Source organism: Hymenobacter metallicola, assembly GCF_004745645.1.
Classification (GTDB): Bacteria; Bacteroidota; Bacteroidia; order Cytophagales; family Hymenobacteraceae; genus Hymenobacter; species Hymenobacter metallicola.
Genome location: NZ_SRMB01000001.1, coordinates 2,009,214 through 2,239,899, shown reverse-complemented (window position 1 = coordinate 2,239,899; position 230,686 = coordinate 2,009,214). Strand labels below are relative to the sequence as shown.

The 230,686-nt window shown below is 59.3% G+C and carries 193 protein-coding genes, 2 tRNA genes and 1 riboswitch (2 of these 196 only partly in view); of the genes, 86 read left to right on the top strand and 109 right to left on the bottom strand.

All coding sequences use genetic code 11. The features are described from left to right. Positions 1–653, bottom strand: the 5' portion of a protein-coding gene (locus E5K02_RS09445; protein ID WP_135394327.1) for a zinc dependent phospholipase C family protein. It extends 559 nt beyond the left edge of the window; the window shows 653 of its 1,212 coding nt (coding positions 1–653); it begins with the start codon at positions 651–653; the stop codon falls past the left edge of the window. A 210-nt stretch (positions 654–863) separates the two neighbouring features. Between E5K02_RS09445 and E5K02_RS09440 the strand changes: the two genes are divergently transcribed. After that, positions 864–1,901, top strand: a complete 1,038-nt coding sequence (locus tag E5K02_RS09440; protein ID WP_135394325.1) for a hypothetical protein — start codon at positions 864–866, stop codon at positions 1,899–1,901. Positions 1,902–1,906: 5 nt separating this feature from the next. On the opposite strand, the gene E5K02_RS09435 is transcribed toward E5K02_RS09440, so the two are convergent. After that, positions 1,907–2,416: a CinA family protein gene (locus E5K02_RS09435; RefSeq protein ID WP_135394323.1), complete on the bottom strand. Its 510-nt coding sequence runs from the start codon at positions 2,414–2,416 to the stop codon at positions 1,907–1,909. A 414-nt stretch (positions 2,417–2,830) separates the two neighbouring features. On the opposite strand from E5K02_RS09435, the gene E5K02_RS09430 reads away from it, so the two are divergent. Then, entirely contained in the window at positions 2,831–7,342 is a 4,512-nt protein-coding gene (locus tag E5K02_RS09430) for a beta strand repeat-containing protein (protein ID WP_135394321.1), read from the top strand. Between the two features lie 74 nt (positions 7,343–7,416). Here the strand turns inward: E5K02_RS09430 and E5K02_RS09425 are convergent, their stop codons facing one another. After that, positions 7,417–8,715: a metal-dependent hydrolase family protein gene (locus tag E5K02_RS09425; RefSeq protein WP_135394319.1), complete on the bottom strand. Its 1,299-nt coding sequence runs from the start codon at positions 8,713–8,715 to the stop codon at positions 7,417–7,419. 149 nt (positions 8,716–8,864) lie between these two features. Here E5K02_RS09425 and E5K02_RS09420 point away from each other — a divergent pair, with 149 nt between their 5' ends. After that, positions 8,865–9,125 carry an acyl-CoA-binding protein gene (locus E5K02_RS09420; RefSeq protein ID WP_135394317.1) on the top strand — a complete coding sequence of 87 codons (261 nt, stop codon included), beginning with the start codon at positions 8,865–8,867 and terminating at the stop codon, positions 9,123–9,125. A gap of 158 nt (positions 9,126–9,283) precedes the next feature. Here E5K02_RS09420 and E5K02_RS09415 read toward each other — a convergent pair whose 3' ends face one another. The 3 genes from E5K02_RS09415 to E5K02_RS09405 are packed head-to-tail and all read right to left on the bottom strand — an operon-like array spanning position 9,284 to position 10,619. Then, on the bottom strand, positions 9,284–9,508 hold the full coding sequence (locus E5K02_RS09415; protein ID WP_135394315.1) for a CDGSH iron-sulfur domain-containing protein: 225 nt from the start codon (positions 9,506–9,508) through the stop codon (positions 9,284–9,286). 50 nt (positions 9,509–9,558) lie between these two features. After that, positions 9,559–10,062: a YybH family protein gene (locus E5K02_RS09410; RefSeq protein ID WP_135394313.1), complete on the bottom strand. Its 504-nt coding sequence runs from the start codon at positions 10,060–10,062 to the stop codon at positions 9,559–9,561. A gap of 38 nt (positions 10,063–10,100) precedes the next feature. Continuing rightward, positions 10,101–10,619: a GNAT family N-acetyltransferase gene (locus E5K02_RS09405; RefSeq protein ID WP_135394311.1), complete on the bottom strand. Its 519-nt coding sequence runs from the start codon at positions 10,617–10,619 to the stop codon at positions 10,101–10,103. A 138-nt stretch (positions 10,620–10,757) separates the two neighbouring features. Between E5K02_RS09405 and E5K02_RS09400 the strand changes: the two genes are divergently transcribed. Then, positions 10,758–11,423 carry a DUF6565 domain-containing protein gene (locus E5K02_RS09400; protein WP_135394309.1) on the top strand — a complete coding sequence of 222 codons (666 nt, stop codon included), beginning with the start codon at positions 10,758–10,760 and terminating at the stop codon, positions 11,421–11,423. Positions 11,424–11,479: 56 nt separating this feature from the next. On the opposite strand, the gene E5K02_RS09395 is transcribed toward E5K02_RS09400, so the two are convergent. Continuing rightward, positions 11,480–11,923, bottom strand: coding sequence for a hypothetical protein (locus E5K02_RS09395; protein WP_135394307.1), 444 nt, complete (start codon positions 11,921–11,923; stop codon positions 11,480–11,482). Between the two features lie 269 nt (positions 11,924–12,192). Here E5K02_RS09395 and E5K02_RS09390 point away from each other — a divergent pair, with 269 nt between their 5' ends. Then, a complete protein-coding gene (locus E5K02_RS09390) occupies positions 12,193–12,816 on the top strand; it encodes a deoxynucleoside kinase (RefSeq protein WP_135394305.1) in 624 nt (207 codons plus the stop codon). An 84-nt stretch (positions 12,817–12,900) separates the two neighbouring features. Here the strand turns inward: E5K02_RS09390 and E5K02_RS09385 are convergent, their stop codons facing one another. The 5 genes from E5K02_RS09385 to E5K02_RS09365 all read right to left on the bottom strand — a co-directional run bounded on the left by E5K02_RS09385 (position 12,901) and on the right by E5K02_RS09365 (position 18,524). Further along, positions 12,901–13,572, bottom strand: a complete 672-nt coding sequence (locus E5K02_RS09385; RefSeq protein WP_135394303.1) for a DUF2461 domain-containing protein — start codon at positions 13,570–13,572, stop codon at positions 12,901–12,903. Positions 13,573–13,692: 120 nt separating this feature from the next. Then, the gene (locus E5K02_RS09380) at positions 13,693–14,502 is read right to left on the bottom strand and encodes a DUF547 domain-containing protein (RefSeq protein WP_135394301.1); all 810 of its coding nucleotides are present in this window, start codon (positions 14,500–14,502) and stop codon (positions 13,693–13,695) included. A gap of 270 nt (positions 14,503–14,772) precedes the next feature. Further along, positions 14,773–15,588 (bottom strand): MOSC domain-containing protein, encoded by an 816-nt coding sequence (locus E5K02_RS09375; RefSeq protein WP_135394299.1) that lies wholly within the window; start codon positions 15,586–15,588, stop codon positions 14,773–14,775. 132 nt (positions 15,589–15,720) lie between these two features. Then, positions 15,721–16,689 carry a YitT family protein gene (locus E5K02_RS09370; protein ID WP_135394297.1) on the bottom strand — a complete coding sequence of 323 codons (969 nt, stop codon included), beginning with the start codon at positions 16,687–16,689 and terminating at the stop codon, positions 15,721–15,723. 176 nt (positions 16,690–16,865) lie between these two features. Continuing rightward, positions 16,866–18,524: a S8 family peptidase gene (locus E5K02_RS09365; RefSeq protein ID WP_135394295.1), complete on the bottom strand. Its 1,659-nt coding sequence runs from the start codon at positions 18,522–18,524 to the stop codon at positions 16,866–16,868. 262 nt (positions 18,525–18,786) lie between these two features. Here E5K02_RS09365 and E5K02_RS09360 point away from each other — a divergent pair, with 262 nt between their 5' ends. The 3 genes from E5K02_RS09360 (at position 18,787) to E5K02_RS09350 (ending at position 24,317) form a co-directional block, all read left to right on the top strand. Further along, the gene (locus E5K02_RS09360; protein ID WP_135394293.1) at positions 18,787–21,330 is read left to right on the top strand and encodes a PIG-L family deacetylase; all 2,544 of its coding nucleotides are present in this window, start codon (positions 18,787–18,789) and stop codon (positions 21,328–21,330) included. A gap of 313 nt (positions 21,331–21,643) precedes the next feature. Continuing rightward, positions 21,644–22,324, top strand: coding sequence for a phosphatase PAP2 family protein (locus tag E5K02_RS09355; protein WP_135394291.1), 681 nt, complete (start codon positions 21,644–21,646; stop codon positions 22,322–22,324). A 283-nt stretch (positions 22,325–22,607) separates the two neighbouring features. Then, entirely contained in the window at positions 22,608–24,317 is a 1,710-nt protein-coding gene (locus E5K02_RS09350) for a sodium:solute symporter (protein WP_135394289.1), read from the top strand. Between the two features lie 106 nt (positions 24,318–24,423). On the opposite strand, the gene E5K02_RS09345 is transcribed toward E5K02_RS09350, so the two are convergent. The 8 genes from E5K02_RS09345 to E5K02_RS09310 all read right to left on the bottom strand — a co-directional run bounded on the left by E5K02_RS09345 (position 24,424) and on the right by E5K02_RS09310 (position 31,821). After that, positions 24,424–25,311, bottom strand: coding sequence for a DUF2911 domain-containing protein (locus E5K02_RS09345; protein ID WP_135394287.1), 888 nt, complete (start codon positions 25,309–25,311; stop codon positions 24,424–24,426). A 61-nt stretch (positions 25,312–25,372) separates the two neighbouring features. Further along, complete coding sequence (locus E5K02_RS09340) at positions 25,373–25,885, bottom strand: hypothetical protein (protein WP_135394285.1); 513 nt, start codon at positions 25,883–25,885, stop codon at positions 25,373–25,375. A gap of 8 nt (positions 25,886–25,893) precedes the next feature. Continuing rightward, entirely contained in the window at positions 25,894–26,403 is a 510-nt protein-coding gene (locus E5K02_RS09335) for a hypothetical protein (protein WP_135394283.1), read from the bottom strand. 17 nt (positions 26,404–26,420) lie between these two features. Further along, positions 26,421–26,981: a hypothetical protein gene (locus E5K02_RS09330; RefSeq protein WP_135394281.1), complete on the bottom strand. Its 561-nt coding sequence runs from the start codon at positions 26,979–26,981 to the stop codon at positions 26,421–26,423. 58 nt (positions 26,982–27,039) lie between these two features. Continuing rightward, complete coding sequence (locus E5K02_RS09325) at positions 27,040–27,333, bottom strand: hypothetical protein (RefSeq protein ID WP_135394279.1); 294 nt, start codon at positions 27,331–27,333, stop codon at positions 27,040–27,042. Positions 27,334–27,757: 424 nt separating this feature from the next. Then, positions 27,758–29,578: an ABC transporter ATP-binding protein gene (locus E5K02_RS09320; protein WP_135394277.1), complete on the bottom strand. Its 1,821-nt coding sequence runs from the start codon at positions 29,576–29,578 to the stop codon at positions 27,758–27,760. Between the two features lie 171 nt (positions 29,579–29,749). Beyond that, positions 29,750–30,226, bottom strand: a complete 477-nt coding sequence (locus tag E5K02_RS09315) for an energy transducer TonB (RefSeq protein WP_135394275.1) — start codon at positions 30,224–30,226, stop codon at positions 29,750–29,752. A gap of 116 nt (positions 30,227–30,342) precedes the next feature. After that, entirely contained in the window at positions 30,343–31,821 is a 1,479-nt protein-coding gene (locus E5K02_RS09310) for a sodium:solute symporter (RefSeq protein ID WP_135394273.1), read from the bottom strand. A gap of 185 nt (positions 31,822–32,006) precedes the next feature. Between E5K02_RS09310 and E5K02_RS09305 the strand changes: the two genes are divergently transcribed. Continuing rightward, positions 32,007–33,449: a T9SS type A sorting domain-containing protein gene (locus E5K02_RS09305; RefSeq protein ID WP_135394271.1), complete on the top strand. Its 1,443-nt coding sequence runs from the start codon at positions 32,007–32,009 to the stop codon at positions 33,447–33,449. A 70-nt stretch (positions 33,450–33,519) separates the two neighbouring features. Here E5K02_RS09305 and E5K02_RS09300 read toward each other — a convergent pair whose 3' ends face one another. The 3 genes from E5K02_RS09300 to E5K02_RS09290 form a co-directional block, all read right to left on the bottom strand. Then, complete coding sequence (locus tag E5K02_RS09300) at positions 33,520–34,536, bottom strand: MBL fold metallo-hydrolase (RefSeq protein ID WP_135394269.1); 1,017 nt, start codon at positions 34,534–34,536, stop codon at positions 33,520–33,522. A 98-nt stretch (positions 34,537–34,634) separates the two neighbouring features. Continuing rightward, positions 34,635–35,225: a hypothetical protein gene (locus E5K02_RS09295; RefSeq protein WP_135394267.1), complete on the bottom strand. Its 591-nt coding sequence runs from the start codon at positions 35,223–35,225 to the stop codon at positions 34,635–34,637. A gap of 269 nt (positions 35,226–35,494) precedes the next feature. Further along, positions 35,495–36,718: an MFS transporter gene (locus E5K02_RS09290; protein ID WP_135394265.1), complete on the bottom strand. Its 1,224-nt coding sequence runs from the start codon at positions 36,716–36,718 to the stop codon at positions 35,495–35,497. A gap of 137 nt (positions 36,719–36,855) precedes the next feature. Between E5K02_RS09290 and E5K02_RS09285 the strand changes: the two genes are divergently transcribed. After that, positions 36,856–37,584: a Bax inhibitor-1/YccA family protein gene (locus tag E5K02_RS09285; protein WP_135394263.1), complete on the top strand. Its 729-nt coding sequence runs from the start codon at positions 36,856–36,858 to the stop codon at positions 37,582–37,584. A 79-nt stretch (positions 37,585–37,663) separates the two neighbouring features. Here E5K02_RS09285 and E5K02_RS09280 read toward each other — a convergent pair whose 3' ends face one another. Continuing rightward, the gene (locus E5K02_RS09280; RefSeq protein ID WP_135394261.1) at positions 37,664–39,499 is read right to left on the bottom strand and encodes a M61 family metallopeptidase; all 1,836 of its coding nucleotides are present in this window, start codon (positions 39,497–39,499) and stop codon (positions 37,664–37,666) included. Positions 39,500–39,597: 98 nt separating this feature from the next. Beyond that, on the bottom strand, positions 39,598–40,236 hold the full coding sequence (locus E5K02_RS09275; RefSeq protein WP_135394259.1) for a class I SAM-dependent methyltransferase: 639 nt from the start codon (positions 40,234–40,236) through the stop codon (positions 39,598–39,600). Positions 40,237–40,357: 121 nt separating this feature from the next. On the opposite strand from E5K02_RS09275, the gene E5K02_RS09270 reads away from it, so the two are divergent. From E5K02_RS09270 to E5K02_RS09260, 3 genes are all read left to right on the top strand, one after another. Next, the gene (locus E5K02_RS09270; RefSeq protein WP_135394257.1) at positions 40,358–41,077 is read left to right on the top strand and encodes a phosphatase PAP2 family protein; all 720 of its coding nucleotides are present in this window, start codon (positions 40,358–40,360) and stop codon (positions 41,075–41,077) included. A gap of 123 nt (positions 41,078–41,200) precedes the next feature. After that, positions 41,201–41,285: transfer RNA gene (locus E5K02_RS09265), tRNA-Leu, on the top strand. Positions 41,286–41,739: 454 nt separating this feature from the next. Further along, entirely contained in the window at positions 41,740–42,408 is a 669-nt protein-coding gene (locus tag E5K02_RS09260) for a phosphatase PAP2 family protein (RefSeq protein ID WP_135394255.1), read from the top strand. A 249-nt stretch (positions 42,409–42,657) separates the two neighbouring features. Here the strand turns inward: E5K02_RS09260 and E5K02_RS09255 are convergent, their stop codons facing one another. The 7 genes from E5K02_RS09255 to E5K02_RS09225 all read right to left on the bottom strand — a co-directional run bounded on the left by E5K02_RS09255 (position 42,658) and on the right by E5K02_RS09225 (position 52,418). Continuing rightward, positions 42,658–44,991 (bottom strand): GAF domain-containing protein, encoded by a 2,334-nt coding sequence (locus E5K02_RS09255; RefSeq protein ID WP_135394253.1) that lies wholly within the window; start codon positions 44,989–44,991, stop codon positions 42,658–42,660. Positions 44,992–45,109: 118 nt separating this feature from the next. Further along, positions 45,110–45,697, bottom strand: a complete 588-nt coding sequence (locus E5K02_RS09250; RefSeq protein WP_135394251.1) for a hypothetical protein — start codon at positions 45,695–45,697, stop codon at positions 45,110–45,112. Positions 45,698–45,825: 128 nt separating this feature from the next. Further along, entirely contained in the window at positions 45,826–46,698 is an 873-nt protein-coding gene (locus tag E5K02_RS09245) for a T9SS type A sorting domain-containing protein (RefSeq protein ID WP_135394249.1), read from the bottom strand. Between the two features lie 140 nt (positions 46,699–46,838). After that, complete coding sequence (locus E5K02_RS09240; RefSeq protein WP_135394247.1) at positions 46,839–48,398, bottom strand: M16 family metallopeptidase; 1,560 nt, start codon at positions 48,396–48,398, stop codon at positions 46,839–46,841. A gap of 119 nt (positions 48,399–48,517) precedes the next feature. Then, on the bottom strand, positions 48,518–49,897 hold the full coding sequence (locus E5K02_RS09235) for a M16 family metallopeptidase (RefSeq protein ID WP_135394245.1): 1,380 nt from the start codon (positions 49,895–49,897) through the stop codon (positions 48,518–48,520). Positions 49,898–50,110: 213 nt separating this feature from the next. Further along, positions 50,111–50,797, bottom strand: coding sequence for a hypothetical protein (locus E5K02_RS09230; RefSeq protein WP_135394243.1), 687 nt, complete (start codon positions 50,795–50,797; stop codon positions 50,111–50,113). A gap of 184 nt (positions 50,798–50,981) precedes the next feature. Next, positions 50,982–52,418 carry a dicarboxylate/amino acid:cation symporter gene (locus E5K02_RS09225; RefSeq protein WP_135394241.1) on the bottom strand — a complete coding sequence of 479 codons (1,437 nt, stop codon included), beginning with the start codon at positions 52,416–52,418 and terminating at the stop codon, positions 50,982–50,984. Between the two features lie 134 nt (positions 52,419–52,552). Between E5K02_RS09225 and E5K02_RS09220 the strand changes: the two genes are divergently transcribed. After that, a complete protein-coding gene (locus E5K02_RS09220) occupies positions 52,553–53,602 on the top strand; it encodes a dipeptide epimerase (RefSeq protein WP_135394239.1) in 1,050 nt (349 codons plus the stop codon). A 24-nt stretch (positions 53,603–53,626) separates the two neighbouring features. Here E5K02_RS09220 and E5K02_RS09215 read toward each other — a convergent pair whose 3' ends face one another. After that, positions 53,627–54,208 carry a DUF6799 domain-containing protein gene (locus E5K02_RS09215; protein WP_135394237.1) on the bottom strand — a complete coding sequence of 194 codons (582 nt, stop codon included), beginning with the start codon at positions 54,206–54,208 and terminating at the stop codon, positions 53,627–53,629. Positions 54,209–54,377: 169 nt separating this feature from the next. On the opposite strand from E5K02_RS09215, the gene E5K02_RS09210 reads away from it, so the two are divergent. Further along, on the top strand, positions 54,378–54,824 hold the full coding sequence (locus E5K02_RS09210; protein WP_135394235.1) for a MarR family winged helix-turn-helix transcriptional regulator: 447 nt from the start codon (positions 54,378–54,380) through the stop codon (positions 54,822–54,824). Between the two features lie 46 nt (positions 54,825–54,870). Further along, positions 54,871–55,515: a YceI family protein gene (locus E5K02_RS09205; RefSeq protein WP_135394233.1), complete on the top strand. Its 645-nt coding sequence runs from the start codon at positions 54,871–54,873 to the stop codon at positions 55,513–55,515. 111 nt (positions 55,516–55,626) lie between these two features. Here the strand turns inward: E5K02_RS09205 and E5K02_RS09200 are convergent, their stop codons facing one another. Further along, positions 55,627–56,184, bottom strand: a complete 558-nt coding sequence (locus E5K02_RS09200; RefSeq protein ID WP_135394231.1) for a hypothetical protein — start codon at positions 56,182–56,184, stop codon at positions 55,627–55,629. A 132-nt stretch (positions 56,185–56,316) separates the two neighbouring features. Here E5K02_RS09200 and E5K02_RS09195 point away from each other — a divergent pair, with 132 nt between their 5' ends. Together E5K02_RS09195 and E5K02_RS09190 are read left to right on the top strand one after the other, a co-directional pair. Continuing rightward, positions 56,317–56,712 (top strand): hypothetical protein, encoded by a 396-nt coding sequence (locus tag E5K02_RS09195; protein WP_135394229.1) that lies wholly within the window; start codon positions 56,317–56,319, stop codon positions 56,710–56,712. A gap of 77 nt (positions 56,713–56,789) precedes the next feature. Next, a complete protein-coding gene (locus E5K02_RS09190; RefSeq protein WP_135394227.1) occupies positions 56,790–59,315 on the top strand; it encodes a DUF4132 domain-containing protein in 2,526 nt (841 codons plus the stop codon). A gap of 72 nt (positions 59,316–59,387) precedes the next feature. Here E5K02_RS09190 and E5K02_RS09185 read toward each other — a convergent pair whose 3' ends face one another. Next, positions 59,388–60,194 (bottom strand): hypothetical protein, encoded by an 807-nt coding sequence (locus E5K02_RS09185; protein WP_135394225.1) that lies wholly within the window; start codon positions 60,192–60,194, stop codon positions 59,388–59,390. Positions 60,195–60,320: 126 nt separating this feature from the next. Further along, positions 60,321–62,489 (bottom strand): S9 family peptidase, encoded by a 2,169-nt coding sequence (locus E5K02_RS09180; RefSeq protein WP_135394223.1) that lies wholly within the window; start codon positions 62,487–62,489, stop codon positions 60,321–60,323. Positions 62,490–62,721: 232 nt separating this feature from the next. Between E5K02_RS09180 and E5K02_RS09175 the strand changes: the two genes are divergently transcribed. Then, entirely contained in the window at positions 62,722–63,003 is a 282-nt protein-coding gene (locus tag E5K02_RS09175) for an ATP-dependent Clp protease adaptor ClpS (protein ID WP_100334938.1), read from the top strand. Between the two features lie 92 nt (positions 63,004–63,095). Next, on the top strand, positions 63,096–63,707 hold the full coding sequence (gene recR, locus E5K02_RS09170) for a recombination mediator RecR (RefSeq protein ID WP_135394221.1): 612 nt from the start codon (positions 63,096–63,098) through the stop codon (positions 63,705–63,707). 9 nt (positions 63,708–63,716) lie between these two features. Here recR and E5K02_RS09165 read toward each other — a convergent pair whose 3' ends face one another. The 3 genes from E5K02_RS09165 to E5K02_RS09155 form a co-directional block, all read right to left on the bottom strand. Further along, complete coding sequence (locus tag E5K02_RS09165; protein ID WP_135394219.1) at positions 63,717–64,685, bottom strand: sporulation-delaying protein SdpB family protein; 969 nt, start codon at positions 64,683–64,685, stop codon at positions 63,717–63,719. An 8-nt stretch (positions 64,686–64,693) separates the two neighbouring features. Next, positions 64,694–65,239 (bottom strand): SdpA family antimicrobial peptide system protein, encoded by a 546-nt coding sequence (locus E5K02_RS09160; protein ID WP_135394217.1) that lies wholly within the window; start codon positions 65,237–65,239, stop codon positions 64,694–64,696. Positions 65,240–65,561: 322 nt separating this feature from the next. After that, the gene (locus E5K02_RS09155; protein WP_135394215.1) at positions 65,562–66,338 is read right to left on the bottom strand and encodes a hypothetical protein; all 777 of its coding nucleotides are present in this window, start codon (positions 66,336–66,338) and stop codon (positions 65,562–65,564) included. Positions 66,339–66,526: 188 nt separating this feature from the next. Here E5K02_RS09155 and E5K02_RS09150 point away from each other — a divergent pair, with 188 nt between their 5' ends. From E5K02_RS09150 to E5K02_RS09140, 3 genes are all read left to right on the top strand, one after another. Further along, positions 66,527–68,497: a glycosyltransferase gene (locus E5K02_RS09150; protein ID WP_135394213.1), complete on the top strand. Its 1,971-nt coding sequence runs from the start codon at positions 66,527–66,529 to the stop codon at positions 68,495–68,497. Between the two features lie 234 nt (positions 68,498–68,731). Next, complete coding sequence (locus E5K02_RS09145) at positions 68,732–69,955, top strand: pyridoxal phosphate-dependent aminotransferase (protein WP_135394211.1); 1,224 nt, start codon at positions 68,732–68,734, stop codon at positions 69,953–69,955. A gap of 224 nt (positions 69,956–70,179) precedes the next feature. Further along, complete coding sequence (locus tag E5K02_RS09140; RefSeq protein ID WP_135394209.1) at positions 70,180–71,196, top strand: bifunctional heptose 7-phosphate kinase/heptose 1-phosphate adenyltransferase; 1,017 nt, start codon at positions 70,180–70,182, stop codon at positions 71,194–71,196. 357 nt (positions 71,197–71,553) lie between these two features. On the opposite strand, the gene hemE is transcribed toward E5K02_RS09140, so the two are convergent. The 3 genes from hemE to E5K02_RS09125 all read right to left on the bottom strand — a co-directional run bounded on the left by hemE (position 71,554) and on the right by E5K02_RS09125 (position 74,632). Next, complete coding sequence (gene hemE, locus E5K02_RS09135) at positions 71,554–72,603, bottom strand: uroporphyrinogen decarboxylase (protein ID WP_135394207.1); 1,050 nt, start codon at positions 72,601–72,603, stop codon at positions 71,554–71,556. A 232-nt stretch (positions 72,604–72,835) separates the two neighbouring features. Further along, positions 72,836–73,891: a UDP-glucose--hexose-1-phosphate uridylyltransferase gene (locus tag E5K02_RS09130; protein ID WP_135394205.1), complete on the bottom strand. Its 1,056-nt coding sequence runs from the start codon at positions 73,889–73,891 to the stop codon at positions 72,836–72,838. 123 nt (positions 73,892–74,014) lie between these two features. Further along, positions 74,015–74,632 carry a MarC family protein gene (locus E5K02_RS09125; protein WP_135394203.1) on the bottom strand — a complete coding sequence of 206 codons (618 nt, stop codon included), beginning with the start codon at positions 74,630–74,632 and terminating at the stop codon, positions 74,015–74,017. Between the two features lie 156 nt (positions 74,633–74,788). Between E5K02_RS09125 and purE the strand changes: the two genes are divergently transcribed. Both purE and E5K02_RS09115 read left to right on the top strand, forming a co-directional pair. Beyond that, positions 74,789–75,340, top strand: coding sequence for a 5-(carboxyamino)imidazole ribonucleotide mutase (gene purE / locus E5K02_RS09120; RefSeq protein WP_135394201.1), 552 nt, complete (start codon positions 74,789–74,791; stop codon positions 75,338–75,340). 104 nt (positions 75,341–75,444) lie between these two features. Further along, entirely contained in the window at positions 75,445–76,611 is a 1,167-nt protein-coding gene (locus tag E5K02_RS09115) for an endonuclease/exonuclease/phosphatase family protein (RefSeq protein WP_206025931.1), read from the top strand. A gap of 11 nt (positions 76,612–76,622) precedes the next feature. On the opposite strand, the gene E5K02_RS09110 is transcribed toward E5K02_RS09115, so the two are convergent. Beyond that, on the bottom strand, positions 76,623–77,768 hold the full coding sequence (locus E5K02_RS09110) for an FAD-dependent monooxygenase (protein WP_135394199.1): 1,146 nt from the start codon (positions 77,766–77,768) through the stop codon (positions 76,623–76,625). A gap of 206 nt (positions 77,769–77,974) precedes the next feature. Here E5K02_RS09110 and E5K02_RS09105 point away from each other — a divergent pair, with 206 nt between their 5' ends. Continuing rightward, positions 77,975–78,394 (top strand): hypothetical protein, encoded by a 420-nt coding sequence (locus E5K02_RS09105; protein WP_135394197.1) that lies wholly within the window; start codon positions 77,975–77,977, stop codon positions 78,392–78,394. A 70-nt stretch (positions 78,395–78,464) separates the two neighbouring features. On the opposite strand, the gene dnaK is transcribed toward E5K02_RS09105, so the two are convergent. The 7 genes from dnaK to E5K02_RS09070 form a co-directional block, all read right to left on the bottom strand. Continuing rightward, positions 78,465–80,411 (bottom strand): molecular chaperone DnaK, encoded by a 1,947-nt coding sequence (gene dnaK / locus E5K02_RS09100; protein ID WP_135394195.1) that lies wholly within the window; start codon positions 80,409–80,411, stop codon positions 78,465–78,467. A gap of 219 nt (positions 80,412–80,630) precedes the next feature. Continuing rightward, entirely contained in the window at positions 80,631–81,230 is a 600-nt protein-coding gene (locus E5K02_RS09095; protein ID WP_135394193.1) for an immunity 53 family protein, read from the bottom strand. 8 nt (positions 81,231–81,238) lie between these two features. Then, a complete protein-coding gene (locus tag E5K02_RS09090) occupies positions 81,239–82,174 on the bottom strand; it encodes an alpha/beta hydrolase (protein ID WP_135394191.1) in 936 nt (311 codons plus the stop codon). Further along, the gene (locus E5K02_RS09085) at positions 82,174–83,028 is read right to left on the bottom strand and encodes a pseudouridine synthase (RefSeq protein ID WP_135394189.1); all 855 of its coding nucleotides are present in this window, start codon (positions 83,026–83,028) and stop codon (positions 82,174–82,176) included. Before E5K02_RS09085 ends, E5K02_RS09090 begins: the two co-directional genes overlap by 1 nt. Positions 83,029–83,260: 232 nt before the next feature. Further along, positions 83,261–83,500, bottom strand: a complete 240-nt coding sequence (locus E5K02_RS09080) for a hypothetical protein (protein ID WP_135394187.1) — start codon at positions 83,498–83,500, stop codon at positions 83,261–83,263. 79 nt (positions 83,501–83,579) lie between these two features. Then, positions 83,580–84,320, bottom strand: a complete 741-nt coding sequence (locus E5K02_RS09075) for a LytR/AlgR family response regulator transcription factor (RefSeq protein WP_240737213.1) — start codon at positions 84,318–84,320, stop codon at positions 83,580–83,582. Between the two features lie 2 nt (positions 84,321–84,322). Then, complete coding sequence (locus E5K02_RS09070) at positions 84,323–85,444, bottom strand: sensor histidine kinase (RefSeq protein ID WP_135394185.1); 1,122 nt, start codon at positions 85,442–85,444, stop codon at positions 84,323–84,325. A gap of 272 nt (positions 85,445–85,716) precedes the next feature. Between E5K02_RS09070 and E5K02_RS09065 the strand changes: the two genes are divergently transcribed. Both E5K02_RS09065 and E5K02_RS09060 read left to right on the top strand, forming a co-directional pair. Beyond that, positions 85,717–86,643 (top strand): ABC transporter ATP-binding protein, encoded by a 927-nt coding sequence (locus E5K02_RS09065; RefSeq protein WP_240737211.1) that lies wholly within the window; start codon positions 85,717–85,719, stop codon positions 86,641–86,643. Continuing rightward, complete coding sequence (locus E5K02_RS09060) at positions 86,640–87,458, top strand: ABC transporter permease (protein WP_135394183.1); 819 nt, start codon at positions 86,640–86,642, stop codon at positions 87,456–87,458. Before E5K02_RS09065 ends, E5K02_RS09060 begins: the two co-directional genes overlap by 4 nt. A gap of 26 nt (positions 87,459–87,484) precedes the next feature. Here the strand turns inward: E5K02_RS09060 and E5K02_RS09055 are convergent, their stop codons facing one another. The 4 genes from E5K02_RS09055 to fabG form a co-directional block, all read right to left on the bottom strand. Beyond that, positions 87,485–87,877: a lipoprotein gene (locus tag E5K02_RS09055; protein ID WP_135394181.1), complete on the bottom strand. Its 393-nt coding sequence runs from the start codon at positions 87,875–87,877 to the stop codon at positions 87,485–87,487. A 125-nt stretch (positions 87,878–88,002) separates the two neighbouring features. Next, on the bottom strand, positions 88,003–90,078 hold the full coding sequence (locus E5K02_RS09050) for a VWA domain-containing protein (protein WP_240737210.1): 2,076 nt from the start codon (positions 90,076–90,078) through the stop codon (positions 88,003–88,005). Positions 90,079–90,352: 274 nt separating this feature from the next. Then, the gene (locus E5K02_RS09045) at positions 90,353–90,892 is read right to left on the bottom strand and encodes a YiiX family permuted papain-like enzyme (RefSeq protein ID WP_240737209.1); all 540 of its coding nucleotides are present in this window, start codon (positions 90,890–90,892) and stop codon (positions 90,353–90,355) included. A 311-nt stretch (positions 90,893–91,203) separates the two neighbouring features. After that, the gene (fabG, locus tag E5K02_RS09040) at positions 91,204–91,953 is read right to left on the bottom strand and encodes a 3-oxoacyl-[acyl-carrier-protein] reductase (RefSeq protein WP_135394177.1); all 750 of its coding nucleotides are present in this window, start codon (positions 91,951–91,953) and stop codon (positions 91,204–91,206) included. 264 nt (positions 91,954–92,217) lie between these two features. Here fabG and E5K02_RS09035 point away from each other — a divergent pair, with 264 nt between their 5' ends. Then, positions 92,218–93,462 (top strand): NAD(P)/FAD-dependent oxidoreductase, encoded by a 1,245-nt coding sequence (locus E5K02_RS09035; protein WP_135394175.1) that lies wholly within the window; start codon positions 92,218–92,220, stop codon positions 93,460–93,462. Positions 93,463–93,532: 70 nt separating this feature from the next. Here the strand turns inward: E5K02_RS09035 and E5K02_RS09030 are convergent, their stop codons facing one another. Then, positions 93,533–94,303, bottom strand: coding sequence for a tetratricopeptide repeat protein (locus E5K02_RS09030; RefSeq protein ID WP_135394173.1), 771 nt, complete (start codon positions 94,301–94,303; stop codon positions 93,533–93,535). A 183-nt stretch (positions 94,304–94,486) separates the two neighbouring features. Continuing rightward, positions 94,487–95,134, bottom strand: coding sequence for a tetratricopeptide repeat protein (locus E5K02_RS09025; RefSeq protein WP_135394171.1), 648 nt, complete (start codon positions 95,132–95,134; stop codon positions 94,487–94,489). A gap of 235 nt (positions 95,135–95,369) precedes the next feature. Between E5K02_RS09025 and lpdA the strand changes: the two genes are divergently transcribed. Beyond that, the gene (lpdA, locus tag E5K02_RS09020; protein ID WP_135394169.1) at positions 95,370–96,764 is read left to right on the top strand and encodes a dihydrolipoyl dehydrogenase; all 1,395 of its coding nucleotides are present in this window, start codon (positions 95,370–95,372) and stop codon (positions 96,762–96,764) included. A gap of 98 nt (positions 96,765–96,862) precedes the next feature. Here the strand turns inward: lpdA and E5K02_RS09015 are convergent, their stop codons facing one another. The 3 genes from E5K02_RS09015 to E5K02_RS09005 form a co-directional block, all read right to left on the bottom strand. Continuing rightward, entirely contained in the window at positions 96,863–97,312 is a 450-nt protein-coding gene (locus tag E5K02_RS09015; RefSeq protein WP_135394167.1) for a hypothetical protein, read from the bottom strand. Between the two features lie 62 nt (positions 97,313–97,374). After that, positions 97,375–97,932, bottom strand: a complete 558-nt coding sequence (locus E5K02_RS09010) for a hypothetical protein (protein ID WP_135394165.1) — start codon at positions 97,930–97,932, stop codon at positions 97,375–97,377. A gap of 68 nt (positions 97,933–98,000) precedes the next feature. Continuing rightward, positions 98,001–98,939 carry a DMT family transporter gene (locus E5K02_RS09005; protein WP_135394163.1) on the bottom strand — a complete coding sequence of 313 codons (939 nt, stop codon included), beginning with the start codon at positions 98,937–98,939 and terminating at the stop codon, positions 98,001–98,003. Positions 98,940–99,076: 137 nt separating this feature from the next. Here E5K02_RS09005 and E5K02_RS09000 point away from each other — a divergent pair, with 137 nt between their 5' ends. The 4 genes from E5K02_RS09000 to E5K02_RS08990 all read left to right on the top strand — a co-directional run bounded on the left by E5K02_RS09000 (position 99,077) and on the right by E5K02_RS08990 (position 103,448). Beyond that, the gene (locus E5K02_RS09000) at positions 99,077–100,417 is read left to right on the top strand and encodes a replication-associated recombination protein A (protein WP_135394160.1); all 1,341 of its coding nucleotides are present in this window, start codon (positions 99,077–99,079) and stop codon (positions 100,415–100,417) included. Between the two features lie 10 nt (positions 100,418–100,427). Continuing rightward, complete coding sequence (locus tag E5K02_RS26040; RefSeq protein ID WP_262709840.1) at positions 100,428–100,562, top strand: hypothetical protein; 135 nt, start codon at positions 100,428–100,430, stop codon at positions 100,560–100,562. Between the two features lie 160 nt (positions 100,563–100,722). Then, the gene (sppA, locus tag E5K02_RS08995) at positions 100,723–102,483 is read left to right on the top strand and encodes a signal peptide peptidase SppA (protein WP_135394158.1); all 1,761 of its coding nucleotides are present in this window, start codon (positions 100,723–100,725) and stop codon (positions 102,481–102,483) included. 146 nt (positions 102,484–102,629) lie between these two features. Then, positions 102,630–103,448 carry a purine-nucleoside phosphorylase gene (locus E5K02_RS08990; protein WP_135394156.1) on the top strand — a complete coding sequence of 273 codons (819 nt, stop codon included), beginning with the start codon at positions 102,630–102,632 and terminating at the stop codon, positions 103,446–103,448. A gap of 70 nt (positions 103,449–103,518) precedes the next feature. Here the strand turns inward: E5K02_RS08990 and E5K02_RS08985 are convergent, their stop codons facing one another. The 4 genes from E5K02_RS08985 to E5K02_RS08970 all read right to left on the bottom strand — a co-directional run bounded on the left by E5K02_RS08985 (position 103,519) and on the right by E5K02_RS08970 (position 107,867). Beyond that, entirely contained in the window at positions 103,519–104,388 is an 870-nt protein-coding gene (locus E5K02_RS08985) for a DUF4249 domain-containing protein (protein WP_135394154.1), read from the bottom strand. A 32-nt stretch (positions 104,389–104,420) separates the two neighbouring features. Next, entirely contained in the window at positions 104,421–106,757 is a 2,337-nt protein-coding gene (locus E5K02_RS08980) for a TonB-dependent receptor (protein WP_135394152.1), read from the bottom strand. 200 nt (positions 106,758–106,957) lie between these two features. Further along, positions 106,958–107,263 (bottom strand): thioredoxin, encoded by a 306-nt coding sequence (trxA, locus tag E5K02_RS08975; protein WP_135394150.1) that lies wholly within the window; start codon positions 107,261–107,263, stop codon positions 106,958–106,960. A 157-nt stretch (positions 107,264–107,420) separates the two neighbouring features. Next, positions 107,421–107,867, bottom strand: coding sequence for a hypothetical protein (locus E5K02_RS08970; protein WP_135394148.1), 447 nt, complete (start codon positions 107,865–107,867; stop codon positions 107,421–107,423). Positions 107,868–108,136: 269 nt separating this feature from the next. On the opposite strand from E5K02_RS08970, the gene E5K02_RS08965 reads away from it, so the two are divergent. Together E5K02_RS08965 and E5K02_RS08960 are read left to right on the top strand one after the other, a co-directional pair. Then, positions 108,137–108,469 (top strand): HNH endonuclease, encoded by a 333-nt coding sequence (locus tag E5K02_RS08965; protein ID WP_240737208.1) that lies wholly within the window; start codon positions 108,137–108,139, stop codon positions 108,467–108,469. 64 nt (positions 108,470–108,533) lie between these two features. Next, entirely contained in the window at positions 108,534–109,613 is a 1,080-nt protein-coding gene (locus E5K02_RS08960) for a DUF6687 family protein (protein ID WP_135394146.1), read from the top strand. Here E5K02_RS08960 and E5K02_RS08955 read toward each other — a convergent pair. The 4 genes from E5K02_RS08955 to E5K02_RS08940 form a co-directional block, all read right to left on the bottom strand. Further along, entirely contained in the window at positions 109,610–113,053 is a 3,444-nt protein-coding gene (locus tag E5K02_RS08955) for an AAA family ATPase (RefSeq protein ID WP_135394144.1), read from the bottom strand. The genes E5K02_RS08960 and E5K02_RS08955 overlap by 4 nt on opposite strands. A gap of 98 nt (positions 113,054–113,151) precedes the next feature. Next, complete coding sequence (gene sbcD / locus E5K02_RS08950) at positions 113,152–114,393, bottom strand: exonuclease subunit SbcD (RefSeq protein WP_135394142.1); 1,242 nt, start codon at positions 114,391–114,393, stop codon at positions 113,152–113,154. 118 nt (positions 114,394–114,511) lie between these two features. Further along, positions 114,512–115,888 (bottom strand): MBL fold metallo-hydrolase, encoded by a 1,377-nt coding sequence (locus tag E5K02_RS08945; RefSeq protein ID WP_135394140.1) that lies wholly within the window; start codon positions 115,886–115,888, stop codon positions 114,512–114,514. 470 nt (positions 115,889–116,358) lie between these two features. Next, positions 116,359–116,910 (bottom strand): hypothetical protein, encoded by a 552-nt coding sequence (locus E5K02_RS08940; protein ID WP_135394138.1) that lies wholly within the window; start codon positions 116,908–116,910, stop codon positions 116,359–116,361. Between the two features lie 43 nt (positions 116,911–116,953). Here E5K02_RS08940 and E5K02_RS08935 point away from each other — a divergent pair, with 43 nt between their 5' ends. Further along, on the top strand, positions 116,954–117,214 hold the full coding sequence (locus E5K02_RS08935; protein WP_135394136.1) for a hypothetical protein: 261 nt from the start codon (positions 116,954–116,956) through the stop codon (positions 117,212–117,214). Between the two features lie 169 nt (positions 117,215–117,383). Continuing rightward, entirely contained in the window at positions 117,384–118,967 is a 1,584-nt protein-coding gene (locus E5K02_RS08930) for an amino acid permease (protein ID WP_135394134.1), read from the top strand. 77 nt (positions 118,968–119,044) lie between these two features. On the opposite strand, the gene E5K02_RS08925 is transcribed toward E5K02_RS08930, so the two are convergent. Continuing rightward, positions 119,045–119,263 carry a hypervirulence associated TUDOR domain-containing protein gene (locus E5K02_RS08925; protein ID WP_135394132.1) on the bottom strand — a complete coding sequence of 73 codons (219 nt, stop codon included), beginning with the start codon at positions 119,261–119,263 and terminating at the stop codon, positions 119,045–119,047. Between the two features lie 178 nt (positions 119,264–119,441). Here E5K02_RS08925 and E5K02_RS08920 point away from each other — a divergent pair, with 178 nt between their 5' ends. The 6 genes from E5K02_RS08920 (at position 119,442) to E5K02_RS08895 (ending at position 128,599) form a co-directional block, all read left to right on the top strand. Then, a complete protein-coding gene (locus tag E5K02_RS08920; protein WP_135394130.1) occupies positions 119,442–122,495 on the top strand; it encodes an amidohydrolase family protein in 3,054 nt (1,017 codons plus the stop codon). Positions 122,496–122,555: 60 nt separating this feature from the next. Then, entirely contained in the window at positions 122,556–123,860 is a 1,305-nt protein-coding gene (locus E5K02_RS08915; RefSeq protein ID WP_135394128.1) for an amidohydrolase family protein, read from the top strand. Positions 123,861–124,238: 378 nt separating this feature from the next. Then, positions 124,239–124,916, top strand: coding sequence for a response regulator transcription factor (locus tag E5K02_RS08910; RefSeq protein ID WP_135394126.1), 678 nt, complete (start codon positions 124,239–124,241; stop codon positions 124,914–124,916). Positions 124,917–125,240: 324 nt separating this feature from the next. Continuing rightward, positions 125,241–125,441, top strand: a complete 201-nt coding sequence (locus tag E5K02_RS08905; protein WP_135394124.1) for a hypothetical protein — start codon at positions 125,241–125,243, stop codon at positions 125,439–125,441. A 145-nt stretch (positions 125,442–125,586) separates the two neighbouring features. After that, positions 125,587–127,620 carry an RICIN domain-containing protein gene (locus E5K02_RS08900; RefSeq protein WP_135394122.1) on the top strand — a complete coding sequence of 678 codons (2,034 nt, stop codon included), beginning with the start codon at positions 125,587–125,589 and terminating at the stop codon, positions 127,618–127,620. A 67-nt stretch (positions 127,621–127,687) separates the two neighbouring features. After that, entirely contained in the window at positions 127,688–128,599 is a 912-nt protein-coding gene (locus tag E5K02_RS08895; RefSeq protein ID WP_135394120.1) for a DUF6929 family protein, read from the top strand. A 10-nt stretch (positions 128,600–128,609) separates the two neighbouring features. Here the strand turns inward: E5K02_RS08895 and E5K02_RS08890 are convergent, their stop codons facing one another. From E5K02_RS08890 to E5K02_RS08830, 13 genes are all read right to left on the bottom strand, one after another. After that, positions 128,610–128,813: a hypothetical protein gene (locus tag E5K02_RS08890; protein ID WP_135394118.1), complete on the bottom strand. Its 204-nt coding sequence runs from the start codon at positions 128,811–128,813 to the stop codon at positions 128,610–128,612. Beyond that, positions 128,810–129,871: a hypothetical protein gene (locus E5K02_RS08885; protein ID WP_135394116.1), complete on the bottom strand. Its 1,062-nt coding sequence runs from the start codon at positions 129,869–129,871 to the stop codon at positions 128,810–128,812. The genes E5K02_RS08890 and E5K02_RS08885 overlap by 4 nt, the downstream gene beginning before the upstream one ends. Beyond that, positions 129,868–131,529, bottom strand: a complete 1,662-nt coding sequence (locus E5K02_RS08880; RefSeq protein WP_135394114.1) for an FAD-dependent oxidoreductase — start codon at positions 131,527–131,529, stop codon at positions 129,868–129,870. The genes E5K02_RS08885 and E5K02_RS08880 overlap by 4 nt, the downstream gene beginning before the upstream one ends. A gap of 149 nt (positions 131,530–131,678) precedes the next feature. Then, positions 131,679–133,241, bottom strand: a complete 1,563-nt coding sequence (locus tag E5K02_RS08875) for a polyamine aminopropyltransferase (protein WP_135394112.1) — start codon at positions 133,239–133,241, stop codon at positions 131,679–131,681. Continuing rightward, positions 133,234–133,449: a DUF350 domain-containing protein gene (locus E5K02_RS08870; protein ID WP_135394110.1), complete on the bottom strand. Its 216-nt coding sequence runs from the start codon at positions 133,447–133,449 to the stop codon at positions 133,234–133,236. Before E5K02_RS08870 ends, E5K02_RS08875 begins: the two co-directional genes overlap by 8 nt. A gap of 228 nt (positions 133,450–133,677) precedes the next feature. Then, positions 133,678–133,866 (bottom strand): hypothetical protein, encoded by a 189-nt coding sequence (locus tag E5K02_RS08865; RefSeq protein ID WP_135394108.1) that lies wholly within the window; start codon positions 133,864–133,866, stop codon positions 133,678–133,680. A gap of 15 nt (positions 133,867–133,881) precedes the next feature. Further along, the gene (locus E5K02_RS08860) at positions 133,882–135,201 is read right to left on the bottom strand and encodes a DUF4178 domain-containing protein (RefSeq protein WP_135394106.1); all 1,320 of its coding nucleotides are present in this window, start codon (positions 135,199–135,201) and stop codon (positions 133,882–133,884) included. Beyond that, on the bottom strand, positions 135,198–135,551 hold the full coding sequence (locus tag E5K02_RS08855) for an S-adenosylmethionine decarboxylase family protein (RefSeq protein ID WP_135394104.1): 354 nt from the start codon (positions 135,549–135,551) through the stop codon (positions 135,198–135,200). The genes E5K02_RS08860 and E5K02_RS08855 overlap by 4 nt, the downstream gene beginning before the upstream one ends. A gap of 82 nt (positions 135,552–135,633) precedes the next feature. Beyond that, positions 135,634–136,353, bottom strand: a complete 720-nt coding sequence (gene bshB1, locus E5K02_RS08850) for a bacillithiol biosynthesis deacetylase BshB1 (protein ID WP_135394102.1) — start codon at positions 136,351–136,353, stop codon at positions 135,634–135,636. Between the two features lie 237 nt (positions 136,354–136,590). Continuing rightward, positions 136,591–137,616, bottom strand: a complete 1,026-nt coding sequence (locus tag E5K02_RS08845) for an LLM class flavin-dependent oxidoreductase (protein ID WP_135394100.1) — start codon at positions 137,614–137,616, stop codon at positions 136,591–136,593. Next, positions 137,616–138,623 (bottom strand): ATP-grasp domain-containing protein, encoded by a 1,008-nt coding sequence (locus E5K02_RS08840; protein WP_135394098.1) that lies wholly within the window; start codon positions 138,621–138,623, stop codon positions 137,616–137,618. The genes E5K02_RS08845 and E5K02_RS08840 overlap by 1 nt, the downstream gene beginning before the upstream one ends. A 391-nt stretch (positions 138,624–139,014) precedes the next feature. Then, positions 139,015–139,108: riboswitch (SAM riboswitch) on the bottom strand. Between the two features lie 187 nt (positions 139,109–139,295). After that, complete coding sequence (locus E5K02_RS08835) at positions 139,296–140,297, bottom strand: DUF4886 domain-containing protein (protein ID WP_135394096.1); 1,002 nt, start codon at positions 140,295–140,297, stop codon at positions 139,296–139,298. Between the two features lie 47 nt (positions 140,298–140,344). Next, positions 140,345–141,682: a dicarboxylate/amino acid:cation symporter gene (locus E5K02_RS08830; RefSeq protein WP_135394094.1), complete on the bottom strand. Its 1,338-nt coding sequence runs from the start codon at positions 141,680–141,682 to the stop codon at positions 140,345–140,347. A gap of 346 nt (positions 141,683–142,028) precedes the next feature. Between E5K02_RS08830 and E5K02_RS08825 the strand changes: the two genes are divergently transcribed. The 3 genes from E5K02_RS08825 to E5K02_RS08815 all read left to right on the top strand — a co-directional run bounded on the left by E5K02_RS08825 (position 142,029) and on the right by E5K02_RS08815 (position 147,402). Then, positions 142,029–142,874 (top strand): universal stress protein, encoded by an 846-nt coding sequence (locus E5K02_RS08825; RefSeq protein ID WP_135394092.1) that lies wholly within the window; start codon positions 142,029–142,031, stop codon positions 142,872–142,874. Between the two features lie 161 nt (positions 142,875–143,035). After that, on the top strand, positions 143,036–143,878 hold the full coding sequence (locus tag E5K02_RS08820; protein WP_135394090.1) for an oxidoreductase: 843 nt from the start codon (positions 143,036–143,038) through the stop codon (positions 143,876–143,878). A 311-nt stretch (positions 143,879–144,189) separates the two neighbouring features. Continuing rightward, positions 144,190–147,402, top strand: coding sequence for a TonB-dependent receptor (locus E5K02_RS08815; RefSeq protein WP_167856334.1), 3,213 nt, complete (start codon positions 144,190–144,192; stop codon positions 147,400–147,402). A gap of 106 nt (positions 147,403–147,508) precedes the next feature. On the opposite strand, the gene E5K02_RS25485 is transcribed toward E5K02_RS08815, so the two are convergent. After that, a complete protein-coding gene (locus E5K02_RS25485; RefSeq protein ID WP_167856333.1) occupies positions 147,509–147,670 on the bottom strand; it encodes a hypothetical protein in 162 nt (53 codons plus the stop codon). 262 nt (positions 147,671–147,932) lie between these two features. Then, complete coding sequence (locus E5K02_RS08810; protein WP_135394086.1) at positions 147,933–149,021, bottom strand: prenyltransferase/squalene oxidase repeat-containing protein; 1,089 nt, start codon at positions 149,019–149,021, stop codon at positions 147,933–147,935. A 235-nt stretch (positions 149,022–149,256) separates the two neighbouring features. Here E5K02_RS08810 and E5K02_RS08805 point away from each other — a divergent pair, with 235 nt between their 5' ends. Continuing rightward, a complete protein-coding gene (locus tag E5K02_RS08805) occupies positions 149,257–150,306 on the top strand; it encodes a UbiA family prenyltransferase (protein ID WP_135394084.1) in 1,050 nt (349 codons plus the stop codon). Here E5K02_RS08805 and E5K02_RS08800 read toward each other — a convergent pair. Next, the gene (locus E5K02_RS08800; RefSeq protein ID WP_135394082.1) at positions 150,303–151,586 is read right to left on the bottom strand and encodes a glycosyltransferase family 4 protein; all 1,284 of its coding nucleotides are present in this window, start codon (positions 151,584–151,586) and stop codon (positions 150,303–150,305) included. The genes E5K02_RS08805 and E5K02_RS08800 overlap by 4 nt on opposite strands. Positions 151,587–151,894: 308 nt before the next feature. Between E5K02_RS08800 and E5K02_RS26145 the strand changes: the two genes are divergently transcribed. Then, the gene (locus E5K02_RS26145) at positions 151,895–153,583 is read left to right on the top strand and encodes an OmpA family protein (protein WP_135394080.1); all 1,689 of its coding nucleotides are present in this window, start codon (positions 151,895–151,897) and stop codon (positions 153,581–153,583) included. Positions 153,584–153,701: 118 nt separating this feature from the next. Here E5K02_RS26145 and E5K02_RS08790 read toward each other — a convergent pair whose 3' ends face one another. The 3 genes from E5K02_RS08790 to E5K02_RS08780 all read right to left on the bottom strand — a co-directional run bounded on the left by E5K02_RS08790 (position 153,702) and on the right by E5K02_RS08780 (position 158,521). Beyond that, positions 153,702–154,850 carry a hypothetical protein gene (locus E5K02_RS08790; protein ID WP_135394078.1) on the bottom strand — a complete coding sequence of 383 codons (1,149 nt, stop codon included), beginning with the start codon at positions 154,848–154,850 and terminating at the stop codon, positions 153,702–153,704. Positions 154,851–155,020: 170 nt separating this feature from the next. Continuing rightward, a complete protein-coding gene (locus tag E5K02_RS08785) occupies positions 155,021–156,118 on the bottom strand; it encodes a PepSY-associated TM helix domain-containing protein (RefSeq protein ID WP_135394076.1) in 1,098 nt (365 codons plus the stop codon). Positions 156,119–156,127: 9 nt separating this feature from the next. Further along, positions 156,128–158,521 (bottom strand): TonB-dependent receptor, encoded by a 2,394-nt coding sequence (locus tag E5K02_RS08780; RefSeq protein ID WP_135394074.1) that lies wholly within the window; start codon positions 158,519–158,521, stop codon positions 156,128–156,130. A gap of 452 nt (positions 158,522–158,973) precedes the next feature. On the opposite strand from E5K02_RS08780, the gene E5K02_RS08775 reads away from it, so the two are divergent. The 6 genes from E5K02_RS08775 to E5K02_RS08750 all read left to right on the top strand — a co-directional run bounded on the left by E5K02_RS08775 (position 158,974) and on the right by E5K02_RS08750 (position 168,624). Then, the gene (locus E5K02_RS08775) at positions 158,974–159,522 is read left to right on the top strand and encodes an RNA polymerase sigma factor (protein ID WP_167856332.1); all 549 of its coding nucleotides are present in this window, start codon (positions 158,974–158,976) and stop codon (positions 159,520–159,522) included. Positions 159,523–159,730: 208 nt separating this feature from the next. Then, positions 159,731–161,389, top strand: a complete 1,659-nt coding sequence (locus tag E5K02_RS08770) for an alkaline phosphatase family protein (RefSeq protein WP_135394070.1) — start codon at positions 159,731–159,733, stop codon at positions 161,387–161,389. 78 nt (positions 161,390–161,467) lie between these two features. Next, a complete protein-coding gene (locus E5K02_RS08765; protein WP_135394068.1) occupies positions 161,468–162,427 on the top strand; it encodes a FecR family protein in 960 nt (319 codons plus the stop codon). 88 nt (positions 162,428–162,515) lie between these two features. Beyond that, positions 162,516–165,815, top strand: coding sequence for a SusC/RagA family TonB-linked outer membrane protein (locus E5K02_RS08760; RefSeq protein ID WP_135394066.1), 3,300 nt, complete (start codon positions 162,516–162,518; stop codon positions 165,813–165,815). A 154-nt stretch (positions 165,816–165,969) separates the two neighbouring features. After that, positions 165,970–167,571 (top strand): RagB/SusD family nutrient uptake outer membrane protein, encoded by a 1,602-nt coding sequence (locus E5K02_RS08755; protein WP_135394064.1) that lies wholly within the window; start codon positions 165,970–165,972, stop codon positions 167,569–167,571. 42 nt (positions 167,572–167,613) lie between these two features. After that, positions 167,614–168,624: a hypothetical protein gene (locus E5K02_RS08750; RefSeq protein WP_135394062.1), complete on the top strand. Its 1,011-nt coding sequence runs from the start codon at positions 167,614–167,616 to the stop codon at positions 168,622–168,624. Between the two features lie 438 nt (positions 168,625–169,062). Here E5K02_RS08750 and E5K02_RS08745 read toward each other — a convergent pair. The 4 genes from E5K02_RS08745 to E5K02_RS08730 form a co-directional block, all read right to left on the bottom strand. Further along, positions 169,063–169,144, bottom strand: a tRNA-Leu gene (locus tag E5K02_RS08745). Between the two features lie 25 nt (positions 169,145–169,169). Continuing rightward, positions 169,170–169,706: an iron-sulfur cluster co-chaperone HscB C-terminal domain-containing protein gene (locus tag E5K02_RS08740; protein WP_135394060.1), complete on the bottom strand. Its 537-nt coding sequence runs from the start codon at positions 169,704–169,706 to the stop codon at positions 169,170–169,172. Further along, positions 169,703–170,026: a putative quinol monooxygenase gene (locus E5K02_RS08735; protein ID WP_135394058.1), complete on the bottom strand. Its 324-nt coding sequence runs from the start codon at positions 170,024–170,026 to the stop codon at positions 169,703–169,705. Before E5K02_RS08735 ends, E5K02_RS08740 begins: the two co-directional genes overlap by 4 nt. 135 nt (positions 170,027–170,161) lie before the next feature. Then, positions 170,162–170,932 carry an SAM hydrolase/SAM-dependent halogenase family protein gene (locus tag E5K02_RS08730; protein WP_135394056.1) on the bottom strand — a complete coding sequence of 257 codons (771 nt, stop codon included), beginning with the start codon at positions 170,930–170,932 and terminating at the stop codon, positions 170,162–170,164. A gap of 133 nt (positions 170,933–171,065) precedes the next feature. Between E5K02_RS08730 and E5K02_RS08725 the strand changes: the two genes are divergently transcribed. The 13 genes from E5K02_RS08725 (at position 171,066) to E5K02_RS08665 (ending at position 186,176) form a co-directional block, all read left to right on the top strand. After that, positions 171,066–172,178, top strand: coding sequence for a PhoH family protein (locus E5K02_RS08725; RefSeq protein ID WP_135394054.1), 1,113 nt, complete (start codon positions 171,066–171,068; stop codon positions 172,176–172,178). A gap of 121 nt (positions 172,179–172,299) precedes the next feature. Continuing rightward, positions 172,300–172,746, top strand: a complete 447-nt coding sequence (locus tag E5K02_RS08720) for a GNAT family N-acetyltransferase (protein WP_135394052.1) — start codon at positions 172,300–172,302, stop codon at positions 172,744–172,746. A 226-nt stretch (positions 172,747–172,972) separates the two neighbouring features. Continuing rightward, positions 172,973–175,213, top strand: coding sequence for a ComEC/Rec2 family competence protein (locus tag E5K02_RS08715; protein WP_167856331.1), 2,241 nt, complete (start codon positions 172,973–172,975; stop codon positions 175,211–175,213). 136 nt (positions 175,214–175,349) lie between these two features. After that, complete coding sequence (locus tag E5K02_RS08710) at positions 175,350–176,162, top strand: enoyl-CoA hydratase/isomerase family protein (RefSeq protein ID WP_135394048.1); 813 nt, start codon at positions 175,350–175,352, stop codon at positions 176,160–176,162. Positions 176,163–176,230: 68 nt separating this feature from the next. Further along, positions 176,231–176,833: a sterol desaturase family protein gene (locus tag E5K02_RS08705; protein WP_240737207.1), complete on the top strand. Its 603-nt coding sequence runs from the start codon at positions 176,231–176,233 to the stop codon at positions 176,831–176,833. Positions 176,834–176,843: 10 nt separating this feature from the next. Then, the gene (locus E5K02_RS08700; RefSeq protein WP_135394046.1) at positions 176,844–177,743 is read left to right on the top strand and encodes a MerR family transcriptional regulator; all 900 of its coding nucleotides are present in this window, start codon (positions 176,844–176,846) and stop codon (positions 177,741–177,743) included. Positions 177,744–178,042: 299 nt separating this feature from the next. After that, positions 178,043–178,558, top strand: a complete 516-nt coding sequence (locus E5K02_RS08695; RefSeq protein ID WP_135394044.1) for a sigma-70 family RNA polymerase sigma factor — start codon at positions 178,043–178,045, stop codon at positions 178,556–178,558. A gap of 348 nt (positions 178,559–178,906) precedes the next feature. Then, positions 178,907–180,406 (top strand): phytoene desaturase family protein, encoded by a 1,500-nt coding sequence (locus tag E5K02_RS08690; protein WP_240737206.1) that lies wholly within the window; start codon positions 178,907–178,909, stop codon positions 180,404–180,406. Between the two features lie 167 nt (positions 180,407–180,573). Further along, positions 180,574–181,416, top strand: a complete 843-nt coding sequence (locus E5K02_RS08685; RefSeq protein WP_135394040.1) for a phytoene/squalene synthase family protein — start codon at positions 180,574–180,576, stop codon at positions 181,414–181,416. Between the two features lie 18 nt (positions 181,417–181,434). After that, entirely contained in the window at positions 181,435–181,962 is a 528-nt protein-coding gene (locus tag E5K02_RS08680; protein ID WP_167856330.1) for a hypothetical protein, read from the top strand. Positions 181,963–182,294: 332 nt separating this feature from the next. After that, positions 182,295–183,143, top strand: coding sequence for a 4-hydroxy-3-methylbut-2-enyl diphosphate reductase (locus E5K02_RS08675; RefSeq protein ID WP_135394036.1), 849 nt, complete (start codon positions 182,295–182,297; stop codon positions 183,141–183,143). Positions 183,144–183,255: 112 nt separating this feature from the next. Further along, positions 183,256–183,999, top strand: a complete 744-nt coding sequence (locus E5K02_RS08670) for a fatty acid desaturase (RefSeq protein WP_135394034.1) — start codon at positions 183,256–183,258, stop codon at positions 183,997–183,999. 95 nt (positions 184,000–184,094) lie between these two features. Next, on the top strand, positions 184,095–186,176 hold the full coding sequence (locus E5K02_RS08665; protein WP_135394032.1) for an ATP-binding protein: 2,082 nt from the start codon (positions 184,095–184,097) through the stop codon (positions 186,174–186,176). On the opposite strand, the gene E5K02_RS08660 is transcribed toward E5K02_RS08665, so the two are convergent. After that, the gene (locus tag E5K02_RS08660; protein ID WP_135394030.1) at positions 186,151–186,894 is read right to left on the bottom strand and encodes a LytR/AlgR family response regulator transcription factor; all 744 of its coding nucleotides are present in this window, start codon (positions 186,892–186,894) and stop codon (positions 186,151–186,153) included. The two genes, E5K02_RS08665 and E5K02_RS08660, sit on opposite strands and share 26 nt — an antisense overlap. 260 nt (positions 186,895–187,154) lie before the next feature. Here E5K02_RS08660 and E5K02_RS08655 point away from each other — a divergent pair, with 260 nt between their 5' ends. Continuing rightward, complete coding sequence (locus E5K02_RS08655; RefSeq protein ID WP_135394028.1) at positions 187,155–187,724, top strand: hypothetical protein; 570 nt, start codon at positions 187,155–187,157, stop codon at positions 187,722–187,724. An 82-nt stretch (positions 187,725–187,806) separates the two neighbouring features. Here the strand turns inward: E5K02_RS08655 and E5K02_RS08650 are convergent, their stop codons facing one another. From E5K02_RS08650 to E5K02_RS08640, 3 genes are all read right to left on the bottom strand, one after another. After that, positions 187,807–188,202 carry a heavy-metal-associated domain-containing protein gene (locus E5K02_RS08650; protein WP_135394026.1) on the bottom strand — a complete coding sequence of 132 codons (396 nt, stop codon included), beginning with the start codon at positions 188,200–188,202 and terminating at the stop codon, positions 187,807–187,809. A gap of 84 nt (positions 188,203–188,286) precedes the next feature. Then, the gene (locus tag E5K02_RS08645) at positions 188,287–190,584 is read right to left on the bottom strand and encodes a TonB-dependent receptor (RefSeq protein ID WP_135394024.1); all 2,298 of its coding nucleotides are present in this window, start codon (positions 190,582–190,584) and stop codon (positions 188,287–188,289) included. 74 nt (positions 190,585–190,658) lie between these two features. Then, the gene (locus tag E5K02_RS08640) at positions 190,659–191,114 is read right to left on the bottom strand and encodes a hypothetical protein (RefSeq protein ID WP_135394022.1); all 456 of its coding nucleotides are present in this window, start codon (positions 191,112–191,114) and stop codon (positions 190,659–190,661) included. Positions 191,115–191,443: 329 nt separating this feature from the next. Between E5K02_RS08640 and mraZ the strand changes: the two genes are divergently transcribed. The 13 genes from mraZ to ftsZ all read left to right on the top strand — a co-directional run bounded on the left by mraZ (position 191,444) and on the right by ftsZ (position 207,972). Further along, the gene (mraZ, locus tag E5K02_RS08635) at positions 191,444–191,920 is read left to right on the top strand and encodes a division/cell wall cluster transcriptional repressor MraZ (RefSeq protein WP_135394020.1); all 477 of its coding nucleotides are present in this window, start codon (positions 191,444–191,446) and stop codon (positions 191,918–191,920) included. Continuing rightward, the gene (rsmH, locus tag E5K02_RS08630; RefSeq protein ID WP_135394018.1) at positions 191,917–192,849 is read left to right on the top strand and encodes a 16S rRNA (cytosine(1402)-N(4))-methyltransferase RsmH; all 933 of its coding nucleotides are present in this window, start codon (positions 191,917–191,919) and stop codon (positions 192,847–192,849) included. The genes mraZ and rsmH overlap by 4 nt, the downstream gene beginning before the upstream one ends. 95 nt (positions 192,850–192,944) lie before the next feature. Then, positions 192,945–193,607, top strand: coding sequence for an FtsL-like putative cell division protein (locus E5K02_RS25755; RefSeq protein ID WP_206025930.1), 663 nt, complete (start codon positions 192,945–192,947; stop codon positions 193,605–193,607). Beyond that, on the top strand, positions 193,591–195,900 hold the full coding sequence (locus tag E5K02_RS08620) for a penicillin-binding protein (protein ID WP_135394016.1): 2,310 nt from the start codon (positions 193,591–193,593) through the stop codon (positions 195,898–195,900). The genes E5K02_RS25755 and E5K02_RS08620 overlap by 17 nt, the downstream gene beginning before the upstream one ends. Positions 195,901–196,021: 121 nt before the next feature. Continuing rightward, positions 196,022–197,470, top strand: a complete 1,449-nt coding sequence (locus E5K02_RS08615; RefSeq protein WP_135394014.1) for a UDP-N-acetylmuramoyl-L-alanyl-D-glutamate--2,6-diaminopimelate ligase — start codon at positions 196,022–196,024, stop codon at positions 197,468–197,470. 140 nt (positions 197,471–197,610) lie between these two features. Next, entirely contained in the window at positions 197,611–198,831 is a 1,221-nt protein-coding gene (gene mraY, locus E5K02_RS08610) for a phospho-N-acetylmuramoyl-pentapeptide-transferase (RefSeq protein WP_135394012.1), read from the top strand. Between the two features lie 92 nt (positions 198,832–198,923). Then, positions 198,924–200,291, top strand: a complete 1,368-nt coding sequence (gene murD, locus E5K02_RS08605) for a UDP-N-acetylmuramoyl-L-alanine--D-glutamate ligase (protein ID WP_135394010.1) — start codon at positions 198,924–198,926, stop codon at positions 200,289–200,291. A gap of 63 nt (positions 200,292–200,354) precedes the next feature. Next, positions 200,355–201,533: an FtsW/RodA/SpoVE family cell cycle protein gene (locus E5K02_RS08600; RefSeq protein WP_135394008.1), complete on the top strand. Its 1,179-nt coding sequence runs from the start codon at positions 200,355–200,357 to the stop codon at positions 201,531–201,533. Between the two features lie 94 nt (positions 201,534–201,627). Then, positions 201,628–202,770: an undecaprenyldiphospho-muramoylpentapeptide beta-N-acetylglucosaminyltransferase gene (gene murG / locus E5K02_RS08595; protein ID WP_240737204.1), complete on the top strand. Its 1,143-nt coding sequence runs from the start codon at positions 201,628–201,630 to the stop codon at positions 202,768–202,770. Continuing rightward, entirely contained in the window at positions 202,767–204,191 is a 1,425-nt protein-coding gene (gene murC / locus E5K02_RS08590) for a UDP-N-acetylmuramate--L-alanine ligase (RefSeq protein ID WP_135394004.1), read from the top strand. The genes murG and murC overlap by 4 nt, the downstream gene beginning before the upstream one ends. Continuing rightward, positions 204,175–204,939 (top strand): cell division protein FtsQ/DivIB, encoded by a 765-nt coding sequence (locus tag E5K02_RS08585; protein ID WP_135394002.1) that lies wholly within the window; start codon positions 204,175–204,177, stop codon positions 204,937–204,939. Before murC ends, E5K02_RS08585 begins: the two co-directional genes overlap by 17 nt. Before the next feature lie 87 nt (positions 204,940–205,026). Next, positions 205,027–206,391, top strand: a complete 1,365-nt coding sequence (gene ftsA / locus E5K02_RS08580) for a cell division protein FtsA (RefSeq protein ID WP_135394000.1) — start codon at positions 205,027–205,029, stop codon at positions 206,389–206,391. A 90-nt stretch (positions 206,392–206,481) separates the two neighbouring features. After that, positions 206,482–207,972, top strand: coding sequence for a cell division protein FtsZ (ftsZ, locus tag E5K02_RS08575; protein WP_135393998.1), 1,491 nt, complete (start codon positions 206,482–206,484; stop codon positions 207,970–207,972). Positions 207,973–208,046: 74 nt separating this feature from the next. Here ftsZ and E5K02_RS25480 read toward each other — a convergent pair whose 3' ends face one another. Together E5K02_RS25480 and E5K02_RS08570 are read right to left on the bottom strand one after the other, a co-directional pair. Next, positions 208,047–208,208, bottom strand: coding sequence for a hypothetical protein (locus tag E5K02_RS25480; protein ID WP_167856328.1), 162 nt, complete (start codon positions 208,206–208,208; stop codon positions 208,047–208,049). 144 nt (positions 208,209–208,352) lie between these two features. Then, positions 208,353–209,393: a cytochrome-c peroxidase gene (locus E5K02_RS08570; RefSeq protein WP_135393996.1), complete on the bottom strand. Its 1,041-nt coding sequence runs from the start codon at positions 209,391–209,393 to the stop codon at positions 208,353–208,355. Positions 209,394–209,686: 293 nt separating this feature from the next. On the opposite strand from E5K02_RS08570, the gene E5K02_RS08565 reads away from it, so the two are divergent. Next, positions 209,687–210,955, top strand: a complete 1,269-nt coding sequence (locus tag E5K02_RS08565; protein ID WP_135393994.1) for a chloride channel protein — start codon at positions 209,687–209,689, stop codon at positions 210,953–210,955. On the opposite strand, the gene E5K02_RS08560 is transcribed toward E5K02_RS08565, so the two are convergent. From E5K02_RS08560 to E5K02_RS08525, 8 genes are all read right to left on the bottom strand, one after another. After that, entirely contained in the window at positions 210,952–211,962 is a 1,011-nt protein-coding gene (locus E5K02_RS08560; protein WP_135393992.1) for a hypothetical protein, read from the bottom strand. The two genes, E5K02_RS08565 and E5K02_RS08560, sit on opposite strands and share 4 nt — an antisense overlap. Positions 211,963–212,018: 56 nt before the next feature. Continuing rightward, a complete protein-coding gene (locus E5K02_RS08555) occupies positions 212,019–213,074 on the bottom strand; it encodes a cytochrome-c peroxidase (protein ID WP_135393990.1) in 1,056 nt (351 codons plus the stop codon). A 12-nt stretch (positions 213,075–213,086) separates the two neighbouring features. Beyond that, a complete protein-coding gene (locus E5K02_RS08550; RefSeq protein WP_167856326.1) occupies positions 213,087–213,866 on the bottom strand; it encodes an MbnP family protein in 780 nt (259 codons plus the stop codon). Between the two features lie 113 nt (positions 213,867–213,979). After that, a complete protein-coding gene (locus E5K02_RS08545) occupies positions 213,980–214,357 on the bottom strand; it encodes a hypothetical protein (protein ID WP_135393986.1) in 378 nt (125 codons plus the stop codon). An 82-nt stretch (positions 214,358–214,439) separates the two neighbouring features. Continuing rightward, positions 214,440–214,967, bottom strand: a complete 528-nt coding sequence (locus E5K02_RS08540; protein ID WP_135393984.1) for an NADPH-dependent FMN reductase — start codon at positions 214,965–214,967, stop codon at positions 214,440–214,442. Between the two features lie 155 nt (positions 214,968–215,122). Further along, positions 215,123–215,878: a succinate dehydrogenase/fumarate reductase iron-sulfur subunit gene (locus tag E5K02_RS08535; RefSeq protein WP_135393982.1), complete on the bottom strand. Its 756-nt coding sequence runs from the start codon at positions 215,876–215,878 to the stop codon at positions 215,123–215,125. 123 nt (positions 215,879–216,001) lie between these two features. Then, positions 216,002–217,936 (bottom strand): fumarate reductase/succinate dehydrogenase flavoprotein subunit, encoded by a 1,935-nt coding sequence (locus E5K02_RS08530; protein WP_135393980.1) that lies wholly within the window; start codon positions 217,934–217,936, stop codon positions 216,002–216,004. A 21-nt stretch (positions 217,937–217,957) separates the two neighbouring features. Next, positions 217,958–218,629, bottom strand: coding sequence for a succinate dehydrogenase cytochrome b subunit (locus E5K02_RS08525; RefSeq protein ID WP_135393978.1), 672 nt, complete (start codon positions 218,627–218,629; stop codon positions 217,958–217,960). A 229-nt stretch (positions 218,630–218,858) separates the two neighbouring features. Between E5K02_RS08525 and E5K02_RS08520 the strand changes: the two genes are divergently transcribed. After that, on the top strand, positions 218,859–221,735 hold the full coding sequence (locus tag E5K02_RS08520; protein ID WP_135393976.1) for a T9SS type B sorting domain-containing protein: 2,877 nt from the start codon (positions 218,859–218,861) through the stop codon (positions 221,733–221,735). Positions 221,736–221,853: 118 nt separating this feature from the next. After that, positions 221,854–222,741: an ACP S-malonyltransferase gene (gene fabD, locus E5K02_RS08515; RefSeq protein WP_135393974.1), complete on the top strand. Its 888-nt coding sequence runs from the start codon at positions 221,854–221,856 to the stop codon at positions 222,739–222,741. Between the two features lie 96 nt (positions 222,742–222,837). Here the strand turns inward: fabD and folK are convergent, their stop codons facing one another. Together folK and E5K02_RS08505 are read right to left on the bottom strand one after the other, a co-directional pair. Beyond that, positions 222,838–223,323: a 2-amino-4-hydroxy-6-hydroxymethyldihydropteridine diphosphokinase gene (folK, locus tag E5K02_RS08510; protein WP_135393972.1), complete on the bottom strand. Its 486-nt coding sequence runs from the start codon at positions 223,321–223,323 to the stop codon at positions 222,838–222,840. Beyond that, entirely contained in the window at positions 223,323–224,195 is an 873-nt protein-coding gene (locus tag E5K02_RS08505; RefSeq protein ID WP_135393970.1) for an alpha/beta hydrolase family protein, read from the bottom strand. Before E5K02_RS08505 ends, folK begins: the two co-directional genes overlap by 1 nt. 161 nt (positions 224,196–224,356) lie before the next feature. Between E5K02_RS08505 and E5K02_RS08500 the strand changes: the two genes are divergently transcribed. Beyond that, on the top strand, positions 224,357–225,337 hold the full coding sequence (locus E5K02_RS08500; RefSeq protein WP_135393968.1) for a polyprenyl synthetase family protein: 981 nt from the start codon (positions 224,357–224,359) through the stop codon (positions 225,335–225,337). 124 nt (positions 225,338–225,461) lie between these two features. Here E5K02_RS08500 and E5K02_RS08495 read toward each other — a convergent pair whose 3' ends face one another. Continuing rightward, complete coding sequence (locus tag E5K02_RS08495; RefSeq protein WP_135393966.1) at positions 225,462–227,906, bottom strand: hypothetical protein; 2,445 nt, start codon at positions 227,904–227,906, stop codon at positions 225,462–225,464. Between the two features lie 117 nt (positions 227,907–228,023). Further along, positions 228,024–230,686: the 3' portion of a TonB-dependent receptor gene (locus E5K02_RS08490; protein ID WP_135393964.1), read on the bottom strand. The gene runs 118 nt beyond the window's last position; only the last 2,663 of its 2,781 coding nucleotides appear in the window; the start codon falls outside the window, past its right edge; the stop codon is at positions 228,024–228,026.

Below are 230,686 nucleotides of genomic sequence, written 5' to 3'. Positions count from 1 at the left end.
TCCTTATCGAAGGTGTCGCCCAGAAAGCCGTAGGACTGCTGCACGGCCATCCAGATATCCTTCAGCGGATCTTTCAGATACTCCGCTTTTTCGCTGTCAAGCTTCCATTCGGTGAGGTGGCGCTCCGGCAGCTTCGACTCCCACAGGCTGTGCAGGCCGTGCTGGTTGGTTAGCTGCCCGTCGTAGTTCACGGTGGTGTGCAGCGGCACGTAGGCATCGGCTACATAGTGGCCCAGCTCGGCCGACAGGCGCACGATGGCTACCGAGTCGCGCTGGCGGAAAGCTTCGGTGAGGGCTTCCTTGGTTTCGATGACAATCCAGGGCACTGTGCCGTACTTGCGCAGGGTATCGGCCGAGTATTTGGCCACGGCTTTTTCCCAGAGCTTGGGCATGGCGCCGAAGGGGTCGTCGCCATAGTGGTCCATGTCGATGTAGTGCTTGGGCGCTTCTTTGGGGTCGTCTTCCCGGCGCTCATCCGGAGCCGTCGACAGGCGCACAATTTCACCCAGGTGCCGGTAGTAAAATCCCTGCATAGCCTTGGGCAGGGTGTACACCGCAATCTGGTTGATGGTACGATGACCTAGAAAACCCCAGCCCGATGACAAAAACGGGCATAGCAGCACAACAGCCAGCGTCAGTAAATACTTTTTCATAGGAGAAAATAAGACCCGAATGGTAGGCTCCGCGAAGTTCGGGATTTTGGATTAATAAAGTATTAGCCATTTTGCTACTCGCGGAGTTTGTGGCAAAATTGACCGGGCTGCTCCTGCTTCCCGACGGGCTATTGGCGGAATAGTGATACACTGCGCAGGAATAGGTCCGGGGGCAATTGCCTGCCCGAATCTTCACCAACTACTCAGCGCATGACGCTTATATCGAAAAAGAAAATTAGCTACCCCATCGGCCAGGAGCTGCGCGCCTACCTGCACGACTACGACCGGGAAACCAAGCTGCCCGTTACTTACCGCGACTTGCTGCGCTACAGCGGCTCGTTTCCGCTAATGGACCGCAACGGCCGCGACACGCTCTGGCAGACGGTATTTTACGAGCCCAGTACGCTGGTGGAACTCTCGGCGGGCCTGGCCGAAGTATACGCCCTGCTGCGCACCGATGGCGACCTGTCGTTCACCGACCACCTGCTTGCCGACCGTATCGACTATTGTCAGTTCGGCAACAGCAACCCGTTTCGGGTGCGTATTGTCAACCAGCTCAACGACAACTACGACTATTTCTACGTGAAGCGGGCCGATGCCTCGCGTGTGTACGGCCTGGAACTGGAGCACCTGCTCTCGCCCAATCGTATTAATTACCTCGTCTGTGGCGACTCGCTGATTGAGGAACACATTGCCGGCATTCCCGGCGACGACTTCATCCGCGACCATCTCAAACGGCCCCACCTCAACCAAGTCCGGATTGCCAAGGAGTTCGTCAAGTTTAACGAGCGGTGCTTTGCCCGCCTGCTCGGCGATATGCGGGCCTATAACTACGTCATCATTGCCACTCCCGACTTCGAGGACGAGCAGTACCGCGTGCGGGCCATCGACTTCGACCAGCAGAGCTACGAGGGCAAGAAAACCATGTACCTGCCCCAGTTTTTCAAGGACAACCGCAAGGTGGTACAGATGTGCAGCCAGCTACTGACCTCCGAAACGATTCTGCAGTATCAGGCCGAAGAACGCACCCTCATAGCGAGGCGCGTGCGCCTGGAACGCTACCGGCTCAAGAACCTGATGGATGTGATGCGGCGCGACGAGACGTCAACACCCGAAAAAACGGCCCAGCTTAAGGAGCAACTCAACCTACACTACGGCACCGATGCCTTCGACCGGTGCCGCAGCATGGGCGACGTGGTGCACCAGAACCTGAAGATGATGCTGTTGGCCCGCCCGCGCCCCGATTAATCGGTTTAATCGGTCAATTTCTCCTGGTCGGGCGGGAAGCGGTCCAGGAGTTCGTTGAGCTTGCGGTACACAAAATCGACGGCCTGCTGGCGCACGCTCTGGCAGTCGCCCTGGAACACTTCCCGGTGCTCTTCGGCGCGGTTCTGATACAGGAAGGTGAAAAACAGCGTGCCGGCCGGCTTCTCATCGGTTTCGGAGCCCCCGGCCGCGCACAGGCCCGTAACGGCCACGCACACATCGGCCCCAATCTTCTTGTGTAGCCCCATCACCATTTCATTAGTTACCTGCTGCGACTCGGCTGTGTACACGTCCAAGGTTTGTTTGCTGACCCCCAGTAGCTTGCGCTTGGCTTCCGGGTGGTACGTGACGATAGAGCCCAGCAGGACGCTGCTGGCGCCCTGCGCTTCTACCAGGCCCGAGGGCAGCAGGCCCGCCGTGCAGCTTTCGGCAAAAGCCAGGGTAAGCTTGTACTGAATAAAGCGTTTTACGAGGGCGGATATTTCAGCTGATTTCATGGGTGATAGGGAAGCCGTACAGGCTTCTATACTGCCGTCTGAACATTAAGTTAGCCCAATCAGGCGAAGCTCAACTGTAGGAATAATGCAAATTGCTGTTGGTTAATTTATTACTGCCGACTTGTATTGCGTGGCCCGGCAAGGCCAGCTCTAGGGGCATTCTCTTAGCGGCTCGTTCGGAATCAACCAAAGAAAGAGCGGCAGCCAGAATAGGGTGTAGGTAACTTGCTGGATTTTATAAATAAAATCCAGTGTATCGGGAGGATATTATATAGTACTGTTTTATTTTAGCATATTTACAAGTTGTTGCAAGCTTGTTTTACTGCTTACTACGTTCCCGTAGGCTTCTTGCTGTCAACGCCGGCTTAAGTTCACATTTACTCTGTAACTACTTTTTCACTGCTAATTCTTTATATGAAAACATTTTTACGGCGCAACCACCTTACGCTGTGGCTCACAATGGGTCTGGGTTCCTTGCTCGGCAGCAGCACGGCCCTGGCTCAAACAACCCTTATCAACGAAACCTTTGAAGCTGGCACCTTTGGCGCCTTCACCGCTGTCAATGGTTCGGCCACAAACCAGTGGGTAGTGGGCAACGCGGCTGGCAATGGCTCCTCGGCGGGCACTCAGGCAGCCTATATTTCCAACAATGGCAGCGCCTATACCTATACGGTCACCGGAGCGGCTAGCGCAGTTCACCTCTACCGCGACGTGACCTTCCCGGCGGGGCAAACCGCTATTCTGCTCTCGTTTGACTGGAAAGCGCAGGGCGAGGCTGATGAAGACGACCTGCGCGTGTTTCTGGTACCGACGACCACCACTCCAACGGCCGGGTCTCAACTATCGGCTACTCCATTAGCTACCTATGGCCTCAAAGACGGCTTCCTGCGCACAACGCTAGTCGTTCCGGCCTCGGCAGCCGGTACCACGCAACGACTGGTTTTTTCGTGGCGGAAGGACACCAACGGCGGCGTTCAGCCCCCCGCCGCCATTGACAACGTCCTGCTGACCAGCAAGGTGGCCGCCACCCTGTGCGGTATTAAAACCGTGGGCCCTGATGCCGGCACGACGTACAAAACGCTAGGGGAGGCCCTAAACGACGTCAACGTGAGTGGGCTCTGTGGCCCGCTTACTCTGGAGCTGCAAAGCAACTACCTCAGCTCGGCCGAAGCATTTACGCCCACCTACACCTACGCGGGCGGCTCGGCCACGAACACCGTTACGGTGCGGCCCGCCGCCGGCGCCACCGGGCTCAGCCTGAGCGGCAGCGCTTTGCAAACCCTGAACATCTACGGCGGCAAATATCTGGTGCTCGACGGCCGGCCCGGCGGCTCAGGAGCTAGCGTTTCGGGCGCCGCTACGGCCGCCGACCTGACTGTTGCCAATACCAACACCAGCGGGGTTGTGCTGCAATTTGCCAACAACGCCAGCTTCAACACGATTCAGCACTGCCAGATTCAGGGCGTAAGCACGGCCACCACCCTGGCCAACGTGCAGTTCTCTAACCTAGGCGCCACCACGACCGGCAACAGCGACAATACCATTCACTACAATGCCATCGGCAGTGGGGCCACCACCCCGGCAGTGCTGGTGTATTCGGGTAGCTCGACCAACAGCCGGAATACGATCAGCAACAACAGCCTGCTGAATTTCTACAGCACCGGCGACGCGTACGGGCTGTTGCTCGCCAGCGCCGGCAACGGCTGGACTATCAGCGGCAACAGCCTCTACCAAACCACTAGCCGGGCCGCAGTAACCGGCACGATGTACGGCATCTTCGTCGGCGACGGAAATGGCCACTCGATAACCAACAACTTTATCGGAGGCACGGCCCCTGGGGCTACCGGCACTGCCCTAACCATAACCGGAGCAGCGGCTTACCGGTTTTCGGGTATTCACCTAACGCCCGTTGCGGGTACGCCCACCAGTGTGCAGGGCAATACGGTAGCCAACATCAACTGGGCTACCAGCAGCAGCGCCGCAACTACCTACGGCGTTTGGAGCGGCATCTACAGCGCGGGCAGTGGCTCCACGATTGCCATTGGCACCACTACCGGCAACACGATTGGGAGCAGCAGCGGCCCGATTGTAGTGGCTACCAGCACTACGGGCGCCAACGTTTTCGGTATTTCGTTAGGAAACAGTGCCGCCGCTACCCTGGCCAAAAACACCATCAGCAGCCTCAGCATCAGCGGAACCACGGCCGCTACGCTCAACGGTATTGTGGCCGCGGCCGGCACCAGCAACAGCATCACCCAGAACAAGGTGTATAACCTGAGCGTGAGTGCGGGCGGGGCTAGCCAGGTACTAGGCATCCGGCTAACCGGCGGCACTACCAACACGTTGAGCAACAATTTAATTGGCGACTTGCGCGCCCCCGCTTCTACCAGCCTGACGGCCCTGGCCGGTATCCAGCTGGAAGCCGGTAACAACAGCCTCTACTACAATACTGTGTATCTGGCCGGGACTAGTTCGGGGGCGACGTTCGGTACGTCGGGCATTTACCTGAACACGGCGCAAAGCACGAGCACGCTCAATGCCCGCAACAATATCGTGGTCAACAAGTCGACGGCTACGGGCACGGGCGGGTATACGGCCGCGCTGCGCCGGATTTCGGGTACCAACGGCACGGCCCCGGCCAACCTAGCAGCCGAAACGAACAACAACCTGTATTACGCCGGTACGCCTTCGGCCCGCAACCTGATTTATGTGGAAGGCACGACGACGGCTACCAATGCCCAGCAAACCCTGGCGGGCTACAAAGCCTTGGTAGCGGCCCGGGAAAGTAATTCGGTTACCGAAGACGTAGCCTTTGTGAGTACCAGCGGCGCCAATGCCGGTTTTCTGCACGTAAGCCCACTCCAAACTTCCCTGGCCGAAAACGGGGGCACGCCCATCAGCGGCCTCACCACCGATTTCGACGGCGACACCCGCAATGCTTCAACTCCCGATATCGGGGCCGATGAGTTTGTGACCGTGCCCGTCATTACGGGGCTAGTGCCCGCCCGCAATGCCATCAACGTGCCGGTAAATACAAATGTAAGCGTCACGTTTGCCCAGACGGTAACGGCCGCTACGGCTTCGGGCGCTCAGCTGCGCACCTTCAGCGCCCAGCGCGGCGGCTTGCTGGCCGGAGCCTACAGCGGCGTTGGTACCACCACGGCTACGTTCAACCCGACAACCGATCTGAAACCGGGTGAAACGGTATTTACCACTAGCCGGGCTCAGGGCCAGAACGTGGAAGGCGCCCCGATTTTCCGCTCCCAGGTGTACCAGTTTACGGCCGCGGCGGCCGGTACGGGCACGGGTGGCTACGGCTCGGGCAGCGAAGTACCCGTCGGAACGCGCCCCTACCACATTGCCGCGGCCGACGTGGACGGCGACGGCGACTTGGATTTGCTGACGGCCAATCAGAACTCGAACACGGTTTCGGTGCGGTTGAATGACGGCTCGGGCGCCTTCACGGCGGGCTCGTCGGAAGTAGCCGTAACCACGCAGCCCCTGGGCTTGGCCGTGGGCGACGTAGACGGGGATGGTGACCTGGACATTCTGGCCAATAGCTACGACGCGGGCATCGTGTCGGTGCGCCTCAACAACGGCAGTGGCAGCTTCACGGCCGGTAGCTCGGAAGTAACCACGGGCGCCGCCGGGGGCTGCGTTATCCTGGCCGACCTCGATGGGGACGGCGACCTGGACCTGGCCACGGCCAACTATATTAACGGGGCGGGCAATTCCTTGTCAGTTCGCTTTAACAATGGCCTGGGTACTTTCAGCGGCGGCAGCGAAATAAGCGTGGGCAATGCCCCCCTACAGGTGGTAGCCGGCGACATCGACAACGACGGCGACCTGGATTTGCTTTCCGCTAACGTGGTCGGCAACTCGGTATCGGTGCGGCTGAATAATGGCAGCGGGTCCTTCACCAATGGCCAAACGCTGGCCGTAGGCAGCAGCCCCTTGTCGGTGGCCCTGGGCGACCTGGATGGCAACGGTACGCTCGACCTGCTGGCCACTAGCGCCGGGGCCAACAACCTCTCCGAGTTTCGCAACATCGGCGGCACGTTTGGCCTTACCACCACCGTAGCAGCCAATGCCGACCCGGAATTTGTCCTGACCGCCGACGTGGATGCCGACGGCGACCTGGACGTGCTGATTGCTAACTGGCAGGCCGGCACTGTGACGGTCCGCTACAACAACGGCAATGGCTTCTTCTTCGGCAACCGCGTGTTTGCCGTTGGTATGGGTCCCGAAACCATTGTGGCCGCTGACCTAGACAACGACGGCGACCTGGACATTATGACCGGCAACTATGGCTTGGGTACTACTGCGCCCAACAACACGGTGTCGGTACGCTTAAACGTGCCGGCCGGGCCGCTGCCGGTAGAGTTGGTTGAGTTTACGGCCCGGGCCCAGGGTAATGCGGTACAGCTGCGCTGGGCTACGGCCACGGAGAAAAACAACGACTACTTTGCCGTGGAGCGTTCTACCGATGCCAAGACCTTTACAACCGTTGGCACCGTGCCCGGCCACGGTACTTCCAGCACCGGCCACCGCTACACCCTGACGGACACTCGTTTGCCCGTAGGCGTCACTAAACTGTATTACCGCCTGCGCCAAGTAGATACCGATGCTTCCACGAGCACGTCGCCCGTGCAGGTGGTTGCGGTAAGTACCGATGATGCCACCGCCTTCCAGGTGCACCCCACTACCGTAACCGACGGCTACCTGCGCTACTCCTGCACCGGGGCGGCCCCGGCTGGCGCAGCAGTCAGCGTGTATACCCTAACCGGCCAGCAGGTGCTACGCCAGCGGGTAGGGGAGGCAAGTGAAGGCGCTATTCCAGTAGCCGGCTTGCAGCCTGGCTGGTACGTAGTGCGCTACACCACCGCCACCGCTACGTATACCAGCCGCTTTTCAGTCCAGCAGTAGACCGAGCTTGAGTTAACCCAAAAAAGCCGGCCCGAGTACTCGGGCCGGCTTTTTTGGGTTAACTCAGTACCGTACTACTCCTGCCGATACACCACGCCCTGCTTCATCACAAAGCGTACCTGCTGCATGGCCCGGATGTCCTGGGTTGGGTCGCCGTCCACGGCTACTACATCGGCCAGCTTGCCGGCTTCCAGGGTGCCGAGGTTATCGGTTTGCCCCAGCAGCTCGGCTGCCGAAACCGTCGCCGACCGCAGGGCTTCGTAGGCGGGCATCCCGGCCTCTACCATGTACTGAAACTCCAGGGCATTCACGCCGTGGCGGTACACGGAGGCATCCGTGCCAAAGGCAATTTTAACCCCGGCTTTGTAGGCCTTGCCAAAGGTGGTCTGCAGCTTGGGGCCAATGGCCAGGGCCTTGGGCGTCACCAGCGGCGGGTAGTAGTTCGGAATTTTAGCCGAGTCGGCCACCGACTTACCCGCCGTGATGGTGGGCACGTACCAGGTGCCAAATTTCTTCATCAGCTTCATGGTTTCGTCGTCCATCAGCGTGCCGTGCTCAATGCTGTTGACCCCACTGCGAATGGCGCGTTTCATACCCTCGGCCCCGTGGGCGTGGCAGGCCACCTGCAGGCCCAGGTCACGGGCCGTTTCCACTACGGCTTTGATTTCTTCCTCCGTCATCTGGGCGCTGCTGCCATCTTTTGCTACACTAAGCACCCCGCCCGTCGAGGCAATTTTAATCAGGTCGGAGCCCCGCTTGTACTGCTCGCGCACGGCCTGCCGGCACTGGTCGGGCCCGTTGGCCACGCCATCAGTGGGGCCGGGCATGCCCATCAGGTCCTGGCGGTAGCCATTGGTAGGGTCCATGTGGCCGCCCGTGCCCGATATAGCTTTGCCCGCCGTGAAAATGCGGGGCCCCACTACCTGCCCACGGTTGACGGCGTTGCGTAGGGCCACGTTTACTCCCGAGCCGCCTAGGTCGCGCACGGTAGTAAAGCCCGCCAGCAGCGTTTTGCGGGCGTGGGCGAGGGAGCCAAAGGCCACGTCAGCGGGGTTTTCAGTTAGCTCCTTAAGAAAGCCGTCCTTGCTGGTTTCGCCTTCCAGATGCACGTGGCAATCAATCAGGCCGGGAAGTACCGTCTTGCTTTTCAGGTCAATCACCTTGTCGGTGCCGCTGCCGCTGGTGTAGCCTTTTTGTACGGCCACCACGCGGCCCTGCTCTACGATTACCGTCATTTCAGTTTGCACCGGGTTTTTAGAGGCCCGCATATCCAGTAGGCGGCCGCAGTGCAGGTAGGTTTTCTGGGCCCAGGCAGAAGCCAAGGGTAAGGTAGAGAAGGCAAGAAGCAGCGCTGTGCGTCGACGTGAGAGCATGGTGGCAAGGGCAGGAAGTGGGAGTAAAAGCCCCAAGGTACAACATAGATAAACGCTGCATGCCGCCTAAATCGGCCGGAATACGTACCTTACTGCCGGTCCTGTTTTCTGGGGCTGTATCCCTAATTTCCTACTCTTTCCCTCCGTTCATGGCTACGCACGAAGAATTTGAAGCCGCCGCCCAGCGCGCCCAGCAACTGCCCACCAAGCCCAACAACATGGTGCTGCTCCAACTCTACGCTCTCTACAAGCAAGCCTCGGAAGGCGACGTATCCGGTGACCGGCCCGGCGGCTTCGATTTCAAAGGCATTGCCAAATACGATGCCTGGGCCAGCCTCAGCGGCAAGAGCAAAGACGCCGCCCGCCAAGAGTATGTCGACTTGGTAACTTCGCTGTTTCAAAGAGCATAGCTACCTGGCCGTCCGTTCTCGGCACAGTACGGCACGCTCTATTACCAGAAAGCCCCTGCTTACTACGCGGTAAGCAGGGGCTTTCTGGTAATAGAGCGTGCCACGAACATGAGCCGCAGAAGGACGGCTTCGCGCTACTCGCCATGATGGCTGCTAGGCTAGCTAACCTTGGGGGCGGGCAGGTCGAAGGCTTCGGCATTGTGCTCGAAATGGCCTTTGTGCGAACCGTCGCAGAAGGGCTTATTGGCCGATAAGCCGCAGCGGCAGATGCTAACCCGTTCCCGGCCCGCCAAGCCGTAGGGCTTCCCCTGAGCGTCCACGATTTCAAAGTCGCCCTCTACGCGGAGTGAGCCGTTGCTTAGTACAGTTAGTTTAGTAGCCATGGGGTTGAAAAGTCAAAAGTGAAGAAGGAGAAGCAAAAAAACTGGCTGCGTTAATCCAGGCAGTTTCGGGTGGCGCAGGCCAGGGGGGTGTAAGTGGCCGACAAAATGGTCCAGGCATTGTTTTCGAACTTCCACATCAGCCAGTACTTGCCAATGATACGGTTCTTGCTCTTATCCTGGGTGTCGGTCCAGGCCTCGGCCCACTCGCCGGTTTCGTAGGCCAGCTGCCCCTGGTCACTCAGCTCCACGGTGGTGGTGCGGTTCATCCAGGTAATATCCGGGCGCTGCCGAAAGCGGGTGCGGAACCACTGCCGGGCTACGGCCTCGGAGCTGCGGCTGCCGCTGGCCGAGCACACGGTGATGCCCGGGTTAAACAGCCCATAAAACGCGGTGGTGTCGCGGCTGTTAAAGGCTTTGTTCCAGGTTTCACTCCGGGCCTTAATCAACTCGATGTGCTTTTGCTTTAGAATTTGCCCAACGCTCAATTGGCTGAAAAGCAGTAGAGTACAAACGACCAACAGGCGGCGCAAACGAGAAAGAGTAGAAATACCCATGCGGGAACTGAAAAGAAGTAGGCGCTAAGACTGCGCAATTACGCGAGTTCCTTGCGCATTACGTAGTCATTCATCCAATAAGGCCCGATGGCAATATCCTCCTCGCGGTGGCGCTGAAAGCCCAGGCGCTCATAAAAGGAAATAGCCGGGTTGTGCCGGTTTACGTTCAGTTCCAGGGTCTTGCCCCCGATTTGACGGGTAGCTTGTTCCACGGCCTCAATCAGGTTTTGCCCCAGGCCCTGGCCCTGGTGGGACGGCAGAATATAGATTTTGTGGAGCTTGAACAGCGCGTCGCCGGCGGGGAGACGGGAAAAGGATGCGTAGCCGGCCGGGTGGCCCTCGGCGTAGAGCAGCAGAAAGGTATGACCCTCCTCGCTCATCTGCCGCTGCAGAGAAGTAGGCGTATAAATCACGCGGTACATATACTCGATCTGATCCTTCGAAATAATGAAGCGGTAGGTCGGCTCCCACGTGGCTTCGGCCAGCTGGATAATCGTCGGAATATCGGCCAGCGTGGCGGGCTGAATGGTAATAGCAGTAGGCAGGGAAGCAGACATATGGTGCAAAAACGGCATTTTTTAGCGAAAAAACGAACCTCGACCGCGCCAAACCACGTTTTGGGCCAGAAATTGCCAAGAGGCACACGACGACTGCTTTCCCCGTCGTTCGTATACTTTCGCTCTGCACCCTGCCTTATGAAACGTTTCCTGCTTCCGATAAGCTTACTGGCCGTCATCCTCAGCACGACGATGCTGCAGGCCACGGCCCAGCAAAAATCTACCCCGGCCAAGAAGCAGCCCTCGGCCTCCACTCCCTCGGCCATCGAGCGGGACCTGGACGTGTTCAGCGACTGGGTTAACGACAAGTTGGACCGGGCCGAAGTGGGCGTGCGCCGCGAATTGCCCCGCATTAAAGAAGACTTCGAACGCCAGAGCAAGCGTCTGGACAAAGCCGTGGACAGCCTCTCGAGCCAGTCGAAGCGCGAGTACTCCACTCAGAAAAAGCGCTACCAGAACTGGGAGTCCAAGCAGGATAGCCTCGATGCTGCCGCCCGGGAGCCCGAAACCGCCAACACGGCCCAGCGCCGCCTGCTCAACGAGACGGTGACCATCAGTAAGGCCCGGGCCAACGAGCTGCCCGAGCTGTATCTGCACCTGCTGGAAAATACCCGCGAGCAGCGCCGCACCTGGACGCAAGCCGACTGGAGCGCCGCCGGTGCCGTGCTGGAGCGCCTGAATGCGCGCTACGAGCAGGTGCGCGAGCAACTGCCCCTGGAGGAGCGGGTCCGTATCCGTTCCTGGCAGGCCGAGTTCCGTACCCTGGAGAAGGCCCGCGACGTGAAGGACATCATGAAGGAATAAGCTGCCGGCGGTGGCCTTCCTCCCAAAAAGCGCCTCAACGGGCGCTTTTTGGCTTTCTAGGCTGCCACGCGCTGGCGGCGCAGCCACTCCCAGGCCGAGCTTACATCGTAGAACAGTTGGATGGGCAGATGCTGGGCTACCCGATCCGCAAACTCGATGCTGATGCCCTGGTTGTGCATATCGGGGGAGAAAACGTAGGCAAAGGCCCGCAGGCCACTTTCAATAGCCTGGGGCAGCCACTCGTATTCCAGCCACGGCAGCGCCTCCGACCATTCGCCCGTAGAGTCCGTTTTGTCGTTGAGCAGCAGCGGACAGCGGTACTGCTGCTGAACAGGACCCGCCGCAGTTGCCACCCGCACTACTTCTGCCCCGGTCAGGTTGCCCGTCCAGCGAATATAGAGAAGCTGCTGCTCGGGGTAAATCCGGAACGAGGCAATCGGCTGGCCATGTGCATCAAGCACGGTGCCCAAGTCGGTGTAGATAGTGGATAAGGTCGTCATGCAGAAAAGGGCGGGAGGTAGAGCAAACAAGAGCTGACAACGCTTCGCAAGCTAGGCCCCAGCGCCGGAAGCCGCCACCGGTGTAAGGCCAGGTTGCCGGGCGGCTCAGCAATGCGCAGTGTGTCCAAGCTGAAGCGCATTGGATAATTAAGATACTGATTTTAACGGACAGAGGCAATATGCTCAGCCGCCAAGTTAAGGTGCTCGGAGTTGGACGCTTTCCGCTACTTTTGTAGGCTCTTTTCTCGTTTCGCTACCGCACCCCGCTCATGCACATTGCAATCGTCGGCAACATTGGAGCCGGCAAAACCACGCTGGCTAATAAACTGGCGCATCATTTCAACTGGGAAGTTTTCCTGGAGGATGTCGACCACAACCCGTATCTGAAGGACTTCTACGACGATATGCCGCGCTGGGCATTTCACCTGCAGGTGTACTTTCTGAATAGCCGCTTCCGCCAGACGCAGCACATCAAAAAGCTGCAGAGTGCCAGCAAAGGCGTCATTCAGGACCGCACCATCTACGAGGACGCGCATATTTTCGCGGCCAACTTGCACGAGTCGGGCTTGATGAGCGACCGGGACCACCAAAACTACCTGGCCTTGTTCGAGTCGATGATCAGCATGGTGGACGCCCCGGATTTGCTCCTGTACCTGAAGGCCGATCTGCCCAAGCTTATTCAGCAGATCGAGAAGCGCAACCGCGACTACGAGAACAACATTAAGATTGAGTACCTCAAAAATCTGAACGAACACTACGAGCGGTGGATCAGCAACTACAAGTATGGCAAGCTGCTGATAGTGGACGTGAATAATCTCGATTACGTGAATAACCCCGAAGACCTCGGCGTTATTATCGACAAGATTAATAGTACGCTGTTCGGCTTGTTTTAGAGCCGGATATGGCAACCAAAAAGCCCCGCTGGTAAATCCAGCGGGGCTTTTTGTCTTTTTATAGCTGATGCGAAGGTGGACGCCTTAGGCTTCGGTCATGGCTTCGTTCAGAAACTGCACCCAGGGCTGCGCCGCTTGCCAGGCGGTAAGCACCTTAGCTGGGAAATCAGGGCGAAGCACTTCTTCATCGGCGAAGGAGCGCCACACAAAGAAGCTTTTCAGCCGCAGCCACTCAATATCCGGATCGTGGCGGTCGTAGCCTTTCGGGGCAGTACGCAGGCTTTGGCTCATGTCCAGGCCTTTCGGAAACTCGCGCAGCAGAGCCGGGGCCTGGCGCAGGCCGTGGAAAGTAGCGGGAGAGTAGTGGATTTCCTGGCGGATGCGGGCCAGCTGGGCGGGTTCGGGCAGCCAGCGGCCGGCGCCCACGTAGGTTTCGCCCCCGGGCTCCACGGCCACGAAATAGCCGGCCCAGGGACTATGACGGCCGCCGGGCTTGAGGCCCGAGCCCATGTGGCGCTTGTAGGGCTCGTCGCTCTGCTGAAACCGGTCGTTTTTATTGATGCGAAACATCACGTCGGAAGGTGTCAGGCCAGTTAGGCGCGGCTCGAAACGCTGGCTACCCTGAATTAACTCAGCCGTCAGCTCCGTGAAAATGGCTCGGGCTTTATGATAGTCGCCACGGTGGGCATCCATCCAGGTTTTGTGGTTGTTGGCGGCTAAGTCGCGTAGGAACGTCAGAAGGAATTCTCGATTCATAGGCTAGGCAAACACCAAAACCCGGAAAAAGCCGCCCTGGCTGCGCGAAAAACAATAAAAAAAACTCCGAAGTCCTGGGGGGTTCGGAGTTTGAGAATACCTGAAAAGTAAGCCCGGCCGCTAGCGGCGCTGCAGGGCCTGGGTATCGGGCGTATGCTTGCGGTTGTTCAAGGACCAGTCGAAGGGCAGAAACTCGACAGTGGCCGTGGGCTCGATCTTGTTGGCGGCGTAGCGGTTCAGGAAGGCAATAAGCTTGGGGCCTTCGCCAAACTCGGCGGCGTACCAGTCGAACAGGCTGGAAAGCCGCACCTGGGTGGGCGAAATCTGGTTCAGGGCGGGGCGGGCCAGGAACAAGCGCGCCTGCGCGTCGAGCTGCTGATTGAGGCGGGCTCCGTCGTAGGCTTCGTTAAGCAAGGGTGGGGAGGAAGAGGCCGCTGGAACCAGGGCGAAATGTACGCGGGGGTCCTGAAACTGGGCCCGCAAAATTTGCTTTTCAATGGCGTTGAGCGAGTACATCTTGCCCCCCACGTTCACGGCGTCGGCTTCCCATACCGTCTGGTAGCCTTTGAGCACCTTGACCCGAATTTCATTAATGCTGGCTACCGGGTAGTACTGCAGCACCGTGTAGATGGTGGCCGCATTGTACACATTCAGCCAGTAGGCTTCGGTTTCCGCTTTCGACCAGGTCGCGTCGGGAGCGGTTTTGCGCAGGCTCTGCAAGTAGCCATCGAGCTGGTCTTCGTCGTCCAGAAAGCTTTCGTAATCGACGTAGCCTTCCCGGGTGACGTGCTTCCGCAGCAGGTCGGTCCAGCTTGTGTGCAAGAAATGCGTGGGCGGGGTATCCTCTGCCTGCAGCTCAGCAGTGGGTAAGCTACTGGCAAACCACGTTAGCAGTGCCACTAGCCAGGTAAACGCAGAGGAATTTTTCATTTGCAGAATAGGTGTCGGAGGGAGGGCGGAACAGCAAAAGGTAGCCCGGCAAACCACCTTTAGCACAACTAGCTCTACTATGATGGCACAAAAAAGAGGCCAGATAAATTAGTAGAATTATTTGTGGTTTTAATTGCTTTTCAAAGCTACTATGATTTTGGCAGGCGACAAACTAAGGCCATAACTTTATGATATCCCATGAATTGGCTGATCTGGGTCGGTAGCCCGTTGAAAGGCCCGAATTGGCTTTCGAAGCTACCAGGAGAGGTGCTATTCTGCGCTTTTCTGCACCGTCAGCACGTCGCCCACGCGCAGCAAGCCCCGGCCGGGCCCAGTAGTGTTCAAGCCAAACATCACCTTGTTGCCCTGGGTGCGGTAGGGAGCCATAGTCCGCAGGGGTTCGGCCGATTTTTGGGCGGTTTCCTGATTGATGGTCGTGACGACGCAGCGGCCGCAGGGCCGCACGCCCCGAAAGGGCAGCTCGCCGATCTGGAATTCCCGCCAGGTGTCTTCCGCGTAGGGCGCTCCCCCGGTAAATACCAGGTTGGGCCGAAACCGGTCCATGGGCACGGGCTGGGCCAGGCGGGAGTTCAGCTCGGCCAGCGACGCCTCCCCAATCACGAGAAAGGGATACGCATCGGCGAAGCTTACGTGGCCGGCCACCTCACCCCCGTCGGTGCCCCGCATCACCATGTCCGACATGTACACCAGCTTGCAGACCCGGCCCAGGGCCTCGGTTAGCCAAGCGTCGGCCTCCGGAGCGCCCCGCCAGGCGAATACCATATCATCCCAGATGGTCACAAACAAGGTGCGCTCGGGCGTCGCTTCAAAAGGAATGTAGAGCGGCAGCAAGTCGGGGCGGGCCGAGTGAACCAGCAGAAAGCCATTGTAGGCAGGTTGTACTTTGAGCAGGGCCATGTCGGCCGTCTGGCGCTGGGTCATGAACTGGTTGCGCTCATCCACAATCAGCCAGCGGCGGTCGTGGCGCAAACCACGGGCTTCTACTACGGCTTCGGTAACGCGAATTCCCCCTAATGACTTAACGGGGTATAGGTACAGGTCGGAAAGAACAAGGGAGGCAGACATGCCCCAAAGGTAAGCAGCCCAGCGGTGGGGTGAAGGCTGGGTTAGGAATTCCTTGCCGGTTAGTAAGGGTGTGGACGAGGCCGCCGGGAAAGGAAACGAACCTGCCAAACTTCCCGGCATTTCCGCAACCTGCTAGTGCAAAGGGCGTTTTTTAATGACGCCGCCTTTGGTTTCTTTCACGCTGTGCATAACCAGAAACGCACTGCGGTCAATTTTCTCGACTTCATCGGTGAGGCGGCCCAGCTCCAGGCGGGTAATAACGGTGAAGACAATGTCGACGGCCTGGGGCAGCTCACCGCGCACGCCGTAGCCACGCTTGCCGCTGTAAACGGTAGCGCCCCGGCCGAGCTTTTCGGTAATCATGCGGCGAATAGCGTCGCTGCGGCCCGATACGATGGTGACGCCGGTGTATTCCTCGATGCCGTCGATAATGAAGTCGATGGTTTTGGAAGCTGCCAGGTAGGCCAGAATCGAATAAAGGGCCGTTTCGAAGGACAGTACCACGGCGGCCACCACAAAAATCAGGATGTTGAGGCCCAGGATGATGTCGCCGATAGTCAGGCTGGTTTTCTTGCTCAGGTACACGGCCAGGATTTCCGTGCCGTCGAGCACCCCGCCGCCCCGCATGGCCAGCCCGATGCCGGCGCCCAGGAAAAAGCCCCCAAAGACGGAAATCAGCAGCTTGTCCTGGGTTAGGATGGGAAAGGAAACGACGACCAGCACCCCAGCTAAGCCCAGAATCGTGAGCAGGGTTTTGAAGGCAAAGAGCCGGTCTATCTGGAAATAGCCCAGCACCACGAAGGGAATATTGATGAGTACGATGAGCAGGGGCAGGGGCAGACCAAAAACCCGGGCTATCAGCAGGGAAATGCCCGTAACGCCCCCGTCGATGAAGCCGTTGGGCAGCAGAAACCCTTTCAGGCCCAAAGCCGCCGAGAAGATGCCGGCAATCAGAAACGCCACGTTGGTGAGCTGCCGCCGCCACAGGCGCCGGTTGCGCAGCGCGGCCAGAGCCCGGGGCGGCCGGCGCCGGCGGCGCGGCGGGGTGGAGCGCGGCTGCTTGCGGAGCTTGTCGAGCATGATGAGCTGGGGAATGAGCATGTGCTTAAGGCTTCTTTACTGTTGAGTACGCCGCAACAGGCCAGACGTTGGCGCCAATAAGTTTTCAGCTAGCCTGACAGAACCAGTATGGGCACCGGTTTGGGTAGTACGAAGGGCATACAAAAAAGCAACGACCGGGGCCGTTGCTTTTTTGTAGGACAAGCTTCTAAAACAGCTTACTGGCCTGAGCTGCTGCCTTTCGGCGCTTGCTGAGCGGCCAGTTGTACCGCTTTGTAGAGGTTGATTACCCCACCGGTGCTCGAGAGCTGGGTGAAGTCCACGGTTTTCTTGTCGCCGGGCACGGGTACTTTGGTATGCACCGGCTGGGCCGACTGCATAATGATGCGCTTCAAGTCGGTGGCCGTGAGCTGGGGGAAGTACGACTTGAGCACTGCCGCTACGCCGGCCACGGTGGGCGCGGCCATGCTGGTGCCACTTTCGTTGCCGTATTTGCTGCCCGGCATGGTCGAATAAATGCCTACGCCGGGGGCGAATACGTCGACTTTCTTGCCGTAGTTGGAGAAATTGGCCGTCAGCTGCTCGTCGTTGGTGCTGCCCGAGGCGCCCACCGTAATAAAGTTCGGGTAGGCGGTGCCTGCCAGGGGCACCGGGGCCGGGTAGTGGGTCACCACGTCCACGTTCTTGGATTCGTTGCCGGCCGCGTGCACCAGCAGCACGCCCTTGGAGCCGGCGTAGCGGATGGCTTCTTCCACGGCCGCACGGTGGGGCGAGTAGTACTTGCCAAAGCTCATGTTGATAATCTGGGCGCCGTTGTCAACGGCGTAGCGAATGGCGTTGGCTACATCCTTGTCGTGCTCGTCGCCGTTGGGCACGGCCCGCACGCCCATGATGCGCACCGAAGCGCCGGCCACGCCCTGAATACCGAGGTTATTGTCGCGGTCGGCGGCAATGATGCCGGCCACGTGGGTGCCGTGCAGGGCGTCGGGGCCGGTAATGTCGGGGTTGCCGTAGTTGCGGTCCTTTACGTTATCCTCGTCGTCGCCGACCACCGCACGGGGCTTGAAGTCGGGGTTGAGCGAGTATTTCAGGTGTTTCTCGGTTTCAGTAGTGGCTTCCTGAATCTGCTTTACCACGGCGTCCATATCGGGCAGCCCCGAGGCTTTCAGGCTTTCGTAGAGCTGGGAAGTAAGCCCAATAAGGCGGGCATCGGGGTTCTTCACCGGCGGACGGCGTAGCACGGCCGTATCGACGCGCTCGACGCCCAGCACGGCTTTGAGCTGCTCGTTGATGCCAGCGAGGCTTTCTCCCAGGGGCTTGTATTCTTCGAGCTGCTTTTTCTCGTCCTCCACCTTCTCGGCGTAGTCCTTCTTCACCTTCTGGTAGAGGTCGTACTCGGCGCGCTTGGCGGCGGGCACGGAGGTCCGGGCTTTGCCTTCGTAGAGGGGCTTAAGCTTGGCAACCAGGCGGGTTTCCTCGTAGAGGTCCACGTCCACGTTGCGGCCGTCTTTGCCACCCAGAAAGTTCCAGCCGTGGATGTCATCCACGTAGCCGTTCTTATCGTCGTCGATGCCGTTGCCGACAATTTCCTTGGGATTTTTCCACAGCACCCGCTTCAAATCCTCGTGGGTGGTGTCGATGCCCGCGTCGATAACGGCCACCAGCACGGGCGAGGCGGTCCGGTTTTTCAGCAGTTCCTCGTAGGTGCGCTGGGTGCTGATGCCCATTACCTTGTCCTTCTGCGGGTCGAGGTGGGTCCACTGCTGCACCGCGGCCGGGGGCGTAGTGGCCGAGGCAGCACTTTGCGCGAAAGAAGCGGCCGGCACGAGTAGTGCCAGACCCAGGGAAGTCAGAAATGAAGGGGGAAATGCGCTCATGCAGCAGGATGTGTCGGGAAGAAGATGCGGGGAAAGATAGGCTACTGACGCCAATTCGCTTGAACCGTTGCCGCGTCAGCCGGTTTTCAGCTCCAAACCATTTCCGTACCACTATATGTTCCCGCAAGAGTAGTTAGTGGTGATGCCGCTACAGACGCTCTGCAAAAAGGGCGTCATGTTGAGCACAGCGAGGCATGACAAATAAAGCCCAACTTCAAAACCCGCTTACCTTTACTGCCCTTTCTTTCACGTGTCCTTGCTCATGCGTCTGACCCGCCTTCGCGCCGCTGTTCTAGCTTTTCTGCTTGCCAACTCTGCCTTATCCTTAACTGAAGCCCAAGCCCAGGCGCCCAAAACCTACACCTCCTCGGAAATTCTGCTGGGCCTTAAAAAGCTCAACGTGCTGGGCTCGGTGCTGTATATGGCGGCCCACCCCGACGACGAAAACACCCGCCTGATTGCCTACATGGCCAACGGGCGCCTGCTGGAAACCGGCTACCTGAGCTGCACCCGCGGCGACGGGGGCCAGAACCTCATCGGCCCCGAGCTGCGCGAGCAGCTCGGCGTCATCCGCACCCAGGAGCTGCTCGCGGCCCGCCGCATCGACGGGGGGCGGCAGTTTTTCACTCGGGCCAACGACTTCGGCTTCAGCAAAACCGCCGAGGAAACCTTCACTATCTGGGACAAGGAGCAGGTCCTGGCCGACATGGTGTGGGTGATTCGGCAGCGCCGGCCCGACGTGCTCATTACCCGCTTCCCGCCCGACGCCCGCGCCGGCCACGGCCACCACACGGCCTCCGCCATCCTGGCCGCCGAAGCCTTCGACGCCGCTGGCGACCCCAAGCGCTTCCCCGAACAGCTCAAGTATGTGCAGGTGTGGCAGCCCAAGCGCCTGTTCTGGAATACCGGCTCCTTCTTCGTGAAGCCCGGCGAAAACATGGACGGCTACCTCCGGCTCGACGCCGGTGGCTACAATCCGCTGCTGGGCCAGAGCTACGGCGAAATTGCCGCCCGCAGCCGCTCCCAGCACAAAAGCCAGGGCTTCGGCTCGGCTGCTACCCGCGGCGAGGCCCTGGAATATTTGCAGCAGGTGAAAGGCGACAAAGCCAGCAAAGACCCTTTTGAGGGTATCGATATGAGCTGGAACCGGGTGAAAGGTGGCGCAGCCGTGGGCAAACTCGTTGAGGAGGCGATTCGCAAGTATGATTCGGGCAACCCGAGTGGGAGTGTGGCAGGGCTGCTGAAGGTGCGGGCTTCACTAATGAAGCTGAATGTAGAGTCGCTTTCGAAAGAAGAATTCTGGGTTCAGCAAAAAGAGAAACAAGTCAATGAGTTGATCCGCGCCTCACTCGGGCTGTATTTGGAAGCAGTGGCTAATAATCCTAGTGTAGTGGTGGGCGAAAACGTGCCGCTTACACTTGAGGTAACCTCGCGTTTCATACCGTCAGGGCAGACGCCAAAAGCTGAGTTGGTTAGTGTTGCGTACGTAGGCCAAGAATTTGCCGTAACTACAGTTGGCAAAGAAGATAAACTACCCTTTGGGCGTCAATCGTTGCTTAAGAGAGAGGTTGTATTTAGTGCTGCTGATTCGGTAACCTCCCAACCTTATTGGTTGAATACGAGAGGTTCAATCGGGATGTACAATGTAAAGGAACAGCAAGAGTGTGGACAACCCGAAAATGATCCGAGCATTGAGGTGTCCTTTGAATTTTTAATTGGTGGCCAGTCCATAGAGTACACCGTCCCCGTCCAATACAAAAGCACCGACCCGGTAGAAGGGGAGAAGTACCGCCCCCTTACCGTGGTGCCGCCCGTGGCCGTCAACATCGGGGGCCGGGCCTACGTCTTCGCCGACAACACCCCCAAAACCATTCCCGTGACCCTGCGCGCCGGCCGCGCCGGCGTGAAAGGCTCCCTGGCCCTGACCCTGCCCGCCGGCTGGAAAGCCACGCCCGCCACCGCCAGCTTCGATCTGGCCGCCAAAGACGCCGAGCAAACCGTCTTCTTCCAGGTGCAGCCCGGCGCTGGCGCCGCCGAGGGCAAGTCGGAAGTACGCGCCGTGGCCACCGTCGACGGCCAGCAATATTCCCGCGGCTACCAGGTGATTCAGTACAACCACATCCCGACCCAGACCCTCTTCCCCGAAGCCGTGGCCCCGCTCGTCAAGCTGGACCTCAAGCGCAAAGGCCAGGAAATCGGCTACCTGATGGGCGCCGGCGACGAAGTGCCCGACGCCCTGCGCCAGATTGGCTACAACGTGACCCTGCTCAAGCCCGAGGATATCAGCGCCGACTACCTGCGCCGCTTCGACGCGGTGGTGCTCGGCGTGCGGGCCTACAATACGGTGGCCCAACTGCGCAACCTGCAGCCCAACCTACTCAAGTACGTGGAAAACGGGGGCAACGTGGTGGTGCAGTACGTGGTGAACCGCGGCACGGTGCTGCCCGAAATTGGGCCCTACCCGCTGAAGCTGAGCGCTGACCGGGTGACGGTCGAAAACGCCGCCGTGACTTTGCTCAATCCCAAGCAGCCCTTGCTCAACACGCCCAACAAGATTACCAGCAAGGATTTCGAAGGCTGGCAGCAGGAGCAGGGCCTGTACTATCCCAGCTCCTGGGACCCCAAATACCAAACCGTCATCAGCAGCCACGACCCCGGCGAAGCGGCCAAGGAAAGCGCCATTCTGGTAGCCGACTACGGCAAGGGCCACTACATCTACACCGGTCTGAGCCTCTTCCGCGAGTTGCCAGCCGGCGTCCCCGGCGCCTACCGTTTGCTCACCAACATGGTGTCGTTGGGCAAGTAGCGGCAAGGTGCTAATTCCCAACGTGTCCTTGCGAGGAGGCACGACATTCCGCGCATCAAGCGGCGTCAATCCGTCCGCTGCAAAGGACCAAGTGACCTTTACCCAGAAAGCCCTAACGCCTGAGCAGACGGTAGGGCTTTTCAGTTCAGAAGGCTCCGCACATTCCAGAGGACGGATGGCTTCGTGCCTCGCAACGACATAGACAAATGGTAAAGGTGGCGAAGCGCCCAAAGGAACGATACTGCTCCCAGTTGCCGTTGCAGGGCTCAACAGGATAACTTTACCGGCCCCGCTTCCCACCCATTGCCTGCCTATGCCCAACCCCGCGCTACTCACTTCCCGTCAGTTTCTGCGTCTTACCCTTGTATTGCTGCCCGCTTGTGCCCTGCTGATTGTCTTTTTTGACCAGGCACTGGCCTTATTTGTCCACCAGCATTGCGCGCGTTTACAGCCCTTTTTCGCCTCGCTCACCAGCACCGCCGACCAGCTTCACGAGGCCAGTAAAACCCATTTGCTAGGCATTCCGGCTATTTTCCTGTTACTGGGGTTGGCCTATGTGCTAAGCCGCTGGTGGTGGAAAAGCCCGGCCGCCGGCCTGTACCTGGTGCTGCTCCTAACCCACGAAATGAGCATGGTAGCGGCCCGGGTGCTAAAGGGCGTGTTGCTGCGGCTGCGGCCGGCCGCCTTGTTTGCCGGCTCCTATCACGACCTGGGCTTTGGCCACCCCGGCCCCCATACCGGTTCGTTTCCCTCGACCCACACGGCCGTGTACTGCAGCTTGTTTGTGCCGTTGGCCGTAGCTTTCCCGCGGCACCGTCTGCCACTGCTGGTTTTTCCGCTGCTCATCGGCATTGGCCGGCTGGTGCTCGATATGCACTATCTCTCCGACGTGCTGTTTTCGGTCTGGCTCGTGATGCTCTTCACCTTCCTGGCCGGGCAGCTGGCCCAATTGCCCGCCGTAGCCGGCCCGCAAGCAGCGTTGGCTCGAAATTAGCGTCTGTACCTTGCAGGTAGAAGGCTAGATCCGTTAAGTTTTCCGGCTTCTGGTGAAGGCTATGCTGGCTGCTTACCTAATCCTAATAATTCCTACCCACATCCAACGGCAGGAAACTATCTTGCTGCCCCAATCCGCCCACCACATTGCCTGCTTCCTTGCCCGCCGACCACGAAATCGATAAACCGCCGCTCTTAGCTTCCTGGCGAGCCTGGTACGCTTTGGTACTAGCCGCCCTGACTGTCGAGTTAGTCATCTTCCTTGTTTTGACGCGCGCATTCGTATGAGTCTGCTCGACTGGCTGGTGCTGGGGGGAACCCTGCTTTTTATCGTGGGCTACGGTACCTGGCGCACCCGCGGCAGCCGCACCCTCGATGCCTACTTGCTCGGCAACCGGCAGGCCAATTGGTGGGGTATCGGTCTGAGCATTATTGCTACCCAGGCCTCGGCCATCACTTTTCTAAGCACTCCCGGTCAGGCCTACGACGACGGAATGCGCTTTATCCAGTTCTACTTCGGTCTGCCTTTGGCCATGGTGCTGATTGCCGCCGTGGCCGTGCCCATCTACCACCGCCTGCAGGTATTTACGGCCTACGAGTACCTGGAAACCCGTTTCGACCGCCGCACCCGCACCCTGGCCTCGGTGCTTTTTCTGGTGCAGCGGGGCCTGAGCAATGGGCTTTCCCTCTACGCGCCCGCGCTGGTGCTGTCGGCTATTCTGGGCTGGAATGTGAGTCTCACCGTCTGGCTGATCGGCGGGCTGATGATCAGCTATACCGTGGCCGGCGGCACCCGGGCCGTGGCCGTTACCCAGCAGTGGCAGGTGGCCGTTATCTTCACCGGCATGGCCGTGGCGGGCTACCTGCTGGTGCATTATTTGCCGGGCGGGGTCACGTTTACGGAAGCCGTGCAAGTAGCTGGTTACCACGGCAAGCTCAACCTTATTGACTTCCATTTCGACCCCAAGGACCGGTACAACTTCTGGACCGGCATGACGGGCGGCCTGTTTCTGGCCCTGTCGTACTTCGGCACCGACCAAAGCCAGGTGCAGCGCTACCTCTCGGGCGAAAGCGTGACGGAAAGCCGGCTGGGTCTGCTTTTTAACGGGTTGGTTAAGGTGCCCATGCAGTTTGGTATCCTGCTCATCGGGGTGCTCTTGTTCGTGTTTTACCAGTTCAACCAGCCCCCGCTCACGTTCAATATTCCGGTGCGCGAGCAAATTGCCCGAAGTGCGGAGTATGCTCCCAAGCTACGGGCTCTGGAGCAGCGCCAAACGCAACTCTTTGCCGCCAAGCGAGAGGCCACGACCCAGCTCGTGACGGCCTTGCGGGGGCAGAATGAGGTGCAGATTGCCGCTGCCCAAAGCTACCTCCAGACTACCGAGGCCGCTACCCGGGGCCTGAAAGACGACACGAAAGCTTTTCTGAAGCAGGCCGCCCCGACCATTGAAGCCAAGGACACGGACTACATTTTTCTCAGCTTCGTGCTGCGCTACATGCCCCACGGCTTGGTTGGTCTGCTCATTGCCGTCGTGCTCAGCGCGGCCATGAGTTCGGCGGCGGCCGGCCTCAACGCCCTGGCCAGCACCACCATCATCGACCTGTACCGTCCCAGCCGCCCCCACCTTACCGACTTGCACTGGGTAAAGGCCTCCCGCTGGGCTACGATTGGCTGGGGCGTACTCGGCATCGGTTTTGCCCTGTTTGCGGCCCGCCTCGAAAACCTGATTCAGGCGGTTAATATTCTGGGCTCCATTTTCTACGGCACCATTCTGGGTATCTTTGTGGTAGCCTTCTTTATGAAAAGCATTGGCAGCAAAGCCGTTTTCCGCGCCGCCATTGTTACCCAGCTGTTCATCTTCCTGCTGTTCTTCACCACCGATATTGCTTACCTCTGGTATAATATCATCGGCTGCGCCCTGGTTATGCTGCTGGCCCAACTCAGCCAGACCCTGCAGCCCGAACCCCAGAAAAAGACCGCGCAGCTAGCGTAAAAAGTAGGTAATCAGGAGGTGGGTGCCCCGCAAGGATTAGGTTATCGACCAACCAAAACGCCCCGGCCAACAACGTTGACCGGGGCGTTTTGTAAGGATCGGCTGACTACTTGCCTTTTTTGGCCAGCGCAATCAGGTCTTCGTTCATCTTCACGTAGTCGGCATTTTTGGCTTCCAGGGCCAGCTTGCGCGACTGTTCGGCCGAAGCAGTGGCGCCTTTGTAGTCCTTCAGCTTCATCTTGATTTTAGCCTCCGTGTGGACGTTCCAGAACTTGGGGTCCTTTTCGTTGGCTTTCTGAATCCAGGTCAGGGCCTGCTTCAGGTCTTTGTCGTTGTCGTAGTAGTACACGGCGGCGGCAGCCATGTCGTTGGCCGAAGCATTGGCGTTCTTCACGACTTTCTCGTCGATCTGGGCCATTACTTTGGGGTCTACGTCGGTGCTGATCTTAAACTTAGCCCCGGTCAGTTCCCACATCATATCCACGTTGGCCGTGGCGGGAGTCAGGTCCGAAAAGCCGATGGTGAAGGTTTCGGCCTTGGCCCCGAGCTTGTAGGTTTTGGCCGAGAAGCGCACCACGTCCTGGTCGTCCTTGAAGCCGTCGACGTCGGCGCCCTGCTTGGTGCTCTTGTTGAGCACGACCAGCCACTCGGTCTTGTTCGGGATGGTGTAGAGGCCATATTCACCGGCGGGTACCTTTTTGCCTTCCAGCGTCACGTCGTCCGAGAACTTGATGGTGGTAGTCTGGTTGGCCCCCGTGCGCCAGCGTTTGCCAAACGGCACGAGGGAGCCGAATACGGCCCGGCCCTTGCTGCTGGGGCGGGAGTAGGTGATGGTGACGTCGGTAAGGCCCACGCGCTGGGTCACGGTACTTTTGGGGCTGGCCGCGGGCGTCGTGATTTGGGCTTCAGCAGCGCTGCTCAGCAGCAGGCCACCCACGAGTAGCGTCGCACCCAAGGTGCGGGAAGAAGACTTCAGCAAGGAAGTAGAGAGCATACAGAAAGGATTGTGGGGTTTAGACTGGGTAAAAATACGCATTTAGCTCAACCCTGCGCACTTACTTTACCTTCACGCCGTGGGTGCGGAGCAGGGCCAGCACCTCGGCAGCCCGAGCCGGTTCGGCCAATTGCCGCAGGTCCAGAAAGTAGCCCACGTTCTGGGAAGTCAGCAGAATCAGCCAGGAACCGATGTGCCAGGCCTGGGGCACGGCGGCCCAGGTGTATTCCTCGTGACCCAGCGCGTGCAGCACCGCTACACCTTCATCTGAAAGCGTGTAGCGGGCTCCCGTGTGCAGGGCCGGGGAGGCATTATACTGCTTGCGCAGACTCCACCAGAGCAGCACGGGCCAGCCCAGCACGAATAGCAGCATCAGCAGGCTCATCTTATTGTCGTGCCACAGGTCAGGCAGGGTGCGCTGGCCGGTGAGCAGCACGTACAGCGCAAACAAGCCGCTCAGGGCCGGCAGCAGGATAACCCACAGCAGCGGATTGCTCTTAAAGGTGAAAACCAGGCTGGTGCGGGCGTACTCCGGGAAGGAGGTCCGCACGTTGGGGAAGACGAAAGGAGTCATGCGAAGAGTTAGAGGGGGCGTAAGCCGTGGCGTTGCAGCAGCGCCAGCACGTCGGCTTCGGTGGCGGGTGCTACCAAGCAGGCGGGATTCAGCAGGTAGCCCCCGGCCGAGCTGCTGACCAGGTAAAGCCAGCCGTTCAGGTGCCGGAAGCCCCGCAGCGCCGCCCAGGCGGTGGTGCCGCGCCAGATGGGGCTTTCCACGCGAATTCCGTTTTCCGTAAGAGTATAGGTGGCAGTGGCCTGCAGCAGCGGGCTGGCGGCGTACTGCTTCTTCAGAGCCCGGTTGAAGTTGAATACCGCGTAGCCCATGGAGGCCAGCATCACCAGCAGCGTGGCGCCCACGCGTACGCCGGTAGCCGTAGCGTCTTCCGATTCGGTGGGCGTATTCCAGAGCACGAAGCCAACCAGGGCGGGCAGCAGCAAAAACCGCAGCCAGCGGGTTTTCAGCGCGTGCTGCTGGTTGATCTTCTGAAACTCGGGGTAAGAAATCCGGACGTCGGCAAAAACAAGGGGCTGCATGGGAGCCAAAAGTACGCTTATTCCGCCGCCACTACCGGTTTGGGCAGCACTTCTAGCACCTGCGCCGCCGTAGCGGGCGGCTGCACCCTCTCCAGGTTCAGGTAGTAGCAGTGCTCGACGGAAGTATAAAGCAACACCCAGCCCGGCACCTGCTGAATACTGTAAAAATCAACCCAGCGGAAGAACCGGCTGCCCTCACCCTGCGTCGTGACCTGAACTCCGGCCGCCTCCACTACAAAGCTGGTCGGCAGCTGCTTGGCTTGTCTTTGCCGGTAGGCCTGCCGGTATTCCCACCACTGGTAGGCCAACCCCAGTACGCTAGAAACCGTGACCAGAACCACCCAGCCCACCCAGGCGCGCGGCCGAAACCAGAAGCCGAGGGCGGCGCCGGTTGCTACTATGGCCGCCCAGCGCTGCACCTTCACTTTCCACGGGTCGGAGGTAGCAGGCCGGGGCTCACGCTTATCGTCGGGGTAGCGCCGCCGCTGCTGCTCCTGGTGAATGGCCTGGAACTCGGCGAAGGAAACGGTGGTGGGCGCTACGCGGATGGGGGTAGCTAAGGCGCCTGAGGTAGACACTGCCGATATTGTGGTTAAGAGTAATAGAGAAGCCGATAGAGGTACTTAGCTCGCTGGTTTACAGATCCGGCTCCATGTTGGTCACTAGGTTGTAGCGGTTGATGCCCTGCTTTTGCAGCAGTTTGATGAGGCTTATGACCTGAACTGATGCAAGGCGTCCATCGGCCATGATTCCCAAACTAAGAGGCTTGCCGTGCTCAATCTGGTACAGCGCGGTGGCCGCGGCTACATACTCGGAAAGCTGGTCGTTGTCGGCTGTGGTAGGCAGTCCTATCGGCAAGGTGCGGCGCTGAATTGCTGAGGCCGTCAGCCAGGTAGGGAGCTGATTTACAGCATATCCTATAAACGGCATGTGGCCAAGTTCCTGCAGCTGAGACGTCGTGAAGCGCAAACCGTGTTGCTTGCTTACTCGCTCAATAAGAGCAGATTGGAAGTGCTCATTGTCAGTGACTAGGTATATCCGATTCTGGGCATCCACTGAGAGTAGAAGCTCATGATGCAGGCCTCGGGTGCACACGTTGGAAGAGGAAGGCGCATAAACTGGTGGCACTGGTGCCGCCAGCCGCCCCGAGGTTAGGAATAGGGAGCAAACGACCAGCAGCAATCCACCCCAGGGGCCCAGATCGAACACAGCTGACACAGGGCGGCGAAGACGGTGGGCGGCGTTGCTGGTCATTGGCTTAAGGTTAGACCGATAAGGTAACGATAAGCTCGGCATAACAAAAAGGGCGAAGCTTAAGCCTCGCCCTTTTTGTTATCCTACCTTTTTTATAGGTTTAACTTACCTCCAGCTGCAGCTTCAGCAAATTGGCGTACAGCCCGTTCTCACTGTGGCTGAGCTCGTCGTGGGTGCCTTGCTCCACGATGCGGCCCCCGTCGATAACCAGGATTTTGTCGGCTTTGCGGATGGTGCTCAGGCGGTGGGCAATGATGATGCTGGTGCGGTTCTGCATGAGCTCATCCATGGCACTTTGCACCAGCTTCTCGCTTTCCGAGTCGAGGGCGGAGGTGGCTTCGTCCAGAATCAGGATGGCGGGATTCTTCAGAATAGCCCGGGCAATGGCAATGCGCTGCCGCTGCCCGCCCGAAAGCTTCACGCCCCGCTCCCCGACCAGCGTATCCAGGCCTTCAGGAAACGACTCGATAAACTGCCAGGCGTTGGCCTTGCGGGCCGCCAGGGTAATTTCCGCGTCGGTAGCGTCGATTTTACCGTAGGCAATGTTTTCCCGAATCGAGCCGCCAAACAGCAAGGTTTCCTGGGGCACAATGCCAATGTGCTGGCGCAGCTCGGTAAGGTCGTACTGCTGCAGGTCGCGGCCGTCGATGAGGATTTTGCCGCCGCTGAGCTCATAAAATTGCATCAGCAGTTGCACGATGGTGCTCTTGCCCGCGCCGCTGGGGCCTACCAGGGCAATTTTTTCGCCGGCCTGAATGTCGAAGTCAATGTTCTTGAGCACCGGCAAATCGGGCCGCGTGGGGTAGCTAAAGGCCACGTTGCGGTAGTCGATGTCGCCGCGGACCTGCAGCGGGGCGGTGCCGGCCACGCGGGGCCGGTGGGTAGGCTCGGAGGGCTCGTCCAGGATTTCCAGAATCCGCTCGGAGGCGCCCAGGGTGCTTTGCACTTTGCCGTACAATTCACCCAGGCCGCCCACGGAGGCACCGATAAAGATGGTGTAAAGGGCAAAGGAAGTCAGGTCGCCGATGGTCATCTGGCCGGCCGCCACCAGGGAGGCGGCCCGCCACAGCACCATGATGATGCCGCCGAACAAGCCGATAATCACGAACGACACGAAGCCGCCCCGGTACAGGTTGCTGCGCAGCGCGGCCTGCAGCGTCCGGTTCAGGGAAGCCCCGTAGCGGTTGGTTTCAAACAGCTCATTGGTGAAAGCCTTCACGGTGTTGATGCCCTGCAGGGTTTCTTCCACGATGACGTTGGTTTTGGCCAGTTCCTCCTGGGTAGCCTTGGCCAGCACCCGGATTTTGCGGCCAAACACCATGGCTACCAGCACGATGGGCGGGAAGGTGAGCAGCATAAACAAAGACAGCTTCACCGACACCAGCATGATGAACGTGACGCCCACAATGAGCGTGGTAACCTGCCGGAACAGCTCGGCCAGGGTTAGGGAAAACGAATCCTGAATCTGGGCTACGTCGGAAGTGATGCGCGAGGTGATAGCGCCCACGCGGTGCTTTTCGAAGTAGGGAATGGGCAGGGTGACGAACTTGCGGTAGAGCGCCTGACGAATGTCGCGCACGGTAAACTCGCTGACCTGGGTGAAAAACCAGATGCGGCCAAACGAGAAGGTACCCTGGAGCAGAATGACAGCAAACAAACCCAGGGCAATCTGGGTAATGCTGAGCGTCAGGCCGTTGGGTAGCACGAAGGGCTTGCCATTGGCCGCATCCGTGAGCTTGCCAATCACCCAGGGAAAACCCATGGTCGTCGCGCTGGACAAGGTCAAGAGCACCAACCCGATAATGAACTTGGCCCGGTAGGGCAGCACGTAGCGGAAAATCCGCAGGCCGTGCCGGAAGCTTTCCTTGGTTAACTTCTTTTTGGGCACGTCCGGGTCGATGGTCGTGCCACTGGTATTCATTCCACTTCTGGCCATGTATTCTATCTATAGAACTCAGGATTGAGCGCCTAATGCTTAGATCGTGCGGGTAGAGCGTATCACCCCAAAGCCTGAGGGCTTTCTTCGGTTGGGTTTTACGTGCTAGTATCTAAGTTCTTAGCTCAGAGTTCTCACTTCTAATTTCTTAACGCCTTACTCGAATTTGGTTTTGCCCCGCTCCACCTTCAGCGTGCTAGTGTCGCCAAACGGCACGGGCAGTTGCACCTGAATAGCCACGGGCTGGCCCTTGCGGGTAGCGGGCTTCCAGGCCGGCATGAGGCCCAGCACGCGCAGGGCTTCGGCGTCGCACTCGGGGCTCAGGCTTTTCACCACGCTAGGGCCGCTCACGCGGCCGTCGGTGTCGATGGTAAAGCTGGTGAGCACCGTGCCCGTAACTTTATTGACGCGGGCGGCTTCCGGATACTTTACATTCTGCTGAAAAAACTCGCTGAGCTTCTGGGCCCCGCCCACAAACTGCGGGGGCACATCGGGGCGGTTGGCCGCCGGATTGCGCTGCACCTGCATCCGGCCGGGCTTGAGCACAACGGGCTGCTGGGCCGAAGTCGGCTGTTGGGCCTGAGCCCGTGCCGCCAAACCTAGGGCCAGCAAGAGGAAGAAAAGATGTTTCATGGAAGCAATGCGCGTGAAGGCCACCGAAAAACCGGGCCGGGCAGCTCCGTTTCCGGAGCTCCGCAAAGGTACGTACGGAAATGCCAAGCCAGCGGCTTCTGCCTAAACAACCTACCCTACGCAGGGTTCAATTCTACTTCGGGCTGGCGCGAAATTGCCAGTAAGCCCAGGAAAGTCAGCAACCCGTTGACCAGCAGAATCTCGAAGCCGAACTCGTAGCCGCCCAGCCAGGCCTTGGAATTGGCATTGAGCACGTAGCAGAACACCGGCGGCCAGGCGCACATCCAGGGCACGTATTTGTCGTGGAGCTGGCGGTGGGTGAAGATGCCGAAGCTGAACAAGCCCAGCAGCGGCCCATAGGTATAGCCCGCCGCCTTAAACACGGCCGAAATCAGGCTCTGGTCGTTCAGCATCCGGAAAATGAGGATAATAACGACCAGCACCACCGTAAACATCAGGTGGGTACGCTGGCGCAGCACGCTCTGCCGGGCTTCGGGGTACTTACTGATGGTCAGAAAATCGACGCAGAATGAGGTGGTCAGGGCCGTCAGGGCCGAGTCGGCGCTGGAATACGTAACGGCGATGATGCCCAGGATGAAAACAATGCCCGCAAACAGGGAGAAATGCTCGGTAGCCAGGAGCGGAAACACGTCGTCGCCGATGATTTTGCCGGCCGCATTCACCGGGAGCGTAATGCCCTTGGCGGCGGCATATTGGTAGAGCAGCACGCCCAGGGACAGAAACAGCAGGTTGACGGGCACCAGAATCAGGGCAAACCAGAACATGTTTTTCTGGGCGTCGCCCAGGGAGCGGCAGCTTAGGTTTTTCTGCATCAGATCCTGGTCGAGGCCGGTCATGACGATGGTGATGAACATGCCCGAGACGAACTGAGTCCAGAACTTGCGCGAGTCGGTCCACTCCCAGAAGAAGATGCGCGACATTTCCGACTCCCGCACCGTGGTAATCACCTGCTGAAAGCCCAGATTCAGCTCATCGGAAATCAAATACACCGAAATGCCCACCGAAGTCAGCATGGCCAAGGTCTGGAAGGTGTCGGTCCAGAGAATGGTTTTCAGGCCCCCGCGGAAGGTATAGAGGTAGATCAGCAGAATACTCACGGCCACCGTCACGGCGAAGGGTACGCCCAAATCGTCGAAGACGGCCACTTGCAGCACCCCGGCTACCACGTACAGGCGCAGGGCGGCCCCAATGGCGCGCGAAATCAGAAACAAAGCCGCCCCGGTCTTGTAGCTCCAGAACCCGAAGCGCTGCTCCAGGTAAGTGTAAATCGACACCAGATTGAGCTTGTAATACAGCGGCAGCAGCACGGTACCAATCACGAGGTAGCCCACCAAGTAGCCCATGACCACGGCCATGTAGCTCCAGGCCTGGGCGTGTACCATGCCCGGCACCGATATAAAGGACACCCCCGACAGCGAGGTACCAATCATGGCGAAGGCCACCATGTACCAGGGCACGTTGCGGTTGGCCACGAAGAAGCTGGCGCTGGTAGCCTTGCGCGAGGTGAGCAGGGCAATGACGATGAGAATGGTGAAGTAGCCGGCAATCAGGCTCAGAACCAGGGTAGGGGACATACGAATCGGAATGGGCCGGTAAAGATACAGTCCGGCGCGGGACTGTGCCGCAAAGCGAAATTCGCCGGCTGGCAGTTGGATTTAAGGAGGGTAAAAGTGGGGCGTAAGCTTAAGCAAGCTAGTTTATATTCAAGCTCAAAAACAGTACTTTTGAGTTGGTTTACCTAGCAACAATTCTCTAGTACATGAAGCATTATTTACTCGGTCTGTTACTGGCTCTTGGCACTACTGCGGTGCAGGCCCAGCAAACTCCGCTGGCAAATGCCCGCCACCCTTACGAGCTGCCGCAGGTACTGCGACAGGAACTAACCAAGCGGGGCCTAGCCTTGCCCGATGCCCCGCGCGGCACAGGCCTGCGCAAGCCCGGCAAAAGCACGATTTATCAGTGGCATGCTCCCACAAGCCAGTGGGCAAAGACGGGTCTGGTGGTAGCCTACACCTATGACGCGAAGGGGCAAGTGACCCAACTGGTTGAGGCCGACTCGGCTTCCCAGCAGCCGAGCACCCGTATCACTTGGGCCTATAACGCGGCCGGCCAGCAAACCAGCAGCCTGGAAGAAGAGTGGAACGGTACCGCTTGGCAAAATCAGGCGCGGAGCCAGGACACCTTCAACGGCGCTAATTCTTTGACCGACCACTTGGAGCAAGTATGGAAGAATGGGGCCTGGGAAAATCTGTTTCGCGCCACCGTTCAGTACGACGCCCGCAACCATTACATTGCCTACCGCAACGAGCAGTGGCGCAACGGGGCTTGGGCAACAACCTACGGCGGCCGAGCTACAGTGACCTACACCCCCGCCGGGGCCGTGCTGGAGGAAACCGAGGAATTCCTGGACCCCCTAACCAATACGTACGAGAAGGGCCCGCGCCGCCAGTATACTTACCCCAGTGCCACGACTACAGAGTACTCCGCGCGGGTCGATCAGCAGTGGCAAAACGGCGCCTACGTCAACCAGCAGCGTTTGGCCAACATCGTGCGTGACAGCCAAGGGCGCGAGACTTCCTCGGAATCGGAGTTGTGGGAGAATGGGGCGTGGCAGCTGCGCATGCGGGTTTCCGCAACCTACCTGGACAACGGCAGCCAGCTCGGTCAGATCGAGCAGCGTCTCAACAATGCCTGGGTTGCCACCGGGCGCTACCGCCACCTCTACGATGCCTCCGGCAACGAGGTGGACTACGCGTACGAATCCTGGACAAACAATGCGTGGTCGGTTGTGGAAGGCTACCGCTACCTGCTGCGCTACAATGCCGCCAACGACCTGACCGGTAAAGTGCGGCAGAACTACGACCCAACCACCAAAGCCTACGTCAACGCCCTGAAATACACCTACGGCGACTTCCGCGACATCACCCTAAAAACGACTGGGCCCAACTCGGCCTTAGCCGCCCACACCCAGCTGTACCCCAACCCAACAACCGGCCCCGTGACGCTGCAGGTAGCAGGCCTACGCGACGCCGAGGTGCCAACTGAAGTGGTGAACAGCCTGGGCCAGGTGGTGCAACGCCTGACGTTGCGCCCCGAACAGGCTGCTGCTGCGCTCGACCTAAGCACGCAGCCAGCGGGCCTCTACACCGTGCATCTGCACACGGCCGCCGGGCTGATCGTGAAAAAAATCGTGCGGCAATAGCAGGGTTGTCTACACTCCCTAACGGCAAGAGCCCCGGCAACGGGGCTCTTGTTTGGTTTCTACCCCCGCCTTATTCCCACTCCTGCCAGCGCAGCACTTCCCCGACCTTGGGCACGTGCAGGTCGCCGCGCAGCATGCCGCCGTGGGCCACATCCTGCAGGGTGCGAATGGGCTCGGAGGCTGGCTCGTCGCTCAAGTCGAAGGTGCCGTAGTGCATGGGCACCACATGGCCGGCCCGCAGCACGTTGGCCGCCTTGGCCGCCTCGTGGGGGTTGGTATGGCTGAGCTGCATCATAAAAGCCGGCTTGTAGGCCCCGATGCCCAGCAGGCAGATGTCGATGGGGCCAAACTGCCGCTCAACATCCTCGAAATGATTGGCGTAGGCACTGTCGCCGCCAAAGTACAGGAGCTTGTCCTGGGTGCGAATCAGAAAGCTGCCCCAGAGCACTTTGTTCAAATCATTCAGGCCGCGGCGGTGCCAGTGGGCGGCGGGCAGGTAATACACTTCCAGCGGTGCCCCGGGGCCAAGGTCGTACTGCTGCCACCACCCGGCTTCCTGCACGGCCAGCTTAGGGGCCATGCCCTTGAGTAGCGGGGCCATGCGCAACGACGATAGCACCCGCAGCTGCGGATTCTGGCGGGCCACCAGCTTAATGGAGGCCTCATCCAGATGGTCGCGGTGGCCGTGGCTGAGCAGCAAAAAGTCGATGCCCGTTAGCTCCTCGGGGCGGCAGGGCAGGGGGTGGCGGCGCTTCAGAAAAGCCGAGTCGAAGAGCAGCGGGTCGAAGAGCAGGGTGGTTCCACGAGTGCGCAGCACGAACGTGGCGTGGCCCAGCCACACCAGCCCGTCCTCGGTGCCACGCAGAAACTCGGTGCAGCTCACTACTTCCGGCGCCCAGGTATCGGCTTTCTTCTCCTCTTTCTGCGGGTTTTCAGTCAGGAATTTCCAGCGGAATACATTACTGAACTCAGGCGTGTAGAGCTCTTCGCCGTTGGCAAACCGGCTGCCGAAGAGCTTGTTGCCCGGGTAGCCGGACTTGACGGTATGGAGAGCCTCGTTGCGAAGAAAGGTGATGCGGGCAGCCATGTGGGCAGAAAGTGAGAAGGGAAATGCCGGAGCCAAAGAAACAGCAAAGCCCCGGAAACTTCCCGGGGCTTACGCAGTAGGCGAATGAAGTGGCCGCGCTAGTAGCCGAACGGGCCAATGGAAAACGGCGTGTAGCCCGGGGCCGCCCCGTTGGAAACCCGCACCCCGCCCGAAACCGTCATGTGCTCGGTGAGCTTGAAGTCGGCGCGCATGTTTACGCCCGAACCCAGGTTTGTGAAGCCCGCATAGGGGTTGACGCCGCTACCAAACGTGGTGGGGGTTAAGTCTTTCCAGGCCGAGCCCACCAGCGTCACCCGCGGCGAGAGGGCGTAGGCGCCGCCGCCCTGCACGATGTAGCGGTTCAGGCCGGCCCCGCCCAAAGTGCGGGCCCCCTCGGGCGTGGTAGCGCCGATGCCGGGCACGATGTGCATATAGGTCAGGCCGGCAAACACCGAAAACCGGTTGGTCAGCTGATAGGAGGCCAGCGGGGTCAGGTAAGAGGCCGAGCCAAAGCGGCCCGCCGTTATAAAGCCCGCACTCATGCTATAGGAAGTACGCGGGCCAACCAATCCCAGCTTGGGGGCGGTATCGGCGGGCACGGGCGCGGTAGGAAGCGCAGTGGTTTGGGCCCGGGCCGCGCTGGCCGATACGCCCAGCAACAGCGTTAGCGCAAGAGTAGAACGAAGCATAGCCAAAGACAAATGGGAAGTAGCCACTAATTGATTCAACAAGATACGAAACCACGCCGCAGGAAAAAGAAACCCGCCGTGGATAAGGCTCGGGCAAGCACCTGGCGCCAGCTTCAGCTACCGTAACCACATACCGAGGTTGGAAGTTGCCTGCCTGGGCTAAGCGGGGGCTGGGGCCAGCTAAGCAATGCGCAAAAGAGGCCCAAAGCCACCGCCAAGTTGCACGCTGCCTCGGTAAAATAAGGCAGATGATAGAGCCGTGCGGCCAGCTAGGCGGCTGGCTCGGGCTGGTGCAGGGCGCGCCACGCCTGCCAGGCCACGGCGGCTATGCAGGCGGCAAACCAGGCAAAGGGCAGCTCCAACTGAAGCACCGACAAGCCCCCGCATATTAAAATGGTGGTAAAGCTGGCCAAGCCCTGCACGGCTTGGTTCAAGCCGAATATTTCGCCCCGGTCTTCCTCCGTGGTGCGTTGGGCCAAAAGTCCTTCCAGCAAGCCCTGAATAAGCGACAAGGTCAGGCAGTCGAGCGTGATGATGAGGTAGAGCCAGAGGCGGGAAGAGCCCACTACCCCGTAGGCGGCCAGCACGGGCACGCTCACCAGGGACAGCCAGAAAATAGCCCTGCGCTGGTTGAGCTTGTCGGCAAAATAGGTGTAGAAGATATAGTTGATGGCAATGCTCAGAGTGCCAAAAAACATAAAGAAATACGACAGCGCCCGGGCGTCCATCTGCAGCGGACCCAGGCTGGCGAAGGGCACGAAGTAAAAGTAATAGCCCGTACTCATCGTCAGGGCTACTTGCATGAGCACAATGGCGCGCAGGCCGCGGGCCGGCGTATCCTTAGCCTTGAGGCGGGTCCAGATGGTCAGCACATTGACCGAGCGGCTCAGCTCGGCCCGGAGCTCGGCTCCCCGCACGCCGGGGCGCTGGGTATGGGTTTCGCGGAGCAGCAGGCTCAGGCCCACGTTCAAGGCGGCCAGGGTCACGGCCAGCCGCACGACGTAAGCCGCCTGCTGACCCGGCGGCACGGCCAACACCGTGAGCAAGGCCCCGGCGGCCATGGGGCCCAGCACGAAGCCCAGGGAAATGATGGCGCCTTCGAGGCCCAGGTTTTTAAACAGGTTTTCTTTGGGCGAAATATCCGTAATAGCCGAGCGGATGGTGGCGTACATGCCGTTGGTGAGTCCGTCGCTGAGGCGGTTGGTAAAGTACAGCCCCGCCCGCACCGGCAGCAGCAGCCCGTTGGCCAGCAACGTACCCACGGCCGACACAATCAGGATGGGCCGCCGCCCGTAGCCGTCGGAGAGCTTGCCCAGCACTGGGGCCGAAAACAGCTGCATGCCCAGAAACAGCGCCGTGCCGACCGACAGCCACAGTTGGGGCTGGGAGAGGCCGCGCACGAACTCGGGCATGATCGGCCCGATGGCTGCCCCAACGACGACATCGAGCAGGATGATGGCATAAATCAGCAGGAGCCTGAGGTCTTTGAGCATAAAGGGCAAATAACGCCGAAGCTGTGGAGTAGCAACGCACCCTCCGGAAGGATGAACCAGGAATAGACATTATTCTCAGATACCTGTACTTTAGCCCGTAGCTATCGTTCACTTTTTTACTGCCTTACTGCAAGTTTATGGAAGAGTTTGTACCCGAGAAACAAGCTGAGCAGCCCGAGCTGACAATTTCGGCCGAAGAAGCGGCCCAGATTCAGGTTCGGTTTATGACCCAGGTGTACGGCTGGATGGCCGGTGCCCTAGCCCTGACTGGCGGCGTAGCCATGATGGTGGGCGCCTCGCCCGAACTGCAGGAACTGGTATTCGGCAACCGCCTCGTATTCTGGGCCCTGCTCCTGACCGAGTTTCTGGTAGTGGGCTACCTGGGGCGCAACCTGTTTGAGATGACGCCTAACCAAGCCGTGGGAGCCTTTGCCGGCTACGCTTTGCTGAATGGCGTTACGCTGGGCATTATCTTTCTGGTGTACACGGCCGAGTCTATTGCTTCCACGTTTTTTGTGACGGCTGCCACCTTTGGCGTGATGAGCCTCTACGGCTTTCTGACCGGCTCCGACCTGAGCCGCTGGGGCAACCTGCTGCTGATGGGCCTGGTGGGCCTGGTTATTGCCTCGGTGGTTAATCTGTTCTGGTTCAACGCCACGCTCTACTGGGTTACTACCTTTATCGGCGTGCTGCTCTTCGTGGCCCTGACGGCCTACGACACCCAGAAAATCAAGATGATGGCCTTTATGGGCTACGGCGACGAAAACGTAGACCGCAAAGCCGCCGTGTGGGGCGCCCTGTCCCTCTACCTCGACTTCATCAATCTGTTTTTGTTTCTGCTCCGCCTCTTCGGCCGGCGCCGGTAAAACGGGGGAACTTTCAATACAAGAAGAAGGGACGCCAGCTACTGGCGTCCCTTTTTCTTGTACTCTTTATAAGCTAGCTCTACTTGGCCTTGCCAGTCAGCCAGTCGGCCCGGAATTTCTTCATGGCCTTGGTCACGGGCTTTTTGGCCGTTTCGTTGGTCACCACTTCCAGGGTGGGGTCTTCGGCCAGGGTTACCTGCGTAGTGCGGATGCCGCCGCGGGTGCGGTATTCCACCGCCAGCACGTCGCCGGGCTTGTGGGCGGCCAGCAGGTCCTGCACGGCTTTGGGGCTGCTCAGGCGCTGCCCGTCAATCTTGCGCAGCACGTCTTCCCGGTCGAGGCCGGCCTGGTAGAGGGGGCTGCCCAGCAGCGTGCTGCCGATGGCGGCCGTGCTGTCGGCCGTATTAAAGCTTAGGCGGCTTACCAGGCTGGCCTGCCCGGCCCGGGCGCGGCGCACCACCAGGCCCGCCGGGGCCAGCAGCTCCTCAAACTTGGGCAGCTCGTGGCCCAGGATGTGCTGGCGGAAAAACTGCCCGGCAAAGGCCGTGTCGCGGCTTACTTCGCCCAGGATGCGCTGCAAATCGGCCAGAGTGTAGGGCTTGGCCGGAGCATAGTTCTGCTGCTCCTTGCCGTGCTGCTGCCACACGGCCCGCATGTAGGCATCCAGGGTGGTCTTGTAGTTCTGGCGCAGCAGCATGTCCAGGGCCAGGGCGTTGGCCCCGCCAATGTAGTAGTACGACAGGTAAGTATTGCCCCGGTTGTTGGGGTCGATGGCCGCGGCAGCGTCCACGAACGGGGCCTGCTGGCTCATCTGCACCGGCGAGAAGCGGGCGGCCCCGGGCGAGTTCAGCATAGCCCCCACCAGGCCGCTCAAGGCTTCCTGGCAGTACTGGTCGTCGGTGTAGACGCCCGCCCGGCGCAGCAGCAGCTCGCCGTAGTACTGGGTGAAGCCCTCGGCAAACCAGAGGGAGTTGCTCATGTTGGCCCGGTCGAAGTCGAAGGGCTCCAGGTCGCGGGGGCGAATGCGCTCCACGTTCCAAGCGTGAAAAAACTCGTGGGCCACGGTGCCCAGGTTGTCGATGGCGCCGGGGCCACGCAAGGGGCGGTTGCTGGTCAGGGAAGTCGAGTTGCGGTGCTCCATGCCGTCGCCGCTGGTCTGGGGCAGGTAGTTGGCCACGAAGGTGTAGCGCCCGAAATCGTAGGCCGGCAGCTCCCCAAAAATGGCGGCAGCCTCTTTCACGATCTTCTTGGTGTGGTCGGTGAAGGCATCCAGCTCGGCGTCGGTGCCCTCGTGCAGCACGGCCATTTCGATGGTGCGGCCTTGTTCCTGCCAGGAGCGCACCTTCTGGGCGCCCAGGGAAGTGGGGCTGTCCATCAGATACTGTAGGTGCGGGGCGTAGTAAGTGCCTTTGCCGGCGTCGGGGCGCAGCTGGGTAGCCACCTGCCAGCCGGCGGGCAGGTCAAACTTCACCTCGGCCGGCCGTTGCTCCTGCCCGCGGGCATAGGCCAGCGTCGCCGGAATATTGAGGTGAGCATGCACCTGGTCGATACCGGCGTAGGTGCCGTCGGTCCGGTCGCCAAACAGGGTGTAGGTAAAGCGCACCGTGCCGTCGTGACCGGCTACGTCCCAGCCGTAGGGGTCGGGCCGGCTCAGGCTTAAAACTGTGCCTTTCGAGTCGGTGGCTTTCACGTCGTACACATTCTTGGCAAACTCGTGCAAGGCGTAGCGGCCGGGCGAGCTGCGGGCCATGCGCACCTGTAGCGGGCCGCTGGGCAACTCCGAAAACACAACGGTGACCTGGGCTTCGTGGTGTACCGCGTTGGGAAAAGCAACGCGGTATTGAACAGGGGCCTGGGCCAGGGCGCCCAGGGGCAGCGCCAGAGCCAGCAGGAGGGAGGCGGCGGGTTTCCGCATAGTAAGGAAGAGGAGGAACAAGGATGAATGCCTAAAAATAGGAGGCTGCTCCACTACTTCACTGCCGGGGCCGGGGTTTTCTGCGTTGGCCGGCCTATTTAAGCAAAGACCGCCGCCTCGACCATGCCGCGGAAAAACAGTTCCTGCCGGTGCTGCGTCAAGCCCGCGGCGGCCAGGGCCCGGTGCAAATCGGGCATGGTGCGCCCACTGATGCCAGTCGTGAGCCGGAAAAAGCGGTACATCACTAGCAGCAGGGTGCGTTGCCAGAGGGAGCGGACGGGCCGAAAATCAGCCAGGAGCCAAGGCGCGCCGGGCCGTCGGGCGTGGTTGAGTCGTTCGACAATAACCTGCAGCCGCCTCGGCTCAAACAGATCCAGGAAAAAGAAAGTAACGACGGCGTCAAACGATTCGGTGGGCCGCAGGGCTTGTTCGGTCCCCAGCCGGAATTCAACCTGCCCACTGTGCGAAGCAGCCCGTTGTTGCAGCGTTTCGCGCGACTTAGCCAGCATCACGGCCGAGGCTTCGAGGTAAAGCACCCGGGCTTCGGGCCGGCGCAGCAGCACTTCGCCCAATACCCAGCCCGTACCGCCCCCGATGATGAGCACCCGCGGGGAGCCCGGGGGGAGGCTGGCCAGAGCGGCTTGTTGCGCCAGGCGCAGGGCATTGCCAAACACCAGCCGTGCGAGGGGGTCGTAAAAGGCAGCTACCCGGTCGAAGCCGGCGTCGGCACTGGACATACCTAAAGTGTAGCAAAAAGCCGGGAGAAAAGCAACTCGGCAAGCCTGCACTGGTGGTGAAGCCGAGACCAGAACGGTCCGGTAGCCGTATGCAGCAAAATGTACCAGCTGCTGCTTAGCAATGACGAATTACTTGCGCCGTATCCTGGCCGGCTTCATGCTCTTTACGGCGGAATTAACCCTGACGCTGGTTATCGGTGTGCTGGGCGTGGTGGGGTTTCTGGCCCTGGGCCGGGAAGTGCTCGACCAGGACGCGGCCGTGTTCGATGCCCGGGCGTTTCACTGGGCCCGCCACCTGCTGGGAGCCAATGAAAGTGGTTGGGTCGAAAAAGTGACGTTTCTGGCCTCGCGCAACTTTATTTCAACCGTGGCCCTGCTGCTGATCGGCTACTTTCTCTTTGTCCGGCGCCACCGGTGGTACACGCTGCTGGTGCCTGTGGTGGCTTTGGGCAGCATCACATTGAACCTAGTGTTGAAAAACACTTACCAACGACCCCGGCCCCTACTGCCGCTGGTCTCGGCCTCGGGCTTGAGCTTTCCCAGTGGGCACGCCATGATTAGCGCCTCTTTCTACGGCCTGCTGATCTACCTGGTCCTAACCCATGTGCGCCAGCATAAAGCCCTGCGGCTGGCGCTGGTGGCCGGGCTAGTGGGTCTGATTCTGCTCATCGGGCTGACGCGGGTGTACCTGCGCGTGCACTATGCCTCCGATGTGCTGGCCGGCTTCACGGCCGGGCTGGTGTGGCTGCTGATTGCAATTCCGCTGCTCAAACAAATCGAAAAATCGGTGAAAAAACGATATAAATACGCGCCGCAATTGGCTGAAAAACAGCCTGAATAGCGTTCTGGCGAAGTTTTTTCTGAAAAATTTTAGCGGAAAGCTTGATTAACTACTTCGCAGCCGCGTATCTTTGCATCGTTGAAAGACACTCCAACAGGGAAAACAGTCAATCAACGCTTAGTTGCGCTTGTGGCGAAATTGGTAGACGCGCTGTCTTCAGGCGGCAGTTCCGCAAGGTGTGAGAGTTCGAGTCTCTCCGAGCGCACCACGAAAAGCCGGTCCGAAAGGGCCGGCTTTTTTGTTGTTCCTACTTTCCCTTGCAGCCCCTACCTCTTACGGCTGCTGAGCCTGGCGGATGGAAGGAAAAGCAGGGGTGCTACACTCCGCGGTCATGCTGCTGGGCTCCCGCCGCCGAAGCCCCGCTGGAAGCGCTTTCTGGGGGCGGCACCTAATCCCGGACTGTTGCTAAGAGCCAGCACCCGATATATTGAGCTAGGTAGGTCTGCCCGGTAGCAGCACGGTCGTTGGGCAACAGGCTATGCCTAATTTGCAGAGGTAGGAGCTTGCTTGGGGTGTCAGGTTCAGATTGTAGTCGCCGCTGAGGTGTATGCTCAGGTGCAAAGGCTGTGCGCAAGCGAAACACGTAGGGTAGTCGGAAAGTGGGTCTTACCTTGCATAGCGCCAAGCATAGTAGTCGCTGTATTTGGCTTTTTCCTGGCTCTATGAAAAGTCTTTTAACGCGTTTGCTCACTTTGCTGGCCTTTCTGGCGGTGGAAGTGGGCGCACTGCTGCTCGTTTTTCTGAGTTCCCTGGCGGTCTTTTTCTACCTTACGCGGGTCGTGTTCAGCCAGCATTCCCAGGACCTCGACCAGTGGGGATTTGCGCAGCTGGATGCGCTACGAGCCGCGCACCCCGGCCTGACGCCCTGGGTGCTAGGCATTACCTTTTTTGCCTCGGCACCGTTTCTGGTCGGGGCGGGTTTGCTGCTACCCGGGGTATTGGTGTGGCTTAAGAAGAAGCGAGAGGCTTTGGAGGTATTCTGGGCCGTCACGGGTGCGGCCATCCTAAACCAGCTTTTCAAAACCCATTTTCACCGCCTGCGTCCCACCACCGCCTTGGTGCCGCAGTTGGGCCTGAGTTTTCCCAGCGGCCACGCCATGATTGGCATGGCCCTCTACGGCTGCCTGGCCTGGCTGCTCTGGCGTCACGGGCGCCACCCGCTACTGGCCGCTGCTCTGCTTCTGTGGGCGGTGCTCATCGGCCTGACCCGTATCTACCTGCACGTGCACTACACGACCGATGTACTGGCTGGCTTTGCCGCCGGGCTGGGCTGGCTGGTACTCCTGCGCTCGGGCTTACAGCTCTGGTGGCGTGAAAAGGCGAAGGTGTAGTAATACTGTGGGTAGGTGCTACTGTGGGTAAGGGACTAAGTACTCGTGTCCTTGCGAGGACGCCGGCCGAAGCCATCCGTCCGCTGAAATGGGCGGAGCCTTCTAAAGTGAAAAGCCCTCAATCGTTGGTACGGTTGAGGGCTTTCTGGTATAAGAGCGTTTGTCACTTCGCAGAGGACGGATGGCTTCGGCCTCTGGCCTTGCGAGGACACAAGTTCTGCCTTAGCACATTCAACGCACATCGGCCCATTACAGCTTTACCTTTACGCGCAGCGCCAGCAGGCCTTTTACACCCTGTAGTTCTTCTAATTCCAAGTCTTCGACTTCGGGTTCAAGCAGGCCGCGGTCCTGCAGGTAGTCGATGTATTCCATGTACTCGGTCGCCTCGCGCACTTGGGCGTACACCAGGGCAATGTAGCCGGGCTGCGTCAGCCGCTCGCCAGTGCCCAGCACGGTGGCTTTATCTACCCGCTTTTTAATGATTTCGTAGCGGATGTTGTAGGCGCCGTCCACGTCGAACTGCCGTTCGTCCTGGCGGAAGCGGATGCTCAGGGACTGCCCATGAATCAGAATCAGCTGGGTGGTTTCCAGGGGCACGGCCAGCTTGGGCTTGAGGGCCGCCGTGCGACGCGTAATTTCCACGGTCACCAGCAACTGCCACAGGCGCAGGTTCTTCAGGAATACCAAGTCAAACGGCTTGTTCTCGACCAAGGACGCGCCCACGTAGATGTTGTGCTCCACGCCATCGGTTTTGAACCGCTGAAAGTAGTGCGGAAACATCTGCTGCGCCTTGGCCTCCTCCTCGTCGAGGTAGTCGCTGACGGTGTCGTTGAGCAGGGTCACGCTCTGTTCAAAGGCTTTGCGGCGCTTGTAGAGAATGCCCAGCTCGGGGTCCATGTTGTTCCAGTAATGGGCAATAACCGGCCGCAGCTCGGGCGTATTGTTGGCCAGATACTCAAACAAGGGCTCCACTTCCGTCTTCAGTGACTCGAAGATGCTGACCTCGTCGCCCGTAAGAATACCCTGGCGCAGACGGCGCAGGTTCTTATTGACGTAAAACTTGAGCTCGTCGAGGATGGGCAGCTGCTGGAAGTCGGAGGCCTTTTTGAGCACTTTGTTGGCCAGGGTCAGGTGCTCAATCAAGTCGCCCTGAATGGCTTCGTTGCGGGCGGTGCTGCTGCCCCGAATGTCGCTGGCGCCGTGCAGGGGGTACACTTCGTGGAAGACAATATCCTCCATTTCGGCGCCCTTGTTGCCGTCCTCAAGCTTGTTGAGCAGGTTCAGGGCCGCGTCGGTGAAGCGCCACTCCATGGTGGGGTGAATGGCGGTGAACTTCTCCTTGATAATGGCCTGCACCCGGGTCTGGATTTCCTCGGAATTGCGCTTCACGGCCACGGCAAACAGGGGCACAAACTGCAGCACTTTCTCGATGGAGAATTCGTCCAGGTCGCCGATGTTGGGCGAACCCAGCTCCAGCAAGCCCACAGTGTCGTCGCCGTAGGGCAGTAGGGCCAGAATCGTGCTTTTGATGCCGATGCCCAGGATTTGCTGGCGCAGGTCTTCGGGAATATCGGCCTGCTCCACGTTTTGCAGCACCAGGGGCTGCCGGTCCTGCAGCAGCTGATTGTAGATGCGGCGGAAGCCTGAGCCGGCATCCTGGTTGTTGAGTTGCTTGGTTAGAAAGCTGTGGTTGATTTTGCGGCCGAAATCCACAAAGGCCTGCTTTTTTTCGTCGTAGGCGGCAATGCCGAGCTGCAGAAACGGCCGGCCGAAGAGTACCCGCAGCTTCTCCTGAATCTGCTCGAGCCGGTCGGAGGCCTGCAGTACGTCGCGCTCCAGCAGGTCGTACTTCAGCTCCGAGAGAATTTCCTGCTCGGTCACGTCGACCAGCTGCAGGATGTTAAAGCCTTCGAGTTCAAATCGTTCGGGCGGCAGCAGCTCGTGCCACAGGTCGGCGCGGTGCAGGTTGTGGCTCAGGTGCTCAATCTGCTCGGGGGTCAGGCTGGGTTTTTCACCCACTACCTTCACATCCACAAAATTGGACGTATAGGCCACCCCATAATGCCGATACGAGCCGATGTTATAGTCGGGTACGGTGAAGGTAATCGTATCCTGCAGGGGCAGGTGCACGCCGTAAATCTTGTCCAGAATGAGCTGGTACACCATGCGCGCCATGTAGATATCCATGGTGCGGGCGTCGAAGTTGAGCGGCTGCTTGATGGTTTTGTTGCTGTTGAGCAGCACTTCCTGAAACCGGGGCGAATGGTAGAAGCTCAGCCGCTGAAAAGGGGCCACGGCTCCGCTGATATCGGTATCGAAGGAAGCCGGCGGAAACACGGCCATCATCAGCGTTTCTACCAGGTCGCAGCTGCAGTCGAGCACCGTGAGGTCGGTAATCGGGCCCCGGCACCAGGGCGCCTCGGCTATCTGCTCGCCAATGGAACGGGCCAACAAGGCCACTCCCAGGTTGGGGTCGGTTTCACGGCCCTTCCAGTAGGAAATAATCGGCTCTAAGCTGAGCGTTGTTTTGAAGGGAAACGCTTGGGAGGCCGCAACGGGGCGGACGGTAGGTTCTCGTAACATAAGTGCCGGTATAACAGCCAGGATTCACTTATTGATTCATCATAAGGTAAGCCCTGAAAACTATTATACGGTAGTGGTCCTCCCGTTAGCTAGCCCAACGCAAGCTCGGCCGGAAATTTTAGCGTTTTAGCACCACCGTCCGCACGGGCTGGCCCGAAAAATCGTACCTCGTTGTTTCGAGCCGCGGGCCGCCCGTGGGGCTGGCAATAGGTTTTATAAGGTCGAAGGTTTTAACGGTATTACGGTAGCAGGTGCAGCAGGCACTGGCTTCGTCGAAAGCGCCCTGCACCGAGATATTAGCCAACACAAACCGATTGGTCTGGGCTTGGGCCTTTTTGGGATTTGCTATCCGAATGGTGTACTGATAGGCATCGAAGCGCCGGCCGCTGCTGGTAAACGGGCTGCTGGGGCTCAGCAGCAGCGAGTCTCGAAGTTGGGCCCGCGTGCGGGTGAGAAGAACGGAGTCGGGGCCCGGTAGCGTCCCGATTTCATTGGTACTGCGTACTGGCTGCCGACGAATGTAGATCCGGCGAAGTTCTTCATACACGAAGCCCGGCCCGGCGTTGGCAGAGTCCGCGAGGCTGAACTTGAGGTATACAGCGTCGTCGGTGTTGTCGCGGCAGTCGCACTCGTTATTAACGCAGCAGGCGGCCACGGTGAGGGCCGCGCCGAGCAGAAGAAACCAGGTGAACAGATTACGTAGCATAGAATGGTAAAGGTAACGCCCCCGAGCCAGCCGCGTGCTACCAGCGGCAAAACGAGCCTGAGTCAGGCAAAAAATAAAAAGCCAGCCCCGGCGCCGGAGCTGGCTTTTTATACGAATAACTCAGGACCTTATTGCTTTACAAAGCGTTTCGTTTCGGTGCCCGAGCGGGTCGTGATTTTGTAGTAGTAAGTTCCGCTGGGCAAATCTGCTAGGTTGGTCGTCAGCGTGTGGGGGCCCTTGTCCTGGGGCTCGTTCTGCAGCACCGGGCGCAGCGTGTTGCCACGGCCATCCAGAATTTCGATGGTAACCGGGCCGGCTTTCTTCACCGAGTACTCCAGTTGGTTGGAGGCCCCGGCCGGGTTGGGGAACACACTTAGGTCACCTTGGCTTGTGGCAGCTGCTTTGGGTTCCGGGGCATTCGGGTCCAGCAGCAGGAACCTGGCCGGCCGGAAGAAGTGACCTAACTCCCCGGCGCCGCGGTGGTGGCCGCCCGCGTGGCGTTTTTCGGCTTGCTCGGGCGTGGCATACTTGGCCGCAATGGCCTTAAGATCGGCCGTCCACTTCTCTTTCTGGGGCTGCATTTCCTGGTTGAGCTGGCGTAGCTGGGCTTCGTACTTTTTGGCCAGCAGGCCCACTTTTACCATGATTTCGCGGCTTTCGGAGTGCAGCTGTTGCAGTTGCTGCTTCTGGGTTTCCGTGGGCTCGGGGCGGCTGGTGGCGCCGGCGGCCGGCTTCAGCGTTTCGCGCAGGACTTTGCCGCGCTGGCGCAGTTGGTTCAGCTGCGTGCGGTAGGTGGCCAGCTGGGCTTGGTCGTCGGCCGAGAGCTGGGCGTCGAACTTCTGGCGCTGCTGCCGCACCACGGGCAGCACGTTGGCCCGGTAGTAGGCTTTGACTTCCTGGCGGCCGGGTTTGTCGTCGCGGCGGCCGTTGGCGAAGGTGCTCGAGCCCGTGAGCAGCACGGCCAGCAGTAGAGTAAGGGGTTTAAGCAGGAATGCTTTCATAAATCAGCTAAGGGTAAGCGTTGGGGCAAGTCTTCAAAGCCATAGATGGAGGAAGAAGAGCAACGTTTAATCGGGTAACGAAAAAAGCCGCTCCAGCGTGTGCTGAAGCGGCTTTGCTAGATCGTGCGGTCGGTTTATGCTTACTTAAAGGTGTCTTTGGTGTCGATGACTTTCACGTCCGTCACGTTCAGTTTGTAGGTGGCTACCTGGGCATCCTCGGCCACTACTTCCTTGGGCAGGCCTTCACTAACCACCTTGGCGTAGCTCATGGGAGAAGGCGTGTTCTGCTTGAGCACGTCGGCCAGGGGCTGGGCCTCGCTGTCATCCGTGACGATGGTCACGTACATGTTCTGGGTCTGCCAGTGCTTTTTAATGGCCTTATTCACGTCGTCCAGCGTGAGCTTGGCCAGCTGCCCGTCCAGCTCCTTGAGGTAGTCCTTGCGGCCGTAGAACTTCGAGTCGAGTAAAAAGCCGAGCTGCTTGGCGGGCGTCGTGCCGTAGAGCTTCACGTAGGAGCGCAGGAAAGTGCGGGTCAGCTCAAAATCCTCCTTGGTCAGGCCGTTTTTGACCAGGTTGTCCATTTCGCGCACGGCCAGGCGCAGGGCAAACGGGGCGTGGCCCACGGTGAGGCCGCCCAGCTCGGCGGGATACTGCTTGCGCAGGCCTTCGGCAATCTGCACCGGGCGCAGCCACAGGCTGGTGTAGTTGGCGTGGCGGGGCACACCGGGCACGGGCAGCATGTTCTGGCCCCCGGCCTCATACCACTCGATGTAGCTGTAGTCGCCGTAGTTCATCGAGCGGGTCGTCCGGATTTTGTCGTAGAGCTTGCCGTAGCTTTTGCGGTGCTCGCCCAGGTAGGAGTTGGCCACCATCAGGGCCGCAAAGTCGTCGTTAGCCCGGGTCACCTGAATGGGGAAGCCCGCGTACACGGCCGAGCCCAGGGCGTCGGTTTTGCTGATGATTTCGACCTGAATGCCCTTGGGAGCCGCCACGGTGGGCACGGCCGGCTTGGCCGTGCTTTTCGGCAGCTTTTCCAGGTCGGCCTTCAGCTTTTTGGCAAAGGCCTCGGAGTAGTTGCCGGCAATGCCGATGGTGAGGTTGTCTTTGCCGTAGGCCGCCGCGTAGTGCTTCTTCACGTCGTCCAGGGTCAGGCTTTTCACCCCGGCAGCGGTGCCGCGGGTCATGTGCTGAAAGCGAGTACCGCGGAAGAGCTGGTCTTCGAGGGCAAACTTGCTGTAGTCTTCATCCGAGGAGGCCCGAATCACCTGCTCCACGTAGTTGAGCTGGTTGGACTTGAGCCGGTCAAAATCCTCCTGGGTGAAGCTGGGAGTCAGCAGCAGGCCCTGCAACACGGGGTAAAACTTGTCGGTAAAGTCCTTGTGAAACTCGAAGGTGAAGGTCGTGACTTCCTTGTCGGTGGTGGCGTAGTAGCGCGTGGCCATCGGGTAGAGGAAGTCCTTGAGTTGGGCCGAAGTCATGGCCTTGGTGCCGCCTTCGGTTACGAGCTGGCTGGTCAGGTAGGTCAGGCCTTCCTTACCGGCGGGGTCGGAGGAGGAGCCGTTGCGAAACTGCAGCTTCACCACCACTTTTGAGGCGTTGGGCTGGCGCAGCTCCACCACGTCGGCGGCTTGCGCGGTTAGGGCGCCGGCCGGCCCGAGTAGGGCAGCAGCCAGCAGCAGGCGGGAAAAAGTATGTTTCATGGAATAAATTTGTTGTTAGTTATTTGTTGTCAGTTGTTAGTTTCTCGGTTGTTGCTTGCAAATCAGCGTTTTATCAGGGTTCTGGCAGCTAATAACGAGCAACTGACAACTAAAAAAGGCTACTGCACGCCGCCCGTGGTGTTGGGCCCAATGGTGCCCACGGTGAGGTGCTCGGGCACGAAGTACTTCTGGGCTGCCGCCTGAATATCGGCCGGCGTTACCTGGTCGTAGAGGGCGTAGAAGCGGTTCAGCGACTGCGCATCGCCGGTCAGCCAGATAAACTGCGAGAGTTCCTGGGCAATCTGGTCGGGCGAGTCGAGGCCCATCAGGAAGTTGTATTTCAGGGCCGACTTGGTATCGGCCAGGCGCTTGGCGTCTACGGGCTTGGTTTTGAGCTCGTCCAGGGCCTTGGTAATCTCGTCTTTCACGTAGGCCATGTCGGCAGGCTTCACCACCGAGGCCCGAATCGAAAGCAGGTACGGGTCGCGGGTGTAGCTGGGGGCGCCGCCCACAAAGCGCACTTTCTGCTCCTTCACCACCAGCTTCTGATAAAGCGGGGAGTTGTCGGAAAACAGCAGGGTAGAGAGAATATCCAGGGCGGGCAGGTCCTTGCTCTTATCCGTGAAGGCTGGGGCGCGGTAGCTCAAGCTCACCAGGGGCGGGAAGTTGGGGTTCTGAATGTGCACGTAGCGCGGGGCCGTCTGCTCGGGCTCCGGAGTAATGGTGGGCTGGTAGGAGCCGCGCTTCCACATGCTGAAGTATTTGTCGGCCAGCTGATTGACCTGCTCAGCTTTCACGTCGCCTACCACCAGCAGGGTGGTGTACTCGGGGCGGTAAAACCGGTCGAAGAACTGCAGGGAATACTGGTACTGGTTGGGCATATCCACCACGTCCTTGAAAAAGCCCATGGTGGTGTGCTCGTAGGTGTGCTTATCGAAGGCGGCGTCGGCTACTTTCTCGTTGAGCTGGGTATAGAGCGAGGCCGAGTTCTTGGTGTACTCGCCCTTCACGGCCCCGGCTTCGGCTTTGAAGTCATGCTCGGGGTATTTGAGGTGCTGAAACCGGTCGGCTTCCACCTCAAACATCTTTTCCAGCATGGTGGCGTTGCCGGTCATGTGGTACACGGTGCGGTCCAGGGAGGTGTTGGCGTTGGCCGAAGCGCCCAGGCTCTTGAGCACTTCATTGTACTGGTCCTTGGAGTACTTGTCGGTGCCGCGGAACATCACGTGCTCGAAGAAGTGGGCAAAACCGGTGTGGCCGGGCTCCACTTCGTCGCGGGAGCCGGCCCGTACCACCAGAAAGAAGGAGGCCAGCCCGGGGGAGTCGAAGGGCACGGTCACCACGTTCAGGCCGTTGGCGAGCTGCTTCTGCTGAATGGGGTAGGGGAAGGCTTGTGCGGGGGCCGCGGCCGGAGCCGTTGTTGCCTTTTTTTGCGCCTGAGCCAAGGGGGCAGCCAGCAAGCCAGCGGCTAGCATCCAGGTCTGGACAAGGTGTTTCATACGAGAGAAAGTAAGTGAACCTGCGCAACCCCTTGCGGGTGCGCGCGACGCGCCAAAGGAACCAATTTACGCCGGAAGGTTGCAGCCCCGCCACCAAAGTAGCATCCGCTTTCAGCTGACTTAGTGGCGGGGCTGGGCAAAAGAAAAGGCGGCCCTTGCAGGCCGCCTTCACGTAAGGTCGCTAATCAGAATACTAGGCAGGGCCCAGGTTGCTTATTTAGTCTTGGTCGAGTCGGCAGCGGGCGGCTCGGGTGCGTTGAGGATGGAGCCCGGCACGTCGCTGATAGTTACAATACCAGCCGTTTTAGCCAGAATCAGCTGCTCGCGCAGGGCCCCGGCGTCGGCCGCCAGCTGGGGCCGGATTACGTTCAGGGCCTGGCGCACGGCCTCCATGTCGGCCAGGCGCGGGGCACCCTTCTGGGAGTAGCCGTGGTAGAAGGCCACCCGAATCTTGGAGTCGCCTTTGCCCTTGTAGGAGGCTATTACGTTGCCTTTCACGTCCACAATCTGCAGCTCGGCCTGGGCATTGGCCCGGAAGTACTCAATCGGAATGCCGAGCATGGCCGGCGTGAGCAGGGTAGCCAGCTGAAAAATGTGCAGGCCGCGGGCCGTGCGCTTGGCCGTGGCCTTGGTAATGTGGAGCCGCACCGTGCCGTAGGTGGTCGTGTCCTTGGCATCCATCAGGTTGCGCTGCAGCTCGACCTGGAAAAGTTTCTGGGCATCGTCGGGCGTGGCGCCGTTGGAGGCGTGCAGGGGCTTGGCATCCACGGCCACTTCCAGCACCGGCAGGCGCGGGTTTAGGGTGGCATCGGGCACCGTAAACAAGGCTTTGTCCAGGGAGCGGCAGCCGGCCGACACTACCAGCAAGCAAAGCAGGAAAATTTGAGCTAAACGCCTCATGCAGATTTAATTAAGAATTGACCAGCAACGTAGGGTGCTGCTTTGAACGCGAATTACGCCAAGACGTTCAGTTTTTTGCTACCCGTATTGAATAGTTGCTACTTTCTGTTTTGTAGGTCCTACAACGCCACTGGCAGGACCTGTAGCCCTGCCAGTGGTGCCCAACTACGCCGGTAGGCCCGCGTTAGTGCGCCTGCTGGGCCAAGCTGCTGTCAGCTTCGGCCAGGTCGTCGATGGGCTCGCCGTGGTAGTTGTCCACAAACTCGCCTTCCCAGCGGGCAATAACGGCCGAGGCCAGGCAGTTGCCGATAACGTTTACGGCGGTGCGAGCCATGTCCATCAGCGCATCAATGCCCAGGATAATAAAGACCGGCCAAGTCGGCAGGTTGAACGAGGCCACCGTGGCCAGCAGAATCACCAGGGAAGCCCGCGGCACCCCGGCTACGCCTTTGCTGGTCAGCATCAGGGTAAAGACCATCACCAGCTGCTGCCCGAAGGTTAGCTCGACGCCCGCGGCCTGGGCCACGAACACCGCGGCCAGCGACAGGTACAGCGTGGTGCCGTCGAGGTTGAAAGAATAGCCCGTCGGCATCACGAAGGCGACCACCCGGCGCGGCACCCCGATGCTTTCCATGGCTTCCATGGCCCGGGGCAGGGCCGCTTCCGACGACGTGGTGGCGAAGGCAATGCTGACCGGCTCGGCAATAGCCTGCACGAAACGCTTCAGCGGGATGCGGGCAATCAGGGCCACGGGCACCAGCACCAGGATAATAAAGGCAATCAGGGCCGCGTACAGCGTCAGCAGCAGCTGCACGGCGTTGACCAGCGGACCGAAGCCCATTTTGCCCACCGTGTAGGCTATGGCGCCACCCACGCCCAGCGGAGCGAAGAACATTACCACGTTGGTAAACTTGAACATCACCTCCGACAAGCTTTCCGACCATTCCACCATCGGGCGGCGGTGCTTTTCCGATACCATGGCCAGACCAATGGCGAAGATGATGGCAAACACTACTACCTGCAGCACCTGACCCTCGGCTATCGACTTGGCAATGTTCTCGGGGAAAATGTGGGTGATAATGTCGGCCGCGCTCTGCTTGGGGGCCGCCGCAATGGTTTCGTTAACGTTGTTGCTGGCCTGGGCCGCCGCCAGCACGGCCGGGTCGAGGCGGCCGGCCTTGGTCAGGTTGATGGCCGCCAGACCAATAAACAGGGCAAAAGTGGTGACGATTTCGAAGTACACCAGGGCCTTAACGCCCATGCGGCCTACTTTCTTCAGGTCGGCGTGGCCGGCAATGCCCACAACCAGGGTTGCAAATACCAGCGGGGCAATAATGGTCTTCACCAGCCGCAGAAACACGTCGGAAAGCACCTTCAGATTCTGGGCGGCCGTCGGGAAGTCGGCGCCGGCCTCAGCCCCGACGAACATGCTCACCACAATCCAGAACGTGAGGGAACGGCGCTGGGCCGCGTAGGCTACCATGGCTACCAGAGCCACCCAGCGGGCGGTCATGGGCACCGCGTCGGGGAGGCCGCCGAGGTTGTAGGCGTGCAAAATGGTCAGGACCAGGGCCACCACAACCAGCAGCAGGACCAGGGAAACGAGGCGGGAAAACTTCATGCAGGGGGAAAATCGAAAAGGAAAGGAGGCGGGAAACGTAGCAAAGATAGGTTTTTGACTTTCGTGGCGAATCGCTCCTTTTCAATCTTGTTTTTCCGTACCTCTGTAGTGTACCCTGCTTAAGCTACTCTACCGTGTCGTTGATCTGGACGTTGGCTGCTCACGAGCTGCCGCTGCGCTATACCTGGAAAATTTCCCGCAATGCCTCCACCACGAAAACCAACCTGCTGCTGCGGGTTGGTGATAGGCCGGCCGGGGGCCTAGTCGGCTGGGGCGAGGCGGCGCCCAACGTGCGCTACGGCGAAACCCCGGAAGGGCTGGCGGCCGAGTTTACGGCCCTGGTCGAGGCGGGCCTGGGGCAGGTTACGCGGCTGCCCGAGCTGGAGGAGTTTCTGGCAACCTACACCCCGGCTCATGCCCTGCGCTTCGCCATTGAGTCGGCCTTTGTGCACCGGGAGGCTGCCCGCGCCGGGCAAACAGTGGCAGCCTGGCTGGGCATAACCCCCCCCCGGGAGCGGGTTGCTACGGCCTTTACCCTGCCCATTATGGAGCCCGGCACTGTCGCCAAGTTTGTGGCCGAGCAGCAGATGAGCCGCTTTGCGCTGCTAAAAGTGAAGGTAAACCAGGACAGCGGCTTCGAGTTACTACAGGCCCTGCTACGGGCGCTGCCGGGCCGCGAGCTTATCATCGACGGCAACGAGGCCTGGACCAATGCCGACGACGTGCTACGGTTTGTGAAGCAGGTGCAGAGCCTGCCCGACCTGCGGGTACGCCTGCTCGAGCAGCCCCTGCCCGCCAACTGTCCCGACGACTACCGCTACCTGCGCAGCCGCACGCCCTGGCCGGTTTTTGCGGATGAGTCGGTAACGGATACGGCCGATTTCGCCGCTATTGCCCAGCAGTTTCACGGCGTGAACATGAAGCTGATGAAAGCCGGCGGCTATCTTAACGGCATTCGCCTGCTGCAGCAAACCCGGGCGCGTGGTCTGCAAACAATGCTGGGCTGCATGGTCGAAACCAGCCTGGGTATCTGGTCGGCACTACAGTTGAGCAGCTTGGCCGACGTGTGCGACCTGGACGGGTTTCTGGTGGTGCGCGACGAGCCTTTCGGCCTGGTGCGGGAAGAGCAGGGCCAGCTGATGGCCTTGCCCGTGTGCTGGGCGACGCTGCGGCCCGTGGTGTGAGCGAGTAGTACCTGGCAGTAGGGCTTACTTCACCTGCCGTAGCTGCTCATCCAGGGCCTTGATCTGTTGGTCGAGCTGACTGGTATCGGCCGGGCGCTGGGTACTGCTACTCAGCAGGCTAATCTTGTCGTTCAGGAGCTGGATCTTTTGGGCCATCAGCGTGATGCGGCTGTTGAGGCTGCTCAGGCGGGTTTCCATGTCGGCCGTAGTTGGGGCCGAGTTCCGGTCGACGTAGGGCTCGAACTGCGCTCCGGCCGGAGCCGTGGTGCCCCGGGCCGCGGCGGCGCTACCGGGAGTGGCAAAGACGATGTCGCCTTTCATCGTCACGTAGTCGCCTTCCTTGAGCGTCGTTTTCTTGCCGCCGGGAAGCTCCACAATACCACTCTTGTAGTTAACTTTCGTGCCATTGGCCAGCACCACATTCTTCGTCAGCGGAGTGGTAGTTGAGCCCTGGCGTAGTACTACTTCGCCTTCCCGCATCAGAAACTGGTCGTTGCTGCCGGCTTCAATAGCCCCGATCGGGCGAGCCGGCTTAGCTTGGGCCAGGGTGCTTAGGGGCGCAGCGACGGTCAGGAACAGGGCGAGGGAGAACAGGTGGCGATTCATGGCGCGGAGTTTGGTTAGAGCTCAAGACTTCTGCGCTTACGGGGTTAAAGCAATTCTGTTTTTTACGCTAACCAAGCTGTGCTTAAAAAAGATTTTTGGGAACTGTGTTGCAACATTAAATGTATGTACATATATTTGCAACGTAATCCAGCCCCGCTGAATGCAGACTATGAGAATTGAAGATGAAATTAAGCAGCCCGTGTTCAAGGATGAGTACCAGAAAGGCCTGATCAATCTGGTCTACACGGCTGGTTGGCTGCAGCAGCAGCAGGCCGCCGCTTTCCGTGAATTCGATATTACGCTGCCCCAGTTCAATATTCTACGCATTCTGCGGGGCCAGCATCCCAAGCCGGCTACCGTGAACCTGCTCATTGAGCGCATGCTCGATAAAACCAGCAACGCCTCCCGCATCGTCGACAAGCTCGAAGCCAAGAGCTTCGTGACGCGCACAGTGTGCCCCAGCAACCGGCGGGCCGTGGACATTCGCATCACCGACAGCGGCCTGGAGTTGCTGCAGCGCATGGATGCCAGTGTGGATCTGCACCACGGCCTGAAAACGCTCACCCTGGAAGAAGCTCAGCAGCTTAATACCATTCTCGATAAAATCCGCGACTGACGTTTTTCAGTCATCCCTCTTGTTTTTCCTTCACTTTCCAATTGTCATGAAAAAGATTGCTCTTTCCGCCCTGTTTATTGCTTCGATCATGGCTGCACCGGCCGTAGCCAAAGATCCTACGGCTCCGAAGGCTGCGACCAGCGCCAAGGCCGGAACAGTTTACAAAGTACAGCCCCAGCTGAGCACCCTGGGTTGGGTTGGTAAGAAAGTTACCGGTCAGCACAACGGCACCATGCAGTTCAAAAGCGGTGAGGTGGAAGTGAAAGGCAACCAAATCGTTGGCGGTACCTTCGTCGTTGACATGAACTCGCTGAAGGTAACCGACATCACCGATGCCGACACCAACGGCAAACTGGTAGGCCACCTGCGCGCCGACGATTTCTTCGGTATTGAGAAGAACCCGACCTCGACCTTCAAAATCACCAAGGTTACCCCTATCAAAGGCGCTGCTGCGGATGCCAACAACGCTACCGTAACCGGCAACCTGACCATCAAGGGCATCACCAAGCCAATTAGCTTCCCCGCTAAAATTGGCGTGAAAAACGGGGTGGCTGCCGCTTCGGGCACCGCTACCATCGACCGTACCCAGTTTGACATCAAATACGGCTCGAAGTCGTTCTTCGAAAGCATTGGCGACAAAGCCATTGACAACGACTTCACGCTGAGCTTCAACGTTATTGCCAAGCAATAGTGTAGGGCTGCCCGGCCCATTCAGGCTCGTGTAGCTACCTAGTAAGTATTTAAAAAAGCCCCGTCATAGCTTTATGACGGGGCTTTTTGGCGTTTGAGGCAGCCGCAAGTCTTAGCTGGGCACAACCAGCTCCCGGGGCAGCTCGAAGCGCAGGTTGCGGCTTTTGCTGCGGCCGTGCAGCTGCTGCAGGAAGTCGTCAAGCTCCGGCTTGTACTCCAGCCACAGGTCCTCGTGTAGGTTGGCCAGAATCAGCTGGGCCGTGCGGGCCGTGAGGCGGGCCGTGCTGACATAGAAGCCGTTGTAGGGCGAGTCGAACTGCCCGGTGTAGTTGTCGAAAATCAGGCGCAGGGCGTACAGGTTCAGGTCGATTTCCAGGCGCTTATCCTTCGTGATGCGGCGGGAACGGGCACTTTCCTTCACTGCTTTGCCCAGGGCCTTGTTCAGGCTGCGGTTGAGCAGCCGGCCCGTGACGGCCACATTGAACAGCTCATGAATCCGGTCGGTGGTTTCCTCATACACCTGTTCCACGGTCACCTCCGGCAGCAGCTCGAAGACCAGGGTTTCGTAGAGCTCCGCGTCGCGGCGCACGGCCCGTAGCAGCAGCTTTTCCTTATCGGCGTCGGGCAGGCGTTTGAGGGCTTTCTTAAATTCGGAGGAGGGAACGGGCATAGCAGGCGGCGCGGCAGTAAGTGAAGCGAAAGTAACGTAGAAACGTCTCAAACGCGTTTTGGGTAGTACTTCAACTATATTTTGCTATATTGCTAACTAAATTAGTATAGTAACTTTTTTAGCAATTGAACCATGGCCGTACTCACCATTCAGGACGAAACCGCCACGGGCAGCATCCTTAACCGCCTGGAGCTGGAAATAGCGCAGGAAATGCTGACCGTCCGGGAGCTGATTGCCCGGCGCGTGGCCCAGGAAGTAGTCGCCTACAACAGCCGGCAGCAGGAAGTTTTTCAGGGCCTGGTGCAGCCCACTGAGTCGGAGCGGGTGCTCAACGGCTTCCGCCTGCTGCGCCGCGCCAAGCCCGTAGACACAGAGGAGCAACTCTACAAGGCCTTGGAAGGCTTTCAGCAGAATAGCTACTTCGTGCTCGTCAACGACCGGCAGGTGGAAAGCCTGGACGAGGAAGTGTGGCTGGGCAGCGGGGCCACGGCCAGCTTTATCAAGCTCACGCCCCTGGTCGGCGGCTGATTTACCATTCTTTAGAGCCTTGCCCGGCCGTGTGCTTACCGCGTGGCCGCTGCCTTCTTCTTCCTTACACTGCCGCAATGACTACTACCCCTGCAACCTATCTAACCAAGTTAAACAGCCGTAGCGCGGAAGCCCTGGAAATGCAGCCCGTACTGCTGGGCCTGCTGACCGAGTTTGCCAGCCAGCCCGGCAGCTATTGGGACCTGAAACTAACCGAGCTGACCACTTACCAGGCTCTGAAAAACCAGGATGCCGCCTACAAAGGCCGCCTCATGCTGGCCACGGCCGAAGCCTTCCCGGGCCTCTCGCACGACAGCAAAGCCCGGCATCTGCTCGACGCCCTACTCCGGGTGCTGCTACGCTCGACGCTGGAGTTGAGCAGCGCGGGGTTCGTGCGGCTGCTGAATGAGTTTGGGCTAGGAACCCAGGCCACGCCCGATACCGTCATTGCGGCCCTCTATAAATATCCGGTGGTGCTGGCATTGGGGCAACTAGAGAAGCAGGCCAAAAAACAGCCTGTTTCCCCCGAGCTAGCCGCTTATCTGCGGCGGCTGCTGGCTACCATAGCAGGCTATACGTCCTACGCTCCCCTGGTCAAGCTACAGGTGAAAATGCAGGAAATACTGGGTCAAAGCGACCAGGACGCCCTGCCGACTGTGGTTTTCTCCGAGGGTGACGCCTTTGGGCAGGCCATGAATGAGTTTGTCGCCGAGCTCGAGCCGGCCACTGCCCGCGCCTGGCTACACCTGCTGCAGCTCTGGCACAAAGCCAGTGGCGCCCAGCCGACGGCTAAGTTTCTCAAGGAAGCCGCTGCCGCCATTGGCGCCGTTGGCGAGCCGGCGGTTGTGGCGCACTACAGCGTCTGGCTCAGCGGCCTGACCCAGCTACCCGTGCAAACCTTTCACCTCGGCGACGACCCGAGCACGTATTCCGACTCGTATCTGCTCACGACCACAGGCATACAGGCGGCTAAGGGGCTGATCTGGACGAGTATTCCGGTGCTGACGCCGGCTATGCAGGCCTCCCTGGCCGAGCTGGCCCTGCGGTGCTACCGCAAAGTGCCGGGCAAAGGTCCGCTGGCCCCGAGCCTGGGCAATGCCTGCGTGCTGGCCTTGGCCCAGAGTGGGTTGCCGGGCGTTTCTCACCTCTCGCGCCTGCGCCAGAAAATCAAGCAAACCAGCACCCAAACCCTGATTGGCAACCACCTCGAAAAAGCGTCGCGCGAACTGGGCGTCAGTCCGGCCGAAATGGAGGATATGGCGGTTTCGGCCGGGGGCCTGGTAGACGGACGGGCCGCGTATTCTTTCGGCGACTACCACGCCGTGCTGCTGCTGACGGATGGCAAAGCGGAAGTGCAATGGTCGAAAGAAGGGAAGCCTTTGAAGTCGGCCCCGACGGCCCTCAAGCAAACCCACGCTGCCGAGCTCAAAGCCCTGAAAGACACCCAGGGTCAGGTGCAGCAAACCCTGACTGCCCAGCGCGAGCGGCTCGACCGGAGCTTTGTGGAAGGACGGCGGCTGCCGCTGGCGTGGTTTCAGCAGTATTACTTCGACCACGGCTTGCTGGGCCACCTTACCCGGCAGCTGATCTGGCGCTTTCACTACCCCGACGGCTCCCACACTGATGTGCTGTGGCTCGACGGGGCCTGGTGCGATGCGCAGGGGCAGGCCGTGCCCGCACCGGCCGCCGAGGCGCACGTACAGCTCTGGCACCCGGTATTGGCGCCGGCCGCCGAGGTGCTGGCCTGGCGCCAGCTGCTGGATGAGCGGCAGCTGCGGCAGCCGCTGAAACAAGCGTATCGGGAGCTGTACCTGCTCACGCCCCCGGAGGAGCGCACCGGTACGTACTCCAACCGCATGGCTGCCCACGTCCTGCGCCAGCACCAGTTCAACTCCCTGGCTAAGTTGCGCGGCTGGCGCTATAGCCTGATGGGGGCCTACGACAAAGGCTACGAAACCGACTCGGCGACGCTGGAGCTGCCCGCCTACGGCCTGGAAGCGCAGTTTTGGGTCAGCGAGGTAAACGCCGACCATGCCTGGAATGACACCGGCATCTGGCACTACGTCAGCACCGACCAGGTGCGCTTCGTCGACGACCACGGGGCCGTGCCGCTGCCGCAGGTACCGCCGCTGGTTTTCTCGGAAGTGATGCGCGACGTGGATTTGTTTGTGGGTGTAGCCAGCGTCGGCAACGACCCGCAGTGGCGCGACAACGGCGGCTTGCCGGCTTACCGCAACTACTGGGAAAGCTACAGCTTCGGGGAGCTGGGGGAGGTGGCCAAAAACCGCAAACTAGCCCTGGAACGGCTGGTGCCCCGCATGAAAATCGGGAAGGTGAGTGAAATCAAGGACCGGTTTCTGGTGGTGCGGGGCAAGCTGCGCACCTATAAGATTCACCTGGGCTCGGGCAATATTCTGATGGAGCCCAACGACCAGTACCTGTGCATCGTGCCCGACCGCTCGGCCAAAAACACGGGTACCGCCGACGTCTTTCTGCCGTTCGAGGGCGACGCCGTGCTGTCCATCATTCTGAGCAAGGCCCTGCTGCTGATGAACGACGACCAGATTACCGACGAAACCATCAACCGGCAGATCAGGCGTTGAGGCACTTCGCTAAAGGCGGAAAAGCCCATTCCCGGCGCCGGGAATGGGCTTTTATACTTCAGGGTTGGCCGCTTAAAAGACGAAGCCCACGACCACCCGGGCTGAAAACAGCAGCGGATTCAGCTTGGGGCCTTCCACTTTTTGCTTGAAGTCGTCGACGTAGTAGTGGCCCGAGCCCAGCGGGGCCGTGTAGGTAGTGTGCAGGCCTACCACGCAGCGCTTGAGCACGGCCGCATCGAAGGGGTAAAACTCGTAGTGGGCCCCCAGGGCCAGGCCGCTGCTGCGGTAGTGCAGGGTGCGGGAGTAGGCCGGGCCCGCCAGCAGGCCGGTGGCGCTGCCCGTGCCGGAGGTGGCGTTTTTCTCCGTTAGGGTAATATCGGCCGAGCCGTAGGTGACCCCAATGGTGGGCGTAAAGCAGGCCGTACGCCGGTCATTGAGCCAGGCGTAGCCGATGTAGTTGGTGGCGTTAGACGAAAACAGCTCGGTTTGGCGGTCCGTGGTTTTTTTCTTGATATCGTACATCACGGCCTCCAGGCCGAGCACAAAGTGCTTGAAGCGGAAGCTGCCCCCGGCTCCGTAGCTGAATTGGCCGCCATCAACCTCGGGGTAGCCGGCCTGCTCCAGCATACCGTTCAGCCCGCCGTACTGCGCGGCCGCGTAGCCCGAGCTAAAGAAAAACTGCCCACTGAAATTCTTGAAAAGAGCTTGGTTGATGGCCACCGCTTTCAGGTAATCCACCGAATCAATCGTCAGGGGAGGAGCTGGGGCTTCTATACTGAGGCGAATGGTGGTGGCCGTGTCGGGGCGTTGGGTCTGGCTCAGGGCCGTGCGTCCCAGCAACAGCAGCAGTAGAAACAAGGCAGCAGAAAAAAGCTTCATAAAGCGCAAAAGTGGGGTAGGCATAGAACGCAGCAGGTCGGGCCACTCCAGGAAACAGCCCGCTACGAAGCTATTTAAAAACCTGGTTCAACCCGACCGGCCCGAAAAACTTATCAGCACACTGCCCTACAAATGCTCGTCGAAGTACTGGGTGATTTTGGTGTAGAGGTGCACCCGGTCTTTGCCGCCCACGTTGTGCGGGTGGCCGGGGTAAACAAAGTAGTCGAGCTGGATGCCCTTATCAACGGCCGTTTTCAGATAGTCGAGACTGTGCTGCCACACCACTACATCGTCGACGGTGCCGTGGATGAGCAGCAAGCGGCCCTGCAGCTTATCCACATAGTTCAGCAGGTTGGCTTTGGCGTAGCCCTCAGGGTTTTCCTGGGGCGTATCCATGTAGCGTTCCGTGTACATGACCTCGTACAGGCGCCAGTCGATAACCGGGCCGCCGCCCACGCCTACTTTGAACGTGCCGGGGCTGCGGGTCATCATCGTGGTGGTCATGAAGCCGCCGAAGCTCCAGCCGTGCACGCCCAGGCGGGTTTGGTCCACGTAGGGCAGGCTCCGGAGGTATTCTACGCCCTGCAACTGGTCGGCCATTTCGGCGGTGCCCAGCTGGCGGAAAGTGGCTTGTTCAAACGCCTGGCCGCGGTTGCCCGAGCCCCGCGAATCGATGGTAAAGACCACGTAGCCTTTCTGGGCCATGAGCTGCATCCAGAGGTTAGCGCCGCCCAGCCAGCTATTGGTCACCAGCTGCACGTGCGGGCCACCGTAGAGGTAGACCACGGTCGGGTATTTCTTGGCCGGGTCGAAGCCCGGTGGGGTTATCAAACGGGCATTCAGCGGGGTTTGCCCGTCGGCGGCGCGCACCGTTACCAGCTGGGTTTGGCCCAGCGCGTAGCTTTCCACCGGGTTGGGCGCCTTGAGTAGGGTTTGCTTCACGCGTCCGTCGGCCACGCTCAGGGTCTGAATCAGGCGCGGCGTCGTGCTGCTGCTGAAGTTGTCGAGCACGTAGCGGCCCGAGGGGCTGAGCGTACCGCTGTGGGTGCCGGCCGGTTGGGAAATGCGCCGGAGCTTGCCGTTGCTGAGGTTGGCCGCTTGTACTTGGCGTTCCAAGCCGTTGTTGGCCGTAGCCATAAAAACTACTTCCTTGTTCTTCGCTCCAAAGCCCAGCGCGTCGGTTACCACGAAATTGCCCTTGGTAAGCTGGCGCAGCAGCTTGCCGCTGGTGGAATAGAGGTAGAGGTGGTTGTAGCCGTCGCGCTGGCTCTGCCAGATAAACTGGTCAGCCTTGCCGGGTACAAACAACAGCGGGTGCTGGGGCTCCACGTACTTGTTGTCTTTTTCCTCAAACAGGGTCTTGACGAAGCCACCCGAAGCCGCGTCGTACTGGTTGAGCCGCATATGGTTCTGCTCCCGGTTGAGCACGGCCACGTATACAAACTTCTCGTCGGGGCTCCAGCTGAGGTTGGTCAGGTACTGCTCCCGGGGCTCTCCGGTTTGCAGAAACACGGTTTTGCGCGTGTTCACATCGTACACGCCCACCGTTACCTCGTGACTTTTGTCGCCGGCCATGGGATATTTGATGGGCGTGGCCTTAGCTGGCACGGGCAGCACGGTTACGAGCGGGTAGTCAGTTACCATGCTCTGGTCCATGCGGTAGAAAGCCAGCTTCTGGCCCTGCGGGCTCCAGAACGTACCTTTCGTGATACCGAACTCCGAGCGGTGGGCCGCCTGCCCGTTCACGATGGCCGGGTTAGTTTCCTGGGTTACGGCCTCGTTTTCGCGGCCCGCCAGGGAAATGTACAGGTTCTGGGCCTTGGTATACGCGACGCGGGTTTTGGTGGGGTCCAGCTCCGCGTTTTCGGCGGCCGGGTCGTAGCCCAGCACCCGGCTGGCCTGGCCCGACTGCGTGTCGTAGCGAAATACCTGGTTTTTCTGGGTCACTAGCAGCGTGCCGGCCGCTAGCCACTGCACGGTTGGGAAAGCCTTGAACTCTTCGGCGCCGGCGGTTTGTAGCGCCGCGTTGAGTTGGGGGAGGGCTACTCCAGTCGTAGCCTGGCCCGTGCTGGCCGCGCCGCGCACCAGCTCGTCTTGCCCGCTGGTGGTGCGTACGTAGCTGAATTCGTCGTCAGAGCCCGGAATCCAGGTAAGCTGCCGCAGGTTCTGGGGTTGCAGGCTACGGTTGAGGAAGGCGTCTTCCATAGTGAGCCGCTGCTGCTGGGCGCGGGCCGGCAGCTGCAGCAGTAGCGCCAACCCCAGCAGCAGGGTCAGGCGCGACGGTAGGTGGAGCATAACAAGGGGATTGGGAGGAGGGTTGAAAGCTGGAAATTACGGCGGATTTGCGAACAACCCCGCACCCGCGCTGCCGTCAGCTTTCGGCCTTGCCGCAGCTGGCAGCCCTCATATAGAAACCCCAGAATATTGTACCCGCGCCTCGAAACGATTCTGGCTGTAAGTGGGTTATACTGAACTGAAGAAGCCTAGTAAAGGCGCTTTTTCACCCGTTTTTCCGTACTTTTGTGCCATGACTACCAAACCGCAAATCGACTACGACGAGGATGTACTGCTGCTGGAAGAAACCATCGACGTGCGCGACCTGATCGTGTACAACGATGACGTAAACACGTTCGAGCACGTTATCCGGACCCTGATCGACGTGTGCGGCCACGAGCCCGAGCAAGCCGAGCAGTGCACCCTCCTGATCCACCACAAAGGCCAGTGCACGGTGAAGCACGGGGCGTATGAGGAGCTGGCCGATATGTGCACCGCCATCCACGACCGGGGTATTTCTGCCGACGTACTCTGACCTTTTTGCTGCCAAAAAGTGTTGTCAGGCTAGGGGAGAGGAGTTGTTTTTCCCTGGCCTGACACTATTTTTTTATCGTCCTACCCGCACGAATGGAGTTTCCTTCCAAACTAATTGAAAACGCAGTTGGTGAGTTGGCAAAGCTGCCGGGCATTGGCCGCAAAACGGCCCTGCGCCTGACGCTGCACCTGCTCAAGGCCGAAACCGAAGCCACCAGCTCGCTGGCGGAGGCCCTGGCCAAGATGCGTTTTGAAATAACCTATTGTCAAACCTGTCATAATATCTCGGATACCGAGGAGTGCAGCATTTGCGCCAATAAGCTGCGCGACCATTCGCTGGTCTGCGTGGTGTCGGATATCCGCGACGTCATTGCCATCGAGAATACGGGCCAGTACCAGGGCGTGTACCACGTGCTGGGCGGCGTGATTTCGCCCATCGAAGGCATCGGCCCCAGTGACCTGCACATCGACTCTTTGCTGAAGCGGATTCCTGATTCCGAAATCAAGGAAATCATTTTGGCCATTAGTCCCACGATGGAAGGCGACACCACCGCGTTTTTTCTGTCGCGCAAGCTGCGGGAATTTCCCGAGGTCCACATCAGCACCATTGCCCGCGGTATTCCCATGGGTGGCGAGCTGGAGTACGCCGACGAAATTACCTTGGGCCGCTCCATTGTGGAGCGCACCCGGCAGGCCAAGGCCTAAGCCGATTTTCTAGGTGCCCACCGGCTCGAGGCGGCCGTATTCGGGGGGTGCGGCTAGCCCGCCGGCTTCCGGTTCTTGCTTATACCCGGCTTTGCGCTGACGCAGGGCCGGGTATGGCGTTTGTACGGGTATCAGGTAGAGCACCAGTCCGCCGCACATGGCCAGGAAAAAGCTGACCAGCCCAAAGATGAGGGCAATGCCCAGGTGAAAGCCCACCGCCAGCCAGAGCAGCTTTTTGCGGTTGGCAGGCGCCATAAACAGGGCCCCGAACAGCAGGATTTCAAATGCCATAGTGCCCCAGGTCAGGGAGGTTACGACGTAGGCATTGGTCAGGGAAGTGGCGAGCAGGCCGCGAATCCAGTCGGGGTAGCCAAACAGCGGGTCGTTGAAGAAGTAATACACGGCCGTCCCGTTCTTCCATTCGTCGAGCTTGTACATTTTCTCGATGCCCGCGTGGAAATACAACACGGCCATTTGCAGCGCAATCAGGGCCAGGGCGCCGCGGGCTATAAAGTTGGCGTACCGATTGGTCTGGGCGTGGGGCCGGTTTACCCAGTGGTTGTTGCGCCCGTCGAGCAAGGTCACCGGAATCAGCAGCATCGTGATGATAGAGCCGATCTGGTCGCCGCCTTCCACAATGCTGGCTGCCTGAAACAAGCTGTAGGTGACTAGCCAGTGCAACACGCCGGTGTAGCGCGGAAACACTCCGGAAATGACCAGGAGCAGCACACCAATACTCACCGCGTAAGCATAGTGCAGCTGTCCGAAGCCGAAGCAGAAAAAGATATTGAAGCTTTCCAGGGTAGCATTCAGGCTCATTTTGCCAAAGAGCTGCTCATCGAAGAGAATAGAGGGGCCGCTGAAACCCAAGGTTATTAGTGTGCCCAGCGCCAGCAGGCTTCGGCCCAGGCCGTATACCCAGGTAAAAGGATTGGTGGCCGCGTAGCTATCCAGGGCGCGTAAGGTGCTCGTATACATGGGGCGGGCTAGTTGATAGTTAGTTTCAGGTAGCGCTCAGGATTGGTGTAATGCTCGGGAAACTGCGCCCAGGCCCAGGGCACGATGGTGTAGGCTTTCACGAGGTAGGTGCCTTTGGTCAGCTGGGTATACTTTCCGGCGGAATATTTGAGTTGAACGCTCGGTATGGTGTCTAGCCGGAGCAGGTCGCGCAGGGTGTAGTGCTGGTACCGCTCCCAGTCCTTTTCCTGCACTTGGGCCATTAGCCGGCTGAATTCCAGATTGGTGCGGCGGCTGCGACGCGAAAAGCCAAATAGGTTGTCGGCATCCGAGTTGTGGTAGGTGGCCAGCGTCAGGCTCTTATCGGCCTCGAGCTTGTAAAGCACCTTTTTCTCGTCCCGGGGACTTTTAGTGAAAAAGCCCCAGCCTTCGGGCAGCAAGGCGCTAAACAGGTAGCGCTCCTGAAAGGAGGTATCCGTGGCATTGACGCTAACCGACGCCTGCACCGCCTTCGAAACCAACACAAAGCCCAGCAGCAGAACGGCGAAGTAAAAAGTAAGTCGTTTAAGTACCATATAGCGAAGACGTTAGGGTAAAATAGGAATAACTGAAACTGAGCCGGAATGCGGGTGGCAAAGGCAGTCAGTTTGGACTATAGCATCGGGCTTTGTCCTTATCTGATAGAAAGATAGCGCCCCCCTGCGGCCCTGAAATTCTGTTACACAAACGCCCTGTTTATCGAGATAAACAGGGCGTTTGGAAAGAATAGCGGCAGGCGGCCGCTTCTCCGGTGCTGGTGGTTCAGGAATCAGTTATTCTGGAGCAAGGCCGTCGTAGGGCGGCTGCAGCAGGGATGCCAGTCTGTTCCGGAATATCAAAACCGGGGCCGCAAATGCCTTACTGCAGGTTGAGGGCCAGCTGTTTGATCAGCATGTCTACTTCCAGCTGGCTGTCTGCATCTTTCTCCGTCAACTTTTCGAAGAAGGCGTGGGCATGCTCAGCCATGAATACGGACACGCTCTGGTAGGCCACATAGTCGCCGGAATGATAGACGAAGGCGAAGGAAAGCTCCGACTGAATCTGCTGGGGCAGTACTTCCTCGCCCGCCGCCGTCAGGGCCTGCTGCGCGTCCTGGATATAGCGCTGAATATCCTGCTCCTGCTGGAAGTCGTAGCGGCTCATGTCCAACTTTTGCAGCACCTGTTTCCGCCGCTGATACACCTGCTTTTGGGTGGGCGAAGTCAGCGAGTTGAGGGTAATAGCCTCGTTGAGAGTACTGCCCTGCTTTATAACCTGGCGGATCTGTTGAAAATCCTGCGACTGAATGGCCTGTTTCAGCTTGGCGAAATACGTTGGGTCCAGGCTTCGGGCGGCCTGGACCATGGCGTCGATGTTGCGCTGGCGCACGGCGGTCATTTCGGGGTGCTGGGCCTCCGTTTTGCGGATAGTCGCCCGGTACGAATCGAAAGCCGGAATTTTGGCTGCCACCTCACCCTCAAAAAAGAAGATACCCCGGTAGAGCTCTTCGCCGGTGTAGTCTTCTGCTTTGGTGGTGGCAACGGCGGTTTCCGGGACGGTTAGTTCGTCCTTGGCACAGCTGCTCAAGAGGGCTGCGCCGCCCAGCAGCAGGCCGAACACGGCCGGCACGGCCGAGGGTTTGTGAGAGTTGGTCATAATGAAAGTAGGGTAAGAATAGAGGTGTAAACAATACAGTAAGCTGTAAAGAAAGCCGGCTGATACGGCCCCTCCAATGCCCGGAAAGCCCGCCGGTACATACAGGGTGAATACCTCGACCAACCAGGGAAACATCGGTATGTACCATTGAATGCCTATCTTTCGACCTCTTTTTGCCGCCCTATTCTGTGAAGCTTTCCGTCGTTATCGTCAATTACAACGTCTGCTATTTCCTGGAGCAGGCGCTGTTGTCGGTGCGGCGGGCCGTCGATAAGCTCGGGGCCCCGGCCGAGGTCTTCGTGGTCGACAACAATTCGGTGGATGGGTCGGTGGCCATGGTGCGGGCCCGTTTTCCGGAAGTTATCCTGATTGAGAACAAGGACAATCCGGGTTTCAGCAAAGCCAACAACCAAGCCCTTCGCGTGGCCACGGGCCAGTACGTGCTCCTGCTCAATCCCGACACGGTGGTGGAGGAAGATACCTTCCGGGCCTGCTGCGACTTTATGGACCAGCACCCCGATGCGGGCGGGCTGGGCGTAAAAATGCTCGACGGGCAGGGTAAGTTTCTGCCCGAAAGCAAGCGGGGCCTGCCCACGCCGGCCGTGGCCTTCTACAAGATTTTTGGCCTGGCCAGCCTGTTTCCCAAGTCGCGCACGTTTGGGCGCTACCACCTCGGGTATCTCGACAAAGACCAGACCCACGAAATCGAGGTGCTCAGCGGGGCCTTTATGCTCATGCGCCAGGCGGCCCTGGCCCAGGTGGGCCTGCTCGATGAGGACTACTTCATGTACGGCGAGGATATCGACCTCTCGTACCGCCTGACCCAGGGCGGCTGGAAAAACTATTACTTCCCCGGCACCCGCATTATTCACTACAAGGGCGAAAGTACCAAGCGCACCAGCGTCAACTACGTGTTTGTGTTTTACCGGGCTATGGTCATTTTTGCCCGCAAGCATTTCGCGCCCCAGCGCGCCGGCACGTTTTCGTTGCTCATCAACCTGGCTATCTGGCTGCGGGCGGGTATGGCCGTGGGCCAGCGCCTACTCCTGCAGGCGGCGCCCGTGCTGCTCGATGCTGCGTTGATTTACGGGGGCATGTACTTTCTGAAATCCTACTGGGAGCAGAACCATAAGTACGTGCGCACCGACTACCCGCCCGAATTTATGCTGGCGGCCGTGCCGGCCTACATCGTGGTGTGGCTGACCTCGGCCTACTTCAGCGGGGCCTACGACCAGCCCACCAAAACCGGCCGCATCGTGCGGGGTATTTTCCTGGGCACGGTGCTGATTTCGGCCGTTTCCAACTTCCTGGATGCCTACCGCTTTTCCAAGGCCCTCATCATTCTGGGCGGGGCCTGGAGCATTGCGGCCCTGGTGGGGCGGCGGCTGGCCCTGCACTTCTGGCGCTACCGCGACCTGCGCCTCAACGAGCGGCGGCAGAAGAATGTGGCCATTGTGGGCTCGGCCACCGAAAGCCGGCGGGTGCGGCAGCTGCTGGAAACAGCGGCGGTGCAGGCCCGCATTATCGGCTACGTCACGCCCGCGGCCGCCGAAGCCGAAACCAGTATCGACGAGCCCCTGGGGGAAGTGCGGCAGCTCGACGACATTATCCGCATCTACGCCCTGGATGAGCTGATCTTCTGTGGTAAGGACTTGTCGGCCAGCCAGATTATTGCCCTCATGGTGGAGCTGCCCCAGGACCCGCCCGTGGCCTACAAGATTTTGCCCGAGGACAGTGAGTACATCATCGGCAGCTCGTCCAAAGATGCCCCCGGCGACTACTATGCCCTCGATATTGCCCTGAACCTGTACCGGCCCCAGCAGGCCCGCAACAAGCGCCTGCTCGATGTGCTGCTGAGTGTGCTGCTGCTGCTGGGCTCCCCACTGGTGGTGTGGCTTCAAAAAGACAAAACGGGTTTTCTGCGCAACTGCCTGCGGGTGCTCGGCGGCTCCCGTACCTGGGTGGGCCTGCGCCACGCCGCGCCGCCGCGCCGCTCGGCCCGGGCTATTCTCTCGCCCGCCGACGCCGTGCGGGCCGATGCGGCCCTGACCGAGGCCACCCGCCGCCGTCTGGAGCTGCTCTACGCCAAAGATTACGAGCCCTCCACCGACCTGAGTATCCTGCTGCACTGCCTGCGCGAGCTGGGTCGGCAGGGGTAGGGGCTCCTGGCGCCCAGGGGAAGTTTGCCTTGGGCAGTACAAACAATTCTGAGCAAACAATTTAAATTGTTTGCTCAGAATTGTTTGGGGGTTTCGCCTCCCCGCTTTCCTGGGAAAACTTCGCGGTTCCGGTTCCCGTTTTGCCAGTGCCCTCGTCACGGGGTGTTTCGTTCTGGAGCCGCCAATCCGTGGGTAAGTCGTACTTTTGTACATCCCACCCCCAACCTGTTTTGTATGTCTACTACTGACGCCGTGCTTGCTTCTTCTGTCTTGTCTGACCGCATCAGCGCTCTGCAGGAGTCCCAAACGATTGCCATGGCCAAAAAAGCCCGGGAGCTGATGGCCCAGGGCATCGACGTGATTAACCTAAGCTTTGGTGAGCCGGATTTTCAAACGCCGGAATACATCCGTGAGGCCGCCAAAAAGGCCATGGACGACGGCTATACCAAGTATATGCCCGTGCCTGGCTACGTTGATCTGCGCACGGCCATTGCCGACAAGCTCCGGCGCGAAAACAACCTGGACTATCAGTGCGAGAACATTGTGGTGAGCACCGGCGCCAAGCAGGCCTTGGCCAACGCGGTGCTGAGCCTGGTCAATCCCGGCGACGAGGTCATCGTGTTTGCCCCGTATTGGGTAAGCTACGAGGAAATGGTGCGCCTGGCCGAGGGCGTAAGCGTAACCCTGCTCGGTACCCTGGAAAACGATTATAAAGTAACGGCTGCCCAGTTGGAAGAAGCCATTACGCCCCGTACCAAGCTCATCATGTACTCGTCGCCTTGCAACCCGACGGGCTCGGTGTTCACGCGGGAGGAGTTGGCTGGCATTGCCGAAGTAGTGGCCCGCTACCCCCAGATTCACGTCATTGCCGACGAAATTTACGAGTACATCAACTTCGTGGGCGAGCATGTGAGCCTGGCCCAGTTTGCCGACATCAAGGACCGCGTCATCACCGTCAATGGCTTTTCGAAGGGCTATGCCATGACGGGCTGGCGCGTGGGCTACCTAGCCGCCACCAAGCAGATTGCGGCGGCTTGCGAGAAAATGCAAAGCCAGATCACCTCCGGTACCTGCTCGGTAGCCCAGCGGGCGGCCCTGGCGGCTCTGGAAGGTGGCCGCTCGTCGGCCGATGAAATGGTGGCTGCCTACCGCCGCCGCCGCGACCTAGTGCTGGAGCAGGTAAAGGAAATTTCGGGCTTCAAGACGCCCACGCCCAGCGGGGCCTTCTATATTTTTCCCGATGTCAGCGCCTATTTCGGCCGCACCACGCCCGAGGGCAGCGTTATCAACAATGCTACCGACCTGGCTCTGTACATGCTCAACGACGGCCACGTAGCCGCCGTTACCGGCGAAGCCTTCGGGGCGCCTAACTGCATCCGTTTCAGCACCGCCGCCGCCGATGAGAAGCTGCAGGAAGCGTTCCGCCGCCTGAAAGTAAGCCTGGACAAGCTAGCCTAACCTCCGAATTTCCTATAAGAAAATTCCTGTCATCCTGAACGCAGTGAAGGACCTTATTCCGCTGGAACGAGTCGTTGCATCGACGGTCGTTCCGCCGTGATAAGGTCCTTCACCGCGTTCAGGATGACAGGCGTGTTTACAGCGCATCGAATCTCCTTCTACACTTCCCCCAACCCATTCCGCCGCGCCTGTTTACCTTTGCGGCTTCCCTTTGAAACGCCCTGATGTCGACTGCCGCTTCGCTTGCCACACTACCCGCCGTATTTGATGCCTTCAACCGCCTGACCGTGCTCATCGTGGGCGACGTGATGATGGATGCCTACGTGTGGGGCAAGGCCAGCCGCTTGTCGCCCGAGGCGCCGGTGCCGGTCGTGAATGTGAGCCGCACCGAGCAGCGCCTGGGTGGAGCCGCTAACGTAGCCCTGAACGTGCAGGCCCTGGGGGCCACGCCGCTGCTGTGCGCCGTCATTGGCGAAGACACGGGCGGCGACCAACTGCTGGAGCTGCTGCGCGACAACGACCTCTCGGCCGAAGGCCTCGTGCGTAGCGCATTTCGCCCTACTACCGTGAAGCAGCGCATTCTGGCGGCGGGCCAGCACCTGCTGCGCATCGATTCGGAAGTGGAAACCGACCTCAATACGGAGGAAGCCCAGGGCCTGCAGGCCCGCTACGAAGCTCTGATTGACCGCGCCGACGTCGTTATTTTTGAGGATTACGACAAGGGCGTACTCAATGCCGGCAGCATTGCGCACTTCATTGCACTGGCCCGGCAAAAAGGCATTCCCACCGTCGTCGACCCCAAGAAGAAGAACTTTCTGGCCTATCAGCACTGCACCCTGTTCAAGCCCAACCTGAAAGAGCTGCGCGAGGGCCTCAAGCTCGAATTCGGCGACACCGACGCGGACCGCCCCGACTTTGAAGCGGCCGTGGCCCGGCTGCGGGAGTTGCTGCGGCCGGAAACCGTGCTGGTAACGCTTTCGGAGCGGGGCGTCTTCAGCGAATCGCAGCAGAGTGGTCGCAGCTACATTCCGGCCCACCTGCGCATGATTTCCGACGTATCCGGCGCCGGCGACACGGTCATCAGCATTGCTGCCCTCTGCGTGGCCCTGGGCCTGGAGCCCCCCGTGATGGCCGCCCTGGCTAACCTCGGCGGCGGCTTGGTGTGTGAGCAAGTTGGTGTAGTGCCCATCGAAAAGCAGCGCCTGTTGGAAGAAGCCCAGGCCGCTAACGTGCTAGGGTGAGAACGGTGCCGCTGTGCTACTGCTCAGCGTGTCCTTGCGCGCAGCGAAGCCATCCGTCCTCCGGGAATGACAAACATTCTTTTACCAGAAAGCCCTTTCTCGTTTCGCACGGGAAAGGGCTTTTCGTTGCCTGGTGTGGAGACGCATACATGTGTCTCAGTCGTTGCCGATACTGTCTGAAGCGGTGCAGCTCTTGGGATTCAGGAAGAGGCGCGAAAACGCATTGCTACGGAGCTGAAAAGATGTAACGCGTGCTCAGATAATAGGGCTTTCCGGTGAAAGGCCATGACTACCTTCGCAGAGGACGGATGGCTTCGCTGCGCGCAGGGCAGGCCGTATCATTACCCAGATAGAAATTTAAATAGCTCCTTCCCGGGCCAGGGTGCTGAACTCCTTCACGGTGTTTACAAAGACGCGCACGTTATCGGGGTCGGTGTCGGGATAAACGCCGTGGCCTAGGTTGGCAATGTGGCGGTGGGGGCCGAAGCGGCGCAGCATCTCGATGGTAGCTGCCTGCACCTGCTCCCGGCTGCCGTACAGGGCGCAGGGGTCGAGGTTGCCTTGCAGGGTTTTGGCGTCGCCGATGGCGGCGCGCACTGCCCGCGGATCCTCGTTCCAGTCGAGGCCGATGGTGCGGCAGTTGAAGCGGGCGAAGTCGGACACGGCAAACCAGGCGCCCTTGGCAAACACCGTCACGGGCGTATCGGCGGGCATGGCGTCGCAGATTTCGGCAATGTAGCGGGCCGAGAATTCCTGGTAGTGGTCGGGGGGCAGAATGCCGGCCCAGGAGTCGAATACCTGCACCAGGTTGGCCCCGGCTTCTACCTGGGCCCGCAGGTAGGTAATGGTGGTGTCGGTGATTTTGCGCAGCAGCTCGTGGGCCAGCTGCGGATTGGTATAAAGCAGGCGGCGGGCCTTGGAAAAGGTCTTGGAGCCGTGGCCTTCCACCATGTAGGCCAGAATCGTCCAGGGGGCGCCGGCAAAGCCAATCAGGGGTACCCGCCCGTTGAGGGCCCGTTTGGTGACGCGAATGGCTTCGAGCACGTAGCCCAAGTGCTCTTCGGGGTCGGCTACACGCATGCGGGCCACATCCTGGGCCGTTTTGATGGTTTCGGGAAACAAGGGACCCCGGGCTTCTACCATCTCGTAGGTCAGGCCCATGGCCTCGGGCACGACCAGGATGTCGGAGAAAATAATGGCGGCGTCCACGTCCAGGGCGTCCACGGGCTGAATCGTGACTTCTGCGGCCAACTCCGGGGTTTCTACCAGCTCCTTAAAACCGCTCAGGCGGCCCCGCAGGGCACGGTATTCGGGCAGGATGCGGCCCGCTTGGCGCATAAGCCATACGGGAGTACGTTCGGTTTCTTCGCCACGGGCGGCGCGGAGCAGCAGGTCGTTTTTGAGCATAAGGTAGGGGCACTGGGCCTGAAATCGGGCGCAAGTTACGGCCTGCCGGGGAGCAATGCGCTGAATAGTGGTTTTTTCCGCTGTCCTGGCGAGGCTGAGGGCCGCAGCCATCCGCCCTGGAATGACCTGCACTGAAAAGCCCTAACGCCTGCTTGGGCGTTAGGGCTTTGGGGTAAAAAGGGCGGGTCGTGCTGCGCGCAGGGCCTCACGCTGCCGGCAAAGCCAGGGAAGGCTACTCCTTCGCCGCCTGCTTGTAGTGCACCGTGGGCAGGCTGCGCAGCCGGTCGGCGGCCCACTCCGGGGTAATATCGCGCTGGGGATTGGCCAGCATTTCATAGCCTACCATAAACTTGCGCACCGTGGCCGAGCGCAGCAGGGGCGGGTAGAAGTGCATGTGCAAGTGCCAGCTTGCGTGCGCCTGGCCGTCGGTGGGGCGCTGGTGAATACCGGCCGAGTACGGAAACGAAATCTGAAACAGGTTGTCGTAGCGGATGGTCAGGTCGCGCAGGGCCGTGGCAAAGCTGTCTTTTTCCTCGGCCGTCAGCTGCTCAATGGACGTGACGTGGCGGCGCGGCAGCAGCATGGTCTCGAAGGGCCACACGGCCCAGTAGGGCACCAGGGTCACAAAATGCTCGTTCTGGTACACCACGCGGGTTTGCTCCCGGAGCTCGAGCTCCAGGTAGGCAGCCAGCAGGCTACGCTTGTGCTCCTGCCAATAGGCGGCTTGCTGCACCGTTTCCTTGGCCGGATCGGCGGGTACGGTGCGCTGGGCCCAGATCTGCCCGTGGGGGTGGGGATTCGAGCAGCCCATCATGAAGCCCTTGTTCTCGAAGATCTGCACGTAGTTGATATCCGGCCGGGCGCCCAGCTCCTGGTATTGCTCTACCCACACATCCACCACCCGCCGAATAGCGGCCGGCTCCATTTCCGGCAGGGTCAGGTCGTGGCGGGGTGAAAAGCAGATAACGCGGGCTATACCCGACTCGGCCTCGGCCCGAAGCAGGCCGCCTACGTTCACGTCGCCGGGGGGTACATCGGTTTGCAGCGCGGCAAAGTCGTTGTCGAAAACAAAGGTGCTATCGTAGGGCGGGTTCACGGCGCCGTTGGCGCGGGTGTTGCCGGGGCAGAGGTAGCAAGTAGGGTCGTAGGCCGGGCGGGTTTCGGCCTCGGGCTCTTCCTGCTGACCCTGCCAGGGCCGCTTCGAGCGGTGCGGCGACACGAGAATCCATTCCCCGGTAAGCGGGTTGAAGCGGCGGTGGGAATGCTCGGTTGTATCAAAAACAGCCATGGCGGGAAATTAGGAGCAGCTAAAGAAAACGGGGAATAGTAGCTAGTACGGCATTTTGGGCCAGCAGGCTACCCGGTAGCACGCGGGCCACCGGTTTAACGAGGTCCGAATGGGTAGGGGTGCTTATTCCTGAAACAGGGCTTTGATGGCCGTCGCCAGAAAGTTGACACCGATGGCCAGGGTCAGAAAGCCCATAATACGGGCCAGGGCGGCCATACCCGGCCGGCCCAAAAACCGCGTCAGGCGCAGCGACGACATCAGGATAATGTAGCTGGCCACGGCTACCAGCACAAAGCCAAAGAAGATCAGGCCCATGTCGAGATAAGTAAGCTTTTCCGTGAACAAGCCGATGCACACGGCCATCGAGCCCGGCCCCGACAGCATGGGCATGGCCAGGGGCGTGAAGGAAATATCTTCCTTGTGCATACTCTCCTCCAGCGTGGCCTCCGATACTTTGGCCCGGTTGCCGCCGGGCGTCAGCAGGTCGAAGGCGGAGCGCATCAACAGAATGCCGCCGGCAATGCGCAGGTGGTGAATGTTGATACCGAAGAAGTTGAGCACGTACTGGCCCGCGAAAAAGGACACCGACAGGACGCCCACCATGTACATACAGGCCCGTAGCCCAATCTGGGCGCGGTGGCTGGGCGAGTCTTCCTCCGTCAGGGTGAGAAAGACCGGCATAGCCCCGAAGGGATTCACAACCGAAAACAAGGTAGTAAAGGTGGCGAGTAGGATTTCCATGTACCGTAGTGGGGAAGTGGAAGGCGGGTAAAGGTACGAGGGATTGAGTAGCAGCAAACAGGTTAAAAAGGTATGTTCGGAAAGCCAACCGTAGTCTTAGTGTCGCGTACAAGCGCTTATACGGCTCCCCACCCGCCTTTTTTTCATCCTATTTGCATGACTACTGCCTCTGCTGCGGGCCCGCCCGCCGACGACTACCGTGACACCCCACTGGTGGGCATCGTCATGGGTAGTCAGTCCGACCTCAAAATCATGGCTGCGGCGGCCGAAGTGCTGCGGCAGTTTGGTGTGCCCCACGAAATCACGCTGGTATCGCCCCACCGCACGCCGTATCGTCTCATCGAGTACGGTGAAACGGCTCGGAAGCGCGGTATGCGGGTCATAATAGCCGGTGGAGGCGGGGCCGCTCATTTGCCGGGCATGCTGGCCTCCTTCACCACGCTGCCTGTTATCGGAGTGCCTATCAACTCCTCGACTTCCATCCGGGGCCTGGATTCGGTGCTTTCCATGCTGCAAATGCCCGCGGGGGTACCCGTGGCTACGGTGGCCATCGATGGGGCCGCCAACGCCGCTGTGCTGGCCACGCAAATCCTGGCGCTTAGCAACGCCCGCCTGGCCGATGTATTGGAAAAGTACCGTACTTCGCTTAAAGACAAAGTGATGCGCACCATTGAGGAGCTTCGCAAAGGCGGCTTCAATGATGAGTAGCACGGTGGTTTTTGGACAACGCCAGGAAGGCAGGATGAAAGATGAAACCCTAACTTCGTTGTTTCAGCAAGTTATAACCTCCCACCTCCCAATATTCTTTGTAAGTGCCTGACCTCGATGCTCCCCTTTGGATGGTAATTGCCCACGGGCTGGTGCTGTTGCTGACAGTAGCATCCTTGGTAGCTACACTGCTGCCCTTGCTACGGGAAACGGCCTGGTGGATCCGCATCTTCGACTTTCCCCGCCTACAGATTGTAACGGTGGCCCTGCTGACCATGGCCGGAGCCCTGCTGCTGGGCTGGCACCGGCTGCCGGGCTATTGGGGCCTGGGCGCCCTCGGGGCCTTGGCCGCCGCCGTGGCCTACCAAGCGTTCCGGATTGTGCCCTACACTCCCGTTGCCAGCAAGCAGATAGCCGATAGTACCCGGGCCGACGGCAACCGGCACCTGAGCTTGGCCGTGATGAACGTGCTGCAGTATAACAAGCAGGGTGCCCGGGCCCTGGCCGTACTCCAGGAAATTGACCCCGACCTGATTATGGCCGTGGAGACGGATCAGTGGTGGTATGAGCAGCTCCGGCCCCTGGAAGCTACGCATCCCTACACCTGCCACGAGCCCCTGGATAACACCTACGGCCTGCTGTTTTTTTCGCGCCTGCCCCTGGAAAAGTGCGAAATAAAGTATTTGCTCGACGATGATGTGCCGTCCCTGCACGGGCAGGTACTGTTGCCCGACGGCCATACAAAAGTGCGTTTGTACGGGCTGCATCCCAAGCCTCCCGCACCGGCAGAGTCGAAAACCAGTACCAAACGCGACGCCGAGCTACTGCTCGTGGGCAAGGAAATCAGTGAGAAAGAAGCCCCGACTATTGTGTTCGGGGACATGAACGACGTGGCGTGGTCCCACACCTCCGAGTTGTTTCGGCGCATAAGCGGCCTGCTCGATCCACGCGTGGGCCGCGGCCTGCTGCCCACGTTCCACGCCGACTACATGCTGCTCCGTTGGCCCCTTGACCACGTATTTGTCTCCCCGGATTTTAAAGTGGATGACATTGAGCGGCTACCTTACGTGGGCTCCGACCATTTCCCTATCTATATCAAGCTTAGCTACGAGCCCCAGGACAAAGTTATGCAGGAGGAAAACTGCGAGCAGGCGGATATAGAGGATTACCAGGAAGCCGAAGAAAAGATACAGGAGGGCTTTGAAGAGGAAGAGGAAGAAGAGGAGCAGGAAGTTGCTGCGCCTACGCCCAAAAAGGAGTTGTCGACCTGAGGTATAGTTGGTTAGAGTTCGTAGAGCCAGGCCATTTGCCGCTGACTTACCGCCTGGGGAAGCAGGCGCATAAAAGTATTGCGTAGCGCAATCAGGGCAGGGTTTTCCAACTGGGCCAGCTTGCCTAGCTGCCAGGAGGTATTCACAATCCGTGTTGTGCGGGGTAGACGGCGCCGTTCAAAGGCTTGAAAAGCGGCTGGAATGTCGGTTGTCGCTACCAGGCAGCGGGCCAATACGGCCGCGTCTTCCACGGCCTGGCCTGCGCCTTGCCCCATGTTGGGAGTTGTAGCGTGGCCGGCGTCACCTAGCAGCAGGACGCGGCCGTAGGCTAAGTGAGGCAGGGGAGGCAGATCCAGGATATCATTCCACAACAGTTGAGCATCGGTGGTAAGAGCTAGCAGAGCCGGAATAGGAGCCGGAAAATCGGCGAATGTCTGCTGCAAATCGGTTGTACGGAAGGCCCTAAATATTGGGCTGTTCGGCTCTGCGCTGTTAAGACAAGCAAACCAGTAAACCTTGCCCTGGCCCACCGGTACATAGCCGATGCGCCGGCCGGCATTGCCCCAGATTTCTACTGAGCTACCCTCGGGCAGGTGCAGCGCCGAGGCGTCTACTACGGCCCGCCAGCAGGTATAGCCCGCGTAGCGCGGCTGCACCCGGGGCAGCAACTGGGTCCGGACTGGCGACTTCAACCCGTCGGCGGCAATAAGCGCATCAGCTTCTGCCTGACTCCCGTCGGCAAAGTAGGCCCGTACTCCCGAGTTCGTCGTCTGAAAGCTGGTAAACTGTGCGCCCAGGCGGACGGTACCGGTTGGCAGACCAACTAATAAGGCCCGCTGCAAAGCCGCCCGGTGGATGCCCAGATTATCGTAGCCTACTTTCTGCGAAAAAAAAGAAGGATCAGCTGTCTGTAGCTGGTTGCCTTGGTGGTCGCAGAGCGACAGCCGAGTAACCGGCGTGCCTTTGGCTTGTATTGCCGGTTGCAAACCTAGGTGGGCCAGGTAACGCATGGCATTGGCCCCGAGCACCACGCCTGCGCCTACTTCGCGCAGTTCCGGTGCTGCTTCACAGATGCGTACCTGGTGACCTTGCTGCAAGAGCGCATGAGCAGTGGTGAGGCCCCCTATGCCCGCACCTATAATAAGAAACGAAGCCATACAGCAGAAAAGAATAATAAGTACACTACTACGCAAGACAAACTCTAGAACAGGACCTTAGTATACGGCGTAGTATGATTTGTCGAGTAAAATGAGGTGTTCATCGAGATACAAAGTTAGTTCATAGTGTATCTTTATGCGTTGAGCTTCCGTAATAATTAGAGTCGGATTTCGCTTGGTGCTTTTTTGAATCCACTTATTGAATTATGGCTGAACAAACGGCCCCCCGGCTTTACTTTGAAAACCCAGTTGGTCGGCTTCTCGAACATCCCGATGGCTATGCCATCGTGGCGTACAATCCTGGTAAGCGGAGCTTGGGCGATATGCAAGCCTTCCTGACGCATGCAAGCCAATTGCTCCGCACCCGGGGGTGGCGCAAAATGCTGGGCGACCAGCAGTTGATGTCGCCCTACACAGAAGAAGAACGCACCTGGATCCAGGATTACTGGGTTACCCGTACTGCCCAAGGAGAAGAGATATATGGGGCCGTGATACTGCCGCAGGATGTCTTTGCACGCCTGTCGGTTAATCTCGTAATGAAAGAAGCTCACGCATCGGCCCTAACCTACCGGCTTTTCGACAATGAAAGAGATGCCAAAGCTTGGCTCGACCAAGTGACAGTTTAAGGGACGATTACCTACAATAAAAAAAGGCCGGAAGCAATGCTCCCGGCCTTTTCTATCATCAAACAACAAATTACTTGTTCCCGTCGACTTCTTCGTAGTCCACGTCGGTTACGTTGTCGTGGGGTTGGCCTTGCTGGCCATTGCTACCTTGGGCGCCGCCGTCGCCGCCGGGGTAACCCTGGGGCTGGGCTTGACCGTCGGCACCCTGGGTGGCAGCGTACATTTCCTGCGAAGCAGCCTGCCAGGCGGCGTTGATAGCCGTCATAGCGGTTTCAATCTGGCCAAGGTCTTTGCTCTCGTGAGCCTTCTTCAGGTCCGCCAGGGCATTTTCAACGGCCGTCTTGTTGCCGGCGCTCAGCTTGTCGCCGTACTCTTTCAGCTGCTTCTCGGTCTGGAAGATCATCGAGTCGGCCTGGTTGACTTTCTCAATGCGCTCCTTTTCCTGCTTGTCAGCCTCTTCGTTGGCTTTGGCCTCGTTGCGCATCCGCTCGATATCGGCATCCGACAAGCCGGACGAAGCCTCGATGCGGATTTTCTGCTCTTTACCGGTGCCTTTGTCTTTGGCCGATACGTGCAGGATACCGTTGGCGTCAATGTCGAAGGTTACTTCGATCTGCGGAACGCCGCGGGGTGCTGGCGGAATATCGGCGAGGTGGAAGCGGCCAATGGTGCGGTTCTGCGAAGCCAAGGGACGCTCGCCCTGCAGTACGTGGATTTCTACCGAAGGCTGGTTGTCGGAAGCCGTCGAGAAGGTCTCGGACTTCTTGGTCGGAATCGTCGTGTTCGACTCGATGAGCTTAGTCATCACGCCGCCCATGGTCTCGATGCCGAGGCTCAGCGGAGTTACGTCGAGCAGCAGGACGTCTTTTACTTCGCCGGTCAAAACACCACCTTGAATAGCGGCGCCGATGGCTACTACTTCGTCGGGGTTAACGCCTTTCGAAGGCTTCTTGCCGAAGAACTTCTCTACCTCCTCCTGGATGCGGGGAATGCGGGTCGAACCACCCACCAGGATTACCTCGTTGATGTCGGACGTGCTCAAGCCAGCATCTTGCAGGGCCTTTTTCACGGGCTCCATCGAGCGGCGCACCAGCGAATCGGCGAGCTGCTCAAACTTAGCGCGGCTCAGCTTTACCACCAAGTGCTTGGGGCCCGAGGCGGTAGCCGTTACGTAGGGCAGGTTGATTTCGGTTTCCGACGAGCTCGACAGCTCTACTTTGGCTTTCTCCGCGGCTTCTTTCAGGCGCTGCAGGGCCATCGGGTCTTTGCGCAGGTCGAGGCCTTCGTTTTCGCTGGCGAAGGTTTCGGCCAGGAAGTTGATGATAACCTGGTCGAAGTCGTCGCCGCCGAGGTGGGTGTCACCGTTGGTGCTCAGTACTTCGAATACGCCGTCGCCAAGTTCCAGAATCGAGATGTCGAAGGTACCGCCACCGAGGTCGTAGACGGCAATCTTCTGGTCGGTGTGCTTTTTATCGAGGCCGTAGGCCAGGGCAGCAGCCGTGGGCTCGTTGATGATGCGCTTCACGTCGAGGCCGGCAATGGCACCGGCTTCTTTGGTGGCCTGGCGCTGGGCGTCGTTGAAGTAGGCCGGAACCGTAATAACGGCCTCGGTTACCGTGGTGCCCAGGTACTCTTCGGCGGTCTGCTTCATTTTCTGGAGCACCATGGCCGAAATTTCCTGGGGCGTGTACTGCCGGTCCCCGATTTTGACGGCTACCGTGTTGTTAGAGCCCTTTTCCAGCTGATACGACACGTGCTTCGACTCCTCGGTTACCTCCGAGAAGCCGCGGCCCATAAAGCGCTTAATCGACTGAATCGTGTTCTGGGGATTGGTAATGGCTTGACGTTTGGCCGGGTCACCGACTTTCCGCTCGCCCTTACCGTTGTCGAGGAACGCCACAATCGACGGAGTCGTGCGGCGGCCTTCGCTATTTGGAATCACCACCGGCTCGTTGCCTTCCATAACGGACACGCACGAGTTGGTGGTGCCGAGGTCAATACCGATTATTTTTCCCATTTTATTGGATGTATGTGTTGTGTTGGATGTGTCTGCTTTCAGGGTGCGAATCACTCGCGCCGGACTACTGACAAGCAGCGTACCAGCCCTGAAAACGGGGTTTTTCTGTGACACATTGTCATTTTAACCGACTCCCAAGGCAGATTGTACGACGGACTGGCTTTTACGGGCAAACTCGACAGCGGGATATGCTGACAGCCGGGCAGAAGGGAGGATAGCTTAACCCGACACAGTATCCTTATATCCTAAATTGGTAGAAAACATATGCTCCTCAATAGTGACTGTAATAATATCCCCTGGTTCAGCTACAGTATCTGCGCCTGCAAGAGAAGAAGCTTCTAGTTCCTCAAAATGCTTGAATGAGGTTTCGTCGTGCAGAACGTAAGAGGCTGGGTCCTCTGGATCAAAAAAGGATAGAACCTTCAGTTGACTTTCGTTTACAAATGAGGCGTTTGCCCGGCGCCAAATGCTACCAAGATACTTTTGTAAAGGGATGCAGACTTCATACTCAACGTTTGGGTCACCTTGCTGCGGTAGTAATTCATCTAAAAAATAGCTGAGAATCTCCGAAAGGTTTTCAGGCCCACCAGCCGCTATAAATTGCTGATTCTCGATATGCCAGAATACCCAGTTTGTAGCAGAACGTTCTACGGTTGGCTGCTTTAGAAGCACAGCTGTTTGCAGACAAGTATCCTTTAAATTAATTGTAACCCACCATCCTGGGTTATCCAGGGTAGTTATAGAAATTCCATAATCATGCTCCCATTCTCCATTACAGTTAATTAGATACCAGCGTTGGATTCGTTGCAGAAGGTCCATGATTATGCTCAAAATTGGCTCATAAACGCGCTAATCGTTGATTGCCACTCTACCGGGTACTTGCGCCAGTACGGCTCGTGGCCGGCATTGGGAAAGTCGCGGCGCTGCTTCGGGCCGCGTAGGGCGGCGTAAATAGCATCGGTTTCGGCCCGGGTGACGCGCGGGTCGGCTGCGCCCCACATGAGCAGGGTAGGAGTGGTAATGTGTTGGGCAAACTCGGTGGCGTCGAGGTCGAAGGCCCAGAAGCCGTTTTGCAGCCCGCCCCAGAACACCAACAGGTTGGCCAGGGGGAAAGCCGGCACGTGCATGGAGCCGAAGCGGTTCTGGGCCGTTTGCAGCATGCTGCCGTAGGGGCACTCGATGATGTTGGCTGTGGGCCGGACGCCCAACTCACTTTCGGCCCGCAGAATAGCCACGGCGCCCATCGAAGCGCCGTAGAGAATAATTGGCCCGGCTGGTTTCTGCCGCTGCAGATAAGCAAAAACCGCTGCCACGTCGGCCGATTCGCGGAAGCCGACCGTAGTTTGAAAGCCTTCCGAGCCACCATTGCCGGCAAAGTCGACCAGCAGCACCGAGTAGCCCAGCTGCCGAAACACGCTGGCCTCGGTCAGCAGCTTGGACTTGTTGCTCGTGTAGCCATGAAACAGCGCCACGCGGCCCCGGGCGTTGTTCACCGGGCTATACCACGCTTCCAGCTGCCCGTTGGGGCTCGGAATAAGGACGGTGCGAAAGGCAAAGGCGGGGGCACCCAAGTTGCGGGGCTTGGGGTTCTGGATGCCGGTAAGGAGCACCCAGGCTTTGTCCAGGGCCGACAGCTGCTCGGGGTTGCCCGTGTGGGTGCCGGACTCGTCGGTGAAGTGAGTGAAACGCCAGGCGTGCAAAAAAGCTACGCCGTTGATGGCCAGAAAGCCCAGCAGCAGCAGCCAGAGCAGCCTCCGCTTCATTAGCGGCCCGAGCTACGGCCCCCGCCGGAGCGGCCCCCACCGCCCGCGGTGCGGCCCGCGCCACCGGTGCTGGGCTTGGCACCCGAACGGCCCTTGGGCTTATCCGAATCAAAGGAACGGCCGCCTTTCCCAGCCGCGGGGCGGGAACCCGGTGAGGCTGAGCTAGCTGACTTCGGACCCGCGGGACGGCCTGCGCCGGTAGGCTTGGCCGCCGAATCGGCTTTCGTAGTTCCGGCAGCCGACTTAGGTGCTACGGTCCGTTCGCCGGGCATTTTGGTGGCCGAGTAAGCCGAGCGCAGCTTGGCGGCTTCGGCTTCGGTCAGCTCCCGCCACTGCCCGGGCGCGAGGCCGTCCACGGGGAGGTGGGCAATCTGGGTCCGGACCAGGCGCAGGGTCGGGAAGCCTACGGCGGCCGTCATTTTGCGCACCTGCCGGTTCATGCCCTGCGAAATCGTGATTTTCAGCCACGAGGTCGGAATGGCGGCCCGGTAGCGGATGGGCTTGCTTCGTTCCCACAGGTAAGCGGGCGGGCCGGCCAGCAATTCAGCCTCGGCGGGAGCGGTGTAGCTGGTCTTGATATCCACGCCGCGGCGCAGCTGAGCCAGGGCTTCTTCGGTCGGGATGCCTTCTACCTGGGCCAGGTAGGTTTTGGGCACTTTGTAGCGGGGCTCGGAGAGGCGGTGCTGCAGCCCTTTGTCGTCGGTGAGCAGCACAAGGCCCTCACTGTCGTAATCGAGGCGGCCAACGGGGTAGACGCCAGGCACGGGCACAAAGTCTTTGAGCGTGGCGCGGCCGTTCTCGTCGGTGAATTGGGTGAGAACTTCGAAGGGTTTGTTGACGAGAACGTAGCGCATCAGCAGAAAAAACGTGGGGTAAGGAAAATCAGAAACAGCGGCACGTCGGCTCGGAAATAGAGAACGGACCGTCCCAGATGGGGTTCCCGGCGGCTGGTAGCCAAGCGGCGCAGCGGGCGGGTCGCGCAAAGGTACCAATCCGCGCTGCACCTACCGCGCTGCCGACCGAAATAGCGGGCCGAACCGGAGCCAAATCTTTTGCCTGAGGCTGACTGCAGGCCTTGCGCAGCGGTTATAGCCCCGCTAGCAGCAAGTAGAGCAGGAGCAGCGCCAGGAAAGGGGCCCCTATGATTAACAGGCCCAGCCGGCCGGATTTGCCTTCCGCAGTGTCGGCCCGGTCCACAAAGTCGCGCTTGCCAACCAGCAGAACGGCGACGAGGAAGCCAAGAAATACCAAGGCCAACCCAATACCCAGCATCCAGATGAGCCCGGTGATGTCGCCAAGTAGCAGGAAGGGGCAAGACAGCAGCATAACAGTGTAAAAAAGACGGGTTGAAATGGCTAATTCAGGTTCTGGTTAAACTGACATCAGTAAGGCTGCATATAGCGCCTCAAAGCTGGTTGTGGGCGCGAATAAGGGCCGCAAACGAGTCGCGGTAGGTGTCGCCGATGGGCAGTAGGCGGCCCGCTACCTGCACCTTGCCCCGCTCCAGGTGCTCGATCCGCTGCAGCGACACCAGAAACGACTTGTGGATCCGGGCGAACCGCTCGGGCGGCAGCACTTCCTCTACCCGCCGAAAAGACTGTAACGTCAGGATTTTGCCCTGAATGGTATAAATCAGCAGGTATTCCTTCATGCCTTCGATGTAGAGAATATCGTCGAAGGCCACCCGTTGCAGGCGGTGCTCGTTTTTGACGAACATGGCATCGGGCGCCGTGGGCGAAGCATCCTGCAGTGGGGCGGGCGTGGGCAGCAGGGTCTGCCGCACTTTGTTGACGGCCTGCAAAAACCGCTCGAAGGAAATCGGTTTGAGTAGATAGTCCGCCACGCCCAGCTCGTAGCTGCGCACGGCGTAGGTGTCGTAAGCGGTGGTCAGCACGATGCGCGGCCCGGGCGCGGGCAGCAGCTGAGCCAATTGCAAGCCGGTGAGGCGGGGCATATGAATGTCGAGAAAAACCAAGTCCACGGCGTTGTCCTGCAGAAAGGCCAGGGCGGCTAGGGCGTCGTGAAACTGTCCGCGGACCTCCACAAAAGGAATCTGCCCGCAGTAGTCGGCCAGCACATCGAGGGCTAGGGGCTCGTCGTCGATAAGGACGCAGGATATTTTGCGCAGCGTGTTTTCCGATTCCATAGTTAAAGGACCGCGGCCAGGGTTAGAACCACCGTGTGCTCGGTCGGCTGGCTGTCGACCCGTAAGGTATGGCGGTTGGGGTAAAGCAGGTTGAGGCGGCGGCGCAAATTAACCAGGCCCAGGCCACCGGGCTGCTCGCTGGGCGGCTGGGCCGTGGCGTCCACAAAATTGTGCACCTCGACGCGCAGCTCACCCGCGCCAGCGAGTTCCACAGTAAGGCGCACAGCCTCGGGGCGCATGGCCAGGTCGCCGTGTTTAAAGGCATTTTCGACCAGGGGCAGCAGCAGCATGGGCGCAATAAGATAGTCTGAGTCGGGGGCTACACCGTGGCTTCGAAAAGCAATGGCCTCGGCGTCGGCCGCGGGTAGGCGCAGGCGCTGCAAGTCCAGAAAGCTCCGGATGTTGGCCAGCTCCTTCGCCAGCAACACCTGTTCCGAATTGCTTTCGTAGAGCATGTAGCGCATGATTTCGGCCAGCCGTAGCACGGCTTCCGGTGCCCTGGCCGACTGCTGTTTGGTCAGGGCGTAGATGTTGTTGAGCGTATTGAATAAGAAGTGCGGGTTGACCTGGGCCTTGAGCAAGGCCAGCTCGGTGAGCAGATAGTGCCGTTCCCGCTCCCGGCGGTTGCGCTGCTCCTGCAGGTAGTCGCTGGTAACCTTGAGGGCCGAGCTGAAAAAGAGCGTCATCAGGCCCCAGAGTAGGTACGGTACAGCCTGCCGCGAAGGGTTAAATGGTTCGGTGCTCCCATTGGGAACGGTAAAAGTGGAGATAAGCAGACGGCCGCCTACTGAAACGGCCAACACGACAAGTACCGCCAGCACGTAGCGCCACACCTGGTTGCGCGCCAAGGTTTTGGGAATCAGAATCAGCCAGTTGAAGTAAAAGAAAGCGGCGTAGAGCCCATCAGTCAGGGCCGCGTGCACCAGCGCGTACCGCCAGTCGAAAGGGTGGGAACGAGCTTCTTTCGCCGGAAAATTCATGCCTACATACACCTGCAACGCGTCGATGCCAAGCAGGACGGCCCACAGCGAAATATGCGCCCACAGCGGCACCCTGGCCACGGCGGCCCAGAACCTCGCCGAAGCGGTAGGAGCAGGGGAAAAAGACTCGGGGTGGTGGGGCATGGTGGGCAAGCAGGCAAGGCTAGTCAATAAGGTGCCAAAATAGGCCTAGCCGGTTGAAATCAGCGGCGGGTTTTCAACGACCGGCCTCCCAGCCTGCTTCAATACCCGTGCAAATTCTACCAACGGGCGTTGCCAGCCAACGAAGCCCCGACTAAGGCCAGTGGTAGACGTCAGGTCGGTGTTTCCCTTCGATTTAGCGGAGTTGGTAGAAGAAGCCGCGGGCGGTATCTGCCGGGTAGTAGGTTTGGTCCATTCTTATTTAGCGACTGGCTATGAGCTACCTACCTGTGGTCGAAACCGACCGGCTTTCCTTTGCTTACGGCACCCGGCCCATCCTGCGGGAAATGGCCTTGGCGGTGCCACCGGGCAGCATCTACGGCTTTCTGGGGCCCAACGGAGCGGGCAAAAGTACCACGCTGCGGCTGCTGCTGGGCCTGCTGCGGGCTCCGGCCGGCACGGTCCGCCTCTTCGGCCACGACCTAGCCCGGCACCGCGTGGCACTGCTGGGCCGGGTGGGCGCTCTAATCGAGAATCCTTCGCTCTACGACCACCTCAGCGGCCTGGCCAACCTGGAAGTGACCCGGCGGCTGCGGGGGCTGGCTCGGGGCCGCTCGGAAGAAGTACTGGCCTTGGTAGGACTCACGGAAGCGGCCCACCGCCCGGTGCGGGAATATTCGCTGGGCATGCGGCAGCGGCTGGGCCTGGGCCTGGCCTTGCTGCCCGACCCCGACCTGCTGATTCTCGACGAGCCCACCAACGGCCTCGACCCCAACGGCATCATCGACATGCGCGAGCTGCTGCGGCGCCTGCAGCAGGAGCAGGGCAAAACCATTCTGCTCTCGAGCCACCTGATCAGCGAAATCGAGCGGGTGGCTACCCACGTGGGCATTATTCAGCACGGGCAGTTGGTGTTTCAGGGCGGTATGGCCGAGCTGCACAACCGGCAAGTGGCCCGCCGGCACATCGTCATCGAAACTGACTGCGCAGCCACTTGCTGCCACTTGCTGCCGGCCGGGCTGGGCGAGGCCACCGTTGCCAGCGCCGGCACCTTACTGCTGCCCTATCAGTCGCGCGAGCAGCTGGCCAAGGTGGCGCGGCACCTGGTGCTGGCCGGGCAGCCGCTCTACCAGCTCAGCTGCCGGCAACCCACCCTGGAAGAAACCTTTCTGCACCTCACCGAAACCAGCCCCGTCCTATGAGCTTCGACCTTTCCGCGCCTTCCCCCATGACGCAGTGGTGGCGCTGCCACCTTGCCGACTGGCTTAAGCTACGCCGCACCCTGGCCCTGTGGCTGGCCCTGGGCGGGGGCGCGCTGCCGGTAGTGCTCAACTTCCTGATTGTCTATTTCCGGGGCGAGAAGCTGCTGGCGGCCGGGCAAAATCCGTGGGCAAAGTACATCCACATGAGCTGGCAAACGGCCTCGATTTTGTTGCTGCCCCTGTTTCTGATTTTGCTGACCAGCCTGCTGGTGGCCATTGAAAACCGGGCCACGGCCTGGAAGCACCTGTATGCCTTGCCCGTTGGCCGCGGGGCCGTGCTGAGCAGCAAACTGCTGGTGCTGCTCCAACTCAATCTGCTGGCCCAGGTGGTATACGTGGTACTGCTGCTGGCCTCGGGCAAGCTGCTGGGCCTGCTCCGTCCCGACCTGTTGTTTGCTGCCCACCCGGTCCCGCTGGCCGGTGTTGTAACTATGCTGGCGCACAGCTACCTGGCTACGCTGGGCGTTTTGGGAATTCAGTATGTCGCGGCCCTGTGGTGGCGCAGCTTTGCACTGCCCTTTGCCTTTGGTATCGGGGGCCTGGTGGCGGCCCTCACGTTGCTGCGCTGGGAGCACGTCGACTACCTGCCCTACGCCGCCCCGACGCAGGTATTATATCTGCTGAGCAAAGATGCCCAGGGCGTGCTCACCGTTCAGCCCGGTATTGCCCTGGCCGAGTGGTGCAGTCTGGGGTGGTTTGCCGGCGCCTTGCTACTGGGCTACGGCCTGCTGAGCCGGTGGAAAACGGCCGACTGACCCTTGCGCCACCAAGTTGGTTTGCGCTACTTGAGCCGGTGGCCGGGGATAAGCTCGATTACGTCGCCCTTGGGCGACACGACAAACTCTCCACTGTCGCGCCGCACGTCGCCGTCCTTGGTTTGCTCCCGGTAGCTGTGGCGCACAAAGGTGCCAATCTGCGCCGCGCCGTTGGCTACTGGCGGCGCGGCCGGAGCCGCCGGGCCGCTACCGTTGAGTTGGGCCACGCGGGCGGCGTAGGCCGCCGAGTCCTGCCGGGTGTAGGGCTTGGTGTCAAACTTGTCGGCCCGGTAATTCGCCGGGTCGTCGAGGCGGTTGCTTACATATTCGGAAACCACCGCTTCCGCCCGCTTTTCCGGGGAGTTATTGCAGCCAGTCAGCAGTAGAAGGGCGCCAAAAAAGGAGAGGCTGTGTTTCATAGCAGAAGTAACATGACGGATTAACGTAGCGCGAAGTTCTACTGGGCAAGGGGGTAAGCGCAACTCAAACGATTATCGTGGTCATGGCGCGAACGGCTGCCCAAGCAGAACTTCGCCCTACAGCTTTATATGCCCCCTGAGTATTTTCTGGTGGCCCACTCGGCCGTAACTAAAGCCAGCAGCAGGAAAAACAGCCATTTCAGGTTAATCAAATCCTTCAGATCCTCCTGGGTGTAGAGCACTGGCTTGGCGTTGGCCTGCTGAATGTCTTGGGTGAGCTGGGCAAACTGACCGGGGTAATACAGGCGCGAACCGCTACGGCGCGAAAGCTGGTAGAGCAGATTGTGGTTGGCGCGGGCTTCCAGGGTTTCGAGTTGCTGCTCCTGCACCAGTAGTTCGCCGCGGTCCTGCTGGTGCTGGCCGCTAAGGGTAGCAGTGGCGGCGTAGCGGTAAAGGCCCCCGGGTAGGCTGCCCAGGTGCAGAGGCGAGCCATCCTCGCTATTGGTGAAGTTGAACGTGCGGGTACGGTTCTGCTCGTCGGTCAGCGTGAGGCGAATAGCCTGGCCGTAAATCCGCTCAAAAATGGCGTTGTAGGTCTCGGCGGCAAAAGTCACGTCGTCGGCGGTGCTGAAGGCATCCTGGGTGGGGTACACGTCGAGGCGCTTCTTGTTAGCGTTGGCCGTGAGCAGCTGCAGGGTCCGGATAATGAGCCGGTCGTAGGCCTCGGGCCGGTCGGCGTGGTCGGCGGCCTCCTGCAGGCGCCACTGCCAGCTGCCGTCGGTGAGCAGCGTGGCCTGGCGCTGGGCCGGCACGCCGCCGAGCACGAGCAGGGGTTTCTGGGTTTTGAGGCGGCCCACCTGCTGGTACAAAGCCACCTCTGCCCCGCTGTTCACCCGCAAATCTCCGAAGGGCACGGCCGCCGGCGGGTAAGCCGTAAACCGGCGCAGAGCGTCTTCCTCGAAGGTAAAGCGCGAAAAGCTCGGATTCAGCACCGGCGTCACTTCATCGGTCTGGCTGCCCCGGGGCGTAATGGTCAGGCCGGTACCGAAGGAGTTGTAGGCGTTAAAATCCGACTGGGCACCCACGATGTAGAAGGTCGGAACCTTGCGGCTTTTCACGGCGGCCAGCACCTCGGCCCCCACCCCGCCGCGGGCCGGCAGTTGGTGCAAAATGGCCACGTCGTAGTCCTGATTCTGCAGGGGCGTGATGCCGGGCAGGTAGGTGGTCAGCGCGAAGTTGTCGTTCTGTTGAATGGCAGCCCGCAGCGCCTTCAGGTCGGGGTGGGGGGCCGCCCCGGCCAGCAGCACGCGCAGCTTACCTTTCACCACCTCGATGTAGGCGCTTTTGGTGTTGTTGAGCGTCGTAAACTCGCCGGCCAGGGGCTGTACTACCACTTCGTAGCGGTGCTTGCCGGGGGCGTTGGCCGTGAGCAAAAAGGTGGTTTTCTGGCTGCGCCGGCTGGCCGTGAGCGGCACGCGCCGGGTTTCGAGCACGCGGCCATTCTCCCGCAGCTGCACCGAAGCCTCGCCACCGCTAAAGCCGCTGTAGTCGATTTCGGCTTCAATCGGGAATCGGTTGCCGCTGAAGGCCACCCGGTTATAAGTCAGCACGGCCAGGCGCACATCCTTCTTGGGTAAGGTGTCGCCAACCGCCACGCTGTAAATCGGGAAGTTGAACTCGGAGTACACCGGCGAGCGGCCCTGGTTCACGATGCCGTCGGAGACGAGCACCACCCCGGCCAGATTACGCCCGTCGTAGCTTTCGCCAATGCCGCTCAGCAGGCCGTCGAGGTCAGAGGCCGGGGCCTGGAAACGCAGGGAGTCGGGCCGGGCCGGGCGGGCGCCGGCGCTGAGTGTGCGGGTCTCGACCTGAAAGCCTCTGCGGCCCAGGTCGGCCGCCAACTGGGTAATGCCCGCTGTGGCCTGGCTAAGCACCGGTTTGGGAGTAAACAGCCCCACCGACTGGGAGTTGTCGACGGCCAGCACGATGGTGGGCTGCTCCTTGGTCGTGGTAGTGGTTTTAATAAACGGCGAGAGCAGCAGAAAGCAGAGGAAGCTCACCACCACGAAGCGCAGAGCGGCCAGGGCGTAGTTCACGGGCTTGCTCCAGGGAGCTTTAGCCGAATAGAGAAGGGCCGCGTAGCCCGCGCCCACGGCTAGGCACAGCAAGATTAACCAGGGAGAAGCAGCGGTGGACAGCAAAGGCGAGGAGCGAAGAATGGAGCACTAAGAACCCGAAAACCAGCCGGGAAGTTGCTTATAAAGCAGTACAACGTAGCGCCGAAAGATAGCGCTGGGCGAAGTTAGGCACAGAATGGGGTCTGCGCCGCTAGGTTTTTCTGTTGGGCAAAAGTCACCGCGTCTTTACCCAGCCGATATTCGGGGAGTTATGCAGAAATTATTTCCTGTGCTGTTCCCCGTTGCCTGTGCGCTGTCTTTGCTGGGGGCCAAACCATGTACATCGGGGCCAAGCCCCTTACCGCACCGTCACCAGCTCCGCACTTTCCAGCATCCGCACCGGGGAAATAACCTTTTCATCCAGCGGAATATTCTTGCCGTACCGCTCCCGCAGCTTGGCCTGCACGGTCGGGTGGCTCAGGTCGAATTCGCGCAGGGTCTGGAGCTGGCCAATTTCGCGGCCGGTGGCAGTTTTATACATCTTCCAAAGCAGCTCCGAGCAGTAAATCCGCTCGTCGCTCCAGCCAAAGTAGAGGTCGTAATTCTTGCCGCGATATTGTTCGCCGGCCGCGTACAAGCGGCGCAGCACAGGGGGCGTAAGTACGGTTTCGGCGTCGCGCAGGCGCTTCACCACAAACTCACTGCCCTTGCCCCGCGCTACCCATTTGGCTAATGACGTTTCGCTTACCGGTTGCACGGCTTCAAATACCCGCCACTCACCACCGAGGTAATACAAGATGCCACAGTGGCTGTATTTGGAGTGGGTCGCCAGCTGAATGGCCTGGCTCTGGGAAGATTGGGAAGTCTGAAAGATTAAGTCGCCGTTGTGAAGGGCCAATTTGTCAAAAGCGTGCTTAGGACTTTGTTGGATGCGTTTTTCGACCTCCTCAGCGCGCATCTTTTGTTGATGGCGACGGAAGCTGTACCAACCCGATGTCAGCAGCAGTGGCAGCCAGACCAAGAGAAAAATTCTTCTTCGGCTCATTTCGGATAAATCAGAAGGCAACACACTATAAAAAACCGTCAGGTGGCGCTGGCTGAAGCATGCTGCCCGCAATGGTAGCTAGAATTACTACTGCGGTACAGATGCTTCGGCCAGCGCCACCTGACGGTCGGAAAAAAGCTTATCGAAAGCCAGCCGCTGCCGGCCTAGGTCAGCATGCCGCCATCGACTTGCAGCACCTGGCCGCTGATGTAGCTGCTGTCGTCGGAGGCCAGAAAGGCGGTGGCTTTGGCCACGTCTTCGGGGGTGCCGCCGCGCTTGAGCGGAATGGCTTTGCGCCACTCTTCCACCACTTTCTGGTCCAGTTCGCCAGTCATTTCGGTTTCGATGAAGCCGGGGGCAATGGCGTTGCAGCGAATATTGCGCGAGCCCAGCTCCAGGGCCACCGACTTGGTGAACCCGATAATACCGGCCTTGGAGGCCGCGTAGTTGGCCTGGCCGGCGTTGCCCTTGATGCCCACTACCGAGGTCATGTTCACGATGCTGCCGCTCTTGGCACGCATCATGGGCTTGGTGGCGGCCTTGGTCAGGTTGAACACCGACTTCAGGTTCACGGCCAGTACCTGGTCCCACTGCTGCTCACTCATGCGCATGAGCAGGCCGTCCTGGGTGATGCCGGCGTTGTTTACGAGAATATCAAGCTTGCCGAACTCGGCCACCACGTCTTCCACCAGCTTTTCGGCCTGGGCGTAGTCGGAGGCGTCGGAGCGGAAGCCTTTGATTTTGGTGCCGTGGGCGGCCAGCTCTTCTTCCAGCTGCTGACCTTTCTCCACGCTGGAGAGGTAGGTAAATGCCACATTAGCCCCAAGCTGGGCGAAATACACCGCAATGGCGCGGCCAATTCCTTTGGAAGCACCCGTAATGAGGGCCACTTTTCCGTCGAGCAGTTTCGTCATGCGGCGAAGATAGGCTGATATAGTTGTTCGTTGGTAGTTGTCCGGTGTTAGTTTTTGCTGGCAACGAGCCTGAGTGGGCTGTAACGTTCTACTTCGCAATACGGTGAAGAAAAACCGTGGGAACGGCCCGCAGAGCTGCCCAAACAGCCAGCTCGGTACTAACGCCGGCCCGCGCAAAGCCAGCATTAAGTCCCATCTTCGTCCCTGACATCAGCTGCCCAACAGCCTGACAACTGACAACTATCACCGAACAACTCGTACCGCATGCGCCACGTCGATATTTGTATTCTGGGAGCCGGCCCCGGCGGCGCCACGGCCGCCCTGCACCTGGCTACGGCGGGCCAGCCGGTGCTCCTGCTGGATAAAGCTGTTTTTCCCCGGGACAAAATCTGCGGCGACGCCCTCAGTGGCAAGGTGCTCAGCGAGCTGCGCCGCTTGGGGCCCGACTTGGTTAGCCGCCTCTCGGCCTCGGCGGGGCAGGTGCCATCCTGGGGCATCGACTTTTTCGCACCCAATGGCCAGCGCCTAGCCGTGCCTTTCAAGCCGCGCTACACTAAAACGGTAGATGCAGCGGCCGGCCACGTGATGAAGCGCCTCGACTTCGACAACTTTCTGGTGGAGGAAGTGCGGCAGCGGCCCGAAATTGAATTGCTCGAAGGCGTGGACGTAGCCCAGCCCGAGCAAGCTGCCGACGGCCGGTGGCTTCTGCGCACCGCCGCTGGCGAAGCCTTGGCCTCGGCCCGCCTGCTGCTCGTGGCCAACGGCGCCCAATCGGCCTTTGCGCGCCAGATTGCGGGCCACGCCCTGGAGCCAGCTCACCACTGCGCCGGCGTGCGGGCCTACTACGAAGGTGTGACGGGGCTGAGTCCCGACAATTTTATCGAGCTGCACTTCATCCAAGATTTTCTGCCCGGCTACCTCTGGGTTTTTCCCCTGCCCAACGGGCAGGCCAACGTGGGGGCGGGCATGCTGACCAAGGCCGTTTCGGCCAAGAAGGTGAACCTGCGGGAGCGAATGACCGAAATGCTGGCTACCCACCCGGCCCTGAAAGACCGATTCAAAGGCGCCCGGCGCCTCGGCCCGATAAAGGGGTTTGGCCTGCCGCTGGGCTCCAAACGCCGCGTTATTTCCGGCAACGGCTACCTCTTGCTCGGCGACGCGGCCTCCCTGATTGACCCTTTCAGTGGGGAAGGCATCAGCCACGCTATGGTCAGCGGCCGGCACGCCGCCGACTGGGCCACCCGGGCCCTGGCCGCTAACGACACTGCTGCCAGCTTCCTGCAGCAGTACGACGCGGCCGTATACCGCCGCCTGGGCCAGGAGTTGCGCCTGAGTCACTGGCTGCAGCGCCTGCTGCAGTTTCCGGCCTTGTTCAACTTCGTGGCCAACCGCGCCGCCAACAACCCGACGCTGGCCGAAACCATATCCGGCATGTTCCTCGACCTGGACCTGCGGGAGCGGCTGCGCCAGCCGAGCTTCTACATGAAATTGCTGTTTGGCGGAAAGTAGCAGACACACCAACGCCCTTTCAGCTTTTGTTGAGAGGGCGTTGGCTACGGGCGGGTTGGGTGGCTGTCGGCTATTCTTTGCCGGCGTAGCGGCGCAGGCTTTTGCTGGCCTCGGGGTTGAGCTTGGCGGCCTTTTCCAGGTCCGACTTGGCTTCGTTGGGCTTGTTGATCGATGAATAGCTAATGCCGCGGTACTCCCAGGCATCGGCGTAGGTGCTGTCCAGGGTAAGGGCCTTGGTGAAATCCGGAATTGCTCCTTTGAAGTTGAACAGCTGCATTTTGGCCGCCCCACGGCCAAAGAAGGCCTCCTTGTCATCGGGCCGGTATTTCAGGGCCTTGGAAAAGTCGCTGATGGCAGGCGTGTACTCCTTGAGCTTGAGGCGGGTCAGGCCGCGGTTGTAGTAGGCTTCGGCATTGGTGGGCTTCAGGCGGAGCACGGTGTTGTAGTCGGCCACGGCTTCCCGGTAGTCTTTGAGGTGACTTTTGGCCTTGGCCCGGAGCAGCAGGGCGTCGGCGTCGCGGGGTTTGGCTTTCAGGGCCGCATCGGCCGTGCGGATATCGGCCTTGTAATCCGCGTTGTTCTTGCGGGCCGCCGGCTCCACTACCACCGGCGTCGTTGGGGCGGAGCTGGCCGTGGGGCCGGTAGCGGCAGAAGAGGCTGGCGTTGTAGCGGCCGTCGACGCATCGGTTACGGCCGACGCAGTAGCCACCCGCGGGGCCGACGACTCGGCCGCAACGGCCCGCCGCGCCCCGGGCGAATCTTTTTCAGCGGTGGTAGCGCACTGAGTAGTAAGCAGAACCGTAGCCGTGCCGGCTACAAAATAAAGTACTCGGTTTTTCATGGGGTAAGAAGCAGACAATCAGAAAGAACTTCACGGGCCAACGTACGCCGGAGGCTGCCCCAAAAGGCGGCTTTTGGCGTATCCAGCGTGTAGACGTGAAGCAGAGCTATAAGTTGCCCATTTCTCACAAAAAAAGCGCCCGGACTAACGGGTCCGGGCGCGGGCTAACTGACAGATACTTATTTACTTGCTCGGACGGTAGCGCTTCAGGGTTTTGGCAGCTTCCGGGTTCAAGGCGGCCGCTTTTTCCAGATCCTGCACGGCCAGTGCATCCTGGCCCGCGTGGGAGTAGCATACGCCGCGGTACTCGTAGGCATCAGCATTTTCGGGCTCCTGCTCGATAATCTTACCAAAGTCTGCAATAGCCCCCTTGAAGTTAAGAGCCTTCATCTTAGCCACTCCGCGGTATAGCAAGCTGGGCTTGTGAGTGGGGTCGTATTTCAGAGCTTTGGAGAAGTCGGCAATGGCGGGCTGGAACTTGTCGTCGCGCAGGTTGGCTGTGCCGCGCAGGTAGTACCATTCCACATTGGCAGGTTGCAGGCGCAGCAGCACGTTGTAGTCGGCCACGGCCTCGGCGTAATCCTTGAGCTCGACGCGGGCCTGGGCCCGGCTCAGCAGAGCCTCCACATCCTTGGGCGTAGTTTTGAGCGTGGCATCCGCGGCCTTGATCCGGGCTTTGTACTCGCTGTTCGACAGCCGTTTGGCCGGCGCAGAGGCCGAGAAGCTGCTGGCCGTGGCGGCCGACATGGCCGTTCCCGTGGAGGCTACTTGTGCGTGGGCGGCGGGCAGGGCCAGCACGCTCAAAAGCAGGAGGGTAGAATACTGTTTCATCGGATAAGTTTGTTAGAGTTCGGGACAGAAGAGGGGCGGCTGCAAATGGTGTTGTGGGGTTGATGCCTGGCCGGGGCAAACCCGGGCCGAAGCCGAGTGCGGGAAGACGGATTCGCTCCTTATCTTTACCGCACCAGAACGAGCCGTTAGAAGCCCACTGGCAGATTCTTTCGTTACCACAAAGCGTTGTTTTCCTGGTAAGGATAAAACAATTCTTTATAAAACACAAACTAATATGGCATTGCAATACGACCTGGTCGTTATCGGCAGCGGCCCCGGAGGCTACGTAGCTGCTATTCGGGCTTCCCAGCTCGGCTTGAAAGTAGGCGTGGTAGAGCGGGAGTCGCTCGGCGGAATCTGCCTCAACTGGGGCTGCATCCCCACCAAAGCCCTGCTCAAAACGGCTCAGGTGTATGAGTACCTCCAGCACGCCCAGGAGTACGGGCTGAAGGTGGGCGAAACGGGCTTCGACTTCGAGGCCGTTATCAAGCGCAGCCGCGGCGTGGCCGATGGCATGAGCAAGGGCATCAACTTCCTGTTTAAAAAGAATAAAATCGACACCGTAGCGGGCGTGGGCAAGCTGCTGGCCCCCGGCAAGGTGGAGGTAACCAAGGCCGACGGCTCGAAAGAAACCGTAGAGGCCAAGCACATCATTCTGGCCACCGGCGCCCGTTCGCGCGAGCTGCCCGCCTTGCCGATTGACGGCCAGAAAATCATCGGCTACCGCCAGGCCATGGTACTGCCCACCCTGCCCAAGAAAATGGTGGTAGTAGGCTCGGGGGCCATCGGCGTCGAGTTTGCCTACTTCTACCGCACCATGGGCACCGAGGTAACGGTGGTAGAATACCTGCCCCGCATCGTGCCGGTGGAAGACGAGGAAGTATCGCGCCAGATGGAGAAGTCCTTCAAGAAAATCGGCATTGAGGTTATGACCTCGGCCGAGGTAACGAAGGTGGACACCAGCGGCGCGGGCTGCAACGTAACCATCAAAACCGCGAAAGGCGACCAGCAGATTGCCTGCGACGTGGTACTGAGTGCCGCCGGCGTGGTTACCAACCTCGAAAACCTGGGTCTGGAAGAGCTGGGCATCAAGGTAGAGAAGGGCCGCGTCATCGTGGACGACTACTACCAGACTTCGGTGCCCGGCATCTACGCCATCGGCGACATCGTGCCCGGCCCCGCCCTGGCCCACGTGGCTTCGGCCGAAGGCATTATCTGCGTCGAGCAGATTACCGGCCACCACCCCGAGCCGCTCAACTACCAGAACATTCCCGGCTGCACCTACGCCCAGCCCGAAATTGCCAGTGTCGGCCTCACCGAGAAAGAGGCCCGCGACAAAGGCTTCGACGTGCTGGTGGGCAAGTTTCCCTTCTCGGCTTCGGGCAAGGCGTCGGCCGCCGGCGCCAAGGACGGCTTCGTGAAGGTTATCTTCGACAAGAAGTACGGCGAATGGCTTGGTGCCCACATGATTGGCTCCAACGTGACGGAAATGATTGCCGAGGTAGTGGTGGCCCGCAAGCTCGAAACCACCGGTCACGAAATCATCAAGGCTGTGCACCCGCACCCCACCATGTCGGAAGCCGTGATGGAAGCTGCCGCCGCCGCCTACGGGGAGGTTATTCACCTCTAAGACTCTTCGGATTCAGAATACGAAAAGGCCCGTTGCAGCAATGCAGCGGGCCTTTTTGTGTAGGTATTGTTCGGCGAGTAGGGAGTTCGTAGTGGGAATTAGCCGGAAATCCAGTTTGCAATTGTTTGTATTCCGTTCCCAATGCCCACTAGCAGAGAAATCAACAGAAACACCCCGAAGCTAAGTAAAACAAAGCCTTGTAGGTTATCGGAAAATCTATCGAACAAGGCCCGTGGTTTTGCTTCGGGCTGCGACGCGGCGCTGTAGTTTACTGGTTCGATATAATGAACAAGGATGTCGCCATCCAGCCAAGTAGCATCTTCAAAATCAAGCGGGATAATGGTTTCGGTTTCGTGCGCCAGCGTTGCCTCAACCTGAGTTGCCGCCCGCAAAATTTCGGCGGCAAAGAGCTTTAGCCCCGCTTTATTGGCTTTGATAAAGCTTGCATCGGGCTCATCCCCGTACTGAAAAATGCCGAAATAAGCCCCGCTGGCTGGCGTGTCGGCCTCCAGCTGGGCCACAAGCGTGGTTAGTTCCTCGGGTGTCATTGGCGGCAGAGTATCAAGAGGTCAGCAAGGTAGCAGTTAACGGCCAGCAGTAGTTGCTGACCTTATGACTGTAGGCTGGCCAACTGCACTTCCAGCCCGGCGTCCAGCAGCGGCCACTGGCGGCGGTTGGCAAAGGTGTACTGCTGGTAGCAGCCCAGAAACGCAGCCGTTTGTTGGGCTACTTTTGGCTGAGCTGCCGGTGCCGCGGCGGCCTGCTCGTAGTCGGCCGATAAGCCGTAAATCCAGCCTACTTCCTGGTCGGAGACGACTAGGGTCCGCAGGCGGTAAAGCGAAGTAAGCGTGGGGCCTAGTGCCCACTGGCCGGTTACGAAAAGCTGGTGCAGCCACGCCAGGGCGGGCCGCACCGAAAAGGAAGCTTCGGGAAAAGCCTGCCGCAGATACGCCAGTACCCGCTGCTTTTCGGTGTGCAGCAGCCGGTAGAGTTCCCCAAAAAACGCGTCGGGCTCGTCTTCGCGCAGCAAAACCTCATCGACCCAGTCGCTGACGTCACGAATGGTAAAAACCTCTAACTGCAGGCCTAAACGAGTATAAAAAACAGCTTCGACTATTGGCAGCTCCTGAAACTCGATATCCAGATTCATCGGGTGTTTTTGTTGCAAATAAAGCACGGGGTAGCCCGCTACATAAGCCCATGAAACGCTGCCGCCTAAGCCAATATTGCCACCGGCTACTCCCGCACGGGCTCCAGCACCGCAGTTTCGGCCGCTACCGGGGCCTGCTTGGGCTTGCGACTCACCAAGAATACCCCGCCGAAAATAAGGGCGGCCTGCAGCGCCCGGGCCCAGGTGAAATGGTCTTTGCCCAGGGCTACGGCAATGAGTACGGCCAGAATGGGCTGCAGGTAGATATAGACGCCCAGCAGGGCGGGGGAGGCGTACTTCAGCGCCCAGTTATTGAGCAGGTAGGCCATAATCGTCAGGCACACGACCATATACACGATTTCGGCCCAGATGTAGAGCGGAAAGCTGCTGTAGTCGGCCGTGAGGGCCCCGCGCCAGCCGAAGGGCACGGCCACGACGGCGCCTACCAGAAAGATGCGGGCCAGCACCGTGAAGGGATGGTAAGTGCGCATCAGGGGCGTAACGATAACCAGGTATACCCCAAAGGCGGTGGCATTGAGCAGAATAAAGAGGTTGCCCAGCGTGGCATTCGGGTATACTGCCCCGCCGGCTTCCCGGCTCAGGATAACGGTGGCTGCCCCAACGCCGCCCAGCAGAATACCCAGCACCCGCAGCAAGGTTATTTTTTCGCGCAGCAGCACGGCCGAGGCAATGACCACGACAATGGGAGCAATGGTTTGCAGCAGGGAAGCATTAATGGGCGAGGTGTAGTTCAGGCCCGAGAAGAACAGCAGCTGGTTGCCCCCAATGCCGATAATGCCGCACAAAACCGACCGGATGTTGTCGGCCCGGCCCAGAATCTGGTCCTGGGGGGCTACTAGGCGGCTCACGATGCCAAAGAACAGGGCCGCGCCCAGAATGCGCAGGGTCACGATGCCGAAGGGGCCCATATAGTGCGGCATCACATCTTTGGACAGGCTATAGTTGGCCGCGTAAATGACGGCCACCAGAAATAAAGCCGCGTGGACGCGGAGAGAATTTTTCATCGGGGGCAAAGGTAACAGGCGCGGCCCCGGTTCGGGCGCCGTATAGCAACCGCAGGAAGCGGCGGCGGTTTTCTGCAGGGCGCCGGGCTAACCCTGACGCCGCCTCCCGCCGTACCTTTATAGCTTATTCCTTTCCTATGGCTACCGGCTCCCTTTTCGACTCCGAACCTTCTTCCTCCGCTGCCGCCACGCGCCCACCGGTGGCGGCCAACGCGCCCCTGGCCGAGCGTCGCCGGCCCCGCACCCTCGACGAGTACGCCGGCCAGCAGCACCTCATCGGGCCCGAGGGCGTGCTGCGGCGCTACCTTAATGCTAAGCGCCTGCCTTCCCTGATTTTGTGGGGCCCGCCCGGCGTGGGCAAAACCACCTTGGCCCACTTGCTGGCCGAAGCCCTGGGGCAGCCCTTTGCCGCTCTGAGCGCCGTTAATGCCGGGGTCAAGGACGTGCGCGACGTTATCGACAAAGCCAAGCGGCAGCGGGGCACGGTGCTGTTTATCGACGAAATTCACCGCTTCAGCAAGTCCCAGCAGGATGCCTTGCTCGGGGCCGTGGAGCAGGGCATCGTCACCCTGATTGGGGCTACGACCGAGAATCCGTCGTTCGAAGTCATTCCGGCCGTGCTTAGCCGGGCCCAGGTCTACGTGCTCGAGCCCCTGAGTAAGGAAGTGTTGACAGACTTGGTCGACAAAGCCCTGGCCGAAGACGAGCTGCTTAAGCAGAAAAAAGTGCGGGTGGCTGAGTACGGGGCCCTGCTGCTGATTTCGGGCGGCGACGCGCGCAAACTGCTCAACCTGCTCGAAATCGTGGTAGAGTCGAGCCGGCCCGACCCCGAAACCGGCGAAATCGTCATCACCGACGCCGTAGTGCAGCAATTGGCCCAGCAAAACCTGGCCCGCTACGACAAGGGCGGGGAAATGCACTACGACGTCATATCAGCCTTTATCAAAAGCATCCGCGGCTCCGACCCCAATGCGGGACTCTACTGGCTGGCCGTGATGCTGGAAGGGGGCGAAGACCCCAAGTTTATTGCCCGCCGCCTGCTGATCCTGGCTTCCGAAGACGTCGGCAACGCCAACCCCAACGCGCTGATGCTGGCCCAGAGCTGCTTCCAGGCCGTGACGGTTATCGGCATGCCCGAATCGGACATTATTCTGGGCCAGACGGTGGTGTACCTGGCCACTTCGCCCAAGAGCAACGCCAGCTACAAGGCTATCCGCGAGGCCCGGGCTCTGGTGCGCCAGCAGGGTGTGCAGGCCGTGCCCATCCCGCTGCGCAACGCCCCCACCAAGCTGATGAAAGAGCTGGGCTATGGCAATCAGTACCAGTACTCCCACGACTACGAAGGTAGTTTTGCTTACCAGGAATTCTTGCCCGAAGCCCTGAGCGGCACCGTGTTCTACCACCCTGGCCACAACCCGGCCGAGCACAAGATGCAGGAGCGCCTGCGCCAGTGGTGGGGCGACAAATACGGGTATTAAATCATTAGCCATGAAACGTGTAGTGCGCATCGGGGTCGTTATCTTCCTGGCTTTGCTGGCCGTGCTAATTTTACTCTGGAGCCAGATTCCGGATATCGACAACGATGCCGACATCGATGCTAGGTTGGGTCAGAGCCAGCACTAAGACTGGTTGGCAATATTCAGGGATTAACTAAAGTATCAAACCCCGGATTTCGTTAGACACCTTAGAAGCAACGCTAACCAGCTTTTTTCCCTCTATGCTGGAGAGCCGAAAGCCTTCTACATTTGCTTACTATCCAACTCGCTATTCCTTTCCTTTTTGCATGAGACAATTTCTGAAGTACGTCCTGGCCACGCTCACCGGCCTGGCACTGTTTGCGCTGGTGGGCGTTATCATCGGCCTGGGCTTTTTGGTGGCTGCCGTCAGCGGCGACTCGGCGGCCACGGTAGCCAAAGACTCGGTGCTGGAGCTCAAGCTCGACCGGCCCGTGTCGGAGCGGGAAAGCCGCGAATCCTTTGCCGCCTTGTTTAGCAGCCAGGCCGATAATATCGGGCTGGATCAGCTCAAGCTGGCTATCCGCCGGGCCAAGAAAGACAACGACATCAAGGGCATTTTCCTGAACGTGGAGCTGGTGCAGGCCGGCATGGCCTCCCTGGAAGAAATCCGCAATGAGCTGCTGGACTTCAAGAAGTCGGGCAAGTTCATTGTGGCCTACAACGACATTGCCTCCGAGAAAAGCTACTACCTCACCTCGGTGGCCGATAAGCTCTACCTCAACCCCCAGGGCACGCTCGAGTTCAACGGGCTAAGCTCGGAGACGTACTACTACAAGAACCTGTTCGAGAAGGCCGGCATTGAGCCGTATATCTTCCGGGTGGGCTCGTTCAAAAGCGCCGTGGAGCCTTACTTCCGCGACTCGATGTCGGATTCGGCCCGGCTGCAAACGTCCTCGTTCCTGAACTCGATTAACAACTACATGTTGCAGAACGTGGCCAAAACCCGCGGCATTGAAACGGCCCGTCTGAAAATGATTTCCGACTCGATGCTGGTGCACAACGCCGAAGATGCCAAGCGCCTGGGCCTGGTGACCAACCTGGGCTACTACGACCAGGCCCTCGACTTTATGAAGGGTAAAGTAGGGCTGGACCAGAAGAAAAAGCTGAGCCTGGTCGGCCTGAGCGACTACCAGGATGCCGACGACAACGAAGACGGCAGCACCAGCGACAACCGCATTGCCGTTATCTACGCCGACGGCGACATCGTGACCGGTAAGGGCGGCAACGACAACATTGGCAGCACCCGCTTCGCCGACGCCATTCGCCAGGCCCGCCTCGACGACAACGTGAAGGCCGTGGTACTGCGCGTCAACTCGCCCGGCGGCTCGTCGCTGGCTTCCGACATCATTTACCGGGAGGTAATTCTGACCAAAAAGGTGAAGCCCGTGGTCTGCTCGATGTCGGATGTGGCGGCTTCGGGCGGCTACTTCATTGCCATGGCCTGCGACACCATCGTGGCCCACCCCAACACTATCACCGGCAGCATCGGCGTATTTGGCGTGTTGCCCAACATCCAGCCTTTGCTGCGCGACAAGCTCGGCATCACCACCGACCGGGTTACGACCGGCAAGTTCTCTGATTTGCCTACCATCACGCGGCCCCTCACTGCGTTTGAGAAGCAGCAGCTGCAAAAGGAAGTGGACCGGATCTACGCCGACTTCACCACCAAGGCCGCCCAGGGCCGCCACATGCCGGTAGAGCGGCTGCGGCGCCTGGCCTCGGGTCGGGTATGGTCGGGCACCGAAGCCAAAGCCCGCGGCCTGGTCGACGTGCTGGGCTCGTTCGAGGACGCCATGCGCATTGCTGCCCGCCGGGCCAACCTGAAACAGGACGACTACAAGATTCAGCGCCTGCCCCGCCAGAAAAACATGCTGGAAAGTATGTTCAACACCGCCAGCGAAGAAGCCCGCCTGCACCTGGTGAAAGAGGAAATGGGCCCGATGTACCCCGTGTACGAGCAGTACAAGAAGCTCTCAACCATGACCGGCGTGCAGGCCCGTCTGCCGTTTGAGCTGAATATTCAGTAGCTGATTCGTTGCCTCGTGACGGTTCAAACAATTCTGGCCAAACAATTTAAATTGTTTGGCCAGAATTGTTTGAACCCATTTGGGCGGTTATTTCTTTCCGGACAGTTGCCCGGCAACAGCTACCTTTCCGCCCTAAACTCCTTAGCATGCACAACCTGCGCGAAGCCGCCGCCCACATCCGCCAGCAAATCGGCGACTTTCAACCCGAATTCGGCATCATCCTCGGCACCGGCCTGGGTGCCCTGGTTCACGATATTGATATAGCCTTTACGCTGCCCTACGCCCAGATTCCGCACTTTCCGGTGTCGACGGTGGAAAGCCACTCGGGCAACCTGCTGGCCGGTACCCTGGCCGGGCGCCGGGTGCTGGTGATGCAGGGCCGCTTTCATTACTACGAAGGCTACTCCATGCCGCAGGTGGTGTTTCCGGTGCGCGTCATGAAGCTGCTGGGCATTCAGAAGCTGTTTGTCAGCAACGCCTCGGGCGGCCTCAACCCCGACTACAACTACGGCGACCTGATGCTGATTGAGGACCATATTAATCTGCAACCTACCAACCCGCTGGTGGGCAAAAACCTCGACGAGCTGGGCCCGCGCTTTCCCGACATGCTGGAGCCTTACAGCCACGAGCTGCTCAGCCAGGCCCAGGAGGCCGCCCAGCAGCTGGGCTTTGCCGATAAGGTGCGGCGCGGTGTGTACGCCAGCCTGCCCGGCCCCATGCTCGAAACGCCCGCCGAGTACCGCTACCTGCACACCATCGGGGCCGATGCCGTGGGCATGAGCACCGTGCCCGAGGTTATTGCCGCCGTGCACATGGGCCTGCCCGTATTGGCCATTTCCGTCATCACCGACCTTTGCTCGCCCGGCAAGCTCAAGCGGGTGGAAATAGCGGACATTCTGCGCGTAGCCGCCGAAGCCGAGCCGCGCCTGACCAGCCTGCTGCGGGCCGTGCTGGAAAAACAGTAACGCATATCCACCACAGACAAAAAAGGCCCGAAAAGTAGTTTTCGGGCCTTTTTTGTCTGTGCGTGACTTATTAACGGATAACAATCTTGCGGCGGTGGTAGCTCAGAACGGTAAAAACACCCACTCCACCTTCCACCGTCGACTTGACCGACGCGGGCTGCGCAAACGGGTTGCCGTTGGCATTCTGAGCGTCGCTTACCGACTGCAAAAACCGATAATACGGCTGGTCGATGTGGTACAGCGTGACGAGCAGCGTGTCGTTGGTCGAGTAGCGGTAGCTGGTGCCCAAGGTCATGAGCTGGCCGTTGGTCAGCCGGTCATCCAGCTCGAAGTCACGGTTGGGGTCTTTGGAAATACTGTCCTTGTGAATTTGCAGGCGGTAGAAGTCGGCCGTAGCCGCCGGATCCTGAAACTTGACCAGCAGGTAGGCTTTGCGCTCCTCCGCCGTTTTATCGTTGAATTTCCACACCAGCGAATCAATGGTAATGGAAGAAGGCATAGTGGCCGTGCCCTTCACGTGGCGTCCGTGCGTGTCTTTCACATCGAGCTGGAAGGTGTCGCCGGGCTTGGCCACCAGCGGGTTTTTGCCCATGTGCGTGTAGAGCTTCTGGGTGAGCGTGTCCTGACCGGGGGTGAAGCGGAACGCTTCTTTCTGCCCGGAAGGGTGCGTAAGCACCACCGAGACGTCGGTGAGCAGGGTAGGAGTGGGTACGCTCAGATAGGGCGCCGTTTCGCTTACCGTGAGCCGGGGCACCTGCCCGGGCTCCAGGTAGCACTCGACCACGAGTTGGGCCGGAAAAGCCGGCAGCTCGACATCGATATCCTTCTGCAGGTTGCAGCCGGTAGCACCCACCAGAAGCAGCGCGGCTAGAGGCCCCAGGCGGGTGGCGGTCCGCACGCGGCGGGTCAGCTGTTGGAGTAGATAGAAAAAGAAATTCATGAATACAGACACCGCAAGGCCAACAGAATTGCTTAGAACTTAAAGTTATACGTGACGGACGGGATTACCGGAAACAAGGACACCTGCCGGGCCCGGAAGCTCTGCGGAGCCCCGGTGGTTTCATCCCGCTCCTGGTCGAAGTAGATGAAGTAGGGGTTGCGCCGGTTGTAGGCGTTGTACACGCTGAAAGTCAAATCGGACTCGCCCCGCTTGGGCCGCAGCTTGTAGACCATGCCCAGGTCCATGCGGTGGTAGGGAGCCATGCGGTAGGTATTACGGTCCGGGTAAATCGGCACGGCTTCGACATCATCGCCGAAAATATCCTGCATAAAAAACCGCCCCTGGGGCAGCGTCGTCGGGGCGCCCGAGGTGAAGACGAAGGAGGCCGTCAGGTTGATTCGCTCGTTGAGCTGGTGCAGGCCCACCACCGTCAGGTTGTGCCGCCGGTCGTAGGTTGGGTAGAACACTTTGCCATTGTTGACGCCGCTGCCGCCGCGCTGAGCCGGAAACTGCCGCTTGGTCCAGGCCAGGGAGTAGCCAACCCAGCCCGTGGTGCGGCCCGTCTTTTTCTCCAAGTACAGCTCGTTGCCGTAGCTCCAGCCCTTGCCAAACAAAAATTCGGCGTCCAGGTCGCTGTTGCCAAACAGCTGGGCTCCGTCGCGGAAGTCCACCTGGTTTTGGGCCCACTTGTAGTACACCTCATTTGTCAGCAGGTACTTACCCTGGCCTAGCAAGAAGCTAACCCCGGTGGCCACCTGCTGGGAGCGTTGGGGCTTCACGTTCAGCCGCGACGGGTACCAGATATCCGTCGGCAGGGAGGCGCCCGAGTTGCTGACCAGATGCACGTATTGATACATCATGGCGTAGCTGGCCTTGAGCGAGGTTTTGGGCGTGAGCGAGTAGCGCACTGACCCGCGCGGCTCCAGGGCCGCAAACCGGTCGGAGCCGCTCTGGAAGCCCGTCAGGCGCAGGCCGTAGTCGAGCTGCAGTTCCTCGGATGCCTTGAAATTATCGGAGGCGTATACCGATGCTTCCTGGCCCCCATATATCGTTTCCGAACCAATGTTCAGGCTGCCATCAGTGCTGTTGGCCGAGAGGCGGCCCACGTTGAAACGGTGATTGGTGGCACTCACACCCAGGCGCAGGGTGTGCTTTTCATTGGGCTGGTAATCCAGGTCGGAGCGCAGGGCATAGTCCTGAATTTCGGACGACAGGCTGAAGCCAAACTGGTCAAGCTTGTTGGCAATCTGGTACTGGTAGCGGGTCGCCGAGAAGGAGGTATTCAGGAACAGCTTCGGTGAAAACACGTGGTTCCAGCGCAGCACGCCCACGGTGTTGCCCCACACAAAGTCAAAGTTGAAGCCCCCGGTGCTGTTAAAGCCGAACACGTCGCGGCCGTAGTAACCGGTCAGAAAAAGCTGGTCTTTCTGCCCGATCTTGTAGTTGGCCTTGGCGTTGAAGTCGTAGAAATAGTAGTCCGGAATCGGGCTGTAATCCTCCGTGTCCTCGTTCATTTTGTTGATCTGGCGGGTAAACACGTCGAAATACGTCCGCCGCCCCGACAGCGTGAAGGAGCCTTTGTCTTTTACAATTGGGCCCTCTACCGTCAGGCGCGACGAAATCAGGCCCAGGCCGCCGCTGATGCCCAGCTTCTGCGGGTTGCCCTCCCGGGTTTTTACATCCACCACCGACGAAAGGCGCCCGCCGTACTGGGCCGGAAACCCACCCTTGTAGAGGTCCACGCTCTGAATAGCATCGGCATTGAAGACGGAAAACAAGCCGAACAGGTGGGAGGGGTTATACACCACCGCATCGTCGAGCAAAAACAGGTTCTGGTCGGCCGAGCCCCCGCGCACAAACAGGCCGCTGGTACCCTCGCCCCCGTTTTGCACCCCAGGCTTGAGTTGCAGGGTTTTCAGCAAATCAACTTCCCCGAACAGGGCGGGTAGTAGCTTGGCGTCGCGGGCACTAAGGTGCTCTACGCTCATCTGGGTGGTTTGCAGCTTCTGCTCCAGCGTCCCTGTACCTTCAATAACAACCTCCCCGAGTTGGTTGCTGGCTTCGGCCAAGCTAAAGGACTGGCGCTGAGATTTGGTCAGATTCAGTTCCCGGGTTTGCGTTACGTAGCCAATAAAGGAAATAGCCAACTGGTGCCGGCCTTCGAGCAAAGTCAGGGAATAATATCCGGTGGAGTCGGCTGTTACGCCCGTGCCCAATGCTGGCACGGCTACCGAAGCGCCCGGCAAGCCACTACGGTCGGCGCTGGAGCGCACATAGCCGCTGAGTGTAAAGCGCTGCTGCGCCTGCACCGACAGGGCACTGAGTAAGAAGAAAACACTAAACTGTAAAACCGAAAGATATAAGCGCATTGGGGCAAATAGAACAAGCAACTGCAAAGGTAGTCAGCTTCGCTTGCCAAACGCCGGTTGTAGACGGATAGTTTAAGGCTAGTGCCTGTTACTGAGTAGCCTACCAGATATGCAAAGCAGCCGGCTCGGGTAGCTTGCTGCAAACCGAGCTGCCCGGGCCGGTTTGCTATAGAGCCCGGGAAGACCGGAAGGGTTGCTTGTTACAGGTAGTTCTGCACCGTTTGGGCAAGTTGCTGGGCCGGTACCACCCCCGACTGCCGCCACACGGGCTGGCCTTTGTGAAATAAAATCAGCGTCGGAATGCCCTGCACCCGAAACTGCTGGGCCACGGCGGGGTTGCGGTCCACATCAATCTTGATGACTTTAAGCTTGCCCTGGTGCTGGGCCGCTACCTGCTCCAGAATGGGAGCCATGGTTTTGCAGGGGCCGCACCAGTCGGCGTAGAAGTCGACCAGCACCGGCATACCCGGGCTGTTGATTAGCTCACTGAAGGATTTTTTAGGCATTGGGCAGAGACGGTAAAGTTAATAGGGAAGCTGGCAAGCAGCTCGGCGTAGCTGGTATACGCAGCGCCGGGGCGCTTGGCAAATTGCTGGGTACAAAAAAACCCGCTCTACCGAAGCAGAGCGGGCTATAAGAATGGAATACTTGCCAGGTAAGCAGTTAGCGGCGGTCGACGACGGTAATATCATTGCCAACCTCCGGGAAGGTAAAGCGGCCTCCCACTACTTTCTTGCCTGACACTTGGCATTCCCAGGTGTAGCGGCCCGGGGTGCCTTTCGCTGCCTCCCCCGACTCGGTTTTGAAGTAGTCGGGGTCGGAGGGCTCCGACGGGAAGATAACGTCAACGCCGTTCTGGCCTTTTTCGATCTGCTTTACCAGGATATATTCTTTGCCAGTGGTTTGGCTGGTCACGACAAAGCGGGCCGTGTAGTTGCCGAGTTGGCCAAACTTGTCCATCACGCCCATTTTGATGAAGGCGTCGGTTGATACCAGCCAGGTCTGAGCCTTAGATGTTGTTGGAGTCAGTACCAACAAGGCTACCACCAAGCCGGCTGCCCGGAGCAGATGAGAGAGGCGAAGGGAAGTGTTGTGAGTAAAGTCACGCATGGTGTGTATGTAAAAAGGTTATGAGTTGCTAAAAGGGAAAAAGTTAGAAAGCGCGGGGTGGGATGAGGAGATAGGAACCTGATTTGGAAAGTAAAAAAGTTGTTGAAGCACCGGGAATAGCGAATAGAAGTGACTTTACTCCATCCCCGCAACCAAATATAGAATTTATTTGCACGCAGATGCAACATATTTTTTTATTTCTCGTCGCAGTCCATTTATAAAAAGCATGCCAACTATTCTTTTCGCAACCATCTGCCTGTCTTTTGCTTATGGCTAAGCGTCGAGCTAAGCTCCTCCAGTGGCCGTTGCCCGTTGAGCTTGCCTCAGGCACTGAGCCTACCTGCGAGTTGTGCCAGCGCGAAGTGCGCTCCGTAACCCGCCATCATTTGGTGCCGCGGGAAGAAGGAGGCCGCTATGGCCCCACCGTTGCCCTGTGCCAGCCTTGCCACAGCACTATTCATTTGTTGTTGAGTAATCGGGAATTGGCACGGCAGTATGCCACCATCGAGGCATTGCAGCAGGCGCCCGAGTTGCAGAAGTACCTGCACTGGGTTCGGCGCAGCCGCGTTGAGCATATTTCAAACCGCCGGCGCCGGCAGTAGCTTTGGGGCCTGAGGCAGCCGGTTGTGCTGGCCCTCCTGGTCCGGCGTGCTTTTAAAAACAGATATGACGTATCGATTTGTACCGTTTGCCTCCTTGCGGCAGCAGCCCACTATTGTGGTTGACAGTACTGCCACCGGGGCCGCTTTGGTACTGGCCCACTGGCGGGGTGCCCCAACTCCGGTAGCCCTGCGCGACGATACCAGTGCCGGCTCGGTGCTGCGGGCCCTGCGCCACCCTGCAGCACCGGGCCTGGAAGCGGCGGCAGTTACGGCCAATCATTTCGATGTGGATGGCTTCGTGGGAGTCTGGAGCCTGCTGCATCCCGAACTGGCCCTGGCGCATGAAGAGTTGCTGCGGCACACGGCCCGGTTGGGCGACTTCCGGGAGTCGGATTGGCAGCAGCCCCAGGCCGAGCACGCCTTGCAGCTGGTGTGCTGGCTGAACGCGAAGGAGAAAGAGCTGTTTTATCCGCCTTTCGGAGCCCCCAGGTTGCGCCGCCGGGAGGATGAAGCCTGCGTCGAGAAGTTCGAGTGGTTTCTGCCCCGCTTTGCCGACATGGTGCGGCAACCAGATAGCGGACGGGCGGCCTGGGCCCCGGAATACGAACGGGTGCAACGGGCCGTAGAGCTGATGCAAAGTCCGGCCGTGCAGCTCACGTGCTACCCCGACATCGGCTTGGTGGTGGTGCGGGCTCCCGAGCCCTTACCGTACTACGCTCTTTTTGGTCCTACTGCCGGCTACGACATCGTGCTGAGCCTCTACGATGCGCAGCGCTACGAGCTGGAATACAAATACACTACCTGGGTAGACCTGGAGTCGCGCCCCACGCTGCCCCGTCTGCCCTTAGCCGGTTTGGCCGCCCAGCTAAACGCCCAGGAAACAAGCCCGTACCGCTGGACCTTCGACGGTATTACCGACACGGGCCCACTGCTGCGGCTGGCCGGCAACACCCTGAAAAAGCCCGAGCGCTACGCCGACCCCGACCAGCGCCCGTTGTACACTTCCTCGATTGCGCCACAGGTGGTAGAACAGGCGGTAGTAAGCTTCTTCAGGCAAGGCTACGCCCACATGCAGCCCCGGCGCTACTGGACCTGGGCCGATATTCGGGCCGCGGCTCCCCCAAGCGCCGTTAGCAAAGCTTAGTCTACCTCGACCCCGAAGCCGACAACCCGCAGCGAGCTTACCCCGCCGGCCCCTTTGCGCACGCTAATCTGGGTAGTTACCCGCTCTTTGAGGGCTTCGACGTGGGAAATAATGCCAATGGTTTTGCCCGAGCCTTGCAGGGTTTCCAGGGCCGATAGCGCCACTTCCAGCGTGTCGGGGTCGAGCGTGCCGAAGCCTTCGTCGATGAAGAGGGTGTCAATCTGGGTTTTGCGGCCGGCCAGTTCCGACAAGCCCAGGGCCAGGGCCAGGCTTACCAGGAAGCTTTCCCCACCCGATAAGGAGTTCATCGTGCGGCTGTTGCCGGCCTGATATTCGTCTACAATGAGCAAATCCAGGTGTTCCTCGGGGTTGCGGGTGATGCGGTACCGGTCGGTGAGACGGTGCAGGTGGCGGTTGGCCAAATCCACGAGGCGGGCCAGGGTCAGGCCCTGGGCAAACTCGCTAAACTTCTTGCCGTCGGCCGAGCCGATGAGGTCGGCCAGCTGCCGCCAGCGCCGGGCTTCCTGCTGCTGCTTGTCCAGCTGCTCAACCAAGGCTGCGTGTCGCTCCAAGCCCCGGTGATGGTCGAGCAGGCGCTGCTGCCGCTGGCCAAGCTGCTGGTTGAGCTGGGCGAGCTGCTCATTCAACCCTTGTAACTGTTGACGCACGGTTTCGGCGGGCTCCGTGGTCAGGTTGCGGGTTTGTTCTTGCTGAAACTGTTGGGCGGCTTCGGTCAGGCTTTGCTGGGTGGCTGCCACGGCCCGCTCGTGGGTTTGGAGTTGGTCGGCCAGGCGGCGCACCTCGGTATCGGGCAGCAACAGCGTAGCCAGGGCGGCCGGATCGGGGGTAAGGCCGGCCGTTTGCAGTTCCGCTACCAGCGCTGCGTGCTGCTGCTCGTGCTCCAACTGTTGCCGGGCCGCTTCCTGCTCACTCTTGCGCAAGCTTTCCGTTGCCACCGACAGGGCCGTTTCCTGCCCTTTCTGAGCTTCGGTTAGTTTTTCCAATTGCTGGGTAGCCTGCTCCACTGCCGCCGCCAACTCCCGGATGGCAACTGCCACGTTGGCGCCGGCAAACAGCTCGTGCCGCTGCTGCTTGTGCTGCTGAATGGCGGCGTGCTGTTCGAGCAGTTCTTGCTTGTGGGTCCGCAGGGTTGTTTGCAGCCGCTCCCGCTCTTCCTCCGTTTTCTCAAACGTGGCACTGATGCCCGCCAGGGCCTGCTTGGCTTCCTGCTGGGCCTGTTGTTTCTGGCTGAACTCGGCCGCCCGCTTGCTGGCCAGCTCCATCAGGGCCCGGCCGTTCTGGTCGGCGAATTCTAGGCCGAAGTTGCTGAGCTGGCTACTGATAATGCCCCGCACGGTAGGAATCCGCTCTTCGGCATCGCGCAGCTGTTGGCTGAGCTTATCCGCATCCTGGGCGTAGTCGTGCTGCTGGCGGGCGGCGCCGGTATGCTGGCTGCTGGCCTGGGCCAGTTGCAGCTCGGCGGCGGCGCGCTGGCGCTCCAGCTCCTGCAGTTGCTTTACCAGCATCCGGACCTGCTCCCCAACCTGGGATTCCTCACTTTCGGGCAGCAGCTGAATCGGCTCATCCAGGCCGGTTTCCTGGTCGCCGGTGGTTTGCTCCAACATGGTGACGTAGGTATTCAGGCGGTTGAAGCGGGTGCCCAGGGCTCGTACGCGCTGGCCTAGTTCTTCCTCGCGCTGGGTGTCGCGTTGCACCGAATCCTGGCTGATACCCAGCACACCGGCCAGGTAGGGATGCTCCAACGCTCCGCACACGGGGCAGGGCTCCCCGGGCACGAGCAGCTGCCGCGTGTCGGTGTGCGAGAGTACCAACTGCTGCATCTGCAGACTGCGGCGCAAATCGTCCCAGTGCTGCTGCTGGGTTTCCTGGTCCTTTTGCAAGGATGCTACTTGGTGGCGCAGGCGCCGCAGCCACCGGTTGCGGCCGGCCAAGGCGGCCTGCTGTTGAGTCGCCAACTCAGTCAGTTGCTGCTGGGCCGTGGCGGCGGCTTGCTGGTGGGCAGCGGCGGCCAGTTCGGCCTGCTGCTGGCGCTGACGCACTTCCTGCAGGCGCAGCCGCAACTGGCTGAGCTCAGAGTTCAGATGCTCCCAGTCCTGAATATTGGCCGACAGCTCGGGCAGTACCTCCGCCAGCTCACTCACGTTGGCATGCAGCTCGAGCCACTTGCTGAGCTCCTTGAGCTGGGCCTGCAGCTCGCGCAGGCGCCCGGCGGCCTGCTCGGCACTAGCTTTGAGCTGCTTGCACTGCTCATTATTCCGGTCATACTCCTGCTTGCCCTTGAACAGTTGAGCCTCTTCTAGTTGGATAACCGTGTCGAGCTTTTCCGCTTCGCGCAGTTTGGGCTCCTGTTGCTGCTGAGCTTCCACGGCGGCATCCCGGGCTTGCTGGGCTTGTTTGCGGGCTTGCTGGGCACTGGCAAGCTGTTCCTGCAACCGGGGCAATCCTCGTTGCAACTGCTCGGCTTCGCTCTGCAGGCGCTGAATTTGGGTTTGGGCCTGCTGCAGCAAGGCCCAGGGTGTGCGGAAGGGCAGGGCCTGCTCGTGCTGGCTTACCCGCTGCCGGATCGGCGACAATGCCTCGGCTTCCTGAGCCAGCGTCAGGAGGCGCTGCTGGCCGTGGTGCTGGCGGGCGGTCAGCTCTTCCAGGCGCCGCAGCCAGATCTGGGCTTCGCTCAGGCGCTGCTGCTCAGCCGTAGTGGTAGTGAGCTGCGTAGTAAAATCATGTACTTCGGCCTCGAGGGCGGCTACCTCGTCGGGGCTGAGCAGCGTGACGCCGGCCAGACCGGCGCGCAAGACCTCTACCTGCTGGTTTTCCTGCTTGGCTTTCTCAAACGCAGCCCGGGAAATATCGGAGTACTTGCGAGTATCGGTAATCTTTTCCAGCAGCTGGGCCCGCTCGCCGGGGCTGGATTTCAGGAACTTGGTAAACTCGCCCTGGGCCAGCAGCACCGAGCGCAGAAACTGCCGGTACTCCAGGCCGCTAAGCTCGGCTACCCGGCCGGGCACCTTCGACTTATAGGTCTCTAAAAACGACCACTGCTCTTCGGCCTGCGGGTGTTGGGGCGCCTGGTATTCGCTCAGCTCCATGGTGGGGGGCTGGAGCTTGCCATCGGCTTTCTTGCGCGAGCGGTACTGGCCCCACTTGGAGCGGTAGCGCTTGTCGTTTACCTGAAACTCTACCTCTGCCCAGCTCTCACCCGTACCGTGGCTCATCACCTGCTCGGGGCCGCTGCCATCGTGGCGGGGCACCTGGCCGTAGAGGGCCAGGGTAATGGCGTCCAGAATGGTGGTTTTGCCCGCGCCGGTAGGGCCGGTAATAGCAAACAAGCCCGCATCCGACAGCGGCGAGGCCGCAAAGTCGACTTCGTGCTGCCCGCGCAGGGAGTTCAGGTTAAAAAAACGGACGCGAAGAATCTTCATTCGAAAAAAGCGTCAGGCTATGAGGAAGGCGGGTGGCCAGTAAGTAGCAGCGGCCCCAGCAGGTAAGTAAAGATACGGTGGATTGTGCAGCTGGCTTGCTAGGAATGATGCTGGTGCATCCACTCCAGCAGCTCGTCAAAGGCGCCCAATAATTCCGGGCGGCTGACCTCGGGTTCGTCCGCCAGGCGGCGCTCAAATACTTCCCGTTCCGTAAAATCGTGCAAGCTGGGCGTCAGCGGGGTCTCATCAGCCTCGGTGCCCAAAGCCCGCAGCGTGACGAGGCGAAAGTGGCGGCGCGACAGTACCTCGATGTGCTGACGGTCGAGTAGGGCAATGGTTTTGAGCAACTGCTCGGCTACTTCCAGCTGGGTTAGTTCGGAGCGAACCTCCACGTCTACCCAGGCGGGCAGCCGAAAACCGGTGTTGTCGTAGGTTTCCAGGCTGGTAATAACGTCGGGCAAAGAGCCGTGGAAGCGGGCCAGCCGGCGGGTGCCGGGTACGGGCAGGGCTTCCAGAGTCTGGAGCTTGCCTTCCGCAAATTCCAGCAGCAGGATTTCCTTGGGATGGTCGATTTCCGAAAATGACAGCGGAATCGGGGAGCCGCTGTAGCGAATATGCTCCCGGCCGCCCACGCGCTGGGGACGGTGCAAGTGGCCCAGGGCTACGTAGTCGAAGATAGTGGGAAAGTGGTCGGCCGTGACTTGGCCCAGGTTGCCCACGTGAATGGTGCGCTCCGAATCAGACGGCGCCGCTCCGGCGGCGTAGAGGTGACCGGTAGCCAGCACGGGCAGGCCCAGGTCCTTGAGCTGCCATACCCGCTCGACTTCGGCCACGCGGGCATAATGATCGGCAATGCCCTGCTTGATGCGGGCCTCCCGTTCCTCGGCCGACTCGCCCGGCACCGAAAGGCGCACGTCCCGGTCGCGCAGGAAAGGCACGGCGCAGACGACCAGTCCCGGCTGGCCGTTGGCATCATCGAGTACCAGGACTTGGTCGTCGAAGCAGTCGGGTACGCAGCCGACTACGTGCACGCGCAGGTGGCGCAGCAGGCGGGCGGGGGCGTTGAGCGTGGCCGGGGAGTCGTGGTTGCCGCCCACCACCACGATGTCGCGGCAACCGGTGCCGCGCATGTTCAGCAGAAACGAATAGTACAGCTCCAGAGCCTGGTTAGAAGGCGAGCCGGTATCAAAAATGTCGCCGGCTACTACCAGCACTTCCACCCGCTGCTCCCGCACGACGTCTACCAGCCACTCCAAAAAGTAGCGGTGCTCGTCGGTTCGTTCGTGGCCGCTGATAAAGCGTTGGCCCAAGTGCCAGTCGGCAGTATGTAGTACGCGCATATTCTTCAAAGATACTATCTCCGCATTGGGTTCCCGCCGAAGCAGGCAGCACAAAAAAGCGGAGGCCCGCCGAGGACAAGCCCCACGAACCTCCGCCTTATGCCTGGCAAGAGCTTGCTTAGTGAACCGCCTGCTTTTGGAAATCGGTAATCGCCTCGCTCAAATCGTAGATCTGGGCACCGGGCAGCGCGGCTTCCAGAATGCTGCTGCCCGCCGCCGACCGGTAGCCCCCGGCGCAGTGCACCAGGATTGGCTTGTTGGTGGGCACTTCGTGGGCCCGCTCCCGCAGCTCGGGCAACGGAATCACCAGGGCATCGGCAAAAACGGGCTGCTTAGCTTCGGTATAATTGCGAATATCGACGATGGTGAAGTCTTCGGGCCGCTCGCGCACGTGTTCCACCTCGGCAACCGGGCTGCTAGCGGGTAGCACGGTAGGCGTTAGCAAGGCCCCTTTGATATTGGTTTCATAACCGATTTTGGCCGCCTTGCGGATCACGGTATCCAGGGCAATCTGCGAATCGGCAATCAGGTAGAACTGCTCATTCGGGCCCACTACCGAACCCAGCCACGTTTCGAATTTGCCCCCGTCCTGCAGGTTGATGGAACCAGGCAAATGCGCTTGTTTGAACTCAGCCTGCGGGCGGGTATCAATTACGAGTACGCCATTTTCCAGAGCAGCATTGGGCTGCACGCGGGGTACGGCCCGAATACTGTCCTCAAAAGGCAGCGCGCCGACTTTGTTGAGCTGCACATCGTGGCCGAAGTATTTGGGCACGAAGGGCTGGTCTTCCAGCAACACTTTTACAAACTCCTGCTCACTCATGGGTTGCAGGGCATAGTTGGTTTTCAGCTCCTTGCCAATGGTGCTGTCCAGATCGGTGCTGGTCGTTTTGCCGCAGAGGCTACCAGGTCCATGCGCCGGATATACCCGCGTAGTGGGGGGCAGGGTCATGAGCTTGGTGCGGGTGCTGTGGTACATCTGCGCCGCCAGTTCCTCCCGCTTGTGCCCACCTACCAGTTCATTTTCGCGCAGGTCGGGGCGGCCGACGTCGCCCACGAACAGCGTATCACCAGTGAACACGGCCCGGGTCTGGGCCAGGTCGTCGATGAGCAGAATAGAAATGCTGTCGGGGGAATGCCCGGGGGTATTGATGGCGTGCAGTTCCACGCTGCCCAGCGTGATACGGTCGCCGTCGTCGAAGGGGCGATGGGAATAGCTGGCTTTTACCAGCTTGCTGCAATAAATAATGGCGTCTGTTTCCTGTGCGATTTCCAGGTGCGACGAGACAAAATCAGCGTGCGGATGAGTTTCGATAACGGCCACAATGTCGGCTTCGTGCTCATCGGCAAAGTCGTAGTACTGCTGCGGGTCGCGGGCCGGGTCGATGATGGCAACCTGCCGGCCGCAGCGGATGGCGTAGCTGGCGTGGGCCAGACCCTTGTCGTAGAATTGCTGAATCTGTACCGACGCGGTACTACTGGGAAGGGGACTCATGGGGTGTAGGGTTGGTGAACGCCAGGCCTCGAAAAGCAGGCGAATAGGTCAAATATAAGAAACAGAGGTTGGAAATCAGGACTGACCAGAGTCAGCAAGGTTTTTATTTGAGAAGATACTCTAAACCGGTCACCAGGCAGTTTCGTTCGGTGGGGGCTGGCTCTACTGCTTGTGTATGTTACAGTTAAGTCGTAATTAAAAAAAGAGCCCCGATCTGTGAAGACCGGAGCTCTTGCGTTGAATTCCGCTGCCGTCTGTAGTTCGGACTTCATCCTCATACCGTTATAAGGTAGCGGATGGTGCAGGAGGAGGCGTTAGGCGTTCAAACTTCGCGTGCGCCACAGGGCTTGGCAATCGTTCAGCAGTGGGTTTAGAAAAATCAGTAATGAAACGCCGCCCATACCTATAAAGGAGGCCTTTACAGCCTCCTTTATGTAAGTCACCGGGTGTCAATTGGTACCTGACAAGGCTTAGCGGCCCCGGCGAAGGCCACCTTTACCACCGCGGCCACCCTGACCAGCTTTGCCGTTCAAGTAGTACGATTTGTTGCTTTCGTAGGTGCTAAACTGGGCCGGGCTGATAGCGTCGCGCAGGCCGCGTTCAAACTGTGCCACCGTTCCCTCAATCAACTGGGGGTTCTGCTGCGCCGCCGTGTAGTCGCGCACGTAAGTTTCGGCCAGCTGGCGAATAGCATCGCGCTGCCCGTTGTTGAGGCCGCCCAAGCCTTGCTCAAACCGGTTAACCATGGTAGCTACTGCCGTCGTGCTGGTTTTGGGCTGTCCTTTCGTGGGGTTTGGGCCCTGGGCCAGCAGGTAATAGTTTTTATTGGCCTGATACTGCTCGTACTGGGCGGGCGTCAGGGCGCCTTGAGCCAGGCGGTCAAACTGGGCCGCGGCCCCGGCAATCACCTGGGCATCCCCGTTAGCTGCTCGCCGGTCGCGGGCAAAGGATTCGGCTCCTTGCCGCAGCGCGTCGCGCTGGCCGTTATTAAGAGTGCCCAGGCCCCGCTCCAGGCGCGTCACGATAGCCGAAGCTTCCTCGGCAATTGTCCGGTCGCCTTGCCCGATGAAAGCTGTGGGCAGAGGAGCGGCACCTGAAAAGCCAACAACGGCGCTGTTAAGAGCAAAGGCAACAAGGCAGGTCTTAAAAAACTTGAGTGGTGTTCATGCGAAAGAGAAAAGGAGAGAGGATTTATTATGTTCTTTTAAGGCATTGTCCAAAAGCATGCCAACTGGCTGCTGTCTTTTGGAAGAGTTGGACAATACGGGCATCGGCCACGGAAAGGACAAGATTTGTCTGAAATTAGCTTTTGCTTTCCCTATATAGGTGTTGTGAGCAGGCTGAACCGGACTTTTGGGCCTGATGCAACCAAACCGTGGAGTGGGGCTCTTTGGCTTAATAGTGCTGATTATCGCCTATATTCGGGCCAGGCGAAGCCAATTCGCACCTGTTTTACTATCCTTTCTCACCTTCTTTCTTCTCTTTTCTTCATTGTATGGCAAATATTTTCGCCAAAAAACCCCTGGCTATCCTGCTCGGTGAGGCTAACTCCTCCGGAGAAGGGGCGCTTAAGCGCACCTTGGGCGCGGCCAACCTTGTCGCGCTGGGCGTGGGTGCCATTATTGGCGCCGGCCTGTTTGTGCGCACGGCCGCCGCGGCGGCCCAGGCAGCTGGTCCGGGCGTAACGCTGGCCTTTATCGTGGCCGCTATTGGTTGCGCTTTTGCGGGCTTGTGCTACGCCGAGTTTGCGGCTATGATTCCGATTGCTGGTTCGGCCTACACTTATGCCTATACTACCATGGGTGAATTTGTCGCCTGGGTTATTGGCTGGGCCCTGATTATGGAGTACGCCCTGGGGGCGGCTACCGTGTCCATTGCCTGGAGCGAATACCTCAATAAGCTCTTACAGGTCTTTGGGATGAGTATCCCCTACGAATGGTGCCACTCGCCCTTCGAAAGTGCGGCCGTGAATGGGGTGATGCAGCATGGCTTTGTGAACCTGCCCGCCTTGTTTATCATTATTGTGCTCAGCCTGCTCCTGATTAAGGGGACGCAGGAGTCGGCAACTTTCAACGCTATAATTGTGGTGGTGAAAGTGGCCATTGTATTGATTTTTATTGCGGTAGGCTGGCAGTTTATCAATCCCGCCAACCACACGCCCTACCTGATTCCGGAAAATGCTGAGCCGGTGAGAAATGCGGCCGGAGCAGTAGTGCGCGAGTACTCGGCCTGGAACAAGCATGGCTGGGGCGGTATTCTTGGGGGCGCGGCCATCGTGTTCTTTGCCTTTATTGGATTTGATGCCGTGAGCACCGCGGCCCAGGAAGCCAAAAACCCCAAGCGCGACATGCCCATCGGGATTCTGGGCTCCCTGGCCGTATGCACCGTGCTCTACATTCTGTTTGGCCACGTACTGACGGGGGTTGCCAGCTGGCGCGAATTTGCTGACCCTGCCAAAGGCGGCGAAGCTTCCGTTACCTACGCTATCAAGGAGCACATGCCCGGTTTCGAGTGGCTGAGCACGGCCGTGACGGTGGCTATTCTGGCCGGTTTCTCGTCCGTAATTCTGGTAATGCTTATGGGCCAGAGCCGCGTGTTCTTCTCCATGGCCAACGACGGCCTGATGCCGAAAGCGTTTTCCGAGCTGCACCCCAAGTTCCACACGCCCTACAAGTCGAACCTGGTACTGCTGGTGTTTGTGGGCGCTTTTGCGGGCTTTGTGCCCGGCTCCCTGGCCGGTGATTTGACGTCCTTCGGTACGCTGCTGGCCTTTGTGCTAGTATCTATTGGGGTGTGGCTGATGCGCCGCTCCGACCCGGCGCAGTTCCGGCCCTTCCGCTCGCCGCTCTCGTCGCCGGCTTTCCCGCTCGTACCCTTCATGGGCGCGGCTATCTGCCTGCTGATGATTGCCGCCCTGGATGCTAACACGCTCAAGCTGGCCGTCGGCTGGATGGTACTGGGCTTTATCGTGTACTTCATCTACGGCAAGAAAAACTCCAAGCTGCAGCAAGGCATTGTCGTAGTGCCTACCGAGCTGGAAGAGCAAGCCTTCATTGAGCCCGATGTGCACAACCGCTAGAGTCTAAACGTCTCTCTGAGTACGAAGCCCCGTCAGCACGCTGCTGGCGGGGCTTTTTATTGCTTGGGGTAATGCGGTTACTTCTTGGCCTTCACCGGCGATACTTCGCTCTGGAGCTTGATAACCCGGTCGCCGTTCTCCTGCACAATCACATACGCTGGGTTTTCTGGGGTGCCGTTGCGGGTGATGTCGCTGCCCTTGAGCTTACGCGTGACAGGTTCTTTGTGCGTTTCTTCAATCTTGCCGGTGGCGGTACCGGTGCCGTATTTCCAGCTGACTTGCGTGCCTTTGCGCATGGTGGAGAAGTGGTTAGAACGAGGAATAAAGTAAATACTGGTAGCAGGGTAGAAAAGTTAAGCTTGGCAGTAGGCTAGCCGCGTTTTGCGGATTTTTCAGTGAAAACGCCTGAAAAGTGCGAACCTGCCGCTACCTTTCCATCCCGATGCTTTTTTCATCACCTTCCACCGTTTCTTCATGTCACTACCTCTACGCCAGCTCGGACTAGCGGGGGGCTTGCTGCTTAGCAGCCTGGCCGCCTATGCCCAGCCCAGCACGTACCCGCGCAATGGCGTTTACGACCAGCGCCCCGGGCTCTACGCCTTTACCCATGCCACCATTTTCACCGACTACAAAACCCGCCTGACCGACGCCACGCTTATCATCCGGGATGGCAAGGTAGAAGCCGTGGGCACAGGGGTGAAAATTCCGGCCGGGGCCGTGATTACCGATCTGAAAGGCCGCTTCATCTACCCGGGCTTTGTGGACCTGTACGCCAGCTACGGGGTACCCGAAGTGAAGGCCCCCGAACGCCAGGGCCGCCGCAGCGGCCCGCAATTTGACAGCCAGAAAGCCGGCGCCTACGATTGGAACCAGGCCATTCACCCTGAGGTCAGTGCCGCCGAGCTGTTTAAGGTGAATGAGGAGCAGGCCGATGTATACCGCCGCCTGGGCTTCGGGGCCGTGCTTACCCAGCAGGCCGATGGTATTGCCCGGGGCACGGCGGCGCTGGTTACCCTGAACACGGCCCGCAAGGAGCAGGAAGTAGTGCTGGCCGACCGCGCCGCCGCCGCTTACTCTTTTGATAAAGGCACCAGCACCCAGGATTATCCCAGCTCCCTGATGGGTAGCATTGCCCTGCTGCGCCAAACCTACCTCGACGCCGACTGGAACCAGCGCAACCCGACCAAGGAGCAAAACCTGTCGCTCCGGGCCTTTAACCAGCAGCGCCAGCTCCCGCAGATTTTCGACGTGCGCGACAAGCAGTCGGCGCTGCGGGCCGATAAGGTAGGCGACGAGTTCGGGGTGCAGTACATTCTCAAAGGCCGGGGCGACGAGTACCAGCGCCTGGCCGATATCCAGGCTACCAAGGCCCCGCTGATTATTAGCCTTAACTTCCCCGACGCCTACAATGTCGACGACGTATACGATGCGTCCCGCATTTCACTGGAAGAACTCAAGCACTGGGAAATGGCGCCGGCCAATGCGGCCATTCTGGCCAAGGCCGGGGTGCCTTTCGCGCTGTCGGCCGCCGACCTCAAGGACAAGAAGAAGTTTTTGCCCAATCTGAAAAAGGCTATTCAGTACGGCCTGACCGAGGAGCAGGCCTTGCGTGCCCTCACGGCCACGCCGGCCGAACTCCTGAAAGCACAAAACCAAGTAGGTAGCCTCAAAGCCGGCATGGTGGCTAACTTCCTGGTGTGCTCCAACCGCCTCTTCGCCGACGACAACGTGCTGCTCGACAACTGGGTGCAGGGGCAGCGCTACCAGCTCAGCACCGTGCCCAGCGACTACCGCGGGGTGTATACCTTGAAAGTAGGCAGCCAGCCCGAGCTGAAAATGTTGGTGGCTGGCAAGCCCGACGCGCCCGAAATGCGCATCGTGCTGGCCCCCAAGGATACGGTCCGCGGCGCATTGTCGGTGAATGGGGAGCTGGCTACGCTGGTGTATAACCCGACGCCCAAAACCAAGGGTGCGGCTATCCGGCTCAGTGGTTTCTACACTCCCGAAACCCGCCTGTTTCAGGGCGACGGGCAGCTGGCTGATGCCTCCCAGGTGAAGTGGAGCGCCCAGCGTCAGGAGGAAGCTACCCGCGCCGCCCGCCGCGACTCGGCTAAAGCGCCCGAGCCGGTCCAGATAGGGCAGGCCCTGTTTCCTTTTGTGGCCTTTGGCCGGGCCCAGGTGCCCCAGCAGGAAACCGTGGTTATCAAGAATGCCACCGTGTGGACCAGCGACGCGGCCGGCAAGCTTGAAAACACCGACGTGCTGCTCCAGAATGGCAAAATTCAGAAGATCGGCAAGAACCTCGCGGTACCCAAAGGGGGCCGCAGCATCGACGGTACCGGCAAGCACCTCACCCCCGGCATTATCGATGAGCATTCCCATATTGCCATCAGTGAGGGCGTAAACGAAGGCACCCAGGCCGTGACCAGCGAAGTGCGGGTCAGCGACGTGGTCGATGCCGAAGACATCGACGTGTACCGTGACCTGGCGGGCGGCGTGGTGGCTTCCCAGCTGCTGCACGGCTCGGCCAACCCCATCGGCGGGCAGTCGGCCCTGATTAAGCTGCGCTGGGGCATGACGGCCGAGCAAATGAAAATCGAGGGCGCGCCAGGCTTCATCAAGTTTGCCCTGGGTGAAAACGTGAAGCAGAGCAACTGGGGCGAAATGAACGTGCTGCGCTTCCCCCAGACCCGCATGGGCGTCGAGCAGGTGTTCGTGGATGCCTTCACCCGGGCCAAGGAGTACGAGCAGGAGTGGAAAGCCTGGGACAAGCTCAGCAAGGGCAAACAGAAGAAAGGGGAGGCCCCGCGCCGCGACCTGGAGCTCGAAGCCCTGGTTGAAATCCTCAATCAGAAGCGTTTCATCACCTGCCACAGCTACGTGCAGAGCGAAATCAACATGCTGCTGAACGTGGCCGACCGGATGGGCTTCAAGGTCAATACCTTCACCCACATTCTGGAAGGCTACAAGGTGGCTGATAAGATGAAGGCCCACGGCGTGAATGCCAGTACCTTCTCCGACTGGTGGGCCTACAAAAACGAGGTGCGCGACGCTATTCCCTACAACGCGGCTATCATGCACGACGCGGGCCTGAACGTGGCCATCAACTCGGACGACGCCGAAATGAGCCGCCGCCTCAATCAGGAAGCAGCCAAAACGGTGAAATACGGCGGCCTTTCGGAAGAAGAAGCCCTGAAGCTGGTAACCATCAACCCGGCCAAGATGCTACACCTCGACCAGCACATGGGCAGCATCAAGGAAGGCAAGGACGCCGACGTGGTGCTCTGGACCGACCACCCGCTGAGCATTTACGCCCACCCCGAGCGCACCTTCGTCGATGGCCGCCAGATGTTCGACGTGGAATCGGACGCCCGCATGCGTCAGGAAGTGGAAAAGGAGCGGCTGCGCATTGTGCAGAAAATGCTGGATGCCAAGAAAGCCGGCGCGCCCACCCAGGGTGCTACGGCCAAGGCCAACAAGCATTTTCACTGCGACACGATGGGCGAAGAAAAGGAGCTGGATAACTAAGCCCCGCCAGTATTGCCAGTTCCTTTCTGTAGTGGTGCCAACGTTCAAGACCTTAATTCAATGAAATATATTCTTTTTTCCCTGGCCCTACTCACGGTCACGCCCCTGCTGGCCCAGGTGCCTACTCCGGCGCCCGCCCAAAGCAAGCCCGTGCTGCTGCTTGGCGGAACCCTGCACGTCGGCAACGGGACCGTGGTGCCCGACGCCGCCGTGGCTTTCGATAAAGGCCGCATTGTTTACGCCGGCGCGCAATCCGGCTTCAGCCAGGACAAGGCCACCTATGAGGTGGTCGACGTGAAAGGGCAGGAAATCTACCCCGGCCTGATTTTGCCCAATACCACCTTGGGCCTGACGGAGGTAGAAGCCATACGGGCCACCGTGGACGAGCGGGAGGTAGGTACGCTCAACCCCAACGTGCGGGCCCTGATTGCCTACAATACGGATTCCGATATCATCCCGACCGTGCGCACCAACGGGGTGCTGCTGGCTCAGGTAACGCCCCGGGGCGGCTTGCTCTCGGGCCAGAGCAGCATTGTGCAACTCGATGCCTGGAACTGGCAGGATGCCGCGGTGAAAACCGACGATGGCCTGCACCTGAACTGGCCCCCGATGGTGCTCAAGCTCAACCCGACGGAAGATGCCGCCGCCGTAGAACGGCGCGAAAAAGCCCGGCAGCAGCAACTCCGCGACCTGGAACAGCTGCTCAGCGAAGCATCGGCCTACCGGGCCCTGCCCGCCGGGCGCAAGGAGAATCTGCGCCTTTCGTCCCTGAGCGGCCTGTTTGATGGGTCCAAGACCTTGTTTGTGCACGCCGACTACGGCAAGGAAATAATCGAAGGGGTGCGCTTTGCCAAGCGGCTGGGTGTGCAGAAGGTCACCGTCATCGGCGCCCGCGACGCGTGGATGATGCTCGACTTTTTGAAGCAAAATGATGTAGCCGTGGTCTTGTCCCGCATCCACGCCCTGCCTCGCCGCTCCGGCGATGACTATGACCTTCCCTATAAACTCCCGAGCTTGCTGCAGCAGGCTGGTGTGCGCTTCTGCCTCGACTATGAAGGCGACCAGGAAACGGCCGGCTCGCGCAATCTGGCTTTTATTGCGGGCACCGCCGCCGGTCATGGTCTGACCAAAGAGCAAGCTCTGACGGCCGTTACGCTCAGTCCGGCCCGTATTATGGGCCTCGACAAGGACTACGGTAGTCTGGAAGCCGGTAAAAGTGCCACGCTCGTGGTTAGCAGCGGCGACTTACTGGACATGCGGACCAACAATGTAACGTACGCCTTTATTGATGGCCGAGCCTTCAACATGAGCAATAAGCAGACGTATCTGAACCAAAAGTTTCGGGGCAAATATGGGCTTAAGTAGTCTGATACCGCATTAGCTCACGAGGCGCTGCTTTCGAAAGCAGCGCCTCGTTTTATTTTGAGAGGTTGGGCTGTCGGAGTGGAACGTACAAGTTATTGTCATTTTGAGGGCTGGAGTTGACCGAAAACTACCCTGCGGCTGGTACGGATAAGGGAATAAATAGCCTTTGAAACTGGTAGCTGTGTATGAATTAAGTAGTTATAAACTGCAATATGCTAATATACATGCCTTTTGGAATGCTCATAGTATTTGTTTAAGTTTAAAGTGCATTGATAAGTGACAAAGTAGGTCGCTTGACAAAATGATGAAGTGAAGTTGGCCATGTGCCTGATGGAAAATCAGCTGCACTGAGCGTGCTTCGTAAGTCTTTTTCTGGCTATGGATAAAACTTTTACCGACGTTTCCTGCATTTCTGTCATGGTGGTCGATGACCATCCATTGGTACTAGCTGGTATCAAAGCGCTGCTGCAGCCTGAAACTGATATTCGGGTTTTAGCAGAAGCTGACAGTGGGGCGAAAGCGCTACAGATGCTGGCCGAACATCCCGACATCCAAGTGGCGCTGCTGGATTTGAACATGCCCCATATGACGGGGATAGAGCTGGCCCGCCTTATTCGGCAGCGACACCCACAGGTCAAGGCGCTGGTATTGAGTACTTTTCAGGATCATGCTTCGGTGGCGGAGGTGCTGGAGGCTGGCGGAACCGGTTATCTTTTAAAAAGCACGACCCGTCAAGAACTGGGTACCGCAATTCGGGCAGTGGCTGCTGGGCAGCGGTATTTTAGTCAGGAAGTAACGGCCACCATGGTGCAAAGCCTTGAGATTCAAGCCGGGCACAGCAGCCAACGGGTTGAGAAACCGGCTTCATTGACCAGCCGCGAATCTGAAATCCTGCAGCTCATTGCGCAGGAGTACTCTAATGAACGCATTGCTCAACAGCTTTTCATCAGCGAAAGAACGGTTGAGTCGCACCGTAAGAACATTCTTACCAAAACCAAGTCCAAAACCATTATTGGACTAATTCGGTACGCCTTACGCAATAAGCTAATCACTTAGTCTGATAAGGAAAAATCAGGCAAAATCAGTCTTCCGACTCCTCATAGGCTTCGCAGGGAAAGACCTTAAACGGCCCCTATACAGCGGAAGCCGCTGTGTGTGGTAAACCCTCCGTACTAGCACGGAGAAAAAATTACGAGTTGCTACGGACTAGATTATTTCCATAAATAATATACCTTAGCATCATTCAATTGAATGATAATATCTTTATATTTGTTCGGTGTTCTGGTAACAGAATTATTCGAATAATTTATTTGCTTTTCTTGTTGACGCGCGTTTCAAAATGCCTGGTTTCCACGTTTTCAACACCTAACCCAACACATCATGGCTTCCAAAATTCTATCCTTTATTTGCCACGTACCCGAAATGATGCCGGGCACCTTTCCCACGACTTCTACTCCTGCTCGCTCCAGCCGGGCTGCCGAGCGCAAAGCCGACCCGAAGGCATCAGGCGGACACTTCACGGCTATTTATGAAAACGAACGGTTTGTCCGCTTCAAGTATATCAGCAACACGAATGAATAACTATTACTAGCTCTGGCGGCAGGCCGCGGAAAACCCAGTCTGCATGGCGTCGAAACGACGTCCGGTGTTTTCCGCGGCCAGCCTATCACCTGTTTCCACCCGGGATTTCGCCTAACTTGCACGCCTGTCCATCCATTTTGCGTGCATGAGTCGTTATCTGTTTAGCCTACTGGTACTGCCTTTTCTACTAACTGCAGTTTCCGTAGCTGCCCAGCAGCCCGGTTTTACCCCCGAAGAGAATGCCTGGTATGGAGTAGTAGCCCGCGGCAGCGGCCGCTCCCTCGACATTACCGGCTCGTCGCCCGAAGCGGGAGTAGCCGCCGTGCAGTGGGAATTTACCCATGCTTCGAGCCAACAATGGCGATTTGTGCGCATTACGGCCGGTGGCGAATATTTCCGGCTTGAAGCCAAGCACAGTACTAAGTGCCTGACGGTGGAAAAGCCGGAGGAAAATGCCCCCTTGGCACAGCGTCCCTGGACGGGAAGCTTCTATCAGCAGTGGAAACTGGTGCCGGCGGGGCCCATTGGCAGCTACGAACTCGTAAACCGGGGCAACGACAAGTGTGCCGCCGTAGCGGCTTCCGATAAGTTTAATGGTACGCCCATCGTAGCCCAGAAACCCTCCAACCGGGCTACGCAGCAGTGGCGTTTGTTTAAGCTCCGTCTCAACCTCGACCCCAGCCAGCCCGGTTTTGGACCGGCTGAGCCACTCACTGCCCTGAATACGCCGGGCAATGAGCTACAGCCAGTGCTAACTCCGGACGGGAAAACGCTCTATTTCTCGCGAACAAAGTTTGCCGGCAATACCGAAGGCAATACCGACTCGGGTGATATCTGGGTGAGCCAGTCGACGGACGGGCAAGCCTGGGGCCCAGCCGTGCGGCTGGATGCGTTGAACACCCGTCAAAACAACGGGGTGATGTCGGTGGTCGGCCCGCAGGGCGGCCTGCTGTTGGTACGGGGGCTTTATGAGCGCGACGGAAGCTTCCGGGATGAAGGCGCCTCCCTGATTTCCCGGGAGGGGAGTAGCAAAAGCAAAACCGACCGGCCCGAGCCGCTAACTGTTCGCAACTACTACACGGCCGGGGCTGCTACCACCTTTTTCATGTCGGCCGATCAGAAGGTGCTGCTGCTTTCCCTGGAGCGCGGCGACACCTTTGGGGGCAACGACCTGTATGTGAGCCGGGCCCAAGCCGATGGTTCTTGGGGAGAGCCTCAGAGTCTGGGCGGCGTGCTGAACTCGCCCGGGTTTGAGTTTGCCCCCTGGTTAGCGCCCGATGGTCGTACCCTGTATTTTGCCTCCTACGGGCACGCGGGCTACGGCGGGGCCGATATTTTCGTGAGTACCCGCCAAGACGATACCTGGTCGAGATGGAGTGAGCCCCGCAATCTGGGCCCCTCGCTGAACGGGCCAGGTTTCGACGCTTATTTTATGCTCAGCGCCGACGGCAAACAGGCTTACTACGCGGCCTCGCGTACGGCCAACGGGCCAGCCGACCTGTACCGGACGGCCGCCAGTGGGGTAATTTCTGCCGATACTGCGCGCCCAGTCACGGCCGCGCCCAACGTAGCTCAGCGCACGTTGCTGACGGGAAAAGTGCTGGATGCCAAGACGCGGGTTCCGGTGAAAGCAGAAGTGAAAGCTATTCGCCTGGATAACGATATTGTCTTCAATGCTACGTTACGGACCGATGCCAGCGGCACGTTTCAGTTTTCTCTTCCGGCGGGCAGCTACCGCCTGTCGGCTACCAGCCCGTCTTTCCTAACGGGTACCGACACAGTACGCATGGTCGCGTCGATGACGCGGGAGCTACTGCTGGTACCGGCCGAGGTGGGTGGTAAGCTGGAGCTGCCGACCCTGATATTTGCCCAGGGCAAGTACACGTTGTTGCCGGCCTCCTACGCCGAACTCAACCGCCTGGCCCGCACCCTGACCGATAACCCTACGGTGAGTATTCGCCTGGAAGGCCACACCGACAACCAGGGCCGGGCCGACCTTAACCAGAAACTTTCGGAGGATCGGGTAAAAGAAGTGAAGCGCTACCTCGTCACGCGGGGAATTAGTGAGGCGCGTATCACGACCATTGGCTACGGAGGCAGCAAGCCCCGCGCCAGCAATGCTAAGGAAGAAACCCGCAAGCTGAACCGCCGGGTAGAGTTTACGATAACCAAGCAGTAGGTTTCTGCGAATACAAGTTATTCCACCTGGGGTGCCTGTTCGTTTGCTGGTTTAGTTTCCGCGTTGCATGAAAGCCACTATTCTACGTCAATATGATCTGCCCAAGCTACCTTCAGCCTCGGGCATCGAGCTGGTCGGCGACACGGCCTATATCATTGGCGACGATTCTCCGTTTCTCTACAGCTGCTCGGCCCAGTCGTTGGCCCCGAATGCGCCACTGGCCTTGTTTGAAACGGCTCATTTCAGCTCGGGCCGTATCCCCAAGGACCGCAAGCCCGATCTGGAGTGCCTGACGGCCATTACTACCGGGTCGGAAACGGCCTTGCTGGCGTGTGGCTCGGGGGCAACGGCGGCGCGGGAGCAGGGCTTCTGGGTCGATTTGCCCAAAGGCCCCGGCTCGGCCACGGTGCAGCCCGTGTCGCTGAGCCGGTTATATGCGGCGTTGCGGCAGGCCTTGCCGAGGGGTATTACCCTGAACCTGGAAGCAGCGGCCGCCACGGCTACCGAACTGCTGCTGTTTCAGCGCACGGTGGGTGCGGAAGCTGGCAACATCGTGTTTCGGCTGCCGCTGGCGGCGGCCCTGGAGTGTATCCGGCACCAGCGCGAAGTGCCGCCCGTGCAGCAGCAACTGTTCCGCCTGCCCAGTATTGCGGGTAAGCCGGCGGGCTTTTCCGGCGCCTGCACCTTCGACAACAACGTCTTTATAACGGCTTCTGTGGAAGACACCCAGGACGCCATTGCCGACGGCGAGGTGCTGGGCAGTTTCGTGGGACTGCTGCCGGCCCCCCAGCCCGGTGCCAAGGCTCCGCTGTTGCAACTGGCTCATTTGGCCTTGCCGGATGGCAAACCCTACCGGGGCAAAGTGGAAAGCATTGTAGTGCGACGAGCGTTAGGCGGCGGGCGCTACGAAGCCCTGCTGGTGACGGATGACGACGCGGGAGGCTCCACGGCCGTGCTCATCGAGCTGCACACGGCGTAAGCAGGAGTACTTAGCGGGTTGGTGCGGGGTTTTTGCGCAGCTGCCGGCCCGGTACCACGGCGCGGCCCGTGGCAAACTCGACCAGCATGGAGCCGTTGCGGCCCCGGATGCACTTACCCCGTTCGTCGTGCACGGCCCGGCAATGCTGGCCAACCAACGGTGAGCCCGACAGGCGGGCCAGCCGGTCGCCGAGGTAGCGGTAGGTACTCATCATGCAGAAGCCGGTTTGGGACGGCGCCAGATAAAGCCGTCCAGGACGTAATGCGTGGCCTGAGGCAGCGCCAGCAGCGGCACCAGCCAAGCCAGGACGCCGGGGCTGCTGACGGCGGGCAGCTGCTGAAACCAGCCAAACGCCGCCGCGTGTTCCCGCCACACCAGCCCGTCCCAGATGCCTTCTTCGAGGTAAGCCAGCCCGAACAGCAGGCCCAGGAAACCAACCAAGGCCACAACCCGGCCCAGCGGGCGGGCGGAGCGACCCGGAGCGGCCGGCCGGCTGATCCAGATCAGGGCCAGATAAGGAATACCGTGAGACACGACGTTGAGCAGGGTAAAAGCCAGGTCGCCGTTAAAATAGACGATGCCGAAATACCAGGATACGGCCGTGCCGGCCAGCAGCAGGTTGCGGGGCCAGTTGAGGCGGCGGTAGAGCCGCCATTGGTAAACTTCTTTAGCCAGGTACAATAGCAGCAGCCCTACATACAAGATAGTTGCAACCCAGCGCCCGGCCGGCCAGTTGTGCTGCAGAAAGTCGCCCTCCACAAACCAGGTAAAATTGCGCGGGGCCGATAAGTGCCAATAAAGCAGCGGGTAAATGGTCGTGTAGTACACCAGCGCCGTATCGAGCCAGCGGAAGGGAGTCGTCGGGGGCTCCTGGCGCTGGTAGAGGCGCAGAAAGCCGTATTGCTGCCGGATAAAGTGAAACACTGCCAGATAAGCCAGCACCCGCCAAAACACCAGGCTGCCGAGTTGGTGTAGGGCTACTCCGGCCACGTAGCAGCCCAGGGGCACGAGCCAGAGTAGGCGTTGCTGCTCGCGGCGGCGGGTTGGGTCGAAGTAGGTGCGGAAGAGGGTGCTGTAAACGTGGGCCACGTCGATGAAGACGACCAGCACAAGCCAGCCCAGCAGCGGCATCTGGGCGGAACTGCGGAAGGAGGCGGGCAGCAGCAGCACCAGCAGCAGGGCCACGAAGGGCGGCGACAATACCCATAGCCCATCAAAGACGGCGGAGCGAATCCAGGGCTGGGGCGGCGGCAAGCGGTGTAATCGGGTCATGCGGAATGGCCGAGCAGTTGGCGGGCCGCCCGAATGCCCTGGTAAAAGCCTTCTTCGAAGATAGACATGCCGCTCAAATCGGTGTGGGCGAAAAAGAACCGCTGGCGTAGGGGTTGGGCCGCCTGCTGCCGGCCGGGGTGCCAGAGCGTGCCGGGCGTGGGCGCTACCATGCCGTGGCCCCAAACCCAGACATCGGCGTGACGGACGCGGGCGGTGATGCCAACGTGGGCTTTTTCCAGCTCGGCGAGAATTTGGGTGAGCCACTGGTCGTAGCTGGTGCGGTAGGCGCGTTGGCGGGCGGCCTTCGGCAACTCATCGGTAAGGGGCCAGTAGTACGTAATAACCTTCTGCTGAGTGCCCAGCGCTACATCCTGCTGATTGGCATTGACGTAGCCGACCGACTCAGCGCCGTAGATGACGTTGTCCCAGCTGAGCGGGGCACCGGGGCCCTGGGGCAGGCCGTCAACGGTCAGATTGGCCACCACCCAGGGCGCACGGTGCAACGGCTGAGTAGGGCGGAACAAACCCGGCAGGCCGTGCAGCAGGCGCTGGGTCACGAACTGCGGGGTCGCCAGCAGCACGTGGCGGGCTTGAAGGCGGCTAGTTTTCTGCGTGAGGGTGTTGTAGGTGAGGACGGCCACGCCGGTGGCAGTTTCCTGCACGGCGTAGGCCAGGGTATTGGGCAGGATGCCCTCTGGGGCTTGCCGCCGCAGGTGCTCGACCAGAAAGCCATTGCCCTGGGGCCAGGTCAGTACGTCGGCGCTGCTGGCGTTGTGGGCGTCGCCTTTGCGGGCGGCGAAGTAGTGGAGGCCGGCCCAGGCCGAAGTCATGGCGGCCGTGGTGCCGTAGTCGTCCTTGCAGCAGTAGTCGAGGTACCAGCGCAGGTAGTCGGAGGTGAAGCCGTGCTGGGTGAGGTAGTCGGCAAAAGAAATAGCGTCGAGCCGGCGGAACTGCTCATCCTGGGACGACTGGTCGACGGGAATGCGGAAGGCGTCTAGTCCGTCTTGGCCGCGGGCGTGGCGCAGAGTTTCGATGAGCTCGAAGAAGCGGGCAATCTGGGCCCGGTCGGAAGCCGGAACGCCGAGTTCGGGCACGAGGCCGGTTTGCCAGTGGCCGTGCAGGTGCAGGCGCTCTTCGGGGTCGTGGCAAAGGTGGTACTCGTTGTAGATGGGGCGGCCATCGGGGGCGGTGCCGGTGATGGTGCCGGTTTCGCGCAGAAACTCCAGCAGCTCGGCGTGGCGCGGGTCGGGCAGGGGCAGGTAGTGGGCGCCCCAGGGAAAAGCCGAAGTGGCGTTCTGGCCGGAAGCGGAGTTGCCGCCTACGTGAGCATCAAGCTCCAGCAGCAGCACGTTCTGCTGGCCGTGGCGGTGAAGCCAGCGTTTGGCCGACAGGCCCGCCACGCCGCCGCCGATGATGACAATGTCGGTTTGGACGGTGTGGGTGGGAGCCGGCAGCTGGCCGGGGTTCCAGAGCTGGTGGCCCGTGACCTTGTTGGCGCCGCGTAACGTGCCCCGAATGTGCGCCCGCGGGGAGCCGGGCGCACACGATTCGAGCAGGCCCGGACCCAGCAGCAACCCGGCCATGCCCAGGCCGGCTCGCCCGAGAAATTCGCGGCGGCCGGGCAGGAAAGGGCACTGGGGAAAGTCAGGCACGGACATGAGGAGAGCAATAGGTGGGGGAGGAAGAGCGACGGGCGAGGAGCTAGGCTTAGGAGATACTGCGGCGGCACTCAGCGCGCGGAACACCTAATGTTGCTTGACATAACGTCCTGGTTTTTGCCTTGCCTGCTTTCCTGCGGATTAACTAGTTAGTGGGTGTAAGGCGCCCAGTCGTCTTCGAAGTAGCGGACCAGGGCCTGGTTGTTGAGCTGGTTGATTTCGGTGGGTACCTCGGCCATGTCGGGCGGAAAGTGGAGCATTTCCTTGAGAGTAGCCGCCGTGAGGTAGCGCAAGCCTTGCGGTAGGGTGCCGTTGCCGCGCCAGTGGCCGTTGCGGCCGGCCAGCACATAGCCCCACTCGCCGAAGGAAGGCACGTAGGTGTGGTAGGGAATGGTATGAAAGCCAGCGGCCTGCAAGGTGTGGCTGATGCACCAAAACGACTTCTGGGCCACGTAGGGCGAGGTACTTTGCACCACCATCAGCCCGTCAGGGGCCAGCAGCTTGTGCAGTTCCGTATAAAACGAGGTGCTGTACAGCTTGCCGATGGAGTAGTTGGAGGGGTCGGGGAAGTCGACGACAAGCAGGTCGTAGCGGGTCGTGTCGTAGCGCACCCACTGGTAGGCGTCGCCGTTGATGACCTGCACTTTCGGATTGTTCAGAGCCCCTTTGTTGAGCGCCAGCAGCATTTCGTTGTGCTGAAACAGGTGAGTCATGCCCGCGTCGAGGTCGACGAGGCGGATGCGCTGAAGCTGGGGATACTTGAGTAGCTCGCGCACGGCCAGGCCGTCGCCGCCCCCCAGCACCAATACCCGTTTTGCCTTCGGCAGCGCCTGCATGGCGGGGTGCACCAGGGCTTCGTGGTAGCGGTACTCGTCGGCAGAGCTGAACTGCAGGTTGCCGTTGAGGAAGAGGCGCAGCTCCCGGTTGTTGCGCGTGAGCACGATGCGCTGGTAAACGGTGCTTTTGCTGTAGATGACCTGGTCCTGAAACGCCATGGTTTCGGTGTAGGTCATGATACGCTCGGCGTAGCCAAAGCCGACGGCCAGCAGCAGCAGAGTGCCCGCCATAAGGCCCGCAAAGCGGCGGCGGTAGGGGCGGGTTTCGGGGAAACGGTACAGAGCAATGGCGGCTACTACCACGTTCAGGGCCCCAAAAAACAGAGAGGTACGAATCAAGCCGAGCTGGGGCACGAGCACCAGTGGAAAGATAAGTGAGGCCAGCAAAGCCCCGATGTAGTCGAAGGTAAAAACGCGGGAAACCAGGTCCTTAAACTCGTAGCGATTCTCCAGAATCCGCATCAGCAGCGGAATTTCCAGGCCCACCAGAATGCCGGTGAGGCCCACCAGGGAGTAGAGAATCAGGCGGAAGGAACTGACGTACTCAAACAGCACGAACAGCAGGGGCGCCGAGAAACCCCCAACCAGGCCGACCAGAATTTCGAGGCGGATAAACCACTTAAGTAAGGCTCCGTCGAGGTAGCGCGACAGCCAGGAGCCGATGCCCATCGAGAACAAATAGGCCCCGATGATGGTGGAAAACTGCGTGACCGAGTCGCCGAGCAGGTAGCTGGCCAGGGTGCCGGCAATCAGCTCGTAGATCAGGCCGCAGGTGGCAATGACGAACACTGAGCCCAGCAGCAGGGCCGGCAGGTGGTCGGCCCTGGTACTGCGGCGGCCCTGCTCGGGCGGGGGCAGCACGGGGTCATTACCCATGAATGGCAGAACTGATAATCAGGGCCACCGACAGCATAAAGGCCGCCGCTACAATGGCCAAAGCGTTATTGTGCTCGTCCACAATTTCCTTCCAGAGCGTTTTGGGCGTGAGCTTGTCGATAAGAACAAAGCTGAGGACCAGAATCAGAATGCCCAGCACCGAGTACACGATGGAGGCAGTAATAAGTTTAAAGTTGAGGTATTCCATCGGTGAATCGGTGAGATGGTGAGATAGGGAGTTGTCGGGCTGATTGTGCGGGTACGCTGTGTCATTCCGCGCATCAAGCGGCATCAATCCGTCCTTAGAAATGGGCGGAGCTTGCTTGTGTAGCAAGCCTTCATGGTTGTTGAGTAAAAGGGCGGGGTGGTAAAAGGCTGTGTCGTGCTCGGCAGAGGACGGATGGTTTCGTTGCTCGCAATGACACGTCTTTTTCACCTATTTATGGTAAAAATTGGAGCGGCCGGCGTGGCCGCTGGAGTGGCTGCCGGTGCCGTTGAGGTTTTCGGTCGTTTCATTGTCGTCGCCGAGCAGGCGCACGCCGTGCAGCTGAACCCAGAGGTAGCCAGCGTAGGTAAGCAGGCCCAGCACGAGGTAGAGACGGAGGTTGAGCAAGTCGCGGAGCATAGGGCAAAAAGCGGGTTAAAGCGGGTGCGGGTTGGGGAAATTGCTGTGGTTCCAGCGGTTTTGCTCGTGCGCCCCGCGTAGGAAGTACAGAACCGTGGGATACAGCAACACCGCCAGCATCGCCAGAAACAGGTTACTGGGCACCCAGGGGTTCTCGGTGACGGTGACCGAGAAGAAAATCTGGTGGTTGTAGTCGGTGGAGGGGTAGAGGTTGAGGTGGTAGCGGCCGGCAGGTACCTGCGCAATGGTCGCCTCGGCGTCGACCCGGCCTTCCGACCAGCTTTCGCCGTCTTCCACGCCGTTGTAATACTCGATGCTCTTGGTAAACTCAAAGCCCTGGCCAGTTTGCTCGTTTACCAGGCTCACGGGTAGCTCCAGCCAGGTGTTATTCACGTTGCAGTGTATCTCGAAGTCGAGCACGGCGGGGCCGTTCTCCACATTGAAGGATTCTGATACCTGCACTTTGCCGGTAGCCTCGGAGGTAGCGGTAGGTGGGCCCCCAATCTCGCTGGCAAACTCCTGCCGGAGTATCTGATGGTGGTAGCGCTGGTTGCTCAGCACCAGCTCGGTAAGCAGCAGCAGGGCCAGCAGCAGTCCGGTCAATTTCTTCAGCAGGGGCCAGGAGCTGCCACCGGGCGGGGGCTGCACGGCGCCCACGCCACTGCGGTAGGGCAGGCGCGACATCGTCAGGCCAAACGCCTGGGCCACCTGCCGGGGCTCGATGTGCTCGGCCCGGTACCAGTGCACGGGCCAGTTCTTGGCTTTTTCCTCAATCAGCATCCGGGGCGGGGCCACAAACTCGGTGACGGTCAACTGCTCGTCGTCCAGAATGTTCCAGTCGAACTCGCCCACGGCGTAGAGGATGCGGGGCTGGTACTTGTTATAGATGGCAAACTCCGTGTCGCCATCCAGGGCTACGCGGTGGCTGCCCGAGAGGCCCGGCAGGCCCAGGTGTTTTTCGCTCGACGGCTTGATAAACGTCCAGTGGCCCTCGTACACGGCCAGCTGGGCATACCCAGTATCGGGGTTGAAGAGCATAAATTCGAGCCAGCGGGCCGGGGAGCTGGCTTCCTTGCGCAGCATATACCCCGTCACGCGGTAGAGCAGGCCGTCGGGCAGGGTGCCAATGCTGCCCAGCGCCAGGGCCGGCGCTACCCGGGGCACGTCCTGAAACTTCTTGAGCCGCTCGGTCGTGCCGTTGCGCTGCCGCTTAAACAGCGTGTGGCACTCGGTACAGCCAAAAACGCTGCTGCCGACCGGGTCGTAGTAGGTGCACTGGGCCAGGCAGCCGGGGCAGGTTACCCGGGCTTCGAGCGAGGTTATGCCGTCGTTCATCGGGCTACTTCCGCTTTGGAAAGCTCCGTGGCTTCAAAAAACCGCAGGGTTTCGGCGTAGAGCTGCTGCACAGTGGCCGAGTTGTCGCGCAGGTAGTTCGACAGAAACACGTCGAAAGTGGCCTGCTCAAACTCGGGCCAGGTATGAATGCTCAGGTGGGACTCGGTCAGGCCCACGACGGCCGTAAAGCTGTGGTTGGGAAAGGAATGGTAGACTTCGCCCACTTTCACCAAGCCTAAACGACTGATCTGCTCGTTGAAAAACGTCTGGCAGGCCGCGGCATTCGTCAGGCGGGCCACCGGGGCCCGGAACGTTGCCAGGATATGAAGCCCGGGAGAGTAAGAATGCATTCGATATCTATCAGCCTAAAAAAGTAGAGCGCGACAGTTCCAAACATACCCAGAATAGCCCAAATGCCCAAGCCGGGGCCGGTCAGCGCAGCTGAAACAGGTCATCCACGCCCAGCAGGCGGCGGCAGGTGAAACCCTCGGCAAAGGGCACATTGATGTACTTGCCACAGTCGCGGGCCTGGCCTTCGAGAATCTTCAGAAAGTCGGGCGAGGAAATATAGGTCGAGGTGGGGTCTTCGTAGTCGGGGTGGTAAAACTGGCTTTTGAACGCCGTTACGGCCTCCAGTTTCCGCTCCCAGTACTCGGTAATATCCACCACAATATCGGGCTTGACGTAGGTGTTGTGAATCACCTGCAGCATCAGATCAGGTCGCCAGGCGGGCTGGTTTTGACCCTGGTGCTGGGTTTCGATTTTGGGCAAACCCGACAGAAACGCCGCGTCGTGGACCAGGTTGGCGGCCCGGCCGTGGTCGGGGTGGCGGTCCACGTTGGGGTTGGTCAGAATAATGGAAGGCCGAAAGCGGCGGATAACCTGAATGATTTGCAGCTGATGGGCTTCGTCGTTGAGAAAGAACCCGTCGCGCATGCCCAGGTTTTCGCGCACGTGCAGCCCCAGGATGCGGGCCGCGTCGGCAGCCTCCTCGGCCCGCAGCTCGGCCGAGCCCCGGGTGCCCAGCTCCCCGCGCGTCAGGTCGACGACGCCCACCCGGCGACCCTTGGCAATGTGCTTCATCAGCGTGCCCGCGCAGCCGACTTCGGCGTCGTCGGGGTGGGCGGCAATCATCAGGATATCTAACTTCATAAAGGGGTTTAGAGGGAGCGAAACGGTAAGTATGAAACAGCTAGTATAGACAAAAGAACGTCATGCTGAGTACCGCTGCTGCGTCTCAAGCACCACGATAGGCAGATTACCGTGGGGGAGAGATGCTTCGACAGGCTCAGCATGACGTTCTTGTTCAGCAACATCAGCTTGCAAGCTTCCTCGAACTCTGCTGCAGGCGCCGCCTGCTCAACTTAAGTCCTGGGAAGAGGTATGGGCTTAGGCCAGCACCTGAATGACTGCTTCCGAGAAACGCTCCATTTCTTCGAGCTGGGGGCTGCACTGGAGCAAAAACAGGTCCACGCCCACGGCTTCGAAGGCGGCCACGCGCTCGGCCACCTGGTCGGGGGTGCCGGTCAGGCCCGAGCGCAGGCCCCGGTTCGACACCGAGTAATCCTGCAGCGAAACCTGGTTTTCGAGCTGGGTGCCGGCCAGCCACTGCTGGTAATTCTTATAGCCCGCGGCCGAGCCCTGCACGTTGGTAATGCGCTCCAGCTCCTTTTTGACCTCGGCTTCGGTGTTGCGCACCACCGAGTAGGCGGCCACCCCAAATTTCATGGGCGGCAAGCCCAGCTTCTCGCGGCGCTGACTCAAATCCTGAATGCGGCGGCCGATGGCCGCGGGCTCGTCGCCGTGCATCACGTAGCCGTCGCACTGAGCCGCTATCATGTTTTTGGCCGCCTCCGACTCGCCACCGGCGTAGATGAAGGGCCGGGGCCGCGACACGGGCTTGGGCTGCAGAATCGAATCGGTGACCTTGTAGAACTTGCCCTCGAAGCTGAAGTGGTCCTGCTTCCACATATTGTCCACCACGTGCAGCCACTCGGCGGTGCGGGCGTAGCGGTCATCGTGCTGCTCGAAGTGCACGCCGTACTTCTTGGCCTCGTCCTGCCACCACGACGACACCACGTTCAGCGACAGGCGGCCGTTGCTGATGTGGTCGATGTTGGCGGCCTGCTTGGCTAGCAGCGCCGGCGAGTGGAAGGTGGGCCGCACGGCCACCATCAGCTCAATTTTCTTGGTCACGGCGGCCAACGCGGCGGCCGTGCTCCAGGCATCCAGGCTCGGGGCTTCCTCGCCTTTGATGTCGTTCAGATTCAGCTCGGCAATTAGGGATAGGTCGTAGCCCAAGTCCTCACTGCGCTGGGCCAGCGTTTTCACGTAGTCCCAGTCGGCGCGCATGTTTTCGTCTTCGACGTTGCGCAGCCACCCGCCAAAAACGGGCATCCAATATCCGTAACGCATTATACAGTGGCGGTTTCAGGTTGAACTTCGGTAGCAACGGCGGTAGCGGCCACGCCGGGCAGCTGGCTTTCGAGATAGTCCACGAAGCGGGCGTAGGGGTCGAAGCCCACCACATTCACGGCATCAGCCACGAAGTTGGACAGGGCGTTGACGTCGTAGAAGAGCACGTCGCCGGTGCGGTCGTCAATCAGGTACTCGATGCCGCCCACGTCAATTTTGGCGGCGGCCACGATGCGCTCCACGGCTTCTATTACTTCGGCCGGGGGCGTAAAGGCTTCCACCTGAATGCCTTTCTTGGGCGCTTCGGTCAGGCAGAACTCGGCCGACTGCTCCTCCGGTATCTGGCAGATTTCGGCCGGGCACAGGTTAAAGCTTTCTCCGGTCGTAAACACCTTCATGGCGTAGAGAAACTTGCCGTCGAGGGTTTCCACGCGGTGAATGTTGCCGCCGCGGGGCGTCACGTACTCCTGCACCACGGCCGTTTGGTCGATGCCCAGGTCAATTTGACCAGCCTCCACAGCGGCCTGCACGCCCTCAATCGTGTCGAAGCGGATGATGCCGGCCCCGCTGCCGCCGATGTTGACTTTGACCACAATCGGGAACTGCAGCTGGCGGGCGGCGTCGGGCACCCGGGAAGCGTGGTTGACGACGAAGGATTTAGGATATTTCAAGCCCAGGGAAGCAAACAGCGAGAGTTGCCGGGCCTTGTTGGTTTCGATGCTGGTAGCCACCGAACCGTTGATGATGCGGGTGCCGATCCGCTCGAGGTGGGTAGCAAAGCCGGCCGTGTGGAAAATGCCCTGGCCGTGGCCGCGCAGGTAGGCTGAGGAGCTCATGCGGTTCACGACCAGCGAGTAGCGGCTCTCGGTTTCGGAGGGGTCGAAGAGGTGGTGGGCCGCGTCAATCTTTTCGTAGGGCAGGCCCCGGCGGTCCAGCTCGGCAAATAGGGGCTTGAACCATTCGGGGTGCTCGTAATAAATGCCAATCGGCTTTTGGGGCTGGGCCATGAGTAGTATGAAAAAAGAAATGTGACGGAATAAAGGCCGCGGCAGGGCGGCAGCATGGATAAAGCCCGCAAGTAGAGAGGTCTGCCCAGCAGCAGGTAGGCGCTAGAAACCCCACGGGCCGGCCCAACAGACGCGCTGCAACGCAGCAGAAAGCTGTTCGGTGAAAAACCAGAAAAGTGGGGGCGCCAACGGGCTAAAGCCGCGGCGGCAGAGCAAAACCGACCGAAACAGCGGGAGCTAGGCGGTCAGCGGGCCAGGGAGAAGGAAACTAACAACAACAGCCAGCGCCAGCCGAGGGCCAACAACAGACTGCGGCAAAAGCAGACTGGGGCTGGGCTACGAAAGCAGCGGGAAGGGCAGAAAAGTTGTTGGCAGTGTCCACGGCAACTTGTTTTTATATGGTCAGGACTTGGCACCGTTCCAGCTCATCACTGGGGGTTGCCGGCGTATCGTCGAGCCTGTCTCTCCACGCCTCTGTATAAAAACAATCCTTTGGTCAGAAAGAATTGACCCTGCAAAGGTAAGGCGACGCGCGGCACAGTTACAATACCCCGGCCAGGCGCCGGCTTCCTGCCTTGTTAACGCAGAGTAGCCTATAAACAGAGTAGCCTATAAACAGAAAAGCCCCGCAGAGGTTCCGCGGGGCTTTTCGGAGCCGGTCGGGCCGGGCTTTTAGGGTAGCTGGGCGTTGTTTTTGGCTTTCGTTCTGCCTTTGCCCCGGCCATTTTTTCGCGTCTCGGCCGCTGGGGTAAAGGCCGTGGGCCGGGCGGCTAACACCTGCTCGGCGGCAATGCGCTGCAGACGCACGGCATCAGCCGGTACAATACCCAGCGCGGCGGCGGCCTGCTCGTGGGGGCCCAGTCGGCGGGGGTCATAGCCGGTTATTTCCCCGAACAGCACGCAGGCGTTTAGGTAGGACCCCCACTGGCTCGGGTGGTAGTGGTCTTCGCCCCAGAGGTTGAGTTTGCCGGCCTCGGGCTGGTAGGAATTGCGCAAAGCCACGCCCGCCTGCACGGCCCGCAGCCAGGCGTCGCCGGCCGGGGCCACGCCCGTGAAGTGGCCATTGGCCTGGGCCGCCCCGTAGTAGCCGCGGTGCAGGTCCTGGGTCATCGAGTCGAGGGGCAGGCCGGAGTACGCCTTGCCGGGCGGGTACGTTTGGTCGGCCCGGGCCCAGGTTTGGTAGAAGTAGAGCCGGGCGGCCGGGTTAGCCTGGTGCACTGCCTGCTCGATACGGGTGGAATAGTCACGAAACGTATCGGGCTTGCCGCCGCGGCGAGCCGGCACGGGGTACATACTGTGCTCCTGCAGCACCACCGTATTCCAGCGCGGCTGCTGCAGAATGTGCCGGGCGCTGTCGTAGTGCAGCTTCAGGGATTCTCCGTTGATACACTGCAAATGCACTTCGTAGGGCAGGCCGGCCTGGTCGGCAAACTTCTTGAATATGGCCGGGATGCCGCCCCACGCCCCAATTTTCTGCTTTCCGACCCGCTCAATAGTAATGGCCTGGGAGTTGTAGTTGAACACCGGGTTGTAGCGGCCGTGAAAAAAACTATTGCCCACAAACAGGATAGTCGTAGGGGCCGCAGGCTGTTGGGCCAGGCCACGTTGGGGCAGCAGGAGCGCACTCAGCAGCCCAAGGTGGAGCAGGCGGAAGCGGAGCCAGGAAAAAATCATAAGCGAAATTGCCCGCTGGAGGAGGTCGGGCCTACAAAAGTACGGTTTTAGCGGGGCCCTATTCCCGTGTCGGAGTGCGTGGCCTGGGCAGTAGCTTCGTCCGACTCGGCCGGCGCTACCGCGCCGTGCAGCGCCAGCTGATGCCGGACTTCGTCGAATTCTCCTTCGCTTTTGGCAATGACCAGCGTGGCTACCCCGTTGCCGATAACGTTGGTAATAGCCCGGGCCTCACTCATAAACCGGTCTACGCCCAGCAGCAGCGCCACGCCTTCCACCGGGATAATCCGGGTGGCTGCTAGCGTAGAGGCCAGCACGATAAAGCCCGAGCCCGTAACGCCGGCCGCGCCCTTGCTGGTCAGCATCAGAATGCCGATGAGCGTCAGCTCCTGGGTCAGGGAAAGCTCGATGCCGAAGGCCTGGGCCAGGAAAATGGCCGCAATAGACAAGTAGATCGAGGTGCCGTCGAGGTTGAAGGAATAGCCCGTCGGAATGACCAGCCCCGCCACCGAGCGGGAGCAGCCGTAGCGCTCCAGCTTATCAATCATGCGCGGCAAGGCCGACTCCGACGACGACGTGCCCAGCACCAACAGGATTTCTTCTTTGATAAAGCCCAGAAAGCGCCACAAGCTCAGGCCGTAGTAGCGCAAAATCAAGTTCAAGACGCCAAAAATGAACAGAAACATCGTCAGGTATACGACCAGCATAAGCTTGCCCAGGGGCAGCAGCGTGGCCAGCCCGTACTTGCCGATGGTAAAGGCCATGCCCCCAAAAGCGCCCAGCGGGGCCAGCTTCATAACCAGGCCCAGCACGGCAAACATAGCGTGCGACAACCGCTCGAACGTGGCAATCAGAGGCTGGCTATAGGTGGGAGAAATGCGGCCCAGGGCCATGCCAAACAGCACGGCAAACAAGAGCACCTGCAGCACATCACCCTCGGCAAAGGCCCCCACGACGCTGTGGGGCACTACATGAGTAAAGAACTCGACCCAGTTCATGTCGCCGGCCTGGGCCGTGTATTTGGATGCCTCCGCCGCCTGGGCAGCGGTTTGCGTGGCCACCGAGGCCCGGGCGTCGATGCCGTGGCCCGGGCGCGTCAGGTTGGCCGCTGTAATACCGATAACTAGGGCCAGGGTCGTGACGATTTCAAAGTACAGCAGGGCCTTACCGCCCACCCGCCCCACTTTCTTCAGGTCGCCCATGCCCCCGATACCCAGCACCACCGTCAGGAAGATAATGGGGGCAATCAGCATCTTTATCAGGTTGATAAAAGTGTCGCCGATGGGCTTGAGGGCCGCCCCAAAGCCGGGGAATACGGCCCCCACCACTACCCCGAGGGCAATGGCAGTCAGGACCTGAAACGTGAGGTTGGAAGTAAGTTTCTTCATGCGTGGACAAACAAGCGGGCAGGAATGGAAAGGCCGCCGGCGGGCTTTTCACCTACTCCAAAAACCAGGCTGCGGTTAGGAGCCGACCTTGGCAAAAGGGTGAAGATATTGGGAATCGGCAGGGGGCCGTTTCGGGGCGGGGTGCAAAAGCTTTCAGGGCTGCTCAAACCGCCGGTTGTAGGGCCAGGTAGAGGAGGAGAAGATTGTGAAAATTATAAATTATGTATATATTATCCTGATTGTACAGCAGCTAAGCCGGGCCGCCCGACACCTGTGCGCGGGGCAGCATAGCCCGCCTGGCTCAGGCATTGGTTGCAAAAACTTGCTCACTCAGGTCCTACCCGCTATGAAAAACATCCTGGTACCCACCGATTTTTCGCCGGCCGCCCACAACGCCTTCGAGGTAGCCCTGCGCCTGGCCCAGCGCACGGGCGGCGCCGTAACCCTGCTGCACGTGGAAGAGCACAACGATACGCCCCGCTTTAGCTCGTCGGGCGGGCGGCTGGGGGGCGTCAGCCTGGAAGACGTTTTCATGCTCAAACTCATGCAAAAAATCAAGCACCAGATGCACGAGCTTATGGCCGAGGCCCAGCAGATTGCGCCGGAAATACCGGTAACCGACCTGCTCCGAACTTCCAGCCTGGTGAACTCGGTACTGGAAGTGGTGGCTGAGCGCCAGATTGATTTGGTCGTGATGGGAGCTACCGAGCACAGCTCCTGGCAGCACTTTTTTGCGGGCTCCAACACCGAGAAACTGGTGCGCACGGCACCCTGCCCGGTGCTGACCGTGAAGCACCCGGAAATGCAGTTCAATGTGCAGCACATCGTGTTTCCGTCCGACTTCTCGGCCGAGGCCGACCGGGCCGTGCCAGATTTGCAGCGCATCCAGGCCGTATTTCCCGAGGCTACGCTCCACCTGCTGCAAGTAGTCTCGGATATAGACCACTACGCCGCAGCCCTCGACCGGATTCAGGCCTTTGCCGAGCGGCATCACCTGGAACATTGTGAGCCCGAGGTAATTGATGCCGCCGATGTTAGCGTCGGAATTCCGCTGTTTGCCCAGCAGGCCCACGCCGATTTAGTTGTGATGCCCACCCACGCCCACACGGGGCTGGCCCACTACCTGCACCCAAACAAGGCCGAAAACGTGGCCATGCATGCCGCGCCGCCGGTTCTTACGTTCCGAGTATAAGTTCCTAAGAAGCTATTTGTTACAAACGACAACCGCCGCTGACCTGCCAGCGGCGGTTGTTGCATTTGGGCCGGGCGGCCCCACCGTATTCCGCGGTGGGCAAAACCTAACCTTGGCCGGGCCGGTTGAAGCAGAATCATCTCTATTCTCACAGTCTACGAATGGCTACCACACCCAAACACTGGTTTATTACCGGCGTCAGCACCGGATTCGGGGCGGCGCTGGCCGAATTGCTGCTCCAAAAAGGCGACAAAGTAGCCGCCACCTTCCGCAAGCAGGAGCAGGCCGATGAGTTCACCCAGAAAGCCGGCACCAATGGCCGCGGCTTCGTGGTCGAAGTAACCGATGAGGCCCAGGTAAAGCAGGGCGTGGCCGCCGCCATCCAGCACTTCGGTCACCTCGATGTCATCGTCAACAACGCGGGCTACGGCTCCCTGGGCAGCATCGAGGAAATCGAGGCTGCCGAAGTGCAGCGCCAGTTCGACGTCAACGTATTCGGACCCCTGCACGTGCTACGGGCCGTGCTGCCCCACCTGCGGGAGCGGCGCAGCGGCCACGTGCTCAACATTACCAGTATCGGCGGCCTGAAAACCTTCCCCGGCGTGGGCGTCTACAATGCCAGCAAGTTCGCCCTCGAAGCCATCGGCGAAAGCCTGGCCCAGCAAGTGGCCCCACTCGGTATCAAAGTCACCAACATCGAGCCCAGCGGCTTCCGCACCGACTGGGCCGGGCGCTCGGCCAACATCGTCACCACCGGCATCGAGGACTACCAGGCCACCGTGGGCGAAAACCTGAAGGGCATTCAGGGCTACAGCGGCCGGCAGCCCGGCGACCCCCAGCGCGCCGCCCAGATTATGTACGACCTGGTGCGCCAGGAAAATCCGCCCCTGCACCTACCCCTGGGCAAGGCGGCCGTCAAAGGCGCGCGGGACAAGTTTGCCACCCTGGTCAAGGAGTTGGAAAGCGTGGCCAGCATCGGCGACTCGGCCGACTTCCCCGAGTAGCAATACCTTCTCTACGGCTTGTGCGCTGGTTGCGGCAAGCCATGCAAAGCCCGGTAGCCCTGCTGCCGGGCTTTGCTGTTGTGGGCCCGGCGGCAGGGGCAAGCTTTTCGGTATCAGTCAGAATAGGCATGGGTGCGCAGGAATATCACGATTCGGACAGGGGCTTCGGCAAGTTGAATATTAAGGTTTGTTTATGCTTGTGTTACCATTTACGGATTATGAAAGTGTTATGCATACATCACTAAATCGTGACTCTACCTTCGCGGCGAAATTCAGAAGAGATGCTTCTGATAAATAAAAAAGCCATTGGTATGAATTTGAAACCCTACTTACTGCTGCTGTTAGGCTTTGTGCTTTTCACTAACGGCCAGTTTGCCGCCGCCCAGGGCGTGACGACGGCCGCCATGAAAGGCGTGATCCTCGATGCCAAGGGCAGCCCGCTGCCCGGCGCCACAGTAGTCGCAACCCACCTGCCCACGGGCACGCCCTACGGCACCGCTACCCGCTCCAATGGCCAGTTCGACCTGCTCAACCTGCGCGTGGGTGGTCCGTACGAAATCAAAGTTTCGTTTGTGGGCTACACCACTTACACCCAGGGCAATATTCAGTTGGCCCTGGGCAAAACCTTTGAAGCCAACGTGACCCTGGCCGAGGAAGGCCGCACCCTCGACGAAGTAGTGGTGAAAGGCAACCGCGACGGTGTCATCAACAAGGACCGCACGGGTGCTTCTACCAACATCAACAACGGCGCCATCCGCACGCTGCCCACTATCAGCCGTTCCCAGGAGGATTTCACCCGGCTCACGCCGCAGAGCAGCGGGCTGAGCTTTGGGGGCCGCAACACGCTCTATAACAACTTCTCGCTCGACGGCTCCATTTTCAACAACTCCTTCGGCCTGGATGCGCCCACGCCGGGCGGGCAAACCAACTCCCAGCCCGTGTCGCTCGACGCCATCGAGCAGCTGGAAGTCAGCCTGGCGCCCTACGACGTGCGCCAGGGCGGCTTTACCGGGGCGGGCGTCAATGCCGTAACCAAGAGCGGTACCAACGATTTTAAGGGCACGGTCTACACCTTCCTGCGCAACGAAAAGCTTATCGGCGAGAAAGTCGGCGACGTGACCGTGCGCAACCCCGACCTGCAATTCAACCAGACTGGCTTTGCCCTCGGCGGGCCGATTATCAAAAACAAGCTGTTCTTCTTTACCAACGCCGAAATCACCCGCCGCGACGACCCGGGTCTGACGTTCCGGCCTGCCCGGGATGCGGCCGAAGCCGAAGCCGCCCTCAACGGCCGGGCTGACGGCGTGAGCCGGGTACTGGAAAGTGACCTGATTGCCATTCGTCAGCGCCTAATCAGCGTGTACGGCTACGACCCAGGTTCTTACCAGGACTTCAAGTACCGCACTTCCAGCGACAAAGTGCTGGTGAAGCTCGATTGGAATATCAGCCCGAAAAACACCTTCTCGCTGCGTTATAACTTCCTGCAAAGCTTCCGGGAGCAGGGGCCGCACCCCATTGCCATTGCGCCTTCGTCGCGGGTACAGGGCGTGAACACGCTACAATACTCTAACTCGGGCTACACCATCAACAACGACCTGAACTCGGTGGTTGGGGAGCTGAACTCCCGCATTGGCGAGAAATTCAGCAACAAGGCCCAACTGAGCTTCTCGGCCTTTCGTGACCTGCGCGAGCTGCCCAACGCCCCGCTGTTTCCCCAGATTGACATCACCAAGAACGGCACGACCTACGTGAGCGTGGGCACCGAGCAGTTTTCGGCCAACAACGAGCTGAATCAGAATATCACCCAGTTTACCGACAATCTCAGCTACTTCGCCGGGGCCCACGTGCTGACGGCCGGCCTGACCTACGAGCGGTTCAGCTTCTTCAACGCCTTCAACCTGGCCCGCTACGGGTATCCCTTCTTCGGGGGCCTCGACGTCAACCGGTTCTTCGAGGTGACGGACCGCTCCAATCCCGACTTTGTGGACCTGAATGCCATTGCCGCCGCCGGTGGGCAGCGGCCCGTGAAAGGCGTGGATGTAAACGTAGCCCAGCTCGGCCTCTACGCCCAGGACGAGTGGAACGTGACGCCCGACTTCAAGCTTACGCTGGGTGTGCGCGCCGATTTGCCCATCTACAACACCGATGTGCGCCCGAACACGCAGATTCTGAACGCGCCCCTGCTCAACTCCGGCGGCCAGTCGGCCAAGGTCGATGTAACGGAATTTCCCAAGGCCACTCCGCTGTTTTCGCCCCGTCTGGGCTTCAACTACTCAACTAACCAAGGCGACTACACCACCCAGCTGCGCGGCGGTACGGGCATTTTTACCGGCCGCATTCCGTTCGTGTGGATCAGCAACCAGGCCTCTAACTCGCAGTTTGATGCGGGGTATACCTTCCAGATCAACGGCACGGCCCGCAACTTCAAGTTTCCGCAGGTGTGGCGCTCTAACCTGGCCATCGACCAGCAGCTGCCCGGTGGGGTAGTGGCCACGCTGGAGGCTATTTATTCCAAGGACCGCAATGCGGCCATTCACCGCAACTACAACTTTGTAACGCCCACCGAGCGTCTGCAGGGCGCCGACAACCGCCTGATTTATCCCGCGGCGGGCCCGCGCATCACGCCGGGCTTCACCGGTCCCGACGGGCAGTTCAGCTTCCTCGATGCAGGCGTGATTGTGCTCGAAAACACCAACCAAGGCTACCAGTACAGCCTGACCGGCCAGCTGAAAAAGGATTTCGCCAGCGGGCTGTACCTGACGGCCGCTTACACGTATTCGCAGGCCAAGGATGTGACTTCCAACCCGGGTGAAATTGCCGCCGATGCCTACCAGCGCAACCCCGTGGTGGGCGATGCCAACCAGCCCCAGCTAGCCTACAGCGACTTTGGGCTGCAGCACCGCATTATTGCCGCGGCCGGTAAGCGCTTCGCTTATGCCAATGACAAGCTGGCCACAACGCTAAGCTTCTTCTTCGAAGCTGCCCAAGGCAACCGTTTCTCCTATACCTACGCCGGCGATTTGAACCGTGACGCCATTGCCGGCAACGACCTGCTGTACGTACCCGCCTCGCGCGACCAAATCAACTTGGTGGATATCCGCGACGCGCAAAACAACCTGGTACTGACGGCCGAGCAGCAGTGGCAGCAGCTCAACGCCTACATTGAACAGGACGACTACCTCCAGTCGCGCCGGGGCCAGTATGCCGAGCGCAACGGGGCCATTAGCCCGTGGTATACCCAGCTCGACGCCAAGCTGCTGCAAGACTTTAGCTTGAATGGCAAGCAGAAGAAGCACACCTTCCAGCTCAGCCTCGACATTCAGAACCTGGGCAACCTAATCAGTTCGGATTGGGGTGTGCGCCGCGTGTTTGGCAACAACCGCTTTATCGAAACCGGCTACTCCAGCGCGGCCCCCGATACCCCGGAGTTTCGCTTCCGTGGCGGCAACCAGACCTTTGTCAACAATACCGACCTGAATAGCCGGTGGCGGGCCCAGGTCGGTCTGCGCTACATCCTCGATTAAAGAGCCGCTGATGTAAGGATGAAAAAGGCCCGAAGCACATTGCTTCGGGCCTTTTCTTGTCAAGCACGATACGGCTTGATAACTGGATAACAGCTTGGAATAGAAATCAGGCCACTTGCTTCAGCGGGCTAGGAGCAGTTGGCACGAACGAACGTTTCACCGAGGCATCGGTGGACGCCGGGTGCAGCTTGGGGCCGGGTGCTGCCGGCCGCCGGTAGCCGAACTGCCCGGGCCGGTAGCCAAAGCTGGGGCAGGCCGCGCGGGTCATACAAATAGCGAGGCCGTGGGGCCCGACGTTGGGCGGCGCGGGGCCGGACGCAGGGTGGCGGCAACGTACAGCAGGCAGTGTTTCAGCAGGGCAGACATAGGCAGCAGGGTGACAGAAGTCTTAGTACGCTGCAAAATTGCGGCTAGCATATTACCTCAGTGTGCTGCTACTGTCAAGAATCCGTTAGCTCTGAGCCAGCTGTGCTAGTCGGGTTACGGCGTTGTTCGTCAGTGTGCTAGCCATTATCGGCAGGCACTAGAACTTAGGCTTGCACGTCGGCGTGCAGGGCACGGTAGCGGGCCAGGGCTTCGAGGCAGAAGCCGGTCGTCATTTCCTCCGAACCCCAGCCCAGCAGCCGTTTGGGCCCGCCGTAGTAGAGGAGCCAGCGGGGCCATTCGCCGGCGGCCTGCTGGGCCTGCAGAATGTATTGTACGGCCCGGTCCAGCTCGGCGGGGTAACTGCCCAGATTCAGCAGGCTGCACACGGCCCAGGCCGTATCGGCCAGGGTTTCGCCCAGGCGGCCATCGGGTTTGGCCTGGGCCAGAATTCGGTCGATAATAGGCTGGCGTAGGGGCTCGAGGCGCGTAATGCCGGCGTGGTAGCAGCGCGTAAACGAGTAGTAGACGAAACACGGGTCGAGATACCACAGGTCGCAGGTGCCTTCTTCGTTTCTGGCAATAATGCGGAGCAGGAAGTCGATGACCGGCTGCGTTTCGGGAATATCACCCAGGTAATACAGGGCATTGGCATTTACGACGCCATCCACGTCGTTGCGCCGGGCTTCTACCCCGCGCCAAAACAGCAGGCTTTTCACGGGATGAAGCAACTCCCGGGCCGCTACGCGCCAGAAAGTACGGTTGGGCACCCAGCGCAGACGAAGCAAAAACCAGGAGTAGAACAGGCCCTGGCTGTTGCGGTTAGCTAATAGCAGCGGCACGTTGGTTGGCACCGGGCAGGCCACGCCGCGTGCCCGCAGCACCGCCGACACGCAGGCCGTGTCGTCGATGTCCAGGGGGCAGAGGTAGCGCAGCTGGTGAATGGAGGTAAAGTGGTTCCACAGCCCCCCGTGGTTCATTTGGTTGCGAAAAAACTCAGTGGAGCGCGTCAGCATCTGGTCTACCAGCGGGTGGTGGGCCAGGGGCAGTAGGCAGTGCGCCACCAGGGCCGTCGGGAATACGGCGCTGTCGGCGTACTTCCAGCCCTGCATCGGCAGCTCCAGGGCACAGTACGAGACAAACTGCCCGTCGACAAGCTGGCGCTGGTGCAGAAAAGCCACGGCCCGCGCAATGGCTTGGTCGAGGCCGGGCAGCGGGCGGGTGGCAGGAGAGGGCAGAACTGCTGCGGATTCCATTCGGTGATGATAAGAAGGCAAAGGGTATTGGTGTATTACCGGACTGGTTTAGTGCTGCAGCCTGCTCGGCCCCGGTCTGCACAAACCAAATGACTCCTCAAAGATAAAGTTTGGAACGGGCGGCAAACGCAACAATATGTTGTAAAGTATTCATTTACTTTGTAGAAGCCTATGCTATAGTCAAGCAGCCGTTGGGACGTTCTACCCAACTTCTTTTATAATTCGTGATTTTGAAATGGTACACCGGCAAGCTGCCAGTACCCAGGGCCTCAGCGGAAGCGTAGCGGAAATAGCCCGGGTACAGGATTGGTGGAGTTGTAAGTTTTCGCCCGTGCTGGCCACCTTCTACGCCACCGCCTGCCTGCTTAAAGCGCCCGTCTGGCCGTTACTTCCCAAGCTGCTGCTGCTCTTGCTGGGCCTGACGGTGGGGGCTACCTACGTCAGCGTAATCAACGACTGGACCGACCTGGAGGATGACCGCGCCGGCGGCAAATACAACCGGGTGGCCGATAAGTCAACGGCGTTTCCGGCCCTGTTGCTCGGGCTCTGCCTGGTCGTGGGCCTGGGCTTGGGCATTTACTTCTGGCGCACCAGTGCGCTGAGCGGCCTGCTGTACTTGGGTTCTTGGGTGGCTTTTTCCTGCTATTCGTTGCCCCCGCTACGTCTCAAAAAGCGGGGCCTGGCCGGCGTGCTGGCCGATGCATGCGGTTCCCACTTCTTTCCCCAGTTGCTTACCGTGTCCCTGGTTTCGGCCTGGACCGGCTTGGCGTTGCCGGGGCTCTGGTACGGGGCCGTGGGCGCGTGGGCCCTGGCCTGCGGAATACGCAACATCCTGCTCCACCAGCTCGATGATGTGGAAGCCGATGCCCAGGCCGGCGTCGATACCTGGGTGCGGCGCCAGGGGCCCCGGCTGGTGCAGCGGCTGGGCCAGGTGGTTGTGTTTCCCATCGAAGTTCTGGCATTTGGGCTGCTGCTGTGGCTGAGCCAGCAGCTGTGGCCGGTGCTGTTGCTGGGCGTCTATGCAGTGCTGGAAGCTTTCAAATGGCGTATCTGGAGCACTCCGCCCCGAATTCTGGAACCCGACTCCCGCATTTTACTGGGCGAGTACTACGAAGTGTTCTACCCGCTGGCCTTTCTGTTGGTGCTCAGCGCTATCCATCCGCTCGACGGGCTGGTTCTGGGGCTGCACCTGTTGTTGTTTGGCCTGCGCTTTTGGCAAACCATTCGGCAGCTGGGCTGGGCAGCTTCGTTGGTGATGCAAAAAGCACTGAGCCGTAGTCGTTAAGCCCGGGCTTCCCGGGCTAAGGCCAGCACATGGCCGCCAAACACCGCTGCGGCATCTTTCGGCACCACGGCCCGGGCCTGCCGGGCGGCCTCGGCGCCAAGCTGGGGCCAGCCGTTCCGATTCGCCCAGGCCCTTTCTAAAGCTTCGTCCATTGCCTGCGTCGTAGCTGCCGCGGCCAGGTACCCCGTTTCATTATCAACCAGCAACTCGGCCATGCCCCCGGCGTCGGCGGCAATGGCGGGCCGGCCCGACAGCATGGCTTCCACCAGGGCCAGGGGCAGGCCTTCGTGGCGGGAAGGCAGAATCAGGGCGTGGTGGCGCTGCCATATATTGGCCACGTCGGCCACATAGCCGGCGAAGCTCACCTGGGCCTCTACTCCCAGAAAATCCACCATACCCCGCAAGGCCGCCTCGTCTGGGCCGGTGCCGTAAAAGGTAATGTGCAACGGGCGCATTCGCCATTTTGGCTGCGCCAGCACCTGCAGCAGCAGATCTTGCCCCTTGTCGGGCACGTGCAGGCGGGCCACGCAGGCTAGGTGAAGCACCCCGTCGGCCGCCGCTGCGGGCCAGGGCAGCTCGCCCTGAAACGGAACGTTGTAGGGATTCCAGACCACTTCGGCCTGGGGCAGGCTCATGCCCAGCTGCAGCTGCGTTAGCTCCAGGTTATGGCGCGAGACAAAAAAGCAGCGGCGGGCCGTCTGGTAAATGTCTTGTACCTGCTCCCGCTCCAGATACGGCGGCAAAAAGAAGTCAACGGCTTTCTGTGCGAGCAGCACATACGCCAGCCCCAGGCGGTGGCAGACCTCGGCCAGAATGCATCCATCGTAGTTCGAACCCTGGGAAATAACCGTTAGGTGGGGTTGCAGCGCCCGAAGGCCCCGCTCCAGAATCCGCTGGCTGATTTTATGCCGGGTATACTGCTTGCGGTAAGGCAGCAGGCGGTTGACCAGCCGGCGACTCAAGGTAACATCCGGGTCGAGGTCGGTTACGGGGCAGCCTGCTTGGCGCAGGGCCACCACCCGCCGGTGCTGGTCGTCTACGGTGGTCTTGAAAGCCTGTACCGTATGCCCGGCCTGGGTTAAAAATAGCGCCGTACCAGCCCATAACTCTTCGCTGCCACCCCAGTCGCCGGAGCAGGAACTAACAAAAGCTATGCGAAACGAAGGAGTAGAAGTAGAAGAAATAGGAGTAGACTTAGATAGTGTGGAACTGAACTCAGAGCAGGTAACGGCTATCTGCACCAAACAGTAGACGGCTAACTCGGTTTGGGCGGTGGCCAAGATCTGAAATTGCCGCCGCTACATTCTTCAAATATACTTGGAGCTCCACAATTCGCTTGTGTTTCCAGCTCCAATTTTGTCTTTCAGGCTAGCCAAAGCAGCCCCCGGGGCCGTTGCATCCTTCTGAACCTGAGCTACTCCATTCTTGTTCCGGACAAAAAGGCTTTTGGGCCAGTCGGCAGCTTTTTACGTGGCTTCGCGTAGAGCTACGTCAGAATAGTTTGTATTATTAATTTGCTTCCAGGAATAGCTGTAAACTTGTGCTATACGCCCTGGGGTATTTCGCGCTGGTGTAATTCTGCCTCCTGATGAAGCATTTTCTATTCTCTTGCAAGCTGGTAGTAGGATTTTTCCTGCTTCACCTTTCTGCTGCTGCCCAAACGCCCGAGCGGCGTACCGGCGTAGGCTTTGTTGTGAATGGCCTGCAGTACCAAGGCGACTATGGCTCCGATTACTGGAAGCTCGATAATACCAAGGTGGCCCCGGGGCTGACCATCAATCAATACCTGTTCCGCGGCCTTGACTTGACCACCCAGGTGTTTTATGGCGAGCTTACGGGCCGGCGTAGTGCGGAGAATTACTTTACAACGACGGTCATTAACGCCAATCTGGGCTTCAAGTTCAAGCTCAACAACGGCTGGGCCCTCAAGGAAAATGCCTTCTTTCAACCGTATCTGCTGGCTGCTTCCGGCTGGACCTATACCAACCAGACCGGGCAGTTTCAGGGAGCCCGCATCGACCAGGACCAGGGCTTTATCGACTTGTTTACCGCAGCCGGAATTACTCTGCGCTTGGGCGAAGGTGTCAGCTTGTTTGTCCAAACCGGCCAGCACTTACCGCTCAATGCCAACCTCGACGGCAAGCCCGAGCAAAGTACTCCGCGGTGGGCCGACCGGTTTTTGCAGCATAGCGTCGGCCTGACGTTCAACATGGGCCAGGCGTCCGACCGGGACGAAGACGGGGTAACCGACCGCCTTGATAAGTGCCCGGATACGCCTCCCGGGGTAGGAGTAGACGAAAGCGGCTGCCCGCTCGACGGCGACGCCGACGGGGTGGCTGACTACCAGGATGCCTGCGCCACCGAACCGGGGCCCATCAACCTGCGCGGCTGCCCCGATAAAGACGGCGACGGTGTCATTGATGCGGAAGACAACTGCCCGGACATAGCGGGCTTGGCTGATCGGCAGGGCTGCCCCGATGCCGACAGCGACGGTATCATTGATCCGGATGATAAGTGCCCCGATACGCCGGCCGGTACCACGGTCGATTTCACGGGTTGCCCGGTAGCTGCCGATTCCACTTCTGCCGCTCCGGTCCCGGCTGCTTCCCCCGATACGGATGGTGACGGCGTGCTAAACGCCCAGGACCGATGCCCCAACTCGGCGGGGCCGGCCGGCAACGGGGGCTGCCCGGAAATTAAGACGGAGGTGCGCCAGAAGCTGCGGGCTGCCACCAAGTCTATCGGCTTCGAGCTGAACAAGGCTGTTTTGCTGCCCTCATCCTATCCCACGCTGGATGCGCTGGTGCCCATCCTGAACGAATATCCCGATTATTCATTGAGCATCGTCGGCCACACCGACAGCAAAGGACCCGCGGCTTTCAACCTAGCGTTGTCCCGCAACCGGGCTGCCGCCGCCCGCCGCTATCTGCTCGACAAAGGTGTTGCCGAAGGTCGGATAGAAATGCGTGGCTACGGCCCCCGTTTCCCCATTGCCAGCAATACGACCGAAGCTGGACGCGCTAGAAACCGTCGCGTCGAGTTTGACTTGTTTGTCAGCTCCCAACCGAATTCAGCTCAGGCGAAGTACGGGGCTGAGCCCACCGCTGCCAGCCTCAAGGCTCCTGCTAAAACGGGCAAGGCGGCTCCGGTAAAAAAAGCCCCGGTAAGAAAAAGCAAAGTCAAAACAACCTCCCTCCGCAAGCCCGCGTCAACGAAAGCCACCCGGCGCCCCGCCCAGGGCGTCAAAAAGCCCGGCGCCAAATCCCCCAGACGGTAGCGGAAACAGGAGTTACTGCAACTTGCATAAGAAAAGCCCTTCAGTAGTACTACTGAAGGGCTTTTCTTATGCGGTGTCGAAGGCAATCCTGTTATGGGAAGGAGTGCTTTATCAACTATTAGTATGATAAAAGTGAATATCCCACGGCTATGCCCAGCCACTGTTTCTTGTTATAATTCCAATCCTGAGCCCGGTCGCCGACGCTTAAATCCCAGCCCGTAAATAAGCCAATATTGATTTTGTTAAAAGAGTAAGTTACACCGCCGCCGAGCGACAGTAGGCCCTTGGTAATTTCCGTGTCGTCTTTGATAGGGTCCTGTGCGGCCGTAGTATTTCCTTTGTTTAAAGTGACAGTTGAGGCGCCTATCAGGCCGCCAACCGTCCATTTACGGGTGTTGGTAACGTTGCCCACTTTTTCCCGGTGGTGAAATTTAGAAAGTCCGGAGAAAGCATAACCTGCAAATAAATTTAGGTTCACGCTTGTCGTAAATTCCTCGGATAGGGATTTGCCGTCCTTGTCGCCGGAAAATCGATATTTAATAGGTAGCGTTAGCGCTGAAACGGTCCACTCCGTAAACTTTAGCTTGAGCGTTTGTCGGTTGGTTAGCTGATAGTAATACATCCCTTCGCTTTCAAAATTAATAAGGTTGGGATTAATCCAGATTTTGTCCTCGTCGAACTTGACGAACCCTTTGTCGGCTTTTGTGCTTTCGAAGTCTAACGCAACCGGGATTTTTAATGTGTCCCGAAACGCCTGATCAACAGTAATTCGTTTTACACGTTGTGCTTTGCCACCTGGTAAATCAAGTTCCTCCTTGAATTCTAAGACAGCGCCATCCGGGTAGGTGGCCTCTGTTTTAGTTTTGATTTTTAGCTTATCGGCCGGTAATATATTGGGGTGATTTGCCACTTCGGCATACTTCACTTTGGCTTCTTTTTTTAGATGGATGCTCTCCTTGGTGGTTATTTTTGAGCCCGCTGGAATTACAACCGACGTGCCCGATCCGTTCATTACAGCAATTCCCTCCACTATCGTTATTTGCTGCGGGCCACTAGTTATTCGTTTAATTATCATTTTTCCCGCAACCGGCTCTTCATGAATGTTGGCCGGGCCAGCAACTGCAATAGTCAGATCCTGGTCCAGAGTTCGGGATTCAAGTCCCTCCATTTGGATGGCTCCCGGGATTTCATACGATTTTCTGAATGACTCCTGCGCACATACTGACAGGCTCCCCAAAAACAAGGGAATAAGAAGAAGTGATTTCATAGAATAAATGGAGCTTTTTCAATTATATAGCAATCAGTTGATACTACAAAAAAGCATAGGCGGCTTTTGTGTAGTGCTAGCATGAGTCGGCCGCCGGCTAGCCCTTTATCTGGTAGTAGCTGCTAAAATCCTTGTCTCCGGCCGAGAACCCTTCCGACGGGTAGGAGCCACTAGCTAACTGTTGAGCGAGGGCGGGGCCGGCGACGCCAGTACAGCAGAAAACCCGTCAGGCTGAGCAGAGCCGGGGATAGCCCACCGACTGTCCAGAGCAATTTTAGAAGTAATCCTCCTACCTGCCCGAAGTGCAAGGTGAGCCCCACCAGCTCGGCCTGCTCGCCTAGCCCTGCCCGGCGCACATCTACTGGCGGCAGCACCCGGCCAGTCTGGGCTGATAGTTCCACGCTCTGGCTGAAGTTGCCGTAGAGCGGCCGGTCTACCAAGCAGCCCAGGGCCTGTACGACCGTGTCGGCTGCGGTGCGGGGCAGAACCAGGCCTTGTACCGCGAAGCCGGGCACTGCCCGGGTTGCCCGGCCAACCAGGGTGTCGAGCGAGACGGTCACCAACGGCTGATTAGCCTGTGCCTTTGCTGGTGTAGCCGCGTAGGTTTCGGGCAGGAAGGCACCCCGAAGCATCCACGCGCCGGTGGCGGCCATCAGCAGGTTAAACAGCAGCGCCCACACGCCTACCACCCGGTGCAGACCGGAGGAGGCGGTACGCCAGTTTTTCCAGTTGATGGTGCCACGCAGCAGCAGTACCGGTACCACGTGCCGCCGGTAAACCACCGCTCCGGTGAGCACGCTCAGCAGTAGGGCCACGCCCAGCAAAGCTACCGTCAGCTCGCCCCCGGGGCCGGCCAGCAGGCTATAGTGCAAGCCGAGTAGCCAACCGAAAAAGTGCGCCCGGGCATTGCGCTGACCTAAGTACTGGCCGGTATACGGGTCAAAATAGGCCAACGTCCACGTGTGGTCGGGCTGGTCTACACTGACTTCCACCGCCGCGGTGGCCGCCCTAGGTAGGCGCCGCAGGCGCAGGTAAGCTGGTTGCGGAAAGCGTTGCCGCGCTTCCCGCAACACCCGGTCCAGCGAAGAGCGGGCGCCAGCCGGTGGGGGCGGCACAGAGAGCAAGCTAGGGTGAAGCGCCTGATCCAACTCCGGCTCAAAGAGCAGCACGACCCCGCTCAGGCTTATGACCAATAGCAGCAGGCCCGTACCCAGGCCTAGCCAGCGGTGCAGGGCAAACAAGCGGCGGGTGAGGGTACCCCGGGACATGGCAGCGGCTTAGAAGGAATAACCCGCCGTCAGGCGGAAGGAGCGGCCATTGCCTACCCAAACAATGTCGCGGAAAAAGACCCCGGAGTAGTAGCGCGTATCGGCCAGATTGTAGGCATTCAGGGCCAGCGAAACCGTCTTATACTGGTAGTTCACCACCGCGTCGAAAGTGGTGTAGGCAGGGATAGAAAACCCCGAATCGAAGCTATAGCGCTTGCCCACGTGATAGGCGCCACCGCCTAGGCCTAGGCCAGTCAAAGCCCCTTTCTGCACCGTATATACGGCCCAAAGGTTGCCTGAATGATTAGGTGCATTCTCGAACCACGGCGAGCCGTAGGGTTGGTCGGGGTTGCCATTCTTGGTGATGCGCGCCTCGTTATAGGCGTAATTGGTTATCAGGTTCAGGCCCGGCAGCACGCGGCCCGTGAGCGACGCTTCCACGCCCTTGCTGGTGGCTTCGTTGCCGGCAATTTGGCGTTGCCCGTCCGGGTCGGTAGGGTCGGTGGTCAGGATATTCACCTTGCGGATACGGTAGAAGGCCAGGGAGCCCACCAGGCGCCGGCCCAGCAGTTCGGTGCGCAGGCCTACTTCCCATTGCTTGCCCGTTTCGGGGTCGAAGGGTCCCCCCGAACGCGGCAGGTTGGAGTATTGGGGCTCAAAGCTCTGACTGTAGGAGCCGTAGAGGCTCAGCTCGGGCAGGGGCTGATATACTAGGCCGGCCCGGGGCACGAAGGCCGTTACCGAAGACGTATCCCGGGTGAGCACCTCGGGGGCGGCCGGGTCGCTCACTTGCTCGGTGCGGTCCTGGTCGAGGCTGCTGTTGCGGTAGGTGTCATAGCGCAGACCCAAAACGGCTTTGAGCTGGGGCGTGAGCGTGAGCTGGTCCTGCACGTAGGCGCCCACAAATGCGGTAGGGCTTTCAAAGCGGGCGTTGTAGCCTTCGCCGCGGTAGGTTCCCCGGTCCAGGTTGCCGTACTGCGGGCTGAAAATATTCAGGCCCGCTACGCCGTCGTAGCTTTGCGCGTAGGTATAACGGCGCTGGGTGTTGCCGTAATCAAGGCCCGCCAGCACGGTGTGCTCCACAGGCCCGGTGGTGGGTTTCCAGGTCAGGTAGCTATTAACGAATACATCGTGGCTGTAATCGTTGAAGTCGCGGAAGTGGCGCCCAATGGAGCCCGTGGTCGGGTCGTAGCTGCGGCGGTTGATGTGGTGGTATTGCTGCAGCGAGTTGTAATAGCTGTAGCGGGTCAACAGGTGCAGGCTAAGCTTGTCACTAAAACGGTGCTGGCCCAAAAACTGAGCATTAACAATACGGTCGGCGCCTTTGTCGTCCGAGTCGTGGTGGCTCCACTCACGGGGCAGCACACCCAACTCGCCATTCACGGCCATAATGCCGCGGTTGTACCACGTGCCCCCGTCCTCGTTCTGGTGAAAATACGAGGTGGTCAGGGTCAGGCTACTGCGGTCCGAGGGCCGGAAGGTCAGCGACGGGTTCAGGAAAAAGTTGCGGGTTTTCCAGTCCCGCATCTGGTGGTCGGTGCGCTCGGCTCCGGCCACCACGCGGTACAGCCAGCGGTTGTCCGCGGTTAGCGGGCCCGTGGCATCGGCTACGCCGCGCAGTTGGTTGTAGCTACCGTAGGTCAGGCGCACCTCGCGCCGCGTTTCGGCTTGGGGCAGCTTGGTGGTCTGGTTAATGATGCCCCCCGGCGCGGCAAAGCCATACAGTACCGACGCCGGCCCCTTGATGGCCTCCACGCTTTCCAGGTTATAGGTTGGCTGCGGCGTGTAGGATGAACTGCCCAGGCGCTGCCCGTTGAAGGCGAAGTTGCCGGTCGTGGACCGGAAGCCGCGCATGTTAAAGTCGTTGTAGCCCCCGAATTGGGTGATGCCCGCCAGGTTACGAATGCTTTCTTGTAGCAATTGAACCTGCTGGTCGCGCAGCACGGCCTCGGGCAGTACCTGCACGCTCTGCGGGATATCGCGCAACGGGGTTTCGGAGCGGGTCGCAATATTGGTCGCGTCGCGCTGATACGCCGTGTAGTTGCGGCCCGTCACGGTAACTTCGCCCAAGCTGGTCGTGCTCGTCTGCACCTGCACGTCAACAGTTGTGGTCTGACCGGCTATTACCTCGATGGGCTGCTGCTGGGGCAGGTAGCCCACGCCCTGTACCACCAGCGTGTAGGCCCCAGCCGGCACCCGACCCAGGCGGTAGTGACCTTGCTCATCGGCTGTTGTGCCCAAGCTGGTAGACTGTAACGCCACAGTTACAAAAGCCGCCGGTTGGCCGTCGGACCGCCGTACTAGGCCAGTGAGGGTACCAACATCACCGGCTACAGCCTCCATGCCCGCCAGGGCAAGTAGCCCAAACGTCAGGGTGCTTCGCAATGAGAAAAGACGCATCATCTTTATTTAGAATTATTATTAATAAGCGCAAAGAAAAAAGATGTAAGCTCAACAGTCAAGGTTATTTAGAATAATTATAAAATAATGATTTGCCCAGGCAGGGGCGGGCAAGGCCGCGCAGCGGCTACAGCGTCCCCGATAGGTACTTCGTAAGTGCTGCTCCAAGGCCTGGTCACCCAGCTGGCTCTAGTAGCACAGCTTATTTTTCGAGGAATGCATTTGTCTCACTCATTTCGAGTGCACCGTAGAACGGCATAAATGACCTATTTACTAGGTAACTTCCTTGTTGTTAGATGGTTACTGGTATATGGGTGTGTCTGGCTGCAGCTGTCAGCCAACGACCGGTGGGTAGTTTATGAATTCGTTACCCCGAGATGAAGGTTCTATGATGTCTGTTTGAACCGTCTTTTATCCTGCCGTGGGCCCTCTACATTTGGTGCAAACAACGCGCCGTGGCACCTAATAACTTACTTGCGCTGTTTGAGCGAATTCAGCAGGATGACTACCAGGCGTTCGAGCAGCTGTTCGAGGCGCACTGGCGGGATTTGTACCGCTACGCCCACAAGGTGCTGCGCGACGCGCCCGCCGCGGAAGACATTACCCAGGAGTTATTTTGCGACCTGTGGGCCAACCGCCGCCAGCTGCTGGTGCGCACCAATGCCCCGGGCTACCTGCTGGGGGCCTTACGCAAGAAAATCCTGACCCGCTTCCGCGACGCCGACATTCGGGCCCGCCACCACAAGCTCCTTGGGGCCGCGCAGGAGCCCGGGGTCGAGGTAACGTTCCGACGCTTGGTCAGCCAGGATACGCTACGGGCCATTCAGCACCAGGCGCAGCTGCTGCCGCCCAAGGAGAAAGAGGTGTTTTTACTGGGTATGGTGGATGATTTCTCGGTCAAGGAAATAGCCGAGCGGTTTGCCACTTCCGAGCAGACCGTGCGCAACCAGCTCAACAGCGCCCTGCACAAGCTTTCCCCTTTCCTGACGAAGCTGCTGAGTTAAGCCGGGCCCGTGTTACGTCTTGGTTAAATCAACCGGCGGGCATAGTTAGAAGAGTGGGCGTCCGCAACTATTGGTACAGATGGCCATTCGGCCGGCCAGCTACCGGTCCCGCAGCTTTTCTCTCGCCTGAGACTGATTCCCTCGTCTTGGACTTTGTCCTTTCTTCTTGGCTTTCGCCCGGCCCCACTGAGCCGGGCTGCTTCCACGTATGATTCGAAATATCCTGCTTTCCACGCTGCTTTTGGGCAGTGCCAGTTCTTCGTATGCCCAGAATACTGCCAAGCCCAAGCTACTAGTGGGTATTATGGTCGACCAAATGCGGGCCGACTACCTGCCCCGCTTCGCCGACCAGATGGGCAACGACGGCTTCAGGCGCCTCTTGCGCGAAGGGTTCCAGTGCCGCAACACCCATTATAACTACGTGCCCACGGTGACGGGCCCGGGCCATTCCTCAGTCTACACCGGCACCACGCCCCGCTACCACGGCGTGGTGGGCAACTCCTGGTACGACCGGCGCCTGCGCCGCGACGTGTACTGCACCGACGACACGACGGTGCAGCTCGTGGGCTCGGCCAAGGGCCTGGGCGTGTCGGCCCGCAACCAGGTGAGTACCACGCTGGGCGACGAAATGAAAATGGTGTCCAACGGGCGCAGCCAGGTAATTGCGTTGTCGCTCAAGGACCGGGCCTCGGCGCTGCCGGCCGGCCACATGGCCGACGGCGCCTTCTGGTTCGACATGAACACCGGCGACTTTATTTCCAGCACCTACTATATGCCGGCGCTGCCCAAGTGGGTAGCCGATTTCAACGCCCAGAAAAAGGCCGACTACTACCGCCAGCAGACCTGGACGCCGCTGCGGGGGCCGGAAGCCTACCTCAACAGCGTGGCCGATTCCAACGCCTTCGAGCGGATTTTCAAGGGCAAAACCGCCGCTACCTTTCCCTACGAGCTCAGCAAGCTGGCCCCGCTGAACCCGCCGGCCTACGAGGCCGTCAACATCTCGCCCTTCGGCAATAACCTGCTCACGGATTTGGCCCTGGCTGCCCTGGCTGGCACCGACCTGGGCCGCGACGAGGTGCCCGATTTGCTGGCCATCAGCTACTCCAGTCCCGACCCGGTGGGCCACACCTTCGGGCCGCTTTCCAAGGAAGAAAACGACGTGTACCTGCGCCTGGACCTGGAAATTGCCCGTCTGTTGCAGGCCCTGGATAAGACCGTGGGCAAGGGCAACTACACTATTTTCCTGACTGCCGACCACGGGGCCAGCGAAGTGCCTAAGTACCTGGCCCAGCACCAGGCACCCAGCGGCGCCCAGAACCACGCCACGCTCAACAAAGGCGCCGCCGACTTCCTCGTGGAGCAGCTCGGGCCGGGGCAGTGGCTGGAAACGGAGCGCAACAACATGTACTACCTCAACCGTCCGCTTATTGCCAGCCGCAAGCTGGAGCTGACCCGGGTGCAAAACCTGCTGGCTGACTACCTGCGCAGTCAGCCCGGCATTGCCCAGGTGAATACCACCGCCCAGCTGCTGACCAGCAGCACCGGGGCCTTCCTGGAAACCAAGCTGCAGAACGGGCTCTACTACCAGCGTTTCGGCGACGTGCGCTTTGAGCTGGAGCCCGGCTGGACCTGGGAGCTGGGCGTAGGCGCCACCCACGGCTCGGCTTACCTCTACGACAGCCACGTGCCCCTGCTCTGGTTTGGGGCCGGTATCTCGCCCGGCATCAGCTACCAGTACCACGCCATTACCGACATTGCCCCCACGGCCGCCATGCTGGTCGAAAGCAAGCTGCCCAGCGCCTGCACCGGCCAGCCCATTGTGGAAGTGCTCAGTCCGGCACCAGTTGCGAAGAAGCGCCGCAAGTAGCTCGGCTTGTTCATATTATGCTTTCGTTACATCAGGCCCCGGGGATGGTTGCTCCGCCGGGCTTGTGCAACTCTCTGTATGAAGCCCTCCAATTCCTCGTTCTTCCACTTGCCCGCCCGCCTGCAACGCTACTTCCGGAGCCGTCAGGCTTCGCAGCAGCAACTGCAGCGGGAGCAGTGGCTGGACAATCTGGCAGCTGCTACTCCAGACGATGACGAGCTCATCAATCGGGAGCGGGAGGCTGAGCGGCGGGCCCGGATTCTGGGGGGAATTCGGGCCCGCACCCAGCCTTCGGCGCACGTGCTGCCTCTGTGGCCCGTGCTGCGGGTGGCCGCCGTGCTGGTGCCTCTGCTGCTGGCCGGAGTTCTGCTCTGGCCCAAGCGGCCGGCGCCCCCCGAGCTGCTGCACTACGCAACCGGCGTGGGCGAGCATCGGGAAGTGGTGCTGCCCGATAGGAGCCACGTCTGGCTCCGGCCCCGCTCGGGGCTGACCTGCTCGGCTACCTTTGGTAAGGTACGCTCCGTGCAGCTGCGCGGGGAAGCCTTTTTCGACGTGACCAAAGACCCCGCGCATCCATTCGTGGTGCACACAGGCCAGGTGGCGGTGAAAGTACTGGGTACTTCCTTCCTGGTAAAGGCCTACGCCCCGCTGCCCACCACGACCGTGCTGGTCCGTACCGGCCGGGTGCAGGTAGCCCAGCGGCAGCGCATTTTGGGCGTGCTCCGGCCCCACGACCAGCTTCTCTATAATACCACTACCCAGCAGGTTACGCTCACCAAAAACGAATACGCTACCGTTTCGCCCACCAGCCGACTACTAACGTTTGAGCAGGCCTCTCTGCCCGAAATTATGCTCTTACTGGAAAATAACTACCCGATTCATTTCGAACCCGGCCCCGCTGCCCCCGCCGTGGCCCTGACCGGCACCCTGGATCCGAGCCTGTCGGCCGACCAGCTAACCGACGTGCTCAACGCCCTGCTGCAACGCCACCACCTGCGCATCACCAAGCGCACGGCCACCACTTACCAGATTCAGTAACGCCGCCCTCCGGCCCCTCTCTTCCTTCCGCTTTTTTAAACAGGCTATCGGCCTGCCGGGCCGCGCCTTGCCCGAACCTTACCACCGTATGATGCACCTTCACTCTATCCACGCCAACCGGCCCCGCGGCCGCAACCTATTGCTGGCCAGCACCGTGCTGCTGACCTCCATCAGTATGCCCCAGGTTAGCCAGGCCCAGAAAGCCAGCCGCGAAGTGGCTTACTTCGCCGTGCAGGCCGGTCCGCTGACTACTGCCCTGCAGCGCCTGCAGCGCGAGGCCGGCGTCAACATCGTCTACGAGACTTCCGACCTGAAGCAGGCCAAGGTGGAAGCCACCGAGTTTCGCAGCGCCCGGGTCAGCGAGATTCTGCGCCAGCTCTTGCGCAATCAGCCCCTGAACTTCGAGGAAAAGCAGGGCGTGATTATTCTGCAGCCCAGCGCGCCCACGTCGGCCCCGGCCACCACGCCCGGCCGGCGGGCGGCCCGGGAAATCAAGGGCAAGGTGACCGACGCCAGCAGCGGCACAGCCCTGCCCGGGGTGACGGTGCTGGTGAAAGGCACCACCGTGGGCGCCGTGACCAACGCCGAGGGCTTTTTCAACCTGGAAGTGCCCGAGCAGGCCACCACGCTGGTTTTTTCCTTCGTGGGCTACCTGGCCCAGGAAGTCGCCATCGGCGACCGGGCCAGCCTCGACGTGGCCCTGGCCGTGGACACCAAGGTGCTCAACGACGTGGTGGTTATCGGCTACGGCTCGGCTAAGAAGGGCGAGGTAACCAGCTCGATTACCAACGTGAGTCCGCGCGAATTCAACCGCGGCGTGGTAGCCACCCCCGACCAGATTCTGCAGGGCAAGGTGGCGGGCCTCAACATCACCCGCAGCGGCGACCCCAACGCCACGGCCTCGGTGGTGCTGCGCGGGGCCTCGTCGTTGCGCACGGGCCAGGCCCAGGAGCCCTTCTACGTCATTGACGGGGTGCCGGCGGCCAGCATCAACCTGGTAGCACCCGACGACATCGTGAGCATCGACGTGCTCAAGGACGCCTCGGCCACGGCCATCTACGGGGCCCGGGCCGCCAACGGCGTTATCATCATCACGACCCGGCGGCAGAAGCCCAACGCGGCCGTGAGCTACAGCGGCTACGTGGGCGTGGAGCAGGTGTCAAACACGATTGACATGCTCAGCGGGGACGAGCTGCGCCGCTACCTCGAAGCCAACGGCAAGAGCCTGAGTCCGGCCGACAACGACGAGGGCACCAACACCGACTGGCAGAAGGAAGTGATGCGCACCGGCCTCAGCCACAACCACACCATCAGCTACGGCGGGGGCTCAGAGAAGTCGGCTTTCAATGCCAGCGTCAACTACTTCAAGCGCCAGGGCGTGATGAACACCTCCGACAGTGAGCGGCTCATCGGCAAAATCAACCTCGATCAGAAAACCCTCCAGGACAAGCTCCAGCTGCGCTTTACCCTGACCAACTCCCTGCTCAAGCAGCACCTGATTTCGGATTTGGTGTACCGCAACATGTTCACGCATTTGCCCACCACCAACATCCAGAATCCCGACGGCAGCTACAAGGAAAACCTGACCCGGACCCAGTACTACAACCCGGTGGCCCTGCTGGAGCAAAACCAGGAGGAGCGCAAAATCAACACCCTGCTCGGCAACGCCAGCGCCCAGCTTACCATCCTGAAAAACCTGACCAACACGCTCAGCCTCTCGATGCAGAACGAGACGGTGAAGGGTGGGGCCTACCAGGGCCGGGAATCACCGGTGCCCAACAGCAACAACGTGACGGGCCTGGCGGCCAAGGGGTTGGCCCGGCGCTACAGCGTGGACAACACCCGCAAAATCCTGGAAAACTACCTGACTTACAACCCGCTCAACACCGAAACCCACGATTTGAAGGTGCTGGTGGGCTACTCCTGGCAGGAAGATAAAAACGGCGACGGATTCCAGACCGACACCCGCGGCTTCGTCTCGGACCAGCTGGGCTACAACAACCTGAGCCTGGGCAACCCCGGCGGCGTGACGCCGAACTACGACGCGGCCATTGCCGGCTACAGCCTGGGCATCAGCACCCTGCGCCTGATTTCGGGCTACGCCCGCCTGAACTACGGCCTGCTGAACCGCTACTTCCTGCAAGTCTCGGTGCGGCGCGACGGGTCCTCGGCCTTCGGCCAAAACAACCGCTGGGGCACCTTCCCGGCTGCTTCGCTGGCCTGGAACCTGGCCGGGGAAAACTTCCTCTCGGGCAATGCTAAGCTCAATGAGCTCAAGCTGCGCGTGGGCTACGGCGTAACCGGCAACTCCCTGGGCTTCGACCCGCTGATTGCCACCCAACGCTACAGCAGCGTGGGCACCTTCTACTACAACGGCGCCTTCATCAAGGCCATCGGCCCGACCCAGAACCCCAACCCGGATTTGAAGTGGGAATCGACGGCCATGCTGAACCTGGGCCTGGATTTCGGCCTGTTCAACAACCGCCTCAGCGGCACGGTGGAGTACTACGACAAGCGCACCTCCGACCTGATCTGGAACTATCCGGTTTCCACGACCCAGTACTTTGTGAACACGCTCTACGCCAACGTGGGCGAAATCAGCAACAAGGGCCTGGAACTGACTTTGAACGCCACACCGGTGCAGACCCGGGACTTCCAGTGGAGCCTCACGGGCACGCTGGCCCACAACGTGAACAAGGTGGAGAAGCTGGCCAACGACCAGTTCCGCCTCGACCAGGTGTATACGGCCTACCCCGGCGGCTCGGGCCAGAGCGGCATTTCGACCCAGGTGGTAAAAACGGGCTACCCCATCGGGCAGTTCTTTCTGCCCCAGTACGCCGGACGCGACGACAACGGCCTCTCGCTCTTCTACAAGGCCGACGGCAGCACCACCGGCTCACCCACGCTGGCCGACTACCGCTACCAGGGCAACGCCCAGCCCAAGCTGCTCTACGGTCTGAGCAACACGGTAAGCTGGAAAAATCTGGATTTGAACTTCTTTCTGCGCGGGGTATACGGCAACAAAATCCTGAACGCCACCCTGGCCAACCTCAACATCCCGGCCCAGTCGACGGCCAATAACCTGCCGGCTTTTTCCCTGGATGAGCCCTACGCCGACAACCGGGCCAACTACTACTCCAACCGCTACCTCGAAAATGGGTCCTACCTGCGCCTCGACAACGTGACGCTGGGCTACAATCTGCCCCTGCAAAGCGAGTACGTGAAGCGGGTCCGCCTGTACCTGAGCAGCCAGAACCTCTTCACGATTACCAAGTACCGCGGCATCGACCCGGAAATGAACCTGGGCGGCCTTACCCCCGGCCTCGACAACAATAACTTCTACCCCAAAACCCGCTCCTACGTGCTGGGCGTGAACCTGGACTTTTAGCCTGGAGCAGGATTCGCACCTAATAGAACGTCATGCTGAGCGCAGTCGAAGCATCTCTACCGCAATGGTAATTCCTGACGCCTGCACAACGAAGCGGTAGAGATGCTTCGGCTACGCTCAGCATGACGACCACCTAGATTTTCAACCAACAACCATGCTACCCAACCATACTTCCCGCTTCCTGACCCTGGCCTCGGCCCTGACCGTGCTGCTTTCCGCCGCCGGCTGCACCGACCTGGACGCGCCCATCGAATCGGAGTACACGCCCAGCAACTTCCTGACCACGCCCGAGCAGTTTATTGCTGCCTCCGGGCCAGTCTACAGCCAGATGCGCGGGGAAGTGGCCAAGGCCTACTGGAATCTGCAGGAGCTCAGCACCGACGAGGCCGTCATCGTGGCCCGCAACGGCAACTACTACGACGGGGCCCGCTACCAGCAGCTGAGCTTGCACACCTGGAACCCCCAGAACGAATTCGTGCGCGTGGCCTGGGAGTGGGGCTTCAGCGGCATCAGCACCTGCAACCGCACCCTGGCCCTGTTCCAGAACACCGCCGACGGAACCTTCAAAACCCAGTTTACGGCCGAGCTGCGCACTATGCGGGCCCTGTACTACTACCTGATGATGGACCTCTACGGCAACATCCCGCTGGTGCCGGAGTTTGGAAGCACCGAGCAGCCTGCCAACGCCAGCCGCCAGCAGGTGTTCGACTACATCGAGCGGGAGCTGAAAGAGGCCCTGCCCAACCTCTCGGCCGAGGTGTCGGCCCAGACCTACGGACGGCCCACCCAGGGCACGGCCCAGGCCTTGCTGGCTAAGCTCTACCTGAATGCCGAAGTCTACACCGGGCAGAAGAAGTACACCGAGGCCATTGCGGCCTGCAACGCCATTATCAAGGGCAAAAAGTACAGCCTGGCGGCCAACTACATGGACGTGTTTGCGGTGGAAAACGGGCCCCAGGTCACCGAAATCATCTTCGCCGTGCCCTTCGACGCCAACCTGGCCCAGGGCAACATGATGTCGCGCTTTGCCCTGCACCAGCAGATGAAGGACAAGTTTAATCTGCTCTTCACGCCCAGCAACGCCAGCCTGACCTGGCCCGAGTTTTTTGCCCTCTACAAGGAACCCACCGACACCCGCAACCAGCAGTGGCTCTCGGGCAAGCAGTACCTGGCCGACGGTCGCACGCCCGTGCTGATTGCCACCACCAAAAAAGGCCTGGACTCGCGCTACACCGGGGCCGACGGCAACGACAAAATCAACTACCACCTGGAGCTGAGCGACAAGCTCACCTTCCGCGACGCGCCCAAGTTCGACGTGGGCAACGACGAGCTGGGCAAGGCCCAGGGCACGCGCAACATCAAGTACTACCCCGACAAGTCGTCGACCTCGCGTGACCAAGGCAACGACCTGGTGCTGCTGCGCTACGCCGACGTGCTGCTGATGAAGGCCGAAGCCCTGCTCCGCGGCGGCCAGGACCCCGACGGCGCCGCGGCCAAAGACCTCGTGAACCAGGTCCGCAGCCGGGCCCAGGTGCCGGCCCTGACCACGGTGGATTTGACCAGCCTGTTTGAGGAGCGCAGCCGGGAAATGGCCTGGGAAGGCTGGCGCCGCCCCGACCTGATCCGCTTCGGCAAGTGGGAAGCCGTGTGGGGGCAGGGCCTGAAAACCAACGCCGACCTCTACCGCCGCATTTACCCCATTCCCACCACCGAGCTGACCCTCAACGCCCGGCTCCAGCAAAACCCCAGCTATTAACCTGCCTTCTAATCTTTCCCCAACCACCAACCAAAACCCTCTATGAAAACACGCTTCACCCAAGTGGCCCTGCTGGCTACGGGCCTCTCGCTCTCGGCCCTGACGGGCTGCGACAAAGCCGCCGACCCGCAGGTGGCTGCACCCCAAGCCGCAACCCAGTCGGCCAACGCCACGGCCGCCTTCAAAGCCAGCCTGGCGTTGCGCTGGGCCCCGGTGCACTACCAGGACACCGACGTAACCGGCGACCATGGCCTCAGCGGCAAGGCCGACTACATCTCGGCCATCAACTTCGACGGCGACTGGAGCGGCACCAACAACTGGAACAACCTGGCTTCGCGCGCCGCTACCGCCCACGGCTACTACTCGGTGGTCGAAACCGGCACCCACTGGTTTATTACCTACGCCTTCTTCCACGCCCGCGACTGGACCGACATCGTCTTCGCCTACAACATCGACGAGCACGAAAACGACCTGGAAGGCCTGCTGGCTGTGGTGAAAAAGGACGGCAGCACCTACGGTACCTTACAGGGCATCGTCACGGTGGCCCACTCCGATTTCTACTCCTTCGTGCCGGCCGGCAGCCCTTTGCAGGCCAACCAGGAAGACATGGACGGGACGCTGACCATGGAGCAGTTCAACGGCGGTCTGCACCCCGTCACGGCCCAGGAAGCCAAGGGCCACGGCCTCAAAGCCTTTCCATACTACAAGCTCAACGGCGACGGTATCAAGTACTTCCCCTCAGCCACGGTAGCCGAGTCGCCGGCCAACGCCGACGACCGGGACGTGCAGTATAAGCTCGTCGACATCTTCGAGCCCAACGGCCTGTGGGACCAGCGCTTCAATACCGCCCTGTTTACTAGCTCCGACGGCGGCTTCGTGAAAAGCCGCGGCAACGGCGGCGCCAACGCCCCCTGGGCCTGGGACGACGGCAACGACGTACCCGGCCGCGGCGAACTGGCCACCGACCCGGCCAAGCTCGTGAATAGCTATTTCAAAAACCTTGGTGCGTTTGACCTGAACTACGTTGATAATAAATACAAAGGCATTCAGTAGTTTTCCTGACCTTTCAAAAGAGCCTGCAACGAATAGTTGCAGGCTCTTTATGGTTTAGCAGAGACGTGGAAAAATGGATTGCGGGCTACTCTAATCTCCGCCGAGAAAACTGGCTTTGTCAACTAGCGCACTGGTTCGTAACGGATAGGCCTTTTCAGCCTATAGCTAGGCTACAGGCCTAACTAATTTTCTGCGCCAGACAGCAAGGAGAGCTTTGTGTACTAATTATATATATGCGCAAGGTTATACTAGCGTTTGCAGCCTCTAGTGAGCAACTGGGGTATGCCATATGGAAGGTGTGCTCCACTTGATAAGCCCAAGTATTAGTGCTGGTAAAACTCGACCCGCCTAAACGCAAGCAAGCCTCAAAACCTGCATCTGCGAACAGATAGGCAGCTTTTGAGGCTTGCTTGATGTAGCGCTTTTAACGCTAGCAAGTACCCAGAGCCGGGGTCGAACCGGCACATCTTTCGATATCGGTGTTTGAGACCGACGCGTCTACCGATTCCGCCATCTGGGCATTTCTAGCCGTTCGTGTCGGTAGGTCAGGAACGGGTTGCAAACTTAGCGAGACTTTCGTGAATACGCAACAAATACCGCTTTTTCAGATAGTAGGTGCGGATTTGCTGCAGCGCCTGTGGGCGCACATCAAGCGGTAAGCCCTCATAGCCAGCCAGAACCGGTGCAATACCCGCGTCGAGCGTCGCGGTCAGTTCCTGCGTTTCTTGTTCTACCCGCTTGACAGCTACGGGGTCGGGCTCAAACTCCAGTTCCATCAGCTGCTCGTTCAGCTCCATTACTTCCATCAGGAAGTCTGGGGGGAGTTCCTGTTTGCCTTCTTCCAACAGGCCGTGCCGGTTCAGGATATAGGCCATCCGAAGATCGGGGTCGGAGAGGGTGCGGTAGGCGTTGGTGTTAAGGGTGGCCAACTGCAGGATTTCCTGCTGTCGTGCCGGGGTAGCCGTGGCATGGAAGTCGGGATGGTATTCCCGGCTCAAGGCGTAGTATTTGCTTTTCAAGCTGGCGGCATTAGGCAGGAAAGATTCCGGCAGGCCGTAAAATTCGAAGTAGTCAGGACTCATTGAGAAGCAGGCAGGGAAGAAAGGGAAGACTCCACGCCCGCCGGATATACGGAGAAAGCCAGGGGCGGGGCGGCAAATAAAGCTTTGGTGGCCGGCCATACCTGGCCAAACAGCGCCGAGCGGCGGTAATTATCCAGGTCGGCCGCCGAGTCCCAGCGACTGTGAGTGCAGTAAACAGTGGGCTGGTCCGCATCCTGCCACAACTCCAAGTGCCGGCAGCCGGGCATATTCCGAATTTTATCTTCCGAGTCCCGGAATATGGCCAGGAAATCGGCTACTTTTTCCGGCTGGAAAGCCATGCGCACAATACGAGTTAGCATAAGGCAAGAGACGAGGATAAGAACCAAAGGAAGGAGGTGACAGAATGGCTTGCGTTATTTAACATAATAATTAAACAATAAAAATATGCCTTTTTAAACCTATTAGAGGGGGGTTAAGCATCTAAAGCTGTATGATTAACTTTCGGTGGGAAAGCGAATATCTACTTGCGAGTCGAAGTAAAGCCCCAGCAATTCTGCCGCGTTGCCTTGGTTTACCCCAATACAGAGTCGGTCTTGGCTATTGAAAATACAGACGGCATCACCGGGGTCGGCTGCTTGGAAGTGAGGGGCAATGTCACGCACGGTTTCGCGGGCAAAGTGAATGGTGCAGGACCGCCCCCGGCCGATAACTTCCAGGGCCGTGCGGCTGATGTTGGTAATCAGATTGCCATAATGATCCACGTGAATGACGTGGCCGGTAATGCGGTTATCCTGTAGGCGCAGCTGCCGGTTCAGGAGCTGATACGAGTCGGTGGCGGCCGGGCCCAGGTCGGCCAGCAGGCCGCCTTGGGCCAGGTGTACCGCGGCGGGGGCCAGAATGTCGCGAGTGGGGGAGGAACTAGATGGAGCCGGTATCTGAACTAATTCTTCCGGCTTGCCGTCGGTGAGCAACGCAAGCAGGCCGTTGTTGGCAGCTACGAAGTAATGATCCTCAAATAAAGCGGCCTGCCAGCTGCCCTTGTTACCGCCGTGGTCATTAACGCCCACCAGGTGTACGGTGCCCTTGGGGAAGTCCCGAAATACAGAATCGAGAACGTGTAAGGCGTGCGCGATGTTAAAGGGTTCGACAGCGTGGCTGATGTCCAGAACCGGTTGGGTGGGCGCCAGCTGCATAATCCGTGCTTTCACCGCGGCCACATAATGGTCGCGGTATCCAAAGTCGGACAGAAACGTAATCAGCCCCATGCCGGAATTTCTCAGTTCTTCGTACTATTGTTTACCCTGTCTAGGGGCGGCAAAAGTAGGCGATTTGGACGGAACCCGCCGCCCTTTCGCCCGCAGCATTCTCTAACTCTCTCAGCTTAAAAGCAACTACAGTTTGGTCGAGAAAATCATCACGCTCGAAAACGTCTCTCTTGTCGACTTCCTCGGACCCGACAATCAGAACATCCGCCAGCTGGCCGCGGCCTTTCCCGGCAGCAAGATCATTTCGCGAGGCAACGAAATTAAGATTCAGGGGCAGACGCCCGTAATTGCCAGGATCAATGAAATCCTGTCGTCCCTAATCGAACATTATCACCAATTCGGGCAAATCACGGACAGAACCGTTTCGCAGTACCTGGCTTCCGCCGACGACGAAATGGAGGAACGGCAGATTGCCATGACCTCGCCCGCCGATGTCATTGTATTCGGGGCCAAGGGCGGCGTAATCAAGGCCAAAACCCCGAATCAGCAGAAGCTGGTGGACGCGGTGATGAAAAATGACTTGGTGTTTGCCCTCGGGCCGGCCGGTACCGGCAAGACCTACATTTCGGTGGCCCTGGCCGTGCGGGCGTTGAAGAACAAAGAGGTTAAGAAAATCATCATTTCCCGTCCCGTGGTGGAAGCCGGCGAAAGCCTGGGCTTTTTGCCCGGTGATATGAAGGAAAAGGTTGATCCTTATCTGCGCCCAATCTACGACGCTCTGGAAGACATGATTCCGGCCGAAAAGCTGAAGTTCTACCAGGAAAACAAGATCATTGAAATTGCTCCGCTGGCTTACATGCGCGGCCGCACGCTCAACAACGCCTTCGTACTCCTGGACGAGGCTCAGAACACGACGCCTTCCCAGCTGAAGATGTTCTTGACCCGCATGGGTCCTACGGCCAAGGTAATGGTGAACGGGGACCGGAGCCAGATTGACCTGCCCACCAAGCAGAAATCCGGCTTGATGCAGGCCCTGGACATCCTGAAGGACGTGCGCGGTATCGGTTTCGTGGAAATGAGTGCCGACGACGTAGTGCGCCACCGCCTGGTCAAGGAAATCGTGGTGGCCTACGACCGGCACGATGTGCAGGAGCAGCGCGACCAGGCCAACCGGCCCGTGCGCGAGGCCCGGCCCTACCGTTCCTCCAGCCCGGCCCAGGCTCCCGACCCGGCCCGCCACCCCGATGCCCGTCCCGAGGATGATGGCATGAAGGACCTGCCCGTAAATCGGGAGCAGCAGCTGTAAGGCAAGTTGAGTGCTGCTTGTTTCCAAAGAGCCACCGGCAGCGCGGGTGGCTCTTTTGTTTTCACCCATTGGCTTACTTTGTGGTTGCGTTACTTTCCTGCTTCCTACCTTTCTGCTACTCATGATTACCGCTGAGCCCGTTTCCGACCTGCGCGACCTCGACGCCGCTTTTACCATCCGCGAAACCGTCTTCGTGCACGAGCAAGGCGTACCCGCCGATGCCGAGTACGACATTCATGACCGTACCGACGCCCGCCATTACCTGGCCCGAACCGCCGACGGTACGCCTTGTGGGGCTGCCCGCTGGCGCACCACCGACAACGGTGTGAAGCTGGAGCGCTTCGCCGTGCTCCAGGAGTTTCGTAACCAGGCCGTCGGCAGCGTGCTGCTCAAACGGGTGCTGGAGGATGTGCAGGCGGCGCATCCTGCGGCTACCGTTTACCTGAACGCCCAACTACGGGCAATTCCTTTCTACGAGCGGCACGGTTTCCGCAAAGTCGGCGACCAGTTTACGGAGTGTGACATCGAGCATTTTAAGATGGTGTGGACAACGCCGGTGCCTGCCTGATACTGCCTTGTCGTAGTACGGCGGAGCTGTCGGGCTTCGTCGAACAGGCCACGTTATCTGACCGATTGGCTTACGCCCTTTTCGCCACCCGTGGCGGAAAGGGCTTTTTATTGCCGGGCGTACGCCAAACAAGGTTTTATGCCGGATTTTGTGCAGCTTACCCAACTGTTAGTTAGGTTATAGTATTCGGGTTGAAAGTATGATACAATGGGCTCCTCATGCATTCGTGCGCCTTTTTCTGGCCCTGGCCGCTGGTGTGCTAACCTACTTCTACTACGGCGCCGACCTGCCTGATTTACGCTGGCCACTGGCCGGTTTCACGGGCCTGTTTATTGGGCTGCAAACCTGGGCCAACCGCCAGCCTGCCCCTGGCCCTACCGATGCGGCGGGAGCGGTAGCCCTCTGTTGCCTGTTTGTGGCCGGACTGGCTCTTACGCAGCAAGCCACTGAAACGCGCCGGGCGGAGCATGTAAGTCAGCTGCCGGGTTCGGTGGAATTCTACCGCGCCGTAGTCGACGACTATACCGTGGTGCGGCCGGCTACCTACGCTACCACGGTGCGGGTGTCGGCGGTGCGTATTGCCGGGCGGTGGCGGCCGGCGCTGGGGGGCATCCGGGTTTCTATTCCGCGCGACTCGGGCGTGGCGGCGCCTCAGTATGGCGACGTATGGCTAGTGCGCGGCGGGCCCGCTCGGGCCAAAGCCCCGCTCAATCCGGGCGAATTTGATTACCGCCGCTACCTAAGCTACCACCAGGTCTACCATCAGCAGTTTATACATGCCGACCAGTTCCGCCGCATTGCTGTGCAGCCCCCCAGCTATGTAAAAGCCATCAGCATGCGCGCTGCCCGGGTATTGGATGGAGTTTTCCGGCAGTATGTGCAGCAGAAGCGGGAATATGCACTGGCCTCGGCGCTGGTACTGGGTATCAAGGACGAGGTAGATCAGGACACCAAGCAAGCCTACGCCAATACCGGTACTACGCACATCATGGCCGTGTCGGGCCTGCAGGTGGGCTTGCTGTTCACGCTGGTAACCTGGGTGCTGAAACGCTTTTTCGGGGGCACCCGCGGGTTTCGGTACTGGTCGGCGGGGGTAGGGCTGGTCGTTATCTGGAGCTACGCCTTCCTCACCGGCCTGTCGGCTTCGGTGCTGCGGGCCGCCGTCATGTTCAGCTTTATTATTGTAGCGCGGGCCACCGGCCGGCAAAGCAATATGTACAACACCCTGGCCGTGGCCGCCTTCTGCCTGCTGTGCTACGACCCGTATCTGCTGGCGGATGTCGGGTTTCAGCTTTCCTTTCTGGCGGTCCTCAGCATTGTGTATCTGCAGCCGCAAATTGCCGCCTGGCTGGATTTTAAGGACAAAGCGGCGGCCCGGATTCGGCCCTGGCAGCCGAAAGCCGTGCAAAAGCTGTGGCAAGCCGGGGGCTGGTCCGCCGACTGGATTTGGCAGGCTACGGCTCTTTCCTTGGCGGCGCAGGTAGCCACGTTTCCGCTCGGCTTATTTTACTTCCACCAGTTTCCGCTCAGCTTTTTGGCTTCCAATTTAGTCGCGGTTCCTATTTCCTCGCTGGCGGTGTTTGTGGGTGTTGGCCTATTGGCCGCTAAAGGACTGGTCGCTGTTCTGGGGTTAGTAGTTCCGGCTACGGTACTGAGTTGGCTCGACTGGCTGCCCCGACTCATTGCCTGGGTGTTTGAGAAAATGATTCTGATATTTAATGAATACATCTTCTGGATCGGCCGCACCATGCCCGGCGCGCTGATTACGGGTATTCACGTAACGCCCCCGCAGGCCTGGCTGATATTTGCCATTATTCTGGCGCTGCTCACCTTTCTGGCCCTGAAGCGGCTGCCCTGGCTCGGGCTGGCCTGTGGGTTGATGGCCCTGTTTGCCGGCAGCCGCGTTGGGGCCGCCCAGGCGCTCACTACCGACGAGGAACTGATTATTTACAGTATTCCGCGCCGCTCGGCCTGCGGATTTTGGCAAGGAGCTGCCGCCCACATTGTTACTGTCGATTCATTGCCTCTGTCAGAAACCGAGCGCACGTACCGCATTGTGCCCGGCCTTATTCAGCGCGAGGCCCAACGCGTAAACTACCACCTGGGCTGGCGCACAGCTCCGATGCCCACCGCCCAGCCTACTCCCCATGTCGTGGTAGCAGTGTGGCGGGGCATCCGGCTGGCCTTCGTCGCGGGCCCAGTGGATGGGGCTCGGGCAGCCAGCCCCGTCGACGTGGTGGTGCTCCGTCGTAATGCCTGGGTGAAAACCAACGTGTTAGCTCAGCTTTTTGGGAAAAAAGCACGAATAGTTTTCGATTCTTCTTGCAAGTCCTGGTACGTTGCCAAACAGGACTCTTTGCTCCAAGCGGCTGGCTTTCAGACCTATGATGTAACCAGTAAGGGGGCGTTCATCATCCGGCCCCGCCCGTTGGTAGGCTTGCCCGGGGCACTGGTCGAAACCGAATAGGGGCGGAATTCGCTATATAGTTTATTTAGAGCACCATTTTTGTTACGTTTGGTTACAGCCGACCTAACGCCGTTTTTGCTCCGCGTCGCTTTCTTTTGCGCAGAGCTCTGCTTCTCACCGCCTTGCAACGACCGTCATGGATAATATGCCTACCCAGGAGCTTGAAGCGCTGCGCTACATCCGCTACGAAGCGCGTGACGCCATCGGCTACATCACGCTCAACCGCCCCGACAAACGCAATGCCCTAAACTACGACGTAGTATCGGAGCTGAAAGAGGCGTTTGAGTTTGCCGAAGAAGACGAATCCTGTAAAGTTATTGTGCTGCGTGCCGAAGGCTCGGCCTTCTGCGCTGGCGCCGATCTGGCGTACATCCAGGAGCTGCAAGGCTTTGGCTACACCGATAATCTGGCTGACTCCACGCACCTGATGCAGCTGTTTCACCAGATCTACACCCTGAAGAAAATCGTAATTGGGCAGGTCCAGGGGCATGCTTTGGCCGGCGGCTGCGGGCTGGCCACTATCTGCGACTTCGCGTTTGCCGTGCCCGAGGCCAAGTTTGGCTACACCGAGGTAAAAATCGGCTTTCTGCCCGCCATTGTCAGTGTATTTCTGGTGCGCAAAATAGGGGAGGCCCGCACCAAGCAGCTCCTGCTTACCGGCGACGTGATTTCGGCCCAGGTGGCGGCCGACTTTGGCCTGATCAATTTTCTGGTGCCCAAAGAAGAACTGGCAGAACGAGTGTATGCATTTGCCCGCCGCTTGTGCGTCGAAAACTCCGGGCAGAGCATGGAGCTGACCAAGGAAATGCTGGCTCGGATTCCTGAAATGCCCTTGGAAGACAGTCTGCGCTATGCGGCCCAAATGAATGCGGAGGCCCGGGGCTCCCTCGACTGCCGCCGTGGCATTGCGGCGTTTCTCAGCAAAGAGAAAATCAACTGGGACAATTAGGTCCTGGCTGGAGACTTAAAAAGCGCCACGCTCTCCGGTAAATAGGTAAGTAGAACGCTCTTGCAAAAATGTTCTGGCTGTTAAGTCAGAACATTTTTGCCTTTCTGCAGCTTTGTCTTGGAAATAAGTCGAATTTCACCCCTTTTCCACCCAAAAAATCTTCCTGTATGACCTTGTGGGCAGCCGTGGCCGTCACGACGGCTACTTTTCTGGGAATGGAGTTTGTTGCGTGGTTTATGCACAAATATGTGCTACATGGTGCCTTATGGTTTCTGCACCGTTCTCACCACGTGCGGCATCCCCATCACCTCGAGCGCAACGATTTTTTCTTTCTGTTCTACGGTGCCCTTTCCATGGCGGGCATTATGTACGGTTCAGCTGAAAAGGATTGGCGATTCTGGGTCGGTATCGGCATTGCTGCCTATGGGGCCGTGTATTTTTTTGTGCACGATGTACTCATTCACGGACGACTGCGCTTCTGGCGCAAATCCGGCAACAAGTACTTGCGGGCCTTAAATATGGCCCACAAAATGCACCACAAAACCACTGGCCGCGACGGATCGGAAGAGTTTGGGATGCTCTGGGTGTCGCCGAAGTATTTTGAACTAGCGCGCTGTAAGCCCGCTCCAAGTCGGACGGGCAAAAAAATAACTATTACATCGAACTCGTAGGGCTGATATCGTGGGACACTTTTCAATCAGCGACCTGGAGAATATTTCCGGTATCAAGGCGCATACCATTCGCATGTGGGAACAGCGCTACGGTATTTTGCGGCCGGTGCGTACCCAAACCAACATTCGTACCTACTGCGACGACGACTTGCGCCGCCTGCTGAACGTCGCCACGCTGTGCGGACAAGGCCACCGGATTTCCAAAGTAGCCCAACTCAGTGAGCAGGAGCTGGCCTCAGCCGTTATTTCCTGCTGCGAAAATCCCCATGATTATGCTCGGCAGATCAACGGATTGCTGGCGGCTACGCTCGAAATGGATGAGCCTCAGTTAAACAAGCTTCTGAGTGGTGCCATTCGTCAACTCGGGTTTGAAGACGCTATTATGCGCGTCGCCTATCCGTTCCTGCAGCGCATAGGCGTTTTGTGGCAAACAGGCAGCATCAACCCCGCGCAGGAACATCTGGTGACGAACCTGATCCGTCAGAAAATTGTGGCGTCTATCGACACCCTAACTCCGGTGCAGCCCAGCCAAGCGCGGCGCTGGGTGTTGTTTCTGCCCGAAGGTGAGCTGCACGAACTTGCTCTGCTGTTCATGAATTACGCCTTGCGGGCCCGGGCTCATCATGTGTTGTACCTGGGACAGAACTTGCCGGAATCGGAGTTACAAGCCGTCTACAAAGCTTATCGGCCCCATGCCGTATGCACGGTGCTCACGGCCGTACCCGACCGAAGCCAAGTCCAGGCTTACATCAGTACTCTGGCAACGCAGTGTAGTGATTGTACGCTGGTTCTGTATGGCCCCTTAATGAATTGCCAGAACCTTACGCTACCAGATAATGCCATCAATCCCAGATTGATGACAGACTTCCTGGCTTGTATCGCCGACGTAGGCAACGGGCAAAAAAGGTAGAAAATTATGGCTTTTAAGCTAAACAGGAGCGTGGTCCGTGCGGGGCTGCGCTCTTTTTTTGAGTTCTAACCTCGCCTTTTTTAACGGGCAAAACTTCAGGTTTAACTCTCGAATAAGGAGGCAAGCCGAATTTATAGATTAAATCAGCCGCGGCGGATAGGGGGTTCGTACCTTGGTCGCGCAATCAATGTACCAACATATGATTGTCAGCTAGTTAAGAAATATTCTTAACTAGGCGCACCAAGAATTAAATGTTCCCGTATATTTGTTTAACCTTTTGCCACGAAAAGCTAAACAGTATGACCTCTTTGGAATTCACCGATCAAGTACAAAAGATTTCTTACTCCCTGAAGCCCGTGGCCATGAACCTGACCCGCGACGCTGACGATGCGAAGGACCTTGTGCAGGAAACTTTGCTCAAAGCCATGCTGAACAAGGACAAGTTTAAGGCGGGCACCAACCTGAAGGCGTGGTTGTACACCATCATGCGCAACACCTTCATTAACAACTATAACAAGATTACCAAGCGCAATAGCAATATTGACAGCACCGAGTATTTTCAGTATTTCAATACCGACGAAAACTATATCACGCACAACGGCGCAACCTCCGATTTCGTGGTAACGGACATCAACGAGGCTATTGCTAACCTGTCGGCTGACTATCGGACGCCGTTTATGATGTACTACATCGGCTATAAGTATCTGGAAATTGCCGAGAAGCTGCAGATACCCATCGGTACGGTAAAAAACCGGATACATATAGCCCGCAAAGAGCTGAAAGATGCTCTGAAGGTTTATGCCCCTGGCGTGTAGGGAATAGGGAGAATACAACTTGCGCCCGGGCGTAATGCGGGCCGTCAGCACCGAGCACAAGCTCAGCGGCTGGCGGCCCGTAATTTTTTTAACTATCTAAAATGCAGCGGCTATGGCCGCTACTAGGGTTAGACAGGCTGTCCCGTTGAGAAACAGCTTAGGCTCTACACCTGTGCTGCCCAATGAAGAGGTTATTCTGAGCTTTGGAGCCAGCCGCATGCCTCCACAACGGGTTCGGTTTGGGGCGGAGGGCAGGTTGGTGAGTTGGCTAGCGGCTAAATGATAACCGCTAGGCAAAACAAAGTTGGGAGCGGGTTTGTAGCTTGCCACCACCTTTTCCCTTGGCTATTGGCTTCCGCTACTACTTCCCAACACGTTATCGTCATCGGCGCCGGCTTTGCCGGGCTTTCGGCTGCTACCTCTCTGGCCCAGCGCGGGTACCGCGTTACGGTGCTTGAAAAAAACGAGGGCCCCGGCGGCCGGGCCCGGGTCTTTCAGGCCCAGGGCTTCACCTTCGACATGGGCCCGAGCTGGTATTGGATGCCCGACGTGTTCGAGAAATACTTTGGCCGCTTTGGCCGGCGGGTAGCCGATTACTACGAGTTGGTGCGCTTGGATCCGTCCTACCAAGTGGTGTTCGGACCCGGCGACGCGGTGGACATCCCGGCGAAAATGGCCGAGCTACGGCAGCTATTTGAGCAATACGAGCCTGGCAGCGCCGCCCGCCTGGATGAATTTCTGAAACAGGCTGCTTATAAGTACGAAGTAGGTATCAACCGCCTGGTGTACGCGCCCAGTCGTTCGTTGCTGGAATTTGCCGACCCCAAGCTGCTGCTCGATATGGTGAGAATGGATGTGCTGCAAAGCATGCATACGCACGTGCGTCGTTTCTTCCAGAACCCCAAACTGCTGCAGCTGGTCGAGTTTCCGATTCTGTTTCTGGGGGCAACTTCCGAAAACACCCCGGCCCTGTATTCGCTAATGAATTATGCCGACCTGGCCCTGGGCACGTGGTACCCCAAAGGCGGCATGCACCAGATTGTGCTCGGCATGGTGCAACTGGCCCAGGAGCAAGGGGTGAGCTTGGAGTACAAGCAGGAAGTACAGGAAATAGTGGTAGAAAACGGCCGGGCTACCGGCGTGCAAACCGCGGCGGGCTTCCGCGCCGCCGACGTCGTCGTGGCTGGGGCCGACTACCATCACGCCGAGCAGCACCTGCTCAAACCCGAGTACCGGCACTACGACGAAACCTACTGGGACAAGCGCACCATGGCTCCATCGTCCTTGCTATTTTATCTGGGCCTCAATAAGCGCCTGCCCAAGCTGCGCCACCACAATCTGTTTTTCGACGAGGACTTTCAGCAGCACGCCCACGAGATTTACGAGCAGCCCCAGTGGCCCAGCAAGCCCTTGTTCTACGTGTCGGCTCCTTCGCAAACCGACCCGTCGGTAGCGCCAGAAGGGTGCGAAAACCTGTTCCTGCTCATTCCCGTGGCTCCCGACCTAGCCGACCCTGAGGAAACCCGGGAGCGGTATTACCACCAGATCATGGACCGGCTGGAGCAGCATGTGGGAGAAACCATCCGCGACGCGGTAGTGTATAAGCGCAGCTATGCCCACCGCGACTTTATAACCGACTACCACAGCTATAAAGGCAACGCCTACGGGCTGGCCAATACGCTTCGGCAAACGGCTATTCTGAAACCTACTCTGAAAAGCAAGAAAGTCAGCAACCTCTATTTCACCGGCCAGCTTACCGTACCCGGACCCGGGGTGCCACCGTCGCTGATTTCGGGCCAGGTAGTAGCTGGTGAGGTTGAGAAAGAGCAGGGGCGTGGGCGGAAATAGTGGGCTCACGCTGGTTGCTTTGCTCGCTTCTGGCCTGTCAAATTTAAAACCCGCAGGTGCTAAGGTGGTTATAGCTGCAGGCAAACTGTTGAGTTGGCCAACCGCGTAATTGACAAAACCTGTTTCGGTTTCGTACCTTTTCCTACCTGACCCCAACCTCTCCTCTTTTGGACCACGTTGCCCTCTTCGATCAAACCAGTCTGGCCTGTAGCAAGCTGATTACCAAGCGCTACAGTACCTCTTTTACGCTGGGTATCCGCACGCTCGACCCTCGGTTTCACCTGCCGGTGTATGCCGTGTATGGCTTCGTGCGCTGGGCCGATGAGATTGTCGATACGTTTCACGACCAGGATAAAGCCGCTCTGTTTGCGGACTTTAAGCGGCAGACAGACGAGGCGCTGGCCACCGGCTTTAGCTTGAGCCCGGTACTGCACTCTTTCCAGCTCATGGTGCGCCGCTATGGCATCGACCGGGAGTTTATTGATGCGTTTCTGAAAAGCATGGAAATGGACCTGGAAGACCGTAGCTACCACCAGTCGCTGTACGAAGAGTATATCTATGGATCGGCCGAAGTAGTAGGGCTGATGTGTCTGCGAATTTTCTGTGAAGGCGACGCGGCTTTGTTTGAGCGGTTGCGGGAGCCGGCCCGGCGACTGGGCTCGGCCTTTCAAAAAGTGAATTTCCTGCGCGATATCCGCTCCGACTACGAAGAGCGGGGCCGGGTATATTTCCCCGGTGTCGTGTACGAGCGGTTTGATGATGCCGTGAAGCGCGACATCGAGGCCGATATCCGGGCCGACTTCGAAGCTGGCTATGCGGGCATTATGCAGCTGCCGCGGGCTGCCCGCTTAGGCGTTTACCTAGCCTACGTGTATTATCTGAAGCTTTTTCACAAAATCCGGCAGTTGCCGGCGGCACGAATATTGGGAGAGCGGGTGCGCGTGCCCGATAATACGAAACTTTTACTGCTTATGGGCTCGTATTTCCGTTATCGCCTCCGGGCTATCTGACCACGAACTCTGTAACGCGTGCAACGTTTTCTGCTGTTTCTTTTTCCGCTTTTCACCCTTATATCCGCTGTGCCCGAATCCTCGCCCTTTCACCTGCCCACCCTGCGCCGTCACTACGAGCAAGCCGCTGCCGACAAAAACGCCGGCGAGAAGTTTTACAAGCTCATGGCCGACTACAACGATAAGGATGCTGTGATTTTGGCCTATAAGGGGGCTGCCGAAGCCATCCGGGCCCGCGACGCTTCTATGTTCAATAAGCTCGCGTACGTGCAAGCGGCCAGTCGCACGTTCGAGCAGGCCGTTGCCCTCGACCCTACCAGTGCGGAGGTCCGCTTTCTGCGCTTCAGCGTTGAGAGCAACTTACCCTCCTTTTTAGGCTTAAGCCAGCACGTTGACGAAGACCGGCAATTGCTGGTACAAACCCTGCTTAAGCACCCCAAGTCGGGGCTTGATGCGGAAGCTTTTCAGACAGTGCGCAACTTTCTGGTAAACCGCGGCCATGTCAGCGACGCCGAAGCCCAGCAACTGGCGCGCGTCGGGAACTAGTTGCCACCGCAGGTTCTGTTTGATAAAGAGCCGCTCTGCTATATAGAGCGGCTCTTTTATTTTTTACATGATTTTTGTTTAACTTTTTGACATAAAAAGTGAAACAAAACAGCTGGTTCCGAGTATTGTAGAAAGCAAACTAAATGGCTTAAAGTTAAGTTGATGTGTTAGGGTAAAGCCTACATGCTTTCCCTGCAGAGGATGATTAGTTTGGAGTACTGAATACGGAAACTTAGTATTCAGCCAGAACCGTATCTTACGGGTATTCCGTACTTTCTATACTCTGTGAAGCCCAACTATAACTTTCCGTCCGCTTCCTTGGTTTCCGAGCTATGTCGCACCACCTGAGCGTCCGTATTGACCCCAATTCCGGCTTCTGTTTCGGCGTAATCTATGCCATTCAAATGGCGGAAGATATTCTCGATGAGCAGGGCTATCTATATTGTCTTGGCGACATTGTGCATAACGACGAGGAAGTAGAGCGCCTCGAACAGCGCGGCTTGCGGATCATTGATTATGACACTTTTGCTGGTTTGCGTAACGAAAAGGTATTGATCCGGGCGCACGGCGAGCCACCCAGCACCTACCAGACTGCCCTGGAAAACGACCTGATCCTGATTGATGCTTCTTGCCCGGTGGTGCTCAAGCTGCAAAACCGAATCAAAACCAGCTACGACAAGCAGGAGAAGATCTTTATCTACGGCAAGCACGGTCACGCCGAAGTGCGCGGACTGCTGGGGCAGACCAGCGGCAACGCCGTCGTGTTCGAAAACCTGGATGAGCTGCTCAGTCACGAGTTGCCGGCCAATATCACGCTCTATAGCCAGACGACGAAGAGCACTGACAGCTTTTACCGCATCAAGGGTGAGCTGGAGCACCGCGGCTATTCGGTCAACCCCAACGATACTATCTGCCGGCAGGTAAGCAACCGGGACAAGGACTTGCGTAAGTTTGCGGCCCAGTACGACCAGATTGTATTTGTATCCGGGACGAAGAGTAGCAATGGTAAGGTTCTCTACCAGGTTTGTAAAGACACGAATCCTAATACCCATTTCATTTCGAAGGTAGAAGAGCTCCGTGCCGATGTATTTCAACCAGGGCAGTCCGTCGGCATCTGTGGGGCTACCAGCACGCCCATGTGGCTGATGGAAAACGTGCGCGAGGCGCTACTAGCCATGTAGGCTGCTGGTGGACAACAAAGAATGTACCGACGAACTGCTTTCTATCGGAGTGTCGTACCGCAAACAGTAGCTACCATTTCTGTGGCAATAGTTCAGGAAATTACCTTCTTCTATGGTCCAAACTGCGCAACAAGCTATTCCTGTTTCTAAACGGGTGCTACCAGCCCCCCTTGGGCATACCGGGGTAGTTATTGCTTTGGGCATTCTGCTTACCTGGGCTGGTTTGCTTGTTTTTTTGCTGGGGTTTTACCGACCCGATTGGCAAACCCCCTGGCCATATCTACTGGTGTTGGTGCAAACTCACTTGTATACCGGGTTGTTTATCACGGCTCATGACGCTATGCATGGCGTGGTGAGTTCCAACAAACGGGTAAACACAGTGTTGGGAACGGTAGTCGCTTTTCTGTTTGCTTACAACTGGTACCCAAGACTGCTACCACGCCACCACCAGCATCACCGGCACGTTGCTACTGAGGCCGACCCGGATTTTCACGATGGTAAGCACCAGGGGTTCTTGCCTTGGCTGCTTCGGTTTGCTCTTAATTACGTGACTTGGTGGCAGATTGGGTTGATGGCCCTTACCTACAACCTGTTAAAACAGGCTTTCCCCGTAGCCAATGTTATTGCTTTTTGGATGGTGCCGGCCGTGTTAGCTACTGTGCAGCTGTTCTTTTTTGGTACGTACCTGCCTCATCGGGGCGAGCACGCCTCCGATAATCAGCATAAGTCGCGCACGCAGATACGCCACCACGTCTGGGCCTTTGTGAGTTGTTACTTTTTTGGCTACCACTATGAGCACCACGATCAGCCCTATCTGCCTTGGTGGCGCTTGTGGCGAACCAAGGAGCATGGGTGAAGGCGGGCCGATAAAATGCGGAATTAAGTAAATTTAAACCCGGAATGTGGCTATATTCAAGCAGCTCTAACTGTCGTTGAGCTCTGCTATCAGCCATGACGCGTTTTTTACAGCTTTACAGGAAAGTCTTACTTGCGCTGGGGCTAGTTGTGGCCGCAGGTATGGAGGCCAGTGCTAGACCTGCCACTGAAGTTGTTCGCGAGCAAACTCCGCCCTGGCAAGTCGGGCAAGGGGAATTGGCTTTAGCAAACCGGCCTGTGCCGCTCAATCCAGAAGCCCGGCTCCAGTATGGACAGCGTTTGTTGCAGCAGGCCAGCCGTCCAGCAAGAATACACAACCAAGCGCTGGGGCACCGAATTATAGCGTCTGCTCACCAGGAGTTGCGTCATTACAACCGTGCGGTCCGGCATTTCCGGCGGGCCCTGCAACTACACCGGCAGTTGCGTAACCGGCAGCATGTTGGGGTCGACTTGTTTTATTTGGGCGGCGCCTTACTTAGTCAGGGCGACACAGGGCAGGCTCGGCAAGCGTATCAGGCCGCGCTGCAGAGCTTTGGGCAGTTGCAACAAGCCACTAAAGCGGCTCAAGTGCAGGAAAGGCTAGGAAATTTGTACTCCCAACAAGGTAAATGGGCGCAGGCTCTGGCCAGTCAAGCCCGGGCGCTGCAAACATGGCAGCACTCCCACGACTCGGCCCGGGTAGCCTCCACTCTGACGGCTATTGGCAACGTATACCACCAGCAGCGGCATTTTAGTCGGGCGTTGTTTTACTTGCACCAAGCCCTGCAAACGGCGGGCAAGACGGATAGCATAAGACAAAGTGAGAGCCTAGCGGGGATGGGCCGCGTGTATCTGACGCTGGGCAATGATGAGGCGGCCCTCAATAGTTTTCGCCGCGCCGTGCAGCTACATCCGGTGGCAGCGGCGCCGGTCCAGCAAGCCAATCTTTACCAGCTGCTGGCGGCCACGCATGATTCGCTGGGGCACTGGGCGGCAACTGAGCAAACCCTGCTGCGCAGCCTACCCATTGCCCGGCGTGGGGGCTCGAAAGCTCAGTTGAATGTCATTTACAAATCGTTGGCTTCTCTGTACCGGCGCACGGGCAACTATAAGCAGGCTCTAGAGGCTACGACCCACTTTGCCGAGTTGCAGGACAGCCTCTTTGCCGATGAGCGCTCGGCTCAGGTTGCGGAACTACGCACCCGCTACGAAACCGAGAAAAAAGAGCGGGAAATACAGCTGCTGACTAAAGATCGGCAGATCCAGGATGCAATTCTGCGTCGGCAAAAGCTGCTGCGTAACGCTTTGGCAACCGGAGCATTGCTGCTGCTCATTATTGTGGCCGGGCTCTACCGGGGGCGCCAGCAGCAGCAGCGTATCAACCGGCTGCTGGAACGAAAGAATACGGCCATCAACCGGCAAAAAGAGGAACTGGGACGGCTGAACCGGACGAAGGATACGCTGTTTTCTGTGATTTCTCACGACCTCCGTAGTCCTCTGAGTTCTCTGTACGCGCTGCTTAATCTGCTGAACATGGGCGCTTTACCACCCGAGCGGTTGGCGCTGCACTCGGCCCGGCTTACGCGTGGGCTAAACAATACGTTGCTTTTGCTCGACAACCTGCTAAACTGGTCGGCTGCTCAGATCCGTGACGATAAAATTCGGCCCGAGCGCCTTCGCCTTGATGTATTGACGGAGGAGGCGGTAGCCCTGCTGCTAGCGGATGCTGAGCGGAAAGGGATTCAGCTGCTGAACCAGCTTCCTGTGCCCCTGCAGGTTCGGGCCGATATAAATATGGTCCGGCTCGTGCTGCGCAACCTGCTGGGCAACGCGCTTAAATTTACTCCCGAAGGGGGACGGGTAACAGTAAGTGCTGCCCGGCAGGGTGCCATGTGGGCAATAGCTATTCAGGATACCGGGGTGGGTATTCCGGCCGCAGCGCACGATAAGGTGTTTGGGCAGGATGGGGCCTTTTCGACGCTGGGTACCGCCCGCGAAAAAGGTACGGGTCTGGGGTTGCAGCTCTGCAAGGATTTTGTGGAGCGCAACGGTGGGCAGCTGTCCTTCATCAGTGAGCAGGGGCAAGGCACTACTTTCACGTTCACGCTGCCGGCCGCAGTTGGTAGCCTGACCGAAATACCGGCCGTCCGCGCTACTGAGGCTGCTGCCGCCGAATAAGGGAGCGGTTAACAATTCGCTCCGTTACCCGTTCCCGGTAGGTTTGGCCGAGCGGCAAGGCGTGGCCTCCTACCCGTACTTCCAGGTTGCTGACGGCCTCAATGCGGGCCGTGTTTACCAGGTAGGAGCGGTGGGTCCGCACGAACAGACCGGGGGGCAGTTGTTCCTCAATATTCTTAAGGTTGACGAGCGTAAGGTGGGTCCGGCCGTCGGCCGTATTGATCTTGGTAAAGTCTTTCAGAGCCTCGATGTAGAGAACTTCGCGGTAGTGCAAACGCACAAATTGTGCATCGGTACGGATGAAAAACGAGCCCCAACCCGACAGAATATCTTGGTTACCATCATTATCAACCATGCTGGTACGCAAGATGCCCGCTATCTTATTGACCGCCTTTAAGAACCGGTCGAGCGAAATAGGCTTTAATAGGAAGTCAATTACATCCAGGTTGAAGCCTTCCATGGCGTACTGCGGGTAGGAAGTCATCAGTACGACCAGAGGCGGATGTTGCAGGGAACGTACCAAATCCAGGCCGCTCAGGTGGGGCATGGTGACGTCCGAAAACAGCACCTGCACGTCGTGTTGCAGCAGATAGCGGTGTGCATCCAGCGGATCGGTAAAAGCCGCTTTCACATCGAGCACATCGGTCATGGCTACATACGCTTGCAGCAGATCCAGTACCAGTGGATCATCGTCGAGCAGCAAACAGCTAATCTTCATAGAGCACAGAGTTCTGATAGGGAGTGGGTGAATATAGATAGTTTAAATTGATTTGTGCTATTAATTATAAGAAGAAATCAATATTGGGCAGAGCAAAGCCTAGCTTCGGTCTACTTTTGGCAAGTACTGCTCTACTTTAAGGAGTTGGCATTAATGGGTTTACATATCTTTTGTTCGGGATAGCGCCTGCGTCTTATCTATTTCGGTTCTGCCTATTCTTTTGTCCGCAATGCTTGCTCCTACCAACACACCTACTTCCTATGAAACGCTTTACTCGTCCTACCAGCGCGGTCCTGCCGCCCGTAGTGCTGGGGATTGAGCTTACTATCGCCAATCACCAAGGACTACGAAAGTCGCTTCGCTCGGCTTTCGGACTGAATACCCGGGCCATAAACCTGCGCATTGATCCGGGCATGGACTTGATCTACTTGTGTGAAGCCACGCTGCCCAGCACCCTGCCGTGTCTTTCCAGCCTAACCCGGCCCGGAGTAATAGCCGTCATTTTGCGTTCTGTACGTCTGGAGTGGCACCCCGAACCCAACCAAGGTATTGGAAGAGGCACTCCGACCCTGGCAGCCCTGGAAAGTGGCAATTGCTTTCTGACCGCCAATGGCCGTAAAGTATCCATTGCTGCTTTTGCTAGCCGGCACGTGCACCCCACCAGCATAGTCATGGAAGCCCAAGGCCACCCCAACCTGCTGGAATACTTACGAGCCGACTATTTCACCCTGGAAATATCGGGCACCAACCGCCGCCGCCTCACGCGGCCCCTTGCTTTCAGCGCGGTCCTGGAATTTGATGTGCAATTAGCCCCCGGTGCTCACGCCTGAGTTAGAGCAAACGCCCAAGAACAAAAAAAGCCTACCCATGCAGGGTAGGCTTTGGGTATAGACAATAAACCCTCGACGGAGGCTACTTGTGGCCGGTGTCGGAGTGCACTTTGTTGGTTTTCTTGCAGCAGTCCGGGAGCCGCTCGTAGGCGCGGGCTTCGGCCGTTTGGTCGTCGGCATCGTAGCCGGTGCGCTGCACGGCCGTGCGCAGCGTAGCCGGGGTGGTTTTATCGGGGCGGTACGACACAGTCAGCACTTGGCTCGGAACGTCCAGATGGGCTTCCTGAACGCCCTTTTCGTAGGCCATGGCTTTTTCCAGCCGGGCTTTACACATGTCGCACACCGCCGATGTCTTGATCTGAAACTGCTCGGTTGCGCCCTTGGCACTAGGCTTGGCCGTCGGCGCCGTCTGAGCGAACGTAAACTGGGCAGACACCAGCAGCAGAGCCGCCAGCCAGAATGATTTGAAAGAGTTCATACAGGGGAAATAAACAGGGAAAGTCAGTAAGGTTCTGCGGGGATGCTTCCGTAACAAAGAGCTTGCCGGAAGAAGTACGATTTGCTAGTCAATTTTGAACCGCAGGCCCGCGTAGGTAAGGCGCCCGTAGGTGGGGCCCCAGACCATGGCCGCATCGAAGCCGGGTCCGAAGGGGGAGGAGGCCCCGGCAATGGGATCGGGCTGCCGGTAATCGGTTAAGTTTTCGACGCCAATGTACACTTCGAGCCGCTTGAAAGCCCGCGTCACTTGGGAGTTGAGCAGGGCGTAGCGCGGCGCATAGTTCAGGGTAGTTGGGGCCGCGCCCGCGCCATGCTCGTGGTGGCTGCCGGGGTTGTGGGCCAAGGGGCGCTGCCCAAACCACTGCAGCGTCAGGTCGCCCCGCCACTTGTCGAAGGCCGTAGCGTACCCGACGTTGGCAAACAGGCGGTGTCGTGGCGTCAGGGCCTTGGGGAGCAATTCTCCGGCGTACGTGGTGCGTACATCCAGGTATTTATACGCGGCTTTGGCCTGTAGCCCTTTCACGGGCTCAACCTGCACCTCCGTCTGGAAGCTGCGCGAGAAAGAGCGGCCGCCCGGCTCCAGGTTGCCAATCTGCAACACCGTGGGGGCCGAGTAGGCATCGGCTACCACTTGGTTCTGAAACTCGGTGTGGTAGTAGTCGGCCACAAAGGTGGCCGGGTGGCCGGCCACGGTAAAATACTGCGTGAAGCTACCACCGGCGTTCCAGGCCCGCTCGGGGCGCAGGTTGTCGGCCAACACAAACTCCCGGGAACTGACCAGCATGCCCGAGTTTTCGGCAATCGGGTTGGCAGTCCGAAAGCCCGTCCCGGTAGCCAGGCGCAACACAGTGTTGGGCGTTACATCGTATTTGACGTTGAGGCGCGGCGTCAGCACCCAGCTGTAGAGGTTGTGCCGATCCAGGCGCAGGCCCCCAACCAGCGTCAGGTTACGGGCGTTCTGATACGTATACTCGGCAAAGGCGCCGGGCACCCGTTCGTAGCGGTTACGGTGCTCACGCTCATACCGTTCCTGCACTGACTCGGCGGGATAGATAAAGCCATCCTTGTAGACCTCTTCGTAGTTGTCGTGTAGGTAACTCAGCCCGAGCCGGTAGGTGTGGGCCGTGGTGCCCAGCACGCTTTGGAACAACAGCGTAGCCAGGCCCGTGCGCTGGGCGCCATCGTAGCTGCGAATACCGTACTGGGAGTCGAAGATGTGGCTGGTGCCGCTCAGAAGCAGGCCCAGGCTTTGGTAGGGGCGGCCCGGCCAGGTATAAGACGTTTTGGCAAAGCCCGTGTAGCGGTCCGTGGCCAGGGTCGTGCCGTAGAAATTGCGGGGCTGATCCGGCCGAAAATTCACCTGGCCGCCTTCCCGGGTTTCACGCAGGGCCCCCAAGCCTACTTCCGCTACCAGTCCCTTCTCTGATTTGTACTTCCATTTATTGAACAGGTTGTACTGGGTGGCCAGGGGTAAATCCAGGAAGCCGTCCTGGTTGCGGTCCACGCGGCGGCCCAGGTGGTCGGAGTGCAGCAGCAGGGCTGTGCTCAGCTTTTTGCTCAGGGGGGCGGACAGATTCAGGTTCAGGTCGAACTTACCCAAATCGTTGCCATACGCATTGAACAGGAGACGCTCGGCTTTGTCGGGCTCTTTCAAACGTACGTTTACCTGGCCCGAAATGCTTTCGTAGCCATTCACGACCGAGCCCATGCCTTTGATAATGTCGATGCCCTCAATCCAGGTGCCCGACAAGTAGCTGAGGCGGTAGGGAGTGGAGAGGCCGCGCAGGGCCGGCAGGTTATCCACCGTCAGCAGGGAGTAGGCTCCATCGAGGCCCAGCAACTGAATCTGCTTGGCTCCCGATACGGCGTCGGTGGTCGACACTTCGACGGCAGCATTGGTTTCGAAGCTTTCGGCCAGGTTGCAGCACGCCGACTTGGTTAGGTCGCGGGTGGTGATGACCTGGGTGTTGGTGGGCGTCAGGGAGGAGTAGGCCGGGGCTCTTTCCTCAATTTTCACTTCCCCCAGCGCCACGGAGCGGCGCAGGGCCACGCGCACGAAAGCCTGGTCGGTGGCCCCGATAGTCAGGGTATCGGCTTGGTAGCCAAGGGCGCTGACGACCAAGCGGCTGGCCGCACCGTGAGCCGGGCGTACCAGGGTAAATTTGCCGGTGCCGTCGGTGGTGGCGCTGGTAGTGGCTGCTGCTAGCCAGCGCACTACGGCACCCGGCAACGGGGAACTGCCCGTGGCGTCCGTAATCTGGCCCTGCACGGGCGGAACAACAGTAGTTTGAGCACAGGCTACCGCGCTGCTCAGCACCAGACCCAGTACCGCGGAAAAGCGTTGCCCTAAAGAAGGCTGCATAATGTCAGTGGTTTAGAACTCTTCTCGTAGAAAAACCGGCGCAGGTTGCCCCAGCGCCTCTCGTGGAAGAAATTCTAAACTTGCCAGGTGCAAACAAAGGCCAGCATAGCCCGCCCGGCACGTGGGGGCGGGGAGGAGTTGCTGGCGTGCCACAGGGCCGGCCGCGACAACCAGGCCGCTAGCACCAGCTCTGGCCGTACCAGCGGGGGCAGCCATGCCAAAAGAAAATTCGGCACCAGTAGCTTGGTTTGCTCCAGGCTCGGAGTTGCCGCGGTGAGCTTGTGCAAGTGCGTGCCAAAATCGCAGCAGGCTTGCTTTACCTGGGCTTGGCCGGCGGGCTGGTGAAAGGTTGGCTGCTCGGCTTCGGCTGGGGGCGGGCAGTTGTGCTGAGGCGCACTGAAAATGATAGCGGCCGTGCGGTGCCCACTGCTGCGGCAGGTATGCGACTGCACCGTGAGCCCCACCGAAGTGGTGAGCACGAGCAGGGCCATAAACCCGCTGAAGAACCGCTGTAGCAGAGAGCATTTCACAGCTGTAAAGATACGAAGAGAACCGCAGAGGTGCTTGCCCAGTATCCGTCGTCAGGACCAGCGCTTCTTGCTAAGCCGCAGGAGTGAAAAGCGGCCAGGGTCCGGCGAAAGGCCGGAGGTTCCCGCCTGCCATTATGGCAAAAGTCAGGTTTATTTCTACCACTTCTTCCCACTGCAACCAGCGGCTTGGAATAAAAACCTGTTTAATCAGCCCAAAAACGCCCTTTTGCGTAGTGGTAGAAAATGGTAAATCGTGGTTGCCTTTTCCGGGGCATTGCGTACTTTTGCTATCATCCCATTCCCACGCCTCATCGGCACCCCTGGCATTTATGAACCTCCTCTCTGGCGAATATGAGTGCAAGCTGGACCCGAAAGGGCGCTTGGTGCTGCCCGCCAAAGTGAAGGGTAATCTGCCGGAAGCCTCGGGCAACCAGCTGGTGCTGGTACGGGGCTTCGAGCCCTGCCTGGTGCTGTACCCGCGCGAATCCTGGCGCGTGATTCACGACAAGGTGATGGCCCTGGATGAGTTTAATGAGGAGTACCGGCAGTTTCAGCGCAACTTTTTCCGGGGCATGACGGAAGTCGAGCTCGACAATATTGGGCGCTTTATGCTGCCCCGGACCATGCTGCGCTATTCCGGCATCGAGAAGGAAGCCATTATCGTGGGCCTGGGCAACCGCTGCGAAATCTGGGACCCGGAGAAGTACGACGAGTTCCTCATCAAAGACCAGCAGAGCTTTTCGAAGCTGGCTCAGAAATTTTTATCCACCGACACACCGCCCGCCAGCGGCCCCCTTGCCGCATGAGCCCCGACTACCAGAACGATACTGCCTACCACCGGCCCGTCATGCTGGCCGAGTGTCTCGACGCGCTGGATCTGCGCCCCGAAGGCCGCTATGTGGATGTGACCTTTGGCGGCGGCGGCCACTCAGCCCGCATCCTGGAGCGCCTGACCAGCGGCCATCTCTACAGCTTCGACCAAGATGCCGATGCTGAGCGGGAGGCCGGCCAGCTGGCCCGGCCCCAGTTTACCTTTATCCGGGCCAACTTTCGCGACCTGCACGCCGAGCTGGAGCAGCGCGGGGCGTTGCCCGTGGATGGCCTGCTGGCCGACCTGGGCGTGTCGTCGCACCAGTTTGACACGCCGGAACGAGGCTTCAGCACCCGCTTCGAGGGCCCGCTGGACATGCGCATGGACCCCGAGGGCGAGCAAACCGCTGCCGACATCGTGAATGGCTACTCCGAGGCCGAGCTGCACCGCATTTTTGGCATGTACGGGGAAGTAACCAACGCCCGCACCTTGGCCCATACGCTGGCGGCGGCGCGGCGCGGGCAGGAAATCCACACCATTGGGGCCCTGAAAAAGGCCATTGCCCCATGCACACCCCGGGGCAAGGAAAACAAGTATCTGGCCCAGGTATTCCAGGCCTTGCGCATTGAGGTAAACGACGAAATGGCCGCGCTGCAGGAGATGCTGCAACAGACAGCACAGGTGCTCCGCCCCGGCGGGCGGCTGGTCGTAATGTCCTACCATTCCCTGGAAGATCGGCTGGTGAAGAACTTCATGGCCAAAGGCAAATTCTTCGGCGAAGCCGAAAAAGACCTCTTTGGCCACACGCACACCCCTTTCGAGGTGCTCACGCGCAAACCCGTGGAAGCCACGGCCGAAGAAATAGCGCTCAACAGCCGGGCCCGCTCGGCCAAGCTGCGCATTGCGGTGCGCCGCGACGAGTGAACTACAAACTGGCCGGATTTTCGCGCCGCGCCGCTCTTCCCGTGCTGTTGACCCTGTAAGACCACACGCCAACCTCCTTTTCCTCTCCCGAGATTTTGGCTATCAATACCCTCAAACCCGTCGCTAATACGCCCCGCGCCAATGTGCCCCGGGAAGTAACGCCGCCCCCGCAGGCGACTCCCGAGCCTGCGCCCCTGCCGGAAGCGGAGCCCGCGCCCAAGCCCAAGCCGCCCAAGCGCGAAAAACCGGCTCCCCGCAGCAGCTGGAGCGTCTTTTCTTTGCTCGACCGGCTTACCAGCGTCGACAGCATCTTCCGGGAAGGACTGCCGGTGCAGTTTCTGCCCCACGTGCTGTTCATCATGTTTCTGATTCTGGTTTATATCGGCAACACCCACTGGGGCTACCGCATGAACCGCAGCATCCAGAAGCTGAAGCTGGAAACCGAAGACCTGCGCGCCGACTACACCACGCTGAAGTCGGACTACATGGAAGCCAGCAAGCAGAGTGAGGTAGCCCGCAAGGTGGCCGCCTACGGCTTGGTGGAAAGCTCCTCGCCGCCGTTCCGCATCACCGTGCCCGCCGGCCGCCTCGATGAGGCCGAGCTGGAAGCCATGCCCGTCTTGACGGCCGATTCGCTGGCTGCTTTGTCGGCCGCCGACTCCACGGCCCTGGCCGACTCAGTGGAGGCGGCCGCGGAGCACCCCACAACGAAGAAAACCACCAACTCTTCCCCTCAAGGTCATGAAAGGAAGCGTTAAAAAGTCCATCGTCACCCGCGTCCGGCTGGCCTTTCTGGGCGTCTGCCTGTTCTCGGCCGCCATCATGTGGAAGGTATCGCGCATCCAATTCAAGGAAGGCGAGAAATGGCGGGCCCTGGAGCAGGAGCGGCGCATTGTGTATCAGCCCGTGTTTGCCACCCGCGGCAACATTTACTCCGACAATGAAAGCATCATGGCTACCTCGCTGCCCTTTTTCCGGGTGGCCTGGGACCCCAGCGTAGTCGACGACAAGACCTTCCGGGGTGGCGTCGATTCGCTGGGCCTCATGCTCTCCCGCTTTTTCGGCGACCGGAGCCCGGAGGAGTACCGCCGCAAGCTGAAGAATGCCCGTGCGGCCAAGGCCCGCTACCTGCGCCTGAACTCGCGGCAGATCAACTTCCAGGAAAAGAAAATGCTGGCTCAGTGGCCCATTTTCCGGGCCGGCAAAAACAAAGGCGGCGTCATTTTCGAGAAGGTTGATAAACGATTCCGGCCTTTTGGGGGCCTGGCCCAGCGCACTATCGGCTTCCTCAACGAGGACAAGAACGGAGCCGGCCTGGAGTTTACCTACAACCGCCACTTGGCCGGCAAAGACGGGGAAGCCCTGTTTGAGCGCCTGCCCGGCGGCAACAAGCCCATTTACGACGGCACGGAAGTGAAGCCCCAGCCCGGCTACGACGTGAAAACCACCCTGGATATCAACCTGCAGGACGTGGCCGAAAATGCCTTGTATAAGTCGTTGGTTGATAACAGCGCCCAGTACGGCTGCGTGATTCTGATGGAGGTGAAGACCGGCGAAATCAAGGCCGTGGCCAACCTGGGCAAGGTGGCCGACGGCGTGTACCGGGAAGACTACAACTACGCCATTGCCGACCAGGGCCGGACTGAGCCAGGTTCTACCTTCAAGCTGGCTTCGATGATGGCCTTGCTGGAAGACAACAAGGATCTGTCGCTCGACGACACCGTGAATACCGGCCGCACGGGCTCGATGCGCATTGCGGGGGCCGTCAAGACCGATACCCACGCCTATGGGCGCCTGTCGGTGAAGCAGGTTATTGAGAATTCGTCCAACATTGGGGTAGCTAAGCTGATCAACGACCATTTTTCGGCCAATCCCAATAAGTACACCGACTATCTGAAAAGCTTCGGGCTCGACAAGCCCCTGGGCTTTCAGATGGCGGGGGAGGCCCGGCCCTACATCAAGGACCCGACCGACCGGTCGTGGAGCCGCACCTCACTCAGCACCATGTGTATCGGCTACGAGCTGAAGCTGGCGCCCCTGCAGACCTTGGCCTTCTACAACGCCATTGCCAACGACGGTGTGAAGGTGCAGCCCATGATTGTGAAGGAAATCAAGCAGGCTGATAAGGTGCTGGAGCGTTTCGAAACCAAGGTGCTGATTCCCAAGATCTGCTCGGAGGAAACCCTGAGCAAGCTGCGCCAGATGCTGGAAGGCGTGGTGCAGAACGGTACGGCCCGCGCCATTCAGACGCCCGACTATGCCATTGCCGGCAAAACCGGGACGGCCTGGAAGTTCAAGAACGGCCAGTATACCAAGCAGTATTCCACCAGCTTCTGCGGCTATTTCCCGGCCGACAACCCCAAGTACAGCTGCATTGTAGTGGTCGATTCGCCCAAAGGAGCCAACTGGTCGGGGGCGCAGGTAGCCGCCCCGATTTTTCGGGAGGTGGCCGACAAAGCCATGGCCCGCGACATGGCCAGCCAGCGGCCCTTGCTGGCCCGGGCCCCAACGAACAAGTCGAAAGTGCCCTATGTGCGGGCCGGCTTGCAGGATGAGCTGGCCCTGGTGTGCCAGAAACTGGGCGTGAGCAACCATTCCCAGGCTTCCGGCGACGACTGGGTGCGCGCGAATCGGGCCGACTCGAACGTAAATGCCGTGAACTGGAAACCGGTGGCCGTGCGCCCCGGCCGGGTACCCGACGTAACGGGCCTGACCCTGCGCGACGCGCTGTTTCTGCTCGAAAACCGCGGCCTGCGCGTAAAAGCCCTCGGCACCGGCCGCGTCCGGCAGCAGTCGGTAGCGGCGGGCAGCGGTATCCGGCGGGGCACCGTCGTAACGCTGGAGCTGGTTCCGATTGGGACCAAGTCGGCGGATGCTCCCAAAGCCTTGCCCGCCCCGGAACCTACTCAACTCACCGAAAACAAGCTGATTACGGCCGTAGACTTAGACGAAGCCAAGCGCATCAAGCAGTTGAAAGCCAAACGCATGGCCCAGCAGCGCCTCACGCAGCCCGGCCTGAAGCGCGCCGAGCCGGCCAAACCCCGCGCCTAACCTAGCGCACGGCGCCTTGCCCGGCCACGCCAGAAACAGTATTGATTACCCTGAAACCGCGGTTTAGCGCCGCCCCCCTTGCTTGACTTCCGCTGATAATCTTTCCCATTCGCTTTCCTTCTTGCTCACCGGCCTAGCGGTGCGGGCCCACGTTGGTCCCGCTGAGGTGGCGGTGCAGGGCCTCACGCTCGACTCGCGGCAGGCCAAGCCGGGTATGGTGTTTTTTGCCCTGCGCGGTGCCCAAACCGATGGCCACCAGTTCATTCCCAAAGCCGTAGAGCAGGGCGCCTCCGTGGTGGTGTGCGAGCAGCTGCCCGCCGCGCCGGCTGAGTCGACCACCTATGTGCAGGTGGCCGATAGTGCCGAAGCCATGGCCTACATGGCGGCTGCCTTCCACGGGCATCCGTCGCGGCAGCTCAAGCTAGTGGGCGTAACGGGTACCAACGGCAAAACCACCTGCGCCACGGTGCTGCACAAGCTGTTTCGGGAGCTAGGCTACCACGTGGGTCTGCTCAGCACGGTGCAAAACCAGATTGACGAGCAGGTAATTCCGGCTACCCACACCACCCCCGACGCCATCCGGCTCAACGAGCTGCTGGCTCAGATGGTGAAAGCTGGTTGCACCCACACGTTTATGGAAGTCAGCTCCCACGCCGTGGTGCAGCACCGCGTGACGGGGTTGGAGTTTGCCGGCGGCGTGTTTACCAACCTCACCCACGACCACCTCGACTACCACGGCACGTTCGATAATTACCTCAAGGCCAAAAAAGGCTTTTTTGACAGCCTCGGCAAAAAGGCGTTTGCCCTGACCAATGCCGACGACAAGCGCGGCCCGGTGATGCTGCAAAACACCGCCGCCCGCCGCGAAACGTATTCCCTGCGCGGTCCGGCTACCTTCCGGGCCCGGCTCATCGAAAATGCCGTGCACGGCCTACACCTCGACATCGACGGGCGCGACGTGCAGTTCCGGCTTATCGGCGTCTTCAATGCCTACAACCTGCTGGCCGTGTATGGCGCGGCGGTGCTGCTGGGCGAAGACGCCACGGAAGTGCTGACGGTGCTGTCGGGTCTGACCTCGGCCCCCGGCCGCTTCGAGCCGATTCTGGCCCCAAAAACGCGCATTACCGGCATCGTGGATTATGCCCACACGCCCGATGCGCTGGAAAACGTGCTCGATACCATTGCCGACATCCGCCAGCCCAGCCAGCAGGTGATTACGGTAGTGGGCTGCGGCGGCAACCGCGACGCGGCCAAGCGCCCGATTATGGCCAACCTGGCCTGCCAGGGCTCCAGCCGGGTGGTGCTCACCTCCGATAACCCCCGCTTTGAAGACCCCAACGAGATTCTGCAGCAGATGCAGGCCGGCGTGCAGGTAGCCGATCTGGGCAAGGTGCTCACTATTGCCGACCGGCGCGAGGCCATCAAAACGGCCGTAGCCCTGGCCCAGCCCGGCGACATTGTGCTGGTAGCGGGCAAAGGCCACGAAAATTACCAGGAAATCAAGGGCGTCAAGAATGACTTTGACGATAAAAAAGTCCTGCAGGAAATGTTTGACCTGCTGGGAAAGTGAAAATCAACCCTGCGCATTAGAATCCTTTGCTTGCCGTCTACTAGAAAATCTGCAAAAACGCAACAGTTGCCTAACCCCAAAAAAGCCAAACCTTTGCAGCTTGGAATAACCCCAACTGAGACCCGCTGACCCCCGCGCCAATGCTTTATTACCTGTTTACCTTCCTCGACAAGCACTACAACCTGCCAGGCGCGGGCGTTTTTCAGTTTATCTCGTTTCGGGCGGCCATGGCCGTCATTACCTCCCTTATCATTGCCCAGCTCTTCGGGGCCCGCCTGATCCGGGTGCTGCAGATGAAACAGGTGGGCGAGAGTATTCGGGATCTGGGCCTGCAGGGGCAGATGGAAAAGAAAGGTACCCCGACGATGGGCGGCCTGATTATCCTGCTGGCCATTCTGGTGCCGGTGCTGCTGTTTGCCAAGCTCGACAATATCTACATCGTGCTCATGCTCCTTAGCACCGTGTGGCTGGGCCTGATCGGTTTTCTGGACGACTATATTAAGGTGTTCCAGAAAAACAAAGAGGGCCTCAGTGGCCGCTTCAAGGTGCTGGGCCAGATTGGCCTGGGCATTACGGTGGGCTGGGTTCTGTTTTTCAGCAGCGACGTAACCGTGCGCCAGTACCTACTGCCCAACGGCCAGCTGTCAGCCGTAGACGCCAGTACGGTGTACCAGGATGTGAAGCTGATGATTACCACCATTCCGTTTGCCAAGAACAACGAGCTCAACTACGGCAACCTGTTTGCCTACGCCGGCCCCTTCTTCAACGGCCTCTACAGCTTCCTCTACATCCCCATTGTCATCCTGATTATCACGGCCGTGAGCAACGGCGCCAACATCACCGACGGCCTCGACGGGCTGGCGGCCGGTACGTCGGCCATTATCGGCGTGACGCTGGCCATTCTGGCCTTTGTGAGCGGCAACTCCATTCTGGCCGACTACCTGGACATCATGTTCATTCCGAACTCCGGGGAACTGGTAATCTTCTGTACAGCCTTCGTGGGGGCCTGCATCGGCTTTTTGTGGTACAACAGCTACCCGGCCCAGGTTTTCATGGGCGACACCGGCTCCCTGGCCATCGGCGGCATCATTGCCGTACTGGCGCTTATCATCCGCAAGGAACTCCTGATTCCGGTGCTCTGCGGCGTGTTTCTGATTGAAAACCTCTCGGTCATGGTGCAGGTGGGCTACTTCAAATACACTCGTAAGAAGTACGGCGAAGGCCGCCGCTTACTGCGCATGTCGCCCCTGCACCACCACTACCAGAAGCTGGGCTACCACGAATCCAAAATCGTGTCGCGCTTCTGGATTGTGGGCATCATGCTGGCCATTTTTACCCTGGTAACGCTCAAGCTGCGCTAAACTTTAGAACTCAGAAGTCAGAGCTTAGAACTTAGACTTTTGATCCGCTAGCTTCTCGTATCTGAGTTCTACGCTCTACGCTCTCAATTCTCATGTCAACTAAAATCGTCATTCTCGGAGCTGCGGAAAGTGGAGTAGGGGCCGCATTATTGGCCCAGGCAAAAGGCTTTTCCGTATTCGTGTCCGACAAAAGCCCGATTCAGCCCATCTATAAGGAGAAGCTGACGGCGGCCGGCATTCCCTTCGAGGAGGGCACCCACACCCTGGAGGAAATCCTGACGGCCGATGAGGTGGTGAAAAGTCCCGGCATTCCCGAAAAGGCCCCCGTTATTCAGGCCCTGCGGGAAAAGAAGATTCCGGTGATTTCCGAAATCGAGCTGGCCGGGCGCTACACCCAGGCTCGCTGCATCTGCATCACGGGCACCAACGGCAAAACCACCACCACGCTGCTAACTTACCACTTGCTAAAGGAAGCCGGTCTGAAAGTAGGTCTGGCCGGCAACGTGGGCTACAGCCTGGCCGAGCAGGTAATCGAGGACCAGCACGAGTACTACGTGGTGGAGCTGAGCAGCTTTCAGCTCGACGATACCTACGACTTCCGCGCCTGGGTGGCCGTGCTGCTCAACATCACCCCCGACCACCTCGACCGCTACGACTACTCCCTGGAGAAATACGCGCAATCTAAGCTGCGCATCACCCGCAACATGGACAGCAGCGGGTTCTTTATCTACAACGCCGACGACGAGGTGATTCAGCGGGAGTTTGCCTCTGTCTTCAGCCGGCCCAACCTGCTGCCCTTCAGCCTGCACCACCGCCCCGACTATCAGCTGGCGGGCTACTACACCGGCGAAACCCAACTCTGCACCAACCTAGCCCCGGGCCTGAACGAGCAGCCCGAGGAAATCAGCATTGCCAATTCGCCGCTTATTGGCCAGCACAACCGCCAGAATACCCTGGCTGCCGTGCTCTGCGCCCGGGTAGCGGGCTTAACAGAGCCGCAGATTGAAGCCGGCCTGGCCACTTTCCGCAACGCCGACCACCGCCTGCAACCCGTGGGCGAAATAGGCGGAGCCCGCTTTATTAACGACTCCAAAGCCACCAACGTCGAAGCGGCCTGGTTTGCCCTCGACGGGATTCAGCAGCCCATCATCTGGATTGCGGGCGGTACCGACAAAGGCAACGACTACAGCAGCCTGCTGCCCCTGGCCGAAAGCAAAGTCAAGGCCCTGATTTGCCTGGGTGTGGACAACGAGAAGCTCAAAGCCAGCTTCGGCGGCCTGGTGCCCCACCTGGAAGAAACCCAGAGCATGGCTACGGCCGTGCGCCGCGGGGCCGAGCTGGCCGCCCCCGGCGACGTGGTGCTGCTCTCACCCTGCTGCGCTTCCTTCGACCTGTTTAAAAACTACGAGGACCGCGGCCGGCAGTTCGCGCAGGCCGTCAAGGACTTGTCGGGCTACTAAGGGACTGTTGCGCCCACTCACGCACTCTTTGTTTCACAATTTCACCCCTTCACCATTTCACTGATGGAACCGATAAAAAACTGGCTGCAGCGGAATCTGAAAGGTGACCCGATTCTCTGGGCCATTGTGATTCTGTTTTCCCTGATCAGCATAGCGGTGGTGTACTCGGCCACGGGCACGCTGGCCTACAAGAAGATGAGCGGCAACACGGAGTACTTCCTCTTCAAGCACACCAGCCTGATTGTGGTTGGCTTGGGCTTTATGTGGCTGGCCCACCGCATCGACTACCGGTACTACTCGCGCCTGTCGCTCTACGCGCTGCTCATCTCGGTGCCGCTGTTGCTGTTCACCTTTTTTATGGGGTCCAATATCAACGAGGCCTCGCGCTGGCTGACCATTCCGGTTATCAACCAAACCTTTCAGCCCTCGGACTTGGCCAAGCTGGCCCTGATTTCGCACCTGGCCAGCATGCTGAGCCGGCGGCAGCAGCACGTCAATGACTTCAAAACCACGCTGCTGCCCGTAATGATTTGGGTGGGTATCATCTGCGGCCTCATCATCCTGACCAACGCCTCCACGGCCCTGCTGCTGTTTGCTACGTGTCTGCTGCTTATGTTCATTGGACGCGTACCGCTCAAGCAAATGGCGGTTATGGTCGCCATTGGGGCTTTCGTGGGGGGTATTGGTTTGGCTTCGGGGCAGCGTTTCAAAACGGTACAGTCGCGCATCGAGAACTTTACCGACAAGAGCAAGCCCGTGCCCTTCCAGCTCGAGCACAGCTACATAGCCATTGCTACGGGCGGCATCACGGGCAAGGGGCCCGGCCAAAGCACCGAGCGTAACATTCTGCCGCACCCGTATTCCGACTTTATCTACGCCGTCATTATCGAGGAATACGGGCTGGCCGGTGGGGCCTTCGTGCTGTTTCTGTACCTGGCCTTCCTGTATCGGGGGCTGAAAACGGTGATGAATAGCTATGGCGCTTTCGGCGGGCTGCTCTCGGCCGGGCTGGCCTTTAGCTTGGTCTTGCAGGCCATGGTCAACATGGGCGTCGCCGTGGGGCTGGGGCCCATTACCGGTCTGCCGCTGCCGCTGCTGAGCATGGGCGGCACCTCTCTCATATTTACCGGTATCAGTATCGGTATTATTCTGAGCGTAAGCCGCGGGGAGCGGGAAGTGCGCCCCATGACCGGCGAGCCGGAGGATACCATCCGCATTCCAAAGAAAACGGCCTACGCCTAGCGGCGAAATGGTGAGATGCTGAAGTCGTGAGCTGCCGAAAGGGGCGGCGCTACAGCATCTTCTTCACCAATTCACCAGTTCACCAACTTACCACTTGAAAGTGCCCACTACCAGCTCCTACAACGCCTCTGCCCAGCCCCGGCCATACCGTGTAATTATCAGCGGTGGGGGCACGGGGGGGCATATCTTTCCGGCCGTGGCCATTGCCAACGAGCTGCGCCGCCGTCAGCCCGACGCGGAAATCCTGTTTGTGGGCGCCAATGGACGGATGGAAATGACGCGGGTGCCCGAGGCGGGCTATACCATCGTAGGCCTCGATATTGCCGGTCTGCAGCGCCGCCTGACCCCGCAGAACCTGCTCTTCCCCGTCAAAGTGTTCCGCTCGGTGCGCAAGGCCGGTAAGCTGCTCCAGGAGTTCAAGCCCGACGCGGTAGTAGGCGTGGGGGGCTACGCCTCGGCCCCGGTGCTGCTGGCAGCCACCTCGCGCGGTATTCCGGCCCTGATTCAGGAGCAGAATTCTTACGCCGGCTTGGTAAATAAGCTGCTCAGCCGCCGCGTCAACCGGATTTGCGTGGCCTACGACGGCATGGAAAAATTCTTTCCCGCCGACAAGCTCGTGCTGACCGGCAACCCCGTGCGCACCGAAATTACCAACGGCCGCCGCGCCGAGGCCCTGCAGTTTTTCGGCCTCTTCCCCGAAAAAAAGACCCTGTTAGTGATTGGCGGGAGCTTAGGTGCCCGAACCCTGAACGAGGCTACGGCGGCGGCGCTGCCCCGGCTGCGGGAAGCCGGCATTCAACTGCTCTGGCAAACCGGTAAGCTTTACTACCCCAAAGCCGCCGAGCAGGCCGCGCCCTTTGCGGCCGACAAGCTGCAAGCCCTGGAGTTCGTGCAGCGCATGGACCTGGCCTATGCCGCCGCCGACGTGGTCATCAGCCGGGCCGGAGCCTTATCGGTGTCGGAGCTCTGCCTCACGGGCAAGCCCAGCATTCTGGTGCCTTCGCCCAACGTGGCGGAAGACCACCAGACCAAGAACGCCATGGCCCTGGTGAACAAGGCGGCGGCCTTGCTGGTAGCCGATTCGGAGGCGGCCACCCAACTCTACGACACGGCCCTCAGCCTGTTGCACGACCCGGCCCGGCAGCTTGAGTTGAGCCGCAATGCCAGCCAGCTGGCCTACCCACACGCTACCGAGACGATTGTGGATGAACTTCTCGCCCTTATTGCCCGCGTATGAACCCCGTAGCCGCATTTCCGAACATCTATTTTCTGGGTATTGGGGGCATCGGCATGTCGGCCCTGGCGCGCTGGTTTCAGGCCAACGGCCACCGGGTAAGTGGTTACGACAAAACGGCTACGCCCCTGACCGAAGCCCTGGCCGCCGAAGGTATTCAGGTACATTATGACGATGCTGTGACAAGCATTCCGGCCGAGATACGCGCCAACCGCGAACAAACCTTGGTTGTGCTCACGCCGGCCATTCCCAAAGACCACCAGGAATGGGCCTGGCTGCGGGAGCAGGGCTACGATATCCGCAAGCGAAGCCAGGTGCTGGGCCTGCTCACGGCCGGCCACTACACCATTGCCGTAGCTGGCACCCACGGCAAAACCACGACTAGCAGCATGGTAGCCCACTTGCTGCACCACGCGGGCGTCAACTGCTCGGCTTTTCTGGGCGGCATTGCCGTCAACTTGGCGTCAAACCTGTTGCTGGCTCAGCCCGGCAGTGCCAATGCGCCCGTGGTAGTGGAGGCCGATGAGTACGACCGGAGCTTCCTGACCCTGCACCCCGACATTGCCATTGTGACCAGCACCGATGCCGACCACCTCGATATCTATGGCAACAAGGAGGCGCTGGTAGAGTCGTTTCGGCAGTTTGTGGCCCAGATCAAGCCCGGTGGCACCCTGATTCTCAACCACACCGCTGACCAGAGCCTTGCGGCGTCAGTGGCCGCCGGGGTGCGGGTTATTCGCTACGGCCTCTCGCCCGAGCAGGGCCCAGAGCTGTATGCCGACCACATCACGGCCCAGGGGCACCGGTTCCGCTTCGACCTGCACGGCCCGCTCGGCGACGTGCACCAGTTGGAGCTGGCCGTGCCAGGCTACCACAATGTGGAAAACATGCTGGCCGCCTGCATGGTTGCTCAACTACAACAGGTAGGAGAAGAGCAGTTGAAACAGGCGGTAGCGGCGTATCGGGGCGTAAAACGCCGGTTTGAGTTCATCGTTACGGCGGGGGAAAAGGTGTATGTGGATGACTATGCCCACCACCCGCGTGAAATAGAAGCCTTCCTTCGTTCGTTACGGGCCCTGTACCCCGGCAAGCGGCTGCGGGCCATTTTCCAGCCCCACCTCTTCACCCGTACCCGTGACTTTGCGCCCGGTTTTGCCGAAAGTCTGAGCCTGGCCGATGAAGTGGTAATGCTCGACATCTACCCGGCCCGGGAACTGCCGCTGGAGGGTGTGACCTCCGAATTGATTTTGTCCCAAATAACGGCTCCGCAAAAGTCGTTACAATCCAAAGCCCAAGTCTTGGCTGCCGCCGAAATAGACGATAATTTTGATGTATTAGCCACGGTTGGAGCGGGAGATATTGACCAGCTTGTTCCACGGCTAAGGAATATTTTAGATATTCGCTGGAATGGAGCTGAAGCGTAAAGCCAACAATCTGATTTTCGCCACCGGGTGCCTCGTGCTCCTCTCGGGGCTGGCCGTGTTTGCCGGGATTCGGCAGGCCAGCCGCCCCGTGGGCGAAGTCATCGTGACCATCGGCAACGAATTCAATAACTACTTCATCAGTGAGCGGGAAGTAACGGCTTTGTTGACCCGCAATGGCAACCAGCAACTCGAGGGCGCCCACCCCGACGACCTTGACCTTAAAGCCCTGGAAGCCCGCTTGAAAGCGCACAGCTTCGTGAAAGAAGCTCAAGTGTACCGCGACCTAGCGGGCAACTTGCACGCCGATGTGCGCCAAAACCGTCCGATTGCCCGCCTCGTACACGCCGATACCCGCCTGGATAGTTACCTCGATGCTGAGGGCAAGAAACTGCCATTATCGTCGTTGTTTACGGCCCGCGTGGTGCCCATTTCCCGACTGGGGGGCGGGCCGCTCCAAGCTGGCTTTTTCCAAGATTCCACCGGGAGCCAATACCTCACGTTTTTGCGCTATATTGATGAGCATCCGTTCTGGCGGGCGCAGGTAGCGGAGGTGTTTATTGGTCCCAATGGCAAGGTTTCCTTTACCCAACAGATAGGCGACCAACGAATAGAATTTGGCTTTCCGGAGAATATTTCGGAAAAATTTGCGAAACTGATGGTATTTTACCGTCAAATTCCTCCGGTCTTGGGCTGGGACACGTACCACCGCGTCAACGTAGAGTTCAAAGACCAAATCATTTGTGAGTAACGAAACCTTGCGTAAACGCCCGGAAACGGCGTTTTTTGCATCAGAAATTCATAGCACCAACCGCACCCCACTCGTCCTTTCCTCCTCATGCACAACGATAAGATTGTAGTCGGCCTCGACATCGGTACCACCAAAATCTGCGCTCTGGTAGGGCGCAAAAACGAGTTTGGCAAACTCGAAATCCTGGGCATGGGCAAAGCCGTGTCGGAAGGAGTGGTACGTGGTATCGTGTCGAACATCGACAAGACGGTGGATGCTATCCGGAAGGCAATTCGGCAGGCCGAAGAACAGTCCGGAATCAATATTGGCGTCGTGAATGTGGGCATTGCCGGCCAGCACATCAAAAGCCTACAGCACAACGGCAGCATCACCCGCAATTCCGCCGAAACCGAGATTACCGTCGACGATGTCAATCGTCTCACCAACGATATGTACCGGCTGGTAACTCCACCCGGTTCCGAAATCATCCACGTAATGCCCCAGGACTACAAGGTGGATTACGAGGAGGGCATCATGGACCCCGTGGGGATGTCGGGCGTGCGCCTGGAAGGCAACTTCCACATCATTACGGCCCAGAGCACGGCCATCAACAACATCAATAAGTGCGTCACCAAGGCGGGCCTGGAAATCGACAACCTGATTCTGGAGCCCCTGGCCTCGAGCATGTCGGTGCTCTCAGACGAGGAAAAGGAAGCCGGCGTCGCCCTGATCGACATCGGGGGCGGCACCACCGACCTGGCCATTTTCAAGGATGGTATTATTCGGCATGCCGCCGTGTTGCCCTTCGGTGGCAACATCGTGACCAGCGACATCAAGCAGGGGTGCGCCGTGATGCAGAATCAGGCTGAGCAGCTGAAGGTGAAATTCGGAAAAGCCATTGCCGAGGAAGCTTCTGATTATGAAATCGTGAGCATCCCCGGGCTGCGCGACCGGGCCCCTAAAGAGATCTCCCTTAAGAACCTGGCTCACATTATCGAAGCCCGCATGGAGGAAATCATCGAGTTGGTGTACGCCGAGATTCAGCGCACGGGCCACGGCGACAAGCTGGCGGCCGGTATCGTACTGACCGGCGGCGGCTCCCAGCTTCAGAACCTGGTGCAGCTTACTGAGTACGTTACGGGCCTCGATACCCGTATTGGCTACCCCAATGAGCACCTGGGCAAGAGTAAAATTGAGGCGGTGAAGTCGCCCATGTATGCTACTACTGTTGGCTTGGTGCTGGCCGGCTACCGCTCGATTGATGAGCGAGTGAGCCGCTCGTACGAGGAAGAGGAGCAAACCTACCGGCCGGCCCCCGAAGTGCGGGCCGCCGCTCCGGTTACCCCTCAACCTGCCGCTCCGGCTCCGCCCGCCCCGCCGAAGAAAACCTCGGGGGCTGGCAAGTTTTTCCAAGACATTATCAGCCGTACGAAAGGTCTGCTGATTGATGATTTCGACGACAAGCAGTACTAGCCGATTGATGTCTGAAGGGGCCACGGAACTTTACAGGTTGAATTCTTCCTTTTTCGTTGCCAAAGCCCAAGACCCACCTACCCTGAACTCATGTATAAATTTGATATTCCAGCGCAATCCAACTCCATCATCAAGGTGATTGGTGTCGGTGGGGGCGGTTCTAACGCCGTGAACCACATGTTCAGCCAAGGCATCAAGGACGTGGAATTCGTGATTTGCAATACGGACAAGCAGGCGCTGCACAGCAGCACCGTGCCCAACAAGCTGCAAATCGGCGTGGACCTGACCGAGGGCCTTGGTGCCGGTGCCAACCCCGAGCGGGGCAAGCAGGCGGCCATCGAAAGCCGGGAGCAAATCCGCGAGCTGCTCAGCAACGGTACCAAGATGGTGTTTATCACGGCCGGTATGGGCGGTGGTACGGGCACCGGCGCGGCTCCCGTTATTGCCAAAGTAGCCAAGGAGCTAGGCATCCTGACCGTCGGCATCGTGACGGCGCCTTTCCTCTTTGAGGGTAAGAAAAAGCGTCAGCAGGCCGAGCAGGGCATTAAGGAGCTCAGCGACAACTGCGACACGGTCCTGGTTATTCTTAACGATAAGCTGCGCGAAATCTTCGGTAACCTGCCCATCCGCTCGGCTTTCGCCAAGGCCGATAACGTGCTGAGTACGGCCGCCAAGTCGATTGCCGAAATTATCACCGTCACGAGCGAAGTCAACGTGGACTTTGAAGACGTGAAAACGGTGATGAAGGACTCGGGGGCTGCCGTCATGGGCAGCAGCATCACCGAGGGCGAAAACCGCGCCCAGCGCGCCGCTGAGGAGGCTTTGGCTTCGCCGCTGCTCAATAACACTGACATTCACGGGGCGCAGAAAATTCTGCTTTCCATCATGTCGGGCGACCAGGCCGAGCTGGAAATGGATGAACTGACTGAAATCACGGAGTATATCCAGGAGAAAGCCGGTCAGGACGCTGAGGTTATCTTCGGCCACGGTATCGACTCTACCCTGGGGCAGAGCATCCGCGTGACGGTTATTGCCACGGGCTTTGCCCGCGAAGCGCACAACATCACGACTGGTTACGCCGTGGAGAAGCCCGAGCCGACTCCCGTGCCCGATCCGCAGATTAACATCTTCGACCGGGACCGGCAAGAAGCGCCTTCCGTTCCGGTTGTTCCGACCTTTGGTACGCCCGCTCCGGCTCCTGTTGCGGCGGCCCCCGAGCCGCCCAAGGTGACGTTTGATCTGGAAACTTCGCCCTACACGGGGTATGTGCCGCCCGTAGCGGCTCCTTCCACGCCGGCCCCCGAGCCAGTCGTGATTCACCAGCCCGCCCCAGTGCAGCAGCCCGCCCGCCCATCCCTGGACGCCCGGGCCGAAGAGCGCCGCCGCCGGCTGGAAGGTCTGAGCAACGGGCTGACCAATGACGTTATCAAGGACCAGTTGGAAACACCCGCGTATCTGCGCCGCCAGGTAAAGCTGGAAAACGTAGTGCCTTCAAATGAGCGCAACATCTCGCGGTTCAACCTGTCGGATGATAATGAGTTGCTCGGCGACAACCGTTTCCTGCACGACAATGTAGATTAGGGACGTATTCTACCCCAACAAAAAAGCCGTTTCGTAGCTACGAAACGGCTTTTTTGTTGGATACTATAAGCTGGCTACTTGGTTAAGGTGGCCGTCGAGGTTGAGTCGGGAAGAGTGGCGTTGATGGGGTCCGCAGCTTCCCGGTCAGGGGAAAGAGGACGCGACGCGGTGGTAGAGGAAATCGAACAAGCTGAACACAGGCCGGCTAGTAAGACAATAAGCAATGTGCTTTTCATGAGGTGAGGGAGAATGAAATCGGCCAGGAGGCTGGGGGTGCAAGCGGTGCACTTGGCGGCTAATACGTGCTGCTGGTCAAGAGGTTTACCCAAACGGGCAAAGGGGCTAGGTATTTTTGGCTGCCATTCATACCGGGCCCCCTGTTAGGGCTTGAAAGGGTCTGAAAACCGCTTGTCCTGAATAAAGCTGGAGTCGGTCAGCGTGAGGAGGAAGGCAATGACCTGCTTTTTCTGGCCCGCACTCAGGCTGAGCTGCGTTGCGTTGCGCTTGTTGGTGGCCGTTTGCAGGTTCACGTCCAGGTTGGGGCTGTTTTTGGCCACATGGTCACTATAATGATCCAGCACCTGCTCCAGCGTTTGGAAACGACCATCGTGCATGTAAGGCGCCGTCAGGGCAATGTTGCGCAGCGTGGGGGCCCGAAACTTGCCCCGGTCCGACTCCAGCCCGGTCACTGTGAAGCGGCCCTGGTCGGTCAGCGTGGCATCCAGGCCGTTGTTGAAAAAGCTGCTGGCCGCTCCCCGGGTGTAATCGGTGGAGGTAAAGAGCCGGTTGCCCTCGTTATGGCAGTGCATACAGTCGGCCCCGGCTACCGGAATTGTTGGGTCGGGGTGACTGGAAAACAGAACTTTACCGGCTATTTCCTGGCTGCTGAGCTGCGTTTCACCGCGCAGATACTTGTCGTAGCGGGAGTTGGCCGAAATCAGGGTCCGCTCAAACTGAGCCAGAGCCTTCAGCACATTTTCCTCCGTGATGGTCCGGGAGCCGAAAGCCTTGTGGAATAGGGGCGGGTACGACTCCGTTTGCTGCAGCTTACTGACGCCTTCGCCCAGGCGTTGGTGCATCTCCACCGGATTTTCGATAGGCTGCCGAGCCTGGGTTTCCAGGCCAACGGCCGCGCCTTCCCAGTTTAGCGTGGGTTCCCAGAGAATATTAGCCAGTGACATGGCACCCCGGGTGTTGGGCATACCGTCGACGCCGAGTGCCAGGGCCTTGCCATCCGTAAAAGCCTTGCTCTGCTGGTGGCAGCTACCGCACGACATCGTGTTGTTGCGCGAGAGTTTGGGCTCATAAAACAGCATGCGGCCCAGCGCCACACCTTCCTCCGTAAGGGGATTTGACGCCGGAATTTTAACATCCTGCGGGAACCCAGCGGGCAGCACCAATTGGTATGGTGTCGTTACCACAGGCTCCTCTTCGGCTAAGTCAGGGTCGGATGTGCATGCGGTGACTATAGCCAGCACCACCGCTGACACGAAGAAGCACAAACGCAGCCGAGTAGAAGTTAACACCCGAGATAGTGTAGCGTGAGAGAAGAATCCAAGATATTGATTTTTTAACCTAACACCTCAGGGCTTTACATTGGTTTCGAAGTCGGTGCAGCGGGGCTAAGCTGCGCACTGAAGTAACAGCGCAGACAGGTTGCGGTTTGCGTACTTTTGGTTTCTGTCCTTCGCCTCACCCGTGCATGTCTTTTCGAATGATTACCCGTTTGTGGGCTGAATATCGGGTGCTGTTGCTCTTCGCCATCCGTTGGCTGGGCATCAGCGGAGTAGTGGGGGCGTTGGCGGGCACCGCTTCGGCGGGCTTTTTAGTGGCCCTCGACTGGGTAACGACCTGGCGCGAAGCCCACCCGTGGATTATGATGGGGCTGCCACTGGGCGGGTTGCTCATAGGGCTGCTGTATCACTGGCTGGGCAAAGCGGTGGAAGGTGGCAACAACCTGTTGCTCGATGAGATACATACGCCGCAGGCCGTGCTGCCGCTCCGTATGGTGCCGCTCGTGTTGCTCGGGACCCTGCTTACGCACTTCTTTGGCGGCTCGGCCGGGCGTGAGGGCACGGCCGTGCAAATGGGGGGCGCCCTAGCCGACCAGCTCACGCGTGGGTTGTCTTTGCGGCGGCGGGAGCGGAGGCTGCTGCTTATTGCCGGCATTAGCGCCGGGTTTGCCTCCGTGTTTGGTACCCCGCTGGCCGGCGCTGTTTTTGGCCTGGAAGTTTTCCTGATCGGCCGCCTGCGCTACGACGCCATTCTGCCCAGCTTCCTGGCGGCCGTCTGTGCCGATTGGGTAACGCGGGCCTGGGGTGTTGGACATATAGCGTATCCAGTTTTGGCCGTGCCGTCATTTTCTCTGCTGAGCCTGGGCAGCGCGGCCCTGGCCGGTATCGTTTTTGGCTTGATTAGTCGGGTATTCGCCGCTACTACGCACCGCATCAGTCGCTTTTTCAAGCTAAAAATTGCCTATCCACCGCTCCGGCCCCTGGTGGGAGGCGTGGTAGTTGCGCTGTTGGTGTGGCTGCTGGGCACCACGGAGTACATCGGGCTGGGCCTGCCCGTTATCCTTCGCTCGTTTGCCGAGCCGCTGCCGGTCTATGCCTTTGCCCTAAAGCTGCTGCTTACCGCCTTGACGCTGGGTGCCGGTTTTAAGGGCGGAGAAGTTACTCCCTTGTTTTTCATTGGCGCCGCTTTAGGCAATGCGCTGGCCCCCGGGCTGGCCTTGCCCATGCCCCTGTTGGCGGGCATGGGCTTTGTTGCCGTGTTTGCCGGGGCGGCCAATACGCCCTTGGCCTGTATTCTGATGGGTGTAGAGCTCTTCGGGCACGAGGCTGGTTTGTACTTCGGACTGGCCTGCAGCCTCAGCTATTTGTTTTCGGGGCACCGCGGCATTTATAGCGCCCAAATGATTGGGCAAAGCAAGCACGGACTCTGGGCGCGGCAGCAGGGGCAGCGCCTGCGTGACCTCCGCTAGCTGGCCGGCTGGCGGGGTTTGAGTATATATCTGGTTTGCTTGAAGCTGTAGCCCAGTGCTATTACCATGCGCCCGGCACTGGCGGGGTGATCAGTAGTAGCTGTGTAGAGCGGAAACTGGGCGCTGGTGTTCAACGAGAAGTTCTTATAGTAAAAATCCAGCCCGGGGCCCAGCAGCGCGTCATTCATGGCATGTTCGTGGGTTAGCTGACCATCGAGCATTTCGCCTTTAGTCTTTTCGTAATAAAACTGAGCGGAAGGGTACACCTGCCAGCTAGTGCCAAAGGCCAGGCGGTAGAAAAGATTAGCAAATGTGGTGGTACTCGGGGCCACGTTATTACCGAAGCTGTTGCGGTTGGAGCGCCGGTAGCTGGAATTCAGGCTTAGCCCGACGTTGCGAAAACTACCGATATAGTTGGCGTACACGAAGCCGTCGGTGGTGCCGGTGCCCGGTTGATTGAGCATGGGGTAGCGCCGCCCGCTGGGACTGGTGCGGCGAAAGTCGCCGGTGGGTAGCTTGGCGCCCCCGCCCACGATGAGCCGGCTCTGCACCCCGGCCGTTTCGATGGCTCGGATGAGGTGAAAACCGGCAAAAACCGTCACGTCGCCCAGGCCCGCGGTGTTCAGCTGTATGCCATTGCTTTGGGAGGTATTCATCACGTAGGGAACAAAAGCATTTAACTCCAGGCGTTTGGCCAGAAAATACTTGCCCCGCAGCTCTACCACCCGGTACGCCTCGTAGTCGGTAGCGTCGCCATTGTGTTGGTGCTTATACCCATTATCCTGGTTGGGGTGGCTGGGCAGAAAGGGCTGCACCCCCTTGGGAAAAAAGGAGGATGGCTGCCCGTAGTGCTGATAGCCGTTGAAAATCCGGTAGCGGTGCATCAGCGACACGCCGCTTTGGTTGTCGTAGGGCGTGATGCCCATAAAGCAGCCGCAGATGTCGCAGGCCCATGAGGGATAGTTGAGCAAGCCAATGAAGGCTAGCACGAGATATATTTTTTTCATGAAGTACAACAAGTTAAGGCTGACCAAGCTGGCCGCCAGAATATCCGTGCATCCGGTTAAGGACGTTCCGACAAGCGTTTGTCGGTGAGAAATTGCTCATCGGTGAGCGTGTTCAGAAAAGCAATCAGGTCCCCTTTCTGCTGACTGCTCAAGGCCAGGCCAAGCGGCCCGGTTGCCGGTTTCAGCAGCGGGTCGAGGGTGGGGGAGGCCACGACGCCGTGGGCATAGTGGTCCAGCACCTGCTCCAGCGTTTGGAAGCGGCCGTCGTGCATGTAAGGCGCCGTGCGGGCCACATTGCGCAGGGAAGGAACCTTAAACTTGCCCCGGTCGGTGGGCCGCTGGGTAATGTGGGCCCGCCCGGAATCGGCTGCAAAAGTGGCGTCCAAGCCGTTGTTGCGAAAGGAATTGTCCGTAAACAGCTCCGTACTGTGGCAGGGAGTGCACTTCTGCGTAAGCAGCGTCAGGCCGCGTAGCTCGGCCGCGGAAAGGGTGCCGCCGCTTTCGTGCCGCACGTAGTGGTCGTAGCGGGAGTTTGCCGAGGTCAGGGCCGCCGTAAACTGGGCCAGGGCCTTCAGAAGCTGGTAGGAGTCGATGGGCTTGCTGCCAAATACCTGCTCGAAGTGCCGCTGGTACTCCGGATCCGCGTTGAGCTTGCGCACCACGTTTTCCAGGGTTTCACCCATCTCTACGGGGCTGGTAATAGGCGCCGCCGGCATGGTCTCGATATGATTCGAGCCCCCGTCCCATAGAAAGTCGCGTTGCCAGCGCAGGTTCTGCAGGGCCGGGCTGTTGCGCGTGCCCAGCAATCCATCAATGCCGTGACTGACGGGGTGACCCGCGTGGGTAAAGGCCGCGAACTGCTGGTGGCAGCTGCCGCAGGAAGTAGAGCCGTCGCGCGACAGGCGCGGGTCGTAGAACAGCTTTCGGCCCAGCTCAAAGCCCACTTTCGTCGGTGGATTCTGGTCTAAGCCATAGACGGGGGCCGGAAAATTGGTTGGCAGCCCGCTACCCGGCACAGTTTCCAGAGGAACAACAGCGGCATCAGGCTGGCAGCCCGCCGCGAGCAGTGCCGCCAGCCCCGCGGCCAGCAGCACTGTCTGGGTGCGTTTCATGGCGTCAACAGCTTAGTTGGCGTGCACATGGTCGATACGGAACATGCCGGCGGCGTAATTATCCGCCAGCTTCACGGCTGAGGCGCCCGGCATATGGGCTCCCGGGAAGTCGGCAAACCGCACGGTCGTCGGGCCGGTCAGAATTTTCAGCACATCCACTTTCACGTGCACTTCCGGGCTGTGGTCCGCGCGCACCAGAATTTTGGTTGCTGCCGGCAACGCCGGAGAAACTGTCCGAATAGCATTGTTGGGCTTTTTAAAGCCCCCGACGTGGAAAAGGAAGGCCCCAGAGCCCGCCTCCGGTGACTTTCCTTCCAGCTTCATGAAAATATAGCCCGTGTCCCAGGACCAAAACATGTCGCTCGGGGCCAAGGCTCCCTGCTGCACCCCCGACATATTGCGGGCGCTGTCTACCCCGATAGTAAAGGTCAGGCTGGTATAGTCGCCGGTTGGGATATCCTTGAGGGCCAGCAGCTTGGAATCAGCTTTTGCCGCATCGACTAGGTAATAGCTGTTGGGCTGTACGTAGGTAGTGCCATCCTCTTTAGTAAGCTTGATATTGGAAATATAGTAGCGAAAGGTGGTCACCGAAAAATGGTCCCCACTGGGAGTCGTATAGTTAGGGGTAGCCGCGTTCAAGACCAACGCATTGGCTCCTACTACGTGGTCTAATTCGATATCAACTTCGCCGGTAGTAGCAACAGTAGGGGTAGGTTCGGAGCTTTCTTTCTCGCAGCTCGTGAGAGAAATGGCCATAGCAGCTAGGGCCAGTAACAGACTGGAAATTTTCATCTTCTTCAAAACAGGCGTACAACCAAAAGGCGGGCTCTGCCGCCCACGTTTTACTGCTACCAGAACGAGCTACCAGCCACCACAGGACGTAGGGGCGGATGCTGACTCTGGAATCAGGCCTGAGAAGGAGGATGAAAAATGCTGTGCGCCGGCGTAAAGGAATAGGGGGCTATAGTAGCCCGCCCAAACCGGACGGCTGATACGCGCACCGCTACGGGCTGAACCAGTAGGGCCCGGACGGGCAACACGGCGTCGTACTTGACTTTGGCCCAGCTGCCGGCCGGGGCTTTGCTGTCGGCTGCGGCGGCCTTGCGGAGCTTTTTCGCCAGGTGGCACTTGCCGTTACAGTGCAGCTGGGGCCGGTCTTTATTCACGCAAAATAGCTGCGTGATACGCTCTTTGTGCACCTGGTAATCCACTACCACCAACTCCCGACTAAAGGTCTGGAGCAGAATCAGGGTGGTGAGAAGATACGCCAGAGTACGGGCCACGGCAGAGAGAAAAAGGGGGGTAGGGCAAATATACGGGCTTCTGAGGTACACCAGACCAGTTTGCCCTGCGCATCAACTTTGCTTAACTCGCTACGAGCTGCACGGCCTGGTCTTTTAGCAGCTGCAGGTATAAGGAGTTATCCAGCTCGCCGTTGCTGAGTAAGTATTTGTCGAGGCTGGGCAGGCGGACCCGGGCGGGTAGTACGGTTGTGCCCAGGTACATAAGGATGTCGGTCAGGTGGCTTAGGGCCAGAATGCCACCTTGCGAACCGGCGCTAAGCCCAACCAGGGCGGCCTGCTTGCCCCGGATGCCGCCCGGGTAGGGTAGGCCGTCAATAAACGACTTGAGAACTCCCGGAATCGAGCAGTTATACTCGGGAACAATAAATACCAGCTTGTCGGCGGCCTCTGCTTGGCGCACTACCTTGTTAAAGTCTTCGTGCTTGCCCATATTATCGTAGAGGGCCGAAGTGGTAAAGTCCGCGGGCAGATCAGCCAGATCCAGAATTTGGTACTCTGCCCCCAGCTCTTCCAGCAAAGCGGCGTAGATATTGGCAATGCGGCGCGCCCGGGAGGCCGGGCGGTTGGTACCAGCTATAATGGTAATCATTCGAAGAAGGGGACAAGAACAGGGCTGCGAAACTAGTGCAGTAAGTTGAAAAGCCCGCGGAATGTTCTGGCCTTACCGGGGAAGGGCACGTAGTAAAACGCAAAAGAGCGAAACGACGGGTCGTTTCGCTCTTCGCTACTGATCTGTAAACCAGGTTATGCCAGGTTGTTCGAGGTGGCCTTAGCCGACAGGAACTCGCGGTTCAGGATGGCAATATTTTCCAGGGAAATGCCGACTGGGCACTCCGCCGCGCATGAGCCGATATTCGAGCAGGCACCAAAGCCTTCTTTATCCATCTGGGCTACCATGTTTTCCACGCGGGTTTTGCGCTCTACCTGGCCCTGGGGTAGCAAAGCCAGCTGCGACACCTTAGCCGATACAAACAGCATGGCCGATGCGTTTTTGCAGGCCGCTACGCAGGCGCCGCAGGCAATGCAAGTAGCTGCTTCGAAAGCCCGGTCCGCAATGTCCTTCGGAATCGGAATCTCGTTGCCGTCTGGTACACCACCCGTATTTACGCTCACGTAGCCACCGGCCTGAATAATCCGGTCGAAGGCCGAGCGGTCTACGCTCAGGTCCTTGTTTACCGGAAAGGCATTGGCGCGCCAGGGTTCGATGGTGATGGTATCGCCATCGGAGAACTTGCGCATGTGCAGCTGGCAGGTCGTCGTGCCAGCCTCCGGACCGTGGGCCCGGCCGTTGATAAACAGGTTGCACGAACCACAGATACCTTCGCGGCAGTCGTGGTCGAAGGCTACCGGGTCGTCGCCGCGGCGCAGCAGGTCTTCGTTGAGAACGTCCAGCATTTCCAGGAACGACATTTCCGGGGAAATATCCTTTACCTGGTAATCAACAATTTGACCGTCGGCGTTGCGGTTTTTCTGCCGCCACACCTTCAGCGTAAGATTCATTGGTTTGGCATTCGGGTTACTTCCAGCCATGGTATTTCAAGGGAATTGAGTAGTGAGTATTGGGTAGTGAGAAGAGGAAACAACGCTTGGAGCAGCAAGGTGCTGCTCCAAACCCCGTACTCACTACTTGTAGCTGCGCTGGGTAAGCTTCACGTTTTCGAACTGCAGGTCTTCCTTGATCAGGACTTCCGGCTGGTTGTCACCCGTGTATTGCCATGCGGCTACGTATGCGTAGTTGTCATCATCCCGCAGGGCTTCGCCTTCCGGGGTCTGGTATTCTTCGCGGAAGTGACCACCGCAGCTTTCGTTGCGGTCCAAGGCATCGTCCACCATCAATTCGCCCAGTTCGAGGAAGTCAGCTACCCGGCCGGCTTTTTCCAAGGCCTGGTTCAGTTCCTCGCTAGTGCCTACCAGCTTCAGGTCGCTCCAGAAGGCCTGGCGCAGCTTCTGAATTTCCTGCTTAGCGTGGCGCAGGCCTTCGGCATTGCGGGCCATACCGCAGTATTCCCACATGATTTGGCCCAGCTGCTTGTGAAAATCGTCGGGCGTGCGGGTACCGTTGATGCTCAGCAACTGTTGAATCCGGGCCCGGACCTCCGCTTCTGCCTCGGCAAAAGCCGGGTGCTGGGTCGTAACGGGGGTAGGAGGCGTCTGGGCCAGGTAATCACCGATGGTATAGGGGATTACAAAGTAACCGTCGGCCAAGCCCTGCATTAGCGCAGAAGCGCCGAGGCGGTTAGCGCCGTGGTCGGAGAAGTTACACTCCCCGGTTGCATACAAGCCCGGAACCGTGGTTTGCAGGTTGTAGTCTACCCACAGGCCACCCATCGTGTAGTGCACGGCGGGGTAGATGCGCATGGGCTGCTCGTAGGGGTTTTCGCCGGTAATCTTGGCGTACATATCGAACAGGTTACCATACTTCTGGCTTACCCAGTCGGCCCCGTTGCGCTTGATGGCATCGGCAAAGTCCAGGAATACGGCCAGGCCGCTGCTGCCCACACCCCGACCTTCGTCGCACATCATCTTGGCGTTGCGCGAGGCTACGTCGCGCGGCACCAGGTTACCGAAAGCGGGGTACTTGCGCTCCAGGAAGTAGTCGCGGTCCTCTTCGGCAATGTCGCTCACGCGAATCTCGCCCTTGCGCAGGCGCTCAGCCGTGGCTTTCTCCTTGGGCACCCACACGCGGCCATCGTTACGCAGCGATTCTGACATCAGCGTCAGCTTCGACTGGTAGTCGCCCGATACGGGGATACAGGTGGGGTGAATCTGGGTGAAGCAGGGGTTAGCGAACAAGGCTCCCTTTTTGTGAGCCCGCCACGCCGCCGTAGCGTTAGAGTACTTGGCGTTGGTGCTCAGGTAGAATACGTTGCCGTAGCCACCGGTGGCCAGCACCACAGCGTGGGCCGAATGCTGCTGGATTTCGCCGGTAATCAGGTTGCGCGTGATAATGCCGCGGGCCTTCCCGTCGATAACCACGACATCCAGCATCTCCGTGCGGGTGTAGAGCTTTACTTTGCCATAGGCTACCTGCCGGCTCAAGGCCGAGTAAGCACCCAGCAAAAGCTGCTGGCCGGTCTGGCCCCGGGCGTAGAACGTGCGGCTTACCTGGGCCCCGCCGAAGGAGCGGTTAGCCAGCAGTCCACCATATTCCCGGGCGAAGGGTACGCCCTGGGCTACGCACTGGTCGATAATATTAACTGATACCTGGGCCAGGCGGTAGACGTTGGCTTCGCGGGCCCGGTAGTCACCACCTTTTACCGTATCATAAAACAGACGGAAGATAGAGTCGCCGTCATTTTGATAGTTTTTGGCAGCATTGATACCCCCCTGCGCCGCAATGGAGTGGGCGCGGCGGGGAGAATCGTGAAACGTGAAGGCTTTTACGTTGTAGCCTAGCTCGGCCAGAGAAGCCGCCGCCGAAGCACCGGCTAGGCCCGTGCCTACTACAATGATATCGTACTTCCGCTTGTTGGCGGGGTTGACGAGCTTGACGTTGAACTTATGCTTTTCCCACTTCTCGGCTATTGGCCCCTCGGGAATTTTGGAATCCAGAATCATCGGAATGGTCGAGGTTAGGATTTATTTGAAAAAGTAGAAGTACAAGGGCATGGCAGCAAAACCGGCCGAAACAATGACCGAGAAAGCATAGCCAACGAACTTGATAGCCGGCGTGTATTTGCGGTGATTCAAACCCAGGGTCTGGAAGGCACTGCGGAAGCCGTGAATCAGGTGGTAACCCAGGGCAATCTGGGCTGCAACGTACAGAATTACATACCACAGCTGCTTGAAGGAAGTAGCTACCAGCGTGTACAGGTCGTCGTTGTTGTTGATGTCCGGATCAAGCTCGCCGAAGCGGGCCCGGTAGAAGAAGTTGTACAAGTGTACTAACAGGAAAATCAGAATGATGGTGCCCAACAGGCCCATGTTGCGCGACTGCCAGGGGCTGTTCTGCTCGGCATGATTGCTTACGTAATTACCGCCACGAGCCGTCTTGTTGCGCTGGGTTAGCACAATGGACTCGTAGATGTGGAAGCCGAAACCCAGAACCAGCACCCATTCTACGGTGCGAATCAAGGGATTAGTGCCCATAAAATGGGAGTAGACATTAAAGGCTTGTCCACCATCATCTTTGAACAACTGCAGGTTGCCAATGAGGTGAACAACCAAAAAGGAGCACAGAAACAGGCCGGTGATGGCCATGATAATCTTGCGGCCGATGCTACTGGAAAATGTTTTACTGATCCAACTCATAGGAGCTACTGGTGGTTTTGAAACGGTCGGTTGTATCGGTCAAAGGTACATGCCGACCATGTACTAAACAATCAGAACCAGCGTTAACTGGGGTGGTGAATCAATCTTGGGTCAAACCCGTTAGAGATTACCACCACAGAAGCAACCCGGGGAAGCCATTCTTTGTTAGGATTCCGAAAGGTTTTTCACGACCTTCTTTTTCATCTCAGCTTACTAATCAATTTATTCTATGGACCTTTCTTTACCGCGTAGTGCCGGTAAGTGGGTGATAGTGCTGATGGTCAGTGCGCTAGCCTTATTAGGCTTGCCCTTTGCGGCCAAAGCAACCCACATTCGGGCTGGTGATATTCAGGCTAAGAGTGACACAACCTATCCTTTTGGGGATAAGCGCAATAACCCGCGACGCATCTTTTTTAAGATGGTCACTTATACCGATTCTCGGTCCACTGCAGACAGCGAGGAGATTACTATCTTTTATGGGGACGGGACCAGTAGCGGGCTGAACCGTATCAAGCGGTTCAGCAAGGTGCTGGTGACAGAGGACACGTACCGAAACGTGTATTATTTCGAGCATACCTACAATGCGGATCGCAGCTACGTGGTGAGCTATATCGGCGAAAACCGCAATACTGGGGTGCAGAATATGAGCGAGTCTCAGAATCAGACTTTCTACATCTCAACCCGCATCACCATCGACCCGGGCATCGGCATCAACCGCTCTCCCGTGCTTAATGCTCCTGCTATTGACAAGGCTTCCATAAACCAAGTGTTCTTGCACAATCCGGCTGGCTCGGATGCTGATGGCGATTCACTTTCCTACGAGCTGCGCGTCAGCCAGCAGGCCGGCTTTGTTGAGTCGACCATCGCCAACAACAACACCCCGATTGTTCGAACTACCACCGGGTTTGTATTTCCGCATCAGGTTTCTCCTCCCGGTACGCGGGTTCCTTATCTGAATGATCCGGGTGGGGAGGGCGCCATCTTCACCATGGATGCCGTAACGGGCCAAATGGTGTGGAACTCGCCTAATCGCCTGGGCGACTTCAACGTGGCCTTTGTCGTGAAGGAATGGCGCCGTACCGAGTTTGGTATCCGGCTGATCGGGGAAGTTATTCGCGACATGCAGATTGTAGTTCGCAGTACCAACAACCGGCGGCCAACGGTTAATATTCCCCAGGATATCTGCGTGGTGGCCGGGGTGCAGGTGCGTAAGAAGGTAACGGCCACTGACCCGAATAACAACCAGATAGAACTCTCGGCCTTTGGCGGCATGTTTGGGCGCCCAGTGGCCCCGGCTACGTTCACACAAACCGCGTTTGGCCCTTCGCCCATAGCCGAGGGCATCTTCCGCTGGACGCCCGAATGCACGGACATTGCCGCCCAGCCTTACTTAGTGCTCTTTAAGGCGCAGGACCGCCCTGGAAATGGGGAAACGGCGCTTATTGATGAAAAAGCCTGGCGCATCAGAGTCGTAGGCCCTAGGCCCGAAAACGTGCGGGCTCAGCAGAATCAAAACAATATTCTGTTGACCTGGAACCGTTACGCGTGCCAGAATGCCAGCAGTCTGTTGATCTATCGGAAAGAAGGGCCTGCTACCTTCCCGAACGATACCTGCCAGACGGGGATTCCGGCTTCCTCGGGCTACGTCCGGATTGCTACGCTCAAAGATGTATCGTTGCAGTCTTACCTCGACAACGGAGCTACGTCGCAGTTGCAGCGGGGTAAAACGTACTGCTACCGGATTTACGCCGAGTTTCCATTGCCGGCCGGCGGGTCTAGCCTGGCTTCGTTCGAAACCTGCGTCACGATGGAGGGCCGGCCGTCCGTGCTGACCAACGTGACTATTGACCGTACCGATCGTACTAATGGTAAGATAACCGTGCGTTGGACGCAGCCGGCGGGTACTGGCGGGTTCCAGCAGCCCTACGGCTACACGCTTTACCGCGGCCAGGGACAGAATGCTACCAAAGCTCAGTCGAAAGTAGTGAAAACCACCAACGACTTGTCGGACACGGTGTTCGAGGATTTGGGGCGTAATACCCTGGACAGCACCTTTACATACTTCGTCGATTTCTTCCAGAAAGACCCGACGGGAGTAGCCGCCCCATTGGTCGAGACTTCCGGTCCGGCCAGCACCGTGCGCCTGGCTGGGGAGCCCACGCCCGATGCCCGGCAGGTGACGCTGAGCTGGACGTTCAACGTGCCCTGGAAAAACACCGAACCGGGTTTGTACACCGCTATCTACCGGCGCGACCCGGGCAGTAACGCCTTCGTGCTGCTCGACTCGGTGCAGGCCGCTACTTCTTACGTCGACAACGGGACTAAGCGGCTGCTGACACCCGGTGCGCAGTATTATTACTACGTGCGTACCATTGGTACGTATAATGACCCGAAACTGCCGTCCCGCCTGAAAAACCTTAGTCAGGAGCTACCGGTACTGCTGGTGCCAATTCCTTGCCCACCGGTAGTTACTATCAAAAGTGACTGTGAGCAATTCAAGCAACGGGTGCTGAACCGGCCCGGTTACTTCCCCGCGCCCGGCGAAACCTACACCAACGAGCTGAGCTGGGAATTGAACACGGCGGCTCCTACGGGCTGTAGTACCAATATTGCCTACTACCGCATATTCTACCGCCGCACGAACACTCAGATCTATACGCTCATCGACTCGACCCGCGGCCCGGAAACGACCTACTCGCACACGGGCTTGGTAGAGCAAGCCGGCTGCTATAAGGTGCAAGCAGTAGGCGCCGTCGGCAACCGCCGGAGCGCGTTGAGTGAGGAGCGGTGCGTGGATAACTGCGTGGTATTTGAGCTGCCAAATATTTTTACGCCCAACGGCGACGGTATCAACGATACGTTCCGGCCCCGGGTAGCTTCGCCGTTGCGCAAAGTGCGCTTCCAGGCGTTCAACCGGTGGGGGGTGAAAGTATTTGAAGGCGACAGTGACCCCAATATCAACTGGACCGGCAATGCCACTTCCGGCGAACAAGGGAAAGGCATTCAGGTAACCGACGGGGTCTATTATTACCTGGCTGAAGTGGAGTTTGCCGACGCCAACGCCACCAAGATTACCTACAAAGGCTGGGTTGAAATAACGCACTAGCCTACGCAGGCATTCGGAGGGAAACCCGCTTTCAAGCTTGAAAGCGGGTTTTTTTATTCCTGTATCTTGCCGCCCGAAAACCACCTCTCTACTTGTTTCCCGCTTTTACTTTCCTTGTATGAAAGCAGTTATTTTCCCGGGTCAGGGCAGCCAGTTTACGGGTATGGGCCGCGACTTGTATGAGCAGCAGCCCGCCGCCCGCCAGCTCATGGACCACGCCAATGAAATTCTGGGCTTCCGCCTGACCGACGTTATGTTTTCCGGCACAGAGGAAGACCTGCGCCAGACCAACGTTACCCAGCCCGCTATTTTCCTGCACTCCGTGGCCCTAGCCACCGTGTTGCCCGATTTGCGGCCCGATATGGTAGCTGGCCACTCTTTGGGGGAATTTTCGGCCCTGGTGGCCGCCAAAGTGCTCAAGTTTGAAGATGCCTTGCAGCTGGTGGCCCAACGCGCCCAGGCCATGCAGGCCGCCTGCCAGGAACAGCCCGGCACGATGGCTGCTATTCTTGGCCTCGACGACGAGACAACCGTGCGTATCTGTCAGGAAATCACCCAGGCTGGTAACGTGGTAGTGGCGGCCAACTTCAACTGCCCCGGCCAGCTCGTTATTTCCGGTTCCCAGCGCGGTATTGAGTTGGCCTGTGAGCAGCTGAAAGCCGCCGGGGCCAAGCGGGCCTTGCCACTGCCCGTAGGCGGTGCCTTCCATTCGCCCCTGATGCAGTCGGCCGAAGCCGCCTTGGCCCAAGCTATTGAGCGGACCCAGTTTGCGGCCGGTAGCTGCGCCGTGTATCAGAACGTAGATGCAGCCCCGCACCGCGACCCGGACGAAATTCGCCAGAACCTGGTGCGCCAGTTGACGGCCCCGGTGCGCTGGACGCAAAGTGTGCAGCGGATGGTAGCCGATGGGGCGACGGAGTTTGTGGAGTGCGGGCCCGGTAAGGTTTTGCTGGGGCTGGTGAAGAAAATAGCGCCCGAAGCGGCCGGAAGCCCGGCCGCCGTATAACCTGTCACTACCCGCAAAGCGCCCTGGTAACGTTTTTACCAGGGCGCTTTGTCATTACTAATGGCTTGACGCCTGTAGTTTATAGTCGAAGGGCGCTTACCCTTTCAGCTTGCGTACAGCCAGCTTATCCGGACAAACCAACAGCAGTTCGGCCACCGTTTTGCTCAAGCCGGGGTGTACCACCTCGGCCGCAATTTCGGCCAGCGGCACCAGGGCAAAGCGCCGTTCCGGCAGCCGCGGGTGCGGCACTTGCAGCTGCGGCAAGTTCAATACAAGATTTTCGTAAAGCAGGATGTCCACGTCCAGGGTGCGGGCTCCCCAGCGGATGAGCCGCTCCCGGCCAGCTAGTTGCTCTACGTGCTGGCAGGCCGCCAATACATCGGTAGGAGGGAGGTGAGTGGCCAGCCGTACCGCCTGGTTGAGAAAGGCCGGCTGGTCTTCCACACCCCAGGCCGCGGTTTCGTACAGGCCCGATACGGCCACCACGGAGCCCGCCAGCTTACCCAGCTCGGCCACGGCATCTTGCAGAATAGCCTCCCGTTCCCCCAGGTTGCTACCGAGTAGCAGATACGCGGAACCCATCAGTGCGCCCGAAAAAAAGCAATGGTTCGGTCGGCAATGTGCTGGGTCAATTCCGGTAGCGTATCCTCGTCCCAGGGGTGCTTGCCCCCGAACATATGGCCTGCCCCGGGCACAATGACCAGCTCGGCGTCGGGCTTCCAGCTTTTCAGGTCGTGGGCCATCTGCACGGGTAGGGTTTCGTCCTGGTCGCCGTGCAGAATCAGCAGAGGCTGCCGCAGCTTTTCGCGCACGTTGCCGGGAATATCCAGGCGGGTTTGATTGGCTTCAAAGTCTTCCACCAGCTGGTAGTACAGGGGCATGCGCTGCTTGGTGCGCGCGTTGTCGATGTACTGCACCCCGTCCTGTTTCCACTGCTGCATCACGGTGTCGGACCAGCGTGGATTCACATTGTTGATGGGGGCCCAGGCGGCTACGGCCCGTATCCGCGCATCTTCAGCCGCCTTGAGCATCGCCACGCCACCGCCCCGGCTGTGGCCTACCAGGTATATTCGCTGGAAGTCGACCTCGGCGGCGGGCAGCACCGAAGAGGCCGCCGTGGTCAGGTAGTCGAGCAGGCTTCCCAGGTCGTCGAGTTCCAGCGTGAAGTTATTCCGGCCAAAGGCCTCCAGATCTTCCAGGTCGCCGGTGCCCCCGAGCACGAGGCCGTTGTGCGACATGTTAAGCTTCACAAACGCGAAGCCGTGGGCCGCGAAGTAGTCGGCCAGCACGTTGAAATGGCCCCAGTCCTTGAAGCCTTTGAAGCCGTGCACGAATACCACCACGGGCTTGGGCCGTCCATCGGGCTGAAAACGGACGTCGGCCGCAAAGGGCCGGGCGTGACGGGCAGAGGTGAGCAGAAACTCAACCGTAATGGGTAAGGCGGCGGCAGACATGGGCGTAGCGGGCTAGACAAAAGACAAAGCGGGCCTAAAGTAGGGGCAAAAACTCTTAGGCCCGGCTATTAGTTAGGAAACCGCCGTGCCGCCCCGTATCATTGCAGCGCTTTGAGCTGCTGCTGCGGCTTTTGGCCGCTTTGAGTTGCTCAAGCCCTTGCATGAAAAGTACCCTGGATGTCATACAGGCCCCCATTGCGGCCGAAATGGAGGAATTTGAACGCAAATTCCGCGCTTCCATGCAAACCAACGTGCTGCTGCTCGATAAAATCATGGGCTACATCGTGAAGCGCAAGGGCAAGCAGATCCGGCCCATGTTTGTGTTCTTCACGGCTAAAATTAGCGGGGGCGACCCGCTGCCCGAGGCTACTTTCCGGGGTGCGGCCCTCATTGAGCTCCTGCACACGGCTACGTTGGTGCACGACGATGTGGTAGACGAAAGCAACTACCGCCGCGGCTTCTTCTCCATCAATGCCCTGTGGAAAAACAAGATAGCCGTGCTGGTAGGCGACTACCTGTTGTCGCGGGGCATGGCCCTGGCCCTGGAAAACGACGATTTCGACCTGCTCAAAATCGTGAACAATGCGGTGCGTGAACTCAGCGAAGGCGAGCTGCTGCAAATTGAAAAGGCCCGCCGCCTCGACATCACCGAAGATATTTACTTCGACATCATTCGCCAGAAAACAGCTTCTCTGATTGCCTCTTGCTGCGCGGTGGGCGCCGCCTCCGCCGGGGCCGACAAAGCTACGGTGGAGCGGGCCCGGCTGTTTGGGGAAAAAGTAGGCATGGCGTTCCAGATCAAAGACGACCTGTTCGACTTCGGGACCGACGAAATCGGCAAGCCCGTGGGCATCGACATCAAGGAGAAAAAGATGACGCTGCCGCTGATCTACGCCCTGCAACAGGCCAGCTGGCTGACCAAACGGCGGGTAATCTTCAACGTGAAAAACAACGAGGGCCGGCGCGACCGGGTGCAGGCGGTTATCGACTTCGTGAAGGAGTCCGGGGGCCTCGACTACGCTATTACGGTGATGAAGCGCTACCGCGACGAGGCCTTGGCTATTCTGCACAGCTTTCCCGAGTCGGCCTCCCGTACCTCCTTGGAGCAGCTCATTAACTATACCATCGAGCGAGAGAAGTAACGACCCCCAGAGTTCCTGGCCGCCGCTTGGATAGACTACAAGCACAAAGCCCCGGCGCCAGAAGAGGTACCGGGGCTTTTGTTTGGGCTGGGCGGCAGAGCGTCAGTGCAGCCTGTGGGTACTGTTATAGAGCCGGCTTTACTTCTACTACCAGGCTGCTGCTGCCGGCCAGGCCCGTAGCCGACAGGCCCTGAACCATAATCAGGTAGCGGCCCACCTGGTCGGAGGTGAAGAAGCTGAGCTGCTTTTCCAAGGCTTCCTTGCCACCGAGGGCAAGCTGCGGATTCCAGTACAGCAAGCTGCGGTAATCGGGCAGCCGGCTTTGCTTATCCTGGGCGGTTTCGTACTGCGGGGCATAAAATTCGCGCTGCTGCTGCACCCCCTCGTATTCCTGCACCAGGGCGTGCGGGTCGAGCACGAAGCCGGCCAGGTCGCCTTTATACGTGGTATAGCTCACCACGCCGTGGTAGAGCAGGTTGCCCTGGAGGTAGCGGCTGCGGACCACCTCCAGCTTCTGAATCCGCAGCGGATCCATCTGCATGATTTTGTTGGTGTTGAACACGGGGACGCCGTCGAGCAGGACCAGCGGGTCCTCGTCGAAGATAACCCCGTGCGGGTCGTCGTGTACCTGGAAATAGAATTTGCCCTTACGCAGCCGCACCTGCACCCCGGGCACGTATTCGCGCATTACTTCCTCCATCACCCGGAAGCGGGTGTAGTCATCGAGCCGGAATTTTTCGCTCGGGGCTCCGTAGAATGGCACACTGTCGGTCGCTACCGGGGCGTACGTCGCCAGGTTTTTGCGGAAGAACGTGTTTTGGGCCTGCACCCCCACGTGGCGCTGCCGTACGGCCTCGGCTAGGCGGGCCGGCAACCCCACTGGGACCGGGCGCGACTCAGCATATTTGAGCGAGAAAGGGTCAAAAATTTCTATCCGATGGGAGCTGTCCTGTTGGGCGTTGGTTTGAACCACGATTTCCTTGAGGCCCAGCAAGTCCTTGGTTTCAAACTGAATGGTGCCGTCGGCCTTGCTGACCGAGTTGTAGAGCTGAATCCGGCGGCTGGGCGAGGCCAGGTATGCCGCAACATCCTTGGCCGGGGCCCGCGTCAGGCGGTTCGTGACGACCCCACGCACGAGGTGGCCGTTGAGTTCGGGCAGAAACTCGAATTGGCGGGGCTGGTTGGTCAGCACCTCCGTCCAGCGGAAACGGGTCCAGCCGTGGGTCAGCATCAGGTTGTCGGTGGCCTGGCGCACGTCCCGGCTAGTGTCGGGGGCGGTGAAGTAGTAGTCCGGGTTTTCGACGGTGCCGCGCAAATCGGAAGTAAGCCAGGCGTAGCTCAGCAGGGAGGCCGGGGCCGTGGGGCCCGCCAGCGAATCGAGGCGGTACACGGCCAGAGAGAGGTTGGCGGACCCGGCGGCAGCCTCGGTGGCAAGGCGCAGGCCTACTTTTTCCCGGGTGCCATAGGCGGGTTTGTCCGTCGCGACCTGGAGGCGGAGCTGCTCGGTTGGCCGCTTGAAATACAGTCTTTCGCACAACGGCTGCTTCCGCTCATTGAAGATGGTAAAGTGCGTGATGCCCGCGGCCAACTCCGGCTTCCGAACTATGAACACAGCCTTGCCATCCTGCACCACCGCCCTGGCCGAAACGGCCACCTGCTGGCGGGCGTGGCCCAGCAGATAAATAGTCGTTCCGCTACCACCGGCAGCGGCCGTGCTCTGCACCGTCAGCTGGAGTTGGTCGGCGGCAGTTTCCTGGAGCTGCATCACGTAGCCCTGCTCGAACACGGCCGGTAGCCTGCGGCTAAGGGTGGGCTTGCCGGGCAGGCTGACTACGGCTGTATAGGCCGCACCGATTTGCTGAGGCAGCAGCGTGAAGCGGCCCATGCCGAAGCGCAGGGTTTTAAAGCGGGCTACCACTTTGTTTTGCGGGTCGAGCACGACGCCCTGCGCCTCGAGGCTGCGGCCGGCGCTGTCGGTTATCTTGAAGGCTACCGTGCTGCTGAGCCCTTTCACGAGGTTGCCGCCTTCCGGGAAAAACTGCACGTCGTAGCGGGCCGAGTCCTTGCTGGTGCGTAGTCCGGCCGTGGTGAAGGTATTGAGAATGGTGACCGGACTGGTGAAGTAGAAATCGGGGCTGAAGTTCTTCATCCAGCTGGTATAGGCCCGCACCGTATAGTTGCCCGAGGCTACCGAGCTGGGCAGGGCCAAAGAGCCCTGCCCGGTGGCGTTCCGTAGGCTCACCTTGGTTTGCAGCACGGGCTTTTGCTGGGCATCCAGCACTTCCACGTAGGCTATTTTGCTTAGCGGCAACGGCCGGTTGGTAGCCCCGTCGAGGGCGTAAATCTTAAACCACAGCAGCTCCCCACTCACGTACAGGGAGCGGTCCAGGTGCAGGTACAGCTTTTCCTGCAGGGCCTGCTGCCGGTACTGGCTCAGCTGCCGGTTGATGCTGCTCAGCGAGTCGGTCTGCTGAGCCACGGCTGCGGGCTGGCCGAGCAGACCCCAGAGCAGAAGTGCCAGCGCCCAAGAGTAGCCGTGTTGCCGCCCATAAGTAAGGAAATGCTGCATAGTCAGGTAATTCAGAGAAAGTAGTTGTAAACGGAGGAGGGGCGTGATGCAGCCGCTCACAACAAGAGCCGAAATGCTGATACCAACACTAGTCAGGATGCGCATCACTCCGCCGGGTTAAAACTTGAAGTTGTAGGTAACCGTCGGAATGGGCTGGCCGAAGATGGAAAGCTGGTAGCCGTTGATGCGGCCTTTCTCAGACTTGAAATAGATGGAGAAAGGGTTTTTGCGGCCCGTCAGGTTGTAGACGCCCAGCGTCCAGGAGCCGTGGGCCAGCTTCTTGACCTTGTGGTTGCCCTCGATGTTGAAGGCCAGATCGGCCCGGTAATAGTCGGGTACGCGGTAGGCATTGCGCTCCGAATAATACACGCGCGTCGAGCTGCCAATGTTGTACTTGGCTAGGGGCAGCGTAATGGGGCGGCCGGTGCTGTAGGTCAGGTTCAGGGAAGAGCTGATGCGGCGGCTAAACCGGTAGTTGCCAATCATGGTGAAGTCGTGGGGCCGGTCAAAATTGCTGGGGTAGTACTTGCCCCCGTTAATCATGTCGGAGGTGGTGCCCGAATTGACCTGCAGCAGGGAGCGGGAGTAGGTGTAGCTCACCCAGCCGTTGACCTTACCCGTCAGTTTTTTCACCATCACCTCTACCCCGTAGGCGTGGCCGTGGGCGTTTACGACATCGGTTTCAATATGGTGGTTGAGCAGAATGGTGGCCCCGCTCTTGTAGTCCACGAAGTCCTTGATATCCTTGTAATACGCTTCTACCGATGTCTCAATGGTATTGGACTTGAAGTTGCGGTAGTAGCCCAGGGCCACCTGGTCGCCGATTTGGGGGCGGATGTGCGTGTCGCTCAGCTTCCAGATATCGGTCGGCGACATCGAGGTCGTGTTCGACAGCATGTGAATGTACTGGCGGGTGCGGTTGTAGCTGGCCTTCACCGAGGAGTTGTCCGACAAGGCATATTTCAACGACACGCGGTACTCAGGGCCGTGGTAGGTTTTGGTGATTTGCCCGGGCTTGTAGGAAACGGTGTCGATGATGGTATTCACCGTCTTGGACACGCTCGGTATATACTGATACACCTCCTTCGGCCCCAGGGAGTTGTAGAGCGAGTAGCGCAGGCCCAAAGACACGGAGAAGCGCGGCGTCACGTCGATTCGGTCGGAGATATACAGGGCGCTTTCCAGGCCTTGCTCGTCGCCCAGAATATCGGGTTTTATCAACGACTCGTTGCCCACGGGGCGCAGGCTGCCGGGCTCAATTCCGTAGAGGATGCTGCTGGCCCCAAACTCCAGCGTGTGCTTGTTATTAAGGAAATAGTTGAAGTCGGCTTTCAGGCTCGATTGGTTGATCTGATACCGCAGCTCCGAGGCGTTGACGGGGTTTTTCTCACTCGATACCTGGTAGGCATAGCGGCTGTAGGCCCCCGACAAAACGCCGTAGAACTTGTTGCTGAAGATGTGGTTCCATTTCAGGCTGGCCGCTTGGTTGGCGTAGCGATACACCGTGTCGGTGCTGAGCTTAAACCGGTCATTGCTGACATACGCCATGGCATACAGCGTATTCTTGTCGTTGATGGTGTGGCTGACGTTGAGGTTGAAATCGTAGAACGAGGCCGAGCTTTGCTTGTAGGTTTTGCTCGGCAGCTGGTGCAGAATCCAGTCGGAATAGCTCAGGCGGCCGCCCAGAATAAATGAGGTCCGGTCTTTCAGAATGGGGCCTTCCAGGGTGAAGCGGCTGGTCAGGGGCCCGATGCCGCCCGAGCCGCTGAGTTTCTTCTTGTTGCCTTCCCGGGTGGTAATGTCCAGCACCGACGACAACCGGCCGCCGTACTTGGCCGGAATGGCGCTTTTGTACAACTCGACGCCCTTCAGAATATCCGGATTGAAGGCCGAGAAGAAGCCGAATAGGTGCGACGGATTGTAGATAATGGCGTCGTTAAACAAAATCAGGTTCTGGTCGGCGGCGCCCCCGCGCACGTTGAGGCCCGTGCTGCCTTCGCCCACCGACTTCACGCCCGGCAGCGTCAGGACGACCCGCAGAATGTCGGTTTCGCCGAAGGCGCTGGGCACTTGCCGCATGGTCTTGATGTCGAGCTTCTCCAGGCCCATCTGCATGCCGGCCACGTTCTTGTCCTTCTCGGCCTCAATGATTACCTCCCGCAGCGGGGTAATATCTTCTTCTACTTCGATTTCCAGCTTGCCGTCCTCATACAAAGCCACCTGGCGCTTGGTGTTCTTGATACCGATGCCCCGAATCTTGATGTCGTGGCGGCCCACGGGCAGGGTCAGGGAATAGTAGCCAAACTGGTCGGTGGTGGTGCCAATGGCCGGCGACTCGATAAACAGCGCGGCGCCCACCACGGGCTCCCCGGTTTTATTGTCGCGCAAGTGGCCCGCCAGGGTGGCTTTGGCCTTACCCGCCGCGCCTTTGTTGACCCCGATCTTATACAACTTCAGCTCGGACGTACTCGCGAAACGGTTTTTGTCCTCTATAGCCTCCGTCGGAGTCGTTTCCTCGGCCGTCGCTACTGTTTCGGCCTGGTCGGTTTTGAAAAAGTCGGTGGGCAGCTCCGTCGACAGGGGTTTGCCCGGCGTAATGTAGACGCGCTGCGCATTATCGGTGGCAAATTTCAGGTTGGTCTTTTCCAGCGCCTGGGCCAGGGCCGCGGGCACGGGCGTCTGGTTGAGCTGCAGGTTCACCTGCACACTATCAATCGTGGCCGGGTCGAAGTAGAAGCGGTAGGTGGTTTTGCTTTCTATTTCCCCAATAAAACGACTCA

Coding starts and splice junctions, on each gene's coding strand:
- E5K02_RS09440 (WP_135394325.1), top strand. CDS start 864: ATGACGCTTATATCGAAAAAGAAAATTAGCTACCCCATCGGCCAGGAG.
- E5K02_RS09435 (WP_135394323.1), bottom strand. CDS start 2,416: ATGAAATCAGCTGAAATATCCGCCCTCGTAAAACGCTTTATTCAGTAC.
- E5K02_RS09430 (WP_135394321.1), top strand. CDS start 2,831: ATGAAAACATTTTTACGGCGCAACCACCTTACGCTGTGGCTCACAATG.
- E5K02_RS09425 (WP_135394319.1), bottom strand. CDS start 8,715: ATGCTCTCACGTCGACGCACAGCGCTGCTTCTTGCCTTCTCTACCTTA.
- E5K02_RS09420 (WP_135394317.1), top strand. CDS start 8,865: ATGGCTACGCACGAAGAATTTGAAGCCGCCGCCCAGCGCGCCCAGCAA.
- E5K02_RS09415 (WP_135394315.1), bottom strand. CDS start 9,508: ATGGCTACTAAACTAACTGTACTAAGCAACGGCTCACTCCGCGTAGAG.
- E5K02_RS09410 (WP_135394313.1), bottom strand. CDS start 10,062: ATGGGTATTTCTACTCTTTCTCGTTTGCGCCGCCTGTTGGTCGTTTGT.
- E5K02_RS09405 (WP_135394311.1), bottom strand. CDS start 10,619: ATGTCTGCTTCCCTGCCTACTGCTATTACCATTCAGCCCGCCACGCTG.
- E5K02_RS09400 (WP_135394309.1), top strand. CDS start 10,758: ATGAAACGTTTCCTGCTTCCGATAAGCTTACTGGCCGTCATCCTCAGC.
- E5K02_RS09395 (WP_135394307.1), bottom strand. CDS start 11,923: ATGACGACCTTATCCACTATCTACACCGACTTGGGCACCGTGCTTGAT.
- E5K02_RS09390 (WP_135394305.1), top strand. CDS start 12,193: ATGCACATTGCAATCGTCGGCAACATTGGAGCCGGCAAAACCACGCTG.
- E5K02_RS09385 (WP_135394303.1), bottom strand. CDS start 13,572: ATGAATCGAGAATTCCTTCTGACGTTCCTACGCGACTTAGCCGCCAAC.
- E5K02_RS09380 (WP_135394301.1), bottom strand. CDS start 14,502: ATGAAAAATTCCTCTGCGTTTACCTGGCTAGTGGCACTGCTAACGTGG.
- E5K02_RS09375 (WP_135394299.1), bottom strand. CDS start 15,588: ATGTCTGCCTCCCTTGTTCTTTCCGACCTGTACCTATACCCCGTTAAG.
- E5K02_RS09370 (WP_135394297.1), bottom strand. CDS start 16,689: ATGCTCATTCCCCAGCTCATCATGCTCGACAAGCTCCGCAAGCAGCCG.
- E5K02_RS09365 (WP_135394295.1), bottom strand. CDS start 18,524: ATGAGCGCATTTCCCCCTTCATTTCTGACTTCCCTGGGTCTGGCACTA.
- E5K02_RS09360 (WP_135394293.1), top strand. CDS start 18,787: ATGCGTCTGACCCGCCTTCGCGCCGCTGTTCTAGCTTTTCTGCTTGCC.
- E5K02_RS09355 (WP_135394291.1), top strand. CDS start 21,644: ATGCCCAACCCCGCGCTACTCACTTCCCGTCAGTTTCTGCGTCTTACC.
- E5K02_RS09350 (WP_135394289.1), top strand. CDS start 22,608: ATGAGTCTGCTCGACTGGCTGGTGCTGGGGGGAACCCTGCTTTTTATC.
- E5K02_RS09345 (WP_135394287.1), bottom strand. CDS start 25,311: ATGCTCTCTACTTCCTTGCTGAAGTCTTCTTCCCGCACCTTGGGTGCG.
- E5K02_RS09340 (WP_135394285.1), bottom strand. CDS start 25,885: ATGACTCCTTTCGTCTTCCCCAACGTGCGGACCTCCTTCCCGGAGTAC.
- E5K02_RS09335 (WP_135394283.1), bottom strand. CDS start 26,403: ATGCAGCCCCTTGTTTTTGCCGACGTCCGGATTTCTTACCCCGAGTTT.
- E5K02_RS09325 (WP_135394279.1), bottom strand. CDS start 27,333: ATGCCGTTTATAGGATATGCTGTAAATCAGCTCCCTACCTGGCTGACG.
- E5K02_RS09320 (WP_135394277.1), bottom strand. CDS start 29,578: ATGAATACCAGTGGCACGACCATCGACCCGGACGTGCCCAAAAAGAAG.
- E5K02_RS09315 (WP_135394275.1), bottom strand. CDS start 30,226: ATGAAACATCTTTTCTTCCTCTTGCTGGCCCTAGGTTTGGCGGCACGG.
- E5K02_RS09310 (WP_135394273.1), bottom strand. CDS start 31,821: ATGTCCCCTACCCTGGTTCTGAGCCTGATTGCCGGCTACTTCACCATT.
- E5K02_RS09305 (WP_135394271.1), top strand. CDS start 32,007: ATGAAGCATTATTTACTCGGTCTGTTACTGGCTCTTGGCACTACTGCG.
- E5K02_RS09300 (WP_135394269.1), bottom strand. CDS start 34,536: ATGGCTGCCCGCATCACCTTTCTTCGCAACGAGGCTCTCCATACCGTC.
- E5K02_RS09295 (WP_135394267.1), bottom strand. CDS start 35,225: ATGCTTCGTTCTACTCTTGCGCTAACGCTGTTGCTGGGCGTATCGGCC.
- E5K02_RS09290 (WP_135394265.1), bottom strand. CDS start 36,718: ATGCTCAAAGACCTCAGGCTCCTGCTGATTTATGCCATCATCCTGCTC.
- E5K02_RS09285 (WP_135394263.1), top strand. CDS start 36,856: ATGGAAGAGTTTGTACCCGAGAAACAAGCTGAGCAGCCCGAGCTGACA.
- E5K02_RS09280 (WP_135394261.1), bottom strand. CDS start 39,499: ATGCGGAAACCCGCCGCCTCCCTCCTGCTGGCTCTGGCGCTGCCCCTG.
- E5K02_RS09275 (WP_135394259.1), bottom strand. CDS start 40,236: ATGTCCAGTGCCGACGCCGGCTTCGACCGGGTAGCTGCCTTTTACGAC.
- E5K02_RS09270 (WP_135394257.1), top strand. CDS start 40,358: ATGACGAATTACTTGCGCCGTATCCTGGCCGGCTTCATGCTCTTTACG.
- E5K02_RS09260 (WP_135394255.1), top strand. CDS start 41,740: ATGAAAAGTCTTTTAACGCGTTTGCTCACTTTGCTGGCCTTTCTGGCG.
- E5K02_RS09255 (WP_135394253.1), bottom strand. CDS start 44,991: ATGTTACGAGAACCTACCGTCCGCCCCGTTGCGGCCTCCCAAGCGTTT.
- E5K02_RS09250 (WP_135394251.1), bottom strand. CDS start 45,697: ATGCTACGTAATCTGTTCACCTGGTTTCTTCTGCTCGGCGCGGCCCTC.
- E5K02_RS09245 (WP_135394249.1), bottom strand. CDS start 46,698: ATGAAAGCATTCCTGCTTAAACCCCTTACTCTACTGCTGGCCGTGCTG.
- E5K02_RS09240 (WP_135394247.1), bottom strand. CDS start 48,398: ATGAAACATACTTTTTCCCGCCTGCTGCTGGCTGCTGCCCTACTCGGG.
- E5K02_RS09235 (WP_135394245.1), bottom strand. CDS start 49,897: ATGAAACACCTTGTCCAGACCTGGATGCTAGCCGCTGGCTTGCTGGCT.
- E5K02_RS09230 (WP_135394243.1), bottom strand. CDS start 50,797: ATGAGGCGTTTAGCTCAAATTTTCCTGCTTTGCTTGCTGGTAGTGTCG.
- E5K02_RS09225 (WP_135394241.1), bottom strand. CDS start 52,418: ATGAAGTTTTCCCGCCTCGTTTCCCTGGTCCTGCTGCTGGTTGTGGTG.
- E5K02_RS09215 (WP_135394237.1), bottom strand. CDS start 54,208: ATGAATCGCCACCTGTTCTCCCTCGCCCTGTTCCTGACCGTCGCTGCG.
- E5K02_RS09210 (WP_135394235.1), top strand. CDS start 54,378: ATGAGAATTGAAGATGAAATTAAGCAGCCCGTGTTCAAGGATGAGTAC.
- E5K02_RS09205 (WP_135394233.1), top strand. CDS start 54,871: ATGAAAAAGATTGCTCTTTCCGCCCTGTTTATTGCTTCGATCATGGCT.
- E5K02_RS09200 (WP_135394231.1), bottom strand. CDS start 56,184: ATGCCCGTTCCCTCCTCCGAATTTAAGAAAGCCCTCAAACGCCTGCCC.
- E5K02_RS09195 (WP_135394229.1), top strand. CDS start 56,317: ATGGCCGTACTCACCATTCAGGACGAAACCGCCACGGGCAGCATCCTT.
- E5K02_RS09190 (WP_135394227.1), top strand. CDS start 56,790: ATGACTACTACCCCTGCAACCTATCTAACCAAGTTAAACAGCCGTAGC.
- E5K02_RS09185 (WP_135394225.1), bottom strand. CDS start 60,194: ATGAAGCTTTTTTCTGCTGCCTTGTTTCTACTGCTGCTGTTGCTGGGA.
- E5K02_RS09180 (WP_135394223.1), bottom strand. CDS start 62,489: ATGCTCCACCTACCGTCGCGCCTGACCCTGCTGCTGGGGTTGGCGCTA.
- E5K02_RS09175 (WP_100334938.1), top strand. CDS start 62,722: ATGACTACCAAACCGCAAATCGACTACGACGAGGATGTACTGCTGCTG.
- recR (WP_135394221.1), top strand. CDS start 63,096: ATGGAGTTTCCTTCCAAACTAATTGAAAACGCAGTTGGTGAGTTGGCA.
- E5K02_RS09165 (WP_135394219.1), bottom strand. CDS start 64,685: ATGTATACGAGCACCTTACGCGCCCTGGATAGCTACGCGGCCACCAAT.
- E5K02_RS09160 (WP_135394217.1), bottom strand. CDS start 65,239: ATGGTACTTAAACGACTTACTTTTTACTTCGCCGTTCTGCTGCTGGGC.
- E5K02_RS09155 (WP_135394215.1), bottom strand. CDS start 66,338: ATGACCAACTCTCACAAACCCTCGGCCGTGCCGGCCGTGTTCGGCCTG.
- E5K02_RS09145 (WP_135394211.1), top strand. CDS start 68,732: ATGTCTACTACTGACGCCGTGCTTGCTTCTTCTGTCTTGTCTGACCGC.
- E5K02_RS09140 (WP_135394209.1), top strand. CDS start 70,180: ATGTCGACTGCCGCTTCGCTTGCCACACTACCCGCCGTATTTGATGCC.
- hemE (WP_135394207.1), bottom strand. CDS start 72,603: ATGCTCAAAAACGACCTGCTGCTCCGCGCCGCCCGTGGCGAAGAAACC.
- E5K02_RS09130 (WP_135394205.1), bottom strand. CDS start 73,891: ATGGCTGTTTTTGATACAACCGAGCATTCCCACCGCCGCTTCAACCCG.
- E5K02_RS09125 (WP_135394203.1), bottom strand. CDS start 74,632: ATGGAAATCCTACTCGCCACCTTTACTACCTTGTTTTCGGTTGTGAAT.
- purE (WP_135394201.1), top strand. CDS start 74,789: ATGACTACTGCCTCTGCTGCGGGCCCGCCCGCCGACGACTACCGTGAC.
- E5K02_RS09110 (WP_135394199.1), bottom strand. CDS start 77,768: ATGGCTTCGTTTCTTATTATAGGTGCGGGCATAGGGGGCCTCACCACT.
- E5K02_RS09105 (WP_135394197.1), top strand. CDS start 77,975: ATGGCTGAACAAACGGCCCCCCGGCTTTACTTTGAAAACCCAGTTGGT.
- dnaK (WP_135394195.1), bottom strand. CDS start 80,411: ATGGGAAAAATAATCGGTATTGACCTCGGCACCACCAACTCGTGCGTG.
- E5K02_RS09095 (WP_135394193.1), bottom strand. CDS start 81,230: ATGGACCTTCTGCAACGAATCCAACGCTGGTATCTAATTAACTGTAAT.
- E5K02_RS09090 (WP_135394191.1), bottom strand. CDS start 82,174: ATGAAGCGGAGGCTGCTCTGGCTGCTGCTGCTGGGCTTTCTGGCCATC.
- E5K02_RS09085 (WP_135394189.1), bottom strand. CDS start 83,028: ATGCGCTACGTTCTCGTCAACAAACCCTTCGAAGTTCTCACCCAATTC.
- E5K02_RS09080 (WP_135394187.1), bottom strand. CDS start 83,500: ATGCTGCTGTCTTGCCCCTTCCTGCTACTTGGCGACATCACCGGGCTC.
- E5K02_RS09075 (WP_240737213.1), bottom strand. CDS start 84,320: ATGGAATCGGAAAACACGCTGCGCAAAATATCCTGCGTCCTTATCGAC.
- E5K02_RS09070 (WP_135394185.1), bottom strand. CDS start 85,444: ATGCCCCACCACCCCGAGTCTTTTTCCCCTGCTCCTACCGCTTCGGCG.
- E5K02_RS09065 (WP_240737211.1), top strand. CDS start 85,717: ATGAGCTACCTACCTGTGGTCGAAACCGACCGGCTTTCCTTTGCTTAC.
- E5K02_RS09060 (WP_135394183.1), top strand. CDS start 86,640: ATGAGCTTCGACCTTTCCGCGCCTTCCCCCATGACGCAGTGGTGGCGC.
- E5K02_RS09055 (WP_135394181.1), bottom strand. CDS start 87,877: ATGAAACACAGCCTCTCCTTTTTTGGCGCCCTTCTACTGCTGACTGGC.
- fabG (WP_135394177.1), bottom strand. CDS start 91,953: ATGACGAAACTGCTCGACGGAAAAGTGGCCCTCATTACGGGTGCTTCC.
- E5K02_RS09035 (WP_135394175.1), top strand. CDS start 92,218: ATGCGCCACGTCGATATTTGTATTCTGGGAGCCGGCCCCGGCGGCGCC.
- E5K02_RS09030 (WP_135394173.1), bottom strand. CDS start 94,303: ATGAAAAACCGAGTACTTTATTTTGTAGCCGGCACGGCTACGGTTCTG.
- E5K02_RS09025 (WP_135394171.1), bottom strand. CDS start 95,134: ATGAAACAGTATTCTACCCTCCTGCTTTTGAGCGTGCTGGCCCTGCCC.
- lpdA (WP_135394169.1), top strand. CDS start 95,370: ATGGCATTGCAATACGACCTGGTCGTTATCGGCAGCGGCCCCGGAGGC.
- E5K02_RS09015 (WP_135394167.1), bottom strand. CDS start 97,312: ATGACACCCGAGGAACTAACCACGCTTGTGGCCCAGCTGGAGGCCGAC.
- E5K02_RS09005 (WP_135394163.1), bottom strand. CDS start 98,939: ATGAAAAATTCTCTCCGCGTCCACGCGGCTTTATTTCTGGTGGCCGTC.
- E5K02_RS09000 (WP_135394160.1), top strand. CDS start 99,077: ATGGCTACCGGCTCCCTTTTCGACTCCGAACCTTCTTCCTCCGCTGCC.
- E5K02_RS26040 (WP_262709840.1), top strand. CDS start 100,428: ATGAAACGTGTAGTGCGCATCGGGGTCGTTATCTTCCTGGCTTTGCTG.
- sppA (WP_135394158.1), top strand. CDS start 100,723: ATGAGACAATTTCTGAAGTACGTCCTGGCCACGCTCACCGGCCTGGCA.
- E5K02_RS08990 (WP_135394156.1), top strand. CDS start 102,630: ATGCACAACCTGCGCGAAGCCGCCGCCCACATCCGCCAGCAAATCGGC.
- E5K02_RS08985 (WP_135394154.1), bottom strand. CDS start 104,388: ATGAATTTCTTTTTCTATCTACTCCAACAGCTGACCCGCCGCGTGCGG.
- E5K02_RS08980 (WP_135394152.1), bottom strand. CDS start 106,757: ATGCGCTTATATCTTTCGGTTTTACAGTTTAGTGTTTTCTTCTTACTC.
- trxA (WP_135394150.1), bottom strand. CDS start 107,263: ATGCCTAAAAAATCCTTCAGTGAGCTAATCAACAGCCCGGGTATGCCG.
- E5K02_RS08970 (WP_135394148.1), bottom strand. CDS start 107,867: ATGCGTGACTTTACTCACAACACTTCCCTTCGCCTCTCTCATCTGCTC.
- E5K02_RS08965 (WP_240737208.1), top strand. CDS start 108,137: ATGGCTAAGCGTCGAGCTAAGCTCCTCCAGTGGCCGTTGCCCGTTGAG.
- E5K02_RS08960 (WP_135394146.1), top strand. CDS start 108,534: ATGACGTATCGATTTGTACCGTTTGCCTCCTTGCGGCAGCAGCCCACT.
- E5K02_RS08955 (WP_135394144.1), bottom strand. CDS start 113,053: ATGAAGATTCTTCGCGTCCGTTTTTTTAACCTGAACTCCCTGCGCGGG.
- sbcD (WP_135394142.1), bottom strand. CDS start 114,393: ATGCGCGTACTACATACTGCCGACTGGCACTTGGGCCAACGCTTTATC.
- E5K02_RS08945 (WP_135394140.1), bottom strand. CDS start 115,888: ATGAGTCCCCTTCCCAGTAGTACCGCGTCGGTACAGATTCAGCAATTC.
- E5K02_RS08935 (WP_135394136.1), top strand. CDS start 116,954: ATGAAAGCTGTGGGCAGAGGAGCGGCACCTGAAAAGCCAACAACGGCG.
- E5K02_RS08930 (WP_135394134.1), top strand. CDS start 117,384: ATGGCAAATATTTTCGCCAAAAAACCCCTGGCTATCCTGCTCGGTGAG.
- E5K02_RS08925 (WP_135394132.1), bottom strand. CDS start 119,263: ATGCGCAAAGGCACGCAAGTCAGCTGGAAATACGGCACCGGTACCGCC.
- E5K02_RS08920 (WP_135394130.1), top strand. CDS start 119,442: ATGTCACTACCTCTACGCCAGCTCGGACTAGCGGGGGGCTTGCTGCTT.
- E5K02_RS08915 (WP_135394128.1), top strand. CDS start 122,556: ATGAAATATATTCTTTTTTCCCTGGCCCTACTCACGGTCACGCCCCTG.
- E5K02_RS08910 (WP_135394126.1), top strand. CDS start 124,239: ATGGATAAAACTTTTACCGACGTTTCCTGCATTTCTGTCATGGTGGTC.
- E5K02_RS08905 (WP_135394124.1), top strand. CDS start 125,241: ATGGCTTCCAAAATTCTATCCTTTATTTGCCACGTACCCGAAATGATG.
- E5K02_RS08900 (WP_135394122.1), top strand. CDS start 125,587: ATGAGTCGTTATCTGTTTAGCCTACTGGTACTGCCTTTTCTACTAACT.
- E5K02_RS08895 (WP_135394120.1), top strand. CDS start 127,688: ATGAAAGCCACTATTCTACGTCAATATGATCTGCCCAAGCTACCTTCA.
- E5K02_RS08890 (WP_135394118.1), bottom strand. CDS start 128,813: ATGATGAGTACCTACCGCTACCTCGGCGACCGGCTGGCCCGCCTGTCG.
- E5K02_RS08885 (WP_135394116.1), bottom strand. CDS start 129,871: ATGACCCGATTACACCGCTTGCCGCCGCCCCAGCCCTGGATTCGCTCC.
- E5K02_RS08880 (WP_135394114.1), bottom strand. CDS start 131,529: ATGTCCGTGCCTGACTTTCCCCAGTGCCCTTTCCTGCCCGGCCGCCGC.
- E5K02_RS08875 (WP_135394112.1), bottom strand. CDS start 133,241: ATGGGTAATGACCCCGTGCTGCCCCCGCCCGAGCAGGGCCGCCGCAGT.
- E5K02_RS08870 (WP_135394110.1), bottom strand. CDS start 133,449: ATGGAATACCTCAACTTTAAACTTATTACTGCCTCCATCGTGTACTCG.
- E5K02_RS08865 (WP_135394108.1), bottom strand. CDS start 133,866: ATGCTCCGCGACTTGCTCAACCTCCGTCTCTACCTCGTGCTGGGCCTG.
- E5K02_RS08860 (WP_135394106.1), bottom strand. CDS start 135,201: ATGAACGACGGCATAACCTCGCTCGAAGCCCGGGTAACCTGCCCCGGC.
- E5K02_RS08855 (WP_135394104.1), bottom strand. CDS start 135,551: ATGCATTCTTACTCTCCCGGGCTTCATATCCTGGCAACGTTCCGGGCC.
- bshB1 (WP_135394102.1), bottom strand. CDS start 136,353: ATGAAGTTAGATATCCTGATGATTGCCGCCCACCCCGACGACGCCGAA.
- E5K02_RS08845 (WP_135394100.1), bottom strand. CDS start 137,616: ATGCGTTACGGATATTGGATGCCCGTTTTTGGCGGGTGGCTGCGCAAC.
- E5K02_RS08840 (WP_135394098.1), bottom strand. CDS start 138,623: ATGGCCCAGCCCCAAAAGCCGATTGGCATTTATTACGAGCACCCCGAA.
- E5K02_RS08835 (WP_135394096.1), bottom strand. CDS start 140,297: ATGATTTTTTCCTGGCTCCGCTTCCGCCTGCTCCACCTTGGGCTGCTG.
- E5K02_RS08830 (WP_135394094.1), bottom strand. CDS start 141,682: ATGAAGAAACTTACTTCCAACCTCACGTTTCAGGTCCTGACTGCCATT.
- E5K02_RS08825 (WP_135394092.1), top strand. CDS start 142,029: ATGAAAAACATCCTGGTACCCACCGATTTTTCGCCGGCCGCCCACAAC.
- E5K02_RS08820 (WP_135394090.1), top strand. CDS start 143,036: ATGGCTACCACACCCAAACACTGGTTTATTACCGGCGTCAGCACCGGA.
- E5K02_RS08815 (WP_167856334.1), top strand. CDS start 144,190: ATGAATTTGAAACCCTACTTACTGCTGCTGTTAGGCTTTGTGCTTTTC.
- E5K02_RS25485 (WP_167856333.1), bottom strand. CDS start 147,670: ATGACCCGCGCGGCCTGCCCCAGCTTTGGCTACCGGCCCGGGCAGTTC.
- E5K02_RS08810 (WP_135394086.1), bottom strand. CDS start 149,021: ATGGAATCCGCAGCAGTTCTGCCCTCTCCTGCCACCCGCCCGCTGCCC.
- E5K02_RS08805 (WP_135394084.1), top strand. CDS start 149,257: ATGGTACACCGGCAAGCTGCCAGTACCCAGGGCCTCAGCGGAAGCGTA.
- E5K02_RS26145 (WP_135394080.1), top strand. CDS start 151,895: ATGAAGCATTTTCTATTCTCTTGCAAGCTGGTAGTAGGATTTTTCCTG.
- E5K02_RS08790 (WP_135394078.1), bottom strand. CDS start 154,850: ATGAAATCACTTCTTCTTATTCCCTTGTTTTTGGGGAGCCTGTCAGTA.
- E5K02_RS08785 (WP_135394076.1), bottom strand. CDS start 156,118: ATGTCCCGGGGTACCCTCACCCGCCGCTTGTTTGCCCTGCACCGCTGG.
- E5K02_RS08780 (WP_135394074.1), bottom strand. CDS start 158,521: ATGATGCGTCTTTTCTCATTGCGAAGCACCCTGACGTTTGGGCTACTT.
- E5K02_RS08770 (WP_135394070.1), top strand. CDS start 159,731: ATGATTCGAAATATCCTGCTTTCCACGCTGCTTTTGGGCAGTGCCAGT.
- E5K02_RS08765 (WP_135394068.1), top strand. CDS start 161,468: ATGAAGCCCTCCAATTCCTCGTTCTTCCACTTGCCCGCCCGCCTGCAA.
- E5K02_RS08760 (WP_135394066.1), top strand. CDS start 162,516: ATGATGCACCTTCACTCTATCCACGCCAACCGGCCCCGCGGCCGCAAC.
- E5K02_RS08755 (WP_135394064.1), top strand. CDS start 165,970: ATGCTACCCAACCATACTTCCCGCTTCCTGACCCTGGCCTCGGCCCTG.
- E5K02_RS08750 (WP_135394062.1), top strand. CDS start 167,614: ATGAAAACACGCTTCACCCAAGTGGCCCTGCTGGCTACGGGCCTCTCG.
- E5K02_RS08740 (WP_135394060.1), bottom strand. CDS start 169,706: ATGAGTCCTGACTACTTCGAATTTTACGGCCTGCCGGAATCTTTCCTG.
- E5K02_RS08735 (WP_135394058.1), bottom strand. CDS start 170,026: ATGCTAACTCGTATTGTGCGCATGGCTTTCCAGCCGGAAAAAGTAGCC.
- E5K02_RS08730 (WP_135394056.1), bottom strand. CDS start 170,932: ATGGGGCTGATTACGTTTCTGTCCGACTTTGGATACCGCGACCATTAT.
- E5K02_RS08720 (WP_135394052.1), top strand. CDS start 172,300: ATGATTACCGCTGAGCCCGTTTCCGACCTGCGCGACCTCGACGCCGCT.
- E5K02_RS08710 (WP_135394048.1), top strand. CDS start 175,350: ATGGATAATATGCCTACCCAGGAGCTTGAAGCGCTGCGCTACATCCGC.
- E5K02_RS08705 (WP_240737207.1), top strand. CDS start 176,231: ATGTTCTGGCTGTTAAGTCAGAACATTTTTGCCTTTCTGCAGCTTTGT.
- E5K02_RS08695 (WP_135394044.1), top strand. CDS start 178,043: ATGACCTCTTTGGAATTCACCGATCAAGTACAAAAGATTTCTTACTCC.
- E5K02_RS08675 (WP_135394036.1), top strand. CDS start 182,295: ATGTCGCACCACCTGAGCGTCCGTATTGACCCCAATTCCGGCTTCTGT.
- E5K02_RS08670 (WP_135394034.1), top strand. CDS start 183,256: ATGGTCCAAACTGCGCAACAAGCTATTCCTGTTTCTAAACGGGTGCTA.
- E5K02_RS08665 (WP_135394032.1), top strand. CDS start 184,095: ATGACGCGTTTTTTACAGCTTTACAGGAAAGTCTTACTTGCGCTGGGG.
- E5K02_RS08660 (WP_135394030.1), bottom strand. CDS start 186,894: ATGAAGATTAGCTGTTTGCTGCTCGACGATGATCCACTGGTACTGGAT.
- E5K02_RS08655 (WP_135394028.1), top strand. CDS start 187,155: ATGAAACGCTTTACTCGTCCTACCAGCGCGGTCCTGCCGCCCGTAGTG.
- E5K02_RS08650 (WP_135394026.1), bottom strand. CDS start 188,202: ATGAACTCTTTCAAATCATTCTGGCTGGCGGCTCTGCTGCTGGTGTCT.
- E5K02_RS08645 (WP_135394024.1), bottom strand. CDS start 190,584: ATGCAGCCTTCTTTAGGGCAACGCTTTTCCGCGGTACTGGGTCTGGTG.
- mraZ (WP_135394020.1), top strand. CDS start 191,444: ATGAACCTCCTCTCTGGCGAATATGAGTGCAAGCTGGACCCGAAAGGG.
- rsmH (WP_135394018.1), top strand. CDS start 191,917: ATGAGCCCCGACTACCAGAACGATACTGCCTACCACCGGCCCGTCATG.
- E5K02_RS08620 (WP_135394016.1), top strand. CDS start 193,591: ATGAAAGGAAGCGTTAAAAAGTCCATCGTCACCCGCGTCCGGCTGGCC.
- mraY (WP_135394012.1), top strand. CDS start 197,611: ATGCTTTATTACCTGTTTACCTTCCTCGACAAGCACTACAACCTGCCA.
- murD (WP_135394010.1), top strand. CDS start 198,924: ATGTCAACTAAAATCGTCATTCTCGGAGCTGCGGAAAGTGGAGTAGGG.
- E5K02_RS08600 (WP_135394008.1), top strand. CDS start 200,355: ATGGAACCGATAAAAAACTGGCTGCAGCGGAATCTGAAAGGTGACCCG.
- murC (WP_135394004.1), top strand. CDS start 202,767: ATGAACCCCGTAGCCGCATTTCCGAACATCTATTTTCTGGGTATTGGG.
- E5K02_RS08585 (WP_135394002.1), top strand. CDS start 204,175: ATGGAGCTGAAGCGTAAAGCCAACAATCTGATTTTCGCCACCGGGTGC.
- ftsA (WP_135394000.1), top strand. CDS start 205,027: ATGCACAACGATAAGATTGTAGTCGGCCTCGACATCGGTACCACCAAA.
- ftsZ (WP_135393998.1), top strand. CDS start 206,482: ATGTATAAATTTGATATTCCAGCGCAATCCAACTCCATCATCAAGGTG.
- E5K02_RS25480 (WP_167856328.1), bottom strand. CDS start 208,208: ATGAAAAGCACATTGCTTATTGTCTTACTAGCCGGCCTGTGTTCAGCT.
- E5K02_RS08565 (WP_135393994.1), top strand. CDS start 209,687: ATGATTACCCGTTTGTGGGCTGAATATCGGGTGCTGTTGCTCTTCGCC.
- E5K02_RS08560 (WP_135393992.1), bottom strand. CDS start 211,962: ATGAAAAAAATATATCTCGTGCTAGCCTTCATTGGCTTGCTCAACTAT.
- E5K02_RS08555 (WP_135393990.1), bottom strand. CDS start 213,074: ATGAAACGCACCCAGACAGTGCTGCTGGCCGCGGGGCTGGCGGCACTG.
- E5K02_RS08550 (WP_167856326.1), bottom strand. CDS start 213,866: ATGAAAATTTCCAGTCTGTTACTGGCCCTAGCTGCTATGGCCATTTCT.
- E5K02_RS08540 (WP_135393984.1), bottom strand. CDS start 214,967: ATGATTACCATTATAGCTGGTACCAACCGCCCGGCCTCCCGGGCGCGC.
- E5K02_RS08535 (WP_135393982.1), bottom strand. CDS start 215,878: ATGAATCTTACGCTGAAGGTGTGGCGGCAGAAAAACCGCAACGCCGAC.
- E5K02_RS08530 (WP_135393980.1), bottom strand. CDS start 217,936: ATGATTCTGGATTCCAAAATTCCCGAGGGGCCAATAGCCGAGAAGTGG.
- E5K02_RS08525 (WP_135393978.1), bottom strand. CDS start 218,629: ATGAGTTGGATCAGTAAAACATTTTCCAGTAGCATCGGCCGCAAGATT.
- E5K02_RS08520 (WP_135393976.1), top strand. CDS start 218,859: ATGGACCTTTCTTTACCGCGTAGTGCCGGTAAGTGGGTGATAGTGCTG.
- fabD (WP_135393974.1), top strand. CDS start 221,854: ATGAAAGCAGTTATTTTCCCGGGTCAGGGCAGCCAGTTTACGGGTATG.
- folK (WP_135393972.1), bottom strand. CDS start 223,323: ATGGGTTCCGCGTATCTGCTACTCGGTAGCAACCTGGGGGAACGGGAG.
- E5K02_RS08505 (WP_135393970.1), bottom strand. CDS start 224,195: ATGTCTGCCGCCGCCTTACCCATTACGGTTGAGTTTCTGCTCACCTCT.
- E5K02_RS08500 (WP_135393968.1), top strand. CDS start 224,357: ATGAAAAGTACCCTGGATGTCATACAGGCCCCCATTGCGGCCGAAATG.
- E5K02_RS08495 (WP_135393966.1), bottom strand. CDS start 227,906: ATGCAGCATTTCCTTACTTATGGGCGGCAACACGGCTACTCTTGGGCG.